Origin of the sequence: Mariniflexile gromovii (assembly GCF_017814435.1) — a bacterium.
GTDB lineage: Bacteria > Bacteroidota > Bacteroidia > Flavobacteriales > Flavobacteriaceae > Mariniflexile > Mariniflexile gromovii.
In genome coordinates, this window is the sequence record NZ_JAGJCB010000003.1 from 230,686 (window position 1) to 393,718 (window position 163,033).

Sequence of the window (163,033 nt, forward strand, 5' to 3'; positions counted from 1 at the left end):
GTCGGTTTGGGACTCTAAAACCCAAGAAACTTTGCGTATCGATTTATGGATCAAAGATATGCCTGTTGACGAAATGAAAGTGTTTTTCCATCAAACCTTAGTGGCTATGAGCGATACCTTTCATAGAGCGACCCAAGATGAAAAAATGACCGCTACCATGAAAGATTTTTGCGATTATTTTGCTGAAAAACTGGAGATTAAGAAGTAGGTTTTTTTATTGATTATTTTTTATAAAGAAACATCCAATCATAAATGTCCATATTAAAAGCATCATAATCAATGCTTTCTGAGTTCATACCTGTGCCATCAAAAGTTCTGGTATCAGAGTCGTGACCAACACCAGGGTATATAGTTACTTTTGCTTTTGTATTCGGGTTTGATGCATTAATAGCACTTACCATATCTATTGATCGGCTTGTTGGAACCGCATTGTCACTACCGCCATGAAATGCCCAAACAGCAGTAGTGGTATATTTATTTCCAGAATTTACATCTCCACCTCCTGCAATGGGAACAATGGCTCGAGCATAGGAGTCGGCTCCATACTTTGAAATATAGGAATAACAACCATAGGCACCTAAACTGTAACCGGTAAGATAGATTCTATCTGTATTAATATTATAAGTTGAGATTAAATAATTTATAAAGCTATGCACATCATCTGCATTCCAGCTTCCCGAAGTTAATTGAGGTGATGCTACGATCATGGGGTATGTTGGAGACCATTTTTTTTGCTCAATCATACTTGGAGGCCCCGTATATATTAAGTTTGTTAAAACATCAGGATTGGTTTGGCTATTGCCAACTTGTCCAGATCCGTGTAAAAAAACAAGCAAAGGGTAATTAGGGGAGGCATTATTATAATCGCTTGGAGTGTAAATATAGTGCCCATAAATAGCATTGGTGCTTCCAATTACCTTTGCTGTTTGCACACCACCAGTGTCTATTGGTAAAGACTCTAAGTCATTTTGATTTATGATGATATTATCATCTTGATCATTACTACAGCTCAAGAAGAATAAACCACAAAGCAGGCTTAAATAAATGAAATTTCTCATAAGTAGGTATTTTGGGTTCAACTAAACTACGTAATATATGGTAATTTTGGATGCGTTAATTAAAAGTTTCTTGCCCTTATAATATCAATAAAGTATTTTAACGATTATTTGATGGGATAAGGTTGAGTAAAACGGTTTATTTATTAGCTTCTTTTATTTCTTTATTTAAATGATCTAAATACAAAATGCCGTTTAAGTGGTCTATTTCATGTTGAAAAATAACGGATGTGAATCCTTCAATAGTTTCGGTTTTGTGTTCCGCTTCCATGGTGTCGTATTCTATTAAAATTGAAAAAGCCCGAGAGTTTAAAGTATCAGTTCTATTGGGTATGGACAAACAGCCTTCTCTAAAAGTTTGCTTTTCATCGGAATAAGTTTTGATCACAGGGTTTAAATACACTTCAAAAGGAAAGTTTTCTTTATCAAAACGTTGAACCCAAATGATGTTTTTTAAAATGCCTACTTGTGGTGCCGCTATACCGACACCTAAAGATATACTGTCTCTAACAGTGGCATAAAGTCGGTTAACAAATCTTTGTAGAACAACGTCGTTTGGATTTGCTTTTATGTACTGACTTTTGGTTCGGAGCAGTAAAGAATCTTTCTTGTTGGTTATTTTGAAAACACGCATCGGTGTAAAAGAATCTGAACTCATGATGAGGCTGGATTCTTCAACGGTAAAAGAATTTTTCAATATGCTTTTTGAACCGTAACAGGATGAAAGTATGATAGTAATACCTATTAAAAGGAAAAGGTTTTTTTTCATAAAAATTTCAATAAAGTAATTTGTTAATTTACCATTGGTTGATCCTATCGGAATCTAACTTAACAAAAATAAATAATAAGATAGCAAAGCCCCAAAGTCCGGAACCTCCATAACTAAACATGGGCAGCGGAATACCAATTGTTGGGATTACGCCCATAACCATACCAATATTTATGAAAAAGTGCATAAAGAATATAGAAGCCACCGCATAGCCATACATACGACTAAATTGCGAGCGTTGTAATTCGGCTAAATGCAGAATACGAAGAAACAGCAGTACAAAAACAATAACAACGCTTGCACTACCAACAAACCCCCATTCTTCGCCCACGGTACTAAAAATATAATCGGTGTGCTGTTCGGGTACAAATTTACCAGTGGTTCTTGTGCCTTCTAAAAAACCTTTTCCTGTTAATCCGCCAGAACTAATGGCTTTTTCAGATTCATTTAAATTGTAAGCGATGGTTTTTTTCATGCGCTCCAATTTCACAGGGTCTTTCTCAAGACTTAACCAAATGGTAATTCTGTCTTTTTGATGAAAAGGTAAGATGTTATCGTAAAAATAGCGAATGCCAAATGAAACTAAAATACTTATTATAATGATAGAAATAGGTTGAATAAGCAAGGGTTTCCGTCTTTTGGAAAAATGATGCCCCAATATAAGTACGGTAACAACTGCAGAGGTAATGATAACTCCAAATTTTAAGGAACAAATACTAATAAAAATTATCATGAATAAGATAATTAGGTATATGGGAGATAAGCCTTCTCTATATAATACAAAAATGAAACTGCCATATACTAAGGTACTACCCGCATCTTTTTGAAGCAAAACCAATATGGCAGGGATTGCAATAATTGCAAATACGCTAATTTGGTCTTTAATCCGTTTAATATCTGTGTTTAAATCGCTTACATATTTTGCAACGGCTAGGGCTGTGGCAGCTTTTGCAAATTCGCTGGGTTGTAGCGTCATGCCACCAATGCCATACCACGAAGTAGCACCGTTAACGCTTTTTCCAAAGACAAATAAACCAACCAGCGACAACATGGAAATTACATATATAACACTGGCAAAACGTTCGTAAAATTTAGATTCAATAGCTAAAACCAGTATGATAAGCCCAATAGTTAAAAATATAAACATGAGCTGTTTTCCGTAAGGTTGCGAAAAATCGAAGTAATTTATAGTGTCTCCAGAATGGGAAGCCGAAACAATGTTTAACCATCCAAAGCCAACAAGCAATAGAAAAAGAATAATGGTAATCCAATCAAATTTGTAATATCTGCTAGCTTCAACCATTTTTATTCAGTTGTATTTTTATAGTTTTCAACGTCATTTATAAATTAGCACCTTGATTTTTCTTTATTTCCTCAGGATCTCTGGATTTGCTATTTAATTCATTCAATAGCTCTTTAAGATGTTTGTATTCTGGCTCATCCACAAATTCTAAAGTTGTATTCTTATTGATGCCAAAAGGTTTTCCTGAATATGGTTTTTGGTACTCGTGCTCTAATGTATGATGTAAAAGATATTCTTCCATATCGGTTCTGGTAATATTGTCATAAAGATATTTTTCAATCATTAAACTGGCAATTTTACCAGCAAATCTTGCGCCCCAATACCCGTTCTCAACAAATACAGCCAATGCAATTTTTGGGTTGTCTTTTGGTGCAAATGCGATAAATATGGAATGGTCTGTAAGTTGCATGCGTTGGCCATTAACTTTCACAAAGTTTTCGGCAGTACCTGTTTTACCACAAATTTCAATACCTTTTATTTGAACACTGGCGGCCGTACCATGGTTGTAAACATCAAACATACCTTGTATAATAGGCTCAAAATGTTCTTTATTTATGGTGGTGTGGTTTGGTGTGGTGTACTTTTCATCAATAGTATGGCCTTCAATATGTTTTATAATATGAGGCGTGAAGTAGTAACCGCGATTGGCGATGGCAGCCGTCATATTGGCCAATTGAATGGGTGTTGTTAAAACTTCACCTTGCCCAATGGAGTTTGATAAGTTGAAGGTGCTTCCCCATCTACCTTTGCCATAAAGTTGGTCGTAAGTTTTACTTGTAGGTATTTTTCCTGGTTGCCCAACCGATAAATCGTTATTTAAATAATTGCCTAAACCAAAACTTTTTACATGGTTGCTCCATTTATCCAAGCCTTCGGCAGGACTTTTGTTTTTGTCTATAATTCGTCTATAAACATTAGCAAAATAGGCGTTACAGGAATTATATATACCTCCATTCATCGCCACAGGACTTGGGTGTCCATGGCATCCCATTTTTCTGCCACCATAGCTATACCCATGGTTGCATGAAAATCGGTCTTCGGTGGTTACCACTTGTTCTTGTAAACCAATAAGGGCATTTAAGATTTTAAATGGCGACCCAGGCGGGTACATGGCTTGAAGACCTCTGTCATATAAAGGTTTATTGATGCTATCGTTATATAATTTTGTAAAGTTAACAGAACGCTGGCGGCCCACCAATAAATTTGGGTTGTAGGTTGGTGTAGAAACCATAGTCAGAATTTCACCACTACTGGGTTCTATGGCAATAATACCTCCATGTTTATTTTGCATAAGGAGTTCGCCATACGCCTGTAGTTTTGCATCAATAGTTATGGTAATATCGCTTCCGGGTTTTGGCAAGGTGTCGTAAATGCCATCTTTATAAGGCCCCAAATCTCTATTAAATCTGTCTTTTTGAATAAACTTGATGCCCTTTACGCCACGTAATGTTTTTTCGTATGATACTTCAATACCTTGCTTGCCTATAAGGTCTCCCATTTTATAATAAGGGTCTCTGGCTATAATGGCATCGTTCACTTCACCAATATCGCCTAAAACGTTGGCGCCAATAGAAGTTTCATAATGTCTTAATGAACGCTTTTGGATATAAAAACCTTCAAACTTTCGCATTTTTTCCTGTAAACTGGCATAATCTTCTTTTGATAAATGCGGAATGAAAACGGAAGGTAACCAAGGCGAATAATGGTAAGCTTTTTCAAATATCTCTTTAAACCTAGCTTTATCAATTTTCAACAAATTACAAAACTCTACCGTATCTAAAGGTTTAACCTCACGCGGAATAAACATAACATCGTATGAAGGTTGGTTGGATACCAACAATTCGCCGTTTCTGTCGAAAATAAAACCGCGTTTTGGGTAATCGTAAACCTTTCTAATGGCGTTATCTTCATATAAATCCAGAATGCCACCACTATATATTTGTAAATAGAAAAGCCTGGAGATAAATATGAGTCCAACAACCGCTATGGCGCCTACAAGTAAGAATCGTCTCATTTTGTTTTTTTACTAAAAATAATGGTTATAATTAGGATTAATAAAATAGTAAAAATACTTGAGAATAACGTTTTTTGAAGCACTAATATTATTTGGGAAACACTAAACATTTCTAAAAAGAACAACATGAAGTGATGCAAAAACGTGAGTATGGTTAGATAGGTTAGTTTTTCGCCGAATTCAACACTGGTAAATTTTATGGTTTGGTGTTCATAAATCATTCCAAAAGAAAATTTTAGAATTACGGGTCTTATATATGCAATAAACACGCAGGCTGCGGCATGTATGCCACCAGTATCTGAAAATAAATCAATTGATAAACCTAGTAGGAAACTTAAAAAAATTATAATAAATCGGTTGTTTTTTACAGGAAACAACGCAATAAACATAATGTAAATATAAGGGTTGATATAACCCAAAAAATTGATGTTATTAAACAAGACCACTTGAAAGAAAACCAATGAAATAAAACGCGCAATATGTAAAAATACAGAGTTATTCATTGGCTTTTGCGTTTAGTAATCTGTCAATTTCATCTGCATCAATATTTTCAATGGTGTAAACATGTTCAAGATTGGTCATATCATTAAACAGTTTGATATTTATCTCATAATAATTTTCGGCAGCATCAAGCTTAAAATCATTTATAACTCCAATAGGGATTCCTTTCGGGAAAATGGATGACCTGCCGGATGTAATAATCGTATCGCCTTTTACAATAGGTGCTATTTTAGGAATATCTATAAGTTGAATGTAATAGGGGGATTTTGCATCCCAGTAAAGTGTGCCAAAATGATTTGTTTTTTTTAGTTGCGCGCTAATCTTATTAACCGTATTTAATACCGAAATAACAGTTGCATAGCGCTTGCTCGTACCATCTACAATACCAACAATACCTTTAGAGCTTATTACACCTAAATCTTGTTTTAAACCATCATTTTTTCCTCGGTTTAAAAGTAGTACGTTGTTGGCTCCAGAGTAGGTGTTCCTAATAACATTTGCTAGAGTGAATTTGTAAGTCCCGCCATAACTAACCGTGTCCAAATAGATGGAATCTTTTTTGTTTTCAGAATTAAACAACAGCATTTTTAAGCGACTGTTTTCTTCTGCCAATACTTGGTTTTGCGATTTCAAATTCAAATACGCCGTAAAATTATTAATGGAATTGTAAACACCTCCAGTTAAAAAATTAGCAGAGTTTATAAACTTACTTTTATGGTAGGAATGCGTTTGAATGGTAAAAACCATGGAAATAGAAAACAGCAACAAGGATAACAAAAAGTTTTTGTTTCTTATTATAAAATTAATAATCTGTTGCATGGTTTATAAGCCTATTTAATCAAGACGCTTTTGTATTTGGCTAAATTTTTAAGGGTTATCCCTGTACCTCTTACCACCGCTCTTAAAGGATCTTCAGCAATATAAACAGGAAGATCTGTTTTTTGGGATAAACGTTTGTCCAATCCACGTAGCATAGAACCACCACCAGCTAAATAAATACCTGTGTTGTAAATATCGGCAGCTAATTCAGGAGGTGTTTGCGATAAGGTTTCCATAACCGCATCTTCAATACGTAAAATAGATTTATCCAAAGCTTTTGCAATTTCTCTAAAAGAAATAGATACTTGTTTAGGTTTGCCCGTTAGCAAATCACGCCCTTGAACGCTCATGTCTTCTGGAGGTAAATCTAAATCTTCGGTAGCAGCGCCAATTTGAATTTTAATTTTTTCAGCAGTACGTTCTCCAACATATAAGTTATGTTGTGTACGCATGTAGTAAACTATATCGTTTGTAAAAACGTCTCCTGCAATTTTAACCGATTTATCACACACAATACCACCTAATGCAATTACAGCAATTTCGGTTGTGCCACCACCTATATCTACCACCATATTTCCTTTGGGTTGCATAATATCAACACCAATACCAATTGCCGCAGCCATAGGTTCGTGTATTAAGTAAACCTCTTTGCCATTAACACGCTCTGCACTTTCTTTTACCGCACGCATCTCTACTTCTGTAATCCCCGATGGAATACAAACAACCATTCTTAGTGCAGGTGTAAAAAACTTCTTTTTTAATGCAGGTATGTTTTTAATAAACATACTTATCATTTGTTCTGAAGCATCAAAATCGGCAATAACTCCATCTTTTAGCGGGCGAATGGTTTTGATGTTTTCATGCGTTTTGCCCTGCATTAAAGCAGCCTCTTGACCTACGGCAATGATTTTTCCCGAAATTCGATCGCGTGCTACTATTGAAGGTGCATCAACAACAACTTTGTCATTATGTATTATAAGAGTATTTGCAGTACCTAAATCTATTGCAATTTCTTCGGTCAGGAAGTCAAAAAAGCCCATAAGCTGTAAAGTAGTATTAGAGGTTTAAAATCGAATGCTGTAAAAGTAATAAATCTAAATAAAAAAAAAGAGTTTATTATGTTTAGTTGTATAATTAATTTTCTTTAACGTGCGCTTCATCAAAAAAGTGCAATCTTGTTAGCTTTTTTAGGAGTGTTTTTTCTTTAAGTAGTTGACATCGTGATTGTACTGAATTTAAAATTTTAGGTCGTAAAAAAGGCTCTTGTGCTCTGTTTTCATTACTTAATGCTAATGAATGATTCTCTTATTCCTTTTTTTTTCAATCCTAAATATTTTATTGTTTCTTTGAGCGTATTTGTTGTTCAAAACTTTAAAAAAGCATCATATAATAAAGCCTAAGTATTAATTTTTAACCAAAATATAATTTATGAATACCGAAGACAAAGTATTGCCCCCAGGAACTGTTTTTTTAACTACAATTACAAATTTGCAGAAAGGCCCTATAATAAGCCCTTCAACCCAAACCACAGTAACACCTCTACCTCCAAATAATGTAAGTGCTGTAGAAAGCGGAACGGCCATTACCATTACTGCCACCGTTTATATTGATGCGGCAGATGATATAAATAGTTTGGATGTTTATATTGCACAACCTTTAACAGGAGATACCCAAGATGTTTATTTTGTTTACGATTATGAAGAAGAAATACCTAATGCATTATATCCATATACTTTTAGTTTTGAAATAGAAGACCCAAACAAATCTATTAAAAACATTGAGTCTTACTTGTGGGATGAAGACCCCGTAACTTCTAGAGGCACTGTTACACCAGTAGAAGGTCATGGGAATTAAGAATTTTATTTCAAATAAATAAAGTAAAATAGCCAGTGGTAAGAACTACTGGTTATTTTTTTGGATATATTTGTTTTCATGTATTCAATTTTCAGAAAAACGATTATTAATAGTTTTTATTTAGTATCCATACTTTTTGGTGGTTTCCTGTATTCCCAGGAACAAGAAAAAAAGAGTTTATTTGATATTGAAGTTCAAAATAAAGTAAACCAGTATAAGGCTTATTCTAATTTTAAAAAGGCCGGAATGTTTTATATAGAAAACAACTGGGATTCTACTTTAGTATATTCCATGCACCATCTCAATGAAGCAAAGCAGCATGTTGATCTGGCTAATTATGCCCATTATTTTAGAGGATATAGTTTCAAGGTAAAAAAGTTATATCAGGAAGCTAAGAAAGAGTTTCATTTAATAGCACCAGAATTTCAATTTGATTTTATTGTAAAAAAGCGTCTAGGAGAAATTGTAATTGAAGAAAATGAATTCAAACAAGCCATTGCTTATTTAGAACCGTTAACCAAATTGTCAAGTGAAAATTATCGATATTTAAAAAAAAGCGAAGTTTTTCAAAATTTAGGAGTCTGTTATTTGCATTTAAAAGAGTTTGATAAAGCAGAACAATATTTGATTGAAAACGTAGACTTTAATAAAAAAACAAAAGACACTTTGGGTTTGGTTGCAGCTTATGGAGCCATTGCAAACTTATATTATGAGCTATATAAAGATGACTTGGCTATACCTTATTTTGAAAAAGCATATCAGCTTTCTAAGCATATAAAAAAAACTGATTCCAAAAGAATAGCCACCCTTAATATGGCGGTAGTTGAAGAAAATAGAAAAGATTTTGAAAAAGCTTTAACTTACCGAAAAGAGTATGAAAAATGGAACGATTCTTTAAACGATCAAAATAAAATTTATGAAGTAGCAAAGATTGAAAAAGAATTTGCGGTTAAAGAAAAACAAAAGGAAGTTAGTTTATTGCAGGCCGAAAACAAAGCAAAAGTAATAGAGAGAAATGGTTTGTTTTATTCGGCGGTGGTGTTATTGTTACTATTGGGTGTTACCATGTATTTCTATAAAGAAAAAATAAAAACGAATAGAATTATAGTAGCGCAAAAGGAAAACTTAGATGAGTTGAACGCCACAAAAGATAAACTTTTCTCCATTGTAAGCCACGATTTGAGGTCTTCGGTAAATGCTTTAAAAACAAGTAATGCCACATTGTTGGACAATTTAGAATCTAGAAATTTAGTTGCGCTAGATGGCTTGTTGCAAAACAACAGTGCTATTGTAAATGGGGCTTACAATTTGTTGGACAACTTATTGCATTGGGCATTGTTGCAAACCAAACAATCATATTTTGAAATTACATCCCTCCGTCTGTTCTTTATAGTAGAGCAAGTGGCTTATAACTACAAGCCGTTAATGTTGGAGAAAAACGTGCAGTTTGAAAATACGGTTTCAAAAAAAGATGTTGTTTTGGCTGATCAAGAATCGTTAAAAATTGTGTTGCGAAATTTGTTGGACAATGCTATTAAATTTTCAAAAGCAAATGGCAGCATTAAAATTTATACGCTAAATACGAATGAAACCTATTGCGATTTGGTTGTTGAAGATTCTGGGTTGGGCATGAGTGAAACGGCCCGTTTAGAGTTGCTTAACGATACTGTTTTGTTGTCTAAAAAAGAACACGAAAACATTATCGGCACCGGGTTGGGCTTGCAATTATGCAAATCGATGATTAAAAAGAATAAGGGAAAATTTTCAATAGAAAGTGAATTAGGAAAAGGAACGAAAATGATTGTATCTTTACCTAAAACAACATAACATGGACCATGTAAATGTACTTATAGTAGAAGATACACCATCTGAAAGTAGCGCTTTAACGGCCGTACTTAAGGCTAATAGTTACAATATTGTTGGTGTAGCAACTAGTTTTAAAACTGCTTTAGAAATGTTCTATGCAAATAAAATAGACATTGTTGTTATTGATATTTTTTTGAATGGAAATCCAGATGGTATTTCTTTTGCCGAAACCATAAACGCGAGTCCTGGTGCATCAAAACCATTTGTGTTTTTAACCAGTTCTACCGATAGGCAAATATTTGAACGCGCCAAATTAACACAACCTTTTAGTTATTTGATGAAGCCGTTTAATGAGTTGGAAATTCTATATGCTTTGGAAATGGCTGTTGAAAAATTCTATACACAAACCGATGTGTTTTTAGGAGACGAAGAAGATACGATTATAAGCAAAGAGTATCTGTTTATTAAGAAGGGTAAGTCGTTAAAAAAAGCACTAATTGCCGATATTATATATATTGAAGTAGAAGAGAAATACTGTAATATCATCACTGAAAAGGAAAAATTCGTAATTCTTATATCTCTAACAAAAATGCTGAAATTGTTAGATGGTTCGGTGTTTTTAAGAACCCATAGAAACTACATTGTAAATTCAGAAAAAATAATGGAGATTGTACCTGCTGATAATCTTATAGTTTTAGCTGGAAACCATAAAGTAACACTTAGTGAAAACTATAAGGATATTTTAAAAAAACTTCCTACCTTAAAGTAACTTCATTTTAAAAAAGTAAAAGCAGCAAATAGTTTTGTGTGCATATTTGTTTTAATTATCCATTCTTATGGATAAAAAAACCGGCTTTATGCCAATTTTTCCCTGTAACCTTTAGTTAAGTATTAATTTTATAAAAGAAAACAGAACACTTTAATAAACTAAATGTTTCTGAAAATGTTACTAAAACGGAATAAACTAAAAATTAAATCAGGGATGATTACAAAAAAAATAACTCGGAAATCGAAATCATACTACTTTATGCTATTATTAATGGCAGCTGTTTTAATTCAATTGGGGCTATTAATATATCGATTAAGTAAATTATTGGATTTTTAACTTATAAGGGGAGGTTAATTATTTATAATTGATTTCAAAAAAAAGAGAGCACTATATTATTGTGCTCTCTTTTATAATGGGATTTTTATTTTTTAATGTTTGAAATGGCGTGTACCTGTCATAACCATCGCTACATTGTTTTCATTGCAATAATCTATACTCAACTGGTCCTTAATAGATCCACCTGGTTGAATTACGGCTGAAATACCTGCTTTGTTCGCTATTTCTACACAATCTGGGAATGGGAAAAATGCATCACTTGCCATAACAGCACCGTTTAAATCGAAATTAAAGGTTTTTGCTTTATGAATGGCTTGCTCTAAGGCATCAACACGACTGGTTTGCCCCGTTCCGCTAGCCAATAATTTTTTGTTTTTCACTAAAACAATGGTGTTCGATTTGGTGTGCTTACAAATTTTTGAAGCAAATATTAAATCGTCTAAATCGTTTTGAGTTGGTTTGGTATTGGTAACGTATGTTAAACCTTCAATGGTATCGGTAACATTGTTTCTGTCCTGAACTAAAATACCGTTTAAACAACTTCTAACGTTGGTTTGTGGCAATTCAACATCATTTAAAATTAAAATGATTCTGTTTTTCTTTCCTTTTAATATTTCTAAAGCTTCGGCATTGTAAGAAGGCGCAATGATAACCTCGCAGAATAAACTGCTTATTTCTTCAGCGGTCGCTTTATCAATTTCTGTATTACTTATTAAAACACCACCAAAAGCAGAAACTGGGTCGCCAGCTAAGGCATCTTTGTAAGCTTGGTGTATGCTGTTGCTTTGTGCAAAACCACAAGCGTTGTTGTGTTTTAAAATGGCAAAGGTTGGTGCTTCGCCCTTAAACTCGTTTATTAAGTTTACAGCGGCGTCAACATCTAATAAATTATTGTAACTTAGTTCTTTACCGTTTAATTTAGTGAACATGGCATCAAAATCGCCAAAGAAAAAACCTTTTTGGTGTGGGTTTTCGCCATAACGCAATACTTTACCGTTGGTTTCGCTAATTTTTAAAACAGTTTCTTCTTGGTTTTGGTTGAAGTAATTAAAAATAGCCGTATCGTAATGTGAAGAAACATTGAAAGCTTTTGCAGCAAAACGTCTTCTGTCTTCTTCTGAAATGCTTCCGTTATTTGCTGAAATCAATTCTAAAAACTCTGCATAATCATCCACTGATGCCACACAAATAACATCGGCAAAGTTTTTAGCGGCAGCTCTAATTAATGAAATACCACCTATATCAATTTTTTCAATAATATCTTGTGGGCTAGCGCCCGAAGCTACTGTTTTTTCAAATGGGTATAAATCAACAATAACCACATCTATTTGAGGGATTTCGTATTCCGATAATTCCTTAATATCGCCTTCGTGGTTTTGTCTGTTTAAAATACCACCAAATACTTTAGGGTGTAAAGTTTTTACACGACCACCAAGTATGGATGGGTACGATGTAACTTCTTCTACAGGAACCACATTAATACCTAAATCGTTAATAAAAGTTTGGGTGCCACCAGTTGAATAAATAGTTACACCTTGCTCGTTTAGTTTTCTAACAATAGGTTCTAAACCGTCTTTACTAAAAACGGAAATTAATGCTGATTTTACTGTTTTTTCGTTGCTCATTTTGTTAACCTTGAATTAAGGTGCAAAAGTAGTTATTTCAACTAAAATACAACTATTTATAAAGCAAAAAACAAGGTGATTTTTTAACTAAATCCTCAATTTATTAACAGGAAATGAGATTTCAAAAAAAAATAAAATCCAAATTCCAATGGAAAATGAAACTATAATGGAATTTGGATTTTTAAAATTGGAATTTATTATGAAAGTATTGTGGCAACTTGCTTACAAACAAATTCTAAAAAGCATTCGTCTTCTTCGGTAAAAGGATCTGGCGTGTTGGAGTCAATATCTATTTGTCCAATATTTTCACCATTCACAAAAATAGGGATTACAATTTCCGCTTTAACAGTAATGCTGCAAGCTATATAATTATCTTGGGCAGTTACATCGGGCACCACAAAATTCTGGTTGCTAACAGCTACTTGCCCACAAATACCTTTTCCAAATGGGATGATGGTATGGTCTGTTGGCGCACCTACATATGGTCCTAACTTTAATTCTTCCTTATCGCCATTTCTAAAATAAAAACCTACCCAATTGTAATGAGGGATGTGCTTTTCAAGTAGTTCGCAAATACTTAATAGGCGTTCATCAACTGTTTTTTCAGTATTTAAAATAATGGTTTCTACTTGGGGTTTTAGTTGTTCAAAAGTCATAAAATCAAAAAGTTTTGGTAAAAGTATTTAAAAAGCCATGAATTATATATTTGGTTTGCATAATTTTAACCTTAATAAACCATCGTAAATTATGCTTAGACATAAATGACGTAAAAATGACATATTAAAGGCGCAACATAAATGGCAGAGTTCAGAATACTTTTACTTCAAATTAAAATTATATAAAAAATGAACAATTTGAACTTATCACAAAGAGTAAAAGATCTAAGAAACCAAAAAGGAATGACGCAAGAATTACTAGCCGAAAATTCTGGTTTGAGTTTAAGAACAATTCAAAGAATTGAGAATAATGAAACTGTGCCAAGAGGCGATTCTTTAAAAAGATTAGCCATCGCGTTAAATACAACTCCAGATGAAATTATTGATTGGAAAATTCAGGAAGATAAAGGATATTTGATATTAATGAGTTTGTCTACCCTTGGGTTTTTGTTTTTCCCTATTTTGGGAATCATCATTCCTTTGGTTTTTTGGGTATTAAAAAAAGATAAATTAAAAAATGTAAATGAGCTTGGTAAATCAATTTTAAATTTTGAAATAACTTGGTCTCTTATACTTTTTTCATACTTCATTATGCTGTTTACAGGTATAGTTGGTGGAATAGTGAGGCATATAACTCCTTTCGGTGTATTGAAAGCTTATATTCCAATAATCATTTTATATATTTATAATTTTACTATAATTATTGTAAATACGGTAAGAGTTTCAAAAGGTAAGACAGGTAAATACATTCCTTCTTTAATGATATTCAAATAATGATATGATTGAAAGAATAAAAGCTTTAAATTCTGGTTTCTTAAATTAAATTATATGTTGTTTTGAAGTCACTTCTTCTAAAATATAAGTTAGTTGTAAAGTTTATACTTACGTTTTTGTTGGTGTATATTGCTTTGTCGGTTGCCTATAAATTTTATTTGCAGTTTTCTGATGGAAGTAAATACTACCCCGATTACATGACGCATTTGGTGGCAATTCAAAGTGAAGCTTTGCTTAATAGTTTGGGGTATCATGTACAAATGATGCCACATCCTGATGAGCCTTCCATGAAGATCATTATTAATGGTACGTATTTGGCGCGGATTATTGAAGGCTGTAATTCAATAAGTGTTATTATTTTATTTATATCGTTTATAATAGCATTTGCTTCAAATTTGAAAACTACCTTTTTTTATATACTGTCGGGAAGTGTTTTAATTTATGTTGTGAATTTAGTGCGCATTGTCCTTTTAAGTTTGTTGTTGTACCATTATCCTAAACATCAAGCTATTTTGCATAGTGTGGTGTTTCCTGGTATTATTTACGGACTCGTTTTTTTATTATGGGTATTTTGGGTAAATCGATTTTCTAAAATAAAAGGTACACATGCATAGGTTTACTAAATACATATGGCTTGGTGTTTTAGTAGGATTGTTAATTTTAATACGATTGTTTGAAAACGAATTGTTTTACGATCCGTATCTAACTTTTTTTCAAAACGACTACCTTTATATTGATAGCCCCAGACGCGAAATTTTTAAACTAACCCTATTCACTTCGTTGCGTTATCTATTAAATACCGGTATTTCTTTAGCTATTTTGTATTTGGTTTTTAAAGATGTAAGCATTGTTAAGTTTTCTGCGCTTATTTATATGTTGGCTTTTGTGGTGCTAATTTCCATTTATTTATATTTTGTAATTAACCCACGTCAAGAAGATTATTACTTGTTTTTTAACATGCGCCGGTTTTTAATTCAGCCTGTTATTTTAATACTGTTATTGCCAGCCTTTTATTACAATAAGCTTAAAAGCTAAAGAGTTAATCATATAATAAAGTTAAGTTGAACCTTTTAATTTTTTGTATTTTCGCACCGTGATAAAACAATTTTTATATAAAAGTTTTACGGTGCTATTGGCGTTGCTTGTAATGTTTTCAACGGTTTCTTTTACTGTTGAAAAGCATTTTTGTGGCGATGTTTTAATAGGTGTTTCTGTGTTTGCCGAAGCTGAGAAATGTGCTATGGAAGCTTTTGAAAAAGAACAGGAAGTCATCACAAAAAAAATATGTTGTAAAGATGAAGTGGATGTTGTTCAGGGGCAAGAAAATTTAAGACTTACTTCTTTTGATGATTTAGATTTTCAGCAACAACTTTTCAGCACTACATTTAGCTATGCTTTTGTTAATCTTTTTGAAAGTTTAGAGAAGCATATTGTTCCCCATAAAGATTATTCTCCTCCAAATTTGGTCGCCGATATTCAGGTGTTGGACCAAGTTTTCATAATTTGATAAATTAATTTATGTCTTGTCATTCCTGCAAAAGCAGGAATCCACTTGTATTTACATTACATAAATTAATAATTCAAACAAATCATGAAACATACATATACAGTTACAGGCATGACCTGTAATGGTTGCAGAACATCCGTTGAGGAAAAACTCAATACGATAGATGGTGTCATCAATGCAACCGTAAATTTAGAAAAAGGTGAAGCTGTTATTGAAATGGCAAAACATATTGAAACCGATACCATTCAAAAAGCACTTCCCGAGAAATATACCATTTCAGAAAAAAATGTTTTTAAAACAGCGCCGATGGTAGCTGAAGCAGAAAAAGGCGATTTACAACAACTTTTTCCCTTGTTTTTAATATTTGGTTACATAACAGTAGCCGCTATCTTATTAAACTATAAACCTTGGGACGGAAGCAGTTTTATGCTCGATTTTATGGGCTTGTTTTACGTGGTTTTCAGCTTTTTTAAACTGTTGGACTTAAAAGGTTTTCCGGAAAGTTTCAAAATGTACGACCCCCTGGCTAAGGTAATACCTGTTTATGGTTGGGTGTATCCATTTATAGAAGTAGCATTGGGGGTTCTGTTTTTAATGCGCATTGAAATTCCTATAGCCTTGGTGATTACCTTAATTATTTTAGGTATTACAACGGTGGGTGTAACCAAAACGTTGCTCGATAAAAAATCGATTCAATGTGCTTGTTTAGGAACCGCTTTAAAATTACCAATGACGAAAGCAACCTTTATAGAAAACAGTGTTATGATTGTTATGGCAATTATCATGTTAATTGGTATGGCTTAATATGGCGCGGAGTTGCCCCTTGCGTTAGGGATTGAAGCAAGCTACCGTGTAGCGCATAAAGCCCGACCCTTGTGGTAACGCCCCATTAAAATTTAAAAACCAAAATGAAACGAATAATAAATATAGTACTCATGCTTCCGCTTTTTATGGCATCCCAAGAAAAAGTAAATGGGATGATTATGGAAGCTAATGATAAAAATGAACACATTGGTTTAGCTGGTGCCAACGTGTATTGGCTAAACACCAGTATTGGAACGGTGACTAATGTGGACGGGAAATTCATATTACCTTACTCAAAAGAACATAGTAAATTGGTGATTAGTTATGTGGGTTTTAAAACCGATACCTTAACTATTAAACAGCCAAAATTTGTACAACATTGGTTAAAGCCTGTTGATGATTTGGATGCTGTAACGGTAACCTCTAGAAAACAGGCCACGGCAAAATCGTACTTGCAAGCAGCCAACACGTTTACTGTAAGTAGTGATGAATTGCTTAAAGCGGCATGCTGTAACTTGTCTGAAAGTTTTGAAACCAACCCATCCATCGATGTTAATTTTGCCGACGCCGTAACCGGAACGCGCCAAATAAAAATGTTGGGCTTAACTAGTCCGTATATTTTAATTGCTACAGAAAATATCCCGTCCATTCGAGGCGCTTCGCAAGCTTTTGGTTTGAGTTTTATTCCTGGTACTTGGGTTGAAAGTATTCAAATTACCAAAGGTGCAGGTAGTGTGGTGAACGGGTATGAAAGTATTGCGGGACAAATAAATGCGGAATTGGTGAAGCCTGCTATGGATGATAAGCTATTTGTGAATTTATATGGCGCTAGTAGTGAACGTATGGAGTTAAATACACACATCAACACCAAGGTAAGCAACAGGTGGGATACGGGTTTGTATATTCACGGTAATACGCACCACGGTGTGCATGATGTGAACAATGATGGGTTTTTGGACATGCCACAATACGACCAAATTAATGTGATGAACCGTTGGCAATACACCAATGCCGAAAAAGGCTTTTTAAGTTTTATTAATTTGAAGTTTTTAAACGATGAAAAGCAAACCGGTGAACTTGATTTTAACCCTAAAACCGATAAATTAACCACCAATGCATGGGGCAGTGAAATAGATACAAAACGCTACGAATTGTCTGTAAAATTGGGCTATGTAAACCCTGAAATCCCATGGCAAAGCGTTAGTTTTCAAACGGCATTTAGTAGTCATAAACAAGATTCTTATTTTGGTTTGAAGCAGTATGATATTTTACATAATAGTTTGTATTCTAACGTGATTTATAATTCCATTATTAGCGATTCTCGACATAAAATTAAAACTGGTTTAAGTTATACTTACGACCATTATGATGAGTTTTTAGACACACCAAATTTAGCTTCAGATTATGAGCGAACTGAACGTTCTGTAGGGGCGTTTTTTGAATATAATTATGACGATTTGGATAAGCTGAATTTAACGGCAGGTATTAGGGTTGATACTCATAATTTGTTGGGAACTTTTATAACACCACGCATCCATGCACGCTACACGCCTTGGGCAAAATCGGCTTTAAGAGCTTCTATTGGTCGTGGAAAGCGCAGTGCCAATATTTTTGCCGAAAACCAAAGCATGTTTTCAACCTCTAGAGCCATCAATATTTTAGACACAACGGGTAAGATTTATGGCTTAGACCCTGAAATTGCTTGGAATTATGGCGTATCATATTTACAAGGTTTTAATCTTTTTGGAAGAAAGGCAGATGTAACGGTCGATTTTTATAAAACCGATTTTACCAATCAGGTAGTGGTAGATTATGAAAATCCGCAAGAGGTGAATTTTTATAATCTTGATGGAAAAAGTTTTGCCAATAGTTTTCAAACAGAAGTAAATTATAATGCGTTCAAAAATTTCGATTTACGATTAGCTTATAAATTTTACGAAGTGAAAACCCAGTATAATTCAGGTGAATTGGAAAAACCATTAACACCAAAACATCGGTTTTTTGCAAATGCTTCTTATGAAACAAGTGTAAAAGAAAATGCCACGGGCCATTGGAAGTTTGATGCCACATTAAATTGGTTGGGAGAACAACGCTTTTTTTCAACTACCACAAATCCTGTGCAATATCAAGTAGCTGCAAATACGCCCAAATTGGCGACGCTAAATGCCCAAGTGACCAAAGTGTTTTCTTCAAAATTTGAATTATATTTAGGCGGTGAAAACATTACGAATGTTAGGCAAAGCAATCCTATAATTGCTGCAGACGACCCTTTTGGTTCGAATTTTGATACCACTTTTGTATACGGTCCCATTTTTGGAAGTATGTATTATGCAGGGTTGCGATATAGAATATAAAATTGCCACCAATACACGAATAATCATAAATAATATATTTGTGTATTCGTGGCAAAAAATAATAATAACAAATCGATAAATTTATTTTTTCGAGAATTAACAAAAACAATATAAAATGAAAAAACTATCATTAATTACCATGCTATTAATAGGAATGTTAACATTCGCACAAAACAAAAACGAAAAAGCTTTTTTAGAGGTTGATGGCGTTTGTATGATGTGTAAATCTAGAATAGAAAAAGCATGTTTTGGTACCAAAGGCGTAAAAAGTGCCATTTGGGACGTAAAAACCCATGAGTTGAAACTTATTTATGATGCCCGTAAAACCGATTTAAAAACCATACAGAAAAGTGTGGCGGCAGTAGGGCATGATAGTAAAGGGTTAAAAGCTACCGATGAAGCTTATAATTCCGTTCATCCATGCTGTAAATACAGAGATGAAAACGTGAAAGACGACCATAACGATTAATCGGAAACCAAATAATTAAAAGCCCAAAGCATTTGTTTTGGGCTTTCTTGTTTCTAAGTTTTTGTTTTTCTTAATGTTCTGTTAAACGCTAAAAGAATCGCAATAAATATGAATCAAATTAAGTAATATTGAAGAATATTCAATAAAATAGATGTTTATGCAAATTTTCAATTTTAAATGGCGACTGAAATCAACGGCTATTTTGCTTGTTTTTATGGTATTGTCGTTTTTAAGTTATTCCCAAGGAGGCGGGTTCAAATGGTCTAAAGATGGCAGTTCGTATTACAGAATTCTAAAAGAAGGCATTGTTCAATATAGCTTACCTTCAAACAATTCAAAAGTATTGATATCCAAAGAACAATTAACACCAACAGGTAGCAATGAACCGCTAAGCGTAAGTTATTTTGCGTTTTCAAAAGACGAGAAAAAGGTATTGCTGTTTGCAAACACCAAACGCGTTTGGCGAATTAATACGAAAGGTGATTATTGGGTGTTGAATATGGCAACAGGTACATTGCAACAACTTGGTAAAACCATGCCAGAGTCGTCGCTCATGTTTGCCAAAATATCTCCCGATGGAACCCATGCCGCTTATGTAAGTGGGAATAATATATATGTGGAAGACTTAAGCACTTCAAAAATAAAAGCCTTAACTGCCAATGGTACCGAAACTTTAATTAACGGTACGTTTGATTGGGTTTATGAAGAAGAATTTGCGTGTAGAGATGGATTTCGATGGAGTCCTGATAGTAAATCGATTGCTTATTGGCAAATTGATGCGAGCGAAACCAAAACCTTTTACATGATAAATAATACCGATTCCATATATTCACAATTGGTGCCTTTGGAATATCCAAAAGTAGGCGAAACACCTTCGGCATGTAAAGTGGGTGTGGTAACTATTGCTGATGCCAAAACCACTTGGATGGATGTGCCTGGTGATGCCCGCCAACATTATTTGGTGCGTATGGAATTTATTCCTTCTACCGAAAAATTATTGATTCAACAGTTAAATAGAAAACAAAACCAAAGTAAATTGTTTGTTTCTGAACCTAATACGGGCGTTTCTAAACTTATTTACGAGGAAACCGATAAAGCTTGGGTAGATATTTACCATCCAGGAGATAAATATGCACTCGATTTTACCAATAATTTTATTTGGTATCATGAAGGCAAAAATATTTTGTGGACAACCGAAAAAGATGGATGGAGGCATTTGTATAACGTATCTTTAGAAGGGAAAAAAGAACAGCTTATTACCAATGGAAACTACGATTTTATAGACCTATCGTACATAGATGCTAAAAACGGTTATGTGTATTTTATGGCGTCGCCCAACAACGCTACTCAAAGTTATTTGTACAAAACCAAGTTAAATGGCAAAGGGAAATTGGAATTAGTGAGTTCGAAAACCTTACAAGGCACACATGGTTATGATGTATCACCAACGGGTGCGTTTGCTATCCATTCGTTTTCAAACCATTATACAAAATCGGCTTCTGAACTTATAAATTTCGAAAAACAACAGCCTATAAATGTGGATTACAGCATAGAAGCCAATTTATCTAAATTAGAAGTTCCAAAAAAAGTAGAGTTTTTTAAAGTAACCACTGCTGAAGGTGTCGAAATGGACGGTTGGATGGTAAAACCAACCAATTTTGATGCTTCCAAAAAATATCCCGTAGTGTTTTATGTGTATTCAGAACCCGGAACAGCTACGGTTAAAGATACCTATGGTGCTGGAAATAACAGAAACTATATGGGGAGTATGGCAGATGATGGATATATTTATATCTCGTTAGACAACCGAGGTACGCCAGCACCAAAAGGTAGGGAATGGCGCAAAAGTATTTATAGAAATATTGGAAGGTTGAATATAAAAGACCAAGCCATGGCAGCTAAAGAAATATTGAAATGGAATTTTGTAGACCCCGAGCGTATTGCTGTTTGGGGATGGAGTGGAGGAGGTTCTACCACGTTGAATTTGATGTTTCAATATCCTGAAATTTATAAAACTGGTATATCGGTGGCGGCTATTACAAATTTATTGACCTATGATAATGTGTATCAAGAACGTTTTATGGGGTTGCCACAAGAAAATATGGAGAATTATGTTGATGGCTCGCCAGTAACATATGCTAAAAATTTACAGGGCAACTTATTGATAATTCATGGTACGGGCGATGATAACGTGCACTACCAAAATGCTGAAATTTTAGTGAATGAATTGGTAAAACATAACAAGCAATTTCAGTTTATGCCGTACCCAAACCGCACGCATGGTATTCGTGAAGGTGAAGGAACTACTGAGCATTTAAAAACTTTGTTTACCGATTATTTGAAAATGTATTGTCCGCCGGGAGGTAGATAGAAGATTTTCAATTTAATTTGTTAAGATTGGTGTCTCAAACATTAAAAACATTTCATGATCTTGTAGTTAACAAGCTAAGGAAATATAAAATAAAGTACAATGAATAAATGCAAAGTAAGTATCATCCTTTTGTCTATTGGTTTATGCATTAGCAGTAAAATATTTGGACAAACAAAGCAACCTAATTTTGTAATTATTCTTGGAGATGATATAAGTGCCAGAGATATTGGGATTTATGGAGCTAAGAACAAGAATACTACACCTAATATAGATAAATTAGCTAATGAAGGTATCCTGTTCAAAAATATGTTTGTATCTGAAGCCATTTGTGCTCCAACAAGAGCTGAATTATTTACAGGATTAACACCTAACAGAAATGGATGTAATGTAAATCATGCCCCAACAAAAAAAGGCACACTTAGTATTGTTCAGCATTTAAGTAAATTGGGGTATCGTGTTGGGTTAACGGGTAAAACGCATTTTAGTCCATCATCGGTTTATCCTTTTGAAATGATTGAAGGGTTTACCAAAAACGCGAATTATAACGGAACACCTCCAGAGAATTGGGATGGCATTAAAGAATTTATAAACCGAGACAGAAATCAACCTTTTTGTTTGATTATTTGTTCTGTACATGCTCATGCACCTTGGAATGCAGGCAACAGTTCCTTTTGGGACCCCAATACCGTTGTGCTTCCAAAAAATTTGGTAGACACTAAAGAAACACGTGAATACTTTACCGAATATCTAGCTGAAATAAAACTTTTTGATGAACAGGTTGGTAACGCTCAAAAACTTCTTGAAAAAAGTAATCTAGACTCTAATACAGCACTTATAGTATTGGATGAAAATGGTGTAGGTATGCCTGCAGGGAAATGGACAACTTACGACGTTGGGGTTAGGTCTGCCTGTATTATGAAATGGACAAAACCTTATAATAATAAACTCGTAACTCATGCGCTAACACAATATTGCGATATTTTGCCAACTCTAATTGATGCGGCGGGTGGAGTAGTCCCTTCAAACTTAGATGGAAAAAGTTTACTGCCCATAATAAAACAAAATAATACGGAGCATAGAGAATATGCCTATTTCTTATATAATAATACCCGTGAAGGACCAGAATATAAAATGAGGGCGATAACTGATGGACAATTTAAATTAATTTGGAATAAACCGTCAAACAATCTTTATGCTATACGTGTTATAAATGGATTTGATTTTGGCTATGTAGATAAAATGGAAGACCGTCATGTGCGTAAAATGTACCTTTCTTGGCTTGCCAAAGCAGGCTATGATAAAGATGCAAGTAACATTATTCAACGTTATAGAAAACATCCTGAATTTGAACTATATAACCTTAATGATGACCCAGAGGAAATGAATAATCTTGTAGAAAATCCTGAGCTTAATTTTAAAGTAAACGAACTTAAAAATGCTCTTTTAAAATGGATTGAGGATCAGGAAGACGATTTTTTATAAAAAACTAATGGACCAATATTTGTTTAATTGTTTCTTCTGCAAGTACTCAAGCACGAATATTCTGTCCGTGCCATTCAAAATAAGAACATTATAATCACAAAAAAAAAACGCTTCAAAATCAATTGAAGCGTTTTTTAATATTTATCGATGGCGATTCACCATTCGACTACATCATTCCTGGCATACCGCCGCCCATTGGAGGGTGTCCTGCCGATTCTTCTTTAATATCAATTAAAGCACACTCGGTAGTTAAAATCATTCCAGCTACTGAAGCTGCATTTTCTAAAGCAATACGCGTTACTTTCTTAGGGTCAATAATACCTGCTTTTAGCATATCTACATAGGTTTCAGACTTCGCATCGTAACCAAAAGCACCTTTGCCTTCCATCACTTTAGATACTACAACACTACCTTCACCACCTGCGTTTTCAACAATGGTACGTAAAGGCGCTTCAATAGCACGTGCTACAATTTGAATACCTGTTGTTTCATCAAGGTTTTCAGTCGTAATTTTATCTAAAACCGATTTTGCTCTTACCAAGGCAACACCACCACCGGCAACAATACCTTCTTCAACGGCAGCTCTTGTAGCGTGTAATGCATCATCCACTCGGTCTTTTTTCTCTTTCATTTCAACTTCCGAAGCGGCTCCTACATAAAGTACGGCTACACCGCCAGCTAATTTAGCTAAACGCTCTTGCAGTTTCTCTTTATCGTAATCGCTTGTTGTTGTTTCAATTTGTGCCTTAATTTGGTTTACACGTGCTTTAATATCATTGGCATCGCCAGAACCGTTTACAATTGTTGTATTGTCTTTATCAACGGTTACAGTTTCAGCAGTACCTAACATGCTTAAGTCGGCATTTTCTAAAGTGAATCCTCTTTCTTCAGAAATAACGGTTCCACCAGTTAAGATTGCGATGTCTTCAAGCATAGCTTTACGTCTATCACCAAATCCAGGCGCTTTTACAGCAGCAATTTTTAATCCGCCACGTAATTTATTTACTACTAAAGTGGCTAAGGCTTGACCATCAACATCTTCGGCGACAATTAATAGTGGACGACCAGATTGTGCTACTGGTTCTAATATGGGAAGGATCTCTTGTAAGTTTGAAATCTTTTTGTCGAATAACAAGATGTAAGGATTGTCTAAATCAACAATCATTTTATCAGTATCGGTTACAAAGTAAGGCGATAAATAACCTCTGTCGAACTGCATACCTTCAACAACGTCAACGTAAGTGTCCATACCTTTAGCTTCTTCTACGGTAATAACACCTTCTTTTCCAACTTTAGCAAAGGCTTGCGCAATTAATTCGCCAATAGTTTCATCGTTATTTGCTGAAATAGACGCTACTTGCTTAATCATTTCAGAAGAGCTATCTACTTTTTTAGATTGGTTTTCAAGGTCTTTTACAATGGCTTCAACCGCTTTATCTATACCGCGTTTTAAATCCATTGGGTTTGCACCTGCAGCCACGTTTTTTAAACCTTCTTTTACAATAGCTTGTGCTAAAACGGTAGCGGTAGTTGTACCATCACCAGCTAAATCGTTGGTTTTGGAAGCTACTTCTTTTACCATTTGTGCGCCCATATTTTCTAGAGCGTCTTTTAATTCAATTTCTTTCGCTACTGATACACCATCTTTAGTTACTTGAGGTGCTCCGAAAGATTTACCAATAATAACGTTACGACCTTTAGGTCCTAATGTTACTTTTACTGCATTTGCTAAAGCGTCAACACCACGTTTTAAACCGTCGCGTGCTTCAATATCAAATTTTATATCTTTTGCCATTTTTAATTTGCTTTATGCCTTAAGCCAAATGCTTTAGGCGTTATTTAATTTTTGTTTTAATTGATGTGTTTTACTTTTAATTACGTTTACTTTATCAATAAGAACATTAGCTTGGTTATTTTCTATATAACCTAAATCTTTTGCTAATATGATTAAGTATTCGGTTTCGCTAGCCGACCCTAATGCTATAGTTAGAAATCTATTGAATTCTAAATCTGAATCTCTGCCACAGCCTTCTGAAATATTTGTAGGTATAGAAGCTGAAGATCTTCTTATTTGAGAGGTTAAACCGTAAATTTCGTCTTTTGGAAATGAATTTGTAATAGAGTAAATTTCTAATGTTAATTCATGACTCAAATTCCAAATATGATACTTTTTAAAGTCTCTCATGCCTATAGCTTAAAGCCTATTGGGTATAGCTTTTAGATAATTGCTAATATGTCGCTTTCGCGCATTATTAAATAATCTTTACCTTCTAATTTAAGTTCGGTGCCAGCATATTTACCATATAAAACAGTATCGCCAACTTTAACGGTAATAGGCTCGTCTTTGGTGCCTTTACCAGCGGCAACAACAGTTCCTTTTTGCGGTTTTTCTTTAGCGTTATCTGGAATAATGATTCCGGATGCTGTTTTAGTTTCAGCGGGAGCAGGTTCAATAAGAACGCGGTCTGCTAACGGTTTAATGTTTAATGACATATGAAATATTTTTTAAGTTAAAAATTAATGTTTACGGGATTGTAATAGTCTAAAAGTGTGCCAATGCTGGTAAACTGACAAACTTACAGTAACAAAAAATGCCAACTTATTTTAAGTTGGCATTTTGCTGTTTTTTATAGTGGCATAACTTATTCTACCGGAGTATTATTGTTTGCTGGTTGTGCTGGTTTAGGTAAAGGTTGCGATGTGGTTGCATCTAAATCCAAAGCTTTAGAATCTGCACTTTCACTACCTCTGTTGATGGCAACATTAGATAATAAAATTAATATCAATAATAAAGTTGCTAATGTCCAGGTGCTTTTGTCTAAAAAGTCGGTCGTCTTTTTTACACCTCCTAATTGTTGTGTACCGCCACCACCAAAAGATGAAGATAACCCGCCACCTTTAGGGTTTTGAACCATGATTACTACAATTAGTAAAAATGCTACCACAACTATTAATGCTAAAAATATTGTAAACGTACTCATTATTTCTTGTTATTTTGTTCTTGTAATTGTTCTACTGCCTTAATTTGGTCTGCAAAGAAACCACTTTTTTCTGGATATTTCAAACTTAAAATTTTATAAGATTGAATTGCTTTTTTATAGTTCTTTTGTTCCACATAAATTCGTGCCAACGTCTCGGTCATTAAGGCTTCGGGTTGTATCATTTGTGCTTCGGCCAAATTTACTTTGGAAGGTGAAAATGTGCTCGGATTTATTTTTGGATTTTTATTGATGAATTCTTCAATCAATTCAAATTTTTTAACCTTTTCAATGTTTGAAGTGTTTTCAGTATTATGTGTTTCGTTCGATTCTTCAGCTCTATTTTCTTTTCTTTCAATGGGTTGAAGACGTGTTAAATTCAACCATTCATTAAAAGAATGGGTTTCTTTTTTATTGAAATCAAATGGTTTTCCTAAATTTAATATGGTTTTATTAACCGATTCCGGAGCTTGTTTTTCTAATTCAATATTTTCAGATTCTTCTACAACAATTTCAGTATCGTTTGAAACTTCTTGCTGTTTAGGCTTGAACAACATAGGGTCTAGAACACCAATAGTTTCTATTATTTGTTGTTTCAGTCGGTCATCAGTAGTAACTTTTTTATTTATTGAAATGTCTTCAACATCAATTTCAATATCCTGTAAATGCGCTGTATTTTGTTTTATAAACTCTGAAATTTCATTTTGAACAAATACATCAGAAGTTATAAAATCGAATAAAATACTTCTGTCGGCGGTATAAGCTGCTGTAGTTTTAAGTTCTTGATTGTATTTGAAGCTATTTTCATTTTTTAAACCTTTAAGGTACAATGCGCGTGCCGATTGAAAATAAGGAAACTCATCTATAATAGATTTTACAGCTTCGGTTTGCTGAAGTGTGATGCTTTGCGGATGCTGAAGGATGTATGTAAAATCGGTATTGTTCATTTTTTTTAAAGAAAGTTTCAAAGTTTCAAAGCTTCAAAGTTGCAAAGTTACAGAGATTTAAAGTTCATAGTTCAAAGTATTAATTTTTTACACCTAACCCCCAAAACCCAACATCCATTTACCATTTCGCTAAAGTAGCGTTAAAAATATCTTGGGTGATGCGTTCAAAAATTTCTTCGTGGGCGGTTGTTTTTAAAGCACCTACTAGTTGAGCGCTTCCTGCATAATCGTAAAAGAACGAAAAGCTTTGTTCTAAATCGTCATCTTCTTTTTTTCTATTATAAAAGCGCACTTTCACGCTTATAGTCAGTCTGTTTTGTGCCGCTGTATTTTGCGACGTCGCAGTAGTAGGCGATATGCGATAGTCGGTTATTTCTCCTTCATAAACCAAATCGCCATTGGATTGAACTAAGTTTAAATTAGTTTGATTTTGTATTAAATCCTCTAAAGCCAATTTAAAATCGCGTTCTAAACCAGGTTCTACTAAAAGTGCATTGTTTTCAAAACGATTCACTTGGTAGGTTTTTACATTGGCAGGAATAGATGCGCCTGTAAAAGAATAGAAACCACAACTTGTAAATAAAAAGTTGAAAGCTATAAGTAGAAAGTAAATTAAAGTTTTTTTCATAGTATCTAAACACTTCACAAGCTCGGTGTGACATTTTGTTTTTATTATTGTAAAACGTTTACTTGTTTAATTTGTTGCAATTTTTGCTGTTAACGACCACTGCGACTGAAAACAGATTTAAAGATCGTATTGTTTTATTTTTCGGTACAAGGTACGTTCGCTAATGCCCAACTCAGCAGCTGCTAATTTACGTTTTCCTTGATGACGTTCAAGCGATTTTTTTATTAATTCCAATTCTTTGTCTTGTAACGATAAGGTTTCTTCTTCTTCAATTTCCTCAGCAAAATGGTATTTGTCCGGGGTTGTTTCTAAAGCATCCTGTTTTACCGCATGTTCTGGAATAGAAAGCACCTCGTCCGTATCTACAGTATCTTCTTCATATTCAGCATCATCTTCATCATTGCCATAAATTTTCTGAATTAAACTTTCATTGTTCTTTTCAACATCTTTGGTGTTGCCGTTTTTCATCAGTTCTAAAGTAAGCTTCTTTAAATCGTTCAAGTCGCTTTTCATGTCGAACAATACTTTGTATAGAATTTCGCGTTCGCTACTAAAATCGCTTTCGGCTTTTGAAGTTTTGATGACTGCGGGCAAATTGCTAGATGATGCTGGTAAATAACTTTTTAGGGTTTCGGCAGAAATGGTTCTGTTTTGTTCTAAAACCGAGAGTTGTTCGGCAATGTTTCGTAACTGACGAATGTTTCCTGCCCAACGGTGTTTTAACAGCATTTGTACTGCAGCATCGGTAAGTTTGATGGTGGGCATTTTGTATTTAAGTGCAAAATCGCTAGCGAATTTTCTAAATAATAAATGAATATCTTCTTGCCTATCGCGAAGTGGTGGTAAATGAATGTCAACGGTGCTTAAACGGTAGTACAAATCTTCACGAAACTTTTCTTTTTCTATGGCTTCAAACATATTCACGTTGGTAGCCGCTACAATGCGTACATTGGTTTTTTGCACTTTACTGGAGCCTACTTTTAAAAACTCGCCATTTTCCAAAACACGTAAAAGGCGTACTTGGGTGGTAAGCGGAAGCTCGCCAACTTCATCTAAAAAAATAGTACCGCCATCGGCTACTTCAAAATAGCCTTCACGGGTTTGGGTTGCTCCTGTAAACGATCCTTTTTCATGGCCAAAAAGTTCACTATCTATAGTGCCTTCGGGTATGGCTCCACAGTTTACCGCAATGTATTTGTTGTGCTTTCTGTGTGAAAGCTGATGTATTATTTTTGGAATACTTTCTTTACCCACGCCACTTTCGCCAGTAACCAACACCGAAATATCGGTAGGAGCCACTTGAATCGCTTTTTCTATGGCACGATTTAGCGCAGGCGTATTGCCAATAATACCAAAACGTTGTTTTATAGCTTGAATTGATTCCATTATTAAGTTAAAAGTTAAAAGTTGAAAGTTAAAAGTTGAAAAGTTTTGAACTTAATCATTGTTAATTTTCAATTGTTAATTGAATACCCAATCGCTTCACCAATAAGTGTGGCACTGGTGCAATCGGTAACTTGTACGTTTACAAAATCGCCAATTTTATAGTTGCCTTTTGGGAAAACCGTTACTAAACTATGTTGGGTTCTTCCAGACCAATGTTCGCTGGATTTTTTAGATTCTTTTTCAATAAGCACTTCTACAACCGTGTTTAAGTTTTGTCGGGTTCTGAAGCCGCTGTGCTTTTGTTGAAGCTCAACCATTTCAGCAAGTCTTCGTTTTTTGGTTTCTTCAGGAACATCATCCTCCATTTTACGTTCTGCCAACGTTCCTGGGCGTTCAGAATAGGTGAACATATAACCAAAATCGTATTTTACATAGTCCATTAACGATATGGTGTCTTGAAAATCGGCTTCCGTTTCAGTAGGGAAACCAACAATCATATCTTGACTGATAGCGCAATCTGGAATAACACGTTTGATATTATCAATCAACTGCATGTATTCTTCACGCGTGTGCAAACGGTTCATTTCTTTTAAAATACGGTCGCTTCCACTTTGTACCGGTAAATGGATATGATTGCAAATGTTAGGATGTTTTGCCATGGTTTCAACCACATCCATCGTTAAATCTTGAGGGTTGGAGGTTGAAAAGCGAATACGCATTTTAGGTTGTGCCTTGGCGCAGATATCTAATAGGTTGGAGAAATTAACGGCTGTTGCTCTTTGTAAATCGGAAGCTTTTTCAAAATCCTTTTTCAAACCACCACCATACCAAAGGTAACTATCAACGTTCTGACCCAAAAGGGTAACTTCTTTATAACCTCTGCTCCATAAATCGTTAATCTCTTCAATAATACTTTGTGGGTCTCTACTGCGTTCGCGTCCGCGGGTAAAAGGCACCACGCAAAACGTACACATATTATCGCACCCACGTGTAATAGAGACAAAAGCGGTAACACCATTGCTGTTTAAACGTACGGGAGAAATATCACCATAGGTTTCTTCCTTTGAAAGGATGACGTTGATGGCATCGTGACCTTCGTCAACTTCGGCTAAAAGGTTTGGTAAATCTTTATAGGCATCGGGTCCAACCACCAAATCAACTATTTTTTCTTCTTCTAAAAATTTGGTTTTCAGTCGTTCAGCCATACAGCCTAAAACACCAACTTTCATGGATGGATTGTGGTCGCGCTTTACGGCATTATATTTTTCTAAACGTTTACGAACGGTTTGTTCTGCTTTATCACGAATAGAGCAGGTGTTTACCAAGACTAAATCGGCATCTTCTAAATTTTGGGTGGTGTTAAAACCTTGATCCGCTAAAATGGAAGCAACAATTTCGCTGTCGCTAAAATTCATAGCGCACCCATAACTTTCAATAAAAAGTTTGCGTTTGTTACCTTCTTTCTGTTCAATAACTAAAGTTTCCCCTTGTTTATTTTCGTCTATTATCTTTTCCATAGTTTGCTGTAAACACGTATTTTCAATAAGCATGCAAAGATACAATATATTTATGTTTTGTGACAAAGTGTCATATTTAAAAATTTATTAAATTTTGAAAATATGTAGGAATGTATTTCCTTTGATGGAAAACTAACCAATACTTAAAACCGAATGAATGCAATTAATAGTCTATTAGATAAAATAGAAAAGGCGAAAGCTTTAGATTTTGGAACCATTTTTAATCAATCCATAGAATTGTTCAAAAAAGTGTGGGTACAAGGTTTGGTTATGTTGTTGTTGATCATGCTTTTAATGGTGCCTTTTTATTTAATTATGTATTTGCCAATGCTTGGAATGGGGTTGATTGACCCACAATCATTTCAAAATATGGAAAATATGCAGGATTTTACACCGTTATTGATGATACCATTTATCATATTTGCACTTCTGTTCTCATTTTTTGCCATGGTTATTGGTCTTGGTATGAAAGCCTCCTTTTATAGAATCTGTAAGTTGAAGGATTTAGAAGAAATGGGGGCTGATGATTATTTCTACTATTTAAAGAAACCGTATTTGGGCAAAGTTATAAAGTTGTCTCTAGCTACTTTCGGTATTTCGGTTGCCGCTATGTTGTTATGTTTCCTTCCTATAATATATGTGATGGTCCCTATAGCTTTAATGAATGCTATTTTTGCTTTCAATCCGGAATTATCAACATCTGAAATTGTAAAAGCAGCATTTAAGTTAGGAAATAAAAAATGGTTATTAACTTTTGGTTTAATGATTGTTTCTGGGTTTCTAGCGGGAATAGTGGGTATGTTAATGTGCTGTATAGGTATTTATGTTACAACATCATTTACATACTTGCCAATATATTTCATTTATAAAGAATCTGTTGGTTTTGATAAAAATGAAAGCAACGGCAATAAAGAAAGTTACGGAATGTCTTATGAATAAATCATGAAAATTTTGATAAAAAAAGCTGTGTTTTATTTAAAAATACGGCTTTTTTTATTTGAAAATAAAACAGATAATCCCTAAAATTAGGCAGATAAACTTTTTTTCATATACATTTGTATCTTCAAAAAATGAAGTATGGCGAAGAATTTAGTAATTGTAGAGTCACCTGCAAAGGCGAAAACTATCGAGAAATTTTTAGGAAAAGATTTTAAGGTAGAGTCTAGCTTTGGGCATATAGCAGACCTTCCATCAAAGGAATTGGGTGTGAATGTTGATGGTGATTTTAAACCAAAATATGAAGTTTCAAAAGATAAAAAAGCAGTTGTAAAAAAACTGAAAGACTTAGCTAAAAATGCCGATATGGTTTGGTTGGCAAGTGATGAGGACCGCGAGGGAGAAGCTATAGCGTGGCATTTGGCGGAAACTTTAAAATTGGATAAAGATAAAACGAAACGTATTGTTTTTCATGAAATTACTAAAACGGCCATTCAAAAAGCAATTGAAAACCCAAGGGGAATTGATTACGATTTGGTGGATGCGCAACAGGCACGCCGTGTGTTGGATAGAATTGTTGGGTATGAGCTTTCGCCCGTATTATGGCGTAAAGTAAAAGGAGGTTTATCGGCAGGTCGTGTACAATCGGTTTCAGTTAGATTGATTGTAGAGCGCGAACGCGAAATTCAAAACTTTACGGCAGAAGCATCTTATAGAATTGATGCTGAGTTTTCAAATGAAGAAGGGCAAACCTTTAAGGCAAAGTTACCTAAAACCTTTTCAACCAAAGAAGAAGCACAAAAGTTTTTAGAAAAGAATGCTACGGCTACTTTTAAGGTTTCAGATCTAGAGAAAAAGCCAGCTAAAAAATCGCCAGCAGCTCCTTTCACCACTTCAACATTACAGCAAGAAGCATCTCGTAAGCTTTATTTTTCGGTAAGTAAAACCATGACGATGGCACAACGCCTATACGAAGCGGGTTTAATTACATACATGAGAACCGATAGTGTAAATTTATCGGATGAAGCCAAAAAAGGCGCTAAAGCAGAAATTGAAAGTGCCTATGGTTCAAAATATAGCAAAACTAGAAATTATACAGGAAAATCTAAAGGGGCTCAAGAGGCGCATGAGGCGATACGTCCTACTGATTTTGCAGTGCATTCGGTAGATATTGATAGAGATCAAGCTCGTTTGTACGATTTAATTTGGAAACGTGCCATTGCATCACAAATGAGTGAGGCAGAGTTGGAACGTACCAACGTAAAGATTGCAGCATCAACCCATAATGAAACTTTTACAGCTAATGGAGAAGTTATCACGTTTGATGGGTTTTTAAAAGTTTATTTAGAAAGTACCGATGATGAAGATGTAGAGCAAGAAGGTATGCTTCCAGCAATGAGAACCAACGAAACCTTGCTTAATAACTACATAACAGCTACCGAGCGTTACACGCGTCCGCCTTACAGATACACCGAGGCTTCTTTGGTAAAGCAATTGGAAGAATTGGGTATAGGGCGTCCGTCAACTTACGCGCCAACTATTTCAACCATTCAACAAAGAAATTATGTTGAAAAAGGAACGGTTGAAGGTGTGGAGCGTGAGTACACACAGCTTACGCTTAAAAAAGGTGTGGTAAAAGACAAAACACTTACCGAAAAGGTTGGATCGGATAAAGGGAAATTGGTTCCAACGGACATCGGAATGATTGTTACCGACTTTTTGGTGAATCATTTCGAACATATTTTAGATTACAATTTCACAGCGAAAGTTGAAGAAGACTTCGATAACATTGCTGAAGGAAAAGAAGATTGGACTAAAATGATGAAAGCGTTTTATAAAGACTTCCATCCACAGGTTGAAGACGTTCAAGAGAATGCAGATAGGGAATCGGGTGAACGTGTTTTAGGAACCGACCCCAAAACAGGTAAACAAGTAAGTGTACGTTTGGGTAAATTTGGGCCTATGGTGCAAATTGGAACACCTGATGATGAAGAAAAACCTCAGTTCGCGAGCTTAAGTCCAGATCAGCAATTAAATACTATTACTTATGAAGAAGCGATGGATTTATTTCAACTACCTAAAAATCTTGGTACCTATAAAGGTGAAGAAGTTGAGGTAAATAACGGGCGTTTTGGACCTTATGTTAAGTTTGGTGATGCTTTTGTTTCGCTTCCAAAAGGCGTAGATCCCTTAAGTGTGGAGTTGGATGATGCCATTGTTTTAATTAAAGAAAAAGAGGAGGCAGATGCCCCAATTTATACCTATAAAAAATTACCCGTTCAAAAAGGAAAAGGTCGTTTTGGGCCCTTTATCAAATGGAACAATATGTTCATTAACGTGAACAGTAAATACGATTGGGACAACTTATCAGATAAAGATATCGTGGAACTTATCGAGACCAAAATTCAAAAAGAGATAGATAAGGTTATCCATAATTGGGAAGAAGAAGGCATTCGTGTTGAAAAAGCCCGTTGGGGAAGACACAATGTACTGAAAGGGAAAATAAAAGTGGAGTTGGATAAATCGGTTGATGTATCAAAAATGACTTTAGAAGAAGCCAAAGCCTTAATTGAAGCCAAAGCGCCCAAGAAAAAAACAGTTAAAAAGAAATCTACTGCCAAGAAAAAATAAATTTTCAGTAGGATTAAATAAAAGATAAAAAGCAGCATCTTAAATTGTTGAATTTTAATTTTTTGTAGATTATTTTTACGTTAACCACATGTAATAAGTCGCTATTTCTTATCATATTTGTATGAAAGCTAATAGAGAAAAACTTTTAATACAAAACAGTATATTTTAAATGAACTTTAATTTTCTTTCACCTGTTTCAGATGTGGTTTTGGCTCATAACGAATTACTTTCTTTACAAGCACTGGGTAGAAAAATTAGGATTCATTCTGCACAAAAAGGAATTCCAGATTTAGAAGGCGTTCAAATTGCCATGCTTGGCGTTCTTGAAAACAGAAATGATGTTAATTATATAGGAGAGGAGTTTCAATTAAATGAAATTCGTAAGGCATTTTATGGTCTTTTCCCAGGGAGTTGGCATACTACCATTGCCGATTTAGGGAACATCAATAAAGGAGAAAGTGTAGAAGATACCTACTTTGCGTTAAAAACCACCATTGCTATTTTAATTAAAAAAAATATCATACCTATTATATTAGGAGGTACCCAAGATCTTACTTACCCCAATTACAGGGCTTACGATACCATTATGCCCATGGTGAATATTGTTAATGTAGATTGTAAGTTTGATTTGGGAGATTCTAGCAAGCCCATAAAAAACGACAGTTTCGTAGGTAAAATAATTTTAGACCAACCCTATAATCTGTTTAATTATGCCACTATAGGCTATCAAACCTATTTCAATTCGCAGGAAGAAAAGGATCTAATGGATAGCCTTTATTTTGAATCTTATAGATTGGGAGATGTGTCAAAAGATATTACCATTACAGAACCTGTAATGCGAGATGCTAATATTGTAAGTATAGATTTAAGTTCGGTAAAGGCTTCTGAGGTTAGTTTAAATCAAAAGTTTTCCCCTAACGGATTAACGGGCAAAGAAATATGTGCCATCTCTCGTTATGCCGGCATCAGTAATAAAGTAAGTTCTTTCGGTATTTATGAGTATAAACCATCAAAAGATGACGATATTACTTCCATGCTTATTTCCCAAATGCTTTGGTACTTTATAGAAGGTGTAAATTATAGAGTGAAAGATGATGATTTTACCGATGATAGCAGTTACCAAAAGTACATAACATTGGTAGAATCTCAGGAATTGGTGTTTTATAAAAGCAATAAAACTGGCAGATGGTGGATTGAAATACCTTTTTTATCAGAAATTAATAATAAATTGAAGAGACACACGTTATTACCTTGCATGCATCAAGATTATCTAGATGCATGTGCTAATAAGGTGCCAGACCGCTGGTATAAAGCGTTTCAAAAGAATTGTGTTTAGTACTGAATAATAGGCAAAGAGTACATTTCATCGGTAAAATGCTATTTTTTTACGATGAAGCGTATTTTTTTCGTAAAAAAAGTTGTTTATTAAAAAATATATAAATAAGTTTACGCTCTCAAAATAAAGCTTAAATAATTAACCTCGAGTTTTCTATGGATATGAAGAAGTTTGTATTATTAACCGCAGTAATGACAATACTTGCAAGTTGTGGCTCTAACGATAAGGGCGAACTTGTAGGTGATAAAGGAAAAAGTTGGCACCCAGAAAAGCCTTACGGAATGGAACTTATTCCAGGAGGTTCATTTATAATGGGTAAAGGTGATGATGATTTGGCGGGTGTCCAAGATGCCCCAGCTAAAACAGCAACAGTTAGAGCCTTTTATATGGACGCAACTGAAATAACCAATAGCGAATATCGTGAATTTGTTAATTGGGTTAGGGATTCTATATTAAGATACAAGTTAGCTGTTTTGGCTGACGAAGTAGGTAAGGTACCAGATGATGGAGGTATTGGTGAATATGCATTTAAAGATGCTGATACAGCTAATATGTCTGTGTATGAAAAATATATGTTCGAAAACTATACGGGATTAGGACCTACTGGTTACGAAGGAAGAAAAATTAATAACAAGGTTAAATTAATTTTTGATACTTCAAAATATCCAGATGAGTATTATACCGAAGTGATGGATACTATGTACTTACCATTAGAGGATTCTTACAATGGACAACGTACTTGGGATGTTAAAAAGTTCAAGTTTCAGTATAGCCATATGGATATACAAGAAGCTGCAAGAAATAGAGGTATCAAACGTAGAGATGCTATAGTGAAAGAAGAAATTGAAGTATATCCAGATACAGCAGTATGGATAAGAGACTTTTCATATTCTTATAATGAACCTATGCACAACGATTACTTTTGGCATGATGCATATAGTGAATATCCAGTAGTAGGAGTTACCTGGAAACAAGCTAAGGCATTTTGTGAATGGAGAACTATTAAGAAAAATTCATACCAAAAATCAAGAAAAGCAGCTATGGTAAACACATTCAGATTGCCATCGGAAGCTGAGTGGGAATATGCCGCAAGAGGAGGTCTTCAAGCAGCAACTTATCCATGGGGAGGTCCTTACACAAAAAGTGATAGAGGTTGTTTTATGGCAAACTTTAAGCCTGTAAGAGGTGATTACGCTGCAGACCAAGCATTATATACAGTAGAAGCTAAGTCTTACGAGCCTAACGATTACAACTTGTTTAATATGGCTGGAAACGTAGCGGAATGGGTAAATGCTTCATATGATCCATCGTCTTACGAATATACATCAACCATTAACCCTAGTGTTAATGATAAAAACAACCAACGTAAAATTGTTAGAGGTGGTTCTTGGAAAGACGTAGCTTACTTTTTACAAGTAAGTTCAAGAGATTATGAATATGCAGATTCTGCAAGAAGTTACATTGGTTTTAGAACAGTTCAAGATTACATGGGGACACAAGCAACTGGTAATAAAAAATAAAACGAATAAAATTTAATCAAATCAAATCAATAATAAATTTAACCTATTAATTAACCTACTTAAGTATTATTTACTTAAAATTAAAAATCGAAAATTATGGCACAGTCAAAAGCAAGTAAGAAGTTTATGAACATGGCTTACGGATTAGGAGCGGCAATTGTAATTGTTGGAGCACTATTCAAAATTATTCACTTTGAAATTGGACCTTTAACAGGTAACTTTATGTTAACACTTGGTCTTGTAACAGAGGCAATTATCTTCGCATTATCTGCATTCGAACCAGTTGATAATGAATTAGATTGGTCTTTAGTATACCCGGAATTAGCAGGGGGAACAGCTAATAAAAAAGAGAAAAGCGAAACCCCAGAAGGTTTATTATCTAAAAAATTAGATGATTTATTAAAAGAAGCTAAAATTGATGGCGAATTAATCGCTAGTTTAGGAGAAAGCATCAAAAACTTTGAAGGGGCAGCAAAAAATATGTCATCTAGTGCAAATTCTATTGAAGCTTCAAAAAAATATGGTGAAGAATTATCATTGGCAGCAGCTCAAATGGAATCTTTAAACAGCTTATATAAAGTGCAATTAGAAAGTGCTAGTAAACAAGCAACAATTAATGAGGAGTCTGTTGAAAATGCAGCTAAATTAAAAGAACAAATGCAATCTTTAGCATCTAACTTATCATCATTAAATGGCGTATACGGCGGTATGTTGTCTGCTATGAACAAAAACTAATTAGGAGTTAATCCCAAATTTTAATAATTAACCAAAAACCTAATTAGATATGGCAGGAGGAAATTTATCACCCAGACAAAAAATGATTAATCTGATGTATTTAATATTTATAGCGATGCTAGCATTAAATATGTCTAAAGAAGTGCTTTCAGCATTCGGATTAATGAACGAAAAGCTTACCGAGTCTAATCAAGCAACTAGTGAAAGAAACTCGGCTTTCATGGCAAGTTTAGAACAAAAAGCGGAAGATCAACCGGAAAAATATGTGGATTTAAAATCTAAAGCAGCACAAATAGATGTTTTAGCAACTAAATTTGATTCCTACTTGGAAACTTTGAAAGGTAAAATGGTTGAAAAACTAGACGACCCTACAGATTATGAAGTAATGGATAAAGGCGATTACCTTGACGAAAACTTCTTTAAAGGCGATAAATTAAAACCTGAAGGGGAAGAGTTTTTAGCTCAAATAGCTGCTTATAGAGATGGTGTTGTTAAGATATTAGCTGGCGAGAAAGGGATGCAAAATGTTATTAAAGATGTTAAAGAAAAATTTAACACAGACAAAGTTACCAATAGAGATGGCATTAAGCAAGAATGGTTAAGTTATCACTACAAAGGATTTCCTTTGGTAGCATCATTAACTAAAATGACACAACTTCAGGCCGATATCAAAACAACAGAATCTGAAGTATTGTCAACTATGTTAGCAGGAGAACTTTCTAGCCAAGTTGCTATGACCAATTATACAACTTTAATGCAAACATCAAAATCTGCTTATTTTAATGGTGAGCAATTTGACGGACAAATTGTATTAGGTCGTACAGATGCATCTACAAAGCCTAGTAGAGTTGAGCTAACATTAGATGGAAGAAAACTTACTCAAGATAAAGATTTTACATTAGATGGTGGAAAAGTAATGTTGAAAGTTGGAACTGGAAGTGTTGGAGAACATAAAATAGAAGGAAGTTTATTCTTTTTAGAAGATGGTAAAGAAACTGCAGTACCTGTAAAATCTTCATTTGCTACGGTTGCAAAACCAAATGCTGCAACTATTTCAGCTGATAAAATGAATGTAGTATATCGTGGTGTACAAAACCCAATGACTATTTCCTTTGCTGGTATTGCAGATAATAATGTAAATGCATCAGCTCAAGGTTTAAGTAGAGTAAGTGGTAGTAAATACGTTATGGATGCTACAAGAATTCAAGGTAGAGAAGTAACTATTAATGTTACTGGTAAAATTGATGGACAAAGTGTAAGCGATAAAGCTACATTCAGAATTAAAGATTTACCAAAACCAACTGGTACTATTAGAGGTGAAGACGGTTCTGTAAAAATGCAACGTAATGCCCTTGAAATTTCAACTGTAGGAGCTAAATTTGATGATTTCGATTTCGAATTACCATTAAATGTAACTGGATTTAAATTCAAAGTACCTGGACAGCCAACCATCGATGTAAATGGTAGCAAACTAGATAGTAGAGCTAAATCCGCATTATTAAAAGCAAAACGTGGAGATGATGTTCAAATTTTTGATATTGAAGCTAAAGCCAGTGGCGTTAGTGTAATACTTAAAAAGGTATCTCCAATTATTATTGAGATTACTAATTAAGTACTAGTACCATAATTTGTTAATTCACTCATAATAATAAGAATATAAGTTAATTGGAATAATGTAACATCCTAATTGAATAAAGAAATTTGTTTTTAAATAACAATTAGGATGTTATATATAAGTATTGAAATAACAATAAAGATAAGCACATGAATTTAAAAAGTTTTTTATTAACCGTAACGGCTGTTTTTACAGTGTCAAGCATATTTGCTCAAGCTAATATACTAAACGCTAAAAGCCCTGAAGAAATTGGGGTAAGAACAGATGCGCAAAAAGCCTTAGATAACGACAAACCATTAGAATATGGTTATGTAGATGATAGGGATATTCTTTTCTCTAAAATGGTTTGGGAAAAGATTATTTTAGATGAACGTGCTAACTTTCCACTATATTACCCGGTAGATACGAATAATATTGGTAGTGAAAGACGTTGTTTGTATGATGTACTTATGAAGAACATTAAAAATGGTAAAATTAAAAACATTTATGATGACTCTTACTTCAAATCGAAACGTACTTTAAAAGATATAGAAGCTTCTTTAGTTAAAATTGATACTACAGAATATGGTATCGAACAATTAAATGCTGGAGAACAATTATCTGCAGAATATATCAATAGAAGAGATATCACTGCTGCCGATATTACAGAATATCATATTAAAGGGCTTTGGTATTTTGATAAGCGTCAAGCAGAAATGAAATACAGATTGTTAGGAATTGCTCCTGTAGCACCAGACGTTAACTTTATAGATTCTGATAGCCAGGATTTAGTAGAATTATTTTGGGTGTTTTTCCCAGATGCTAGAGGTGTGCTGCATGAAGCTAAATCATTTAATAACAAAAATAGTTCGATGCCATTTTCGTTCGATCATGTGTTAAATGCAAGACGTTTCCAAGCTTATATTTATAAAGAAGAAAATGTTCAGGGAGACAGAGCGGTTACAGAATATATTGCAGATAATGCTTTGATGCAATTGTTGGAGTCTGAGAGAATTAAAGAAAAAATTAGAGATTTTGAATTAGATATGTGGACATATTAATTTAAAACTCATTTATAATACCTAAAACACCTGCAAATTTTGTGGGTGTTTTTTTTGTAAAAAATCTTTATGATTTCTTAGGTTGAGAGCCATTTAAACCTAAAAATAAACTTCTAAATGTTCTTATATTTGCTGCATGATGCAAGTAGATTATATAGTAGTAGGAATTGGGTTGGCGGGTATTGGTTTTTGTGAGCAATTGCGGACTAACAATAAAACGTTTGTGGTTTTTGATAATGCATCGCAGCAATCATCAACCGTAGCTGGAGGTTTATACAATCCCGTGGTATTAAAACGTTTTACTCCAGTTTGGAAATGTAAGGAACAACTCGATTTAGCATTGCCTATGTATGCTAAATTGGAGACTGAATTAAAAGTGAAACTAGATTATAAAATTCCCGTTTACCGAAAATTTGCATCATTAGAAGAACAAAACGATTGGTTCACGGCTTCCGATAAACCCATACTTTCAGACTATTTATCACCCAAAATAATTAAAAACGAAAATCCAGCCATAGATGCGTCTTTTGGTTTTGGTGAGGTTTTAGAAACGGGACGCATAGATGTGAAGGCACTACTGGATGCTTATAAATCATATCTATTAAATAGTAATTTACTTTTTGAATCTGTTTTTGACTATGATGATTTAAAGGTTGAAATAAATAGTGTTCAATACGAAAATATAAATGCTAAATACATTGTGTTTGCTGAAGGTTTTGGGGTAAAACAAAATCCGTTTTTTAATCATTTGCCATTGGTGCCAGCAAAGGGAGAACTCCTAACCATACATGCGCCAAATTTAAAAATAGACTATGTTTTAAAGGCAGGCGTTTTTTTAATTCCGCTGGGAGATGATATGTATATTGTTGGAGCCACTTATGAATGGAAGGATTTGAGTGCCGAAGTTACAAATAGTGCCAAAGAAGAACTTGAAACCAAGCTTAGAAAGCTTATTAATTGCGAATTTGAAGTAGTAAATCAAGTGGCTGGTATTCGTCCTACGGTAAAAGATAGGCGTCCGTTGGTTGGTGCGCATCCAAAGCATAAAAACGTGTTTGTTTTAAATGGTTTAGGAACGCGTGGTGTTATGATTGGGCCTTATGTAGCACAACAACTTTATGATTTTATTGAAAAGAATGAACCTCTTGAAAAAGAGATTGATATTGCCCGTTTTTCCTATTAATTGGCTGATATTTTGATTTATGATTTACGATTTTAGAAGACCACCGTTGTTCCGTTTTTTTCAACTTTCGTAATTCGTAATTGTTAATTCTTAATTCAATTTCTCCTTAGCCAAGTTTTTATCGTAGTGCATAAAAAAGTTGATCCAAATATTTCGTGAAAGCCGCATAATGAAGGGCATGAATATGATTAAAGTGCCAACTATGGATATAAAAACAATATCAATACTTACCTTTAAAATAACAAACGAAATTACAAAAGCCGCTACGGCAAAGGCAATGCCCACCGCATAACTTACATACATGGCGCCATAAAAAAACGAGGGTTCAATCTTGTATTTTGTGCCGCAGTTACTACATGTTTCGTTCATGCTTAGCGCTTCGGAAAGAATGTATGGGTTCTTGTTTTTAAACATGGATTCTTCGTGACATTTCGGACAAGAACCTGTAAAAATACTATATAATTTAGAGCCTTTTTTAAACATATTATTTAATGTACTTTTGCATTCGCAATTACAGAACAAAAATAAGGTTTTAATAAGTAAGTTTCTGTAGCAAAAGTTACATTTCTATGATGAACATTCATAATTTATCGATTTCATTTCAAGGCGAATACTTGTTTGAAGATATTACTTTTAAACTGGTTAATGGCGATAGGGTTGGTCTTATTGGAAAAAATGGCGCAGGAAAATCGACCATGCTTAAAATTTTGTCGAAAGAAATGGAGCCGGATACGGGGCAGATAGCGGCAGATAAAGAACTTAAAATTGGTTTTTTAAAGCAGGATATTGATTTTATTTTAGGTAGAACGGTGCTTGAGGAAGCTTACGAAGCCTTTACCGAAATAAAGCAGCTGGAAGCTAAAATGGATGCGGTTAATACCCAAATGGCAGAACGTACCGATTATGAGAGTGAAGGTTACCACCAGTTGATGGTTGATATTAACGAACTTCAACACCAATACGAAATTTTGGGAGGTTACAATTACCAAGGCGATACCGAAAAAATTCTTCAAGGCTTAGGTTTTAAACGTGAAGATTTTAATAAACTAACCGATACGTTTTCTGGTGGATGGCGTATGCGTATTGAGTTGGCAAAATTACTGCTTCAAAATAATGATATACTATTGCTGGATGAGCCTACAAACCATTTGGATATTGAATCTATTATTTGGTTGGAAGGGTTTTTGAAAAATTATACGGGAGCTGTTGCCATTGTATCACATGATAAAATGTTTTTAGACAATGTAACCAACAGAACCATTGAAATTTCATTAGGTAGAATATACGATTATCCAAAACCGTATTCCAAATATTTGGTGTTGCGTGAAGAATTGAGAACACAACAATTAGCTTCTCAAAAAAACCAACAAAAACAAATAGAGCAAACCGAAAAGCTTATAGAAAAGTTTCGTGCCAAAGCATCAAAAGCAACCATGGCGCAATCGCTTATAAAGAAACTGGATAAGATTGATAGAATTGAAGTTGATGAGGATGACAATAGCGTGATGACGCTTAACTTTCCTGTTTCCATAACCCCTGGAAAAGTGGTGGTGGAAATGGAGAAAATATCTAAAAGTTATGGCAATAATCAAGTTTTGAAAAACGTGAGTTTATTGGTTGAACGCGATAGTAAAACGGCTTTTGTTGGACAAAACGGACAAGGTAAATCTACCTTGGCCAAAATAATGGTTGGCGATATAAAATACGAAGGACATTTAAAACTGGGGCATAACGTTCAAATTGGTTATTTCGCGCAAAACCAAGCGGAGTATTTAGATGGCAACAAAACGGTTTTAGATACCATGATAGACGCTGCCAACGAGACAAATAGAAGTAAAGTACGCGATATTTTAGGTTCGTTTTTGTTTAGAGGGGAAGAAGCTGAGAAATACGTACGTGTACTTTCTGGTGGCGAGCGTAACCGTTTGGCATTGGCAAAATTAATGCTGCAGCCATTTAATGTGCTGATAATGGATGAGCCTACCAACCATTTAGATATCAAATCTAAAAATGTGTTGAAAGACGCATTAAAAAAGTTTGAAGGTACGCTTATTTTAGTGTCGCACGACCGTGATTTTCTTCAAGGATTGACCAATAAGGTTTATGAATTTAAAGACCATAAACTAAAAGAATATTTAGGTGATATTGACTACTATTTAGAGCAACGCAATGTGGAAAGTTTACGCGAAGTTGAAAAACGGACCGTAGTTAAAGAAACGCCTAAGGAAAAGAAGCAACAATCTTACGACGACCAAAAGAAACTCAAATCGTTAAACAATAGATTAAGCAATATTGAAGCTGAAATCAATAAATTGGAACGCGATATAAAAAAGATTGATTTAGAGCTTGAAACCAATTATGAAGCGGTTACTTCTAAACCAAATTTCTTTGATAAATATCAAAAATTAAAATCCGATTTGCAAGACGCCATGGACAAATGGGAAGCCATACAATTGGAGATAGAGGTCTTTGAATCTTAAGTTTAAGGTTTTTTTAACTTTTCGAAAGTTCTTATTAGGTAAATTTACGCACACATCATCAAAATAAAGTAAATGCGTAAAATTACACTTTCTGTTATAGGAATTTTATTAATTATAGCTTCCTTTTTTTTGGCAAAATCATTAATTGCCAGTAAAAACAAACCCAAACCTGTTCTCGATAAAGTTATAAAAACAGTATTTACCGATACTGTTAAAAATGGGGAGGTTCAAATAAAAATCCCTGCAAATGGTAGTTTGGTAGCAAAGCGTCGCGTTGAAATTTATTCTGAAGTCCAAGGTGTTTTCAAAGCAGGAAATGTGCTTTTTAAACCCGGTCAAAAGTACAGTGTGGGGCAACCTTTAATCCGTATAGACGCCTCCGAGCATTATGCTAGTGTGCAATCTTCAAAAAGTAATTTATACAATTCCATTGCGGCAATTATGCCCGATTTAAGGCTCGATTTTCCTGAGGTTTATCAAAAATGGCAAAATTACCTGAATGCTTTCGATTTGAACAAAACGGCTCCCAAGTTGCCTGAAATGTCTTCTGAAAAGGAAAATTATTTCATTACGGGAAGAGGCATTGTTTCCAATTATTATAATTTGAAAAACTTAGAACAGCGCCTTTCAAAGTATATCATTAACGCTCCATTTCCGGGCATATTAACCGAAGCCTTGGTAACCGAAGGTACTTTGATTAGAAGCGGACAAAAACTAGGTGAGTTTATAGACCCTACCGATTACGAAATGGAGGTTGCCATAAGTAAAACATACGCCCATTTGTTAAAAGTTGGTGAAGATGTAGATTTAAGCAATTTGAATAAAACGGAAACCTACAAAGGCAAAATAGCCAGGGTAAATGGCAGTATAGACCAAACCACGCAAACCATAACCGCTTATATTGATGTTAAAGATGCTAGCTTAAAGGAAGGCATCTATTTGGAGGCCAATATAAATGGAGAAATTGTACAAAACGCCATTGAAATAGATAGAAACCTGTTATTGGAAGACCAGCAGGTTTTTGTGGTTAAAGATTGTACGTTAGATACCATGCCAGTAACGCCAGTTTATTTTTCTGAAACCAAAGTGGTTTTAAAAGATTTACCTGATGGTGTTATAATACTTAAAAAGCCGGTTCCTGGAGCCTATGCGGGTATGTTGGTAAAACCGTTTAAAGCTAAAGAAACTTCTAATCCATGAGAAAACTAATAGCGTATTTTATTAGGTATCACGTTGCGGTAAATATTTTTATTATTGCTTTCATTGCTTTTGGTATTATTGGGTTGTTGTCATTAAAATCATCCTTTTTTCCGCTAGTAGATTCTAAAATAATAACAGTAAGCATTAGCTATCCTGGTGCATCTCCCCAAGAAATTGAAGAAGGTATCGTACTTCAAATAGAAGATAACCTCAAAGGATTGAAAGGTGTAGATAGGGTGACTTCAGTATCGCGGGAAAATAGTGGGACTATTACCGTTGAAATCCAAAAAGGAGAAAATATTGATTTTATGCTTCTTGAGGTTAAAAATGCCGTAGATAGAGTGCCCTCTTTTCCAACGGGTATGGAGCCTTTAATTGTTGCGAAAAACGAAGAGGTTAGGGAAACCATCTCTTTTGCCGTTAACGGTAAAGGCATTCCTTTGGCAACGTTAAAACAAATAGCGAGGCAGGTTGAAAACGATTTGCGTGCCATTGAAGGCATCTCGCAAGTGGAAGTAACAGGTTTCGCAGATGAGGAAATTGAAATTGCAGTAAACGAGGTTAATTTATTGGCATATAATTTATCGTTTGATGAGGTAGCGCAAGCTGTGAGTCAATCTAATATTTTGGTAACAGGTGGAAACATTAAAACCGATGCGGAAGAATATTTAATTAGGGCCAATAACCGAAATTATTATGGTGATGAACTTTCAAATGTAGTTATTAAAGCTTCAAGTGAAGGTAAAGCCATAAGGTTAAAGGATGTGGCCATTGTACGCGACCGTTTTTCGGAAACACCCAATGCTACCTATTTTAACCAAGAACTTGCAGTAGATGTTTCAATTACCAGCACTAATAACGAGGATTTGGCGTCCTCAGCTGAAAAGGTAAAACTATACATTGAAGAGTATAATCAAAAGCATAATAATGTACATTTAGATGTGGTTAGGGATCGTTCAGTAACACTAAACCAGCGTACACAATTGCTAACAGAAAACGCCATAATGGGAATGTTATTGGTGTTGATTTTTTTATCCCTGTTTTTAAATACGCGTTTGGCCTTTTGGGTGGCTTTTGGTTTACCCATTTCATTTTTAGGAATGTTTGTATTTGCGGGTCAGTTTGATGTTACCATTAACATATTTTCGCTTTTTGGAATGATTATCGTTTTAGGTATTTTGGTTGATGACGGTATTGTTATTGGCGAAAATATTTATCAGCATTACGAAAAAGGAAAAACACCCATTCAAGCGGCTATAGATGGTACTATGGAGGTAATTCCTCCCGTGGTATCCGCCATTATAACTACCATATTAGCATTTTCACTGTTCTTTTTCTTGGAAAGTAGAATCGGGGAATTTTTTGGGGAAGTGGCCGTAATTGTAATTTTAACCTTGGCCATTTCGCTTGTTGAAGCACTTATTATTCTTCCTGCCCATTTAGCGCATTCCAAAGCATTGCGTAAGCCAGTAATAGAAGAGAATCCTTCCAAAATCAAGCAGTTTTTTGCTAAAATGAGGGAGATAAATAAATTGGGAGATCGAATTATGGTGTTTTTAAGGGATAAAGTGTACAGTCCTTTAATCTCTTTTGTTTTAGAATTTAAAATATTATCCCTAGGGATTTTTGTGGCGCTTTTGATATTAACATTTGGTTCTGTTGGCGGCGGCATTATAGGCATGACGTTATTTCCTTCTATTGCGAGCGATACGGTTTCTATTGAGTTGGAAATGCCTAACGGAACGAACGTTAAGGTTACGGATTCCATTATGTCAATGATAGAAGAAAAGTCTTTTATAGTGAATAAAGAGTTTACAAAAACCTATTTAGAAGGTACTGGTAAACAGCTTTTTGAAAATACTATCTTGACTTTAAACAGCAGTTCAAGTGCCACCTTAAGAATAAACTTATTGCCAGGGGAAGAACGCCCCGATGCTATAAATTCAAGTTTGGTAGCAAACCGATTACGGGAATTGGTGGGGCCTGTTATAGGTACCGAACGTTTAATATTTGGTTCTGGCGGTAATTTTGGTGGAAATCCAGTATCGGTTTCCTTGTTAAGTAATAATATATCTGAATTAAAAGCAGCGAAGCTTGAGTTGAAATCCGCATTGGAAACCAATCCGCTGTTAAAAGACGTTTCCGATAATGATCCTGCAGGTATCAAGGAAATTCGTTTGGAATTAAAAGAAAGTGCTTATTTATTGGGCTTAGATTTAAGAACCGTAATGAATCAAGTTCGAGCAGGATTTTTTGGTGTGCAGGCGCAACGTTTTCAAAGAGGTCAAGATGAAATTAGGATTTGGGTGCGTTACGATAGAAGCAATAGGGAGTCTATTAACGATTTAGACGATATGCGAATTGTAACACCATCAGGAGAAAGGGTTACTCTAAAAGATATTGCTGTTTATACCATTGAAAGAGGCGATGTTACTATCAACCATTTGGAAGGACAAAGGGAAATTCAAGTATCTGCCGATTTGAAAAACCCAAGTACAAGTGCTACCGATATTTTAGATGATATTAAGGCATCGGTGCTTCCTAAAATTCAATCAAAATACCCAACAATTTCAGCTTCCTTTGAAGGTCAAAATAGAGAAGCCACTAAATTGTCTAGATCTTTAAGAAATGCCGGAATACCTATATTGTTGCTCATATACATCACCATCGCATTTACTTTTAGAAGTTATAGTCAGCCTATTTTATTAATATTATTGGTGCCATTTAGTTTAACGGCGGTGGGTTGGGGACATTGGTTATTAGGATTTCCGGTTAATATTTTATCGTTATTAGGAATTATAGCTTTAGTAGGTATTATGGTAAACGACGGTTTGGTATTAATAGGCAAGTTTAATTCCAACTTAAAGGAAGGAATGGCTTTCGATAATGCACTTATGGATGCCGGTAAATCACGTTTTAGGGCCATATTTTTAACCTCATTAACAACCATTGCTGGTTTAGCACCGTTATTATTGGAAAAAAGCCGTCAGGCACAATTTTTAAAACCTATGGCTATTTCTGTTTCATTCGGTATTGCTTATGCCACCGTACTAACATTACTGCTTTTGCCTTTGTTTTTATCATTCAGTAACGATATTAAGAAAAACGTCAAGTGGTTAGTAACAGGAAAAGATGTCACTAAAGAAGAAGTAGAACGTGCTATTAAAGAACAAAAAGAAGAACATGAATCATAAGAATTTTCTTTTAATTGGGTTGTTTGTTGTTTCAAATGTTATGGCACAACAAAAAATAATAACACCAAATGAAGCGGTTTCATTGGCTTTAGAAAATAACTACGGAATAAAATTAGCAAACAATCAAATAGAAATTGCCAAAAACAATGTGAGTGTTCTAAACACGGGTTATTTACCAACGCTTACAGGAATCGCAGGTGCTTCCATTGATAAACAAGATACTGAGGGGCAGTTGGCAAACGGAGAGGTTAGAATTGCTGATGGCGCCGAAACAAGACGCTATAATGCCTCAATAAACTTGAATTATACCTTGTTTGATGGCATGGGGCGAAGCTATAATTACAAACAGCTAAAAGAGCGCTATCAATTAACCGAATTGGAAGCTAGGGAAACCATTGAGAATACCGTTTTTCAGTTATTTACGGTTTATTACACCGTGGCTCAATTAACAGAAAATACTGTGGCATTGGATGAAACCTTGGCCATAACTAAGGATCGATTGTTACGTGCACAATATCAGTTTGATTATGGACAAAGCACCAAATTAGCTGTTCTTAACGCCGAGGTGGATATTAATAATGACAGTATCAGTGTTATAAATACAAAACAACAATTAGTAAATGTTAAGCGCGATTTAAATGTTGTTTTGGGCGATGTTTTAACGGAAGATTTTAGTGTAGATACCCAAATAGATTTTGATGCACTGCTTAATAAAGAAGAACTTTTTCAAAAGGCAAAAACCAGAAATACAGCGCTTTTGCAAATTGAAAAGAACATAGCCATCAGCGGTTTAGATATAAAATCCGGAAAATCAGCTTTTTTGCCAACTATTGGTTTGGTAGGCTCTTACGGCTGGAATGAATCTACCAACAATAGCCCTTTGGCATTTACGCTACAAAGTACAAATTCTGGTGTTTCGGCAGGATTGAATTTGTCTTGGAATTTGTTTGATGGAGGCAGCACAATTACACGTGTAAAGAATGCTAAAATCAATTTAGAAAACCAGCAATTACAAAAAGAACAAGTGTTGTTAGCTGTAGAGCGTGATTTTAACAATGCATGGGACGATTATCAAAATAAATTGAACATTTATAAACTTCAAGAAGCTAATATTGTTACTTCACAAAACAATTTTGATCGTACCCAAGAAAAGTTTAAAATAGGGCAGGTAAATTCAATAGAATTTAGACAGGCACAATTAAACCTTCTTAATGCCGAATTGAGCAGAAACCAAGCAAAATACGATGCCAAATTAGCCGAATTACAATTATTGCAGTTAAGTGGCGAGCTTTTGAATGTTAAGTTTTAAGCTGTGTGTTTTTGAGATAACGTAAAGGGTGTTTATTTACACGTGTCGTTTGTCGAATTGTATTTGTTAAAAAAAAATGCATTTCAACGAATAAAATAGTTTTTTGTCTAATCTTGACCTAGATTCGTAATAGAATTAATCCCCAAATTTATTCGAACATGAAAACTATAAAATTAATAGCACTAACTTTTTTTATCACGGCATATTCATTTGCTAGTATTTCCCAAAGTGAAAAAGATGCCTTAATAGCCCTTTACGAAGCTACAAATGGTAGCGAGTGGAATTCAACATGGGATTTAAAAGCCCCTATTAAAACTTGGCATGGAGTTAAAGTTGAAAATGATAAAGTTGTTGAAATCAATCTTCAATTTAATAATCTTCAAGGTAGTTTGCCTCAAGAAATAGGAAACTTAGTTTATTTAAAGAAAATTAATTTAGGTTTCAATAAATTAGAAGGAACATTGCCTTCTTCAATAAAAAATTTAAAGGAATTAGTGTCTTTAGAATTGTTTATGAATAATTTTGAAGGCAATATACCTTCAGAGTTAGGAGAATTATCTAATCTACAGTCTTTAAAATTATACAGCAATAAGTTTGATGGAAGCATTCCAAAAGCATTAATGAGCTTAACAAATTTAAAAGAACTTTTACTGGGAAGTAATTATTTAACAGGAACTATTCCTAGCGATATTAGCGAATTGGCTAAGCTTGAAAAGTTAAGTTTGATGGACAACAAATTGGAGGGAGAGATACCTTCAGAAATAGCTCAATTAGCAAACTTAGAGGAATTGATATTATCTACAAACCAGCTTACTGGTAATTTGCCAATAGAGTTTATGAATTTAACGAAATTAAACACTATTATGGTTAGCGATAATAATTTAAACCAAGAATATGATAGTTTTTCTGGTAAAAATTTACCAGTGTTTTTGCAAATGGAATTGCAAAACTCTACCGCAATCTTGGATATAGAAAAAGATTAAACATTTCCTTATAAAAACAAAAACAGCCAACATACATTGTTGGCTGTTTTTGTTTTATATTTATGGGTATGTTAGAGCACTATTTTACTTGTCCGTATTGTTGGGAAGCTATTTCTATGATATTAGATAATTCGGTTTCTAAACAGGTTTATATTGAAGACTGCGAGGTTTGTTGTAACCCAATACAAGTTTCTGTTCAATTTTGTAATTCCGAATTAGTACATTTTCAGGTAGATAACATAGAGCAATAATTTTTTCTAATTTTATGCTTGCAGGAATTAAAAAGGATTGTATATTTGCAATCCGAAACAATTTGGTCGGCATTATGAACCGAAAGTTAAAAGCTAAGAAAATTGTTTAAGGTATTATATCGCGGGATAGAGCAGTAGGTAGCTCGTCGGGCTCATAACCCGAAGGTCACTGGTTCGAGTCCAGTTCCCGCTACTAGTAAATACAAGGCTTTTGAGAAATCGAGAGCCTTTTTTATTTTGCATAGTACAGAATAAGTACAGAATCATACTATTTAACTTAGATTTATTAGTATTTGATTTGTATTTGAAATGCAGTTTTTTTTATTTTAATGTTAAACGTTTCAACTTCGTAATGTCGAACTAACACCGTAATTAATTTTTGATAATCACTTTTGTTAGGCGTTATAAGTGGTAAAATTATTAATGTGTAAGTGAAATTGTATGGTGTTTGTGTTTTATTATTTCATCAGTATCTTTGGTAGTTTCCTAAAATGCTTAAAGTAATTTTTAAATTAAATTAAAGATTTTAATTTATTCTCCCCAGTCTCAATTCTATTCTATACGTTTACAGGTTCTATTTACAACTTCATTTTACTGGTTGCTGTCTAATATCAGATTATGAAGGTATATAGATGTCAAACCTAGCACCCTTACCTAATTCTCCTGTGGCTGTAATGGTACCGTTATGGTTTTCTACGATTTTTTTTACTATAGCAAGACCTATACCAGTGCCAATATATTTCTCCTTCCCATGTAAACGTTGAAATACTTCAAAAATTTTAATGTTGTACTCTGGTTCAAAACCAATACCATTATCTGAAAAAGTTATATGACAATATTTTTTAGTCGATACAATGTTCACAGTTTTAACCTTGTTTCCCATCACTGTTTCACATGAGATATTAATTTGAGGAGATGTGTTTTCTTTAGCAAATTTTAGTGAATTACTTGCTAAGTTCAATAACAGCTGTCTAAATTGAAAATGGATTACATTAACATCACACATATTTCCAAGATTAATAGTGGCATTTTTCACTTTCAAGTCTTCTTTTAAGTCGTCTTCTACTTCGTCAACAATAGTTTTCAAATTTATTGTTATAAATTTCCGTTGTTGAATGTCTGTGTGTGAGTATAGAAGTAAATCTTGGATAAGAGTTTGCATTCTATGTGCCGACTTTTGCATGCGATGAAATTTATCCTTACCGCTTTCTGATAAGTTTTGTGATTCTTTGTCCACTATTTGGGTAGAAAGAATTTGGATTTTTCGTAATGGTTCCTGTAAGTCATGGCTAGATATATATGTAAAAGATTGTAATTCTTTATTCATTTTTTCAAGCACTTTATTTTTCTCATTAAGCTCTTTGGTTCTTTGCAATACTTGATCTTCAAGTTCATTAGTAAACATTTTTTGAGCTTGGATATCTGTACTGGTTCCAACCCACATGGTTATTTCTCCTTGTTTGTCTCTTTGGGGTATTGCTCTACTTAACTGCCATCTGTACTCTCCATCATGTCTTCTAAATCGATGTTCAAATAAAAAGTCTTCTCCGGTATTAACAGAATTTAACCATGCCTTAATATTTGCTTCTCTATCATTTGGATGAACAATTTGGAGCCAGTTATCATGTACTTGTTCAGGTGATAAACCAGAATAGTCATATACCGATTGGTTAAAATAATTTAAGTTACCATACGAATCAGCGGTCCAAATATGCTGTGGCATGGAATCTGCAAGTAATCGGAATTTAAGTTCACTTTCTTGTAGTTCTTGCTGATGAAGTTTTTCTTTTGTAATGTCACGTAAAGTACCAAGTTTTTTGAAGGGTTTGTTATTATCATCAAAAAAGACTTTACCTTGCGTCCTGATCCAGCAAAAAGTATTATCTGGTTTTACAACACGAGCCTCATAATTATATATTCCGGTTACCATGGCGTCATCAAAAGCTTTTTCTACAATACTATGAATGTCTTCTCGATGAATTTGGTCGCGCATTTTCTGGTGTGTGAGTATTGTGGACTCATCATGCCCAAAAATAACGGCTAAACGAGGTGAGTGGATAATGCTACGGGTATTTATGTCTAATTCCCACGTAGCTAGATCGGTAGCTTCAGCTGCTAATCGAGAGCGTGCTTCTGCTTCCTCTACTTTTTGTCGTGCCTCCACTTTATCGGTAACATCATTTACTGTTATCATAATACCAGATGTTTCTCCCTCAGGCTCTATCAATGGTTTGTATTCAAAATCAAAATAAAATTTTCTCATTCCGTCATCTCCCATCACATACGCAACAGATTCTTTTTCGGTATGGGGTTTACCCAAATTATAAACCTTGTTTAATAACTCTGGGTATTTTTGCTCATTCAATTCTGGAAAAACCTTTAGTATAGATTTTCCAATAACATCCTTTTCTTTTTTACGCCATACATTTTCAAACATAACCGTGTTTGCTGACTCTATAACATGATCTTTACCTTTGAGTATGGTCATTGGAATAGGGGATTGCATGACCATATTTTTAAAATGTCTTTCACTTTCTTCAAGCAAATGTTTGGCCTTTACAGTTGATGTTACTTCGGTAGCCACCACCATAATTCTTGAAATCTCACCATTTTCTTCTTTTAAGGGATGATATACCAAGTTAAAATAAGCTTGTTCCATTTTTCCGTTACGATTCAAGTAAACAGGTAGCTCTGGTGAATAAAAAGGCTTACCAGTAAGTATTACATCTGCAAATAATGGTGCAACCAAATTTTCTACTTCTGGTAAAGTTTCAAAAAGTGGCTTACCAATAAATTCATTCTTTTTTTTATCAACCAATAATAAATAGTTTGCATTCGCCATTTCAGCTTTATAATCATTCCCTCCAAAAATAGCGATACCTAAAGGCGCCTGTTCCACAGAATCTCGGAATCGTTTTTCACTTTCTTCTACTTTCTGTTTGGCTTGGTGTAATTCTGTTACCTCTGCAGCGGTATTCATAACCCCATAAACCTCTCCAGAGGTATCTAAAAGTGGCGTAAAGCTATAATTGAAATAATGGGGCTTTAATACACCATTTATATTTAAATCAACACGTTGGTTTTTTCTATGAAAAGCAATTCCTGTATTTAGAACGCCATGCAATTGTTCAAAAATCTGCTGATTTTCCAATTCAGGTAAAATATCTGTATATAATTTTCCCTCCACATCATTGCCTTTTCCCCAAGCATCCATTATGGATTGATTTGCAAAAGCTATTCGTAATTCTTTTCCTGTATAAACACCAATAGGAAAAGGCGCACTTTCAATTAGAGTTCTAACACTTTGTTCACTTTCTTCTATTTTTTTTCTGGCTTCTACATGAGGTGTAACGTCTATACCTATGGCCATAATACCATTTACACTTCCATCTGCATCAAACAGCGGTTCATAAGAAAAATTGATGTAAACATCTTCCAATTTTCCATTTCTTAACAATTTTACCATTAATTCATCGGTAGTGAAACGATTTCCTGTATTTTTAACGTCATCCAATAATTCTTTAATCCCTTGATTTTTCAATTCGGGCATGGAATCAAAAATAGATTTGTTTAAAATTTCTTCCTCCGTTCTTCCCCAGATTTCTAATGCTTTGGTGTTTGCAATTTCCACAACATAATCAGGGCCACGGAAAATACCAATTCCAACAGGAGCCTGTAAAATCATTAAACGTAAGTTTCTTTCGTTTTCTTCTTTTTTGTTGCGAGCAATAACTTCTTTGGTAATATTTTGTAGAGTCCCCGTAAATTTTATTGGCTGATTATATTGGTTGTAGGATACTTTTCCTTTAGCTCTAACAATCCTTAATTGTTTGGTAATGGGGTTGATAATACTGTATTGATGATCAAAATTTCCGCCTGATGAGAAGTCTATTGCCGTTTCTAATGCTCTAATTAAAGGTTCTCGATCTTCTTCAATTACTGCGCTAAATGTATTTTCTAAATTAAATTCGGCACCTGCTGGTAGCCCATGCCATTCTCTTAATCGGTCATCTCCAGTAAATTCTTTAGTTTCAGGGTCTATAGTCCATGAAGCAAGGTCTGTTGCTTCAATAGCGAATTGAAGTTGGTTTGTTCTTTCTTTAAGGGCTTCTTCAGCCCTTTTTTTATTGGTAGTTTCTATAACTGTAACCAAAACGCCCCCAACTTCCCCATTTTCGGTACGTATGGGGCTATAGGCAAAATCAAAGTAACATTCTTCTATATAGCCATTTCGGTCGAGGGGAAGCATAAAATCAGGAAATCCTACGGGGTTTCCATCCATTACCCCATCAAACATGGATTCTATAATGTGCCATATTTCTGAAAAAGTTTCTCTTGTGCTTATGCCTAAAGCATGAGGATGTTTTGTTGCTCCTAGTATGGGTCGATATCCATCGTTGTAAATTTGTGTGTATTCTTTTCCCCAAGCAATGTACATACCGAACGGGTTTTCCAGCATTACGGAAACCATAGTTTGTAAACTTGCTGGCCAATCTTTAGGGTCTCCTAGTGGAGTTTTACTCCAGTCTTTGGCCCTAATAAGTTTCCCCATTTCTCCTCCATTTTTAAGAAAATAGGGTATGTTATCAATGTTGGTCATTCGGTTATTTCTTTTCAGTTTTTAAAATAAATTCTTCTTTAGTAGCCTTTTTTAATTTCGGGTATGTATTTATGATAGCTTCGTGAATAAAATTTTTCAATTCAAAAAAATCACTTGGTTTACGGATAAAATAATTAGCTCCAGAATCATACAATAAATCAATGGCATTCCTATCAAGTGTTGAAGATATAATAACTATAGGAATATCTTTTAGTTCATTGTTAGATTTAATTTCTGATAAGCATTCAGATCCAGATTTTCGTGGCATATTTAAATCAAGAAAAAGGACATTGGGGAATTTACTTTTTTTTTCTTGTTGAGATGATAGATGATCTTTAAGTAATTGCATGAGTTCATCTCCGTCATTTACAGACATGAGTTGTGAGGACAGTGGCAATTCTTCTAAGGCTTCTTTAAAAAACAGGCAATCTTCTTCGTCATTATCCGCAAGATAAATGCTTATTTCATTAGGAAAGTTTAGTTGGTTTTTTTTCATATAGCTAATTTAAAAAAAAAATAAAATTTTTAATTCTAAATTTCTATGAAGTGCAAAATTTTAAGGTTTTTATTACTCGATGTAATTCACTTTGTATTGAAACATTGTTTACGAATATTAGTAAGTTTACTGTTGAATGACATGTAATTAGGTCATATCTATTGAAAAAATAATTAATATAAGCTCTATTATAAAATATTAAAGTATATATAAAACATTTTTTAAATGAAAAACTCTTACATTTGCATCAATTAATCCATCCCTACATACCCTACAAAAATGAGTAACAATAATATATTTAATATTATATTAGTTGACGACGATGAAGATGATAGAATTCTTTTTAGCGAAGCCTTAGAGGAGGTATCAATAAAGTCCAATTTATTACTCTTTAAACACGGGCAAGAATTGATTGATTATCTTTTCAATACAGAAATAGTACTTCCAGATTTAATATTTCTAGATCTTAATATGCCTATAAAAAACGGTATGCAATGTTTATCAGATATTCGTAGCAATCCAAGATTTAAGGATATACACATAGCAATGTATTCTACTTCCATGACTGATAAGGATATTAAAGACTCCTTTTCTAATGGAGCTAATATCTATGTTAATAAACCCAATTGCTTCAATAAATTAAAAAATACTGTGGAAAAAATTCTTCAGCTTAATTGGAAAGACCACATCCAGAATTTGAACTTCGATACATTCCTTTTTCGTATATAGCACTGTAATTATAGAATTTAAAGCGTATTATTATTGTTCATCTTTTAGTGAGGTATTTTCAATTTGTTTAATTTTTATAAGTTAATTGTTAGCTTCATTTGAAGTATGCTTATTTATTTTGCTATTCAAAAACCCAAAAATAGTATTAATAATTACAATAATAATTGTTACACTTAAAAGTTCGGTGTACATTTTTAAAGCTGCTAAACATCCTAAGCCAGCGCTACACCATATGGTTGCAGCAGTTGCTAACCCGCTAATTTTATGTTTTCCTTGAACTATCACTCCAGCTCCCAAAAAGCCTACGCCCACAACAATCTGACTAATAATTCTTGCTGTATCCACATAGTCAAGACCTAAATATTGAAAGGAGATATTTGTAAAAACAGCAGAACCTACGGCCACTAAAGCATAAGTTTTTAATCCAGCATTCTTATTTTTCATTTGGCGTTCTAGCCCTATGCAGAATCCTGCTACCATCGCTATAAAAACTGAGATGATGAAATCTAAGTTTGTATTATTTCCAAAGTCTAATACTGGGTTTATTATTAAATTTAAATTCATTACAATTACTATAAAAATGATTGGTAAAATTAATAGATATGCCGTTTTTAAGGTGTCTTTTTGGAATAAATAATAACGCAATTAGATGTTGAATGGATAGAGTAGTTTGTTTACTTTTTACATATTCCGTTAGACTTTCTCATTTTCTTAATAAGGCAGGTCTTTTTTTTTGAGATAATTTTTTTATTAATAGTGTTAATCTAAATCTTTTGAATTGAAGATTTTTGGTAAATATTTTATTGAAAACCTTAATAAAATTTAAATTGTAATAATCACAAAAAGAAACAAAATGGCTAAAGGCAAAAATAATCCAAAGGAATCGAAGAAAATTCAAGATTTGAAAACATCACATAAGAATATGGATGGAAGTATCATGACCACAAATCAAGGGTTAAAAGTTAATGATACGAATAATTCTTTAAAATCAGGAGAGAGAGGTTCTACGCTTTTAGAGGATTTTTTATTGCGTGAAAAAATTACAAATTTTGATCATGAAAGAATTCCAGAGCGTATTGTGCATGCTAGGGGTAGTGGGGCGCATGGTTATTTTGAACTTTATGAAAGCATTGAACAATATAGTAAAGCAGGGATATTCACAGATACCAAAAGAAAAACACCTGTTTTCGTTAGGTTTTCTACGGTTGCAGGCTCAAAAGGCTCAACAGATTTAGCTAGGGATGTTCGCGGTTTTGCAGTCAAATTTTATACAGATGAAGGTACTTGGGATTTAGTTGGTAATAACATGCCTATCTTTTTTATTCAAGATGCCATGAAGTTTCCCGATTTAATTCACGCAGTAAAACCTGAACCTAATAAAGAAATTCCTCAAGCAGCTTCCGCACACGACACCTTTTATGATTTTGTGTCACGTACCACCGAAACACTTCATAACCAAATTTGGGTTATGAGCGACAGAGCTATACCTAGAAGTCTTCGTATGATGGAAGGTTTTGGTATCCATACATTTAGATTGATAAATGAAAAAGGAGAATCTCATTTTGTAAAGTTTCATTGGAAACCTAAATTAGGTGTACATTCCGTAACATGGGATGAAGCTGTAAAGATAAGTGGTGCAGATTCCGATTTTCATAGACGCGATTTATGGGATGCTATTGAAGCAGGTGAATATCCAGAGTGGGAGTTAGGGGTTCAAATAGTGCCGCAAGCGGATGAATTTAAATTTGACTTCGATTTACTCGATCCTACAAAGTTGATTCCAGAAGAGATGGTTCCGGTCAAAATTATTGGGAAAATGACTTTAAATAGAAATCCAGAAAACTTTTTTGCAGAAACCGAACAGGTAGCTTTTTTACCTGGTCATATTGTTCCCGGTATAGATTTCACTAATGATCCTCTATTGCAAGGTCGATTATTTTCATATAGAGATACACAATTGTCAAGATTAGGGGGTCCAAATTTCCATCAAATTCCTATTAATCGTCCCGTTGTGAAAACTCATAATAACCAACGTGATGGTATGATGCAAATGGAAATTCCAAAAGGGCAAACGGCTTATTTTCCTAATAGTTTAAGCGGGGGCTGTCCTCATCTAGCAAAAATGGCAGAAGGAGGATTTCACTCGTATGAAGAGCGTATTGACGCCAAAAAAATTAGAACACGAAGCGAAAGTTTTAACGATCACTTTTCGCAACCTGCATTGTTTTACCGAAGTTTAGCCAAATGGGAACAAGCCCATATTGCCGATGCCTATACATTTGAGCTTGGTAAATGCAATCATAAACATATCCAGGAACGTATGCTATGGGTGGTGTCTCAAATTGATACTGATTTGGCAAATAAGGTGGCAAAAGGTTTAGGATTGGAGGTGCCAAAATCTATTGAACAGCCTATAAATCAAGCCATAGGAGCTGATGCGGAAGTGAAAAAACACCAACCTCCAAAAAAGAAAAATTATTTGGATGCAGCTCCCTCATTGAGTCAGGCCAATACAAAATTTGAAAGTATTGCTACCCGACAAATAGCAGTATTGGTAGCCGGTGGCTTTTCTATGAAAAACTTCAAAGAAATGCAAAATGTATTAGAAAAAGAAGGTGCGGTTTTAAAGTTAATAGCACCTCATGGAGGAGAAATAATGTCCGATGATAAGAAGAGCCATAAAGTAGATGCTGCAATTATGACTACGGAAAGTGTATTATTTGACGCATTGTATATTCCTGGTGGTAAAAAATCGATTGAAGCATTGATGAAAGAATCAAAATTCATAAAATTTATAAACGAAGCATTTAAGCACTGTAAGGCAATTGCAGTAGATGATGAAGGAGAAGATTTAATTAAAGACACCTTCGTTTCAAAATATAGAGAGGATGCTGCTGTACTGATCAATAAAGATCCTAAAAACTTTGTGAATGCCATTGCAAAACATCGTAATTGGGACAGAATGGAAGTAGTTAAAAATATACCAGTTTAAAACAAAATTCTCTAAAATTATAGATAGGATTAATCAATTAATCTGATACAGATTTAATTAAAAAATCTAATTACTAGATAAATGATAGTTAATATTTTAATAGGGTTTGTATTAGGGTATCTAATATTTAATGTTGGCGAGATGATTTTATCTAAACGCTTTCATGGAGACAATAAATTAAAAAATGAACCAAATCTGCAAAAATTTTATACACCTGTACGAGCAAATGGCTATAGAAGAAAAATTAGATTGGCTTTTGTAAACAGAAGGATTCGGAATACTTACAAAAAACAGATGTAAACCAATGGACATCTAAAAACCATTATTAATTTAAAATTTAACAATTATGAGTACATACACAGAAACGATAAGTAAAAAATTGAATGATCTTTTAGAAAAAACGTACGATGCAGAAAAAGGATTTAAAAAAGCTGCTGATAATACGGACAATATTTCCTTAAAAAAATATTTTGAAAGAAAATCAACTGAACGTAAACAGTTTGGTTATGATTTGAATAACGAGATCCGATCGTTTGGAGAACGCGGTATTGAAAGCGGAAGTGTAACAGGCGCAGCACATCGTACATGGATGGATATTAAAGCTTTGTTTTCAGTTGATTCGGATGAATCTATGCTGGAAGAAGCGATTAGAGGAGAAAAGGCTGCTGCCCAAGAATATAAAGATGTATTAAATGAAACATCTTTACCAATGAGTACACATACATTATTGCTTAAACAGCAAGATGCGATTGAAACTGATTTGAGAACCATTAAAAATCTAGAAGATTTACATTAGTTTTTTAATTCATTTGATAAGGAAAGAAAAGAGAGGTTTTATACTTCTCTTTTTCTTTTTCTGTAATAATGGCATTATATGAGATCTGCCTATATGCGTTATTGTGTTAATATCTGAAGCGTTAGCGTTAACCCCATTTTTTAAAATACTATAATTTCGAGTTGTAACGAAGTGATTTATCTAGTATCAATTCATTTCTATTTATTAACCTAAAAAACTCAAAAATATGTTACGTTGGACAATTACATTCATTATTTTAGCCATTATAGCAGGTATATTAGGCTTTGGAGGCATTGCAGCTGGTGCCGCAGGTATAGCAAAAATTTTATTCTTCATCTTTATAGTACTCTTTATTATTTCATTAATAACCGGAAGAAAAAAGATTTAAATTTAACACACAACTAAGTGGCTTATAAACCCGAATTTGAAGCTTAATTACCCAAAGTTAATTTTCAAAATCAATACATAGTTGTATACTTAGACCGTTAAAATAGAATTCTATTTTAACGGTTTTTAATTTATGATTCATTAGAAAAAATAAGTTAATTTCCACTTAGTTGTATTGTTAAAAACGTTTTTAATAGGTCAATTTCATAATCAAAATATGTAATTACTTTAACCTAAGTATAAAAAAATGGACTTTTATTGTACGGATGTTAATATGAAGATAAAGTTTTTTTTGATTACCGTTTGGGTTAAGAATTTAATTTTTAAGATTAATGGGGGCTGATTTTTCAGAATACCTTTAGCCATAATTAAAAATCAAAAAAATAAAAATCAAGAAAAATATGAAAACATTAGAAGATTTATTCGAACATCAGTTAAAAGATTTATATAGTGCAGAAAGCCAATTAATTGAAGCACTTCCAAAAGTGGCAAAAAGGGCCAGTGATAGTAAATTAAAAAAAGCTTTTGAAGATCACTTGGAAGAAACCAAGGAACATAAAAAAAGACTTGAAGAAATTTGTGAAACATTGGACATTTCTCCTAAGGGTGAAACATGTAAAGGAATGAAGGGCTTACTTAAAGAAGTAGAGAGTCTTATGGATGAAGCTGACAACAAAGAAGTAATGGATGCAGGACTTATAGCTGATGCACAACGTGTAGAACATTATGAGATTTCCGGCTATGGAACGGCCGTTAGATATGCAAAAGAACTAGGACATGACGATATCGCTTCAAAATTGCAAAAAACATTGGATGAAGAGTACGATGCCGATAATAAGCTAGATAAATTAGCAGAGAATAGACTTAACAAAGAAGCTAAATAAGAAAAACTATTAGTTTGTTAAATTAATAGTCTTACTGCCTATGAGTGGATTAGTGTTCCCTCACCCTAATTTATACTTATAGGCAGTTTTTTTAATAAAGTGAAAACTAACCGTTTATTCCAAAGCGGTTAGTTTTTTTGTAGAGGGTAGCTCGTATATCAATTTAAAACTTAATACTAATATGGCAGTTCCTGTAATTCGTAAAAACCTATATTTTAAGCCAGATTCCAGTAGAGTGGTAGCTCGATTTTTCAATAATGGTGACGTAAGAACCATTAACTTAGTGAAACGAATTATGAACTTAAATGAAAAGGAAGTTAAGCATGAACTTGAATTAACCTTGCAAGGTTTTGTAGGAAGACATAGAAACATTTCGGAAATTTTTTTAAAACACGCCAATAACTATAAAAACTTGATTGAATCAATTAATATAGATTATAAAAAACTTTCTTTAGAACGTCGGCTTTTAATTGGAGCTTACAGTACATTGGAATATTCTATAGAATCTGCAGCTTTATTTAATCCTTCCATTGTTGAAGATTTTGATCAGTCATTTCTTTCGGAAGGAGAAAAAAGAGTCATTATTTCTTTTAGAGCTACTGGAGAGGGGCATTTATCATCCATTGTTTTTAGAAAAGGAATTTTAGATGCTTCAAATAATTTACGTATGGTTGAGGCACATAAGCATATTGACCTTCCTACCATAAAAAAGAAAAAGACATATGACAAAAAGCGTTTTATGAAGAAAATGGAAGAAATGCACATTCCAAAGGAGTATTCTTCACCTTTTATGGATCCGCTTCCAGAGAAATTTGAATACTACATATTAAAAGAAGCTATTAGAAAAATATTAAAATTAGATATTGATGATCAACGTAAACAAGCACTTAACGAAATGACGTGGCTTATTGATTCGTATTATGATATTGAATTTAATGAAGATTCTAGAATTTCTGGACGTGCTATTTTGCCCATATCTCCTTCTGAAAGTAGAGGTATAGAAGATGCCCGATTCGTGCGCTTTACGGATGATGATGGCTCAGAAAAAATTTATGCTACTTATACAGCTTATGATGGTTTTACCATTCTTCCAAAATTACTTTCCACCAACGATTTTTTAAATTTTAGAATTATGCCCATGCATGGTCATGGCGCACAAAATAAAAATTTCGCCCTTTTTCCACGGAAAATTAAAGGTAAATACGCTATGTTGGCCAGAATAGATGGGGTTAATAATTACCTGTTTTATTCTGATAGAATTACGCTTTGGAATGATCCTATAAAAATTCAAGAGCCAAAGTATCCTTGGGAGTTTACGCAAATAGGCAATTGTGGTTCACCTATTTATACAGAGCATGGTTGGTTGGTTATTACTCACGGTGTGGGAGCCATGAGACGTTATTGTATTGGGGCTTCTTTATTAGATTTGGAAGATCCTACCAAAGAAATAGGCCGACTAAAAGAGCCTCTTCTTTCTCCTTTGGAAGAAGAGCGCGAGGGTTATGTGCCTAATGTGGTATATTCTTGTGGGAGTATTATACATAATAATCACTTGATATTACCCTATGCCGTATCGGATTATGCATCTTCCTATGTAACAGTTAATATGGACGATTTATTGAAAGCTCTTATAACTGAGGTTTAGTTTCCTCATTAAAATCTTTAAAACTATCCGGTTTACGAAATAAAAAAAAGTGTATTGAAATTTTCAATACACTTTTTTTATTTGATATTTTTGAATGCTAATAATTTTCAAAAGCGAATCGAGCCAGTAAATAACTAACAGTTGATTCGGCACCTTGATTTAAATTTACATTTTGTTCTTCCAAACCATCATGACACCCACCGGTACAAGGATTATAAATAATTTGTTTAAGTTGATTATTTCCTAAAAACCAACTGAATGCAATTTCCATCTTGTCATCATAACCTTCAAAAGGGAATATAATATTGAATTCTTTCAATGCTAAAATCGTATAAGCTACATCTATAGGTTGTTCACCACCGTTATGAACAGCTTTATCTTCAAAGCCTTTAATTAACCAAGATTGATTTGAAATTACTCTAATACAATCCTCCGTAAAAATTTTAGAAAGTAAAAAGTCAAACGATTCTTTGGCAATGTATTTATAACGTGTATCTCCTGTTGCCTTCCAAGCATATAGTAAGGATTCGGGTAGTACACTATTGGCATATGTTAGGTAGGGCTCAAACCAATTCCAAGTATTTTCAGAATGGAAATTATAAAGCTCGACAAGCTTATTGGCTGCGTCATTTATATTTTCATTAATTTTTTTATCGTCCATTTTCAGATTAAAATAATACAAACCTTTAATTGCAAAGGCTAAAGCACGGGGCGATTTAAAATGTTTCGCATTTAAATTAAATTGATTGATGGCACATTTAATATTTTGAAGTAAGGTAATGTCCAAATCTATGCTTTCTTCCATCAAATAGTAGGTGTAACCCAAAGCCCAAATACCTCGACCATTGGAATCTTCTAAGTTTACCTCATTGTTTTGCTTGGTAAATTTTTTATTTTTATCTACATAGTTTAAAAATAAACCGTTATCTCGTTGGCATTTTAAAATGAAATTAGCGTAGGTTTTAATCAATTTTAATTCTGTAGGATCTTGGGTTAATTTATAACATTTACAAGCCGCTATAAGAGCTCTGGCATTGTCATCTAAAGTGTATCCAGATTCTATATCGGGCGTATTGATTTTTGAAAACTGAATGATGCCCACATCTGGAGTCATCGTTTTTAAGTGATTTAAATTTATCTTAGGTTTTTTGTATTTTAATTTTAGAGGTTTTTCTATTAGGTCTGAAAAAACGTGGGCATGTGATATTGCTGCATTTTCCCAAGATGTGGAAGCGGATGCATGTAAACCTTTCATTCTCATCGTGTGTTTTAAATCATCATCATTCAATAATCCTATAACTTTCTCTGCCAATTGTTTTGAGTTTCCAAAGTCAAATAATAAACCATTTCCATTATTCAAAACCTCGGTAGCATGAGGGATGGGTGTGGAGACAATAGGGCATCCGCAACTCACTGCATAAGAAAAAGTGCCACTTACCGCTTGGTTTGGGTCTTTTGATGTAAACACATAACAATCTGATAATTGTAAATATTCCAATAACTCCGGGAGGGGCGCAAACTTATTTACAAATTTAACATGGTCCGTCAATTTTAATGTTTCAACTTTTTCTATTAAATAATCTCTGTAAACATCACCTTCTTGATTAAAAAGTGTTGGATGCGTTTTGCCTACTATTAAATAAATCACTTCAGGATGCTCTTCAATAATTACGGGTAAAGCATCTAGAGTTGTTTCTATACTCTTCCCAGGTCCTAAAAAACCAAACGTAGAAATGACCTTTCTGTTGGCAACATTATATTTTTCTTTAAGAGTTTGTTTTTCTTGATGTTGGACTAAATGAGTACCATGAGATATAATTTTAATTTTTTCAGGATTTACACCGTAAGTGTTTATTAATAATTCTGAAGACGATTTTGTCATAACCGTTACCATTTTGCATAATGAGACTAAGTCCTTTACATGTTGTTCCAACTCTTTGTTTGGACTAGGTAACACTGTGTGAAAGGCTATAACTATAGGTTTTGTAATACTCTTAAGAAAATTTATAAAAGCTTTTTCATTGTTTTTAAATAGACCGAATTCATGTTGTATCATGACTAATTCAATATCATTACTTGCATTAATTTTATTAGTAATGGAGGCAAAATCTTGTAAATTATCCGTGTTTAGAACCAAATCAACATCTTTTGTTCCATAGCTATGGTTTTCAATATTTGATTCTAAAGCACATATCTTTATATCAAAACAATCTTCAAAGGTGCTATCAAGTGCATTTTTTAAATCATAACTATAGGTTGCTATGCCACACTCTCTTGGAGGATAGGTAGTTAGCATGAGTACTTTAGGTAATTCCTTAGAAAATGTTTTATCAATATTTATTTTATTTTTAAATGCAGTTTTCTTTTTAAGGGGGCGTGAAGTTATTTTACTTTTAATGTTTATATCTCGTTTCATAATTTAAAATAATTAGGTTTTATAATGTCTAGTAAAATTTACTTTCAGAGTAAGCTTGAACATGACGGTAGCTAAATTAAAAACCCAAAATCCAAACTATTATCCTTAAAAAGAAATTTGTTAACCCAATCGAGCTTTTATTTTAAAGTCCATGGATTCAAAAAGAAAAAACAGACCGTTGTGGTAGAACCATAATTATATGTTGAAAACTTAATTGTGTTAATTTTAAAATCAATTAAGTTTATAAGTTCCTCTTTTTCGTTTTTAATTTGACATCTATCAAAATAATTATATTATGAAAAAGCCAAATGAGTTTCCTGAACAAAAGCAAAAACAACCTGGGAAGGAACATAAAATGATACCAAAACCTATATTAATACGTAAAAATTATAAAGGGTCTAATAAATTAAAAGACAAAGTAGCCTTAATTACAGGAGGAGATAGTGGAATTGGCGCTAGTGCTGTGTTACACTTTGCAAAAGAAGGAGCTAATATTGCCTTCGCTTATTTAGAAGAGACAAAAGATGCAGAATCCATAAAGCAACAAGTAGAGGAAATGGGAAGAAAATGTTTACTTATAAAAACTGATTTAACCCAAGAAGTTAATTGTGATTTTTGTGTTCAAGCTTGTATCGAGGAATATGGCCAATTAAATATAGTGGTCAATAATGCTGCCATGCAATTTCCGCAAGATTCATTATCTAATATAACGAGAAAGCAATTACATAAAACTTTTGAGACAAATATATACCCATACTTCTATTTAACTAAAGCAGCATTAGAATATTTAACTGAAGGAGATGCAATCATTAATACTAGTTCAGTAACAGCATATAGAGGAAGCGAACATTTAGTTGATTATGCAAGTACCAAAGGAGCTATAGTAAGTTTTACAAGATCTCTATCGGCACAATTAGCCCCTAAAAAAATACGTGTGAACGGTGTGGCTCCAGGGCCTATTTGGACACCACTTATCCCAGCGAGTTTTGACGATGTATCTGATTTTGGTCAAGATACTCCTTTAGAGAGAGCAGGACAACCTAGTGAAGTAGGTCCAGCTTATGTTTTTTTAGCATGTGAAGACAGTAGTTATATTACTGGTCAATTTATACATGTTAATGGGGGTGAAATCATTGGGGGTTAAACTTCGCGAATTTTATTTGTTATAATATAAACTATTAAGATATATGTGATATTTATGAACATAGAAGACATTGTTGGGATTTTGGCAGGAGTATTTACCACAATAGCGGTAATGCCACAAATATGGAAAGCGGTAAAAACACGAAGTGTGAAAGATGTTAATCCCTATATGTTTGTGATTTTATGTTTAGGGGTAGGATTATGGACTTTTTACGGTATTTTAAAAAAAGATTGGCCCATTATTATTACAAACGGTATTTCTTTAATTCTTAATGCAATCATGTTGTATTTAGTAGTTTCTTCCTCATATAAAAAGAATTGATATTATCTGCATAATTTATTTTATTGGGGTTTTTCAACTTTATAGTTTGTTCGAATTATTTAAAAAATACTCCTGTTAAAGTTAGGGCATTGTGCCTATTTGAGTTACTAATTTTATTTATAGCGCACTTTTAAACACATGCCAATGTATAATTTTATTAAAAATTATACTCAGCATGCTTTTTTATTCATATCAATCACTTTTATAAAGCATAATGTTGGTAGTGTTTAATTAATAAATACTCTACTAAAATTAACTGGTTGGATTCAGGATGTGATTAGCGGTTTTTGAATATGATTAATAAGAGGTCAGTAATTATTCAGTGCATAATGCAAGATGAAACGCATTGTGACCACATTATAATAAAATTAATATTATGAATCAGCAAGAGTCAAATAAAATTCAACTTGAATATAAAAATTTTATCCTTAATAAAAAGCACCCCTGTATCATGGCAAATTCTGTTTTTGCTATGAACAATTATCAATTAAAAATTTATGATGATATTCATTCGGATTATGTTATCAATCCCATACTTTTAAATATAGAAAGTTATTTGAATAATTATGATTATGATTCCAAAGAGTTTGAATCTTTAATTATATGTTTTAAAGATAATAAATTTGAAACGGAACTAGAATTTGAGAAAGCTCTATGGGATTTTTTACAAAAAATTCACAACCAAGATGATAAACCCTGGGATGAAAATGTAAGTTCAGATCCAAATGATCCAAATTTCAGCTTTAGTATAAAAGGAAAAGCTTTTTATATTATTGGAATGCATCCAAACAGTTCAAGATTGGCTCGAAAAGCCCCTTATTGCACTATAGTCTTTAATTTACATTGGCAATTTGAAAAGTTAAGGGAAATGGGAATTTATCAACGTGTTAAGAAAAGAATACGCCAACGCGATAAGAAATTACAAGGGTTTATAAACCCAGTTTTAGCCGATTTTGGGTCAGATACTGAAACGAAACAATATAGTGGAAGGGAAGTAAAGCAAGAGTGGAAGTGTCCTTTTCATACTAATAATATATAAACATATGAGTGCAATAAATACAATACCACCTCAAACGGGCGCAGCTTTTGAAATTGGAAAAGGAGATATACTTACAGTAATTGATCCGTTTGGAAAACAAGTAAGCGATATGGTTCTTTTTAATAAAGCTGATAAAAAAGAAAAGATTTCCTCAGGTAAAACAATGGATTTTGAAGAAACTATTTTACTAACAAAAGGAAATTATTTATGGAGTAATCGTTCACAAAAGATGATGGAAATCATAGAGGATACCAACGGCAGAAATGATTTTTTGTTGGCACCTTGTAGTCCTGAAACTTTCCAAATTATGTATAATAATCCATCATACCATCCAAGTTGTTTAGAAAACCTAAATAAAAATTTGCTTCAATTCGATATAGAGATTGATGATATTCCTACTGCATTTAACATATTTATGAATGTTCAATTTGATAAAGAAGGAAAGCTGAAAGTTTTACCCCCAACCTCAAAAGAAGGGGATTTAATACGTTTTAAAGCTGAAATGGATTTGATAGTAGGATTGACTGCATGTTCCGCAGAGGATAGTAATGGGGGGATTTTTAAGCCTATTCATTTCATTGTAACCACATCAGAAGGAATTATTAAGGATATACCAGATTTTAATAAATCATCTTAGTTCTAAGACAGATAAAAACTACTGAGCGGAAAATTTAAAGAAATTATAATATTCCATTATTAAACTTTTAAAGTCATGCATATATTTCATTATTTACTTGCTTTATTTATTTCTGTTGGTGCTATGACGATGTTTAGTGCGATAATGAGTATTAAGTTTAAGTCCGAATTTAAAGAACACGTACTTCTTTCAAAATTAATAAGTAACAAATCTTTAAAACAAAAAGAAAGTGCGGGTCATTTAATATTTGGTTGGTTTCTGCACTTTCTTATAGGAGGTTTCTTTTTAGTGATATATAAACTTTTATGGAATTATACAGAATTAATTCAAAGTGTGTTAGGATCCGTATTGTATGGTGTTCTCATAGGTATAATAGGAGTAGCGGGATGGTTTATTCTTTTTAAATTAGATTCTCACCCACCGGATATTAATTATAAGGTGTTTTATTTTCAGCTTATTATTGCTCACGTTTTTTTTAGTTTAGGTAATTTTTCTATTTTTTTATTTCAATATAAGGAGTGTTTGTATTATAGAATTTTTAATTATATAGCATGTCAGATTTAGCCATTCGATGTAAACAAAATCCATTATTATCTCCAATAGATTTAAAGCCCAGTAATCAGAATATGATTATTACATGTTTATTAAATCCTGGTGTATTTGAATTTAAAGGTAAAACAGGATTACTTGTGCGGGTTGCAGAGCGTACAATTCAGAAAGAAGAAATGCTTTCGGTACCCGTTTACAATTATCAAGGCTTCGTCGAAATTCTGGATTTTAATTTGAATGACCCCAAACTGAATGCGTCCGATGCAAGAGTTATTTCATACGATGGAAAGGATTATTTAACAACTATTTCGCATTTGAGGTTACTTTTTAGTGAAGATGGTGTAAACTTTAAAGAAGACAGAGACTATCCCTCCATTTTTGGAGAAGGAGAATATGAATCCTATGGTATAGAAGATTGCCGGGTTGCCAAAATCGAGGATATTTATCACTTAACCTATACCATGGTTTCGGCCAATGGGGTGGGGGTTGGTTTAAGAACCACAAAAGATTGGAAAACCTTTGAAAAGAAAGGCATGATTTTTTGTCCCCACAATAAGGATTGTGCTCTTTTTGAAGAAAAAATCAATGGCAAATATTATGCACTTCATAGACCCAGTAGTCCGCAATTAGGCGGAAATTATATATGGCTTGCAGATTCGCCAGATGGTATTCATTGGGGCAACCATAAGTGTATTGCAAAAACGCGGGATGGTAAGTTTGACAGTAAGCGATTGGGAGCAGGGGCAGCCCCCATTAAAACCGACAAAGGCTGGTTAGAAATTTACCATGGAGCCACAGAAGAACATAGGTACTGTTTGGGTGCTATTTTATTGGACTTAGAGAATCCTTCAAAAGTCATTGCTCGGTCTGAAGCACCTATTATGGAACCTGTAGCAGTCTATGAACAAACAGGTTTTTTTGGAAATGTTGTTTTCACCAATGGCCATATTGTGGACGGAGATACCATCAAAATGTATTATGGGGCATCCGATGAACATGTATGTTTAGCAAACTTTTCAATTGAAGACATATTAAAATCACTCGAATAATCATAGTATTAAGCATTAAAAAAATATCGTAATAATGATAATATTAAAGTATTTCCCAAAAAATATTTAAAATAGAGATTGCGTGATGGAAGAAGTAAATATTTTACCTTTTGATGGGGAGGCCTATTACTATGGCAAAATGCTCAGTAATAAGAGCGCTATAAATTATTTTAATAGACTAATGCACACTATCCCATGGGAACATGATAAAATATCTATGTTTGGAAAATTGATAATTACCAAAAGAAAAGTAGCTTGGTACGGAGATAAACCATTTGGATATACTTATTCAAAAACCACAAAATATGCACTCCCGTGGACACTTGAGCTATTGGATTTAAAGAAATTGATTGAGAGAAAAACGGGCGAAACATTTAACTCCTGTCTCCTAAACCTCTATCATAATGGTGAGGAAGGTATGGGTTGGCATAGTGACAATGAAAAAGATTTAATAAAGAACGCGTCTATTGGTTCATTAAGTTTAGGGGCTGAAAGAATGTTTTCGTTCAAACATAAAAAAACAAAAAAATTGGTTTCTCTTTATCTGGAAAATGGGAGTTTATTACTTATGAAAGGGACGACACAAACTAACTGGTTACATCGTTTACCATCTACAAAAAATGTGAATGCTCCCAGAATAAATTTAACATTTAGGAATATGATTGAAGATATTTAATTTTAGTTTATTTCGCTATCTAACAAGATAATACATTCCTCTGCATATTTTTTATGGAGGCCATTAATTATTCGGGTGGTATCATAATTGTTTGATTGAGGGTTAAGAAAACCAAGAATGTCATTCTCATTGTTTATGGTTTCGCATTTATCAATAAACCCATAGCCTTGATAAATACCGTTAATTGTATAAATAAAGGCATCCTCATTACCATTTCTCCCTTTTAGTTTAAATATTTTTCTCGATTTTCTATTTTTCCATTCATCAAATGCGAGATTAAACCTCCTATTATAACCATCAATGCTTTCTGTTCCAGCGCATACACATGGAAGATTGTGTTTAGTAACTTTGGAACATGGTCCCAAAACTGTTTCAAGACTGCATAGTTTTCGGCATAAATTGTAAGAGAGGCAGAAATTATTTAAAGATTCTTTTACAGAAATCCTATTAAAATATTTTTCGGATACATTATCCTTAAAATCTTTACGGGTTATTTTAACGCTATAAATTCCTTTTGCTGTTTCACCTCTAACAATAATAAATGGGGAGGCATCTAAAAGTTGTTGGGTATTGTAAATAGGTTTTAATTTTTTAATCCTTGCGGATTCCATAAGTTGGGCTATCAAATCGGTACCACTATATTCCACAACAATGTCATGTATTTGTGAATAATCTATATTATTAAATCTTTTACCGTTTGAAAAATGATTTTGTAAACGTTTCCGAATATTCTTTGCTTTACCTACATATATCACTTCATTTCTCTCATTTAAAAAGTAATATATACCAGGCTGCATCTTGAATTTGGATAAATTCGGTATTAATAAGTTGTTGTGTGATGCCTTATCTTCTTTTGATTTAATAAGTTTTTGTGAATAATAATTTTGCATACAATTAATATACTTAATCCCATAAGCACGACTATCTATGTTATGTGGTAATGAGGTACTGTAAATAGTTTCAATACTGGCTACATCTAAATTATTACAAAGTATGATTGGCTTAATATCAAAATTATATCCAATTACAATAAACTGGGATTTTAATAAGTTAAATTGTTCAGCATGCGAAAAAACCAATTGCTTATTTATAAAAATATCCAAGAGTTCATCAGCAATATCAAAAAATAGGGGATAGTTTAAAAGTTCCCTTCTATCTAGCTCATGTTCCAAAAATTTAGCTTTAGGAATTACTGCTTCAGATCTAAATGAAAATTCAGTAATATCATCTAAATCCATGCCATGGCCAATAAAAATCCTAAAAGGAATTTTAGTTTTACTATTTATTTTAATGGTTTGTATGTAAATAAATTTCATCATCACAAAAATAATGAAACTCTTATTTTCTTAATTGTTAAATGTTGGATTGGAATTTATGGCTCTTTGTGAAGTTGCTGTGCGTTTTAACCAATTTTGAATTCATCAAAAATTGTTATAATAAAGGGTTTAGTTTTTTTGATTGTTATTTTAAGCTTAGGAGAGACGGCAAAGAATATAAGCTTTAATAAGTACAAATTTAAAAAGGGGTAAATCCATATAAATTTACCCGTTTACTTTAATAGTTTCTCATTTTATCTTTACGCTTACTCAATTGTCGCTCCAGTTCATTTATAGATTCTGATATGGAATCAGGAAAGTTATTATGGCTTGCCTCGGCGAATAATCGAGGACCAGGAAGACTCAATCTGATATTACAAATTTTACCCGTTTCGTCTGAGCTTGTGTTTTCTTCTTTAAAAAATACATCAGCTCTAATAACCATATCGTATTTTAAATTGAGTTTTTCCAATTTTTCTTTGGCCATATTTTCTAAATGCTCGCTAGAGGACACATCGTGGTATTCAAATATTACTTGCATACAATTTCAGTTTTTATGTTATTTATTACAATTAACCATCCAGCCGATACCAAATTTATCAGAGCATCTTCCAAAATAACCCCATTCTCTTTCTCGGAAATTGTGGTGAATTTGGCCTCCTTCTGAAAGTTGGTCAAATATTTGTTTTGCTTCACTTTCAGAACTTAAATCTACACTCATGTGAATTTGATTTCCATGGTTAATAGGTGTATCTGGCGATGCATCATATGCCATAATGTGGATGCCTTTACCTTTAAGTTCGGCATGCTGCCATTTTTGACGGTAATTTGATGGTACATCTATTTTTCTATCTTCATATGTTTGAAGATTCTTAATTTCAGCGTTAAAAATTTCACTATAAAATTTAAGTGCTTCTTGGCAATTGCCTTTAAAGGCTAAATATGCTTGTACATTCATAACTATTTGTTTTTTACGAATGTATATTACTTAAGCAATTAAGCTTGACTCAATAACTTTAACTTTTGTCTCTAATACGTGAAATCTAATTTCTAATAAGTATATTCATGTGAACAATTAAGGTTTGTCAAAAAAAAATTGAAAATGTAGGCAGGTTAAAATTTATATATGGTATTTTTTTGATAACACTTGATTTCAACTAACAATTTTTCAAAGTTGTTGGTTATCCCTCTTTTAAACGATTTCGAAGCATGTATAGAACTCCTATTTCTTCTTTAGATAGACTCTCTACATTTTTGAGCAATTTATTAATCTCTTTTTCAAAGTAATTAAGGGTTCTCCCATTTACATACTCATCTATAATTCTTGGATCTATATAAGAAGTTTTGGCCACTGCTGGTGTGTTGCCTAATTTTTCTGAAACTTTATTAATGGCAGTTTTTATATTTTTATCTAATAATTTTTGTTCTTCTTTTGAAACCACACCTAATTCATCTAATGCTATTGCAGCAATCATGGTGCCAGCCCAAGTTCTAAAATCTTTTGCAGAGAATTCTTCGCCCATAACTTCTCGGATATAATCGTTTAAGTCATCACTTTTAACATCGACTATATTATCGTTCTCGTCGAGATATTTAAAAATTTCGTAACCAGGCATGTTATCTATTTCTTGAACTATTTTAGCAAGTTTTTTGTCTACTATATGTTTTTCCTGCTCTTGGTTAGATTTTCCATTGTATTTAAAGATAATTTCATTTCCCTCAATAGTAAGATGTTTGTGGCGAATGGTAGTTAATCCATACGTAGAATTTTCCTTTGAATAACTTTCACTTCCAGGTCTGAAAAAAGCTGTTTCCAATAGTTTAAGCATAGTTGCCATCACTTTATTTCGATTCAACTTTCGTTGTCTTAAATGTTGTCCAGTGACACGTCGCATATGTTCTAATTGGTCGGCAAATTCTATTATACGATCAAATTTTTTAGAATTTTGTTTTTCTATATATTTAGGATTGTAGATATATTGTTTTCGACCTTTATCGTCCCTACCTGTAACAAGTAAATCTGCTTTTTGGTTTTCTTCAATTTCCACATCCGTCCAAGCAGGTGGAATAACAAGCGAATTAATCCAATCACGAATGTTTTTATCTTTTATTGTTTTCCTTTTTTGATCCCGATAGGTAAAACCTTTACCATGTTTTTTTCTGTAATACATTTTTATAAATTTAAAATGCTTTCAACATAAATTTATTACTCATTAGAGATTCTATAAAATTAATATTTCATATTAGCCGTTGTTTTATATTCATTTCTAATCATTACATACAATCGGTTTTCATGATACTAAATTTATTGTTGTTTGATAGACAAATCATTTATTACTATGAATTTAAGTTTAGTTATTATTATAAACCTACGATATTGAATATATTCAATGTTACTCTTTTGATTTTATTTTTAACCTAATTAATATTTTTACTTTTATCATAGCATTTTGCTATTTCTATATTTGATGATTAAAACTAGGTGGCATATTTAAAGAGGAGGCAAGTTTGTTTTAAGTATTATTAGAGAGTGTAAATTATTGCAGAGCAGAAAAGAGTATGAAGTTGTATGCATATTATTTTATGCGAAGTCATAGCCATTTTATTTTTCGTTCTATAGAACCCCGATCTTTCTGGTTTGTTAAGAGATTTCAAGAGTCATACCGCTAAAAAATGATAGAAACCATACAGAACAATCCACAAGAGAGTAGAAAGGAGTATTTACTTTGGTTTTTTGAACGTGCAGAAAAAAGGATGCCACAACATCAATATATCAATTTTGGCAACATCATAATAAGCCCATTGAACTATGGAGTGAAGACGTTATAAAACAAAAAATAGATTACATACACAACAATCCAGTAGAAAGTGGATTTGTGATAAACCATACAGATTGGAAATATGGTAGTGCAAGAAATTATCAAGATGATAACACTATTTTAACTATAGATAATATAGGTTGATTTGCTTTTGAAGCACTCGTTGTAAACGAGTGCTAATATTAGAAGTTTGTTTTGCATACTCATAAAATTTCTTTAATACTAATCTTAAAAGGTTCGACATTTTTTTCTGTCCCCGCTACAGGCAAAATCAAGACTTTCAAGAAATTGAAAGGTTTTTTTATTTTAATGAGTAATATATTCTTTTATTGAATTACAGGGTATATAATGATTTTAAATAAAAAAGTACTTATAGCTAAGATCTACAGCGAAATGAACTGATGATTTATTCTATAATTTCCCCTTTTTCCTCAGCTACAGTCTTTCCCCAATTGGCAATAGCCATCAATACAGGTGCTAAACTTTCACCAAAAGGTGTTAAGGCGTATTCCACTTTTAAAGGCGGCTTTTTGGTATAAACGCGTCTGGTTATTAAACCATCTTGTTCTAATTGTTTTAATTGTAAGCTTAAGGTACGTTCGGTAATGGTAGAAATTAATTTGTTTAATTCATTATAGCGTTTTTTGCCATCTACTAAATAAATTAATATTACGCTTTTCCATTTACCACCTATTAATTCCATGGCAATACTTGTTGAACATGAAAATAATTTATCATTATACTTTATAAGTCTTTTTTTGTGTTCTATTTCCATAAGTAACCCATTAAATATTTGCAAATTTACAATACTATAATTAATAATACAACTATACTTTTTATAGCTTATTTTTTATGTTTTAAATATATGATTATCAGTATTTTAAATAATTTTATTGATACGGTCATTTTTGACCGTTATTGTGAGATACATAAACTATCTATACTTTTGTCACTATACTTTTGATAGTATAATTATAAAAATGAATTATAAATAATAAGATTAATAAAAATGAGTACACAAACCATTTCAAAAAAAGAGATTATCAACGCGTTTCAATTTAGACATGCAACCAAAGAATTCGATGCTACTAAAAAAATATCAGAAGACAATATTAATTTTATCCTTCAAACAGCAAACCTTTCACCAAGTTCATTCGGTTTTGAACCATGGCATTTTATTGTTGTTCAGGATAAAGACTTGCGCGAACTATTAAAACCAGTAGCTTGGGGTGCACCTTTGAAATTAGATACAGCGAGTCATTTTATATTAGGCTTAAGTATGAAAGCTTCCATGACCAAATGGGATTCAGACTATATTATGTCTATGATGAAAGACGTAAAGCAATTTCCCGAAGATGTTATTGAAATGTATTCTAAATTTTACAGAGAATTTCAAGAGCGGGATTTTGATTTAGATACCGATAAAAAATTATTCGATTGGGCATCCAAACAAACCTATATTGCTTTAGGAAATATGATGACTTCGGCAGCGCTAATTGGTATTGATAGTTGCCCGATTGAAGGCTTTCATCAAGAGAATGCAGAAGCCTTATTAAGAGAGGAATTCGGAGTAGATACCGATAAATATGGTTTATCATATATGGCTGCTTTTGGATATAGAAAAGATGAGCCAGCACATGGCAAATCAAGACGTAATTTTGAAGATATTGTGACTTGGAAGTAATCACAAGTTTGTTTCAAAAAGAAAAAGACACTTAAATAAGTGTCTTTTTCTTTTTGAAAACTATTTTCAATCCGAATAGTTTAAATTTGTATAAATGAATAGAAATATGCAAAACGAGATACCAAATATTGTTTTTAATTCCCAAAAAGCAAATAATAGCGGTATTGAAATTATTACTATTGAAAGTCTTTATGAACGTAAAAGTAACGTAGGTCATAACTCAGAAAAAGCGCATCAAGTGGCTTTTAATATGATTGTTTTTTACACCGCAGGTGTGAGTAGGCATTTGGTGGATTTTGTTTGGCATGACGTTAAAAAGAATACCATTGTACATATTTCTAAAGAGCAAATTCATGCTTTTCAGTTTAATGATGGTTTAAAAGGGTTCATCTTATTATTTACGGATGACTATCTAAAGAAACAAATCAACGCGCTTCCTAAAAATGAAATAATAAGATTATTTAATGCCCATTTGTTTTCTCCAATTATTCAAGTGCCTCCAGATTCTAACGTGGAACATTATTTTAGACTGTTTTATGATGAATATTCTAATATCAAAGAAGATTACAACCAAGAAAACACCTATGGCGCTTTACATTCTATCATCTTTTCAAAACTAGAACGTTTAAAGCAGTACCAAACGGTTCATTTAAAGCGTACCGACAAGTTAAATACGTTTTTAAATTTCAAATCACTGTTAGAAGGTAATTATACCAAAAGTAGGAATGCCGATTTTTACGCACAATCCTTAAACATTACCTACAAACATCTTAACACTATTTGCAAAAACATTGTGAACACTACTGCAAAAGAGTTTATAGACGCTTTTATCGTGCTAGAAGCGAAACGTCTACTTATCAATTCTGAAATAAAAAGCACAGAATTGGCTTATACTTTAGGTTTTGAAGAACCTACGAATTTTGTAAAATACTTCAAAAAACATACAGGATTAACCCCTAATGCGTTTAAAAAAGACTACAAATAGCTTTTAAGGTTCGATATTAACCATTTTTGTATCAACATTTATCTTTAGCAAACTTGCTTTCTGCTATAATTTTGTCCTCATAAATAATAACACTTATGAAACAAACATTTTTAGCATTATCACTAGTTGTTTTATTAGGATCATGCAAATCAGCAAAACAAGACATTTCTAAAAACACAATTAAAAAAGAAACAAACATGGAAACAGCAGTAAAATTATCAAACAAAGACAAAGTAGTAGCCTTATTAAATAGTTTTAATACCGGCGACCCAACACCAATTTCTTATATCAATCCTAACAAATACATTCAGCACAATTTAGCAGTAGCAGATGGGTTGCAAGGATTTGGCGAGGTGATGCATCACGCTCCTGAAGGTGGTTTTAAAGCCAAAGTCATTCGCGCTTTTGAAGATGGCGATTATGTATTTACTCATACCGAATATGACTTTTTCGGACCAAAAGCAGGTTTTGATGTTTTTCGTTTTGAAGATGGGAAAATCGTTGAGCATTGGGATAATTTAATGGATATTCAAAAACCAAATCCGAGTGGTAGAACACAATTTGATGGAGCAACAGAGATTACCGATTTAGACAAAACAGAAGCCAACAAAAAAACGGTAAAAGAATTTTTAGAGAAGGTAGTAATTAACCACGAAATGGATAAACTTACTACCTACATAAACCCAGCTAAATATTTACAACACAACCCTGCAATTGCAGATGGATTGGAAGGTTTTGGAGCTGCCATGAAATATTTTGCCGAAAACGGCTTGGTTATGGAATTCACTAAAATTCATAAAGTATTAGGACAAGGAAATTTTGTGTTAACCCTTAGTGAAGGGAAGTTTGGTAAAGGAGACCACACGGCTTTCTACGATTTATTTAGACTTGAAAATGGTCAAATAGTTGAACATTGGGATATTATTACTACCATTCCGTCAAAAGCTGAATGGAAAAACGAAAACGGAAAGTTCTAATTAGGTATTGATTAACTGTATGAAGGTATTTCATTATAGTATTGGAATACCTTATTTGTTAAAATTTAAAGTATGATTCCCACACAACAAGAGCGCATAGCAGCAACTTTAGCTGAACTTTACACAGATGCTAAAAGCGATTATTTTACAATGATGAAGGGTTTTGCGAAAAGTATATTTAGATCTATAGAACCATCTGATTTTAAGGATGTCTATCTTTCTATTTCCAAAGAACAAGGAGCAGATTTAGTACAGCTTATAAAGGAAAACAATCTTAAAAGCATAGTGGAATTCGGAACTTCTTTTGGAATATCTACGCTATTTTTGGCAAAAGGTATTATAGAAACTAAAGGCAAAATAATTACCACAGAGTTGATTGAATCGAAAGCTCAAAGAGCCATTGAAAACTTTAAAAAGGCAGGTGTAAATGACTTAATAGAACTTAGAATTGGAGATGCCGTTGAAACCTTAAAAAATCATAACGAACCCATAGATTTATTGTTGCTAGATGGTTGGAAGGATTTGTATTTATCAATCTTTCAAATGTTAGAGCCTAATTTTCATGCCAACACTTTTATTTATGTAGATAATGCTGAAATGGCAGAAACCCAGCTGTTTTTAAAGGAAATAAGTAAAAATAGCAGCTATCAATTGCAGCCTAAATTTGGCGGAAAGGTAGTATTGATTACTACTATTAAAATATAAGAATAGGATTATAGACACAAAAAAAATATAGATTAAGAATAACTAAAATCCAATAGAATGAAAAAAATTAAAAATCAGATACTAGACATCCATCTCGGTAAAATAAAACAGTATAACTTAAATATAAGAAACACCATGCTTATATTGGGAATTGTTTTTTTTCAGGCCTGTATTAATTCTCCTGAAAAAAAGAGTTCACAAGGACAAGAGCATCCGAACATTACCAAACTTAAAGCCCAATCAGCTGAATTTAAGCCTGATATTATTAAGCTAAATGAAAATGTGTATGTGGCTGTAGGTTATGATGGATCAAACGCTTCGATGGTTATTGGGGAAGAAGGAGTTGTTATTGTTGATGCACTCCGTGCTTTAGGTGCAGCAGAGAAAGTGGCGGACGAATTTCGTAAAATAACCAATAAACCTGTAAAGGCAATCATTTACACACACGGTCATTTAGACCATACAGGAGGAACATCTGCCTTTACGGGAAATGATACAGATGTTAACATAATTGCGAGAGCAGGATTTAAAGATGAACTAGAAGAGAATTCACCGGTTGAGCCTATCTTGAAACAACGTAACATACGACAATTTGGAAGGGATTTGCCAGCTAGTGAGGTTATAAACAGGGGAGTGGCACCTGGTATTACTCCAACGGACAGGGCAGGAAAAGGATATATTGCACCTAATCTAACATTTCAAGACTCCATAATCTTAAACCTAGCGGGTCTAGATGTTGAACTCCATGCCGCTGATGGGGAAACAAATGATGAACTCTTTGTATGGATTCCCAGTTTAAAAACCCTATTTACAGGAGATAATTATTATAAATCATTCCCTAACCTTTATGCAATTAGGGGTTCGCAATATAGAGATGTTAAATCATGGGGGGAGTCCATACAGAAAATGAGTGCACTGCCGATAGAATATCTTGTGCCTGGACATACACAACCATTAACTGGAAAATCAGTTATTTATAAGAATCTAAAAAACTATTCTACTGCAATTTTAAGTGTTTACCAGCAAACAATTGATGCCATGAACATGGGATATACGCTGCAACAAACGGTTGATAGTGTTAAGTTGCCAGATTCATTAATAGATCAACCAAACTTGCAAGAATTTTATGGGTCTGTTCCTTGGGGAGTACGTTCAGTGTTTCTCCACTATGTAGGTTGGTTTGATGGAAATCCAACAAATCTTTATCCACTTTCTTCAGTACAAGAGGCAAACAAAATTATTGAACTAGCAGGAGGAGACAAAAAGATGTTTAAGGAACTAAACAAGGCTTTAAAAGAAGGTCATTATCAGTGGGGACTGCAATTAGCAGACTATTTACTTCAAACAGATTACGAAAAAACAAAAGTCATTGAAATTAAAATAAATCTGTTAAGAGCGTTGGCAGCTCAACAAGTAAACGCCCCGGCAAGGAACTACTATCTTTCATATTCCTACGAGTTGGAGAATAAAAATAAAAAATAATAAAAAACATAATTATGAGTCAAGTATCCATCTGTCCAACCTGTGGCAGCAAATCAAAAACAAAAGAAAAAAACGGAGTAATCTTTTATCAAGCGCTTCAAGATGAAGAAGTTTTGAAAAAAGTATCTCAACTTAAAAATGCTATGGAGAAATTTAAAATGAAAGCAGAGGCATTAGAGAAGGAATTGTTGACCTTAAAAGCAAAATAAATCTTTTATAACGCGAATCAACGTTTAATGGTAAATCAATTATTAAACTTTAAGTGTAGAATCCCTAATTATTAGATTGGTTTTTATTTCAATAGTTTTGTTCATTAAAACTTCATTAGGTGCGTTAATTTCTTCTATTAAATAGTGTACTGCAGTTTTGCCAATCCGGTTTCCGGGTTGGTCTATAGTGGTTAGTTGTGGTTCTATTATGGTTGAGTTTGCGTTATTGCTAAAGCCAACAACTGCAATTTCTTCAGGAATTTTTACATTGAATTTTTTTAAAGCTTTTATAGCTCCTATAGCTGCGGTATCGGTTATGGCAAAAATGGCATCAGGTCGTTCTTTTAGGCTCAACAGTATATTGGTTAATCTTTTTCCTTGGTCTAAGTTTATGTCTTCACAACTTTGAATTATTTTCTCATCGACTTCAATATTATGGTCTTTTAGGGCTTTTAAATAGCCAGCAAATCGTTTTTCAGAATTATATGAAAATTCAAATTCTTTAATAATGGCTATGCGTTTTTTACCTATGTTTATAAGGTGTTCTACTGCATTGTAGGCTGCTTCTTCATCATTAATAACTACTTGTGTACAAGGGATTTTGCTGGAAACTTTATCGAATAATATAATAGGTATTTTATGGAGTGTCTTTAACACACCTTGCACATCTTTAGTTAGTTTTGAAAGTGAAAGCAATACACCATCAACCCCAAATTGTATCATAGTATTTAACATTTCCGTTTGTTTTTCCACATCATTGTTTGATTCGGAAATAATAACTTTATAGCCTCGGGAAGCGGCTTCTTCTAGAACCCCTCTAATAATAGTGGTTGTGTAATGATGCGTAATACTTGATACCACAACTCCTATAATGTTTGATCTATGATGTCTAAATCCTTTTGCAAATACATTGGGTACATAATTTAATTCCGTGGCCAGTTTTTTTACTTTTTCCTTTGTTGGTTGGCTAATATCAGGATGGTCGCTTAAAGCTCTGGATACTGTTGAAATTGAGACACCTAAGTTTTCTGCCATCTTTTTAAGTGTGGTTATGTCTTTTTTCATAAAAAATGATAAATTAAAAAAATTGCAAACGTTTCCGCAAACGTTTGTTTACAAATATGGCACTTTTTTAGCTAAATTTATGTTAAGTTATTATTTAATTAGCCGTAAAATTAACTAATTCTAAATATTATGAAAAAATTTGTTTTAACGTTTACATGTTTGTTTAGCATTTTTGCAATGTTTGCGCAAACTGAAATTACGGGTACTGTAAAAGACAATTCCGGTGTTCCAGTACCTGGTGCTAATGTTTTTATTGTAGGAACAACATCGGGTACAACCACAGACTTTGATGGAAACTTCAATTTTATATCTAATGAAAGTGGTGTACAAAAAATTCAAGTATCTTATTTAGGTTACAGTACTTACCAAAAAGCTATAACTCTTAATGGAGAAAAAATTACATTAAAAGTAGTTTTGATAGAAGGAGGGAATACTTTGGATGAAGTGGTTTTAACAGCAACATCTTCAACGCGTTCTCAAAAAGAAACACCACTTTCTATTACATCATTTGGCGCTAATGAATTATCAAAAACCAATACTAGTAGTCAAGCAGATATTTTGGTAAGTGTGCCTGGTATTACTGCCGAAGGTGGAGGTGGCGAGGTTGCATCAAATATTTTTGTAAGAGGTTTGCCGTCAGGTGGTCAATATCAATTTAACCCGTTACAAATAGATGGGATGCCTGTTTTAAGTACGTTTGGTTTAAACTCGTCTGCACATGATGTTTATTTTAGAAATGATTTAGGAATTAAAAGCTTAGAGTTTGTTCGTGGAGGTTCTTCCATATTATATGGTGTTGGTTCGGTAGCCGGTATTATTAATTACACGAGTGTTACGGGAACTTCAAACCCAAAAAACATTATTAGAACAGAGGTTGCATCAAACTCAAGATATAAAGGTGAATTTTTAACAAGTGGCCCTTTAGGAGGAGAAAATTCGAATACGTTTTATGCCCTGTCTGGATTTTATAGATACGATGATGGCCCTATAAAAACAGGTTTGCCAACTGAAGGGTTTCAATTACGAGGTAATATAAAACAAGTTACAAAAAATGGCTCAATAACATTATCTGGTCAATTTATAGATGATAATGTACAGTTCTTTTTACCTTATCCATTAAAAGGAGGTTCTAGAGACCGTCCAAACGGGAATGATGGAGAAACTATTTATACCTTGCAAACAGCCGCAGCTTCTGATATATCTTATAGAACGCCAGATGGTATTTACAGTTCGCCTATTGAAGATGGTGTAGCAACTAAAGGTGGCTATTTCTTAACTAATTTTAAACATAATTTCTCTGAAGATTTAAAATTAGATGCAAAATTAAGATATTCAAAATATAAACATCAGTTTAACCTATTCTTAGATGGTAGTGGTGTTTCGGGTGCTAAAGCTGTAGAAACGCAAGCTGAGTATTTGGCGGCAAGAGGCTTGTCTTCAGGTAGTTTTACGTCGCTTAACGGCCAGCCCTTAGCTTCTAATGCTTTGTTATTCGAAAATAGAATTTTAGATAGAAGTAGACCCCTACAGGAATTGGTTGCAGATATAAAAATGACAAAAACCGCAAATCAACACACACTTACCTTCGGAACATTCATGTCTAGGTCTGAGGCAGGCGATTTTAATGTAGTTACAAATTATTTGAGTGAATATAATAACAATCCAGATTTAGTGGAACTATCAGGGTATTCAATAAATGGTGTAACCAATAGGGGAACCAGCTATGGTAACAAAAACATTAGCAGTAATAAAATTGCTTTATTCTTTACCGATGAGATTAAATTGGACCGTTGGAATTTGGATTTTGGTGTGCGTTATGAAAGAGCATCTGGAGACATAGAAAGTGAAGGGTCTGAGTCATATTTAGTTGATGATACAGGTATTGCTAATTTAGATAATGTGATGTGGGGTAATGGTACTTGGACTAGAGGACATGTATCAGCTGATGATTTTGCAGTAGCACTTGCGGCGCTTTATAAAGTGAACGATAACTTAAGTGCATACGGAAACTTTTCTAGAGGTTATTTCTTTCCAGAGCTTAGAAGTGTAAAGTTTGATGGTTTGGGCAATCCAAACAAGTATAGTAGTGAGAAAATTGTTCAAGGTGAGTTGGGTATAAAGTATGGTCAAGGTAATTTCTCTGGTACTGCCGCGCTCTATGGCGTTACACTTAACGATCGTAGAAATGTAACTTTCGTTAATGCGCCAGGTGGTGGATTTGTTGAGGAAGTAGATATTCAGAATACTAAAACTTTTGGTATAGAAACTACTTGGAACTGGAAATTTGCTGAAAATTATGCTTTTTCAGGATCTTTTTCCGTTCAAGATCATGAAATCACAAAATCTGATTCCAATCCTGGTTTTGAAGGCAATGAGTTGGGAAGACAGCCTAAAGTATTGGGAACTTTTGGTTTGGATTATGACAATTCAGCGTTTGATGGAAACTTTGTTTACAACTATACAGGAAAAAAATTCACAAACGATTCTAATAGTATCCAACTAGACGCTATAGGTATCGCTAACGTAAACTTTGGGTACACATTCCCAGTTGGTGAAGATGGAGAATCGTTACGATTAGGAGCGCAGGTATATAATTTATTTAATTCTGAAGGTATCACTGAAGGGTCTCCAAGACTTAACAATAGCCAAACTGAAGAAGAATATTTTGTAGGGCGCCCTATATTACCAACACGTGTGTTCTTTAACGCAACATTTAATTTTTAAGATTGTTTAATTGGTTTAGTTTAATGGCTCATCACTTATTATTGAGTGTAGGTGATGGGTTTTTTATAAAAATAAGATGAAAGATTTACAGAATAAAGCTATAGAAGTTCTAAACAATAACTGGAAAAATGGTTTTAGTGTGCCATGTGCCAATTTATATCCATTCCAATGGTTTTGGGATTCCGGATTTATAGCCATAGGTTTTTCACATGTTGATATGGCAAAAGCAGAAAAAGAAGTTGAGACTTTATTGGATTCTCAATGGGATAATGGGTTTATACCTCACATAATATTTCATACTGAAACCGATTCATATTTTCCAGGACCAGATTTCCATCGTTCCGATTTAAGTCCACAGTCTTCAAAAAAATACAAATCCACAGGCATGACGCAACCCCCAGTTACTGGATTTGTTTTGCGAGAATTATTTAGGATAAGTAAAGATAAAATAGAGACATTAAAATTTATAGGAGGCGTTATTGATAAGGTGTATTTTAACCATGAATACTTCTATAATAATAGAGATCCTAAAAATGAAGGGCTTGTGTATATTTACCATAACTGGGAATCTGGCACTGATAATTCTCCAATTTGGGATGATATTTGGGCAACTATGAATCCGCCAGAATATAATTTTGAAAGACGTGACACCACGCATGTTGATGCGTCACAACGTCCATCAAAAAGAGAGTACGATCATTATTTACACATTATTGATATTGCCAAAGAACACAATTATAGTGATAAAAAAATCGCGGAATTGTCACCGTTTTTAGTGCAAGATCCACTTTTTAATACCATGCTTATAAAATCCAATCAAAGTTTGATAGATTTATACAAACTAATTGGGAATAACGAAGACAAAATTAAACAACTTCAAAAGTGGCTAGATAAAGCTATTAAAAACTTCAATTCGAAATTATTTGATAAGGAGTTGGGTGTTTACGTTCATTACGATTTAAGAAACGAAAAACCATTACGATTCATTTCATCATCATCATTTTCACCCCTGTTTGCCGAAATTCCTAATAAAGAACAAGCGGCATCATTGGTAAGTGTTATGATGGAAAAATTTGGAAACGATAATCAATACTTATGTGCATCCTTCGATCCTACCAGTGAACGTTTCAATCCTAAAAAATATTGGAGAGGCCCTGTTTGGGTAAATTTAAATTGGATTCTATATTATGGATTGAAAAATTACGGATACAATGATATTGCAAATCGTGTAAAAAAAGACACGATTGAAATTATTGAAAAAGCCGGTTTCTATGAGTATTTCGATTCCAGAAAAGAAGAATATAAAAACGGTAATATCGGGTACGGTGGTAATAATTTTTCTTGGAGTGCAGCTTTATTGATTGATATGTTGCAAGACAACTAATTAACTAAAACTAAACATTATGAATTGGCTAGACTATAGTATCGTTATTCTTTACATTGCTTTCTTTTTAGGAATGGGGTTTTTCTTTAAAGAAAACAAAGATTCTAAAGATTATTTTTTAGGTGGAAAAAGCATGAGTTGGTTTCCGTTAAGCCTTTCTACTATGGCTACACAATTATCGGCAATCAGCTTTATTTCGGCACCGGCATTTGTCGGACTTAAATTGGGCGGTGGGATGAAATGGCTCACCTTCGAGTTTGCTGTTCCGTTAGCGATGATTTTTATCATGATTGTCATCATTCCACCTTTATTTAAATCGGGTGTAGTAAGTATTTATGAGTTTGTTGAAAAACGTTTTAGCGTATCTACGCGTCTGGTTTTAAGTATCGTATTTCAAATAAGTCGAGCACTGGCAACAGGTGTTATGGTATATGCCATCGCCATTATTTTACAAGCTGTTCTAGATATCGACTTTGTTTATACCATTTTAATTATTTCAGTAATTACTATTGTTTATTCTTGGCAAGGCGGTATGAAAGCAGTTGTTTGGGGTGATGCTATTCAAATGATTATTCTGTTCGCAGGATTGATTATTTGCTTGTATTATGGTTGGAATTTGTTACAAGAAAATGGGGGTCTGCCAAACGGTTTCGACCCAGAACGGTTACAGGTTATAAACTATAATTTAGGAATAGGTGAAGGCAATGAATACGGCATATTGCCTATGCTATTGGGAGGCTTGTTTTTATATGCTTCTTATTATGGGTGCGACCAAACTCAAGCCCAAAGACTATTATCGGCTAAAAATGAAAAAACCATAAAACAACTATTGTTAGCAAATGGATTGCTTCGTTTTCCTGTGGTTTTGGTTTATTGTACTATGGGGCTGGTTATTGGAGGATTGGTATCTGTTGCGCCAGATTTTTTTAATGAAATAGCGTTAACCACCCAAAAGTATTTCCCTGAGGAGTATGCAAAAACAGGTATGAAAGTAGATCTAATGCTACCTGTTTTCATCATAAAGTATTTACCCCATGGACTTATTGGAATTTTAATGGTTGGAATTTTATCAGCAGCCATGTCCTCATTAAGCTCTACGGTAAATTCATTATCTGCAGTAACGGTTGAAGACTTTTTTAATAGAGGAAAAGTAAAGTTAACCAACAAAAAATATATGCTTATTTCTAAAGCGTCGGTTGTATTTTGGGGTGTAGTTTGTATAGCCAGTGCGTTTCTTTTTGGTGGGAGTAAAAGTGCGGTTATAGAAATTATAAATGCAGTTAGTTCTGTGTTTTATGGCCCTGTATTGGTAACCTTCGTTCTTGCGTTTTTTTTCAAAAAAGGTTAATCATGTTGGTATGAATGCGGGTATTATTTCAGCAGTAGTTGTTAACCTTGTATTATCTAAAACCATGCAACAGGTGTTTCGTGTAGATTTAGGGATTCATGTTTTTTGGATTTGGTTAAATGTAACTGGTGTCGTTATTTCATTAGTAGTGGCATATGCAGTAAGTGCCTTTACTAAACACGTTGAGGTGAAAGCAATTTCAAATTTCAACGTAAAAATTAAAAAAGAAGATTTCATGATAAAAGAGGTTTATATTTTATTGGCTTTTTTTATAGGTATATTGGTGTTCAGTTATTTTATACCAGTTATTTTCGGATAAATAATTTAATCAATTAATTAATTATGAAAATTGTTCTCGCCCCTGATAAATTTAAAGGCTCCTTAACAGGGTTGCAATTTTGTAATGCTGTAGAAGAAGGTATTAAGGAAGTTTTTCCAAAAGTGGAAATTGTTAAAATGCCATTGGCTGATGGTGGGGATGGTACTATTGATATTCTTGAATATCATTTAAAGGGAAAGCGTGTTACCGTAAAAGTAAACGACCCACTTTTTAGGGACATTGAAGCGTCTTACCTGTATATGAAATCCATACAAACGGCATTTATTGAAATGGCGGAAGCTTCTGGTATGTACCTGCTAAAAAAAGAAGAACAGAATTGTTATAATACTACAACTTTGGGTACAGGAGAACTTATTTTAGATGCCATCAATAAGGGTGCTAAAACCATTATTTTAGGAATTGGTGGTAGCGCCACCAACGATTGTGGTATGGGTATGGCAACGGCTTTGGGCTATAAATTTGAAGACGAACATGGTAAGGAGTTGCTGCCAATTGGGAAAAACTTATCAAAAGTAAAGTTGATACATAGTAGTGGTGTTGTAGAAGCTTTAAAATCGATTGAATTTAAAGTTGCTTGCGATGTTACAAATCCATTATTCGGAAAAAATGGGGCGGCCTATGTTTATGGGCCGCAAAAAGGAGCATCGGATGATGAAATTGAACAATTGGATAAAGGCTTAAAAAACATGGAAGCCATTTTTAAAAAACAATTTAACATAGATATTCAAAATATAAAAGGAGCTGGTGCTGCAGGTGGTATGGGAGCGGGAACTTTTGTGTTTTTAAATGCCGAATTGAAATCGGGTATTGATTTGGTGAAAGATTTAGTAGATTTTGATACTAAAATTAAAGGAGCCGATTGGGTTGTTACAGGTGAAGGGAAACTTGATTCGCAAACGCTATCTGGAAAAACTATTGATGGTGTTGTGAAGTCAGCAAAAAAACAGAACATTCCTGTAGCTGCTCTTTGCGGGAGTAATTCACTGTCTAAAGCTAAAGCAGAAAAATTTGGTATTTCCTATACGGATTCAGTAATAGAGAATGCAAAATCATTAGATGATGCTATGGAAAATGGTTATACTTATTTGAAAAATATTTCAAAATATTTCATAATGAAAATATAGAAATGGCACCTAGGTACAATTAGGTTTAATAGGCATATTTAAATTTGTTTAAAATAAAATATGTAAACTAAGGACCTACCTTATTTAAACAAATTAAAATTATATTGTTGAGATTTAGTGTCGTGAGATAGGGGTGTTAGTGATTCTAAAAGATTTAGGCTGTTCATTTGGAGATTACAAAACCTAAACAAGATTAAGCCAGGAATTTAGGAAATTTAACGAATTCAATACTTCTATAGAAAAGTATTACGCACCTTTAAAAATTAACAACTTTATCCAAAGCATCATCAGCATCTTTATGCATAAAGTTAGCTTGATATCTAATTGTAGTAGTAACTGAGGAATGTCTATATAATTTTTGAAGCATTTGGATGAGTATTCTGAAAACCGAAGAAGCGCTTAAAATAAATATAATAAGAGCCATAAACTATCTATTGGGCAAAGAAAGATTCATAGGTAGAGATAAACCCTAAAAAACAGTTTTAAATGAATGCTGAAGAATTTATTGAAACTTTAAAGATAATTGGTCAAGATTATTCAGAAGGAATTCCGAAAAGGGAGCTGTTTTCTTTAGCAAAAACGTATCAGCAAATTCCAGTATTTGAAGTTATAAAATTACTTAAAGATGAAAATGACGATCATCGACTTGGGGCCGTTTCTATATTAGATTGGAAGGCTCGAAATAAAAAGACTACAGCAGAAGAAAGGGAAGCAATATACAAAGCCTATATGGATAATCATGAATGGATTGATAATTGGGGAATGGTAGATAGGGCGGCCCCTTTTGTGGTTGGACGGTATTTGTACCATAAGGACCGAAAACCATCGTATGATTTAGCAAGGTCCAAAAATCCAATGGAGCGAAGAACGGCAATGGTTAGTACTTACTATTTTATCAGAAAAAATGACGTAGAAGATACATTCAAAATTGCAGAAATTCTCGTGAACGACGTAGATGAATATGTTCAAAAAGCCGTAGGAAGTTGGGTAAGGGAAGCGGGTAAACGTTATGAAGAAAAACTAATAACTTTCCTAAATAAATACGCTTCTAAAATGCCAAGAATAATGCTGCGTTATGCCATAGAGAAACTTGATAAAAAAACAAGAGAACATTACTTGAATTTAAAACAGTAAGTAAACTATCAATACAAAAAGTATGTAAATTAGAGATACAAATGGAAAAAGTTGATAAGTATTTAGAAAAGATTAAAAATTGGAAAGAAGAATCAAAGTTGTTAAGAAGCATCTGTTTGGAATGTGGATTGACCGAAGATTTTAAATGGATGCATCCTTGTTACACCTATAAAGGCGACAATGTTGTTCTTATTCATGGTTTTAAAGAATATTGCGCCTTACTTTTTCATAAAGGTGTTTTATTAAAAGATACTAATGGAATTCTAATTCAACAAACAGAAAATGTGCAATCGGCACGCCAGATCCGATTTAAAAGTTTGCATGAAATAACAGAGTTAAAACCCATTATTAAAACTTATATTTTTGAAGCTATTGAAGTTGAAAAGGCAGGTTTGGAGGTGAAAATGAAAAAGACTTCAGAATATGAAAAACCCCAAGAATTGCTTAATACCTTTGATAAAGACCCAAAATTCAAAACAGCATTTAATGAATTGACACCTGGCAGACAAAGAGGCTATTTATTATACTTTTCTCAAGCCAAACAATCTAAAACGCGTCAATCAAGAATTGATAATTCAATACCTAATATAATCGCAGGCAAGGGTTTAAATGATTAATCTTGCTATGTTTATGGTCGCAAAATAAAAAAACCGACGTATATGATGGTTTTTTTTTATGTTGACTTTATTGAAATACTCTCCTGTTTCGCTCCATGTATATTTTCCATGCTAATTTATACATTCTTTTTTTTAATTGTACAATGTTGTTGACCTCTCGTTTATTTTTATAAACATCAACAGTAATACTGCCATTATATTTAGAAAAAGCTTCTATTTGAGTCTTTCTCCAAAAGGTTCAGGGTCAATATAGTAATGTCCTCTACAAGTCTCAAACTTAATTTATATAAATAACTAAAAATTGAAACACCAATAAATTTGGTATATGCAATTGGGAATTGGAAGTTTTAGTTCATGAATTTTTTTTGACATCAATGTTGCCAGTTTTTTAAGAAAATCACAGTAAAATATATTTTATAAACGTATAAAATACATTTTATGTAATTTTTTTTCATCTGAAAAACCCTTGTTTTCATTGGTAATTACAAACACTTAGAGGTTAATATAGCATATAAATTAAAAAATAAATTTGGTTTTATGGATTAAATTATATTACATTTGAAAAATAAACGTCTAAAGTACGTTTATAATTTCAACAACTAAACTATTTTAAAATATGAAACCACAATTAAATCATTTAAAAGATAAAATTAATCTGGATTTATCAAAAAGCATCAAACAAAACCTGTTTGGATTTAGTAACTTAACATCAGGTTTATTGTCAATAAGTTTGTTCTTTTGTTTGAGTGCTGCTTTTGCTCAACAAAATATTGAGGAAGATGATTATAAAGCATTTTCTGCCGGAGCTCATATAAAAAACATGCATTTATGGCATGGATTTGTTGTACACCCAGGCGCTATGATAGCAACCAACTTAGAGTTTAATTCGCGAAACAAGAAATTTACTTTTGGTGTATGGGGTGGTGCAAGTTTAACAACCGTTGATGTTGTAAATAAAAATACAAATGAGCCTGTAAGTGCACATTATCAAGAGTTTTCTATTTATACAAAATATCGTTTTTCAGATAAGTTTTTTATTGAAGCTGTTACACATAACAACTACACAGGTGTTGAAGAACGTGGTGATATGTTACACTATTGGAGTTACGATAAAACTCAAGGGTATAATTTTGTTGATGTTAACTTTGGTTATAATATCACCCCTAACACCTTATTGTATTTAGCAACTATAGTTGGTGGTGGCTCTGGAGATTACGAAGTGCAAGAAGATGGTTCTTTGAAAGATTCTTGGACGCACTACTTTGAAGTAAGTAGTAAAGTTTGGGAGAAGGGAGATTCTAATTTAACTCTTTTCGCAGGAGGAGCTTGGTCGTTCGCAACAGATAAAACCTTTTATACGCAAGGGGCAGGAAATGTAATAAACGTTGGTGCTACGTATAGCAAAAATGTTAAATTAGGTAATTATAATTTACCTATTGGTGTAACCGCCATGTGGAACCCCGAAAAAGAGAAAACCGTTCTTCAGGTTGATTTTAAAATTTTCTAGAAGAAAACTAAATACCATTTAAAACTAAATATTAACATAATCTAAAAACCATTAATAATGAAAACATTAAATAAGAAAACAGGTTTAGCAAAATTTTTAAAGCCTTTATTGGCACTAGTATTAATTTTTAATTTATCTAGTTGTGTAGATCAAAATAATTCTACAAAAGCAAATGTAAATTCTGAAGCAGAAACAGGAGAAAAAATTGAAAGCGCTATCGATCTTACAGGTAAAAAAATAGGATACTGTACACCATCTTTAAACGCGCCTTATTACCAGGCTTTATTACAAAGCATTCAAGCAAACGTAGAGAAAAACGGTATGGAGTTTTTATCGGCCGATGGGCAAGATGATATCAATAAGCAAGTTGCTGCTGTTGAAGATTTAATTACCAAAGGTGTAGATGTCTTGTTGTTAAACCCTAAAGATCCAGACGCCTTAGTTGGTGTAACCAAAGCGGCAAAAGCTGCTGGAATTCCAGTGTTTATTATAGATAGTTCTATAAGCCCTGAAGCAGATTACGTAACTACTATTCAATCTAACAATTTGGCAAATGGCGAGTTAGCAGGTGAGTGGCTTGTTAAAAAAATGGGTAATACCAAAATGAACATTGCTTTGTTAAGTGGTAATGCAGGGAACCCTGTTGGTAAAACACGTAAACAAGGTTTGCTACAAGGTATTACTGAAGAGCAGTTAAGAACCCAAGGAAAGATTGATTTAAATGTAAAAACGCAGGCCTACACCGATTGGTCGTATGCAGGTGGTTTAAAAGCCATGGAAGATATATTAGTAGCCCACCCAGATATTAATGTAGTTATTACGGAGTCAGATGTTTGTGTATTAGGCGCTATTAAGGCAATCGCACAAGCTGGGAAAACGGATGACATTCTAATTGTTGCCGGTGCCGATGGTCAAAAAGAAGCCATTAAATACATTATGGAAACAGATTTTTATGGATGTACAGCTATGAATAGTCCTGTGCAAATTGGTAAAAATGCTGTGCAGTATGCAATTCAATACATGAATGGAAAGACAGATTTCCCTAAAACGTCATACACAGCCCCCTTATTGATTACAAAGGAAAACGCTGCAAAGTATTACAATCCTAAAGCATTATTTTAACCATTAAAATTAATTGATATGCAAAACTTAGAACAGGAATACCGGGTAGAAATGACGGGAATATCAAAAAGTTTTGGTGTTGTTTCAGTACTCGAAAATGTAAATTTAAAGGTGAAACCAGGAGAAATCCATGCCTTACTTGGTGAAAACGGTGCTGGAAAATCTACATTGGTTAAAATCCTTAATGGTGTTCACCAAAAGGATAGCGGTAAAATAACCTTAAATGGTGTAGAGATAAACCCAAAAAATACCCACGACGGACAAGTTCTAGGTATTAGTGTTGTGTATCAAGAATTATCATTAGTGAACGATTTATCGGTTGCAGAAAATATTTATTTGCACAAACTGGGTGCAAGCAAGTTCTGGATGAATTGGAAACAACTCACAAACGATGCGCAAGAATTAATCGATTCTTTAGGTTTTAAAATTAATGCTTCGGCAAAAGTTAGAAGCTTAAGCATTGTTCAAAAACAAGTTGTTGAAATTGCAAAAGCCTTATCAGAAGACACTAAGGTTTTGGTTTTGGATGAGCCAACTACTGTTTTTGATCCAACCGATACCCAGAAACTATTTGATAATCTTTTTAAATTGAAAGCAAAGGGCGTTTCTATTATTTATATCTCCCACCATTTAGATGAAATTTTTAAAATAGCCGATTCGGTTACCGTGCTTAGAGACGGGGTTGATACCGGATCTATGGATGTGGCAGATACTGATACTGATGGGGTTATTCGATTAATGATTGGGAGGGAGTTAAAAGATTTATACCCGGTACGCCAAAACAAAATAGGTGAAGTGCCTGTTTTTGAAGTTAAAAACTTAACGGCACGAGATACCATAGTTCATGACGTGGCTTTTTCGGTACGCCCAGGTGAAGTACTTGGTGTTGCAGGTTTAGGGGGTAGCGGCAGAACGGAAATGGCCAAACTTATTTTTGGTGCCCATAAAAAGAAATCAGGAACCATGCTTTTAGATGGTAAGGAGATAAAAACCAATACGCCAGTATGTGCCGTTAAACATAAAATAGGTTTTGTGTCTGAAGACAGAAAAGAAGAAGGCGTTTTTTTACCACTGTCCATTAGACGGAATATTAGTGTTACCGATTTTAGTCCTATTTCTGATAAATATGGATTTATAAAAGTTGACAATGAGTATAAAAAGGTTTTGGAATTAATTGAAAAATTAAATATTAAAACACCAAGTTCAGAGATTGTTGTTAATAATCTAAGTGGTGGTAACCAGCAAAAAGTAGCCTTGGCTAAGTGGTTGAGTATTGATAGTAAAGTCATTTTTATAGACGAGCCAACTAGAGGGGTAGATGTGGGAGCCAAGATAGAAATTTATAACCTTATTAATGCTGTGGCCCAAAAAGGGGTTGGCGTTGTGGTTATTTCTTCAGATATGCCCGAAATAATGGGTATTGCAGACCGAATTTTGGTGATGCATAAAGGAACATTTTACGGTGAATTATCCAAAGAAGAATTTTCCGAAGAAAACATTTTACGCTACTCTATTGGGAAGCCACTTAAACAACAACAATTAAATTAAAAAAATAAAATCATGGCATTAACATTAAAACAACAATTAAGTACTCCAGCAGGTATACTTCAGTTTATTGTAAAACACAATACAATAATAATATTTTTATTGTTGGTAATATTTTCAGCACTTATTTCAGATGTGTTTTTCACTTCTGTAAATCTTTCAAATTTATTAAAACAAGTATCTGGTATTGGTATTATAAGTATCGGTATGTTACTTGTAATTCTAACCGGAGGCATCGATTTATCGGTGGGCTCTATGGTAGCCTTACTAGCCGTTACTTTTGCAATTTTGGTAAACATTTTTGTTTTGCCAGTAGCCATTCTAATAACTTTAGTAATAGGTTTTGCTCTAGGAAGTATTTCGGGCTATCTCGTTGCATACCAAAAAATGGCGCCCTTTGTGGCAACATTGGCATTAATGACCATTGCTAGAGGTTTAGGGTTTATCTATTCTAAAGGGTCGCCTATTACTTTTAAAACGCCTGGCGGAGAGTTCATGTCCAACTTTGCAAATAATTCAACTTTAGGAATTCCTAATATCGCTATTGTATTTTTCATTATCGTGATTATGGCTATAGTTATGTTGCGTTATAATGTATTTGGCAGATTAATTATTGCTATTGGTAGTAATGAACACGCTTCTCGATTATCAGGAATAAAAGTAAATAAGTACAAATTTTTAGTTTATGCCATATCTGGCGCTTTAGCAGCTACAGCAGCAATAATTGTGGCGTCTAGAACAAATTTAGGGTCGCCAAACATGGGTATGGCATGGGAGTTAGATGCCATTGCTGCCGTGGTAATTGGTGGAGCAAGTTTAAATGGAGGAAAAGGAACGGCCATTAATACATTAATGGGGGTTTTAATTTTAGGTTTAATAGGAAATATTTTAAACCTCCTAAATGTACCATCATATCCACAGCAAGTGGTAAAAGGTGCCATCATCATTTTTGCCGTATTACTTCAAAGGTTTGAAACCAAATAAAAAAAATTAAAATGACAGATTATAAATTAAATAACTTGAATCTTTCTAAGTTAGAAAAACAGGTTTCAATACCAAAATATAACAGATCCAATATAAAAACGGGCATTGTACATGTTGGGATAGGTGGATTTCATAGAGCGCATCAAGCGTATTATACAGATAAATTATTATCGGATGAATCCATAAAAGATTGGGGTATATGTGGAGTGGCATTATTGGATTTTGATACAAAAATTTACAATGTTTTAAAAGAGCAAGATGGACTTTATACTTTAGTTGTTAAAGAATTAGATGGAACGCTTACCAAAAGCATCATAGGAGCTATAACAGAGTACATGTTTGCACCAGAGAATCCAATGCAAGTCATAGAAAAAATGGCGAGTCCAGAGGTGAAAATCATATCACTAACCATCACCGAAGGCGGATATAATTATAATGAAGCAACGAAAACCTTCAACTTTGAAAATCCATTAATTCAGCACGATTTAAAAAATCCGCAGGCACCAAAAACTATTTTTGGTTATTTAACCCAAGCTTTTAAATTAAGAAAAGAACGCGGGTTATTGGGGTGTACCGTGCAGTCTTGCGATAATGTTCAAGGTAATGGGCATGTGGCAAAAGAAATGATTTTAAGCTATGTGAAAGCTGTGGAACCAGAATTGGTATCTTGGATTGAAGCGAATGTGTCCTTTCCAAACAGTATGGTAGACAGGATTACACCGGCAACATCGCCTTCAGACATTACAGGTTTGTTAGAAACATCGGGTATTGATGATGTATGGCCAGTAGTGTGTGAACCATTTCATCAATGGGTTATTGAAGATGACTTTATAGCAGGAAGACCCGCTTGGGAAACTGTAGGTGCTCAATTTGTTAAGGACGTGGTGCCTTATGAAAAAATGAAACTAAGCTTATTGAACGCAGGACATTCTGTTTTAGGTATTTTAGGGGCTTTAATTGGGTATTCTACTATTGATGAAGCAGCGAACAATCCTGAAATATCAGCGTTTTTAAAATCCTTTATGGACAAAGAAGTGACCCCTATTTTAGGTAATTTAGAAGGTGTTAATTTAGAAAAGTACAAAGAATCTTTACTTCAAAGATTTGGGAATATTTATATAAAAGACCAAATTGATCGTATTTGTTCTGAAAGTTCTGCCAAATTTCCCATTTTCGTTTTGCCTACCGTAAATGCGCAGTTAAAACAAAACGGACCAATAGAATATGCGGCGTTTGTAGTTGCGGCTTGGGCAATTTACAGTTTAGGCGTTAATGAAACGGGTGATGAGTTGGTGGTAAAAGATGCCATGAAAACTATTTTAAATGAAAAGGCCATAGCTTCCAAAGAAAATCCGAAAGCCTTTTTGGAAATAGAATCTGTGTTCGGTAAAATTAAAGACTCGGCAGAATTTGTTGATATATATACAAATTCATATAACAATATTGTTGAGCATGGTGTAGAAAAGTGCGTTATGGAAATGTATAATAAGGATTAAAAAATAAACACATGAAAAACATAGTTTGTTTCGGAGAAGTTTTATGGGACGTTTTTCCAACCCATAAAAAAATAGGAGGTGCGCCTTTAAATGTTGCCATAAGATTACAGTCTTTTGAAAATAATGTTTCCATGATTAGTAGGATTGGTGCAGATAATAAAGGCAAAAAAATAGTTGAATTCATTAAAGAACAAGGTGTAAATACTGAAAATATCCAGGTAGATGCTGAATTAAAAACAGGAAAAGTAAAAGTGATGCTGAATCAAAAAGGTTCAGCGTCCTATGATATAAATTATCCAAGAGCATGGGATAATATGCAAGTAACCGATGGCGCTAAAAAAATAACGCAAACGGCAGATGTTTTTGTTTTTGGCAGTTTAATTGCACGCGATGATACTTCTAGAAATACATTGTATGAACTTTTAAAATTAGCGAAGTTTAAAATTTTTGACGTAAACCTTAGAGTGCCTTATTATACTATAGAGGTTTTAGGTCACTTAATGAATGAAGCCGATTTTATTAAATTTAATGATGACGAAATTTTTGAAATAGCCAAAAAGCTGGGTTCTGAAACACAATCTTTAGAACAAAACATTCTTTTTATGGCTAAAGAAACAAATACAAAAAATATTTGTGTTACCAAAGGGCGCCATGGAGCCATTTTGTATTACAACAATACCTTCTATTATAACAGTGGCTATCAAATACAAGTGGTAGATACGGTTGGGGCCGGCGATTCATTTTTGGCTTCATTAATAGATAAATTGTTAAAAGGCGCATCTCCTCAAGAAGCCATTAATTTTGCATGCGCTATTGGTGCGCTTGTAGCCAGTAGTGAAGGTGCAAATCCAGAAATAAAAAAAGAAGTTGTTGAGAAAATGATTAACTCTTAATTTTTTTTGATATTTATTAATAGCGAATTAAGGCTTTATGAGATTTTTCATAAAGATTTTTTTATTTGGTAAATTAAGTGTGCTTATTTAAAAAAATTAATGACACTCTCCTTTATGGAATGTTCTCTAATATAACTTAAGTACTCTGTATATTTTTTGGTAAAAACTTCGTTTGTATTCAAATCTTTAAAAATGGATTCAATTTCCAAAAATTTAATTGGGTTTTGGTGTGATAATGCCGCAGCTCTAATAAGTTTATTGCTTATAGAATCTATAATGTTATAAGAGTTATCCATGTCATCAACACCATCATTGTATTTGCACCAAGCTGCAACTACAAAGGCGGCCCTATCTATCGTTTTATCTTTTAATAATTGCTTTTTTACTGTTGGTAAAATAAATGCAGGAATTTTAGCTGAACTTTCCGTGCATATCCTTGAAAGACTATCGTTTATGTGTGGGTTTTTAAATCTGGTTATTAAAGTGGTTTTGTAATCTTCAATAGAAAGGTTTTTAACAGGAACAAGTGTAGGCATAACTTCTTCATCCATATAGCCTTTTAAAAAACCAATAAAATCTTCGTCGTTTGCTGCTTCATGTACTGTTTTATAGCCGTTCAAAGTGCCTAAAATCCCTAATATGGTATGGCCAGCATTAAGTAACTGGAGCTTCATGTTTTCGTAGGGTTCTATATTTTTAACAAATTGAACACCAACTTTTTCCCATTGTGGTCTTTCGTTCAAAAAGTTGTCTTCTATAATCCAACTGCTAAAAGAACCACAAATTACAGGCCACCTATCTTCTATTAAAAAATCTTGCTTTAAAGCATCTATATCTTGGGGCTGTGTTAATGGTGTTATTCTATCAACCATGCTATTGGGAAAGGTGGTGTTTTCAATTAACCATGGCAACAAATCAGGATCTACGTTGCTTACATAACTAAAAAAAGATTGCCGCATGGTGTCCCCATTGCTCTTAATATTGTCGCAAGATAGTATGGTGCAACCAGATACGCCTCTAAGTTTTCTAAGTTTAAAGGCTTGCGTTAAATACCCAAAAACAGTTTTTGGATAAAATGGGTTTTTAATATCTTCGGCTACGGCAGGATGGTTTTGGTCAAACTCACCCGTTATCTCATTTAAATGATAACCATCTTCCGCAATAGTTAGCGATATAATATGAATGTCCGGATTCGCCAATCGTTCAATAACGGCCATCGGGTTTTCGGGTCCAAAAAAATATTCAACAATAGAGCTTATAATTTTGGTTTGGTGCAATCCGTTTGGGTCTTTCGTAATTAAGGTGTAAAGCCCATCTTGGTCCTTTAGAACGTTGTATATTTTTCTATCCGAATCCAATAAATCAATGCCACAAATACCAAAGTTTAGTTCGTTATGTTTTTCAATCAATTCATGCATATAATATGCTTGATGTGCTCTGTGGAAATTGCTAACGCCAATATGTGCTATACTGGTTACTACTTGGTCTCTGTCAAACGATGGCGTTGTTACGTCTTTGTTTAAGACATCTACATTTTCCATGTTTAAGTATAGGGCGTTGGGCATTTTTTTGTATTAAAACGTTCGTAAATTTCCTTTAAAATTACATAAAAATCTAAAATAATCATTGAAAGTTTTCAGCTTTCATTGTATATTCACAGAGTAAAATTACAAATAGGTAATTTTCTTCAAACTTTTTTTATTACTAGTTTTTAATGGATTTTAGGAAGCGGGATAATGTATCTGTTGATTGTGTGATATTTGGTTTAGATTCATATGGTTTAAACATTCTATTGCGCAATAGAAAACTTAATATGTTTAATGATGATTTCCCTGTGATAGACGATTGGGTTATTGCTGGTGGCCCCGTAATTATTAGTAAAACATTAGGCGAAACTGCAGATTTAATTTTTAAAAGTATTACGGGACTTAATGCCTTTAATAGGATACAATTCCATACCTATGGCAATCCTTCCAGATTAAAATCTGAAAAAGATTTATTGTGGATTAGAAGTCAAGGCTTAAAAAGGCAAACCATGACCATTGCATACTATTACACACAACCTAAAGAAAGTATAGTGTTAAAAAATAGCGATTTTAAGTGGTTTCCATTAAAATCTTTACCAGATTTGGGTTTTGATCATAAAAGAATAATAAATGATGCCCATGAAGATTTGAAACAAAAAATTATGGTAGATCCAGTAATTTTTGATTTAATGCCTGTAAAATTTACATTAAACGAATTACAGTTAGCCTTTGAATCTATATTGGAAGTTGAATTGGACAATCGTAATTTTAGAAAAAAAGTACTAAATAAAGCATATATAGTACCTTTAAACCAAACAAAAAAAGGGTCGGCTAAAAAACCTTCTAAATTATACGTTTTTAGTCGTGACGTATATGATAAGGTAACCGAAACAGATTATATTATAAATATATAAATGTGTTTTGAATGTGAATTTTTATTGAAATAGACCTATTCAATAGGATAAACTCCAAATTTAAATAAAGTAAACAGTAGTTTAATGAAACTTCATTTATTAGATAGAAGCACCATAAACAGCAGCTCTTTTTCGGCAAAAAGACATAAAGAATCTTTTTTTTTAAAAACTTGGCATTACCACCCAGAGTTGGAACTGGTTTATGTTGAAAAAAGTTCTGGAACCCTTTTTATAGGTGATGGTATTGAAAAATTTGACAAAGGGGACCTTGTTTTAATTGGAAAAGATTTGCCCCATATGTGGTTAAACGACGAGATTTATTTTAGTAAAAATTCATCACTTAAGGCAAAAGCAATTACAGTGCATTTTAAAAAAGATTTTTTGGGAACTTCATTTTTTGAAACTCCAGAAATGTTTCATTTGCTTCAGCTTTTTAAGAGGTCTTGTAATGGCATTAAATTTGAAAATGTTGATGTTAAGTTGATTAAAAAAATAAAAAAAGTGCTGCATCTGGAAGGGTTTGAAAAAACCATAGCATTGCTTAAGGTATTATATGAATTAGCGAAACATAAACAATACAAAATACTATCTAGCGCTGGGTTTTTAGATTCTTTTCAGCAAACAGATAATAAAAAACTAGATAAAATTTACGAATATCTTTTTAAAAATTTCGCACAGCCTATTTCATTAAACGCTGTTGCAGATATCGCTAATATGAATGCGTCTGCTTTTAGTCGGTTTTTTAAAAAAATGCATAATAAAACATTTTCCAAATATTTAAATGAATTAAGAATTGGATATGCTTGCAAACTGCTCATTACCAATAAGTACAATGTGTCTCGTGTTTGTTATGAGTCTGGTTTCAATAATATTTCAAACTTCAACAGGCAGTTTAAAAATATTATGGATTTAACACCTTCGCAATATTTAGAAAAACACAAAGGGTTTTAAATGATTGCTGAAAATGTATCGAACTAGTAAAAAACAGATAGTTTATGCACACTGTTTTTAATGCTTAATAACCTGGTTGTATTCTAATTTTCTGCTCAAAATCCATCATTTATATAAATAAATAATATCTTAGTTGTGTTTTTAATATTAAATTATGTCTAAAATTGCGTGTTTTGGTGAGGTGTTATGGGATGTGCTTCCAACAAATAAAAAAATTGGAGGTGCTCCATTAAACGTGGCATTGCGTTTACAATCGCTGCAGAATGAAGTAACCATGATTAGTAGTGTTGGTAATGATGAACTTGGTAAAACACTGGTGGCGTATGTAGCTGAAAATGGTGTAAATACTAATTATATTCAACAGAGTAGTGCGTTTAAAACCGGTGTGGTAAATGTAACATTGAATGATAAAGGCTCTGCATCGTATGATATCAATTTTCCAAGTGCATGGGATTATATTTCCATAGATGAAAAAACCATAGATTTAGTTAAACAAGTTGATGCCTTTGTTTTTGGTAGTTTAGTGGGTAGAAATGAAACTTCAAAAGAAACACTGTATAATCTATTAGAGCATGCTAAGTATAAGGTTTTCGATTTAAATCTTCGTTCGCCACATTATACCAAGGACATTTTGATTTATTTGATGAACAATGCCGATTTTATAAAATTCAATGATGATGAACTTTACGAAGTGAGCAAATATTTAGGATCGAAATACAACTCTTTAGAACAAAACCTTCAATACATAGCAGAAAAAACAAACACAAAACATGTATGTGTAACCAAAGGCTCGCATGGCGCTGTGTTGTTGTATAATGGCAAACTATATTATAACAGTGGCTATTTAATTAAAGTTGTGGATACCGTAGGTGCTGGCGATTCTTTTTTGGCATCTTTAATTAGCCAACTTCTAAATAATGTCAATCCTCAAGAAGCTATAGATTTTGCATGCGCTGTGGGTGCTTTGGTAGCACAAAGTGAAGGTGCAAATCCTAAAATTACCATTTCAGAAATTGAGGCATTTATAAATCCTTAATTAAAAATAATCTTTGCATTCGTTAAAATTCATGTAATACTCCTTTATTGTGAGTTTAAATTTGCTATTTTTGGCATCAAATTAAATAAAATAAGAAAAATGAAAATAATTAAATTTTTAGGAGTTGTGTTAACAGCTTCAATTTTATCATCTTGTGGAGGAAAAGGAGCTTCTAATAAAGCTTTAAAAACTGAAATTGATTCTGTAAGTTATGCTATTGGTATGGATGTAGCTAAAAACGTGAAAACAAGCGTTTCTGAAATTGATAGCGAATTATTCATTCAAGGTTATATGAATGTACTTGATTCTACCAATATATTGCTTAAGCCAGAAGATGGTCAACAAATTTTATCCGCATATTTTCAAAAGAAACAAGCTGAAAATATGAAAAAACAGCAAGAAGAAGCTGAAAAAGGAAAAGCTGTTGGTGAAAAATTCTTAGAAGAAAATAAATCTAAAGATGGCATAAAAGTAACCGAAAGCGGTTTACAATATAAAGTTTTAAAAGAAGGAACAGGTGCTAAGCCAACTGCAGAATCTAAAGTAAAAGTACACTACCACGGAACATTAATTGATGGTACTGTGTTTGATAGTTCAGTAGAAAGAGGTGAGCCAACCGAGTTTGGTGTAGGACAAGTTATTAGAGGATGGACTGAAGGTTTACAACTTATGTCTGTAGGTTCTAAATACAAATTCTTCATCCCTCAAGATTTAGCTTACGGTGCTAGACAGGCAGGTGAAAAAATCAAGCCTTATTCTACATTAATTTTCGAAGTTGAATTATTGGAAATAGTTGAATAAGTAATAAAACTTACTCAAAACAGCAAAAACAGAAAGGAAACTTTCTGTTTTTTTTTACCCATAAATTTATTTAGATCGTAATTTACAATTCATAATTCGTAATTGAATTTATGGTTGTAAATTTGCAGTATCTTAAAAAAAACAACAATTATGAACCACAGAGCAGGTTTTGTAAATATAATAGGAAATCCTAATGTGGGTAAATCTACGTTAATGAATGCCTTTGTTGGTGAAAAATTGTCTATCATCACATCGAAAGCACAAACCACCCGTCATCGTATTTTAGGTATTGTAAATGGAGACGATTTTCAAATGGTTTTGTCTGATACCCCTGGTATTATAAAACCCGCTTACGAACTGCAAGAAAGTATGATGGGGTTTGTGAAGTCTGCTTTTGAAGATGCCGATGTATTGATATATATGGTTGAAATTGGTGAACAGGAATTGAAAGATGAAGCCTTTTTTAATAAAATAACCAATTCAAAAATACCGGTATTATTGCTTTTGAATAAGATTGATAAATCGAACCAAGAACAATTGGAAACCCAAGTACAGCTATGGGCAGAAAAAGTACCGAATGCTGAAATATTTCCTATTTCTGCCTTGGAAGGTTTCAATGTAAAAGAAGTATTTAATAGAATTATCGATTTGTTGCCCGAATCGCCAGCATTTTATCCAAAAGACCAATTAACCGATAAACCAGAACGTTTTTTTATAAACGAAACCATTCGTGAAAAAATCCTGCTTCATTATAAAAAGGAAATTCCATACGCCGTTGAAATAGAAACTGAAGAGTTTTTTGAAGAAGAGGAAATTATTAGAATACGTGCCGTTATTATGGTGGAGCGTGAAACCCAAAAAGGTATTATTATTGGCCATAAAGGAAGTGCATTAAAACGTGTGGGTGTTGAGGCAAGAAAAGATTTAGAGGCTTTTTTTGGAAAGCAAATCCATTTAGAGACTTATGTTAAAGTGAATAAAAACTGGAGAAGCAATCAACAACAGTTACGCCGATTTGGTTACAATAATTAGTGAATACTAATGATAACATATTGTTTATCTAACCATTAATTAAACTTGGTTTTTAATATTTGAACACGGTATTCTGCTAAGTTTAGTTTGAGTTAGTTTAGTTTAAAAGTCTTAATTGTACCCTCAATTAAGACTTTGTTTTTTCTAATACAGTATTCATAAAATTGTGGAGTTGTGCCATCTCGTTTTTACTGGATGCTTTTCCAATACTTCCTGCAAAGTAAAGGGCAAACCAAATAATTACCATAAGCAACATGATGCTTAACTGTATTGCAAAACTCAATTTTAACGACCAATTGGTATAGGTCCAAATGCCAAATGCTATAAATACTCCTGCAATAAAAAAATGCAAAAACATAAAGAAAGTCCAAACAGTTGGGTTGGGACCAAACAGCCCATGTAACATGCATGAGTTTTCATCAGTATAATTAATTTCAAGATGTAATTGTGGCGACCAAAAATGCTGTTTTTCTTTGGGGAATTTTATAAAAACATGGTCGTCTATACGATTGATAATAAATTCAGATTGTGTTTTTTTTGAGTCTTCAAATAATTGTAAAACCGTTTCATGGTGTTTGGGTATTTCTAACTTGAATCTGGGACGTAATGTAATAGTGTTGGTAGTTGGCATTTTGGGTGTCATTTTAATATCAGTAAATTACTAATTTTTCTTCAAAACGCTAAAAATTTAATAGTTAGCAAAAAAAGGCTGTTCATAGAGTATATTTCCTATTTTTGCAAAATATTTCAACAAACATAAAATAAATCAGTCAAGGCTGGTTTCAAAATAAATCATGAGTAATATCGTCGCAATAGTAGGTCGTCCAAACGTAGGGAAGTCAACATTTTTTAATCGCTTAATTCAACGTAGAGAGGCTATTGTTGATGCCGTAAGTGGTGTTACCAGAGATCGCCATTATGGTAAAAGTGATTGGAACGGAAAGGAGTTTTCGCTTATTGATACAGGTGGATACGTATTGGGTAGTGATGATGTTTTTGAGGCTGAAATAGATAAACAAGTTGAGTTGGCCATTGATGAAGCTGATGTGATCATTTTTATGGTTGATGTTGAAAGTGGCGTAACAGGCATGGATGAAGATGTTGCCAAATTACTTCGTAAAGTTACCAAACCGGTTTTTCTTGTAGTTAATAAAGTTGATAATGCCCAACGAGCCGAAGATGCAGTAGAGTTTTATTCATTAGGTTTAGGGGAATATTATACCGTGGCTAGTATTAACGGAAGTGGTACGGGCGATTTGTTGGATGCTTTAGTAGAGGTGTTGCCAGAAAAAGAAACCGTGGTTAATGAAGAATTACCTCGTTTTGCTGTTGTGGGTCGTCCAAATGCAGGAAAATCATCATTCATCAATGCTTTAATAGGTGAAGATAGATACATTGTAACCGACATTGCAGGTACTACTAGAGATGCTATTGATACGAAATACAATCGTTTTGGATTTGAATTTAACTTGGTTGATACGGCTGGAATCCGCAGAAAATCGAAGGTAAAAGAAGATTTGGAATTTTATTCTGTAATGCGCAGTGTACGTGCTATAGAACATAGCGATGTGTGTTTATTGGTTTTAGACGCTACCCGTGGGTTCGATGGTCAGGATCAAAACATATTTTGGTTGGCAGAGCGTAATAGAAAAGGGGTGGTTATTTTAGTAAACAAATGGGATTTGGTAGAAAAAGACCATAAAACAACTCTAGAATACGAAAAAGCCATTAGAAAGGAAATGGAACCTTTTACCGATGTGCCAATTATATTTATTTCTACATTATCTAAACAACGTATTTACAAAGCTATAGAAACGGCTGTTGAGGTTTATAACAACCGTACCAAAAAGATCAAAACAAGTGTGCTTAACGAGGTTATGTTGCCTATTATTGAAAGTTATCCACCGCCTGCAAACAAAGCAAAATATGTGAAAATAAAATACGTTATGCAGTTACCAACACCACAACCGCAGTTTGCTTTTTTCTGTAATTTACCGCAATACGTAAAAGAACCTTACAAGCGCTTTTTGGAAAATAAGCTTCGTGAAAAATTCGATTTTACTGGGGTTCCTGTTAGTGTTTATATGCGTAAGAAATAGTTTAGTTTTATCCATTCAAGTTAAAAAAGTAGAAAAATAGTTTCTAACCAGTTAGGGGTAATTGCTCATTTTTTTATATCAAATTCTAATTGGTTCACATGTTTATCAATTGTATAGAATACATTTGATTAAAACTTATATAAACCATGGGAAAACTATTTTTAATTTTATGGATATCTATGTTTTCTGCAACAATCCAAGCACAGAAAATCATAAATAATCCAGATTACATCAATACCAATATAAATGGTAGCGTCACTAAGGTAGAGTTAACAGATTCCGAAACTATTCTTCATTTTCATATTAAAGTTAGAATGGGAAGTTGGTTTTCAGTTCCTAATCAAACTTACATAGAGTCTTCGGTTGATGGTAAACGGCTATTTGTAGTTAAAGCTGATGGAACTACCTTACATCGCAAACACCATATGACAGATTCTGATGAGGTTAGATTCAAATTGTATTTTCCTCCATTACCGAAAGATGTTGAAACAATTAATTACGGCGAATCCAACAAGGATGGTAATTGGTTTATATATAAATTAGATGTCACTAAAGATGGGAAACGTTTTTTGAACACATCAAATACTAATAATCTCAATCCTTGGAAAATATCCATTGGGTCTTCCAATCCAGCAGCTTCTAGTAAAGATAGAGTTGTGGAAATGCTAGATTATAAAAGGGCTAACTATGTGAGTATTGGTGGTGAGTCCATACTTGCTAAAGATTTACCCAGTAATTTTTTTGGTAGCTGGTACGATAAATATGATACGTTAATTTTAATAGCAACTCCAGATTATATTGTTTCAGATTATAGAGTTCAATATTATCAGGATATAAAAAAAATAGGTGAGAATAAGTTCTTTATAAAATCGGCGAATAGAGGTTTTGAAATTTTAAGTTTAGATAAAGAAACCATGACCATTAGAACCGAAAGGCTAAGTACTTTAAAGAGGAAACCAAGTAGCAATCAGGTACCTAAGTTTTTAAAAGGCAATTGGTTGCATTGGGATAATAAAAAAGAAATTAAAGTAACCGATGATTACTTTTATAATAATGACCATGGAGATTTAGGTGTTTATGAAGTTAAATACCGTATCGACCAAGTTGTGGAGTCAGAGTCGGGTAATGTTATCTGGTTTGTACTGTATAATCAAGGTGATTATTATTTATACAGTGCCAGAAAATCAGAAGGTGAGTATGTTCTACAACCCAGAGGCTTTGCAAATGCTAGGTATAAAAAAGTTAAAAATTAAATCGAAATAATATTTAATTGAAATTAACAAGAGTCATTTTCTTTTTGTTATTTATTCCTTTTGCATCAACAGGTCAAGGGGTAAGTATGTTGCCATCAGAGCTTCCAAAAAACTTATTTGGAAGCTGGGTAGATAGCAAAAAGAATATAGTGCTTATTGTTTCAGAAAACTACATTGTTATTCAAAATGAATTGTACTTTTTCAATGAGATCGTGCAGGATAATGAAGTTGTAAATTTCACCTGTGTCCGTAATTTTGATGTAAAATACATAGGTATAACAAACTTTGGTACCTCTAACATTTCATTAGATGAAGGCTATAAAATATCTCAGCTAACCAAGGCAAAAGTCAGTAGCACAGATAAATTGCCTAAAACCCTACTAGGTAGTTGGTTTTATAATAAAGAGCAGGTGGAAATTTTAGAAGATGTTGTGCTTTATTCTGGGGGTTCTTATTTATTGGATTATGCCATTTCTACCAATAATGTCAATTATTATTTGGTGCTTTATAAGGAAGGCGAATATTACTTAGCATATAATTATATAAATGACGAAGGTCAATTTTTAAATACCCATTTTTTAAATAATAATGTTTTTAAGAAAGAATCCTTTTTTCATAAGCATTTTAAAGAATTTGTTTCTGTTGGTGTTTTGCTACTTTTTATTCTTGGATTTTGTTTGTTTAGATGGAAAATTGCTTTAACCAAAAAGAAAGAAGTTACCAAGCGCAAGTTTACGGAAATGCAGCTTAAAAGCATCCGTTCGCAAATGAACCCACATTTTTTGTTTAATGCCTTAAGTGCCATTCAAAATCTTATCAATAAAGGTGATAGTGAACGGGCAAATCATTATTTAACCGAGTTTTCGCAGCTCATGCGGCTTACTTTAGATAAAAGTGAAAAGGGCTTAGTGCCGTTATATGATGAAATAGAATCCATAAAAAAGTATTTGGAATTGGAGCGTTTACGTTTTTCATTTAATTATGAAATAATTTTAGACCCACAAATTAATACCAATGAAATAGAAATTCCTGCAATGCTTATTCAACCATTGGTCGAAAATGCTATTGTTCATGGCTTGAAAGAGAAAAATGGTGACAAAAAATTAACTATTAAATTTAAAACTGAAAAGCAAAATTTAATATGCCTAATTGCGGATAATGGTATAGGCATTGAAGCATCGGAAGCTAAAAAAAACACGCATCTAAAAAGAGAACCTTACGGACTTAAATTAGCAAAAGATCGTATACAATTAATTAATGAAAATTATAATACCAATGCCAAGGTTCATATAACAGATATTTCTAATAATAGTGATGAAACGGGTACGTTAGTAGAAATTTTCATGCCATTACAGTATTAAAATACAATCAGAAAACTATCTTTATAAGCGTAAAAAAATAGGGAATGGTAATAAAAAGTATCATAATTGATGATGAAGCACATAATCTAGAAAACCTAAAAGGGTTGCTGGAAAAAAACTGTACAAGTGTTCAGGTTGTTGCTATGTCAACTTCTGTTGAAGAAGGATTGAAAATGATTGCAAATTATCAACCCGATTTGGTTTTTTTAGATATAGAAATGCCACATAAAAACGGTTTCGATTTATTGGAAGCCATCGAAGATATTAATTTCGAGGTCATTTTTGTAACCGCATATAATCAATATATTCTCCAAGCCATAAAATCTTGTGCTTTAGATTATTTGATGAAACCTATTGCCATTCCAGAGTTGAAGGAATCCGTTTCTAAAGTATCAAAATTGGTTGAAAGGAAAAGAGAAAACTATAAGCTAAAGGCTTTAGTTGAAAACCTAAAAAATATAAATCAACCCCAAAAAATAGCCTTACCAACTACAGATGAACTTTATTTTGTGTCTATTGATGACATTGTACGGTGCAAGGGAGAAAACAATTATACCATGTTTTTTCTAGCTAATGGCAACTCTATATTAGTGTCTCGTACATTAAAAGAATGGGACGATTTGCTGTCATCGCATCAATTTATTAGAACCCATCAGTCGCACCTTATTAATAGCATTCATGTAAAATCTTATGTAAAAAAAGATGGCGGTTACATTTTAATGAACGATGGCAGTATGGTAAGCGTTTCTAAACATAAAAAAGAACAAACTTTAAATGCGTTAGCTTCTTTAAAATAGAATTCTAACAGAATAAAAAGTGTGAATTGTAAAATAAAAAAAATGAACCTTCAGAAAATAATCTTACTTGTTTTATTAATGAGCTTTATTAGCTGTTCAAAAAAGGATGGAATAACAATCCGCGGAAAAATTCATGGAAATTTTTCAATTACTGATGAAATTGAATATACTACACCAGTTAATGGAACTTGGTTTTACGGAGCAAAAAAAACGGTAGATTTAGATTCTTTAGGAAATTTTATAATTTCCTTGAAAACAGATGTAACTTCATTTATAACTTTATATATACCCAACAAAGCTTCGGCAATATTATTGGTGGAGCCAGATGAAAAATATGAAATTGATTTCTATTTGAATTCAAAAGACCAAAAAGTAAAAATAAAAGGAAAGAGCAGCGAAGCACTTACTCTATATAATTCATTTGCTCTTCCAGAATTTTATGTTCTTAGTAATTCTAACGAGCTGCTAAAAGACTCTCTTCTAGCTACCATATCATCAAAAATAACTACTTTAAAAAAGAAAGAAATATTACAATTCCAAAATTATTTCGAGAACCAAAATGTAACCAAAGATTTTTATGATTTGGCAGAATTGGATAGAAAATATTACTACTCAGCGTTAGAAACTAGTATTGCATTTATAAATTATAAAGGGGATTTCGATAGTAATGAAACTCAAAATGCTATTTGGAAAGGATTATTTGGGATATCTCTACCAACAGACTCCTTCGATATTCGCTCTCCTTGGTCATTTTCCTTAATAAGCAATTATATTGATTTTATTCAATCAAAGGATGAAATTGATGATTTTGATAAAATTCGAGAAATTTATGAACAAGGAAAAATTCATTCTTACAATATTAACAGAGCTAAAAAGTATTTGAAAGGAAAAGTATTGGAATATTATTATGCCACCTATATTTTAAGTAATAGTTATGAAAACAAAGACAATTCAAAGGAATTAATTACTCTATTTGAAAATTTCAAAAAGGAGTACCCTAATAGCAATTATACCAAACATTTGAAACCCCAAGTTCAACCAATTATTGATTTCCATAACAAGATTATGGAATCTACTAACAATAAAAAGATTTATTTAGTTGAAAATTATAAGAGCATTGACACTTTTGAGGAACTGATGAAAACCTTAGAGGGTCAAAAGGTACTAGTAGACATTTGGGGTACTTGGTGCAGCCCTTGTAAAAGAGAATTTCAGGAAAAAGATAAGTCGGTTGAATTCCTTAAGTCCAAAAAAATTACAACACTCTATATTTGTGAAGGAAAAACAGAAAAGAAAAGGTATGGAAAGAAATGATTGATTTTTATGATTTAGAAGGACGACATATACTTGCAAATGAAAAACTAATAGCGGACATAATAAATAAATTTGGCAATAATGGAGCATTTGCTTATCCGAGGTATTTACTTGTTGACGAGCAAGGAAATGTTGTAAATAAACAAGTAAGTTATCCATCGCAAATAGAGAAGTTGGAAAAAGAAATAAATGAAAACTATGCGTGGTAGTGTTTAAGCCAAAAGTAGCAAACATTAATAAGTTGGCTTCTTTAAAATAGAATTCTTGCAAAAAGAGACAAATTCCTAATTGAACAGGCTAAATATCTAATTGATGTCATGTAAGCTTATTTCTATGAGTTATATTTATTTCATATATCTAAATTATGAAAAAAATCATAGGGCTTTTTCTATTTGTATCTGTTTCGGGCTTTTCTCAAATTCTGGAACCCGTTAAATGGGCAACTTCAGTTGAAAAAATTTCCAGTTCAGAATATAATCTTGTTTTATTGCCCAAATAGAAGATACTTGGCATTTGTATTCTCAAAATGTTCCTAAAGACGGACCACTTCCTACGGTATTTTTGTTTGAAAGCCATTCTAATTATGAACTGATAGGTAAAATGTCCGAACCAAAAGGAAAAACAGTTTACGAATCCGTTTTTGAAATGGATACTAAATATTTTGAAAACAAAGCAGTTTTCAAACAGCGAATAAAAATAAAAAACAATACCACTTTTAAAATAAAAGGTGATATCGAATTTATGACTTGTAATAGTGAGAAATGTATTCAAGGATATGACAATTTCGAAATAAAAATATAATTTAAATTCATCAATCAAAAAACGAACAATCATCATGAAAAAATACCAACTTATATTGTTAATGGCTTTTATTTGTAGCTATGCATTCGCTCAAAAAACAATTAAAAATCCAGAACACAGTTTCAGTTCATTTCCAGGTAAAATAACTAGTGTTGAGTTGATAGATACCGCTACGGTAGTACATTTTCATATTAAAATGACTAAGGGTAGCAAATTTTCCATTCCCAAAAAAACCTATATTCAAGATTTAAGTGGGGAAGAAAAGTTATTTGTTACAAAAGCTGATGGAATAAAACTAAATAAATGGGAGGTAATGCCTGATACAGGTGGAATTTTTTACCATCTCTTTTTTCCTAAATTAGATAAAAAGGCAACCGTTATAGATTATGGAGAGGCAAATGAAGGTGGAAGTTGGGGTATTTATGGAATTCAGTTGGTTGAAAATGACAGTGAAACTAAAGTTGATTTTATTCCAGAAAACATTAAAAAATGGCTTGATTCAGAATTAACAAAAACTAAAAAACAACCTATTAAAGATTATAATTCTGATACTTTTTTTAATAGGAACTCGGGTCGTTTAGTGGGGTATATAAAACATTATTCACCACGTTTTGGCTTTAAAACTGGCATTATTTATACCGGTAATGACATCACCAGAGAAGATTATCCTGTAGTGGTTCCTATAGATGAAAATGGGCGTTTTGAAGTGGAGGTGCCTATGTTGTCTCCAAAATTTTCTTATTTAAGTTTTAACAAAAAGGTTATAAAGTTTTATTTAGAGCCAGAACAAACATTGGGCATTGTGGTAGGTAGCGATGTTGAATATTTGGGTGGTTTAGCAAAAATTAATGAAGACTTAGTAGGTTTTGAATCAGGAAAGTATGATTATAAAAAATTTAGAGAAAAACTTAAAGAGCAATCTCCTGAAACATTTAAAGAAGAGGAAACACTTCAGTATAAAAATAATTTAGAAACGTTATCAACCTATTTTGAAAATAATACAATCACTGAAAAGGCAAAAGTTCTGTTGAAAAACGAAATTTCTTTGGAATACGCAAATCATTTATTTGATTTTGTTATGAGTAGAACTTATGAGGCTAGAAGAGATAGCATCAATGAGGTTTTAAAAATACCGGTTAAAGATGAATATTATGATTTTTTACAAGAAATGGATTTGAACGACAAAAGTCTTTTAGTTTTAGAAAGGTTTTCAACGTTTGTAAATAGGTTTGAATTTAGCGACCCTATAAATATTTATCCAAAAATAAAGCCATCTAGTTTTAAGCCAGAAAAGACATTTTTAGAATATTTAGATGAAGAAAAAATCGATATTTCTGATAGTGAAAAAGAGTTAATAAAGAACTATGAAACTAAAAAAATCAAGTCTGCTGAAGTTTATATGAAATACATGGAAGCGCTTAGTGAACATCGTAAAAGTGATTTAAAAGCCTATAGTGATAAATATATTAAGCCTCATTATGAAACAATTTCTAAAAAAGAGATGTCTAAAGAAATAGCCATGGAAAAATGGCAATTAAGGGATTCTGTGGTGAAAAACACCTACCATTTAGATAAAAACCTTGTATACGATTTGGTGAAAATTAGAGCTTTGGATTTTGATATTAAAAGAAGTGATAGTGAAAACGCCCACGCCTATTGGGAAACCTTAAAAAAAGATATAGACCATTCATTTTTAAAAGAAGAAGGTGAACGTATGGTAAATAAGGCATTTCCTATTCAATCAATCAAACAAAATGGTTTAGAAGACAACACAAAGAAGATGGTAAATATGGATGTTGCAACTACCACTACAAAATTGCCTTTAGGTAAAGCAACGGATGTTTTTAAGGGGATTATCGATTCACATAAAGGAAAAATATTGTTTGTAGATTTTTGGGCAACATCATGTGCACCGTGCGTGGGAGGTATAAAACGTATGAATGGAACAAGAAAAAAATACGAAAACAATCCAGATTTTGACTTTGTTTTTATTACAGACGAGCGTTCTTCTCCTTTAAAAACATACAATGATTTTGTGGAGGAACAAGACCTTAAAAATATTTACAGACTATCGCTGGATGATTATAATTATTTACGACAATTATTCAAATTTAATGGCATTCCCAGATATGTGGTTTTAGACAAAAAAGGAGATGTTATTAATGAGAATTTCCCAATGCATAATTTTGATTATTTGTTAGACGGTATTTTGGAAAAATATAAATAGAAGTTGTGAGGGAATTTATATTTATTGTTAAATAGGTATTCAAAAGCTTCTTAGAAAAAAATATGGATATTTGATATTATTGGTGTTAAAGCTGGAAACCTACTTCCATTTGGTCATTATAGAATCCAAAGCATTATTTATGCCTTCATAATAGTTTCCGTTTTTAAACTGTGGGACTATGGTGTTTTCTATAATTGTTTTGCACATGTAATCTGTAATAATCTTTTCAGTGCTATAACCTGTTGCAATTGCTATTTGCCTGTCGTATTTAGAGATAAGTATCAGAAGTCCGTTGTCTTTTTCTTTTTTACCAACACTTAAATCCTCGGCAATTTTTGTGGCATGATATAAAGCAGTTTCATCATTTGGAATGGAATCGATAGTGTACACACATATTTCATTAGTTGAAAATTGCTCAAAATCTATAATTTTTTTAGACAAAGAATCGGTTTCAGTTTTAGAAAATATTTGGGCATAATCTTGAACTACAGATTGGTTTGTTTCTGAAAATTCTTCGGTTTTTGTTTTACAAGAAATTATAACTAAAGAAACTATAAGTATGTAAAGTATCGTTTTTTTCATGTTTACCACCCACCAGAAGCACCGCCGCCACCAAAGCCACCGCCACCAAAGCCACCACCAAAGCCGCCGCCACCGCTGAAACCACCACCAGAGCTTCCGCTGCCAAAACCTCCGCCAGAGGAACGCCCCATGTTGCTTAAAATAATGGCATCTAAAATGCTGAAACCACCCGATTTGTTACCTCGGTTTCCGCCCTTACCACCACGTCGGTTATTTTTTGAAATTGAAAGAATAATAAATATCAGAACTAGTATAATAACAAACCCAAAAGGGAATCCGCTATCATTTGACTCTATACGTGTGCCTTGATATTCACCTGTTAAAACTTCAAAAATAGCATCGGTACCTCGGTTTAAGCCACCATAATAATCTTCTTGTTTAAAATAAGGAATAATATCTTGTTCTATAATGCGCTTAGACATCGCATCGGTAAGCAAATGCTCAACACCATAGCCTGTTTTTATAGATATTTTACGGTCGCCTTTTGCCAATAGAATAAAAACCCCATTGTCTTCTTTAGCTTGCCCAATGCCCCAGGCGTGTGCCCATTTTGCGCCTAAATAATCTATGTTTTCACCTTCGGTGGAATTAATAGTTGCTATAACTATTTGGGTTGAAGTAGTATCAGAATATTTAATGAGTTTTTCCTCTAAACTGCTTTTTTGTGAAGGAGTTAATAAATTAACATAATCGTAAACACTTGTTTGGAATTCTGGTTTTTTTGGAATTTCAAATTGTGCATAAGAAAAACTAAAAGATAAAATAGTAATTAATAAGAATAAAATTAATTGACTATTTTTCTTAAACTGAGACTGCGACTGAATACTAAATATTGAATATTTCACCCTTTAGAAATTTCGTTTGATAGTTCGTTGGTATCTAAATTTGAATATGGAAAAAACTTTTTAAGCTGCTCTCCCGATTTTAAAATACCATCAACCAGACCTTGTTTAAAATTACCAGCTTTAAAGTGTGCTTGCATCACATCTTTGGTACTGTCCCAAAAGGTTTTGGAAACCACATCATTAATACCTTTGTCGCCGTAAATAACAAATGTTTTTTCATCCACAGCCACATAAATTAATACCGCATTTTGTAGTTTGGTATTATCCATTTTCAGCATATAAAAAACCTCTAACGCACGATTTGTAGCATCGCCATTAGAGGTTTTTTCTATATGAACCCGTATTTCGCCCGAGGTGTTTAACTCTGCTGTTCTTATCGCATCAATGATTTCTTGTTCTTCACTTGCGGTTAAAAAATCTTCAACTTTAGACATTTAAAATTCAACTTTTGGAGCATTTTCACTACCAGCATCAGATTTGTATAAAGGCATACCGTCAAACCCGCCTATACTTGCAATAAGATTTGTTGGTATTTTTTTAATTGTGATATTGTATTCTCCTGCCATGTCATTAAACCTGTTTCGCTCAACATTAATTCTGTTTTCAGTACCTTCTAGCTGTGACTGTAATTCCAAAAAGTTTTGATTTGCTTTTAGGTCAGGGTATCTTTCAACCACTAATAATAATTTTGATAAAGCGCCAGTTAAACCTTGTTGAGCCTGCTGAAACTGTGCCATGTTTTCTGGTGTTAGGTTATTGGCATCAATAGTTGTTTTAGTTGCTTCAGAACGGGCTTTTATAACGCCTTCTAAAGTTTCTTTTTCATGAGCAGCATATCCTTTTACGGTTGCAACCAAGTTAGGGATTAAATCTGCACGACGTTGATATGAACTTTCAACATTTGCCCATTGTGCTTTTGCTAAACCTTCTTTTTCAACAAGCATATTATTAACTCCAACACCCCATTTTAATGCTAAAAGAATTAAAGCGACAATAATTATTAATGGTAACCATTTCTTCATTGTAATTAAATTTTGTGGTTTATAAATTGGTTTTGATTGTAAGTAGTAAAATCTTAAAAAATGTTACAAATGTTGTTTTATTTTTATAAGTTGATTTTTTACATCTTCTAATTTACTGATAATTTCAAAATTAGTAAGCGTTTCTTGCTTTTCTTCTTTTAAATGAGTTTTAGCACCTTCAAGCGTAAAACCACGTTCTTTTACCAAATGGTAAATAAATTTTAAATTCTTTATGTCTTCGGGTGTGAATTTTCTATTGCCTTTAGCATTTTTTTTTGGCTTAAGGGCGTCAAATTCTTTTTCCCAAAAACGAATTAAAGAAGTGTTTACACCAAATGCTTTGGCAACTTCGCCAATATTGTAGTATCGTTTTTCGGGTAGTTCTATATGCATTAATCTAATGATTGATTTTCTAGTGAAGCATGCTCCAACATTTTGTTAAATTCTTCTGCTGTTAAACTTCCGTAGTAGAAGTTAATGGGGTTTATACGTTCACCATCTTTAAAGACTTCATAGTGTAAATGTGGCGCTTCCGAACGTCCTGTGCTTCCTACAAACCCTATAAGGTCGCCTCGTACTACTTTTTGGTTTTTTCTAACGTTATATTTATATAAATGAGCGTATAAACTTTCATATCCATAACCATGGTTAATTCTAATATGGTTTCCATAACCGGTTGCTGTATTGTCGGCACGTTCTACAACACCATCGCCACTTGCGTAAATGGGTGTGCCTCTAGGTGCGGAGAAATCCATGCCATAGTGCATCTTTCTAACTTTTGTAAAAGGGTCTGAACGCATCCCATAACCCGAAGCCATTCTTTTTAGATCTTCATTTCTTACGGGTTGAATAGCTGGTATGGCGGCTAATAATTTTTCTTTTTCTTCGGCAAGTACCGCAATTTCGTCAAGCGATTTCGATTGTACCACTATTTGTTTTTGAAGAATGTCTAAACGTTTGTTGCTTTCTATAATTAATTTAGAATTATCAAAACCCTCTAAGTTTTTATATCTATTTACACCGCCAAATCCGGCTTTACGTTGTTCGTCTGGTATTGGGTTGGCTTCAAAATAAACGCGGTATATATTATTGTCTCTTTCTGCAATACTAGCCAAAACAGTTTCGGCTTCTTTCATTTTTTTATTCAACAATTCAAACTGTAATTCAGCATTTTGTAGTTCTCTTTTAAGACTGCGTTCTTTAGGAGATTCCACAAATTGACTTGCCAAAAAAACAAATAAGAATCCAAATAAAGCCGACCCTAAAAGAAACACCGCAGCATACTTAAGTGTATTCCTTTTTTTACGTTGTATTTTCTTGTAAGACAACGATTCTGCATCGTAATAATATTTTACCTTACTCATTTCCTAATTTATTCTATTTTTGCACTTTATTAAATGCCGTATATATTTAATTTTAATAGCTAACGCCCAAATTTTCTAAATAGTATCTTTTAATTGTTTGATACTAAGATTAAAGTCGTTTTTTATTAAAGTTTGAAATATTATGAAAAGAGTAAAGATAAAAATTGTTTTGCAATTAACACCAATTTAAAAACAGAGTAACCATTTTATAAATGAAGTCACAAGATATTCGTTCTAAATTTTTAAGTTTTTTTGAAGATAAAAAACACAGCATTGTACCATCTGCACCTATGGTTCTTAAAGATGATCCAACCTTAATGTTTGTAAACTCGGGGATGGCACCTTTTAAAGAGTATTTTTTAGGGAACGCACAGCCAAAAAACAGCCGTATTACCGATACTCAAAAATGTTTGCGTGTGTCTGGTAAGCATAACGATTTAGAAGAAGTTGGTTACGATACCTACCACCATACCTTGTTTGAAATGCTTGGTAACTGGAGTTTTGGCGATTATTTTAAAGAAGAAGCTATTGCTTGGGCGTGGGAGTTGTTGGTGGATGTTTACGGTATTGATAAAGATATTTTATACGTAACGGTTTTTGAAGGTAGTGATGAGGATAACCTTCCTATGGACACCGAAGCTTACGATTTATGGAAGCAGTTTATTTCTGAAGACCGCATTTTAAAAGGAAGCAAAAAAGATAATTTCTGGGAAATGGGCGACCAAGGCCCCTGTGGACCATGTAGCGAAATACATGTTGATATTCGCTCTGCAGAAGAAAAAGCTAAAATTTCTGGTAAAGATTTGGTAAATCAAGACCATCCGCAAGTGGTGGAAATTTGGAATTTGGTATTCATGCAGTACAACCGAAAAGCCAATGGTAGTTTGGAAAGTTTACCAGATAAACACATCGATACTGGTATGGGCTTCGAGCGTTTGTGTATGGTGTTGCAAGGGGTTCAATCTAATTACGATACCGATGTGTTTACCCCAATAATTAGAGAAATTGAAACTATTACCAATTATAAATATGGTAATCCCTATCCTTTGGCAAAAAAAGTAGATGTTGCCATTCGTGTTATAGCAGACCACGTGCGTGCTGTGGCCTTTTCAATTGCCGATGGGCAGTTGCCTAGTAACACAGGTGCGGGTTATGTAATTCGCCGTATTTTACGTCGTGCGGTGCGATACGGTTTCACGTTTTTAAATAAAAAAGAACCTTTTATATACAGATTGGTTGATGTGTTAAGCGAAAAAATGGGAACCGCGTTTCCAGAAATGAAAGCACAAAAACAATTGGTTGAAAATGTTATTAAAGAAGAAGAGCAATCGTTTTTAAGAACTATTTCTGCAGGAATTTCTGAATTAGATGAGATAATGTACAGACTAAAAAGATTAAAGTTATCTGGAAATATTGATGATGTACAAAAACAGCATTTAAATAAGATACCTGGAAATATTGCCTTTAGATTATATGATACTTCTGGTTTTCCGTTGGATTTAACACAATTAATAGCTAGAGAAAATGGTTTTGAGGTTGATGTTGAAGGATTTAATGATTATATGGAAAAACAAAAAAATCGTTCACGTGCAGCAAGTGAAATGAGTACCGATGATTGGACTATTTTAGTAGAGGATGCTGATGAAGAATTTATTGGATACGATAGTTTAGAAGCAAATGTTAAAATTACACGATACAGAAAAGTGGTCTCTAAAAAAGATGGCGAAATGTATCAATTGGTGTTTAATTTAACACCGTTTTATCCAGAAGGCGGTGGGCAAGTAGGCGATAAAGGCTATTTGGAAGACACGCATGGCGATGTGGTTTATATTTTAGATACCAAAAAGGAGAACAATGTTATAATTCATTTTTCTAAAAATTTACCAAATCATTTAAATGAGTCATTTAAAGCGGTGGTAGATGAAAAACAACGTTACAGAACCGAATGCAACCATACAGCAACCCATTTATTGCATCAAGCATTACGCGAAATTTTAGGCACCCATGTTGAACAAAAAGGAAGTGCGGTGCATTCAAAAGGGTTACGTTTTGACTTTTCGCATTTTTCAAAGCTTACAAACGAAGAATTGCAAGATGTTGAAAATTTTGTAAACGCAAGAATATCGGGTAAATTACCATTGGTTGAAAAGCGAAATATTCCTAAAGAAGAAGCTATTGCCGAAGGCGCTATGAGTCTGTTTGGTGAAAAATATGGTGATACGGTTCGTGCCATTCGTTTTGGAAAATCTATAGAGCTTTGTGGCGGTACACACGTTAAGAATACAGGAGATATTTGGCATTTCAAAATCATATCTGAAGGTGCGGTAGCGGCAGGGATTCGTCGTATTGAGGCCATAACCAATGATGCTGTAAAAGACTTTTATTCTGAAAACAACAAAGTGTATTTTGAAATGAAAGAGTTGCTTAACAATGCCCAAGAGCCTGTTAAAGCGCTACAAAATTTACAAGATGAAAATGCCCATTTAAAAAAGCAGATAGAAGTTTTATTAAAAGAAAAAGCTAAAAACATTAAAGGAGAACTTAAAAATGAATTGCAGGATATTAACGGCATTCAGTTTTTGGCTAAGAAATTAGATTTAGATGCTTCGGGCATTAAAGATGTGTCTTTTGAATTGGGACAAAACAGCGATAATTTATTTTTGTTATTCGCAACCGAAAGTGATGGTAAAGCGTTATTATCTTGCTACATCTCAAAAGAGTTGGTGGCTAGTAAAGGCTTAAATGCCGGACAAGTGGTTCGTGAACTTGGTAAGTATATTCAAGGCGGTGGCGGTGGACAACCGTTTTTCGCAACTGCAGGTGGTAAAAATCCAGCAGGAATAGATGAGGCTTTGGAAAAGGCGAAAAATTATATAGGATAGTTTAAATAAGCTTCAAAGAAGCAAAGTTACAAAGCTTCAAAGCGAATATTAGTTCTCTGTAGCTTAGCATCTTTGTAACTTTGCTTCTTTGAAACTTTGAAAAAATGAAACTACAAACACAAATACCATTACAAAAACAGTCTAGCAATCTCATAGACTATAATTCTAACATACTACTGTTAGGGTCTTGTTTTGTTGAAAATATTGGGGAGAAGTTATCGTATTTCAAGTTTCAAAACCTTCAAAACCCGTTTGGTATTTTGTTTCAGCCTAAGGCTATTGAGACTTTAATTTCAAACGCTATTAATCATAGGGGATATTCAGAAAAAGACATCTTTTTTCATAATGAACAATGGCATTGTTTTGAGGCGCATTCAAAATTAAGCAACCCTTCAAAAGATGTGTTGTTAAGTAATTTGAATGGAGCATTTGAAGCAACAAATCATCACATCAACACATCAACCCACATCATCATTACTCTAGGAACTGCTTGGGGATATCGGTTTTTAGAATCGAATCAATTAGTTGCGAATTGCCATAAGGTGCCGCAAAAGCAGTTTGGTAAAGAGTTACTTTCGGTTGAAATAATTACATATTCTATAGAAGCCATTGTAGATTCCATTAAAAATGTAAACCCTAACGTTTCTATCATTTTCACCGTTTCACCTGTGCGCCACATTAAAGATGGTTTTGTTGAAAATACACAGAGTAAGGCGCATTTAATTACTGCAATCCATCAGTTCTTAAATCGTCAATCGACAATCGACAATCGTCAATTATCATATTTTCCATCCTTTGAAATCATGATGGACGAACTTCGCGATTATCGTTTTTATGCTGAAGATATGTTGCATCCCAATCAAACAGCCATCCATTGCATTTGGGAAAAATTTCAAGAAGTTTGGATGTCATCGGAAGCAATAAAAACAATGAAAGTTGTAGAAGAAGTTCAAAAAGGGTTACAGCATAAACCTTTCAATCCAAATTCTGAAGCACATCAAAAATTTGTTTCAGTAATTAAAGAAAAGCAATTTCAGCTTCAAAAAATACACCCTCATATCGTTTTTTAAGCTCTAATGGTTTTTAAATAATCTTGAGGAGAATGACCTGTTACTTTTTTAAAGGCATTAAAAAACGGATTGTATGAGGCAAATCCTGTTTTGTATGCTAAAGACTCTAAAGTGTTTGTTCTTAAATAACCTTGTTCTATTAAATGGATGCTGTCCTTTATTCTAGAATGCATGCGGTATTCCGAAAAAGGGATGTTCGAGTGGTATTTAAACAAGTACACAATATGGCTTGTAGGCACGCCCAATTTATTGGCGATATCAGTCGGGGATGCTTTTGGGTTTCTAAAAATATGCTGTTCTATACTTAGTTTGTCCACTTCATGTATATAACTAACTATGTTAGACATTATTTTTTCTTGCAATTTTAAATCTTGATCACTTTTTTGGTTACTTATTTCTAAAATCCAATTATCATTTTTTAACAAATGGTTTTGTTCATTTTCTTCTGTAGGTAAACTGAATTTTAGTGTTTTTTTATTGAGAATAGGAAGTCCGTATAAAATTTCGGGTGCAGTTAAAATTTTAAAGTAAATAAATAACCAATATAGGAGCAGTAATACAGCCATCGATTTTCCTGAAGGGTTAGATCTTGAATGCATTTCAGAAAAAATGGAGACTAATAAGGTTATAACTGCTAATAGATTTTGTGTAAATAGCCAAATGGTCCAGTTTTTTACCAAGCTAAATTGTTTGTTATTTATAAGAAGGTCTTTTTTTAACCAAATGTTTTTTCTTAGAAGCTTAAAAATTAATGTTAAATAGAAAAGTATAAAGAAACCTATTAGAATAAAATTAATTATGTCTCGAAATTGAAATAGAAGCCTCTCTTTAATAAATGAGTTAATGTTAATAAAGTATAAAAATCCTATAAAAATAAAGTGCTTTAAATCTCTAATATTATAGGTGTTATTCTCCTCAAGTACCAAATTTTTGTAATACAAATAAAAACAGGGCACTACAGTAAGATAAAATACGGAATATATACCTTGATCTGGAGAAAAATAATCTTGTAAACCCAACTTAAAGCTACCATGAATTAGAAAGCGAATAGAAATTATGCTAATAATTACTAATAAGAAAAAATTATAAAAGGGGTTCGATTTATAAGAAGTAATCATTATGGCGATGGTTACTATGCCAACAATGCCCGTAAATAAAAATAAAAATGATTCTAGCACTTAGTATAAGAGAGTTTACTGCAAAAATAACAAATAACCTTTGGCATTTATTTAATTTTTTGTAAATTATAGTAGAGTTTGAATAATTGAGGGGCATTATTTTTATGAAGAAACTCTAAACATTGTAGAAAAGGTTGTTCTTATTTAGAGCAGCCTTTTTGTTTTAATAAGATTTATCAAACAACTTATGTGTATTTGTGTGAAAAATAATATTTATGGCTTTTTAGATATTTTTACCTTAAAATTTCAAGTTTACTGAATTGCTCAAATTCTTATTGATTTACTAAAATTCAATTTCTAAATTGTTGGTTGTCGATATTTTATATGTTTTTATCGCTATGTTTACATTGCTATTATTAATGAATCTTTATTATAGTGTACTCTATATTATATAGAGATTTTGTTTATGTATTTTGTGTTAGAATCAAATTATTGAGGGCAATAATTTTAAAGAAGTGATTCTGATGTTTTTAGCAAAGGCTGACTTAATTAAGTACAGCCTTTTCTTTTTCTATTTTCCTAAAATATACGTAATTCATCGTATTGATTTCATTTTGTTGAAGTTGCAAATTTGTGATTCTATTAATCATAAACAAAATCAACAATGAGAAAATTAAGCCAATTTGTATTACTGCTAGTAGGGATTATGGTTGTAAACATAACTACCGCCCAAAAAGCCGAAACACCACAAAACACATATGATTTAGGGGCAAATATTAACGAAATGACACTTACAATAGGCGGCATATTAATTGCCGCAACTAATGAAGGATTAGTGGGTATAGACCCAAAACAAAGTGCCCCTGTTTTTACTTTTAACAACTTTGGGAAGTTAAAACCAGAAGAAACCGATTTTATTCCAGCATCACCATACATTGTGGTGTCGCAAGGAGCCGATTCCAAGTTTGCAGGACTTGCCAAAACAAAAAGGGCTGTTATAAACTACATCACAGGAAAAGTCATTTTCAATTCTGAAACCGATAATTGGAATCAAATTTATACCTGTAACATTGTATTGCCACAAAACAAATTGATAGTGAGCGGCATTCAAAAAGAAGGTGATAAGTTCGAAAAAATGACGCCAAAAGTAGCAGTGTACGATTTAAGCACACAAAAACTAGACTATAGTTTCTTTTTAGATAAACCAGGTAGAGTAGGTATCGCAAAAGATTTTAGTGTAACAGGTGTGCCTTTACTACTTAAAAGCATGTTAATTATACCAACCGCCCAAGGGTTAATTGCAAAATCGCATAAAGGTGATGATTTATGGGAGTGTAAAATTAAGGGCATTAACTGGATGGTTTCAGATGAAACTGAAAAGGAAATATACGGTTTTGAAACTACCACAAATGGAAAAAACACACGCATCCATAAAATAGGAAGCAACGGCGCAGAACTTTGGAAAGATGATAGAAAAGTACAAGGAAATGTGTCTAATTTTCAAATATTGCCACAAGGTTTAGCTGTGGTAAGCGATAAAAGTTCTGGAGGAAGTACAAGTGTGTTTGCCACTAGCGATGAGTCTGAAATTGCTTTCCTTAGCGCTTCAACAGGTGAAGATTTATGGGAGAAAGCCCCTAAAACAAAAGGTTATGTACAGCATTTTTATGTTCAAGATGATGGGATTTTGTTCGGTATTCAGCAAGGAGGTATCAACAAAATTTCATTTGACGGAAAAACTTTGTTCAAAAAACCATTAAAAACCGGTGAGAATATAATGGTTATGGCAGAATCGCCACAGGGTTTAATCTATATAACCAGTGAAGATGCCAATATTGTAGATTTAAAAACAGGCGATCAAGTATGGAATAAGCCATTAAAATATAAAAATTCGGCAGCGGTAGCTTCAACTTTTGATAGCACTAAAAATAGGTATTTAATTGCTGCAGATGGAGAAATTTTTGCCATTGATGCTAACTCTGGAGATGTAACCGATTTTGCAAAAGTAAAGTTTGATGAAAAAGAAGTTGCAAATACCATGCAAATGCGAAATGGTAACATCTTTTTAAGTTCTTCTCAAAACTTAGCGTTATTGGAAAGTAACGGAAATGAAGTGTACCAAGGGTATTTCAAATCGCCTTCACAAAGTGGTTTTGTAAAAGTGCTTTCTGGAGCATTGGCAGTAGCATCAACAGGTTTGGCTATGGCGCATGCAGCTAAAGCAGGTATGAATAGAACCAATAGCTATGGAAGCGCTAACGATTTAAGTAATTATAACGATTATGGTAAAGAAAACAAACGTGCTGCCGATATGTTTGCTTCTATTGGTGATGCTGCTTTTGATGTAATGTCAAAACGCTTTAAAGCAACAGCGGCTACCGAAAATGCACAATTTATTTTAACAAAGCTTGATGCTGGTGTTGGCTTGGTTAAAGTGAACAAAGATACCGGTAAAGTAGATAAAGAAATTGTACTAAAAGATAAAAAACCAGAATACCAAGTAGATGAGATTGCAGGTGTTTTATATTACAAAGCCAACGATAAAACAATATATGCTTATAATCTTCAAAAATAAATCTTGTTGTTGAGATTTGTTCGATTAGGCGTAATATACAACATTATTGCGCTTAATCTTTTTTAATAACGTTTTATCGAAAAATTAACAATGGTTTAAGTTATTAAGTTAAATTTATTATGCTATTAATCAGTTCATATCAAAAACATCAACTCGTAAAATCATTAAAAGGGATTCGCGGTTGGTGTTTTTTTTATGGGCTTATTAGAAGTTTCTATTCCTTTGGTTTAATCATTTTGTTTCTCAATCATCATGTTTAGCAATCTATTTACTTTCGGAATTTTTTTGCTGGTTTTTGTTTTAATACTGTTCATTATTAAAACAATGTATCAAACTATATTTTTAAAAAGAATGGTCAATAAAACATATGCCAAATTGCAAGAAAAGATAGGAAGAGAACAGTTTAAATTTCAGAGGAATAGCGAAAAAATTCGAATGTTAGAAGATTTACACGAATCATTATTCAATCGTCTTTTTAAGATAACAAGAGATATTATTCTAATGCAAAAGTTTATATTTGAAACACACATCAAGTAGTTTATGAAGAAATTAATACTCTCAATATTTCTTATAATTTATAGTTTTTATGGTTTTTGCCAAAGTTCGCAAAACAAAATAGACAGCTTAAAAACAATTTATACAACAAGCAAAATTTCTAAGGAAAAAGCCGAAGCTTTAAATAATTTAGTCGATCAGTATTTCGATAAAAACAAAGATTCTGCTGAGGTTTATATTTTAAAAACTTTGAAATTTACCGAAGGCAAGAAAGGTTTAGAGCAAATACATATTCACAGTTTGCTAAAATATGCCCAATTATTTATAGTTAAAGGCGATTATGACACTTCCACTTCATACTACAAAAAATCTTGGGAAAAGCTGAAAAACAAATACGACTATTTTCTATATAATAAGTATTATGGCGATTTAGGGGTTTTGAATTTTTATAAAGGCGATTTTAAAGCAGCCTTATCCAATTTCGATAAAGCACTTCAATTGGCTAAAAAGGAAAAAAATGAAGAAGACCAATTACGTTATTTAAACAACAAAGCATTGGCAATGTCCTATTTAGGGGAAGCAGAGGCGTCTTTGGATGTTCATGAAGAAGCCATAAAACTTGCCGAAAAATTAAATGATTCTACCGCCTTGGGTAAATCGTTCAATAACATTGGTTTGATTTACGAGGACATGAAAGAATACGAAAAAGCTTTGGAGTTTTATTTGCAGTCCTTAAAAATTAAGCAAAATAGTACCAGTAAAATAGATATAGCCAATAGTTTGTACAACGTTGCGGGTATGTACAAAGAAATAGGTGAAAAGAATAATGATACGCTGTATTATGCTAAGGCAGAAAAGCATTATCGATTGGCCGAAGAAAAAGCCAAAGAGGTTAATTACGGAAAAGTAATCCTATTTTCAAAAGCAGGTATGGCACAATTGGCAACTGTTAGAAATCAACCTCAAAAAGCGATTGAAATTTATAAATCGGTCTTGGATGAAGCCGAAAAAGCAAACGATAGCCAAACACTTAGGGTAACCTATCTTAATTTGGGTGTGAATTATTCAAAATTAAATAATCTTGTTAATGCAGAAAATTATTTCTTAAAGGCATTACCGTTAATAATTAAAGCTGAAAACCCATCGGATATTGCTAGTATTTACAAAAACCTTGCGGCTCTTTACAGTAAAAAACACGATTATGAGAAGGCTTATAATTATTTAAACAAACAATATGAGGTAGAACAGGAACACTCAAAAAACTCATTGAAAGATAAAATATCGGAGTTTGAGATTAAATATGAAACCGAAAAAAAGGAAAAAGAAATCTTGTCGCAACGGGCAAACATTGCAGAAAAAGAGCTTCATCTCAATCAAAAAAACACACAAATTATTGGCTTAGTAATTTTAGCTTGCGTTGTTGCTGTTTTGGGCTATTTGCTTTACAATCAGCAAAAATTAAAAAATCAGCAACTTAAAAAAGAAAGTGAGTTGAAAGAGGCTTTAATTAAAATTGAAAGTCAAAATAAATTGCAAGAACAGCGTCTTACCATCTCAAGGGATTTGCACGATAATATTGGGGCGCAACTCACCTTCATTATTTCGTCTATTGATAATTTGCAATACGGATTTAAAATGACCAACGAGAAGCTAACCAATAAACTTTCAAGCATAAGTGCTTTCACAAAAGAAACTATTTATGAGTTGCGCGATACTATTTGGGCCATGAATAAAAGCGAAATTTCTTTTGAAGACTTACAGGTTAGAATTTCAAATTTTGTAGATAAAGCCAATAGCGTTTCAAAAGACACCACGTTTGAATTTGATTTGGATCCACAAATAACAAAAGAAACCGTTTTCACGTCCATTCAAGGTATGAATATATACCGGATTATTCAAGAAGCTGTAAATAATGCATTAAAATATTCCGAAGCTAAAAACATTCAAGTAACGTTTCAAAAACTAGAAAATAAATTTCAAATTAGGGTGACCGATGATGGGAAAGGTTTTGATTTGAAAACAGTTGAATTGGGTAACGGACTTAATAATATTAAAAAACGGGCCACCGAGATAGGGGCAACTTTAAACATTGCGAGTCAATTAGGAGAAGGCACGACCATTCAGTTAGAAGTATAATTTAATAACACAACCCATGAATATTAAAATAGCCATTGCAGACGACAACACCTTTTTAATAAGTACTGTAAAGGAAAAATTATCTTTTTTTGAAGACTTAAACGTGAAGTTTTCGGCTATAAATGGCTCTGATTTGTTGTGTAAACTTGAAGAAAACCACAACCTCGATTTAATTTTAATGGATATTGAAATGCCTGTTTTAAACGGTATTGAAACCACCGAAATTGTCAAGCAAAAATACCCACATATTAAAATAATTATGCTCACGGTTTTTGATAACGACGAAAACATATTCAACGCCATAAAAGCAGGAGCCGATGGTTATTTGTTGAAAGAAATAAATGCTAAAGATTTACATGATGGCATCACAGAAACCCTAAACGGTGGTGCTGCCATGAATCCTTCAATAGCATTAAAAACACTAAAACTATTAAGGAACCCTATAGATTTTAACTATAAAGACGTTCAAGAAGATATTAAACTTTCTGAAAGGGAAATTCAGGTTTTAGAGCAATTAAGCAAAGGTTTGAGCTATAATGTTATTGCCGAAAACCTTATTTTGTCACCTGGTACTATTAGAAAGCATATTGAAAATATCTACAAAAAGCTACAGGTGCACAACAAACTGGAAGCGGTAGAGAAAGCCAAAAAAAATAATTTAATATAACCTATTGGTAACTTTCCGGTAATGCACAAAACGGAATTATACACTATTTTTGACCTGTTTAGAATTAGTTAAATTTAACATTAGTTAGGGCTTCTCTGTCGAAGCAAACTAATGTTTTTTTATTTACATTAGCACCATGCGAAAAATTCTATTTGGTGTAATAGTTGTGGCTGCACTTCTATTCACGTTTAAACAGTGTGGTTCTAACAAAGAAGACAAAATTGTGCTTCAGGAAAGTTCTGCGCTTATTCAAGAGCAAATTAAAAATGTTGGAAAGTTGGTAGTCACCGAAGGTCATTTCAGTGAAGTTTTCAATTATAAAAATTCAAAAGAAATTCTAGGAAGCTTTTTCACTTCAGATAAAAAAGCACTGGTAGTGGTGAATGCCGATGTGACCGTGGCTTACGATTTAAGTAAAATTGAATACAAAATTGATGAAGCCAATAAAACATTAATCATTTTAAGTATTCCAAAAGAAGAAATTAAAATAAGCCCAGATTTGAAGTATTATGATATTCAGGCAGATTATTTCAATCCGTTTGGAGCAGAGGATTATAATAATATTAAAGAAACCATCAAAAAATCGTTGGTTAAAAAGTTAGAAAAATCTGAAATTAAAGCAAACGCAAAGAATCGTTTAATTAGCGAACTATCAAAATTTTATATTTTAACCAATTCACTTGGTTGGACGCTTAAATACAACGAAAATATTATTGAAAGTTCCAATCAGTTGGAAACTATTAAATTATAGTTTGTTTTTCAAACGCGTCCAGCCACCACCATTAATAGCTTCAATGCCGTTGCTTTTTAAAATACTGGCAGCACTACCTGAACGCATACCGCTGGCACAACAGGTAATAACGGGTTTGTTTAGTTTTTTAATGTCGTTAATTTTTGAAGCAATAGTTTGTAAAGGAATGTTTTTGGAACCCTTAATATTGCCTTGTTGATATTCACCCGTAGTTCTCACATCTATTATAATGGCACCTCTTGTTTGAAATTCCTTAATTTTGTCCTGTTTGTTTCCAAATAGAAAATCTAATAATCCCATAATTTTAATTTTTTCACAAATTACTTTAAATTTTCTTATAACAACGGTAACATAAGTTACTTATCCAGTCATCAAAAATTTATGTATATTCAGCCTTTTAAAAATCACGTCAAATTATTATAAAATGAATGTACCTTACGTTACGTTAAACATTAAAAATAGTGTTGGTTATATTGAGTTTTTTCATCCAAATAGAAACTCCATGCCAAGTGATATTTTAATAAAATTAAAGGACACTATTGAAGAAGCTGGCAATAACAAATCTATAAATGTTATCGTATTGCAAAGCGGAGGTGATAGAACTTTTTGCGCAGGTGCAAGTTTTAATGAAGTGATGGCGGTTAGTAATGCCGAAGAAGGTAAAACTTTTTTTTCAGGGTTTGCCAATGTTATTAATGCCATGCGTACCTGCCCAAAACTTATTATTGGGCGTGTGCAAGGTAAAACAGTAGGTGGAGGTGTTGGTTTGGCGGCTGCAACCGATTATTGTTTAGCAACCAAATATGCCTCTATAAGGTTGAGTGAACTAAGTATTGGTATTGGCCCTTTTGTTATAGAACCTGCGGTAACCAGAAAAATTGGGTTGGCAGCCATGTCTCAAATGACGATTGACGCTGAAACGTTTTTTTCTTCGGAATGGGCAAAAGAAAAAGGATTGTATGCCGATGTTTTTGAAACTGTAGAACTTTTAGACGGAGCCGTAAAAGAATTGGCCGAAAAATTAAGCGCTTACAACCCTGAAGCTTTAAAACAAATGAAAACCGTATTTTGGGAAGGTACCCAACATTGGGATGTACTTTTAACCGAACGTGCCGAAATTAGTGGCGCTTTGGTGTTAAGCAAGTTCACTAAAAAGACGTTAAAACGGTTTAGGTAGTTTATTTTCTCTATTCTCTATTCTCTATTCTCTATTGTCTATTGCCATCGATTTCTCAGCAATAATTTTAAGTCCATCATCAATCAATCGGCCTACTTCGGGTTTATTTTGTTTTATGGTTTCTAAATGATTTATAATGGCATCGCAAAGTTTTGTTTCATTGCCAATAAACGCCAATTCATACAACTCTACAGGTAATAGCCAATCGTTAGGAAAGTCATCCATTAATTGTTCCAAAACTTTAGTTCTTGAAATGGTTTTATTCTTGCCTTCACGGTAATCACGAACTTGTCCGTAAAGTGTTTGTAGCTTTAGTTGCTCGCTTGTTTTTTTAATGTGAATGGTTTTAGATGAAGGAACATGCGTAATTAAATCGAAACTATTCAAATCGGCAGGTCCTGAAAATGCCGAAACAATATGTTTTCCAACCGCCATATCAAAAATGCCCCATTCTGGTTTAAATAAAAAAGTATCATGATGTTTAACGGTGCAATTTTTAAAACTGATAAGGATTATTTTTCCTTGAAGATTGCGTTTCCCGGTAATGATCTCGCCTGAAACCGTAATGCCACCTTCAAACTCTAGTGTTACGGTTTTTTCTTCGTAAATATGGTAAGCACTTAAATCGCGCGGACTCATATCTTCAATAGCTAAATTGATGCCTTTTAATTTTCCAACGGGCGATCCAAACGCTTTTTCATGGGTGTTTGTGCCATGCCCTACCAGTTCTTTTTCTCGGTAAGCCAAAGCGGTTTTTCCAGTGGTTTGAAAATAAATAGGGTTTCCGTGGTCTTCAATAACTTTTGTAAAAACACCCGAAATTTGCAAGCCTGTACTCAATTCTATAGTTCCTAAAGCTTTAGATTGAATGAGCTTGTTAATACCCATAAGTCCACCTTTACGCAATGCCATCGTGTTAGCAAACTCTTCCAATACCAAACTTAAATGTGCAAAATCGGGCGTTACAAACAGCTGAGGTTGCGGTTTTGTAATGTCGAAGTTTTTAAAGGTAGCTTCTATATTATACGGTAGTTTTTTTACGGCATCGGTCATGCACCAAGCGCTTTCACCAATAGAGGACAACAAACCGGCGCCATAAATTTTCGGGTTTTCTAAAGTGCCAATCAAACCATATTCCACAGTCCACCAATGAAGGTTTCTAATAAGCGCCATTTCACTGGGTTCACCCATGTTTTTTTGTAAATCTTCTACTTTTTTTTCTGCGGAAGCGATATCTGCTTGGTTGGAATTTGCTGCTTCTTTGATGATGGATAGATGCCTTACGGCTTCATAAAGTTCATAATCTTTGGCCGATGATATGGCTTTACAACCAATTTCACCAAACCTACGCAAATATTCGGCATATTCCGGGTTTGCAATTATAGGGGCATGTCCTGCGCCTTCGTGAATGATATCGGGTGCGGGTGTGTATTCAATATGTTCGAGTTGCCTAATGTCACTCGCAATTACCAACACATTATACGCTTGAAATTCCATAAACGCATTTGGAGGAATGAATCCATCAACCGCTACGGCTGCCCAACCAATATCTTTTAAAATACGGTTCATGCCATACATGTTCGGGATGCTATCAATAGAAATACCCGTTTGCTTCAACCCATCTATATACGATTTGTGAGCAACGTTTTTTAAAAAATCCACGTTTTTACGCATCACATACCGCCAAACTGCTTGGTCTATAGCCGAATAATCTTCATAGTTTTGAGGCTTAATAAACTGTAATAAATGTTTAGGTAAGCGATTTAAAATAGGATTTGATTCTATAGAATTAAGCATAAAACGTGATATAAAATGTGTTTAGTAAAAATACAAATTCTATATATAAGCTTTTATAAAGTGGTGTTAAATAAAAAAAGCAACTTTTCAAAGTTGCTTTTTTTATAATGTTGTTATTGTTGAGCTCCAGGAGGATATTTTGCCATAATTTCGGTAACAAACTCTTTAATGCGTTCTTCTTTTTTCTCCATATTTTGGGTTAAATAGCCAGTGCCCATACCTTGCCAAACCAGTTCTTTTTTATTGGCATCAATTAAATCGATGAACAATACACCTTCGGTTCTTGTTGATACATTAGGTTGGTTCCACCCCCAGCCCCAACCAGGACCAAAGCCACCATAACCTCCCCAGCCCCAACCGCCGTAACCCCAAGAGTTGTTGTAAACATCAACACGTTGGTTCGACTTGGTAAAAAGGCTAATAAGTACATCTGGATTATCTGATTTTGTAAATCCTTTAGCAAGCATTTCAGCTTCAATAGCGCGAAGAATTCTACGTTTATCTAAATCACTAATTTCAGCTTTATCTATGCCTGTCTTAAAAAAAGCAAAAGTTTTGTATGTTGAAAAATTAGCATTTTTATCATAATCGGATGCAACTCTAACAGAGCTGCAAGATGTTACCACCAATAGTAAAGCTAAAAATGGTAAGGTTTTAAGTAATTTTTTCATAGCTGTTTAAAATTTATTAGTTTAAAAAGTAAATGTTTCTGTGATAAATAGCATCAACAATCATACCAAGGGAATATTGAAAACTGGGTTTTATTATTTGGAGTGTTTTATTCTATTGGTTTTAGTGTTAAACCCATAGGGGCAATGTCTACAACCACTTTCACAACAATACCCTCTTTTTAATAAGTATTGTTCGGTAAAACAGCGATACCCTTCTGGGGTTAGGTAGTAGTCGCCTTCTTCAATGGGGATTATTTTTTTCATCTATAACAAATATAATGTATTTTGGATTGATTTTTGACACGCTTAAAACATGATTTTTATTTCGAAATATTTAGTGCCCAAAGGTTATTTAGGAGTAACATGCTATCCTTTTGTGTTTTTGAAAACGAAGGAATTAAAACTTGATTCGGTATTGATTAACCATGAAAATATTCATTTAAGGCAACAAATTGAAATACTTGTGATTCCTTTTTACTTCATTTATGGTGTGGAGTTTGTAATACGCTTGATTCAATATAAAAATTGGCGTGCAGCGTACAGAAACATCTCGTTTGAACGAGAAGCTTATGCACATGAAACCCAATTAGATTATTTAAAACAACGAAAATTTTGGAGTTTTTTAAAGTATCTTCGCCCTAATGAATTTCAACTTAAAACATAGTGTAAACCAGCACATAGTTTTGCCTAATAAAAGCGGTGTTACCTTATATCTTAAAAGAGAAGATACCATTCATCCGTTTGTTTCTGGAAACAAGTACCGAAAACTTAAATATAATCTTCTTGAAGCTGAAAAATTAGGTTGTAAAACCTTGCTTACTTTTGGTGGTGCTTTTTCAAACCATATTGCTGCGGTGGCTTCGGCAGGCCAACTTATGGGTTTTAAAACTATTGGTGTTATTCGTGGCGATGAGTTAAAAGATGCTGTAAATGAAAATGCAACTTTGAAGTTTTCACAACAATGTGGCATGCAGTTTAAGTTTGTTTCTCGAGAGGTTTACAGAGAAAAAACATCTGTATTTTTTATTGAAAATTTAAAAGCAGAATTTGGCGAATTTTATTTAATTCCCGAAGGAGGAACAAATACCTTGGCAATTAAAGGCTGCGAAGAGATTTTAACACCTGAAGATGATGGGGTCGACTATATATGTTGTGCCGTTGGAACGGGTGGAACCATATCCGGACTTATAAATTGTTCAAAACCTAGTCAACAAGTTTTAGGATTTCCTGCCTTAAAAGGAAGTTTTTTACAACAAGATATTAGTAAATTTGCAATGAAAACCAATTGGGAGCTTAAAACCGAATACCATTTTGGAGGTTATGCAAAAATAAACACCGAATTGGTAGCGTTTATCAATCAGTTTAAAAAGCAATACCATATTCCGTTAGATCCCGTTTATACGGGAAAAATGATGTTTGGTATTTTCGACTTAATTGAAAAAGGCTATTTCCCAAAAGGAACAAAAATATTGGCTATTCATACAGGTGGTTTGCAGGGGATAGAAGGCATGAATGCGGTTTTACAAAAGAAAAATTTACCATTAATTGTATAATTTAATGAAGAAAATAGTAGTTTTTTGCTTGATGGCAAGTTTTATATTTAGTTGTGGTTCTAAAAAAGCCGTTACAAAAAAGAAATCTTCAAGTAGAACAAAAACAGAGAGCGTTGTTACTGAAAATCACCCTCGAGATAATCCAAAAATGGAAAATGGAGAGGAAGTTGTGAATGGTGTTGAGGTTAAAATTACATCAACGGATGAATATATTGCCCTTTTTAGAGCCATTGCACAAGAAGAAATGCGTTTATACGGCATACCTGCCAGTATTACTTTGGCGCAAGGTATTTTAGAATCGAATTCTGGAAAAGGACGACTTGCAGTTGAAGCCAATAACCATTTTGGTATCAAATGCCATGATTGGACAGGTGAAAGAATTTATCATGATGATGATGCCTCCCAAGAATGTTTCAGAAAATATAATGATTCCAAATATTCATACAGAGACCATTCGCTATTTTTAACGCAGCGTTCCCGTTATGCGGCTCTTTTCAAACTAAAAAAAGAAGATTACAAAGGTTGGGCAAGGGAACTTAGAAATGCAGGATATGCTACCGATAGAAAATACCCAGAGAAATTAATAAGTTTGATAGAGAGGTACCGTTTGCATAAATATGATGAAGAAGTTTTAGGAGATGTTTACGTGAAGTATGAAGATGAAATAGGCGATTTCTCTATATATTATGTTGAAAGGGGCGATACGATGTACTCTATTTCCAAAAAGTTCAATATGTCTGTAGAAGAACTAAAAGCGGCGAATAACTTATCTACAACCTCACTTAGTGTTGGCCAAAAATTAAAGATAGATAAGAATGCAAAAGAAACGGTGGCGGTTGCATCAAAACCAAAAGCTTCAGAACAACCAGTAAAAGTCAATCGGTATCACATCGTTGGAAAAGGAGAAACTTTGTATTCCATATCAAAGCGGTACGATATGACTGTTTCCGAACTTCAAAAAATGAATGGTTTAAAGGATAATGCCTTAAATATAGGGCAACAACTTCAAGTAAAACCAGCAAATTAAAATACAAATGAATTATACAAGAAGTAGTGCTTTATTTGCACAAGCCGAAAAGGTGATTCCTGGAGGTGTAAATTCACCAGTTAGAGCATTTAAAGGTGTTGGCGGCACGCCCATTTTCGTAAAAGAAGCCAAAGGCGCATATTTATATGATGAAGATGGTAACCGTTTGATTGATTATATAAATTCTTGGGGCCCTATGATTTTGGGGCACGCCTACCAACCTGTGGTAGATGCGGTTGTTGAGAAAGCCAAAAAAGGAACATCGTTTGGAATGCCTACCGAAATAGAAACACAAATTGCCGAATTAGCGGTTTCCATGGTACCAAATATTGATAAAATCCGTTTTGTGAATTCTGGTACCGAAGCTTGTATGAGTGCGGTACGTTTGGCAAGAGGTTTTACTAAAAAGGATAAAATTATAAAGTTTGCCGGTTGTTACCATGGGCATAGCGACTCGTTTTTAATACAAGCGGGTAGTGGTGCCAGTACTTTTGGAACGCCCAACAGTCCTGGAGTAACACAAGGTACAGCCAAAGATACTTTGTTGGCAGCTTACAACGATATTGAAAATGTAAAGCAATTAGTTGAAGCGAACAAAAACGAAATTGCTTGTATTATTATTGAGCCTGTAGCAGGAAATATGGGTTGTGTGCCTCCGCAAAACGATTTTTTGAATAAATTAAGAACACTTTGTACAGCGGAAAATATCCTGTTGATTTTTGATGAGGTGATGACGGGTTTCCGATTGGCTAAAGGTGGCGCTCAAGAACTTTTCAATATAAATGCAGATATTGTTTGCTTTGGAAAAGTAATTGGTGGCGGTTTGCCTGTGGGGGCTTTTGCAGCAAGAAATGACATCATGAATGAGTTGGCTCCTTTAGGTCCCGTGTATCAAGCAGGAACTTTAAGTGGGAATCCGTTGGCTATGGCAGCAGGTTTAGCCATGTTAACGGAACTGAACAATGATGCCGAGGTGTTTAATCGTTTGGCTGAAAAAACCGAATATTTACATAAGGGTATTGCTAAAGTTTTAAACGATAACCATATTGTACATACCATAAATAGAGTTGGTTCTATGATTTCGGTGCATTTTGATGCATCACCTGTTGTAGATTTTGCAACCGCAGCAAAAGGAAACAATGATACTTTTAAAAAGTTCTTCCATGGGCTGCTTAACGAAGGTGTTTATATCGCGCCAAGTGCTTTTGAAACATGGTTTATTACCGATGCTTTGTCTTATGAAGATTTGGATTTTACCATTAATGCCGTAAACAAGGTTGCAAAAACATTATAAATAAGAAAGCGCATTTCTTAATTTAAAGAAATGCGCTTAACCAACTAAACTAACTAAATTAATCAAACTAAATCATTATTGTTTTTTTTGGCCTTTGCCTCTTTGCTTTTCACCATCTTTTTTCATGCCAACAGCTCTCTCGCGCATTTTTCCTTGAACTTTTTCCCATTTTTCAAATTGCTCTTTGTTTAAAATCGATTTCATTTTAGCTTTTGTTGCAATTTGATGGTCCAACTTAGCGTTTTCCATAGCCAAGCGTTGTTCTTTGGTTGGTTTTTCCATGTTGCCACTTTCTTTTTTTGCTTTAAAAGTTGCCATCATTTCTTTGCGTTTTGTGGCATTTTTAAGATTCATGGCGTATATTTCTTTTTGTTGCGATGCATTCAAATCCAAATGCAAGGTCATTTTTTTGGTTTGAAGATTTGCTACTTCGTCTGGCGTAAGGTCGCTCATTCTATGTGTTCTCTCTCCGCGGTTTGGGCGTTCTTTTCTTTCTTGTTGGGCAAAACCTTGAATAGATATTAAGGCTAATGCAATGATTATAAGTCTTTTCATTTTTATAAATTTTTAATGTTATTTGCTATTAGGACTTTTAGAACTTAAAAAGGTTTAAAGTGCTTGCCTGTTTTAACAAGAAGTTAACTTTAAAAAGGATATCCTTTGTGGGTATTGGAAACACCTTGCAGAGTAGGCATTGGATAATTTGAAGATGCTTTAGTTTTTTAGAGTAGTAAACTTAAATAAGAAACTTTTTGCTTTAAAAGTGGATTCCTGCATTCGCAGGAATGACAAAAGTATTTATACCATTCGTAAAAAATGAGCGGTAGGCGTGCTTATACTGGTTGGATTTTTTTATTGGTTATATACGTATGTTGCCACACGTTTTTTATCCGCAACATTTTTTTAATTTAATACCACTACCACAAAAACAGTAATCATTCCTACCAATGTTTTTAATGGTTTCAGGAAATTTTATTTCATACTTTTCCATTAATGGTTTATAGTAATCTAAATCGAACCTTTGAGCAAAATCTGCGTCAAATGCAACAATATCCGAGTCTGGTCTTTTTTCAAGTTTAGTTCTTAAATATCCACCAAAAAAACCTAGTTCACTATCTGCAATAAAATATTTTGAGTTTTGAGTTCGTTTTTTGAAATAATCAAAAAGAGTGTCAAAACCTTGCGAGTATTCCATAATTATTTCTAGGTCAAAAATACTCATAGCGATAGGCGTAATTTTTTCTTTGTGAAAAAATAATCTAGTATGAGCTGTAATTGCAGGATAGCTATCAAGAACTAAACAAGCTGAATAAATTTCGTTTACTTCCGGAAGTTCAAGTTTTTTGCCACTATCTTTATATTGAAAATAACATTTATTGCTTAAAATTAATTCATAAGGTAAAATAGCTTGTTCGTGTGCGTCTCGAACTGCGAGTTTAAAGTCTTTCTCAAACGTAGCAATATCTCCATTTTTAGATAATTGACTTAGTCTTTTTGATTTGACTTGAAAAATCAGCATTTTATTATCTTTTACTACGCAAATATCAATATCAGTTACTGTTGTTGCTTTTACTTCTTTTACTTCGACTTCTGAATGAATAAATTTTGAGTCAATTTTTCTTGAAAGTAATTTAGCTACAATATTTTCAGCTATGTCTCCTCTGTTTTTTTGTGCTTTATTCCGATATTTTTTGTCATCAATCATCCAATAGAAAGGGCTGTCATAAATAGCCTCTGATACCGTGTAAGGTAATGGAATGATGTAACTGTTATCCGTTTTAATTACTGGTCGAATTTTGAATTGATTCAAATCTCCAATTCCATTAAAGTTTTGATTTAGAACTTCATTTTCTTTAAATGATAACGAGTCTAATATTTTTATAAAATTTGGATTTTTTTTAAATATGTAATTATTAAAATTAAAAGTATAAAGTTCAATAAAATTGTCTCCGAAATCTTTAACATTTAATTTGAAATTTATAATAGATTTTAAATTAATGTAGAGATTTTTAGCATCTTCTAAACTGAAATTTTTGTTAGTTAGCAACCAATCTTTATCTAGTGAATATTTTGTTTCTAAAAAATTCATAAATTGATAATCATAAGCTCCTCAAGGTCCATAAAAGACAGTTTCTCTGACAGATGCAGGGTTTGTTCTGAATTCTAGATGATAGTTTTCAAATTCTTCAGGTTTTGGAAAGTGTTTCAAGAAAGTTAAATGATAATTGTCCATTAATTTATGAACTCTTTTTGCTTTTAACTTGAAATCTGTTTTATCTGTTAGTTGTCTATGTCTGTTTTTTAACCAAAGACCGAATAAAAAAGTTATTTCATTTTCGTTAAGTAACGCTCTGAAATTTCTAGTTGCTAATTGGTCGGTTGAACAGTTTAAGTTCTCTCCAACTAAGTAGAGTAAAACGATCAGAAAATCAGAATGAGATGAAAATTCATTTAATTCCGCTAAAATTTCATTCTCATCTCGCATTTTTTTTAAATGTGTGGCAACGTTTGTTATTGTTGTCTTGTAAATATAAAATTATTTTCTGTAAAAAAATACGCTATATATTTCTTTTGCTAAAAGCTAATTTGGTTTATGGGATGCACGTTAGGGATTACTCATGCATTCTATTTTATATTAATGAAATCGTGAATGACGCATTTGTAGTGGAAAGTCCATCGAGGTACGAGCGAGGACTTGTAACCCTTCGACTTCGCTCAGGATAAACCCCAAGCACGACCTTTGTGGTATCGCCCAAAAAAATGTTATTTAAAAATGGGTAGTTTTAAACTAATGCCTGTTTGAAAATCGGGGGCGTTGTTTACACGAAAATCTTCATTGAAATAGAGAGACAATGTTAAGTTTGGGCGCCCATAGGTGTACATAAATGTCCAGAGCGATAAACTTTTGTACAATGTTTCAAAACCATGTTGCCAGCCACCATTTATTTCTTTCCATTTACCAATCATTCGGTAATAATCGGCTTCTTCTCGTTTGTTGTAACTGGATTGAATTTGGTAGTTAACACTAAAGGCATTATAATTTTTTTGTTTTGTGAATTTGGCTATTTCAAGATCGGCTTCAAAAGTTCCTAAATATGGATTGTTTCCTAAATCAACCACGTCTTTAAAATTAATCATGTTTTTTCGAAGTACATTCAACCCTAAGCCCGCATTGAATTCATAATTATTTTTTATTTGAATTTTCTTGATAGCGTTTGCTGAAAGACCAAAATCTATAGATGAATTAAATTTAGAAGTGTTAATCCCTAAATGGCTTCCAAAATTGATATATATGTTTTTTGTTTTATTTATTGAAAGTGATGGGTAATAATAATGGTTAACTTCGATGCCGCCTACAAAGAAATCATTGTTGTTTAATTCAAGCGTGTTTCCGTTTCTATCTTGATATTTAAAATTTACCTGATTTAACCCATAGTAACGCCTTCCATAAGGGTCTTCACCTCCAGCTACATTGGTATGGAACCATTCGATACTTTCATCGCCAGTAAAAAGAGAAAACGGATATTTTCCTTTTGTAATTAAATAAGAGCGTAAGGTGATATCGAGTTCATTTTTTTTATTTAAAGGTATATTGATGCCGAATCTAAATTCTTTAATTACAGCATCTATAACGATGTTCATGTAATCTGCAGGCGTGGTTTCTTGATTTTCAAAGTGAAAATTTCTATGATACCATACTAATTTACTTTGCTCTGCTCTTACTTCGGGATCTTTTGGTATATAGGTTTCAACAAAAGGATGAAAGTTGTTGCCACTTGCCGAAGTAAATGTTAATGAGGTGTTTTTGTTAGGGGTTAATTTAAAGTTTGTATTAATACGAGAACTGAAAATTCCAAAATGGTGGGTGCTTAAAATACTTGGTTTTTCAATGCCGTTTTTAAATGATAAACTATCTTGTTTTTGAGCCATTAAAATGAAGCAAGAACAACAAAAAAAGGTAAGCAAAATATTTTTTAGCATGTTGTAAAAATATAGAAATTTTTAAGACTTGTGAAGTTAAGTTTATGAGGTGTGGTTCAGTGCTTTTACATGTTATATGAATGTTATTTTTCATAAAAAATTAACATTCAACATTGTTTTTCTTAAAGAAGGTTTGAAATTTTTATTTAGTTGTGTTAAACATTTCTAAATACTTTTAATACATGAAATAAAATGCTTCTATTTGTATGGTTATTTATTGGAAACATATAATGATTACACAGTAGTTATTAGTTTAGTAATAAATTAAGTTTAGTTGGTTAGTTTGTAAAAGCCCAGTAATTAAAAATTACTGGGCTTTTTAGTTTTAGTGTGTTTTTTGGTTTAAGAGAGTTCAACAACCAAATCATCATCCGTTTTTGTAACGCTGGCCAATTTGTGCTTGGTTAAACCTTTGATGCCTTTATCCCAAGCTTTATTGCTTAGGCCTGATTGCGATTTTAATTCGTTTAAAGATATGCTTTTTTGGGTTTTTAAAATTTCGAAGATGGCTTTTTCAGCATCACTCAATTCCACAGCTTTTTTCTCTGGGCGCATTTGCGGGAAGAACAATACTTCTTGGATGGATTGGTTGTTGGTTAAAAACATAATCAATCGGTCCATACCAATGCCCATACCCGATGTTGGTGGCATACCGTATTCCAAAGCACGTAAAAAGTCGTAATCGATGGTTCCAGTTGCTTCATCATCACCTTTTTTGGCAAGTTCCATTTGGTGCTCAAAACGTTCACGTTGGTCAATAGGGTCGTTAAGTTCGGAATACGCATTGGCTATTTCTTTACCACAAACCATCAATTCGAAACGCTCGGTTAATTCTGGGTTTTCTCGGTGTTCTTTACATAACGGGCTCATTTCTTTCGGGTAGTCTGTAATGTAAGTAGGTTGTATGTAGTTGCCCTCACATTTTTCGCCAAAAATTTCATCAATTAGTTTTCCTTTGCCCATGGTGTCGTCTACTTCAATGCCCATGCCCTTGGCAGCAGCTCTAATGTCATCTTCGGTTTTTCCGGTAATATCAAAACCAGTAAATTCTTTAATAGAATCTGCCATGGTTACTCTGGCGTAAGGCGCTTTAAAATCTATTTCGTGTTTTCCAAAAGTAGCTTTTGTGGTACCGTTTACGGCAATGGCACAATGTTCTAGCAAACGCTCGCAAAAATCCATCATCCAGTTGTAATCTTTATACGCTACATAAATTTCCATAGCGGTAAACTCTGGGTTGTGGGTACGGTCCATACCTTCATTTCTGAAGTTTTTAGAAAACTCATAAACACCATCAAACCCACCAACAATCAATCGTTTTAAATACAATTCGTTGGCAATTCGCATGTATAAAGGAATATCCAAAGCATTGTGATGTGTTACAAACGGACGGGCCGCAGCACCACCGGGAATAGGTTGCAACACAGGAGTTTCTACTTCAAAATAACCAGCATCATTAAAAAACTGACGCATGGCATTGAATAATTTGGTACGTTTTACAAATACGTTTTTTACCTGTGGGTTTACCACTAAATCGGCATAACGTTGTCTGTAACGTTGTTCTGGGTCTGTAAACGCATCAAACACAACACCGTCTTTTTCTTTAGGTAGCGGTAATGGTTTTAAGGCTTTACTTAATAAGGTGAAGTCTTTTACGCGTACACTTTTTTCACCAACTTGGGTGGTGAATAATTCGCCTTCAATACCAACAAAGTCTCCAAAGTCCAATAACTTTTTAAAAACTTCATTGTATTTTTCTTTATCATCGCCAGGACAAATTTCATCACGGTTAAAATATACTTGTATTTTTCCATCAGCATCTTGTAAATCGGCAAAACTTGCTTTTCCCTGTACCTTTATCATCATCAAACGACCAGCAATAACTACCTTTTTGCCAACTTCAAATTGATCCTTTATCTGTTTCGATGTGTGTGAAACGGGGTATAAATCGGCAGGATAGGGGTTTATACCTAACTCGCGTAATTTTGCTAATTTTTCTCTTCGTACAAGTTCTTGCTCTGATAACTGCGACATATTCTAAATTTCTGAGTATTTTTTTAAAGGCACAAAGATAAACATTTGATTACGAATTACGATTTTAGAATTACTAATTTTTAAGCTTGAAAACTTTACATACAGTGTAACAAAAAGCATGGATTTCCGACTCATAGGAAAATCATCAATCTAAAATTATAAATCAAAAAATTATTATGAGTTTTTGGAGAGTATTACTGTCTATCATTTGTCCGCCTTTAGCAGTTATCGATAAAGGTTGCGGTTCTATTTTTATTGTATTTCTATTATGGCTCTGTGGCTGGGTGCCCGGTGTTATTGCAGCCTTGGTTATCTTGAATAATCCCAAAAATTAAACTTATCTTTGTTCGGTAATTCTTTAAAATGTAATATATGAATCGGTTTTTTACCTTTATGGTCTTGGTTATTTCCATAGTGTTAACCAGTTGCCAATTTTCCGAAAATATTTATATAAACGCCGATGGTTCTGGTAAAATGGAATTTTCGTTTGATGGCAGTCAACTTATGCAAATGGCGGGTGATAAAATGGGAGAAAGCCAAGAAAAAGCCATCGATTCTACCTTTAGTTTCAAGGAATTGTTCAGTAGCATGAAAGATAGTATTTCGAAACTATCGGAAGAAGAGCAGCAAAAATTAAAGCGTTTAGAGCCTTTTAATATGCACATGGTTATGGATCCTAAAACTTCAAAAATGAACTTTGAAATGTTTACCGATTTTAAAAATGTAAACGAATTGCAGGATATGTTTAAGGCTATGAAAAGTTTTGGCGATTTAAAAGGCAAGGAGAAAGCAGGTGCTGAAAATAATCCGTTTTCGTCTTTTGGAGGCGATGGCACAACTGAACTTGATTACAAATACGACGGGAAAACGTTTAAGCGTACCGCGAAAATATTAGATAAAGAAGCTCACAAGCAAGTAACCGATAGCATCGGGCAAATGGCTATGATGTTTGGATCTTCAACCTATAAGCTGAATTATCATTTTCCAAAACCTATTAAATCGGTTTCAAATGAAACAGCAATGTTTAGTGCCGATAGAAAAACCGTTACTGTGGAATATGGTTTTATGGATTACATTGCGAACCCCGAAGCTTTAAATTTAGAAGTTGTATTAGAAGATTAAAACGTTGAACAAAATCATTGAAATACAAGATTTAGGCTTAAAAGATTATAAAGATACTTGGGATTACCAAGAACAACTTTTTAAAGGTATTGTAGATGCTAAAATTAAAAACAGGCGCGACAATACACAGCTTAAAACCAATAATTACTTTCTTTTTGTAGAGCATCCGCATGTTTATACCTTGGGTAAAAGTGGCGATATTTCCAATTTATTGGTAGACGAAGCCCAACTGAAAGCTAAAAACGCCACCTTTTATAAAGTTAACAGAGGCGGAGATATTACCTATCATGGCCCAGGGCAAATAGTAGGTTACCCTATTCTGGATTTGGATAATTTTTTTACAGATATCCATAAATACCTTCGATTTTTAGAGGAAATGATCATACTTACCCTTGCGGAATATGGCCTAAAAGCTGAAAGAAGCCCAGGGGAAACAGGTGTTTGGCTAGATGTAGGTACACCATTTGCCAGAAAAATTTGTGCTATGGGTGTACGTGCCAGCAGGTGGGTAACCATGCATGGTTTTGCATTGAACGTTAATGCCAATTTGGGATATTTTGATTTAATGATTCCGTGTGGTATTCGTGGGAAAGCAGTAACCTCTTTAAATGTAGAATTAGGTGTTGCTACCGTTGATGAAGCTGAAGTAAAAGAAAAACTATTGAAACATTTTAGTGCGCTTTTTGAAGCGGAGTTTTTAAATGCTAAACTTTAAATAGTATTTATGCTAATTTTGTAAATTTGGATAAACCCACATTGCTATGGAAACAATAAAATTGCAAGTTAGCCGAAAAATATATACTAAACTCCTATGGTTACTTAGTCAATTTAAGTCTGAAGATTTGAAAATTATTGATGACTCAGAGTCTTCGGTAATTGAATATCTTAATAGCGAATTGAAGTCCATAGATTCTGGAAATGCCGAATTTTTATCACTTGAAGAATTAGATGCTGTTATGGAAGAACGCATTATAAAGTATGAAAATTAAAATTCTAAAGAGTTTTTCCATCAAACTTGCAGATCAAGTAGAATATATAGCCAAAGATAAACCTGAAGCTGCTAGAAAATTTAAGGTAGATATTTTAAAAGCAATTTCAGGTATTGCCGAGTTGCCTTATGGTAATAAAAAGTCCATTTATTTTGAAGATTCAACGATAAGAGATTTAACTTTTAAAGGCTATACTATTGTATATAGGTGAAAGAAACTGAAAATATTATTGAAGTTTTTGGTTTTATAAAGTATCAAGAAAAGTTTTAACTAAAAAACGGTATTCTTAAAAACAGTCATTTTTTATATTTTTCAAGGCAATTCGTTACTTAATTCATTTCTCAATATTAAAAATTTACTAACATATTCATATGCACTCTTTGGAATTATTACTCCTGAAGAATTCATTACATTAATGGTGCTTTCAGATTCAAAATATATTTCGTCATTTAAGGAAACAAAAACTGTAACTGATTCACCGATACTACAGTGCGCAAACCCATTTCTTATTGAGCTAAGTTCTCTTAGTTTCCCAATCGTAGTTTTATTTATTCCAATATTTGAGAGTATTTTTAATTTTCCCCCAATGCTCATTACAGAGCTATTTAGAACTACTGTTTCAAAAACTCTTTTGTTTTCAGGTTTAAAATAATCCATGATAATATTGTCAATTCTCCATTCCATTTGACAGAATTGGTCAATTACCCAACCTTGAATTTCAGCATCATTGAATTTCGAAAGTTCACTTTTCGTTAGGGAATCAAATCTTATTTTCTTTTTTGGAGTCATTCTAAATTATTGCCAACTTATGGTTATGGATAGTTCAATTATAAATATCCATAATTAAACGAATTTAATCAAAATTTAATACAAAATCAACCTACCCTTCTGTGTTAAAAAACACCTTATAATAATGCATCTTTTTTTCGTCGTCATAACCACGTTCTAAATATTCGGCAGAGGCATCAGGCGCATCAATATCTAGTTTTATTTGAATGTTCGTGTCTAGTTTAATATCGGTTTTAAACTTTTTCTTTTCTTTATTAACAACGGCTTCAGCAACATCAAATTGATTTCTAAGTACTAAGTTTTTTTCGTCTTCAAAGGTTTTTTTGTAATCTTCAAATAGGTTTTTATGTTTGTCTTCTTCAAATAGTTCGTCTTTAAAGCGTTCAATGTTTACTACTTCGTTTTCCTTAAAAAAGTCGATGGTTCTTGCTAAAAATGTATTTTGTTCTTGGGCACCATAAGTTGTTTTTAAAATTTCGGTCGAGAAATCTTTGCAAAGCTCTATGTATTGCTGCGTGTGGTTGTTGGCATCATCGGCATACTTAATGTTTAAAAACTGGTTTAGCCAATATTGAGCGTCGTAGCTATTATTATCTACACTTAATATAATGTTGCCTTCGGTATCGGTTTGGTTTAAAATAAGGCAACCTTTATCTACTTTTTTAGATGAAATTCCTTTTTGTACCAACACATCGTAACTGTTGTTTTCTAAATAAGTTTGAAAAAAATTGACCTTGCTTTCAATTTTAAAAATCCCCAAAGCATTGGTGGTTATTTCGTTAAACTCGATGCCTTCAAACATAACCACCAAAACATCACCTGTTTTTATTTGTGCTGAAGTTGATTGTTCAAATAAATGTGTAACTATATGTTTTGAAACGTCTATAAAAGCTTCTTCATCATTAAAAATTTGTGTGCTATAACTATTGATTTCATTCAATGAAATATTAGCATGGTGGCTAAACCGGTAGCTTTGAACCACGCTTCCAAAAGGTCTTAACAAAAAAGGCAGCATGAGGTCGTAACTGGCTTCATCAAAATCTACTAATTTTTCTGAAAAAGCATTTTTGGTATCGTTAAATTTATTACCAACTTTATGAATGATGAATTTTGAAATGGAAGCGTTTTTTCTTGAAATCATAATAAGTATTTTGCAATTGCAATACTAATCATTTTGTTATAAAAAGGTATAAAAAAACCGAAGGTTTTAAGCTTCGGTTTTTAATAAATGTTTTTGCTAATGCTTAATCCTTAATCCCATAATAGTTGCATACTGCATTATAATCGTTAATATCAACCCCATTTTGGTTTAGCTCATTTAAAATGTGTTGTTTACTGTTTTTTTTGCTACTTGTTTTAGCGATTGTTGTATTGGAAGATTTTATAATGATAATTTTTGTAGTAGGATAAGCTCCCGCGGCAACAGTGTAAGGGGTGCCATTGAGATTGTGAAATTTAATATGATATTGACTAGGAACTATATAGACCCTAACGGCACTTTCACCATTAAAAACAGTTCCAGGAATAGGATAATGATAATTCTGCCAGTGTGTAATATAACCAAGTACAACGTCATTGTCAATTACATCTTGAGTGATTTCTGGGAGGCTTAAGATAAATGAATCCCCCGATAATGATGAAGTATTGAACACAAACGTTTGTACATTGGCATTGCCGTCTTCTCCTGCAGGTCCCTCTGGTCCTTGAGTGCCATCTTCTGATGAACAGGCAAAATTTAAGGCCACAATAATAGCCAAAATACAATACTTTGATTTTGAAATTAACATTTTTGAATTCTTCATCATTTCTTAATTTTATTGATTAATAGCTTGTTTAAACTTTTTAAACTTTAAGGTTTTAATTGTTTTGTTTTCGTACAGAATATGTAACTCATAAACCTCCTTTTTATTAAAGGATCTATGCTAATATAGAAATTTTTTGCCGAATTTAGGCTATCTGTCACACTAGTTATTTGTTGAATTATTATAATTAATGATTGTGAGAAAAACTAAATAACTAATTAATTTGGTTAAAATAAAGTAGATGCTTACCAACAGCATATCAGTATTGCAAAAGAGTATAGAAGATGTGTAATACTGTTAAAGGTTTGGTTTTTAAGTATTTACACGGATTTGGGTATCTTTTAAGCTAAAAACCATGAGTATTTTTACGTTATAACTATTGATTTCATTCAATGAAATATTAGCATGGTGGTTAAACCTATAGCTTTGAACCACGCTTCCCAAAGGTCTTAACTAAAAAGGCAGCATGAGGTTGTAACTGGCTTCATCAAAATCTACTAATTTTTCTGAAAAAGCATTTTTGGTATCGTTAAATTTATTGCCAACTTTATGAATGATGAATTTTGAAATGGAAGCGTTTTTTCTTGAAATCATGGTTTGTTTTTTTGTAGTGCAGTAGTACTAATTTCAAAAGAAAAACACATAAAAAAAGAACGCCAAAGCATACACTTTGACGTTCTCAGATTTGAGGACTTTCGATTTGGTTATCGTAATATTTTAATTATTTTGTAATACTGGTAAGTTCGGTATAGCCCATAAGTTTCCCTTTTTCATCAGTGGTTACATTGCTTTCAATAGTTTGTATTTTGGAAATAGAAACATTCTCTTTTTTACCTTTTGCATTGTAGTTTGTAATTTCAAACTGAACGCCTTCTTTAAAAAACGGATAATATGTGTTACAAGTGTTTTGGCTAGTGATGCTAAAACTGAATAAAAAAACCAAAAAGCAAAATAGCTGATGGCATTGTTTATTGATTTTCATGGAGAGGTATGGATTAATAGCAGCCCTAAAGATAAAAATTACTTTTTCATATGCAAAAGTTAATGTGAAAATTCTTTATTTTATAAAGCTGTAAATAAGTATATTAAGGTTTAGTTTATGCGGTATAGTAAGATGGAATTGTTTTCGCCTTTTGTTACAAATTCTAAGCTATTGTCTTTATCAATATTATCCAAGGTTATTTCCGAATTTCCATATACAGGGAAATTAGGCAGCAGGTTTGCTTGGCTATCATAGAGATATACTTTTTGAGTTTGTAAATCGGTAATGGCAACATAAATTTTATCTTTTATATAAAACAATTCGGGTCTTGTGTAGGTGCCAAAATCCAATTCTTCAAGATTACTTTTTATAGTTAATTTATTTTCGCTTAATGTAACTAAAGTTTTGCTGGAAGCTTCTAAATGGTGTTTTTCAGAAAGATTTAAATTTTGGGTGGAAACGCCGCCTCTAGTATCAATGGAAATTAATTGCCCGTTTGAAGTTGTTGTGGTAAACGTATCATTATATAAAAAGATGGGTTGATTTGAAAAATTACTAGACGTTTTTGGAGACACTCTAGTATCACCAGTCCTATCAATTATATGTATGGTGTTGGTAGTTTTAAATACAATATAATCTTTACCGCTCATCCTAAAATGTTTTGGCTGGCTAATAATGGCATCTTTAGCAGCTTTAAAATTAAAACCATTGACTAATTTTAAATTAACATCGTAAACCAAAATATTTTTGCCTTGGTTAACAAACAGGCGATAGTCTTTATTTCGGTCGTAATCGAAAACTGAAAGCGGTTGGGTAATTTCATCATTGAATTTACCAGGGAACGGTGCCACATCCTTACCATTTCTATCTATAACATAAACACGGTTAGGAGTTGCAAAAGCGAGTTGCAGGCGTCCGTTCTTATAAATGTCAATTTGTTCAATGGTTCCTAAAACAGCTCCTTCCAATTGTTTTTTCCACAGAATTTTTCCTTTATTGGAAATTAGATAGAGGTTGTTTTTGATGTCTTGAACAACAATTTCTTTTTCTTTGGTAAGATGATTGGTTACAAATTGAGGTTTGGTTAAAATATCAGTACCCAATTTAATGTTCAATTCTTCTGAAACCGAATTTTGAATTGCCGTAGTTTTGCTCTTCTTTATAAAGGCATTTAAATGGGCAAAATTAGTGTCGTATATAAACTGTAATGCCGATGTGCTATAGCTGCTGAAAGAATCGTCTAACGCATCATTAAAATTTTTGCTTAATATAGATTTTAAAGAGTTGCTGTTCGTTACAAACAATAGGGATGACGCATTGCTTAATTGTTCTTTAACTTTTTTGAAAGTTTCAGATTCGCTAAAAGTGGTTTTGTTTTGATAGCTTGCAATGATGCTTTGCAGCAATTCTGAATTATCTGAGAACACAAAAAAGTTATCTAAAATGCAATATTTATTGGCTTTGGTGTTTTTAATTAAAGGTGAAAAGGTGTTAGTAAATAGACTAGGTTGGCTGAAACTGTAAATTTCAATACCTCTATAATTGGCAACAATGGTTTGTTCGCCAATCAAAGCATCTTCAGTAGCTATAAAATCGATAGAATTTAAAGCAATTGCACGATTTTCATTTTGATAAATAGTGCCCACTTCTATAATATTATCAAAAAGAGGAGAACTGCCTGCAATAGAATCCTGCTTATTAAATGCTTTTAAATTAGTTTCAATGTTTTTAAAATTCTTAAAAGTGAAACTCATAAACGCATCGCTATCAAAAGGTGCGATATTTTGAATTTGGTTTTCCTGCGGAATGGTGCCTTTAAAAATATTGTTCAGTATTTTTGTAGAATCGACAGCTTTCGTAATACCGTTTATATAAAGGTAGTCTTGGTTTACATCAACATCAATGGCTATGTAGCTGGTAATTGCTTTTAAGTTTAGAGCTTCTTCAATAAAAAACGATTTTATAAAAGGCGAGTTGGTGTTTATTATAATTGAAAACGTTTTGTCATTACTGGTAGAATTGTAAATTTTTACCAGTTCCTCATTCATGTTTGGGTTTGAAAGCGCAGTATTAATAATGTCTTTAGACGATGCAGCAAAAAAAATACTATCAATTACGGTGCTGTAAAATGTATGGTTGTTGAAGGTGGATTTTGTTAGTGTTTGGTTTTCATATTCAAGCGTTTCTTCCATATAATTTTTAATGGAATCTCTTTTGAATAATTGCGGATTGAATTTGGTAATGATTGAATATTGTAAACTATCGTTACCATCATTTGAAAAGCAAATAAGCAATTCGCCATTTGGTTTTAAAAGTTTTAAGTTTTCAAGTTTAGCCTCTAAATTTTTATATGCAGACGTTTTTGAGAATTTATTTAGAAAATCACTATTGTTAATACTGCTTTTTAAATCTTCAAGATTGGATGTTTTTATAATGATGGACGCGTTTTCTGGAACAAAATCGATAAGATTGCTGCGATTTTTTTCTACATTAGAACAGCTAAAAACAACAAATAATAAGAGGGTAAAAGCTAAGAATCTCATAAAACGAATTAATTTATACAAACCTACATATTTTTCAATTTATAGCGTGTAAAAAGAATGCATTGTGTTATTCTTTTTTGCAATGCCCATCAAATATCCAACTTCAATTGTTCTGGTAATAAACGAAACGATTTTCTGTGGTATTTGGTAATTCCGTATTCGCGAATAGCTTCTCGATGTTCTTTAGTAGGGTAGCCTTTGTTCTGTTTCCAATTGTACATAGGGAATTCTTCATGAATTTTGTTCATATATGCATCTCTATACGTTTTTGCCAACACCGAAGCCGCGGCAATACTTAAATATTTGCCATCACCTTTTATAATGGTTTCAAAGGGAATGTCGCCACAAGGTTTAAATCTGTTACCATCAACTATAATGAATTCTGGTTTGGGTTTTAATTGGTAAATAGATTTGTGCATGGCCAAAATGGAAGCATTCAATATATTTATTTCATCAATGTCTTCTTGAAACACATGCGCAACACCAAAAGTTAAGGCGTCCAATTCTATAATAGGTTTTAGCAAATCTCTTTTGTGTTCGCTTATTTGTTTGGAATCGTTTAAAAGTGAATTTTTAAATGTGGGAGATAAAATAACCGCAGCAGCAGTAACTGGACCCGCTAAACACCCACGTCCTGCTTCATCTGTACCGCATTCTAAAGCAAAATTTGAATAATTTTTTATTAGCATGTTTTTTAAATATTGACAAATTTATAGTTTTTATTTAATAGGTGCTTATTTCAAAACACTTGTTTTAAGAATGATAAATAATCATGATTTACCCAATTTTGTTTAATCTTTTTTATGAAATTTGGCTAAACACTGAATATTCTTTAAACAAAATGGAAAAAAAGTGAATTTCAACACGTTTATTTGATCTTTTAATTTGTTTCTTTAAGATAATATTAGGATATTCGTTTTTGACTAACACAAATAATTATTGTATGAAATTAAAGTTGACGGGTTTGTTAATGCTTTTCATGGCATTTTCAATACAATTGTCTTATGCCCAAGACAAAACAATCACAGGAAAAATAACGGATGCCGATGGGTTGCCTCTTGCAAGTGCCACTATTATTGTTGATGGAACAAGCAAAGGTGTTGTGTCCGACTTTGATGGAAACTATTCAATAACTGCTACTGCAAACAGTGTATTGAAAATTAGTTTTATTGGTATGAAAACCCAATTGATACCAGTGGGTTCCAATACTACCATCAATGTTGTTTTAACTGAAGATTTAGAAAGTTTAGATACCGTAGTGGTAACTGGTTATCAAAAGATTGACCGAAAACTCTTTACAGGTTCTGCATCTACACTGCAAGCAAGTGACATTAAATTAGAAGGTGTTGCTGATATTAGTAGAGGCTTGCAAGGTCAAGTAGCAGGTGTTGAGATTGAAAACGTATCAGGAACTTTTGGTACGGCACCTGTAGTTAGAATTAGAGGTAATGCATCTATTAACGGTGCAAATAAACCCCTATGGGTGATTGATGGCGTTGTTTTAGAGGATGCTGTTGAATTATCAAATCAAGATATTACCACGGGTAATCTTGAAACCATACTTAGTTCTTCAACCGCAGGTATTGGTCCAAATGATGTAGAGACCTTCACAGTTTTAAAAGACGCATCGGCTACCGCACAATATGGTGCTAGAGCTTTAAATGGTGTAATTGTTATAACTACAAAAAGAGGTAAAACAGGTAAGCCTTCCATCAATTTCACTACAAGTTTAACAACTAGAAATAAACCTAGTTATAGTCAATTCAATATCCTAAGTTCAGGAGATGAAATGGGTGTTTACCAAGAATTGTATGAAAAAGGTTGGATAGATATAGCTAATTCAAATACAGCAAGAAACCATGGTGTTTTTTCTGATATGTTTTATAAAATTACAAATAATGAGTTAGCTTGGGGTCCTGGTGGATCCCCAAACTACAATTATTTACAACGTTACTCTAATGCAAATACAGATTGGTTTGATGTTCTGTTCAAGGACTCTTTTGTTTATACAAACACATTCAGTATTAGTTCTGGTACAGATAAAGCTAGGTACAGAGCTTCAGTAAGTTCTTTAAAAGATGAAGGACAATCAATTGCTGATAATGTAAAAAATTATACAACTAATTTAAACGCTGATTTTAATTTGTCAGATGACTTTGTATTAGGTTTCAAATTAACAGCAAATGTTCGAGATCAAAGGATAGCTGCATCTCAAGACAGGGAGTTTGATGCACTTTCTGGTGTTTACGAAAGAAATTTTGATATCAATCCATTCAATTTTGCTTTGTATTCCAGTAGAAGTATGACGCCTTATGATGAAAATGGAGATCTTCAGTACTTTAGAAGAAACTGGGCGCCATTTAACATTCTACACGAAGTAAATAATAATTATGTTGATTTAGATTTGATTGATTTGTCTCTTCAAACCAATTTAGATTGGAAAATAAACAAAGATATAACATTCAATACCGTATTGCAAGCACGTAGATACAGAAGCTCGGCAGTGCAAACAATTCATGAGAATTCCAATAATGCAGCAGCTTACAGAGCGGATAGTCCGTTAGTAAGAAATAGCAATATATTTTTATTTGATGATCCTGATGCCCCAGAGTTAGAACCATATTCGGTATTGCCAAATGGAGGTTTCAGAAAAACAACAGACAACTCATTAGATAATTTATTCATGCGAAATTCACTTAACTACTCACATACATTTAATAATGTACAGCAAGTAGATTTATTATTAGGGCAAGAAATCCGATCTAGTAATAGAACAGAAGAATTCAATGATGGTTGGGGGTATTTATTTGACAAAGGAGGTTTAATAATTAGTGATCCTAATTTTATTAGATTTTTAGACAGCAGAGGAGAAGATTATTTTAGGGTAGAAGAAACCAAAAACAGAGCGTGGGGTATGTTTTCTACAGCGGCTTATTCTTATGATAGTAGATACATAATAAATGGAACTTACACCTATTTTGGTGATAATAGAACAGGTAATTCCAGAGCAGCCCGATATTTGCCTACATGGAATATAAGTGGAGCATGGAATATTCATCGAGAATCATTTATTGATAATGCAAGTTGGGTGAATTTATTAAAACTAAAATCCACCTATGGGCTTTCAGGGTCTAACCCTTATAATGCTAGTGCAGGATTAATTGTTTTTGGAGTTGAGCCTTTAAGACCGCAAGCTACCGAAAGAGAAATTGCATTACTTATAGATCAATTGGAAAATTCTGAATTAACCTTTGAAAAACTATACGAATGGAATATAGGTTTAGAAACAGCGTTTTTCAACAATCGTTTAGGAATTGAAGTAGAGTATTACCAAAGAAAGTCTGAAGACCTAATTGGGTTTGTTGAAACAAATGGTGTTGGTGGCGAAAGCATTAAACTTGGTAATATTGGAAAGTTAGATCGTGATGGTTTTGAGGTAAGCCTTAGAACAACCAACATTGAAACTAGTAATTTTAATTGGACGTCTAATTTTAATTTTAGCCATTCTAAAAGTGAAATAACAGAATGGGATGCACGAGACCGCGTAGGGGATGCTATAAGTAGAAATGGGGGCAATTTTGTGGGATATCCAGCAGGAGCATTATTTTCAATTCCTTTTGCAGGTCTAGATTCTAACGGAATACCCACTTTTTATGACGAAGATGGTGAAATCATTCAAACACTCAATTTACAAGAAAGAGAAGATGTATTGGAACACGTTAAATATGATGGGCCAACAGAACCAGTGTTCTTTGGAGGCTTTAATAATACATTTTCTTATAAAAATTTAAGTTTAAATGTTGGATTTGCTTATAGGGGTGGAAACAAAATTCGTTTAGATGATGTATACGATGTGCGTTTAAGTGACGGATCTGCTAGATTGTATGACGATTTTAGTTCATTATCTGGCGATTTAATAAACAGATGGTCATTGCCCGGAGATGAAAACATAACAAATATTCCTTCTATCCTTACCGAAACGGCAACTCAAGCACTAAGAAGTCAAGGGTTAAATCCTTACGACCTATATAACAAGAGTGATATTAGGGTTGCAGATGGCGATTTTGTTAGGCTTAAAAACATCAGATTAAGCTATAGTTTACCTAAAAGTATCATTGATAAAACTAAAATGAAATCTGGTTCTATCAGTTTGTCAGCCCATAATTTATGGCTCATATATTCAGATGATAAATTAAACGGCGTAGATCCTGAGTTTTTTCAATCTGGAGGGGTTTCGTTACCCTTAACAAGTACATATACTTTTACCCTTAATTTAAATTTTTAATGCTATGAAAAAAAGATTTATACTTACATTAATAATAATCGGGTCATTAGTGTCATGTGATTCCTATTTAGATGAAGTTCCAGATAACAGACAAACTATAAAAACATTAGATGATGTTTCAGAAATTTTGGTATCTGCATATTCCGAAGCTATTTATAGTTTTGTAGAATGGAAATCAGACAACGCTACCTATATAAAAGAAAATACCCAATTTGATTGGTCTACAGAACTTTATAGTTACAGACCAGTAGTATCTGAAGAAGATCAAGATACGCCAACTTATTTATGGGATAATAACTATCAAGCAATTGCTCACGCAAACCAAGCATTAGCTGCGCTTGAAGAAATTGAAGGAGGTGATGCAGATTATAGAAATGCTTTAACGGGTGAAGCATTAATAACCAGGGCTTATAACCATTTTATGCTGGCAAATGTGTTTTGTCAACATTACAGCGAAGCAAACAAAGGAGCATTGGGATTACCTTATATTACAAAACCTGAAACAAAACTACAAGTATCTTATGATCGCGGAACTTTAGAAGAAACATATAATCTTATTGAAAAAGATTTATTGGATGGTCTACCTTTAATTTCAGATAAATATTATGTAGGCACAGGTAAGTATCATTTTAATAAAAATGCAGCTTATGCCTTTGCATCCCGTTATTTTTTGTTCAAAGGAGATTATGAAAAGTGCATTGAGTATTCTAATAAAATTCTTGGAAGTGGAGTTGTTAGCACTACCTACATAAGAGATATGGATGACGTATTTACAGGTTCAGGATCAGTTGCAATAGCCAATCAATTTACAGATGTTACAGATCCAACAAATTTATTAGTGGTTAGAAAGCAAAGTGTTATGGTAAATAGATATACAAGAGGGTATCAAGCAAACACGAATACTTTTGTTAATATTTTTGTTCAAAACAGACCGCAAGGAGCCACTACCGATCAACGCGATTTGCGCTATGGGTTCAGTTCATCATCTGCTAGGGCACAGCCTAAATACACCGAACTATTTGAATATACTACATCCACAACAGGATTTCCCTACTTTATCATGCCAGAGTTACGAAGTGAAGAAGTTGTTTTAAACAGAATGGAATCTTATGTAAGGTTGAATAGGTTGAACGATGCGCTTAACGACTATAATGTAATGGCTCCCCAAAGGTATAATAATGGTGGCCAATTGCAATTATCTGCAATAGCGGCCTACTACGGCGGTACAAATCAAGAAGCTATGCTTGAGTTTGTTATAGGAGAAAGAAGAAAAGAGTTTTTAAGAGAAGGTTTAAGATGGTTTGATATTAAACGATTAGGTTTAGAGGTGTACCATGTTATCCAAACCGATTCTAATGGAAATGTATCACAAGATGTAACACTGGAGGCTAATGATGCGAGAAAAGCAGAACAAATTCCTGCTAAGGCTATAGCTAATGGAATTGAAGAAAACCCAGGTTATTAATTAAGGAATCGTATAAAATTATTTTAACAAGTCAATAATTAAAGAGATGAAAAAAACAATTAAATATATAATTTTAACAATCATTTTGGTACAATTTACACAATGTACTACCAATGATAGTAATGGGCTGTACGTTCCGCCTTCCGATCCAGTTATTTCACATCCAAATGATATTTATTTATATGCTAATGGAGGAAAAAGTTTATTTGAAAGGTACAACACAGCTACAAGATGGAGATGGAATGATAATTTTATAGATCCAACCCAAAGAGCTACACCCATAGAGTCAGACTTTGTAATACCAACAAGCAAACTTGTAGATTATTTATGGATAGGCCCTTATACAACTTCAAGCAATACTGCTGAAAATTTTATAAAAGAATTGTTCCCTGCCGAATTGGTTTATATAGGTTCTTATATCTTCAACGATGATGGAACCATACTGCTAGGGTACGCTGAAGGAGGTGCCAGAGTTACCTTGTTAAATTTGAATAACTTAGATTTTCAGAATAGAAATTGGTTAGCCAACCCAGGTGGAGGTGTTCTGGCGACGGTACATCACGAGTTTTCTCATATTGTACATCAAAATTACGGGATACCAGTTGGTTTTAACACCATTTCTGATACATATCTTGGAAATAACTGGAGTAATGGTGTAACTAGAGATGATGCCATCAAGTTAGGGATGGTTAGAAACTACGGAACCCTTAATGAATATGAGGATTTTTGTGAAATAATTTCTCATTTTTTAGTTGTAGATCAAGCTACTTTTGAAGCCGATTTTATAACCCAACAAGATTGTTCAACACTTACCGATGCTGATGCTATTGTTAATTGCAGAGAACTTAATGAGGGAAGAAAATTAATCAAACAAAAAGTAGATTTAGTTCTTGAATTTTACAAAAACAACTTTAATATAGATCTAGAAGTAGTAAGAGACACGCTACAAGCAAGATTGACTAATTTAGTTGCAACTGGGGTTATACCAGATTAATTGTATTTAAAGCTTATAAAAAATATAAAAAATGGAAAAAACATATAAATTAATTAAAAGCATCTTTGTACTTGTTGTCTTGGTTTTGGCAGTTAGTTGTACAGATAATGATGTAGAACCACTTTTTGAGCAATCGATAAACGAAAGAACTGAAGCTTTAAAAAAAGAATATCTAGATATTTTAAAAGCACCTACAGATGGTTGGATAGGTTACTATTCTCCCAATGAAACTTTTGGTGCCTATACAGTGTTAATGAAGTTTGATGGTAATGGAGATGTAGATATAAAATCTGATTACGAGTTTGGTGATCAAGATAATAAGATTACATATAGAATAGATAAAACACTTAAAATTGAATTGGTGTTAGAGTCATTTTCGGTATTCTCGAGTATTTTCTCATTAAACAATAATAATAACGGGGGAGAATTTGTATTCAATATCTTGTCTGCAACAGCTGATGAAGTTGTGTTGGAAAGCAAACTTGATTTTGGCGATGATATTACCATCTTAACTTTGCGTAAAGCAACGCCTGCAGATTTCGATTTTGCACCCGTTTACGCTTCAGCAAACAAAATAGCAGGTGAGTGTTCAGATTCGGTATTCCGAAACATTTTGTTCAATAATAATGCAATTGCATCGTTTTCATTCAATGCAGATACTAGGTTAATTACACTAAATTATTTTGAAAATGATGTAAGATTAAATTTGAATGTTCCGGCAGTAGTTACACCAACAGGTTTTAGTTTATTAAATCCTGTTACCATAAATAATATAACAATATCCAGTTTTACTTTTGATGAAACCTCTGGCGAGTATATCAATGCTGCAGATAATTTAAGGTTAATTAATGATGATCTACCACTAAGACTGACTAACGATTTAGCAGAACTAAACGCTCCGAATAGATTGGCAATTTTCGCTAACGAATTTAGATTTGGTGCTAATCCTTTAACCAGTTGTGCTTGGGATGCTATGATTCAGCAGGTGGATGCAAATTTAAGAACCCAAGGTTTTACCTATACAGGGGTTCAATTACGCACAAATTACAACGCAACATCAACCACCGATGCGAATTCTAGAATTGTATTGTTGGTAGAACGACTCAGTGATGGTTTAGCAACATCAGGATCATATTATATTAAAGTAGAGAATAAAAATAATTTAGTGTTTGTAACCTCTACAGGTTTTGCAACAGGTAATGGTAATTTCTTTGCAGCTAGTGCAGCACCATTATTGAACTTTTTCTTAAGCACTAAAGGGTTGGTATATACTGATGAGGGATCTTTTAGTTCAAATCTTTTTAGTTATTCAAACGAGGCCGGTACATTTACAAGTGTTGATAATCCTTCTTTAAGAACTTATGGATTATTTTATCAATAAATAAACAACTTATTTAAATAAACAAAGCCAGCAATTACGCTGGCTTTGTTTATTTAAAATATTTACGCTCATTTAACGTTCAAATAATTACTTTTGCTTCGAGAAAAATCAATTTTATTATGAGTGGAAGGAAAATAACATTATCTACTCAAATTTTGCATATGGTAAGGATATCTAAGAAAAAAATGGTAAATAAAAATAAGCATCTCATTAATCTGTTTTTTGCATTTTTTTTAATTGTACAATGCAGCCAACTTTTTGCTCAAGAAAAACCAAAAAAATCAAACCGATTAAGTCGTGAATTAGGTATAGCAGAACCAAACGATACGCTAAACAAAGAAAAACGTGCTAAAATCACAGATTACTTAATAATATCTTCAGAAAACGACACAACTTACGTAGATACAACACTTACAATAAGAAAAGAATATAAATTCAATTACTTACGAAAAGACAATTTTGGGCTTATGCCTTTCTCAAACATGGGGCAAACCTATAACAATCTTACCTATAACTTCGAGAATACCAGTTTAATGCCAAGTTTTGGAGCCCGAGCAAAGCATTTTTTTTACATGGAAATTGAAGATATAAACTATTACCGTGTACCAACCCCATTAACAGAACTGTTTTTTAAAACAGCTTTTGAACAAGGTCAACAAACCGATGCGTTTTTTACTGTAAATACCTCGCCACAATATAATTTTTCAATAGCATACAAAGGGTTGAGGTCCTTAGGTAAGTATCAAAATATATTATCAAGTAGCGGTAATTTTAGGTTCACATCAAATTATGCAACTAAAAACAACCGATATCAAGCTAGGGGGCATATCGTAACCCAAGATTTGTTAAACCAAGAAAATGGCGGGCTACAAGACGATGATGTTAAGTATTTTGAAAGTGGCGATCCCGAATTTTTGGACCGTTCCATCTTTACCGTAAATTTCGAAAATGCCGAAAGTATGCTAAGAGCGAAACGTTTTCATCTAGATCATACATATCATATAATAAAAAGAAAAGATTCCCTGTCAAAAAACAAGCTAAACATTGGGCATATCATATCTTTTGAAGACAAGTATTATCAGTTCGATCAAACAGCATCTAATACTTATTTCGGAACTTCATTTAAAAATGTTGTAAAAGACAGAGCAACACTCGAGAATTTTTACAACCAACTTCATGTAAATTACAGTAACAATATAATGGGAGACCTGCAATTCAACATAAGTAACAATAATTATAATTATGGTTATGATAAGTTGGTGGAGTTAAACGGCAATAGAATAACAAACAGATTAAAAGGTAATATCTTTTCAGCAGGGGGTAAGTACCACAAACAATATAAAGGCTTCGAATTAAAAGGAGAATTAGGGGTAAATGTATCAGGAAGTTTCGATGGCAACTTTTTAAAAGGAACCGCAACCTTCAAGTTAAATGAAGATATTGCTGCCTCTGCATCCATAAATCACAGCTCAAAAGCACCAAACTACAATACCTTATTGTATCAAAGCAATTATATAGAATACAACTGGCAAAACAGTTTCAATAATATCGAAACACAACAACTGGCATTCAACCTAAAATACAAAAACCTAGCAAATATTACGGTCGATCTCAATACTATAACCGATTACGTATATTTTAAAAAGGACGAAACATCACTACAAGTAAAACCATTTCAAAACAATGCAACCATAACTTACCTACGCGCTAAGTTCGAAAATGAAATTAAATTCGGAAAGTTTGCTTTAAACAATACCGTGTTGTATCAAAACATGCAAGACAACAATAATGTACTCAATGTGCCAGAATTAACAACACGTAATACATTATATTTTTCCAGTAACCTATTCAAAAAGGCCATGTATCTGCAAACGGGAATCACTTTCAACTACTTCACTAAGTATTATATGAATGCCTACAATCCATTATTGGCAGAATTTTACGTGCAAACCGATCGTGAATTTGGTAATTTCCCAAGGTTAGATTTCTTTTTAAATGCCAAAATCCGTCAAACCAGATTATACTTTAAAGCCGAACACTTCAATTCATCATTCACAGGCTACAATTATTATTCAGCACCAAACTACCCATATCGCGATTTTACAATACGTTTCGGTCTAGTTTGGAACTTCTTTTTATAATTATTTAGGCGTTTCCCTATCGGGTCGGGCTATCCGTTACAATCTTTTTAAAACGTCATTCCGAGGACGAAGGACGAAGCAATCTGCCAAATATTTGGTTTCACCTTAATTTTCACTATCAAGTTTTAAAAAGGATTTCCACTGCTATCCCTAACGCGCCACTTTGCAAAGTACACTATATATAATAGAGAATATTCCATTTTTGCCAGGTCCATTATATATAGTATAATCCGGAATAAAGCGCCCGCACCACTTTTTCCGTTCCAAACCAGGCAAACGCTATCCGGTTTTCGTGCCCGATCCAGTTCCAAACCCCCACGAAAACCCCTTCGGCAACCCATGGGTCCCCACCGCGCCAAAAAACTTTTGTGCGTAACCTGTTGAAAACCACCCAGAAGAAAAAAAAGGCGCAAAAAAAACAAAAAAAACC

General features: G+C 33.2%; 147 protein-coding genes, 1 tRNA gene and 2 pseudogenes (1 of these 150 cut by a window edge). 95 read left to right on the plus strand and 55 right to left on the minus strand.

The genetic code is table 11. From position 1 onward, the window contains the following. On the plus strand, window positions 1-208 hold the 3' portion of the coding sequence (gldC, locus tag J8H85_RS04660) for a gliding motility protein GldC (protein WP_209653135.1). It extends 125 nt beyond the left edge of the window; only the last 208 of its 333 coding nucleotides appear in the window; its start codon lies beyond the left edge, outside the window; the stop codon is at window positions 206-208. Window positions 209-221: 13 nt separating this feature from the next. Here the strand turns inward: gldC and J8H85_RS04665 are convergent, their stop codons facing one another. The 7 genes from J8H85_RS04665 to J8H85_RS04695 all read right to left on the minus strand — a co-directional run bounded on the left by J8H85_RS04665 (window position 222) and on the right by J8H85_RS04695 (window position 7,501). Next, on the minus strand, window positions 222-1,058 hold the full coding sequence (locus J8H85_RS04665; protein WP_209653137.1) for a carboxylesterase family protein: 837 nt from the start codon (window positions 1,056-1,058) through the stop codon (window positions 222-224). A 136-nt stretch (window positions 1,059-1,194) separates the two neighbouring features. Continuing rightward, on the minus strand, window positions 1,195-1,824 hold the full coding sequence (gene def / locus J8H85_RS04670) for a peptide deformylase (protein ID WP_209653139.1): 630 nt from the start codon (window positions 1,822-1,824) through the stop codon (window positions 1,195-1,197). Window positions 1,825-1,852: 28 nt separating this feature from the next. Next, entirely contained in the window at window positions 1,853-3,127 is a 1,275-nt protein-coding gene (gene rodA / locus J8H85_RS04675) for a rod shape-determining protein RodA (protein ID WP_209653141.1), read from the minus strand. A gap of 37 nt (window positions 3,128-3,164) precedes the next feature. Then, a complete protein-coding gene (locus J8H85_RS04680) occupies window positions 3,165-5,141 on the minus strand; it encodes a peptidoglycan D,D-transpeptidase FtsI family protein (RefSeq protein ID WP_209653143.1) in 1,977 nt (658 codons plus the stop codon). Further along, on the minus strand, window positions 5,138-5,644 hold the full coding sequence (locus tag J8H85_RS04685) for a rod shape-determining protein MreD (protein ID WP_209653144.1): 507 nt from the start codon (window positions 5,642-5,644) through the stop codon (window positions 5,138-5,140). Before J8H85_RS04685 ends, J8H85_RS04680 begins: the two co-directional genes overlap by 4 nt. Then, on the minus strand, window positions 5,637-6,461 hold the full coding sequence (gene mreC / locus J8H85_RS04690; protein ID WP_209653146.1) for a rod shape-determining protein MreC: 825 nt from the start codon (window positions 6,459-6,461) through the stop codon (window positions 5,637-5,639). The genes J8H85_RS04685 and mreC overlap by 8 nt, the downstream gene beginning before the upstream one ends. A gap of 11 nt (window positions 6,462-6,472) precedes the next feature. Then, complete coding sequence (locus tag J8H85_RS04695) at window positions 6,473-7,501, minus strand: rod shape-determining protein (RefSeq protein ID WP_209653149.1); 1,029 nt, start codon at window positions 7,499-7,501, stop codon at window positions 6,473-6,475. A 388-nt stretch (window positions 7,502-7,889) separates the two neighbouring features. Here J8H85_RS04695 and J8H85_RS04700 point away from each other — a divergent pair, with 388 nt between their 5' ends. The 3 genes from J8H85_RS04700 (at window position 7,890) to J8H85_RS04710 (ending at window position 10,890) form a co-directional block, all read left to right on the plus strand. Beyond that, entirely contained in the window at window positions 7,890-8,315 is a 426-nt protein-coding gene (locus J8H85_RS04700) for a hypothetical protein (RefSeq protein WP_209653151.1), read from the plus strand. A gap of 78 nt (window positions 8,316-8,393) precedes the next feature. Beyond that, entirely contained in the window at window positions 8,394-10,142 is a 1,749-nt protein-coding gene (locus J8H85_RS04705) for a tetratricopeptide repeat-containing sensor histidine kinase (protein ID WP_209653153.1), read from the plus strand. 1 nt (window position 10,143) lies between these two features. Next, window positions 10,144-10,890: a LytR/AlgR family response regulator transcription factor gene (locus tag J8H85_RS04710; RefSeq protein ID WP_209653155.1), complete on the plus strand. Its 747-nt coding sequence runs from the start codon at window positions 10,144-10,146 to the stop codon at window positions 10,888-10,890. Between the two features lie 428 nt (window positions 10,891-11,318). On the opposite strand, the gene purH is transcribed toward J8H85_RS04710, so the two are convergent. Next, window positions 11,319-12,851 carry a bifunctional phosphoribosylaminoimidazolecarboxamide formyltransferase/IMP cyclohydrolase gene (gene purH / locus J8H85_RS04715; protein WP_209653157.1) on the minus strand — a complete coding sequence of 511 codons (1,533 nt, stop codon included), beginning with the start codon at window positions 12,849-12,851 and terminating at the stop codon, window positions 11,319-11,321. Between the two features lie 197 nt (window positions 12,852-13,048). Next, window positions 13,049-13,507, minus strand: a complete 459-nt coding sequence (locus J8H85_RS04720; protein WP_209653159.1) for a GAF domain-containing protein — start codon at window positions 13,505-13,507, stop codon at window positions 13,049-13,051. Window positions 13,508-13,696: 189 nt separating this feature from the next. Here J8H85_RS04720 and J8H85_RS04725 point away from each other — a divergent pair, with 189 nt between their 5' ends. The 9 genes from J8H85_RS04725 to J8H85_RS04765 all read left to right on the plus strand — a co-directional run bounded on the left by J8H85_RS04725 (window position 13,697) and on the right by J8H85_RS04765 (window position 23,268). After that, the gene (locus J8H85_RS04725) at window positions 13,697-14,281 is read left to right on the plus strand and encodes a helix-turn-helix domain-containing protein (RefSeq protein WP_209653161.1); all 585 of its coding nucleotides are present in this window, start codon (window positions 13,697-13,699) and stop codon (window positions 14,279-14,281) included. Window positions 14,282-14,343: 62 nt separating this feature from the next. Next, window positions 14,344-14,895 (plus strand): exosortase family protein XrtF, encoded by a 552-nt coding sequence (xrtF, locus tag J8H85_RS04730; protein WP_209653163.1) that lies wholly within the window; start codon window positions 14,344-14,346, stop codon window positions 14,893-14,895. Next, on the plus strand, window positions 14,888-15,316 hold the full coding sequence (locus J8H85_RS04735) for an exosortase F system-associated membrane protein (protein WP_209653165.1): 429 nt from the start codon (window positions 14,888-14,890) through the stop codon (window positions 15,314-15,316). Before xrtF ends, J8H85_RS04735 begins: the two co-directional genes overlap by 8 nt. A gap of 58 nt (window positions 15,317-15,374) precedes the next feature. Next, the gene (locus J8H85_RS04740) at window positions 15,375-15,788 is read left to right on the plus strand and encodes an HYC_CC_PP family protein (RefSeq protein ID WP_317194980.1); all 414 of its coding nucleotides are present in this window, start codon (window positions 15,375-15,377) and stop codon (window positions 15,786-15,788) included. A gap of 84 nt (window positions 15,789-15,872) precedes the next feature. Next, window positions 15,873-16,592, plus strand: a complete 720-nt coding sequence (locus J8H85_RS04745; RefSeq protein ID WP_209653167.1) for a heavy-metal-associated domain-containing protein — start codon at window positions 15,873-15,875, stop codon at window positions 16,590-16,592. Between the two features lie 104 nt (window positions 16,593-16,696). Further along, on the plus strand, window positions 16,697-18,946 hold the full coding sequence (locus J8H85_RS04750; RefSeq protein WP_209653169.1) for a TonB-dependent receptor: 2,250 nt from the start codon (window positions 16,697-16,699) through the stop codon (window positions 18,944-18,946). 115 nt (window positions 18,947-19,061) lie between these two features. Further along, window positions 19,062-19,415 carry a heavy-metal-associated domain-containing protein gene (locus tag J8H85_RS04755; protein ID WP_209653171.1) on the plus strand — a complete coding sequence of 118 codons (354 nt, stop codon included), beginning with the start codon at window positions 19,062-19,064 and terminating at the stop codon, window positions 19,413-19,415. Between the two features lie 157 nt (window positions 19,416-19,572). Next, window positions 19,573-21,786 (plus strand): S9 family peptidase, encoded by a 2,214-nt coding sequence (locus J8H85_RS04760; RefSeq protein ID WP_209653173.1) that lies wholly within the window; start codon window positions 19,573-19,575, stop codon window positions 21,784-21,786. Window positions 21,787-21,885: 99 nt separating this feature from the next. Continuing rightward, the gene (locus tag J8H85_RS04765) at window positions 21,886-23,268 is read left to right on the plus strand and encodes a sulfatase family protein (protein ID WP_209653174.1); all 1,383 of its coding nucleotides are present in this window, start codon (window positions 21,886-21,888) and stop codon (window positions 23,266-23,268) included. A gap of 166 nt (window positions 23,269-23,434) precedes the next feature. Here J8H85_RS04765 and groL read toward each other — a convergent pair whose 3' ends face one another. The 8 genes from groL to miaB all read right to left on the minus strand — a co-directional run bounded on the left by groL (window position 23,435) and on the right by miaB (window position 30,724). Next, window positions 23,435-25,063, minus strand: a complete 1,629-nt coding sequence (gene groL / locus J8H85_RS04770; protein WP_209653176.1) for a chaperonin GroEL — start codon at window positions 25,061-25,063, stop codon at window positions 23,435-23,437. 33 nt (window positions 25,064-25,096) lie between these two features. After that, window positions 25,097-25,453 (minus strand): four helix bundle protein, encoded by a 357-nt coding sequence (locus tag J8H85_RS04775; protein WP_209653178.1) that lies wholly within the window; start codon window positions 25,451-25,453, stop codon window positions 25,097-25,099. A 32-nt stretch (window positions 25,454-25,485) separates the two neighbouring features. Then, complete coding sequence (locus J8H85_RS04780) at window positions 25,486-25,761, minus strand: co-chaperone GroES (RefSeq protein WP_209653179.1); 276 nt, start codon at window positions 25,759-25,761, stop codon at window positions 25,486-25,488. Window positions 25,762-25,910: 149 nt separating this feature from the next. Continuing rightward, window positions 25,911-26,249 (minus strand): preprotein translocase subunit SecG, encoded by a 339-nt coding sequence (secG, locus tag J8H85_RS04785; RefSeq protein WP_209653182.1) that lies wholly within the window; start codon window positions 26,247-26,249, stop codon window positions 25,911-25,913. Beyond that, complete coding sequence (locus J8H85_RS04790) at window positions 26,249-27,193, minus strand: hypothetical protein (RefSeq protein WP_209653184.1); 945 nt, start codon at window positions 27,191-27,193, stop codon at window positions 26,249-26,251. The genes secG and J8H85_RS04790 overlap by 1 nt, the downstream gene beginning before the upstream one ends. A 118-nt stretch (window positions 27,194-27,311) precedes the next feature. Continuing rightward, window positions 27,312-27,821 (minus strand): LPS assembly lipoprotein LptE, encoded by a 510-nt coding sequence (gene lptE / locus J8H85_RS04795; RefSeq protein ID WP_209653186.1) that lies wholly within the window; start codon window positions 27,819-27,821, stop codon window positions 27,312-27,314. A gap of 117 nt (window positions 27,822-27,938) precedes the next feature. Further along, complete coding sequence (locus J8H85_RS04800) at window positions 27,939-29,207, minus strand: sigma-54 interaction domain-containing protein (protein WP_209653188.1); 1,269 nt, start codon at window positions 29,205-29,207, stop codon at window positions 27,939-27,941. 68 nt (window positions 29,208-29,275) lie between these two features. Then, on the minus strand, window positions 29,276-30,724 hold the full coding sequence (gene miaB / locus J8H85_RS04805; RefSeq protein WP_209653190.1) for a tRNA (N6-isopentenyl adenosine(37)-C2)-methylthiotransferase MiaB: 1,449 nt from the start codon (window positions 30,722-30,724) through the stop codon (window positions 29,276-29,278). Between the two features lie 153 nt (window positions 30,725-30,877). On the opposite strand from miaB, the gene J8H85_RS04810 reads away from it, so the two are divergent. The 8 genes from J8H85_RS04810 (at window position 30,878) to J8H85_RS04845 (ending at window position 41,720) form a co-directional block, all read left to right on the plus strand. Continuing rightward, window positions 30,878-31,663 carry a hypothetical protein gene (locus tag J8H85_RS04810; protein ID WP_209653192.1) on the plus strand — a complete coding sequence of 262 codons (786 nt, stop codon included), beginning with the start codon at window positions 30,878-30,880 and terminating at the stop codon, window positions 31,661-31,663. A 138-nt stretch (window positions 31,664-31,801) separates the two neighbouring features. Further along, on the plus strand, window positions 31,802-34,291 hold the full coding sequence (gene topA / locus J8H85_RS04815; RefSeq protein ID WP_209653194.1) for a type I DNA topoisomerase: 2,490 nt from the start codon (window positions 31,802-31,804) through the stop codon (window positions 34,289-34,291). A 169-nt stretch (window positions 34,292-34,460) separates the two neighbouring features. Continuing rightward, window positions 34,461-35,627 carry a formimidoylglutamase gene (locus J8H85_RS04820; RefSeq protein WP_209653196.1) on the plus strand — a complete coding sequence of 389 codons (1,167 nt, stop codon included), beginning with the start codon at window positions 34,461-34,463 and terminating at the stop codon, window positions 35,625-35,627. A 161-nt stretch (window positions 35,628-35,788) separates the two neighbouring features. Next, window positions 35,789-37,147, plus strand: coding sequence for a T9SS ring complex lipoprotein PorK/GldK (porK, locus tag J8H85_RS04825; RefSeq protein WP_209653396.1), 1,359 nt, complete (start codon window positions 35,789-35,791; stop codon window positions 37,145-37,147). 96 nt (window positions 37,148-37,243) lie between these two features. Then, complete coding sequence (gene porL, locus J8H85_RS04830; RefSeq protein WP_209653198.1) at window positions 37,244-37,882, plus strand: type IX secretion system motor protein PorL/GldL; 639 nt, start codon at window positions 37,244-37,246, stop codon at window positions 37,880-37,882. 49 nt (window positions 37,883-37,931) lie between these two features. Continuing rightward, a complete protein-coding gene (porM, locus tag J8H85_RS04835; RefSeq protein WP_209653200.1) occupies window positions 37,932-39,494 on the plus strand; it encodes a type IX secretion system motor protein PorM/GldM in 1,563 nt (520 codons plus the stop codon). Between the two features lie 152 nt (window positions 39,495-39,646). Further along, entirely contained in the window at window positions 39,647-40,537 is an 891-nt protein-coding gene (gene porN / locus J8H85_RS04840) for a type IX secretion system ring subunit PorN/GldN (protein WP_209653202.1), read from the plus strand. A 139-nt stretch (window positions 40,538-40,676) separates the two neighbouring features. After that, window positions 40,677-41,720, plus strand: coding sequence for an NAD(P)/FAD-dependent oxidoreductase (locus J8H85_RS04845; protein WP_209653398.1), 1,044 nt, complete (start codon window positions 40,677-40,679; stop codon window positions 41,718-41,720). A 90-nt stretch (window positions 41,721-41,810) separates the two neighbouring features. On the opposite strand, the gene J8H85_RS04850 is transcribed toward J8H85_RS04845, so the two are convergent. Continuing rightward, entirely contained in the window at window positions 41,811-42,203 is a 393-nt protein-coding gene (locus J8H85_RS04850; protein WP_209653204.1) for a DUF983 domain-containing protein, read from the minus strand. Window positions 42,204-42,289: 86 nt separating this feature from the next. Between J8H85_RS04850 and J8H85_RS04855 the strand changes: the two genes are divergently transcribed. The 7 genes from J8H85_RS04855 (at window position 42,290) to J8H85_RS04885 (ending at window position 51,330) form a co-directional block, all read left to right on the plus strand. Then, on the plus strand, window positions 42,290-44,200 hold the full coding sequence (locus tag J8H85_RS04855) for an ABC-F family ATP-binding cassette domain-containing protein (RefSeq protein WP_209653206.1): 1,911 nt from the start codon (window positions 42,290-42,292) through the stop codon (window positions 44,198-44,200). A 72-nt stretch (window positions 44,201-44,272) separates the two neighbouring features. Beyond that, complete coding sequence (locus J8H85_RS04860; protein WP_209653208.1) at window positions 44,273-45,400, plus strand: efflux RND transporter periplasmic adaptor subunit; 1,128 nt, start codon at window positions 44,273-44,275, stop codon at window positions 45,398-45,400. Further along, on the plus strand, window positions 45,397-48,594 hold the full coding sequence (locus J8H85_RS04865) for an efflux RND transporter permease subunit (RefSeq protein ID WP_209653210.1): 3,198 nt from the start codon (window positions 45,397-45,399) through the stop codon (window positions 48,592-48,594). The genes J8H85_RS04860 and J8H85_RS04865 overlap by 4 nt, the downstream gene beginning before the upstream one ends. Continuing rightward, window positions 48,584-49,903: a TolC family protein gene (locus J8H85_RS04870; RefSeq protein WP_209653212.1), complete on the plus strand. Its 1,320-nt coding sequence runs from the start codon at window positions 48,584-48,586 to the stop codon at window positions 49,901-49,903. Before J8H85_RS04865 ends, J8H85_RS04870 begins: the two co-directional genes overlap by 11 nt. Window positions 49,904-50,061: 158 nt before the next feature. After that, complete coding sequence (locus J8H85_RS04875) at window positions 50,062-50,886, plus strand: leucine-rich repeat domain-containing protein (RefSeq protein WP_209653214.1); 825 nt, start codon at window positions 50,062-50,064, stop codon at window positions 50,884-50,886. A 68-nt stretch (window positions 50,887-50,954) separates the two neighbouring features. After that, window positions 50,955-51,137: a CPXCG motif-containing cysteine-rich protein gene (locus tag J8H85_RS04880; RefSeq protein WP_209653216.1), complete on the plus strand. Its 183-nt coding sequence runs from the start codon at window positions 50,955-50,957 to the stop codon at window positions 51,135-51,137. A gap of 120 nt (window positions 51,138-51,257) precedes the next feature. Next, window positions 51,258-51,330, plus strand: a tRNA-Met gene (locus J8H85_RS04885). Between the two features lie 423 nt (window positions 51,331-51,753). Here J8H85_RS04885 and J8H85_RS04890 read toward each other — a convergent pair. Together J8H85_RS04890 and J8H85_RS04895 are read right to left on the minus strand one after the other, a co-directional pair. After that, complete coding sequence (locus J8H85_RS04890; RefSeq protein ID WP_209653218.1) at window positions 51,754-55,737, minus strand: PAS domain-containing protein; 3,984 nt, start codon at window positions 55,735-55,737, stop codon at window positions 51,754-51,756. 4 nt (window positions 55,738-55,741) lie between these two features. Continuing rightward, the gene (locus J8H85_RS04895; protein ID WP_209653220.1) at window positions 55,742-56,233 is read right to left on the minus strand and encodes a response regulator; all 492 of its coding nucleotides are present in this window, start codon (window positions 56,231-56,233) and stop codon (window positions 55,742-55,744) included. 279 nt (window positions 56,234-56,512) lie between these two features. On the opposite strand from J8H85_RS04895, the gene J8H85_RS04900 reads away from it, so the two are divergent. Further along, the gene (locus tag J8H85_RS04900; protein WP_209653222.1) at window positions 56,513-56,962 is read left to right on the plus strand and encodes a response regulator; all 450 of its coding nucleotides are present in this window, start codon (window positions 56,513-56,515) and stop codon (window positions 56,960-56,962) included. A gap of 81 nt (window positions 56,963-57,043) precedes the next feature. Here J8H85_RS04900 and J8H85_RS04905 read toward each other — a convergent pair whose 3' ends face one another. Further along, window positions 57,044-57,526, minus strand: a complete 483-nt coding sequence (locus tag J8H85_RS04905; RefSeq protein WP_209653224.1) for an MgtC/SapB family protein — start codon at window positions 57,524-57,526, stop codon at window positions 57,044-57,046. Window positions 57,527-57,815: 289 nt separating this feature from the next. On the opposite strand from J8H85_RS04905, the gene J8H85_RS04910 reads away from it, so the two are divergent. From J8H85_RS04910 to J8H85_RS04930, 5 genes are all read left to right on the plus strand, one after another. After that, window positions 57,816-59,954: a catalase gene (locus J8H85_RS04910; RefSeq protein WP_209653226.1), complete on the plus strand. Its 2,139-nt coding sequence runs from the start codon at window positions 57,816-57,818 to the stop codon at window positions 59,952-59,954. Window positions 59,955-60,300: 346 nt separating this feature from the next. Beyond that, complete coding sequence (locus J8H85_RS04915; protein ID WP_209653228.1) at window positions 60,301-60,750, plus strand: ferritin-like domain-containing protein; 450 nt, start codon at window positions 60,301-60,303, stop codon at window positions 60,748-60,750. A 226-nt stretch (window positions 60,751-60,976) separates the two neighbouring features. After that, the gene (locus J8H85_RS04920; protein ID WP_209653229.1) at window positions 60,977-61,138 is read left to right on the plus strand and encodes a DUF1328 family protein; all 162 of its coding nucleotides are present in this window, start codon (window positions 60,977-60,979) and stop codon (window positions 61,136-61,138) included. A 400-nt stretch (window positions 61,139-61,538) separates the two neighbouring features. Next, window positions 61,539-62,021, plus strand: a complete 483-nt coding sequence (locus J8H85_RS04925; RefSeq protein WP_209653231.1) for a YciE/YciF ferroxidase family protein — start codon at window positions 61,539-61,541, stop codon at window positions 62,019-62,021. 181 nt (window positions 62,022-62,202) lie between these two features. Continuing rightward, on the plus strand, window positions 62,203-63,666 hold the full coding sequence (locus J8H85_RS04930; RefSeq protein ID WP_209653233.1) for a glycoside hydrolase family 130 protein: 1,464 nt from the start codon (window positions 62,203-62,205) through the stop codon (window positions 63,664-63,666). A gap of 97 nt (window positions 63,667-63,763) precedes the next feature. On the opposite strand, the gene J8H85_RS04935 is transcribed toward J8H85_RS04930, so the two are convergent. Beyond that, a complete protein-coding gene (locus J8H85_RS04935) occupies window positions 63,764-66,082 on the minus strand; it encodes a glycosyltransferase (RefSeq protein ID WP_209653235.1) in 2,319 nt (772 codons plus the stop codon). A gap of 295 nt (window positions 66,083-66,377) precedes the next feature. On the opposite strand from J8H85_RS04935, the gene J8H85_RS04940 reads away from it, so the two are divergent. The 7 genes from J8H85_RS04940 to J8H85_RS04970 all read left to right on the plus strand — a co-directional run bounded on the left by J8H85_RS04940 (window position 66,378) and on the right by J8H85_RS04970 (window position 71,497). After that, window positions 66,378-67,226: an SDR family oxidoreductase gene (locus tag J8H85_RS04940; protein ID WP_209653236.1), complete on the plus strand. Its 849-nt coding sequence runs from the start codon at window positions 66,378-66,380 to the stop codon at window positions 67,224-67,226. Between the two features lie 54 nt (window positions 67,227-67,280). Further along, window positions 67,281-67,547 (plus strand): SemiSWEET family sugar transporter, encoded by a 267-nt coding sequence (locus tag J8H85_RS04945; RefSeq protein WP_209653239.1) that lies wholly within the window; start codon window positions 67,281-67,283, stop codon window positions 67,545-67,547. Window positions 67,548-67,923: 376 nt separating this feature from the next. Next, the gene (gene gntA, locus J8H85_RS04950; protein ID WP_209653240.1) at window positions 67,924-68,586 is read left to right on the plus strand and encodes a guanitoxin biosynthesis heme-dependent pre-guanitoxin N-hydroxylase GntA; all 663 of its coding nucleotides are present in this window, start codon (window positions 67,924-67,926) and stop codon (window positions 68,584-68,586) included. A gap of 4 nt (window positions 68,587-68,590) precedes the next feature. Then, complete coding sequence (locus J8H85_RS04955) at window positions 68,591-69,223, plus strand: DUF1989 domain-containing protein (RefSeq protein WP_209653242.1); 633 nt, start codon at window positions 68,591-68,593, stop codon at window positions 69,221-69,223. 75 nt (window positions 69,224-69,298) lie between these two features. Next, entirely contained in the window at window positions 69,299-69,787 is a 489-nt protein-coding gene (locus J8H85_RS04960; RefSeq protein WP_209653244.1) for a hypothetical protein, read from the plus strand. After that, entirely contained in the window at window positions 69,775-70,821 is a 1,047-nt protein-coding gene (locus J8H85_RS04965) for a glycoside hydrolase family 130 protein (RefSeq protein WP_209653246.1), read from the plus strand. The genes J8H85_RS04960 and J8H85_RS04965 overlap by 13 nt, the downstream gene beginning before the upstream one ends. A gap of 85 nt (window positions 70,822-70,906) precedes the next feature. Beyond that, window positions 70,907-71,497 carry an alpha-ketoglutarate-dependent dioxygenase AlkB family protein gene (locus J8H85_RS04970; RefSeq protein WP_209653248.1) on the plus strand — a complete coding sequence of 197 codons (591 nt, stop codon included), beginning with the start codon at window positions 70,907-70,909 and terminating at the stop codon, window positions 71,495-71,497. A 2-nt stretch (window positions 71,498-71,499) separates the two neighbouring features. On the opposite strand, the gene J8H85_RS04975 is transcribed toward J8H85_RS04970, so the two are convergent. The 4 genes from J8H85_RS04975 to J8H85_RS04990 form a co-directional block, all read right to left on the minus strand. Then, window positions 71,500-72,816, minus strand: coding sequence for a GIY-YIG nuclease family protein (locus J8H85_RS04975; RefSeq protein ID WP_209653249.1), 1,317 nt, complete (start codon window positions 72,814-72,816; stop codon window positions 71,500-71,502). 235 nt (window positions 72,817-73,051) lie between these two features. Continuing rightward, complete coding sequence (hpf, locus tag J8H85_RS04980) at window positions 73,052-73,354, minus strand: ribosome hibernation-promoting factor, HPF/YfiA family (protein WP_209653252.1); 303 nt, start codon at window positions 73,352-73,354, stop codon at window positions 73,052-73,054. 18 nt (window positions 73,355-73,372) lie between these two features. Then, entirely contained in the window at window positions 73,373-73,771 is a 399-nt protein-coding gene (locus J8H85_RS04985; protein ID WP_209653254.1) for a VOC family protein, read from the minus strand. 223 nt (window positions 73,772-73,994) lie between these two features. Next, on the minus strand, window positions 73,995-74,984 hold the full coding sequence (locus tag J8H85_RS04990) for a DNA topoisomerase IB (protein WP_209653256.1): 990 nt from the start codon (window positions 74,982-74,984) through the stop codon (window positions 73,995-73,997). 502 nt (window positions 74,985-75,486) lie between these two features. On the opposite strand from J8H85_RS04990, the gene J8H85_RS04995 reads away from it, so the two are divergent. Further along, complete coding sequence (locus J8H85_RS04995; protein ID WP_209653258.1) at window positions 75,487-75,642, plus strand: hypothetical protein; 156 nt, start codon at window positions 75,487-75,489, stop codon at window positions 75,640-75,642. A 396-nt stretch (window positions 75,643-76,038) separates the two neighbouring features. Here J8H85_RS04995 and J8H85_RS05000 read toward each other — a convergent pair whose 3' ends face one another. Then, window positions 76,039-76,407 (minus strand): winged helix-turn-helix transcriptional regulator, encoded by a 369-nt coding sequence (locus J8H85_RS05000; protein ID WP_209653260.1) that lies wholly within the window; start codon window positions 76,405-76,407, stop codon window positions 76,039-76,041. Window positions 76,408-76,641: 234 nt separating this feature from the next. Between J8H85_RS05000 and J8H85_RS05005 the strand changes: the two genes are divergently transcribed. The 6 genes from J8H85_RS05005 to J8H85_RS05030 all read left to right on the plus strand — a co-directional run bounded on the left by J8H85_RS05005 (window position 76,642) and on the right by J8H85_RS05030 (window position 81,674). Then, window positions 76,642-77,316 carry an NAD(P)H-dependent oxidoreductase gene (locus J8H85_RS05005; RefSeq protein WP_209653262.1) on the plus strand — a complete coding sequence of 225 codons (675 nt, stop codon included), beginning with the start codon at window positions 76,642-76,644 and terminating at the stop codon, window positions 77,314-77,316. 94 nt (window positions 77,317-77,410) lie between these two features. Beyond that, the gene (locus J8H85_RS05010) at window positions 77,411-78,301 is read left to right on the plus strand and encodes a helix-turn-helix domain-containing protein (RefSeq protein WP_209653263.1); all 891 of its coding nucleotides are present in this window, start codon (window positions 77,411-77,413) and stop codon (window positions 78,299-78,301) included. A gap of 95 nt (window positions 78,302-78,396) precedes the next feature. After that, window positions 78,397-79,278, plus strand: coding sequence for a nuclear transport factor 2 family protein (locus tag J8H85_RS05015; protein WP_245243733.1), 882 nt, complete (start codon window positions 78,397-78,399; stop codon window positions 79,276-79,278). A gap of 72 nt (window positions 79,279-79,350) precedes the next feature. After that, window positions 79,351-79,983, plus strand: a complete 633-nt coding sequence (locus J8H85_RS05020; RefSeq protein WP_209653265.1) for an O-methyltransferase — start codon at window positions 79,351-79,353, stop codon at window positions 79,981-79,983. A gap of 57 nt (window positions 79,984-80,040) precedes the next feature. Continuing rightward, window positions 80,041-81,465, plus strand: coding sequence for an alkyl/aryl-sulfatase (locus J8H85_RS05025; protein WP_209653266.1), 1,425 nt, complete (start codon window positions 80,041-80,043; stop codon window positions 81,463-81,465). 14 nt (window positions 81,466-81,479) lie between these two features. After that, window positions 81,480-81,674 carry a hypothetical protein gene (locus J8H85_RS05030; protein WP_209653269.1) on the plus strand — a complete coding sequence of 65 codons (195 nt, stop codon included), beginning with the start codon at window positions 81,480-81,482 and terminating at the stop codon, window positions 81,672-81,674. Between the two features lie 42 nt (window positions 81,675-81,716). Here the strand turns inward: J8H85_RS05030 and J8H85_RS05035 are convergent, their stop codons facing one another. Next, on the minus strand, window positions 81,717-82,739 hold the full coding sequence (locus J8H85_RS05035) for a LacI family DNA-binding transcriptional regulator (protein ID WP_209653270.1): 1,023 nt from the start codon (window positions 82,737-82,739) through the stop codon (window positions 81,717-81,719). A 129-nt stretch (window positions 82,740-82,868) separates the two neighbouring features. On the opposite strand from J8H85_RS05035, the gene J8H85_RS05040 reads away from it, so the two are divergent. The 4 genes and pseudogenes from J8H85_RS05040 (at window position 82,869) to J8H85_RS05055 (ending at window position 89,659) form a co-directional block, all read left to right on the plus strand. Beyond that, entirely contained in the window at window positions 82,869-85,463 is a 2,595-nt protein-coding gene (locus J8H85_RS05040) for a TonB-dependent receptor (RefSeq protein WP_209653272.1), read from the plus strand. Between the two features lie 76 nt (window positions 85,464-85,539). Beyond that, window positions 85,540-86,847, plus strand: coding sequence for an MGH1-like glycoside hydrolase domain-containing protein (locus tag J8H85_RS05045; protein WP_209653274.1), 1,308 nt, complete (start codon window positions 85,540-85,542; stop codon window positions 86,845-86,847). Window positions 86,848-86,866: 19 nt separating this feature from the next. Then, window positions 86,867-88,514: pseudogene (locus J8H85_RS05050) on the plus strand (sodium:solute symporter family transporter). A 23-nt stretch (window positions 88,515-88,537) separates the two neighbouring features. Further along, window positions 88,538-89,659, plus strand: coding sequence for a glycerate kinase (locus J8H85_RS05055; protein WP_209653276.1), 1,122 nt, complete (start codon window positions 88,538-88,540; stop codon window positions 89,657-89,659). Between the two features lie 256 nt (window positions 89,660-89,915). On the opposite strand, the pseudogene J8H85_RS05060 reads toward J8H85_RS05055, so the two are convergent. Next, window positions 89,916-90,041: pseudogene (locus J8H85_RS05060) on the minus strand (site-specific integrase); the annotation flags it as partial. A 104-nt stretch (window positions 90,042-90,145) separates the two neighbouring features. Between J8H85_RS05060 and J8H85_RS05065 the strand changes: the two are divergent. From J8H85_RS05065 to J8H85_RS05100, 8 genes are all read left to right on the plus strand, one after another. Continuing rightward, window positions 90,146-90,793, plus strand: a complete 648-nt coding sequence (locus J8H85_RS05065) for a DNA alkylation repair protein (RefSeq protein ID WP_209653278.1) — start codon at window positions 90,146-90,148, stop codon at window positions 90,791-90,793. Between the two features lie 41 nt (window positions 90,794-90,834). Further along, entirely contained in the window at window positions 90,835-91,410 is a 576-nt protein-coding gene (locus tag J8H85_RS05070) for a YdeI/OmpD-associated family protein (RefSeq protein ID WP_209653280.1), read from the plus strand. A gap of 616 nt (window positions 91,411-92,026) precedes the next feature. After that, window positions 92,027-92,917, plus strand: a complete 891-nt coding sequence (locus J8H85_RS05075) for a hypothetical protein (protein WP_209653282.1) — start codon at window positions 92,027-92,029, stop codon at window positions 92,915-92,917. Between the two features lie 57 nt (window positions 92,918-92,974). Next, entirely contained in the window at window positions 92,975-94,039 is a 1,065-nt protein-coding gene (locus tag J8H85_RS05080) for a substrate-binding domain-containing protein (protein WP_209653283.1), read from the plus strand. A gap of 18 nt (window positions 94,040-94,057) precedes the next feature. Next, the gene (locus J8H85_RS05085) at window positions 94,058-95,587 is read left to right on the plus strand and encodes a sugar ABC transporter ATP-binding protein (protein ID WP_209653285.1); all 1,530 of its coding nucleotides are present in this window, start codon (window positions 94,058-94,060) and stop codon (window positions 95,585-95,587) included. 12 nt (window positions 95,588-95,599) lie between these two features. After that, entirely contained in the window at window positions 95,600-96,568 is a 969-nt protein-coding gene (locus tag J8H85_RS05090; RefSeq protein ID WP_209653287.1) for an ABC transporter permease, read from the plus strand. An 11-nt stretch (window positions 96,569-96,579) separates the two neighbouring features. Continuing rightward, a complete protein-coding gene (locus tag J8H85_RS05095; protein WP_209653289.1) occupies window positions 96,580-98,064 on the plus strand; it encodes a mannitol dehydrogenase family protein in 1,485 nt (494 codons plus the stop codon). An 11-nt stretch (window positions 98,065-98,075) separates the two neighbouring features. Further along, on the plus strand, window positions 98,076-98,957 hold the full coding sequence (locus J8H85_RS05100) for a carbohydrate kinase family protein (protein WP_209653290.1): 882 nt from the start codon (window positions 98,076-98,078) through the stop codon (window positions 98,955-98,957). Window positions 98,958-99,040: 83 nt separating this feature from the next. Here the strand turns inward: J8H85_RS05100 and J8H85_RS05105 are convergent, their stop codons facing one another. Further along, a complete protein-coding gene (locus J8H85_RS05105) occupies window positions 99,041-100,522 on the minus strand; it encodes a mannitol dehydrogenase family protein (RefSeq protein ID WP_209653291.1) in 1,482 nt (493 codons plus the stop codon). A gap of 149 nt (window positions 100,523-100,671) precedes the next feature. Between J8H85_RS05105 and J8H85_RS05110 the strand changes: the two genes are divergently transcribed. The 5 genes from J8H85_RS05110 to era all read left to right on the plus strand — a co-directional run bounded on the left by J8H85_RS05110 (window position 100,672) and on the right by era (window position 105,217). Continuing rightward, window positions 100,672-101,397, plus strand: a complete 726-nt coding sequence (locus J8H85_RS05110; RefSeq protein ID WP_209653292.1) for an NUDIX hydrolase — start codon at window positions 100,672-100,674, stop codon at window positions 101,395-101,397. An 84-nt stretch (window positions 101,398-101,481) separates the two neighbouring features. After that, window positions 101,482-102,348 carry an AraC family transcriptional regulator gene (locus J8H85_RS05115; protein WP_209653293.1) on the plus strand — a complete coding sequence of 289 codons (867 nt, stop codon included), beginning with the start codon at window positions 101,482-101,484 and terminating at the stop codon, window positions 102,346-102,348. A gap of 154 nt (window positions 102,349-102,502) precedes the next feature. Beyond that, a complete protein-coding gene (locus J8H85_RS05120) occupies window positions 102,503-103,384 on the plus strand; it encodes a carbohydrate kinase family protein (RefSeq protein ID WP_209653294.1) in 882 nt (293 codons plus the stop codon). Between the two features lie 99 nt (window positions 103,385-103,483). Beyond that, window positions 103,484-104,185, plus strand: coding sequence for an FKBP-type peptidyl-prolyl cis-trans isomerase (locus J8H85_RS05125; RefSeq protein WP_209653295.1), 702 nt, complete (start codon window positions 103,484-103,486; stop codon window positions 104,183-104,185). 150 nt (window positions 104,186-104,335) lie between these two features. Next, window positions 104,336-105,217 carry a GTPase Era gene (gene era, locus J8H85_RS05130; RefSeq protein WP_209653296.1) on the plus strand — a complete coding sequence of 294 codons (882 nt, stop codon included), beginning with the start codon at window positions 104,336-104,338 and terminating at the stop codon, window positions 105,215-105,217. A 127-nt stretch (window positions 105,218-105,344) separates the two neighbouring features. Here era and J8H85_RS05135 read toward each other — a convergent pair whose 3' ends face one another. Beyond that, window positions 105,345-105,848, minus strand: coding sequence for a GTP-binding protein (locus J8H85_RS05135; RefSeq protein WP_209653297.1), 504 nt, complete (start codon window positions 105,846-105,848; stop codon window positions 105,345-105,347). A gap of 163 nt (window positions 105,849-106,011) precedes the next feature. Between J8H85_RS05135 and der the strand changes: the two genes are divergently transcribed. The 9 genes from der to J8H85_RS05175 all read left to right on the plus strand — a co-directional run bounded on the left by der (window position 106,012) and on the right by J8H85_RS05175 (window position 115,069). After that, the gene (gene der, locus J8H85_RS05140) at window positions 106,012-107,316 is read left to right on the plus strand and encodes a ribosome biogenesis GTPase Der (protein WP_209653298.1); all 1,305 of its coding nucleotides are present in this window, start codon (window positions 106,012-106,014) and stop codon (window positions 107,314-107,316) included. Window positions 107,317-107,462: 146 nt separating this feature from the next. Continuing rightward, the gene (locus tag J8H85_RS05145; RefSeq protein ID WP_209653299.1) at window positions 107,463-108,569 is read left to right on the plus strand and encodes a hypothetical protein; all 1,107 of its coding nucleotides are present in this window, start codon (window positions 107,463-107,465) and stop codon (window positions 108,567-108,569) included. Between the two features lie 17 nt (window positions 108,570-108,586). Beyond that, on the plus strand, window positions 108,587-109,930 hold the full coding sequence (locus J8H85_RS05150) for a sensor histidine kinase (protein WP_209653300.1): 1,344 nt from the start codon (window positions 108,587-108,589) through the stop codon (window positions 109,928-109,930). A 44-nt stretch (window positions 109,931-109,974) separates the two neighbouring features. Beyond that, the gene (locus J8H85_RS05155) at window positions 109,975-110,727 is read left to right on the plus strand and encodes a LytR/AlgR family response regulator transcription factor (protein WP_209653301.1); all 753 of its coding nucleotides are present in this window, start codon (window positions 109,975-109,977) and stop codon (window positions 110,725-110,727) included. 78 nt (window positions 110,728-110,805) lie between these two features. After that, window positions 110,806-112,041: a TlpA family protein disulfide reductase gene (locus tag J8H85_RS05160; RefSeq protein WP_209653302.1), complete on the plus strand. Its 1,236-nt coding sequence runs from the start codon at window positions 110,806-110,808 to the stop codon at window positions 112,039-112,041. Then, window positions 112,038-112,250 (plus strand): hypothetical protein, encoded by a 213-nt coding sequence (locus tag J8H85_RS05165; RefSeq protein ID WP_209653303.1) that lies wholly within the window; start codon window positions 112,038-112,040, stop codon window positions 112,248-112,250. The genes J8H85_RS05160 and J8H85_RS05165 overlap by 4 nt, the downstream gene beginning before the upstream one ends. A gap of 155 nt (window positions 112,251-112,405) precedes the next feature. After that, window positions 112,406-112,540 carry a hypothetical protein gene (locus J8H85_RS19025; protein ID WP_262897532.1) on the plus strand — a complete coding sequence of 45 codons (135 nt, stop codon included), beginning with the start codon at window positions 112,406-112,408 and terminating at the stop codon, window positions 112,538-112,540. A 14-nt stretch (window positions 112,541-112,554) separates the two neighbouring features. Further along, on the plus strand, window positions 112,555-112,842 hold the full coding sequence (locus J8H85_RS05170; RefSeq protein ID WP_209653304.1) for a protein-disulfide reductase DsbD domain-containing protein: 288 nt from the start codon (window positions 112,555-112,557) through the stop codon (window positions 112,840-112,842). Window positions 112,843-112,876: 34 nt separating this feature from the next. Beyond that, entirely contained in the window at window positions 112,877-115,069 is a 2,193-nt protein-coding gene (locus J8H85_RS05175; RefSeq protein WP_209653305.1) for a thioredoxin-like domain-containing protein, read from the plus strand. Between the two features lie 99 nt (window positions 115,070-115,168). On the opposite strand, the gene J8H85_RS05180 is transcribed toward J8H85_RS05175, so the two are convergent. The 6 genes from J8H85_RS05180 to J8H85_RS05205 all read right to left on the minus strand — a co-directional run bounded on the left by J8H85_RS05180 (window position 115,169) and on the right by J8H85_RS05205 (window position 118,882). Then, window positions 115,169-115,651: a TPM domain-containing protein gene (locus J8H85_RS05180; RefSeq protein WP_209653306.1), complete on the minus strand. Its 483-nt coding sequence runs from the start codon at window positions 115,649-115,651 to the stop codon at window positions 115,169-115,171. 2 nt (window positions 115,652-115,653) lie between these two features. Then, entirely contained in the window at window positions 115,654-116,436 is a 783-nt protein-coding gene (locus tag J8H85_RS05185) for a TPM domain-containing protein (RefSeq protein WP_209653403.1), read from the minus strand. Window positions 116,437-116,492: 56 nt separating this feature from the next. Beyond that, window positions 116,493-116,930, minus strand: a complete 438-nt coding sequence (locus J8H85_RS05190) for a TPM domain-containing protein (protein ID WP_209653307.1) — start codon at window positions 116,928-116,930, stop codon at window positions 116,493-116,495. After that, window positions 116,931-117,518 carry a LemA family protein gene (locus J8H85_RS05195; RefSeq protein ID WP_209653308.1) on the minus strand — a complete coding sequence of 196 codons (588 nt, stop codon included), beginning with the start codon at window positions 117,516-117,518 and terminating at the stop codon, window positions 116,931-116,933. Between the two features lie 63 nt (window positions 117,519-117,581). Beyond that, window positions 117,582-117,911 carry a MerR family transcriptional regulator gene (locus tag J8H85_RS05200; protein ID WP_209653309.1) on the minus strand — a complete coding sequence of 110 codons (330 nt, stop codon included), beginning with the start codon at window positions 117,909-117,911 and terminating at the stop codon, window positions 117,582-117,584. Then, window positions 117,911-118,882, minus strand: a complete 972-nt coding sequence (locus J8H85_RS05205) for a M23 family metallopeptidase (protein WP_209653311.1) — start codon at window positions 118,880-118,882, stop codon at window positions 117,911-117,913. Before J8H85_RS05205 ends, J8H85_RS05200 begins: the two co-directional genes overlap by 1 nt. 212 nt (window positions 118,883-119,094) lie before the next feature. On the opposite strand from J8H85_RS05205, the gene alaS reads away from it, so the two are divergent. Beyond that, window positions 119,095-121,764 carry an alanine--tRNA ligase gene (gene alaS, locus J8H85_RS05210; protein ID WP_209653313.1) on the plus strand — a complete coding sequence of 890 codons (2,670 nt, stop codon included), beginning with the start codon at window positions 119,095-119,097 and terminating at the stop codon, window positions 121,762-121,764. Window positions 121,765-121,868: 104 nt separating this feature from the next. Next, window positions 121,869-122,834, plus strand: coding sequence for a GSCFA domain-containing protein (locus tag J8H85_RS05215; RefSeq protein WP_209653315.1), 966 nt, complete (start codon window positions 121,869-121,871; stop codon window positions 122,832-122,834). Here J8H85_RS05215 and J8H85_RS18880 read toward each other — a convergent pair. Next, the gene (locus J8H85_RS18880; protein ID WP_245243734.1) at window positions 122,831-123,433 is read right to left on the minus strand and encodes a helix-turn-helix domain-containing protein; all 603 of its coding nucleotides are present in this window, start codon (window positions 123,431-123,433) and stop codon (window positions 122,831-122,833) included. The two genes, J8H85_RS05215 and J8H85_RS18880, sit on opposite strands and share 4 nt — an antisense overlap. A gap of 1,183 nt (window positions 123,434-124,616) precedes the next feature. On the opposite strand from J8H85_RS18880, the gene J8H85_RS05225 reads away from it, so the two are divergent. The 4 genes from J8H85_RS05225 (at window position 124,617) to J8H85_RS05240 (ending at window position 130,576) form a co-directional block, all read left to right on the plus strand. Beyond that, window positions 124,617-126,527, plus strand: a complete 1,911-nt coding sequence (locus J8H85_RS05225) for an outer membrane protein assembly factor BamB family protein (RefSeq protein ID WP_209653318.1) — start codon at window positions 124,617-124,619, stop codon at window positions 126,525-126,527. Between the two features lie 540 nt (window positions 126,528-127,067). Continuing rightward, window positions 127,068-129,158 (plus strand): tetratricopeptide repeat-containing sensor histidine kinase, encoded by a 2,091-nt coding sequence (locus J8H85_RS05230; RefSeq protein ID WP_209653320.1) that lies wholly within the window; start codon window positions 127,068-127,070, stop codon window positions 129,156-129,158. A gap of 16 nt (window positions 129,159-129,174) precedes the next feature. Then, entirely contained in the window at window positions 129,175-129,825 is a 651-nt protein-coding gene (locus tag J8H85_RS05235) for a response regulator (protein WP_209653322.1), read from the plus strand. Window positions 129,826-129,961: 136 nt separating this feature from the next. Then, window positions 129,962-130,576 (plus strand): DUF4230 domain-containing protein, encoded by a 615-nt coding sequence (locus J8H85_RS05240; RefSeq protein ID WP_209653324.1) that lies wholly within the window; start codon window positions 129,962-129,964, stop codon window positions 130,574-130,576. Here J8H85_RS05240 and J8H85_RS05245 read toward each other — a convergent pair. Continuing rightward, window positions 130,571-130,876, minus strand: coding sequence for a rhodanese-like domain-containing protein (locus J8H85_RS05245; RefSeq protein ID WP_209653326.1), 306 nt, complete (start codon window positions 130,874-130,876; stop codon window positions 130,571-130,573). The two genes, J8H85_RS05240 and J8H85_RS05245, sit on opposite strands and share 6 nt — an antisense overlap. Before the next feature lie 124 nt (window positions 130,877-131,000). Between J8H85_RS05245 and J8H85_RS05250 the strand changes: the two genes are divergently transcribed. Beyond that, window positions 131,001-131,753, plus strand: coding sequence for an enoyl-CoA hydratase/isomerase family protein (locus tag J8H85_RS05250; RefSeq protein ID WP_209653327.1), 753 nt, complete (start codon window positions 131,001-131,003; stop codon window positions 131,751-131,753). 24 nt (window positions 131,754-131,777) lie between these two features. Here J8H85_RS05250 and J8H85_RS05255 read toward each other — a convergent pair whose 3' ends face one another. The 3 genes from J8H85_RS05255 to J8H85_RS05265 all read right to left on the minus strand — a co-directional run bounded on the left by J8H85_RS05255 (window position 131,778) and on the right by J8H85_RS05265 (window position 134,485). Continuing rightward, window positions 131,778-133,550: an aromatic amino acid hydroxylase gene (locus J8H85_RS05255; protein WP_209653329.1), complete on the minus strand. Its 1,773-nt coding sequence runs from the start codon at window positions 133,548-133,550 to the stop codon at window positions 131,778-131,780. 113 nt (window positions 133,551-133,663) lie between these two features. Next, entirely contained in the window at window positions 133,664-134,221 is a 558-nt protein-coding gene (locus J8H85_RS05260) for a DUF4136 domain-containing protein (protein WP_209653331.1), read from the minus strand. 93 nt (window positions 134,222-134,314) lie between these two features. Next, window positions 134,315-134,485, minus strand: coding sequence for a DUF5522 domain-containing protein (locus tag J8H85_RS05265; RefSeq protein ID WP_209653333.1), 171 nt, complete (start codon window positions 134,483-134,485; stop codon window positions 134,315-134,317). A 49-nt stretch (window positions 134,486-134,534) separates the two neighbouring features. On the opposite strand from J8H85_RS05265, the gene J8H85_RS05270 reads away from it, so the two are divergent. Genes J8H85_RS05270 through hemL form a run of 4 tightly spaced genes read left to right on the plus strand, consistent with a single transcriptional unit; the run spans window position 134,535 to window position 138,095 of the window. Then, window positions 134,535-134,885 carry a hypothetical protein gene (locus tag J8H85_RS05270; RefSeq protein WP_209653335.1) on the plus strand — a complete coding sequence of 117 codons (351 nt, stop codon included), beginning with the start codon at window positions 134,535-134,537 and terminating at the stop codon, window positions 134,883-134,885. Beyond that, window positions 134,863-135,774 carry a 1-aminocyclopropane-1-carboxylate deaminase/D-cysteine desulfhydrase gene (locus J8H85_RS05275; RefSeq protein ID WP_209653336.1) on the plus strand — a complete coding sequence of 304 codons (912 nt, stop codon included), beginning with the start codon at window positions 134,863-134,865 and terminating at the stop codon, window positions 135,772-135,774. Before J8H85_RS05270 ends, J8H85_RS05275 begins: the two co-directional genes overlap by 23 nt. A 4-nt stretch (window positions 135,775-135,778) precedes the next feature. Then, complete coding sequence (locus J8H85_RS05280) at window positions 135,779-136,801, plus strand: glucosaminidase domain-containing protein (RefSeq protein WP_317194981.1); 1,023 nt, start codon at window positions 135,779-135,781, stop codon at window positions 136,799-136,801. A gap of 7 nt (window positions 136,802-136,808) precedes the next feature. Next, on the plus strand, window positions 136,809-138,095 hold the full coding sequence (hemL, locus tag J8H85_RS05285; protein ID WP_209653338.1) for a glutamate-1-semialdehyde 2,1-aminomutase: 1,287 nt from the start codon (window positions 136,809-136,811) through the stop codon (window positions 138,093-138,095). A 75-nt stretch (window positions 138,096-138,170) separates the two neighbouring features. Here the strand turns inward: hemL and J8H85_RS05290 are convergent, their stop codons facing one another. The 5 genes from J8H85_RS05290 to lysS all read right to left on the minus strand — a co-directional run bounded on the left by J8H85_RS05290 (window position 138,171) and on the right by lysS (window position 144,110). Further along, window positions 138,171-138,650 carry a hypothetical protein gene (locus J8H85_RS05290; protein WP_209653340.1) on the minus strand — a complete coding sequence of 160 codons (480 nt, stop codon included), beginning with the start codon at window positions 138,648-138,650 and terminating at the stop codon, window positions 138,171-138,173. 331 nt (window positions 138,651-138,981) lie between these two features. After that, a complete protein-coding gene (locus tag J8H85_RS05295) occupies window positions 138,982-140,184 on the minus strand; it encodes a YecA/YgfB family protein (RefSeq protein WP_209653341.1) in 1,203 nt (400 codons plus the stop codon). A 21-nt stretch (window positions 140,185-140,205) separates the two neighbouring features. Next, window positions 140,206-140,580 (minus strand): hypothetical protein, encoded by a 375-nt coding sequence (locus tag J8H85_RS05300; protein WP_209653343.1) that lies wholly within the window; start codon window positions 140,578-140,580, stop codon window positions 140,206-140,208. Between the two features lie 278 nt (window positions 140,581-140,858). Then, window positions 140,859-142,025, minus strand: coding sequence for a hypothetical protein (locus J8H85_RS05305; protein WP_209653345.1), 1,167 nt, complete (start codon window positions 142,023-142,025; stop codon window positions 140,859-140,861). Window positions 142,026-142,418: 393 nt separating this feature from the next. After that, window positions 142,419-144,110 carry a lysine--tRNA ligase gene (gene lysS / locus J8H85_RS05310; protein WP_209653347.1) on the minus strand — a complete coding sequence of 564 codons (1,692 nt, stop codon included), beginning with the start codon at window positions 144,108-144,110 and terminating at the stop codon, window positions 142,419-142,421. Window positions 144,111-144,286: 176 nt separating this feature from the next. Here lysS and J8H85_RS05315 point away from each other — a divergent pair, with 176 nt between their 5' ends. Genes J8H85_RS05315 through J8H85_RS05335 form a run of 5 tightly spaced genes read left to right on the plus strand, consistent with a single transcriptional unit; the run spans window position 144,287 to window position 146,432 of the window. Next, window positions 144,287-144,445 carry a YqaE/Pmp3 family membrane protein gene (locus J8H85_RS05315; RefSeq protein WP_209653349.1) on the plus strand — a complete coding sequence of 53 codons (159 nt, stop codon included), beginning with the start codon at window positions 144,287-144,289 and terminating at the stop codon, window positions 144,443-144,445. Between the two features lie 37 nt (window positions 144,446-144,482). After that, on the plus strand, window positions 144,483-145,232 hold the full coding sequence (locus J8H85_RS05320; RefSeq protein ID WP_209653351.1) for a hypothetical protein: 750 nt from the start codon (window positions 144,483-144,485) through the stop codon (window positions 145,230-145,232). Between the two features lie 4 nt (window positions 145,233-145,236). Next, a complete protein-coding gene (gene lipB / locus J8H85_RS05325; RefSeq protein WP_209653353.1) occupies window positions 145,237-145,947 on the plus strand; it encodes a lipoyl(octanoyl) transferase LipB in 711 nt (236 codons plus the stop codon). A gap of 46 nt (window positions 145,948-145,993) precedes the next feature. Further along, window positions 145,994-146,221, plus strand: a complete 228-nt coding sequence (locus J8H85_RS05330) for a hypothetical protein (RefSeq protein ID WP_209653355.1) — start codon at window positions 145,994-145,996, stop codon at window positions 146,219-146,221. After that, window positions 146,211-146,432, plus strand: coding sequence for a type II toxin-antitoxin system RelE/ParE family toxin (locus J8H85_RS05335; RefSeq protein ID WP_245243735.1), 222 nt, complete (start codon window positions 146,211-146,213; stop codon window positions 146,430-146,432). The genes J8H85_RS05330 and J8H85_RS05335 overlap by 11 nt, the downstream gene beginning before the upstream one ends. 101 nt (window positions 146,433-146,533) lie before the next feature. Here the strand turns inward: J8H85_RS05335 and J8H85_RS05340 are convergent, their stop codons facing one another. From J8H85_RS05340 to J8H85_RS05370, 7 genes are all read right to left on the minus strand, one after another. Next, window positions 146,534-147,010 carry a hypothetical protein gene (locus tag J8H85_RS05340; RefSeq protein WP_209653357.1) on the minus strand — a complete coding sequence of 159 codons (477 nt, stop codon included), beginning with the start codon at window positions 147,008-147,010 and terminating at the stop codon, window positions 146,534-146,536. Window positions 147,011-147,101: 91 nt separating this feature from the next. Then, window positions 147,102-148,151 carry a nucleoid-associated protein gene (locus J8H85_RS05345; RefSeq protein ID WP_209653359.1) on the minus strand — a complete coding sequence of 350 codons (1,050 nt, stop codon included), beginning with the start codon at window positions 148,149-148,151 and terminating at the stop codon, window positions 147,102-147,104. A gap of 103 nt (window positions 148,152-148,254) precedes the next feature. Next, window positions 148,255-148,815, minus strand: a complete 561-nt coding sequence (locus J8H85_RS05350) for a hypothetical protein (protein ID WP_209653360.1) — start codon at window positions 148,813-148,815, stop codon at window positions 148,255-148,257. A 450-nt stretch (window positions 148,816-149,265) separates the two neighbouring features. Next, entirely contained in the window at window positions 149,266-149,406 is a 141-nt protein-coding gene (locus J8H85_RS18890) for a hypothetical protein (RefSeq protein ID WP_245243736.1), read from the minus strand. A 127-nt stretch (window positions 149,407-149,533) separates the two neighbouring features. Beyond that, window positions 149,534-149,794: a hypothetical protein gene (locus tag J8H85_RS05360; RefSeq protein WP_209653362.1), complete on the minus strand. Its 261-nt coding sequence runs from the start codon at window positions 149,792-149,794 to the stop codon at window positions 149,534-149,536. A 110-nt stretch (window positions 149,795-149,904) separates the two neighbouring features. Then, window positions 149,905-152,337 (minus strand): ribonuclease HII, encoded by a 2,433-nt coding sequence (locus J8H85_RS05365; RefSeq protein ID WP_209653364.1) that lies wholly within the window; start codon window positions 152,335-152,337, stop codon window positions 149,905-149,907. An 89-nt stretch (window positions 152,338-152,426) separates the two neighbouring features. Then, a complete protein-coding gene (locus J8H85_RS05370) occupies window positions 152,427-153,026 on the minus strand; it encodes a ribonuclease HII (protein ID WP_209653365.1) in 600 nt (199 codons plus the stop codon). Between the two features lie 254 nt (window positions 153,027-153,280). Here J8H85_RS05370 and J8H85_RS05375 point away from each other — a divergent pair, with 254 nt between their 5' ends. The 5 genes from J8H85_RS05375 (at window position 153,281) to J8H85_RS05395 (ending at window position 162,603) form a co-directional block, all read left to right on the plus strand. After that, complete coding sequence (locus J8H85_RS05375) at window positions 153,281-156,622, plus strand: SusC/RagA family TonB-linked outer membrane protein (protein ID WP_209653367.1); 3,342 nt, start codon at window positions 153,281-153,283, stop codon at window positions 156,620-156,622. A 4-nt stretch (window positions 156,623-156,626) separates the two neighbouring features. Continuing rightward, window positions 156,627-158,087 (plus strand): RagB/SusD family nutrient uptake outer membrane protein, encoded by a 1,461-nt coding sequence (locus tag J8H85_RS05380; RefSeq protein WP_209653369.1) that lies wholly within the window; start codon window positions 156,627-156,629, stop codon window positions 158,085-158,087. Between the two features lie 46 nt (window positions 158,088-158,133). Next, on the plus strand, window positions 158,134-159,081 hold the full coding sequence (locus tag J8H85_RS05385) for a substrate import-associated zinc metallohydrolase lipoprotein (protein ID WP_209653371.1): 948 nt from the start codon (window positions 158,134-158,136) through the stop codon (window positions 159,079-159,081). A 31-nt stretch (window positions 159,082-159,112) separates the two neighbouring features. Beyond that, window positions 159,113-160,462 carry a DUF4302 domain-containing protein gene (locus J8H85_RS05390; protein WP_209653372.1) on the plus strand — a complete coding sequence of 450 codons (1,350 nt, stop codon included), beginning with the start codon at window positions 159,113-159,115 and terminating at the stop codon, window positions 160,460-160,462. A 185-nt stretch (window positions 160,463-160,647) separates the two neighbouring features. After that, the gene (locus J8H85_RS05395; protein WP_209653374.1) at window positions 160,648-162,603 is read left to right on the plus strand and encodes a putative porin; all 1,956 of its coding nucleotides are present in this window, start codon (window positions 160,648-160,650) and stop codon (window positions 162,601-162,603) included. Window positions 162,604-162,817: 214 nt separating this feature from the next. Here J8H85_RS05395 and J8H85_RS05400 read toward each other — a convergent pair. Next, window positions 162,818-163,033, minus strand: a 216-nt coding sequence (locus J8H85_RS05400; protein ID WP_209653375.1) for a hypothetical protein, incomplete at its 5' end; no start/stop codon positions are given.

What these genes read in the sequence shown, in the direction of transcription:
- J8H85_RS04665 (WP_209653137.1), bottom strand. Translation starts at nt 1,058, where the DNA reads ATGAGAAATTTCATTTATTTAAGCCTGCTTTGTGGTTTATTCTTCTTG.
- def (WP_209653139.1), bottom strand. Translation starts at nt 1,824, where the DNA reads ATGAAAAAAAACCTTTTCCTTTTAATAGGTATTACTATCATACTTTCA.
- rodA (WP_209653141.1), bottom strand. Translation starts at nt 3,127, where the DNA reads ATGGTTGAAGCTAGCAGATATTACAAATTTGATTGGATTACCATTATT.
- J8H85_RS04680 (WP_209653143.1), bottom strand. Translation starts at nt 5,141, where the DNA reads ATGAGACGATTCTTACTTGTAGGCGCCATAGCGGTTGTTGGACTCATA.
- J8H85_RS04685 (WP_209653144.1), bottom strand. Translation starts at nt 5,644, where the DNA reads ATGAATAACTCTGTATTTTTACATATTGCGCGTTTTATTTCATTGGTT.
- mreC (WP_209653146.1), bottom strand. Translation starts at nt 6,461, where the DNA reads ATGCAACAGATTATTAATTTTATAATAAGAAACAAAAACTTTTTGTTA.
- J8H85_RS04695 (WP_209653149.1), bottom strand. Translation starts at nt 7,501, where the DNA reads ATGGGCTTTTTTGACTTCCTGACCGAAGAAATTGCAATAGATTTAGGT.
- J8H85_RS04700 (WP_209653151.1), top strand. Translation starts at nt 7,890, where the DNA reads ATGAATACCGAAGACAAAGTATTGCCCCCAGGAACTGTTTTTTTAACT.
- J8H85_RS04705 (WP_209653153.1), top strand. Translation starts at nt 8,394, where the DNA reads ATGTATTCAATTTTCAGAAAAACGATTATTAATAGTTTTTATTTAGTA.
- J8H85_RS04710 (WP_209653155.1), top strand. Translation starts at nt 10,144, where the DNA reads ATGGACCATGTAAATGTACTTATAGTAGAAGATACACCATCTGAAAGT.
- purH (WP_209653157.1), bottom strand. Translation starts at nt 12,851, where the DNA reads ATGAGCAACGAAAAAACAGTAAAATCAGCATTAATTTCCGTTTTTAGT.
- J8H85_RS04720 (WP_209653159.1), bottom strand. Translation starts at nt 13,507, where the DNA reads ATGACTTTTGAACAACTAAAACCCCAAGTAGAAACCATTATTTTAAAT.
- J8H85_RS04725 (WP_209653161.1), top strand. Translation starts at nt 13,697, where the DNA reads ATGAACAATTTGAACTTATCACAAAGAGTAAAAGATCTAAGAAACCAA.
- J8H85_RS04735 (WP_209653165.1), top strand. Translation starts at nt 14,888, where the DNA reads ATGCATAGGTTTACTAAATACATATGGCTTGGTGTTTTAGTAGGATTG.
- J8H85_RS04745 (WP_209653167.1), top strand. Translation starts at nt 15,873, where the DNA reads ATGAAACATACATATACAGTTACAGGCATGACCTGTAATGGTTGCAGA.
- J8H85_RS04750 (WP_209653169.1), top strand. Translation starts at nt 16,697, where the DNA reads ATGAAACGAATAATAAATATAGTACTCATGCTTCCGCTTTTTATGGCA.
- J8H85_RS04755 (WP_209653171.1), top strand. Translation starts at nt 19,062, where the DNA reads ATGAAAAAACTATCATTAATTACCATGCTATTAATAGGAATGTTAACA.
- J8H85_RS04760 (WP_209653173.1), top strand. Translation starts at nt 19,573, where the DNA reads ATGCAAATTTTCAATTTTAAATGGCGACTGAAATCAACGGCTATTTTG.
- J8H85_RS04765 (WP_209653174.1), top strand. Translation starts at nt 21,886, where the DNA reads ATGAATAAATGCAAAGTAAGTATCATCCTTTTGTCTATTGGTTTATGC.
- groL (WP_209653176.1), bottom strand. Translation starts at nt 25,063, where the DNA reads ATGGCAAAAGATATAAAATTTGATATTGAAGCACGCGACGGTTTAAAA.
- J8H85_RS04775 (WP_209653178.1), bottom strand. Translation starts at nt 25,453, where the DNA reads ATGAGAGACTTTAAAAAGTATCATATTTGGAATTTGAGTCATGAATTA.
- J8H85_RS04780 (WP_209653179.1), bottom strand. Translation starts at nt 25,761, where the DNA reads ATGTCATTAAACATTAAACCGTTAGCAGACCGCGTTCTTATTGAACCT.
- secG (WP_209653182.1), bottom strand. Translation starts at nt 26,249, where the DNA reads ATGAGTACGTTTACAATATTTTTAGCATTAATAGTTGTGGTAGCATTT.
- J8H85_RS04790 (WP_209653184.1), bottom strand. Translation starts at nt 27,193, where the DNA reads ATGAACAATACCGATTTTACATACATCCTTCAGCATCCGCAAAGCATC.
- lptE (WP_209653186.1), bottom strand. Translation starts at nt 27,821, where the DNA reads ATGAAAAAAACTTTAATTTACTTTCTACTTATAGCTTTCAACTTTTTA.
- J8H85_RS04800 (WP_209653188.1), bottom strand. Translation starts at nt 29,207, where the DNA reads ATGGAATCAATTCAAGCTATAAAACAACGTTTTGGTATTATTGGCAAT.
- miaB (WP_209653190.1), bottom strand. Translation starts at nt 30,724, where the DNA reads ATGGAAAAGATAATAGACGAAAATAAACAAGGGGAAACTTTAGTTATT.
- J8H85_RS04810 (WP_209653192.1), top strand. Translation starts at nt 30,878, where the DNA reads ATGAATGCAATTAATAGTCTATTAGATAAAATAGAAAAGGCGAAAGCT.
- topA (WP_209653194.1), top strand. Translation starts at nt 31,802, where the DNA reads ATGGCGAAGAATTTAGTAATTGTAGAGTCACCTGCAAAGGCGAAAACT.
- J8H85_RS04820 (WP_209653196.1), top strand. Translation starts at nt 34,461, where the DNA reads ATGAACTTTAATTTTCTTTCACCTGTTTCAGATGTGGTTTTGGCTCAT.
- porK (WP_209653396.1), top strand. Translation starts at nt 35,789, where the DNA reads ATGAAGAAGTTTGTATTATTAACCGCAGTAATGACAATACTTGCAAGT.
- porL (WP_209653198.1), top strand. Translation starts at nt 37,244, where the DNA reads ATGGCACAGTCAAAAGCAAGTAAGAAGTTTATGAACATGGCTTACGGA.
- porM (WP_209653200.1), top strand. Translation starts at nt 37,932, where the DNA reads ATGGCAGGAGGAAATTTATCACCCAGACAAAAAATGATTAATCTGATG.
- porN (WP_209653202.1), top strand. Translation starts at nt 39,647, where the DNA reads ATGAATTTAAAAAGTTTTTTATTAACCGTAACGGCTGTTTTTACAGTG.
- J8H85_RS04845 (WP_209653398.1), top strand. Translation starts at nt 40,677, where the DNA reads ATGCAAGTAGATTATATAGTAGTAGGAATTGGGTTGGCGGGTATTGGT.
- J8H85_RS04850 (WP_209653204.1), bottom strand. Translation starts at nt 42,203, where the DNA reads ATGTTTAAAAAAGGCTCTAAATTATATAGTATTTTTACAGGTTCTTGT.
- J8H85_RS04855 (WP_209653206.1), top strand. Translation starts at nt 42,290, where the DNA reads ATGATGAACATTCATAATTTATCGATTTCATTTCAAGGCGAATACTTG.
- J8H85_RS04860 (WP_209653208.1), top strand. Translation starts at nt 44,273, where the DNA reads ATGCGTAAAATTACACTTTCTGTTATAGGAATTTTATTAATTATAGCT.
- J8H85_RS04865 (WP_209653210.1), top strand. Translation starts at nt 45,397, where the DNA reads ATGAGAAAACTAATAGCGTATTTTATTAGGTATCACGTTGCGGTAAAT.
- J8H85_RS04870 (WP_209653212.1), top strand. Translation starts at nt 48,584, where the DNA reads ATGAATCATAAGAATTTTCTTTTAATTGGGTTGTTTGTTGTTTCAAAT.
- J8H85_RS04875 (WP_209653214.1), top strand. Translation starts at nt 50,062, where the DNA reads ATGAAAACTATAAAATTAATAGCACTAACTTTTTTTATCACGGCATAT.
- J8H85_RS04880 (WP_209653216.1), top strand. Translation starts at nt 50,955, where the DNA reads ATGTTAGAGCACTATTTTACTTGTCCGTATTGTTGGGAAGCTATTTCT.
- J8H85_RS04890 (WP_209653218.1), bottom strand. Translation starts at nt 55,737, where the DNA reads ATGACCAACATTGATAACATACCCTATTTTCTTAAAAATGGAGGAGAA.
- J8H85_RS04895 (WP_209653220.1), bottom strand. Translation starts at nt 56,233, where the DNA reads ATGAAAAAAAACCAACTAAACTTTCCTAATGAAATAAGCATTTATCTT.
- J8H85_RS04900 (WP_209653222.1), top strand. Translation starts at nt 56,513, where the DNA reads ATGAGTAACAATAATATATTTAATATTATATTAGTTGACGACGATGAA.
- J8H85_RS04905 (WP_209653224.1), bottom strand. Translation starts at nt 57,526, where the DNA reads ATGAATTTAAATTTAATAATAAACCCAGTATTAGACTTTGGAAATAAT.
- J8H85_RS04910 (WP_209653226.1), top strand. Translation starts at nt 57,816, where the DNA reads ATGGCTAAAGGCAAAAATAATCCAAAGGAATCGAAGAAAATTCAAGAT.
- J8H85_RS04915 (WP_209653228.1), top strand. Translation starts at nt 60,301, where the DNA reads ATGAGTACATACACAGAAACGATAAGTAAAAAATTGAATGATCTTTTA.
- J8H85_RS04920 (WP_209653229.1), top strand. Translation starts at nt 60,977, where the DNA reads ATGTTACGTTGGACAATTACATTCATTATTTTAGCCATTATAGCAGGT.
- J8H85_RS04925 (WP_209653231.1), top strand. Translation starts at nt 61,539, where the DNA reads ATGAAAACATTAGAAGATTTATTCGAACATCAGTTAAAAGATTTATAT.
- J8H85_RS04930 (WP_209653233.1), top strand. Translation starts at nt 62,203, where the DNA reads ATGGCAGTTCCTGTAATTCGTAAAAACCTATATTTTAAGCCAGATTCC.
- J8H85_RS04935 (WP_209653235.1), bottom strand. Translation starts at nt 66,082, where the DNA reads ATGAAACGAGATATAAACATTAAAAGTAAAATAACTTCACGCCCCCTT.
- J8H85_RS04940 (WP_209653236.1), top strand. Translation starts at nt 66,378, where the DNA reads ATGAAAAAGCCAAATGAGTTTCCTGAACAAAAGCAAAAACAACCTGGG.
- J8H85_RS04945 (WP_209653239.1), top strand. Translation starts at nt 67,281, where the DNA reads ATGAACATAGAAGACATTGTTGGGATTTTGGCAGGAGTATTTACCACA.
- gntA (WP_209653240.1), top strand. Translation starts at nt 67,924, where the DNA reads ATGAATCAGCAAGAGTCAAATAAAATTCAACTTGAATATAAAAATTTT.
- J8H85_RS04955 (WP_209653242.1), top strand. Translation starts at nt 68,591, where the DNA reads ATGAGTGCAATAAATACAATACCACCTCAAACGGGCGCAGCTTTTGAA.
- J8H85_RS04960 (WP_209653244.1), top strand. Translation starts at nt 69,299, where the DNA reads ATGCATATATTTCATTATTTACTTGCTTTATTTATTTCTGTTGGTGCT.
- J8H85_RS04965 (WP_209653246.1), top strand. Translation starts at nt 69,775, where the DNA reads ATGTCAGATTTAGCCATTCGATGTAAACAAAATCCATTATTATCTCCA.
- J8H85_RS04970 (WP_209653248.1), top strand. Translation starts at nt 70,907, where the DNA reads ATGGAAGAAGTAAATATTTTACCTTTTGATGGGGAGGCCTATTACTAT.
- J8H85_RS04975 (WP_209653249.1), bottom strand. Translation starts at nt 72,816, where the DNA reads ATGATGAAATTTATTTACATACAAACCATTAAAATAAATAGTAAAACT.
- hpf (WP_209653252.1), bottom strand. Translation starts at nt 73,354, where the DNA reads ATGCAAGTAATATTTGAATACCACGATGTGTCCTCTAGCGAGCATTTA.
- J8H85_RS04985 (WP_209653254.1), bottom strand. Translation starts at nt 73,771, where the DNA reads ATGAATGTACAAGCATATTTAGCCTTTAAAGGCAATTGCCAAGAAGCA.
- J8H85_RS04990 (WP_209653256.1), bottom strand. Translation starts at nt 74,984, where the DNA reads ATGTATTACAGAAAAAAACATGGTAAAGGTTTTACCTATCGGGATCAA.
- J8H85_RS04995 (WP_209653258.1), top strand. Translation starts at nt 75,487, where the DNA reads ATGATAGAAACCATACAGAACAATCCACAAGAGAGTAGAAAGGAGTAT.
- J8H85_RS05000 (WP_209653260.1), bottom strand. Translation starts at nt 76,407, where the DNA reads ATGGAAATAGAACACAAAAAAAGACTTATAAAGTATAATGATAAATTA.
- J8H85_RS05005 (WP_209653262.1), top strand. Translation starts at nt 76,642, where the DNA reads ATGAGTACACAAACCATTTCAAAAAAAGAGATTATCAACGCGTTTCAA.
- J8H85_RS05010 (WP_209653263.1), top strand. Translation starts at nt 77,411, where the DNA reads ATGAATAGAAATATGCAAAACGAGATACCAAATATTGTTTTTAATTCC.
- J8H85_RS05015 (WP_245243733.1), top strand. Translation starts at nt 78,397, where the DNA reads ATGAAACAAACATTTTTAGCATTATCACTAGTTGTTTTATTAGGATCA.
- J8H85_RS05020 (WP_209653265.1), top strand. Translation starts at nt 79,351, where the DNA reads ATGATTCCCACACAACAAGAGCGCATAGCAGCAACTTTAGCTGAACTT.
- J8H85_RS05025 (WP_209653266.1), top strand. Translation starts at nt 80,041, where the DNA reads ATGAAAAAAATTAAAAATCAGATACTAGACATCCATCTCGGTAAAATA.
- J8H85_RS05030 (WP_209653269.1), top strand. Translation starts at nt 81,480, where the DNA reads ATGAGTCAAGTATCCATCTGTCCAACCTGTGGCAGCAAATCAAAAACA.
- J8H85_RS05035 (WP_209653270.1), bottom strand. Translation starts at nt 82,739, where the DNA reads ATGAAAAAAGACATAACCACACTTAAAAAGATGGCAGAAAACTTAGGT.
- J8H85_RS05040 (WP_209653272.1), top strand. Translation starts at nt 82,869, where the DNA reads ATGAAAAAATTTGTTTTAACGTTTACATGTTTGTTTAGCATTTTTGCA.
- J8H85_RS05045 (WP_209653274.1), top strand. Translation starts at nt 85,540, where the DNA reads ATGAAAGATTTACAGAATAAAGCTATAGAAGTTCTAAACAATAACTGG.
- J8H85_RS05055 (WP_209653276.1), top strand. Translation starts at nt 88,538, where the DNA reads ATGAAAATTGTTCTCGCCCCTGATAAATTTAAAGGCTCCTTAACAGGG.
- J8H85_RS05065 (WP_209653278.1), top strand. Translation starts at nt 90,146, where the DNA reads ATGAATGCTGAAGAATTTATTGAAACTTTAAAGATAATTGGTCAAGAT.
- J8H85_RS05070 (WP_209653280.1), top strand. Translation starts at nt 90,835, where the DNA reads ATGGAAAAAGTTGATAAGTATTTAGAAAAGATTAAAAATTGGAAAGAA.
- J8H85_RS05075 (WP_209653282.1), top strand. Translation starts at nt 92,027, where the DNA reads ATGAAACCACAATTAAATCATTTAAAAGATAAAATTAATCTGGATTTA.
- J8H85_RS05080 (WP_209653283.1), top strand. Translation starts at nt 92,975, where the DNA reads ATGAAAACATTAAATAAGAAAACAGGTTTAGCAAAATTTTTAAAGCCT.
- J8H85_RS05085 (WP_209653285.1), top strand. Translation starts at nt 94,058, where the DNA reads ATGCAAAACTTAGAACAGGAATACCGGGTAGAAATGACGGGAATATCA.
- J8H85_RS05090 (WP_209653287.1), top strand. Translation starts at nt 95,600, where the DNA reads ATGGCATTAACATTAAAACAACAATTAAGTACTCCAGCAGGTATACTT.
- J8H85_RS05095 (WP_209653289.1), top strand. Translation starts at nt 96,580, where the DNA reads ATGACAGATTATAAATTAAATAACTTGAATCTTTCTAAGTTAGAAAAA.
- J8H85_RS05100 (WP_209653290.1), top strand. Translation starts at nt 98,076, where the DNA reads ATGAAAAACATAGTTTGTTTCGGAGAAGTTTTATGGGACGTTTTTCCA.
- J8H85_RS05105 (WP_209653291.1), bottom strand. Translation starts at nt 100,522, where the DNA reads ATGCCCAACGCCCTATACTTAAACATGGAAAATGTAGATGTCTTAAAC.
- J8H85_RS05110 (WP_209653292.1), top strand. Translation starts at nt 100,672, where the DNA reads ATGGATTTTAGGAAGCGGGATAATGTATCTGTTGATTGTGTGATATTT.
- J8H85_RS05115 (WP_209653293.1), top strand. Translation starts at nt 101,482, where the DNA reads ATGAAACTTCATTTATTAGATAGAAGCACCATAAACAGCAGCTCTTTT.
- J8H85_RS05120 (WP_209653294.1), top strand. Translation starts at nt 102,503, where the DNA reads ATGTCTAAAATTGCGTGTTTTGGTGAGGTGTTATGGGATGTGCTTCCA.
- J8H85_RS05125 (WP_209653295.1), top strand. Translation starts at nt 103,484, where the DNA reads ATGAAAATAATTAAATTTTTAGGAGTTGTGTTAACAGCTTCAATTTTA.
- era (WP_209653296.1), top strand. Translation starts at nt 104,336, where the DNA reads ATGAACCACAGAGCAGGTTTTGTAAATATAATAGGAAATCCTAATGTG.
- J8H85_RS05135 (WP_209653297.1), bottom strand. Translation starts at nt 105,848, where the DNA reads ATGCCAACTACCAACACTATTACATTACGTCCCAGATTCAAGTTAGAA.
- der (WP_209653298.1), top strand. Translation starts at nt 106,012, where the DNA reads ATGAGTAATATCGTCGCAATAGTAGGTCGTCCAAACGTAGGGAAGTCA.
- J8H85_RS05145 (WP_209653299.1), top strand. Translation starts at nt 107,463, where the DNA reads ATGGGAAAACTATTTTTAATTTTATGGATATCTATGTTTTCTGCAACA.
- J8H85_RS05155 (WP_209653301.1), top strand. Translation starts at nt 109,975, where the DNA reads ATGGTAATAAAAAGTATCATAATTGATGATGAAGCACATAATCTAGAA.
- J8H85_RS05160 (WP_209653302.1), top strand. Translation starts at nt 110,806, where the DNA reads ATGAGCTTTATTAGCTGTTCAAAAAAGGATGGAATAACAATCCGCGGA.
- J8H85_RS05165 (WP_209653303.1), top strand. Translation starts at nt 112,038, where the DNA reads ATGATTGATTTTTATGATTTAGAAGGACGACATATACTTGCAAATGAA.
- J8H85_RS19025 (WP_262897532.1), top strand. Translation starts at nt 112,406, where the DNA reads ATGAAAAAAATCATAGGGCTTTTTCTATTTGTATCTGTTTCGGGCTTT.
- J8H85_RS05175 (WP_209653305.1), top strand. Translation starts at nt 112,877, where the DNA reads ATGAAAAAATACCAACTTATATTGTTAATGGCTTTTATTTGTAGCTAT.
- J8H85_RS05180 (WP_209653306.1), bottom strand. Translation starts at nt 115,651, where the DNA reads ATGAAAAAAACGATACTTTACATACTTATAGTTTCTTTAGTTATAATT.
- J8H85_RS05190 (WP_209653307.1), bottom strand. Translation starts at nt 116,930, where the DNA reads ATGTCTAAAGTTGAAGATTTTTTAACCGCAAGTGAAGAACAAGAAATC.
- J8H85_RS05195 (WP_209653308.1), bottom strand. Translation starts at nt 117,518, where the DNA reads ATGAAGAAATGGTTACCATTAATAATTATTGTCGCTTTAATTCTTTTA.
- J8H85_RS05200 (WP_209653309.1), bottom strand. Translation starts at nt 117,911, where the DNA reads ATGCATATAGAACTACCCGAAAAACGATACTACAATATTGGCGAAGTT.
- J8H85_RS05205 (WP_209653311.1), bottom strand. Translation starts at nt 118,882, where the DNA reads ATGAGTAAGGTAAAATATTATTACGATGCAGAATCGTTGTCTTACAAG.
- alaS (WP_209653313.1), top strand. Translation starts at nt 119,095, where the DNA reads ATGAAGTCACAAGATATTCGTTCTAAATTTTTAAGTTTTTTTGAAGAT.
- J8H85_RS05215 (WP_209653315.1), top strand. Translation starts at nt 121,869, where the DNA reads ATGAAACTACAAACACAAATACCATTACAAAAACAGTCTAGCAATCTC.
- J8H85_RS18880 (WP_245243734.1), bottom strand. Translation starts at nt 123,433, where the DNA reads ATGCATTCAAGATCTAACCCTTCAGGAAAATCGATGGCTGTATTACTG.
- J8H85_RS05225 (WP_209653318.1), top strand. Translation starts at nt 124,617, where the DNA reads ATGAGAAAATTAAGCCAATTTGTATTACTGCTAGTAGGGATTATGGTT.
- J8H85_RS05230 (WP_209653320.1), top strand. Translation starts at nt 127,068, where the DNA reads ATGAAGAAATTAATACTCTCAATATTTCTTATAATTTATAGTTTTTAT.
- J8H85_RS05235 (WP_209653322.1), top strand. Translation starts at nt 129,175, where the DNA reads ATGAATATTAAAATAGCCATTGCAGACGACAACACCTTTTTAATAAGT.
- J8H85_RS05240 (WP_209653324.1), top strand. Translation starts at nt 129,962, where the DNA reads ATGCGAAAAATTCTATTTGGTGTAATAGTTGTGGCTGCACTTCTATTC.
- J8H85_RS05245 (WP_209653326.1), bottom strand. Translation starts at nt 130,876, where the DNA reads ATGGGATTATTAGATTTTCTATTTGGAAACAAACAGGACAAAATTAAG.
- J8H85_RS05250 (WP_209653327.1), top strand. Translation starts at nt 131,001, where the DNA reads ATGAATGTACCTTACGTTACGTTAAACATTAAAAATAGTGTTGGTTAT.
- J8H85_RS05255 (WP_209653329.1), bottom strand. Translation starts at nt 133,550, where the DNA reads ATGCTTAATTCTATAGAATCAAATCCTATTTTAAATCGCTTACCTAAA.
- J8H85_RS05260 (WP_209653331.1), bottom strand. Translation starts at nt 134,221, where the DNA reads ATGAAAAAATTACTTAAAACCTTACCATTTTTAGCTTTACTATTGGTG.
- J8H85_RS05265 (WP_209653333.1), bottom strand. Translation starts at nt 134,485, where the DNA reads ATGAAAAAAATAATCCCCATTGAAGAAGGCGACTACTACCTAACCCCA.
- J8H85_RS05270 (WP_209653335.1), top strand. Translation starts at nt 134,535, where the DNA reads ATGATTTTTATTTCGAAATATTTAGTGCCCAAAGGTTATTTAGGAGTA.
- J8H85_RS05275 (WP_209653336.1), top strand. Translation starts at nt 134,863, where the DNA reads ATGAATTTCAACTTAAAACATAGTGTAAACCAGCACATAGTTTTGCCT.
- J8H85_RS05280 (WP_317194981.1), top strand. Translation starts at nt 135,779, where the DNA reads ATGAAGAAAATAGTAGTTTTTTGCTTGATGGCAAGTTTTATATTTAGT.
- hemL (WP_209653338.1), top strand. Translation starts at nt 136,809, where the DNA reads ATGAATTATACAAGAAGTAGTGCTTTATTTGCACAAGCCGAAAAGGTG.
- J8H85_RS05290 (WP_209653340.1), bottom strand. Translation starts at nt 138,650, where the DNA reads ATGAAAAGACTTATAATCATTGCATTAGCCTTAATATCTATTCAAGGT.
- J8H85_RS05295 (WP_209653341.1), bottom strand. Translation starts at nt 140,184, where the DNA reads ATGAATTTTTTAGAAACAAAATATTCACTAGATAAAGATTGGTTGCTA.
- J8H85_RS05300 (WP_209653343.1), bottom strand. Translation starts at nt 140,580, where the DNA reads ATGCGAGATGAGAATGAAATTTTAGCGGAATTAAATGAATTTTCATCT.
- J8H85_RS05305 (WP_209653345.1), bottom strand. Translation starts at nt 142,025, where the DNA reads ATGGCTCAAAAACAAGATAGTTTATCATTTAAAAACGGCATTGAAAAA.
- lysS (WP_209653347.1), bottom strand. Translation starts at nt 144,110, where the DNA reads ATGTCGCAGTTATCAGAGCAAGAACTTGTACGAAGAGAAAAATTAGCA.
- J8H85_RS05315 (WP_209653349.1), top strand. Translation starts at nt 144,287, where the DNA reads ATGAGTTTTTGGAGAGTATTACTGTCTATCATTTGTCCGCCTTTAGCA.
- J8H85_RS05320 (WP_209653351.1), top strand. Translation starts at nt 144,483, where the DNA reads ATGAATCGGTTTTTTACCTTTATGGTCTTGGTTATTTCCATAGTGTTA.
- J8H85_RS05330 (WP_209653355.1), top strand. Translation starts at nt 145,994, where the DNA reads ATGGAAACAATAAAATTGCAAGTTAGCCGAAAAATATATACTAAACTC.
- J8H85_RS05335 (WP_245243735.1), top strand. Translation starts at nt 146,211, where the DNA reads ATGAAAATTAAAATTCTAAAGAGTTTTTCCATCAAACTTGCAGATCAA.
- J8H85_RS05340 (WP_209653357.1), bottom strand. Translation starts at nt 147,010, where the DNA reads ATGACTCCAAAAAAGAAAATAAGATTTGATTCCCTAACGAAAAGTGAA.
- J8H85_RS05345 (WP_209653359.1), bottom strand. Translation starts at nt 148,151, where the DNA reads ATGATTTCAAGAAAAAACGCTTCCATTTCAAAATTCATCATTCATAAA.
- J8H85_RS05350 (WP_209653360.1), bottom strand. Translation starts at nt 148,815, where the DNA reads ATGATGAAGAATTCAAAAATGTTAATTTCAAAATCAAAGTATTGTATT.
- J8H85_RS18890 (WP_245243736.1), bottom strand. Translation starts at nt 149,406, where the DNA reads ATGATTTCAAGAAAAAACGCTTCCATTTCAAAATTCATCATTCATAAA.
- J8H85_RS05360 (WP_209653362.1), bottom strand. Translation starts at nt 149,794, where the DNA reads ATGAAAATCAATAAACAATGCCATCAGCTATTTTGCTTTTTGGTTTTT.
- J8H85_RS05365 (WP_209653364.1), bottom strand. Translation starts at nt 152,337, where the DNA reads ATGAGATTCTTAGCTTTTACCCTCTTATTATTTGTTGTTTTTAGCTGT.
- J8H85_RS05370 (WP_209653365.1), bottom strand. Translation starts at nt 153,026, where the DNA reads ATGCTAATAAAAAATTATTCAAATTTTGCTTTAGAATGCGGTACAGAT.
- J8H85_RS05375 (WP_209653367.1), top strand. Translation starts at nt 153,281, where the DNA reads ATGAAATTAAAGTTGACGGGTTTGTTAATGCTTTTCATGGCATTTTCA.
- J8H85_RS05380 (WP_209653369.1), top strand. Translation starts at nt 156,627, where the DNA reads ATGAAAAAAAGATTTATACTTACATTAATAATAATCGGGTCATTAGTG.
- J8H85_RS05385 (WP_209653371.1), top strand. Translation starts at nt 158,134, where the DNA reads ATGAAAAAAACAATTAAATATATAATTTTAACAATCATTTTGGTACAA.
- J8H85_RS05390 (WP_209653372.1), top strand. Translation starts at nt 159,113, where the DNA reads ATGGAAAAAACATATAAATTAATTAAAAGCATCTTTGTACTTGTTGTC.
- J8H85_RS05395 (WP_209653374.1), top strand. Translation starts at nt 160,648, where the DNA reads ATGGTAAATAAAAATAAGCATCTCATTAATCTGTTTTTTGCATTTTTT.